Here is a 220,698-nt window from a genome sequence, read left to right on the forward strand (position 1 = left end):
TCAGCACCTCGACCTCGCCGCCGAACAGCTCCTTGACCAGGTTGGCGGTGTCTCGCGGCGGCAGGCCGGCGAACTCGATCTCGACTCCGACCCGGCGGGGCCTTCCCTCGGCATTGTCGGGTACGGGTGGCGGTTGCGGCGTCATGACGGCATCCTGTGTGACGGTATCGGCAGCCTAACATTGCTGCCAGGGATTCTGATATTGCGGTCACCCAACGTACGGAGACTCACGTTGCCACGCGCGCCTCGCCACTTTTCGTTCGCCCTGCGGGGCCTGCTGCTGCTCTCGCTGCTTCTTCTGCCGCTGATGGCGGCCGCCCAGTCGCTGCCGATCTCCGCCCTGGGCGGGGGGCAGGAGCAGGGCAGCGAACAGGAGCCCGATCCCGAGGCCCTGCAGCAGGCGCTCGACCGCATCATCACCACGCTGGAAGACGAGAACCGGCGCGACCAGCTGCTGCAGAGCCTGGAGTCGCTGCGCACCGCCAACAGCGAGGTGGCCGAGGAGGAGGGCATCGCCGGGCAGCAGGGGCTGCTGGGGGCGCTGGCCGACACCTTCAACGAGCTGGGCGAGCAGGCCGAGTCCGGCCGCTCGCCGTTCAACGACTGGCAGCGCCAGTTCCGCGAGGGCTGGACGGACTTCACCGAGCTGGTGGTGCGCACCGGCGACGGCGCGCTGCTCAACTTCGTGGTCGAGATGGCGGTGTTGGTCGGCATCTGGACCGGCCTGCTGGTGATCCTGATCGCGCTGGGGCGGCGGCTGGCGCAGCGGCGCGGCTGGCCGCTGGACCTGCCCCGCGAGCCCAAGGGGGCGCTGCTGGCGATCCACTTCCTGCGCCGCCTGCTGCCCTGGGGGCTGGCCTTCGTGCTGGCGCTGGGCGTGGCCCAGCTGGTGCCGGAGAGCGCCGGGCGCACCGGGGCGCTGGTGATCGCCTACATCTCGCTGTGCGGACGCACCCTGTCGGTGGTGGTGGAGACGGTGATCTCGGTGTTCACCCGCGGCCATCGCTTCGTGGCCGTGCAGATCCTCCAGCATCAGGCGCTGCGCCCGCTGTTCGTGATCGGCGCGCTGATCGCCCTGGGCGATGCGCTGAACTCCACGCGCATCACCGTGTCGCTCGGCCTCGACCTGGCCAACCTGCTGTCGGTGATCGCCAACGTGCTGGCGGCCTTGCTCAGCGGGCGCTTCGTGATCCGCTTCAAGCGCCCGATCACGCATCTGATCCGCAACCGCTCCTACAAGCACCGCCGCGACAGCAGCAGCGCCGCCGACATGGCCCGCACCGTGGGCGGGCTGTGGCACATTCCCGCCCTGTTGCTGGTGGGCGGCTCGCTGGTGGCGATCTTCGTCACCGGCGGCGACGTGGCCACGGCGCTGGCGCGCTCCATCGTCTCGGCGTCGCTGCTGGTGCTGACCCTGGTGGTGGCCGGGCTGATCCGCCGCCACTCCGAGCGCCGCACCAAGCGCCGCTTCCGTCGCGAGTATCGCCGCCGCCTGGAGCGCTTCGGCTACACCCTGGCCCACGTCGTCGCCTGGATCACCTTCGCCGAGCTGTTCCTGCAGGTGTGGGGCGGCTCGCTGATCGGCATCGGCCAGCAGGGCGTGGCCAGCGTGCGCATCGGCCAGGCGCTGCTAGGCATCGGCTTCACCGTGCTGCTGGCCTGGCTGGCCTGGATCTTCGCCGACACCGCCATCCAGCGGGCGCTGGCCTCCTCGGCGCGGGCCCGCGGGCGGCGGGTCAATCAGGCCCGCGCCCAGACCATCACGCCGATGATCCGCAACATCATCTTCGCCACCATCGTGATCATCGCCTCCATCGTCGGACTGGCCAACCTGGGCGTGAACGTCACGCCGCTGCTGGCCGGTGCCGGTGTGATCGGCCTGGCGATCGGCTTCGGCGCCCAGACCCTGGTGCAGGACCTGATCACCGGCATCTTCATCCTCATCGAGGACTCGCTGGCGGTGGAGGACTTCGTGCAGATCAACGGCCACATGGGCACCGTCGAGGGGCTGACGCTGCGCACCGTGAAGCTGCGCGACCTGGACGGCATCGTGCACATCATCACCTTCAGCCGCATCGACTCGATCCACAACATGTCGCGCCAGTTCGGCATCGCGCTGATGAAGATCCGCATTCCCTACAACATGAAGATCGACGACGCCATCTCGCTGATGCAGGAGACCGCCCAGGCGCTGCGCCAGGACCCGATGATGCGCCACTACATCTGGTCGCCGCTGGAGATGCAGGGCATCCACGCCTTCGAGGACGGCTGCCCGCTGCTGCGCATGCGTTTCCGCACCGCGCCGGAGATGCAGTGGGACGTGGCGCGCGCCTTCAACCTGCTGCTCAAGCGGCGCATGGAAGAGCAGGGCGTGGACCTGGGCGTGCCGCGCCTGAGCGTCAGCATGGAAGGGCATGGCGGCGGCCGGCTGGACGGCAGCGCCGACTGGGGCGAGCAGCACGATGCCGCCGGGCGCGAGCCCGGCGAGGCCGGCGTCGCCGATCCCCATCGCCAGACCAGCGCCAGCGGCGGCTCGCCCGATCCGGGCTAGGGCCCTCGTTGCCTCCTATGCTCGAAGCGGGAGCCCGGCAAGGCCGGCGGTGTGCTAGCGTAAAGCCGGACGCCTCGGCCACGGCAGGCGCGCCGACGCGTGAGGCAACCATGGGGCATCGGCGGCTGGCGCCCGATCCTGATGCCAGGAGGAGAACATCATGCGAACGCTGATCCAGACATTGCTGGCGCCGGTGGTGTGGGTGGCCGACAAGCTCGGCACCAGCCGCGAGGTCGCCCGGGACGAGGCGCAGCAGGCCGAGGTGGACGAGGCCTGCGAGGCGCTGGCGCTCTACCAGTTCTGGAGCGAGCCCGAGTGCATCCGCGTGCGCCGCGAGATCACCCGCCTGGGGCTCTCGATCGAGACCCGCGACGCCCGCCTCGACCCCGAGCACGGCCAGACGCTGAAGGAGCAGGGCGGCAAGCTCCAGGTGCCGTGCCTCTATATCCGCGAGGCCTCCGGCGAGGAGCGCTGGCTCTACAACGCCCAGCGCATCATCGATTATCTGAGGCGCCACTTCGGGGAGTAGGGCGGTGTTTTGTCTCGATACGCCCAGCGGTCCTCCCCACCGCGCCTGTTCCCCGCTCAATGGCGCTCATACCACGCTAGATCCTCAGCTAATTTAGTGGCAGGCTGAAGGAAAGGACGTGAAAGGTGGACGGCACGATGATCGGTGTTATGACGCCTAATTGTCATTCATATGCATGAAAATCAGTGGGTTGGGCGCATCAGACGGGCTGGATAACACGGATGAACGTGCCGGCGCGTTCAAGTCGATAAATAAGTCGGCTATCTAATACCTGTTAACACTGGAGAGTTGAGTTTGAGCAATAAAAACAAGCATGGACTCTCCCGCTATATCCCCGCCGATGTCGAAAGGGATATCCGAGTGCGCTCAAAGTTCGGTTGTGTTTTTTGCCGATCTGCGATCTACCAATATGAACACATTATTCCCGAGTTTAACGATGCTATAGAGCACAGCAGTGACCACATGTGCCTTTTATGTGGACGTTGCCACGATAAGGTGACGAAAGGCCAAATATCCAAAGCTAGCGTCCGTCGTCAGTACGAGAAAGTTCAGGCCGATGCGAATATCAAACGACCTTTTGATGATCTTATTCTGGACAGCCAACGCCTGACCGTGGTTCTTGGTTCTAGCATTTTTAACGGTGCGAGAACTTTGATCGAAATAGATGGTGATGCGGTTCTCGCCATTGAGCCGCCAGAAGATGGAATGTCGTTTCCAACGATTTCGGGCGAATTCTCAGACGAAAATGGAGAAGAGCTTTTCCGTATCGATCGGAACGTCTGGTCGGGGCGACCGGACGTTTGGGATATGAAAGTTGAAGGAAAGGAAATAATTATCCGGTCCGCACCAGGAAAAATTGCTCTTAAATTGATTGTTGAACCACCAAATAAAATAGTGGTTGAGCGCCTCGATATGAGAACGAGGAGCGCATTTTTAAGGCTAAGAAAAGGGTCGCTCGAAGTTGGAAGGGTTGAAGCTGACGCTGAATATTCAATCGGGCTGGAACGATTTGAATGTGACGCTGCGGATGTTGGCGTCAAGGTGGACTCCATTGGGGTACAGGAGCCAGTCTTGAAAGCTGTCCGCATGGTTGGTGGTAAAGGTTTGGCTCTTGAAGGGACGGGAATATCTCTTGGAACAGGTGCATCGAGAATGACTATTCTTGGGCTATCAATTGAGCATGCAACTAGGCGGTATACCAAGAGAATGGTCTTTCCTCTCCAAGAGGATCTACAGGGCTATAGCGAAATTTTACCACCACGCATCTGATCGGATTGGTGTTAACAATCGGCTGCACAGCGACCGATTTTCCGCCGCTTCGCGGCTCCAAACCGGCGCGTGAGCCGGGCGATCAGCCCCAATTCCTCGAGGCTGATAACGGTCAGCGTGGAATGCCGCCTTACAGCGTTTCCTCCAGCAGCGTCAGCAGCCGCTTGTAGTGCAGCTCGTCGGCCTCTGCGTTGTACGAGGGTGCGTCCTTGGCGGTGAAGCCGTGCGCGGCGCTTCGGTAGAGCTCGGTGGTGAAGTGCACGCCGGCGCTGGCCAGGGCCTCGTCCATGCGGGCGATCTGGTCGGCGGGCAGCAGCTCGTCCTTGTCGGCGTGGCCGAAGTAGACGCGGCCTGCGATGTTCCCTACCACGTTTATCGGCGCGTGCTCGTCGTCGGCCTTCGCCAGGTTGGCGGAGTGGAAGCCGGCCGCGGCGGCGATGCGCTCGGGGTGTTCCGCCGCCATGCGCAGCGCGAAGGCGCCGGTGAGGCAGTAGCCCACCACGGCGACCCTGCCCCCGGCGAATTCCGGCGCGGCGTCGATGCCTGCGAGCCAGGCGGTAAAGTCGCGGGACTGCGCCTCGGGCGTCAGCTGGCCGGCGTAGTCGACCAGCGTCGGGCGCACGTCCGGGTCGCGGAACGACTGGCCCGCCGGCACGATCTCGCCGGCCGCGTCACGGTAGTAGATGTTGGGCATCAGCACGGCGTAGCCGGCGTCGGCGATGCGCTGGGCCTTCTCGTGATAGCAGGGGCGCAGGCCGCCGATATCGGTGAGCAGCACCACGGCCGGCAGCGGGCCCGTGGCGTTCTCGGGCGTGAAGACATGGGCGTCGATGGTGCCGTCGGCGGCGGGAAGGTCGAGGGCGCGGGACATGAGGGCTCCCTGGATCGATTGAGGATGTCACAGCGTCGGAAAGGCGTGCCTGTCGAGACGCGATACGGATACGAAAGTTCCTTTGAATCAGCCGGTTACTGCCCGCCGCCGATGGTCAGCCGCAGCGCCTGCAGGCCGCCGAGCTCGAGGCGGGTTTCCTCGGAGAACAGCGGGTGGCCGTGCACGGTCAGGTCGATGCCGGCGGCCGCGCCGCGGTAGTGCACGTCGGCGGTGACCTCGGCCTCGGTGCCGAGCGGTGCCAGCACATCGTAGCTGACGCCGTCCACTTCCACGGCGGTGAGGCCCATGTCGGTCAGCGCCTGGGTCACGTGTTTCTTCACGGCCATGCCGTAGGTGACGTAGAGCCCGCCGTAGGCCAGCGCGGCGATCACGATCAGGGAGAGAAGTCGGCCCATCGCGGGTTCCTCGTGTGGCGTGGGGTCAGATATGGGACCGGCGGGGCTGCCAGCCGCCCTCGCGAATCGCGGGGCAGCCGGCGACGTCGCGATTGTAGAGATACAGCCAGGCCGGGCCGAAGGCGGTCGCGTGCACGACCCGGTCGTAGGTGCCGCTCGCCGGCTGGCGCACGCGGTAGTCCTCGAGCACGTCGAGCTCCTTGAGCCCCGCGGCATCGACGCGGAACACCTCGATCTCGATGCCCCGGGAGGGTTCGAGCCGGGCGCCGGGGTAGGGGCCGAGGTCGAACAGGGTGACGTCGGTGAGCAGGTCCGTGCCCACGAACTCGGCGCCGTTCAGCCAGTGGTGATTGCGCAGGCCGCGTTTCAGGGTGCCGTAGACGGCGACCAGGGGCGTGCGCTCGATGGCGATGGCGGGGCTTTTCATATGGGCTGTCCTCTCCGCATTTGGCGGTCGGACAGTTTACCAAAGGTCGTCGCTCGGGGCTGATCCGGCGACAGCCCTACGCGGGGCGCTGTGAACCCATCCCTGGGCGCTACTTTTGCCATCCCTGGCAAAAACCCCCGCTACGAGCTGTCTCCGGCGCCCCTTACTGCTGGCAATGGGAGATCGAAAAACGCCCCGCACGATGGCGGGGCGTTGGGGCGAGCGGTCATGGGAGGCCGTGCCTCAATCCATCGCCGAGTCGCGGCCCAGGTTCTCGGGGCCGAAGGAGTCGGGCAGCAGCTGGTCCATGGTGTAGCGGCGCAGCAGCGTGCCCTGGGCGTCGACCACGCGGATCAGGGTCTCGGGGGTGGCAAACTCGCGGATGCGTTGGCGGCAGTCGCCGCAGGGCGTGCACAGGTGCTCGCCCGGGCCGATCACGTAGACCTCGCGCAGCTCGCGCTCGCCGGCGCTGGCCATGGTGGCGATGGCCGAGGCCTCGGCGCAGATGCCCTTGTAGTGGGCGACCTCGACGTTGGCGCCGACGTAGCGGGTGCCGCTCTCGCTGACGATCAGCGCGCCCACCGGATGGTTCGAGTAGGGCGCGTAGGCGCGGTCGCGCACGTCGATCAGCGCCTCGACGATATCGGGCTGGACCTCGCTCATGCCTGGGCCTCCCGGGCGGCGTCGTCGCGCAGCACGCTGTCCAGGGCGACGGTCATCATCTCGTCGAAGGTGGTGGCGCGCTCGTCGCTGGAGAGCGAGTCGCCGCGCACGATGTGGTCGGAGACCGTGCAGATGGTGGCGGCCCGGGCGCCGAACTCGGCGGCCACGCCATAGAGGCCGGCGGCCTCCATCTCCACGCCGACGATGCCGTAGCGGCGCATCAGGTCGATCATCTCGGGGCGCGGGTCGTAGAACAGGTCCGCGGAGAAGATGTTGCCGACCTTGACCGGCACGCCCTGGGCCGCGGCGGCGTCCACCGCGTGGCGGGTCAGCTCGAAGTCGGCGATGGCGGCGAAGTCGTTGCCGAGGAAGCGGGTGCGGTTGACGCCGGAGTCGGTGCAGGCGCCCTGGCCGATGACCACGTCGCGCACCTTCACGTCGTCGCGCACCGCGCCGCAGGAGCCGACGCGGATCAGGCTCTTCACGCCGAACTCGGTGATCAGCTCCTTGGCGTAGATCGACACCGAGGGGATGCCCATGCCATGGCCCATCACCGAGATCTCGCGGCCCTTGTAGGTGCCGGTGTAGCCATACATGTTGCGCACGTCGTTCACCTGACGGGCGTTGTCGAGGAAGGTCTCGGCGATGTACCTGGCGCGCAGCGGGTCGCCGGGCATCAGCACGGTGTCGGCGAAGTCGCCGCGTTCGGCCTTGATATGCGGGGTGGCCATGTTCGGTCTCCTTGGTCTTTGATCCGAGTGTCGTCGGCCCGGGGCCTGGTCGGACGTCGATTAACTTGCCGGCAGGAAGCTCGTGCCGTCGTCCATGGGCGCCAGGCCGAGGTGCGCGGCCAGGCTCTGGCCGATGTCGGCGAAGCTCTCGCGCACGCCCAGCGAGCCGGGCGCGAGGCCGGCGCCGCTGGCCAGCACCGGGATGTGCTCGCGGGTGTGATCGCTGCCGGGCCAGGTCGGATCGCAGCCGTGGTCGGCGGTGAGGATCAGCAGGTCGTCGTCCTCGAGGCGCGCCAGCAGCTCGGGCAGGCGGGCGTCGAAGGCCTCCAGGGCGGCGGCGTAGCCGGCCACGTCGCGGCGGTGGCCGTAGACCATGTCGAAGTCGACGAAGTTGGTCATGATCAGCGAGCGGTCGCCGGCCTCGGCCATCGCGTCGAGGGTGGCGTCGAACAGGGCGTCGTGGCCGCTGGCCTTGAGGGTGCGCGAGATGCCGCAGTGGGCGTAGATGTCGGCGATCTTGCCGATCGCCACCACCTCGCCGCCGTCGTCGTGCAGCTTCTGCAGCACCGTGGGCGCGGGCGGCTCGACGCTGTAGTCGCGGCGGTTGGCGGTGCGGGCGAAGTCGTCGGCACTCTCGCCCGTGAAGGGCCGCGCGATCACTCGGCCGATGTTGTAGGGCTCGAGCAGCCGGCGGGCGGTCTCGCACAGCGCATAGAGGCGCTCGAGGCCGAAGGCGTCCTCGTGGGCGGCGATCTGGAACACCGAGTCCGCCGAGGTGTAGACGATCGGCTTGCCGCTGGCGACGTGCTCCTCGCCGAGCCGGGCGATGATCTCGGTGCCGGAGGCGTGGCAGTCGCCGATCACGCCGGGCAGGTCGGCCTCGCGCACCAGCGCCTCGAGCAGCTCGGGCGGGAAGCTGTGCTCGCGGTCGCTGAAGTAGCCCCACTCGAAGCGCACCGGCACGCCGGCGATCTCCCAGTGGCCGGAGGGCGTGTCCTTGCCGGAGGAGATTTCCCTGGCCACGCCGTAGGCGCCGTCGACGCCCTGCGGCGGAGTGACGCCGTCGGCCCAGGCGCCGGTGCTCTCGTGGTGGGCGTGGAACAGCCCCAGCCGGCCGAGGTTCGGCAGCGCGAGCGGGCCGCGCGTGGTGGAATCGGCGCACTCCCGGGCGATATGGCCCAGGGTGTCGGCGCCGGCGTCGCCGAAGGCCTCGGCGTCCGGAGTGGCGCCGAGGCCGAAGGAATCGAGAACGAGCACGATGGCGCGGGTCATGGGACCTCCCGACGGATGGTGTCCTGAATCAGTGGTGGCGCGGGGCAGGGCGCGTCACTCAGCGTGAGGGCGTCGCGCAGCCGGGCCTCGGCGCGCTCGGCGTCGGCCTCGCTGCGAGCGTGGATGCGCGCCAGCGGCTGGCCGGCGGCGACGGCCGCGCCCAGCTCGGCGATGTCGCTCAGGCCGACGGCCGGGTCGATGGCGTCCGCCGGATGACGACGCCCGCCGCCGAGCTCGACCACCGCCATGCCCACGGCACGGGTGTCGATGGCGCCGAGATGGCCCGCGCGCGCGGCGCGGACCTCGCGCACCACCGGCGCGGCGGGCAGGTGGGCGTCGGCGCGCTCGAGCAGGTCGCTCGGGCCGCCGAGGCCGGCCACCATGCGCGCGAAGCGCTCGGCGGCGGCGCCGGAGGCCAGCCGCTCGTCGAGCCGGGTGAGCGCCGCGTCGCGGTCGGCGGCCAGGCCGCCGGCCAGCAGCATCTCCGCGGCCAGGGTGCGGGTGACCTCGAGCAGGCGGCCGCCGCGGCGCTCCCCGGTCAGCACCGCCAGTGCCTCGCGCACCTCCACGGCGCTGCCGGCACAGGGCGCCAGCGGCTGGCTCATGTCGGTCAGCAGCGCGGTGGTCGGCGTGCCGGCGCGGCTCGCCACCGTGGCGATGGCCTCGGCCAGCTCGCGGGAGGCCTCCGGCGTGGGCATGAAGGCACCGCTGCCGACCTTGACGTCCATCACCAGGGCGTCGAGGCCGCAGGCGAGCTTCTTGCCCAGGATCGAGGCCACGATCAGCGGCAGCGACTCCACGGTGGCGGTGACGTCGCGCACCGCGTAGAGGCGCTTGTCGGCCGGGGCCAGGCTGCCGGTCTGGCCGATGATCGCCACGCCCGCGTCCTTCACCAGGCGGCGGAAGGTGGCGGTGTCCGGGGTGACCGAATAGCCGGGGATGGCCTCGAGCTTGTCGAGGGTGCCGCCGGTGTGGCCGAGGCCGCGCCCGGAGATCATCGGCACGTGGCCGCCGCAGGCGGCGACCCATGGGCCGAGCACCAGCGAGACCAGGTCGCCGACGCCGCCGGTGGAGTGCTTGTCGAGCACCGGGCCGGGCAGGTCGAGCCCGGACCAGTCGAGCACCTCGCCGGAGTCGCGGGTGGCCTCGGTGAGGGCCACCGTCTCGGCGTCGTCCATGCCCTGCAGATAGATGGCCATGGCCAGGGCGCCGACCTGGGCGTCCGACAGGCCGCCGTCGGCGATGCCGGAAACCAGCTCGCGGATGGCGTCGGGCGGCAGCGGCCGCCCGTCGCGCTTGGTGCGAATGGCTTCCTGGGGAAGCATCAGTAGTCGTCCTCGTCGCCGTCGGCGGCCGGGGCGTCGAAGGCGCCGAGGTTCATCAGCAGGTCGTCGAGCAGGCCGGAGGCGCCGAAGCGGAAGTGGGCCGGGGAGATCCAGCCGGCGCCCATGATGCGCTCGGCGAGCTGCAGGTAGGCCGCGGCATCCTCGGTGGTGCGCACGCCGCCGGCGGCCTTGAAGCCGATGTCGCGGCCGCTGTCGCGGATCACCTCGAGCAGGATCTCGGCGGCTTCCAGGGTGGCGTTGACCTCGACCTTGCCGGTGGAGGTCTTGAGGAAGTCGGCGCCGCCTTCCACGGCCAGCTCGGCGGCGCGGCGGATCAGCGCCGGATCCTTCAGCTCGCCGGTCTCGAGGATGACCTTGAGGGTGGCGTCGCCGCAGGCGGCCTTGCTCATCTCGACCAGGTCCTGGCAGACGCCTTCGTCGCCGGCCATCAGCGCGCGGTAGGGGAAGACCACATCGACCTCGTCGGCGCCGGAGGCCACGGCCTCGCGGGTGGCGCGGGCGGCGCGCATGACGTCGTCGCCGCCGTCGGGGAAGTTGGTGACGGTGGCGATCTTGACGCTGTCGTTCAGGCGGTGGGCGGTCAGCGCACGGCGGGCCGGGACGATGAACTGCGGGTAGATGCAGATCGCCGCCGGGTTGCCCATCGGCGTCTTGGCGCGCTGACACAGGCCTTCGACGGTGGCATCGGTGTCGTCGTCGTTGAGGCTGGTGAGGTCCAGCAGCGGCAGGGCCTGGCGGGCAACGCGTTGCAGATCGGTCATGTCGTGGTCCTGTAGGAAAGGGGCCTGGAGTAAGAATGACACCGCGGCCGAGCGGGCCGCGGTGTCGCCGGTTCATGCCCCGAGGGCGATGAAGAAGCCGGCAAGGGTAGCGGACATCAGGTTGGAAAGGGTACCCGCGAGCACGGCCTTGAGGCCCAGGCGGGCGATATCGTGGCGCCGGCTGGGGGCGATGGTGCCGAGGCCGCCGAGCAGGATGGCGATCGACGACAGGTTGGCGAAGCCGCACAGGGCGAAGGACAGGATGGCCGCGGAGTGGTCGGACAGCGCCTCGCCGGTGGCCGCGACCATCTGGTCGCCGCTCAGGTAGGGGGCGAGGTTGATATAGGCGACGAACTCGTTGACCACCAGCTTCTGGCCGATGAAGGAGCCGGCCAGGGTGGCCTCGCTCCAGGGCACGCCGAGCAGGAAGGCCAGCGGCGAGAACAGCCAGCCGAGCAGCAGCTCGAGGCTCAGCGAGTCGAAGCCGAACCAGCCGCCGATGCCCCCCAGGATGCCGTTGAGCAGCGCGATCAGGCCGATGAAGGCCAGCAGCATGGCGCCGACGTTGGCCGCCAGCATCAGGCCGGAGCTGGCGCCGGAGGCGGCGGCATCGAGCACGTTGCTGGGATGGTTCTCTTCCTCGTCGAGGCGCTCCTCGGCGGCGGAGACGCTGTCCTCGGGCTCCTCGGTCTCGGGCAGCAGCAGCTTGGCGAACAGCAGCCCGCCCGGGGCGGACATGAAGGAGGCGGCCACCAGGTATTCCATGGGAATGCCCAGCGCGGCATAGCCGGCCATGACCGAGCCGGCCACCGAGGCCAGGCCGCCGCACATCACCGCGAACAGCTGCGACTGGGTCATCTTGGCGATGAAGGGCCGCACCACCAGCGGGGCTTCGGTCTGGCCGACGAAGATGTTGGCGGTGGCCGAGAGCGACTCGGTGCGCGAGGTGCCGAGCGCCTTCTGCAGCGCGCCGCCGAGCAGGCGGATCACCCACTGCATGATGCCCAGGTAGTAGAGCACCGCGGTCAGCGAGGAGAAGAAGATGATGACCGGCAGCACCTTGATGGCGAAGATGAAGCCGGAGGACTCGGCGTTGGCCAGGCCGCCGAACACGAAGTCGATGCCGTCGTTGGCGTAGAGCACCACCTGACTGACGGCCTCGGAGACGGTGGCGAGCACTTCCTGCCCGGCCGGCACGTAGAGCACGAAGGCGCCGATGCCGGCCTGGATGGCGAAGGCGCCGCCCACGGTGCGCAGGCGGATCGCGCGGCGATTGCTGGAGAAGAGCACGGCGATGGCGATCAGCGTCGCGATACCGATCAGGCTCATGAGCAAGGTCATGGGGATGTCCTTGTGGTTGATGGCAGAGGCGCGCGCGTCGCGCCTCGAGGCCGGCGATGGGTCAAGAGGCGCGGCAGGTTACAGGAAGTTGACCTTGAGGGTATAGATCATCGCATTCTGGTAGTCATCGGCGGTGCCCAGCTTGTTGTTCGAGTAGCGATACTGCACGCCGGTGGTGATCTCCTCGATCGGGTGCCACCACAGCGCCACGGCGCCGTTGGTGCCCAGCTCGCCGGCCGGGCCGTTGACGTAGTTCTCGCGCAGGTACTCGTCGTCGCGCTCGAAGGTCTGCTCGTGCCAGTTGGTCAGGCTGAAGGCCTCGCCGAAGGCCTGGAAGTCGTAGCCCAGCACCCAACCGGCCATGTAGCCGTTCTCGCCGCTGTAGGCGCCGCTCCCGCTCTCGACCCAGGCCTTGCCGATGAACGGCTTGAACCACAGGCCGCCCGCGAAGGTGTGGCGATAGCCGAGGCCGGCCACGCGATCCTGCTCCTCGCTATCGTAACCGTAGTCGCGGAAATCGTAGACGTGGAAGTACAGCGAGAAGGGCGTGTCGCCGAGATAGAGGTGCGAGGTGACCTTGGCGGCGCTGCGGCGGTTGTCGCGGCCGTCTTCCTCGCTGGTCTCGTTCTGCGGGTTCTCGAAGTCGTAGAAGCCGTAGAATTCGCCCCAGTCGAAGCCGACGCCGCCTTCGAGCTCGAGGTAGAAGAAGTCGCCCTTGGCGGCGTTGGTGGCGGTGCGCTCTTCGGTGCCGTCGGACCAGTCGAGGTAGTTGACCGAGGCGTTGGCGAACGACCACTGCGGGCTGAGGGCCGAGGCGGCGTCGTCGGATGCGACGGCGGGCAGGGCGGTGGCGCCCAGCAGCAGGCCGGCCAGGGAGACGCTGTGACGGGGAGCGAGGGAAATCGGCATGGGGAGTCGGCTCTCTGAATGTTGTTGGTCGCGGTTGTTGTCGGGTGAGGCGCCGGGGGCGCGCCAGGCTGTCGCTCACGTCGACTGGGGGCATGGGCCCGGTCATGACGGGCGAACGGGATGGCGAGCGGCGTGTTTGTTATTTGGGTAACATGGCTATGTTATTTTAATCACATTTGGCGTCGCAACCCCCGGCATGCGGGAGCGACGCGGATTCAGGGAGCCGATACGGCGAACGCCGCTTCGGGGTGTGAAACAGGGCGAAGAGGGAGAGGCGTTGAACGAACGAAGTGAAGGGCGGCTGCTGCGCCTGCAGCGGGCGCTGGGGCAGGGCGGCAGCCTGCGCCTGGCCGAGGCGGCGGCGCTGTGCGAGGTGTCGGAGATGACCATTCGCCGGGACCTGGCGGGCTCGGACGGCAGCCTGGTGCTGATCGGCGGCCATCTGATGCTGGCCAGCGATCCGCGCCACGCGCCGGTCTATGACCTGGCCGTGCAGCGCGACCGCAACGCCGAGGCCAAGCGGCGGCTGTGCCAGCGGGCACTGGCGACCCTGGAGGAGGGCGACACCCTGTTCATCGACTGCGGCACGACCCTGACGCCGCTGGCGGCCGGCCTGCCCGACGACATGTCGCTGACGGTGGTGACCTATGCGCTCAACATCGCCGAGGCGGTCAGCAAGCGCCCGGGGGTGCGGCTGTGGCTGCTGGGCGGGGTCTACCACGCCTCGTCGTGCTCGTTCTCCAGCGACGACATCGGTGAGTCTATCCGCGGCTTCGGCCTCAACAAGGCGTTTCTGACCGCGGCCGGCGTGGACGAGCGCCAGGGACTGAGCTGCTTCCACTTCCACGAGGTGGCGCCCAAGCAGGCCGCCATCGCCACCGCCCAGCGGCGGTTCCTGGTGGTGGACGACAGCAAGCGGGGGCTGGTGCGCCCGGCGCGCTTCGCCGGCCTCGATGAGGTCGACGAGGTGATCGCCGAGCAGTGGCTCGACGACTGACGGCGCGGGCGACACCGAGACTTGTCCGCGGTCAAGGTCGGGCGGCGGGGAGTTGCTATGTTGAGAGGGCGAGGGCTGGCCTCGCGTCGATCTTCACCGCCTTGGAGGTATTGCCATGCGCGCCGCAGATGTCATGACGCCCCATGTGATCACCGTGTCGCCGAACAGCGAGGTGCGCGAGATCGCCAGCCTGCTGCTGGAGCACGGCATCAGCGCCGTGCCGGTCGTCGACGAGGACGAACGGGTGCTGGGCATCGTCAGCGAGGGCGACCTGATTCGCCGCGCCGAGGACGATCGGCGCGACAAGGCCTGGTGGCTGCGCATGTTCGAGGTCGGCGATCCCGGCGAATACGTCAAGACCCATGGCCGGCTGGCGCATGAGATCATGACCCGCGAGCCGGTCACCATCGACGAGGGCACGCCGGTGCAGGAGATCGCGCGGCTGCTCGAGAAACGACGCATCAAGCGGGTGCCGGTGGTGCGCGACGGCCGGCTGGTGGGTATCGTCAGCCGGGCCAATCTGCTGCGCGGCTTCTCGGTGGCGGACCCCGGCGTCGCGGCCAGCGTCGAGGATCGCGAGATTCGCGATGCGATTCTCAAGGAAGTGGAACAACACACCGGGGTGATGGTCGAACGGCTCAACGTCATCGTCAGCGAGGGGCGGGTTCAGCTGTGGGGGCTGGTCGACAGCGAGGATCAGCGCCTCGCCGTGCAGGTCGCGGCGGAAAACGCCCCGGGCGCCCGCTCGGTGGAGAACCACATCGGCTTCATGCCGCGCGGCATGGGCGGCTACTGAGGCCATTGATCACGCCCGGGTTGCTCTGACGGCGACCCGGACTTTCCTTCCCGCGCCGGCGCCATCGCCGGTGCGACACGCTGCGGCAAATCGTCCCTTTCCTCCTTTCCTCGTTTACTACACAATACGTTCCCCGCGGCCGGACCCTTTCTCGCGCGCCTCACAATGGCGTTCGCGGGGGTGTGGCCATGAGTGAGCCGAGCCCTTTCCACGATGGTTAGCCTTTGCTGCGGTCATGGGTCAACCGGCGCAGGACAGGTCTCGGTTTCTGTGTAGCTTGCTACTAGTCAGCAGGATTTATCCTGTCGCCAAGCCTGACGAGGTCGAAACATGAATCGAACTCCCCCCCTGCGCAAGCTCGGAGTCTTGCTGCTGGCGGTGTTGCCCCTGTTGCTGGCGGGGTGCAGCTCGGCACTGCTGGACCCGAAGGGCCAGATCGGGGAAGAACAGCGTACCCTGATCCTCACGTCCTTCGGTCTGATGCAGATCGTGGTCATTCCCGTGATCGTGATGACGCTGCTCTTCGCCTGGCGCTATCGCCGCAGCAACCGCGAAGCCTCCTACCGCCCGGATTGGCACCATTCCAATCTGATCGAGGCGGTCGTGTGGTTCATCCCCTGTGTGATCATCGTGTTCCTGGCCGTTCTGACCTGGTACACCTCGCACAGCCTTGACCCGCACAAGCCCATCGAGCCGACCGCAGAACAGCAGGACCCCATCGAGATCCAGGCCGTATCGCTGGATTGGAAGTGGCTGTTCATCTATCCCGAGCAGGGCGTCGCCACCGTCAACGAGCTGGCCTTCCCCGCGGATACCCCGGTTCACTTCCGGGTCACCTCCGGCTCCGTGATGAACTCCTTCTTCATTCCGCGTCTGGGTAGCCAGATCTATGCCATGGCCGGCATGGACAACGACGTTCACCTGGTCGCCGACGAAGAGGGTATCTATCCCGGTCGTTCCACCAACTACAGTGGTGCGGGCTTCTCGGGCATGACCTTCGACGCCCATGTGGGTTCCCAGGAGGAGTTCGAGGCCTGGGTCGAGAAGGTGCGTGAATCTTCCGAGTCACTGACCTATCCCGCGGAATACAACGAGCTCGCTGCGCCGTCCGAGGACAACGAGATCGAGTATTTCTCCGAGGTATCCCCCTCTCTCTACGAGAGCATCATCAAGAGCTTCCTTGCCGGCGGCGACCACGAAGAACGTATGGCCGAGTATGCCGACAGCTACGCCGAAGGCTTCGGTCACGCTGCTGGTCATGACGACGAAGGCCACGGCGAATCAGCCGAGTCTCACGGCACGCCCATGAGCGCGGAGGCAGCGGAGTAAACCATGTTCGGAAAACTGACACTGGACTCGATTCCCTACGACGAGCCGATCATCATGGTGGTCGCGATTGCGATCGCCATCGGTGGTGCCGTCGTGGTGGGTGGTCTGACCTACTTCAAGAAGTGGGGCTATCTGTGGCGCGAGTGGTTGACCTCCATCGACCACAAGAAACTCGGCATCATGTACTTCGTGGTGGCGCTGGTGATGCTGCTGCGCGGCTTCGCCGATGCGATCATGATGCGTACCCAGCTGGCGATGGCGTCAGGTGGGGCCGAGGGCTATCTGCCGCCTTCGCACTATGACCAGATCTTCACCGCCCACGGCGTGATCATGATCTTCTTCGTCGCCATGCCCATGGTCATCGGTCTGATGAACCTGGTGGTGCCGCTGCAGATCGGCGCGCGCGACGTGGCCTTCCCGTTCCTGAACAACCTGAGCTTCTGGCTGTTCGCGGCGGGCGTGATCCTGGTCAACGTTTCCCTGCTGGTCGGCGAGTTCGCCAAGACCGGCTGGCTGGCCTACGCGCCACTATCGGGATCGGATTACAGTCCCGGGGTCGGCGTGGATTACTGGATCTGGGCGCTGCAGATATCGGGTATCGGCACGACCCTGACCGGTATCAACTTCTTCGTCACCATCATCAAGATGCGCACCAAGGGCATGACCCTGTTCCGGATGCCCATCTTCACCTGGACCTCGCTGTGCGCGAACGTCCTGATCATCGCCTCTTTCCCGATCCTGACCGCCACCATCGCGCTGCTGACCCTGGATCGTTACCTGGGCATGAACTTCTTCACCACCGATCTCGGTGGCAACATGATGATGTACGTCAACCTCATCTGGGCCTGGGGCCATCCTGAGGTGTACATCCTGATCCTGCCGGCCTTCGGCGTGTTCTCCGAGGTCATCGCGACCTTCGCACGCAAGCGTCTGTTCGGCTACGGCACCATGGTGTGGGCGACCGTCGCCATCACCGTGCTGTCGTTCATCGTCTGGCTGCACCACTTCTTCACCATGGGCGCGGGCGCCAACGTCAATGCCTTCTTCGGCATCATGACGATGATCATCGCCATCCCGACCGGCGTGAAGATCTTCAACTGGCTGTTCACCATGTACCGCGGCCGGATCGAGTTCACCTCGCCGGTACTGTGGACCCTGGGCTTCATCATCACCTTCTCCCTCGGTGGCATGACCGGTGTGATGCTGTCCATCCCGGCGGCCAACTTCGTGCTGCACAACAGCCTGTTCGTCATCGCCCACTTCCACAACGTCATCATCGGCGGCGTGGTGTTCGGCATGCTGGCGGGTCTGACCTACTGGTTCCCGAAGGCCTTCGGCTTCACCCTCAACGAGAAGTGGGGCAAGCGTTCCTTCTGGTGCTGGCTGGTCGGTTTCTACGTGGCCTTCGTGCCGCTGTACGTGCTGAGCTTCTTCGGTGCCGTGCGTCGCATGCAGTCCTACGAGAACGGTGACTGGCAGCCGCTGATGATCGTCGCCTGGGTGGGTGCCGTCATCATCCTGTGCGGTATCGCCTGCACCCTGATCCAGTTCTACGTCAGCATCCGCGACCGCAAGCAGAACCAGGACGTCACCGGCGATCCGTGGGACGGCCGCACCCTGGAGTGGGCGACGTCCTCTCCGGCGCAGTTCTACAACTTCGCGCATCTGCCCGAGATCAAGGGTGTCGATGACTTCTGGCGCATGAAGGAAGAGAACGGTGGCAAGCCGCCGCTGTCCGAAGGTCCGTACCAGGACATCCACATGCCCAAGAACACCTGGGAAGGTCCGGTGCTGGGCGCGATCTCGACCGTGTTCGGCTTCGCCCTGGTGTGGCACATCTGGTGGCTGGCCATCGTCAGCGGCATCGGCCTGTTCGTGGTCTTCATGGCGCGCATCTTCCGCGAGGACGTCGACTACTACGTGCCCGCCGCGGAAGTCGAGCGCATCGAGCGCGAGCATCGTCAGCGCGTCGAGCGTGGCGTTCAGCCGTCTTCATCCTATGCATCCCAGGTAGGGGGGCAGGCCTAAATGTCTACTGATACCCTGAGCAACCACGGGGATCATGCTCACGAGCACGATCACCACGATACCGCGGGCACCAAGATCTTCGGTTTCTGGATCTACCTGATGAGCGACCTGATCATCTTCGGGTCGCTGTTCGCCACCTACGCCGTGCTCCTCAGGGGCACGGCCGGTGGGCCGACGCCCGCCGAGATCGTCGATCTGCCGCTGATCCTGATCAGCACCTTCCTGCTGCTGGTGAGTAGTTTCACCTACGGCATGGCCGTGCTGGCGATGAACGCCGACCAGGTGAACAAGGTGAAGGCATGGCTCGCCGTGACCTTCCTGCTGGGTGCAGGCTTCATCGGCCTGGAGATCTATGAGTTCCAGCACCTGATCCACGAGGGCTTCGGTCCGGATCGCAGCGGCTTCCTGTCGGCCTTCTTCACGCTGGTCGGTACCCACGGCCTGCACGTGACCTTCGGCCTGATCTGGATCCTGGTGATGCTGGTCCAGGTGCAGCAGAAGGGCCTGACCGACATGACGCGCCCGCGGATCATGTGCCTGAGCCTGTTCTGGCACTTCCTGGACATCGTCTGGATCTGCGTCTTCTCCTTCGTCTACCTGATGGGAGTCCTGTGATATGAGCGGTCAAGCTTCCCATGCCGAGCATAGCCACGGCAGCGTCAAGTCCTATGTGATCGGGCTGATCCTGTCCATCGTGCTGACCATCATCCCGTTCGGGGTGGTGATGACCGGCTCGCTCTCGACCTCGGCTACACTGCTGATCATCGTGGCCACCGCCGTGGCTCAGGTGCTCGTGCAGCTGATCCTGTTCATGCACATGAGCACGAAGACCGATGAGGGGTGGAACTTCACCTCCTTCGTCTTCACCGTGGCGATCCTGGTCCTGGTCATTGGAGGTTCCCTGTGGATCATGTACAACCTTCACCTGAACATGATGATCGGGTAATGGCGACCTCCTCGCGGCGTAGGGACTATCTGGCGCTGACCAAGCCAGGGATCATCGGCGGCAACGCCATCTCGGTACTGGGCGGCTTCTTCCTGGCCGCCCAGGGCCAGATCGATCCCTGGCTGCTGCTGGCCACGCTGGCAGGATTGTCCCTGGTGATCGCATCCGGGTGCGCCTACAACAACGTCATCGATCGCGATATCGATGCGGTGATGGAGCGTACCCGCAGCCGGCCCCTGGTGCAGGGGCGGCTGTCGGTGGCAGAGACGCTGCGCTTCGCGACCCTGCTCGGGGTCGCGGGCTTCGCCCTGCTGGCGGTGTTCACCAACGCCGTGACCGTGGGCCTGGCGGCCTTCGGCTTCGCCATCTATGTCGGCGCCTACAGCCTGTGGCTGAAGCGCCGTTCCGAGTACGGGACCCTCGTGGGCAGCTTCTCCGGCGCCATGCCGCCGGTGGTGGGCTACTGCGCGGTGTCCGGCGAGTTCGACATGGGCGCGCTGACGCTGCTGGTGATCTTCTGCATCTGGCAGATGCCGCACTCCTACGCCATCGCCATCTTCCGCTTCAAGGACTACGAGGCCGCGAAGATTCCCGTGCTGCCCGTGGTGCGCGGCATCAGCACCGCCAAGCACTACATCCTGGGCTACGTGGTGGCCTTCCTGTTCGCCTCGCTGGCGCTGAGCGTGGCCGGCTATGCCGGTCCGGGCTACTTCGCCGTGGCACTGGTGATGGGCGTCTACTGGCTGTACCTGGCCATGCAGGGCTACTGGACCACCAACGCCGAGCGTTGGGCGAAGCGCGTGTTCGGCTTCTCCATCCTCACCATCACCGCGCTGAGCGTGATGATGTCGGTGGAATCCAGCCTGCTGCCGACCACACCGTTGATGGCCGCCCTGGGCTGAGCCGCTTCCGTTGGCGGAACCTCCCCGGTCTCTGCCTATACTTGCCGGTGAAGACACATCGTGTGGCGGGCCACCCCGGCCCGTCCCCGGCAGGAGGGAGTGCCATGTTGACACATGCCTGGGGCATCCTCGCCCACCCGAAGCGCGAGTGGCAGCAGATCAAGGAAGAGCGCGAGACACTCACCCACCTCTACGAACACCACGTGCTGCTGATGGCAGCCATCCCCGTCGTCTGTTCCTACATCGGCACCACCCAGGTGGGGTGGAGTCTCGGTGGGGGCACGACCATTCAGCTCGGCTACCTGGACGCCCTGGGGGCCGGCATCGTCTTCTATCTGGTGATCCTGGCGGCCGTCTATGCGGTCGGCAAGGTGATCCGCTACATGGCCAAGCGCTTCACCAAGCCGCCGAGCCAGAGCCAGTGCATCGTGTTCGCCGGCTACGTGGCGACGCCGATGTTCGTCAGTGGCATCGTGGCGGTCTATCCGCTGATCTGGCTGTGCATGCTCGCCGGCGTGATCGGGCTCTGCTACACGGCCTATCTGCTCTATCTCGGCATCCCGCCCTTCCTCGGCATCGATACCGAGGAGGGCTTCATCGTCTCCAGCGTGACGCTGGCCATCGGGGTGCTGGTGCTGGAGGCGCTGCTCGGCATCACCGTGCTGCTGTGGGGCTACGGCGAGCGCATCATCCTCTCGCTGATCGGCTGATCCCGCCGCGGCATCCACCTTACCGGATCGGGAACGTCAGCCATCTCAGGACTGAAAAGGGCGGCCCTCGGGCCGCCCTTTTCGTGCAGTCTTTCTCGAGTCGAATCCGCCGTGCTCGTCGCCCGACGAGGCGGCCCGAGCCGGACTACTCGTCGGTGGTCTCGATGCGGGTCATCGCCTGCTCGAGGGCCGAGAGGGTGCGCTCGAGCGAGTGCAGCTTGTCGAAGCCGAACAGGCCGATGCGGAAGGTGCGGAAGTCGTCACCCTCGTTGCACATCAGCGGCACGCCGGTGGCGACCTGCAGGCCGCCGGCGGCGAACTTGACCGCCAGATCCGGGTCGCTGGTGTAGCTCACGACTACGCCGGCGGCCTCGAAGCCGGGGGCGGCGACGCTGCGGTAGCCGTGTTCGGCCAGCAGCTCGCGGGCCCGGCGGCCGAGCTCGAGCTGTTCGTCCTGGAGCCGTTGCAGGCCGTAGCCCTCGGCCTCGGCCACGGCGTCGCGCAGGGTGCGCAGGGCGTCGGTGGGCAGGGTGGCGTGGTAGGCGTGGCCGCCGGCCTCGTAGGTCTCCATGATCGACAGCCACTTCTTGAGATCACAGGCGAAGCTCGAGCTCTCGGTCTCCTCGATGATGTCGCGGGCCAGGCGCGACATCATCACCATGGCGCAGCAGGGCGAGCCGCTCCAGCCCTTCTGCGGCGCGCTGATCAGGATGTCGACGCCGGTGTCCTGCATGTCGACCCAGTCGGTGCCGGAGGCGATGCAGTCGAGCACCAGCAGGCCGTTCTGATCGTGGATGGCCTCGGCGAGCCGGCGGATGTAGTCGTCGGGCAGTTTCACGCCGGACGAGGTCTCCACGTGGGGCGCGAACACCAGATCGGGCTGCTGGTCCTGGATCGCCTCGAGCACCTCCTCGATGGGGGGCGGCGTGAACGGCGAGGTCGGGTCGTCGTCATCCAGGCGCACGGCCTTGCGCACATAGAGGTCCGAAGGGATGTGTCCGCGCTCCAGGATCTGGTGCCAGCGATAGCTGAACCAGCCGTTGCGGATCACCAGGCAGCGTCGGTCGGTGGCGAACTGACGCGCCACCGCTTCCATGCCGAAGGTGCCGCTGCCGGGAACGATGACCGTCGAATGCGCGCGATAGACCCGCTTCAGCGACGCGGAAATGTCGCGCATCACCTGCTGGAAGCACTGCGACATGTGGTTGAGGGAACGATCCGTGTAGACCACCGAGTACTCGAGCAGTCCATCGGGGTCGACATCGGGCAGTAAACCGGCCATTGCTGTCTCCATGTTATCGGACGCTGCCTCCTGGCGGCGGAGGGCGCCTTGCACGTTAGAAGAGGATATTCCCTATCCCGGCTTCAGGCCAGGGTGCGAGCGGCGGGCCGCGACGCTGACGTGGATCATTCCCCGCCGTGGCGAAAGGGGCCGCGTTGTACCAGACTGACGTCTACGCAGGGAAACATCGTTTCCTAACTGGAGAAGCCTCATGAAGACCTTGCTGATTTCCGCCGCCGCGGCCTGTCTGGTGGCCGCCGCCACCGCCCACGCCCAGGGCGGCCCCATGACCTATCAGCCGAGCCCCTACGTCGGCGCCGATGCGCTGTTCTGGGAGCTCGACCCGGATGGCCGCGCCGATGATCGCGACAGCACCGGCCTGCGTCTGCGCGCCGGCGTCGCCTTCAATGACTACTTCGCCCTGGAGGGGCATCTCGGCACCGGCGGCTCCGATGGTGGCCTGGACCTGGACTACCTGGCCGGCGGCTACGCCAAGGGCATGCTGCCGATCACCTCGAGCTTCACGCTCTACGGGCTGCTGGGCGCCACCGAGGTCGAGTTCGATGGCGCGGACTCCGAGACCGACGTCTCCTACGGTGGGGGCGCCAGTTACGCGCTGATGCCGAACCTGTCGCTGGACGCCGATTACATGCGCTATCTCGACGAATCGAACTACGACTTCGATGCCGTGAGCCTCGGGGCCAGCTATCACTTCTGATGCCGCTGGATAGCGAGCGGCGATAGATCGCGATCCGGGGATGATGCCCCGTTACTGCGCCCCCGCTTGCCAGCGGGGGCGCTGCTCGTTTCGGCCACCGCGGCCGGGGCGTCTCCCGGGGATGTCCCTTGATGGCGCAGACATGTCGCACTCTCGTGAGGCGCCCGCCTTTTCATGGTGCACGCGGCCCGGGCGAGGGGGCGGTAGCGAGGGCGCCCGGCCCCGTCATCGCGCCGTCTGCGGTCGATCTGGCACGTTACGTGCAGAGCCGTATCGAACAAGGTCACGAAAGGTGCTGCCATGTCCTCTCCCTCCTCCCGCCCCGACGTTCCCGGCCCGAGGCTGCTCTTCACCGATCTGGATGGCTCGTTGCTCGATCACCAGACCTATGACTGGTCGCCGGCGGCGGAGTGGCTGACGCGGCTGCGCGAGGAAGGCGTGCCGGTGATCCCGGTGACCAGCAAGACCCGCAGCGAGCTGCTGGCCCTGCGTCAGGCCCTGAATCTCGTCGACAGTCCCTTCGTGGCCGAGAACGGTGCGGTGGTGGGGCTGCCAGCCGCCTGGTGCCACGCCCGCCTGGAGCGCACGCCCGGCCCCGACGGACTGGTGATCAAGACGCTCGGCGTGGACATCGGCTTCATCCGCCAGCGCCTCGCGGTGTGGCGCGAGCGCCTGGGCGTGCGCTTCACGCCGATGAGCGAGATGCAGCTCGACGACCTGGTCGCCTTCACCGGACTCAGCGAGGAGGAGGCGCGCCTGGCGCGGATGCGCGAGGGCAGCGAGCCGCTGATCTGGGCCGACAGCGAGGCGCGGCTGGAGGACTTTCGCCAGGGGCTCGCCGGCGACGGCCTGCACCTGGTGCGCGGCGGGCGCTTCTGGCACGCCACCGGCGAGTCCGACAAGGGCCAGGCGGTGAGCTGGCTGAGCGAGCGCTTCACGGCCCTGCGCGGCGTGCGCCCGCAGACCCTGGCGCTGGGCGACGGCCCCAACGACATCGCCATGCTCGAGGCGGTGGATCAGGCGGTGGTGATCCGTGGCTGCCACGGCCTGGAGGTGTCGCCGCGACAGCCCGAGCTCTACCGCAGCCGGGAAAGCGGCCCGAGCGGCTGGGCCGAGGGCGTGGACTACTGGTGGGGGCGAGGCGGGCGCCGGCAAGCGCCGGCGCTGACGGCATCCGGCAGCCGCGACAACAACGACGTGGGGAGTGTCAGCGCATGAGTGATTTCCATCAGAACGGCATCATCACCGATTTTCACAATCTCACTCGCCGGCCGGTCGAGGACCTCGAGGCCGACCTGGTGCGCTTCTCGGCGCAGCGGCCGATGAGCCTGATCCTGCCGTCGCTGTACTCCGAGCTGGAGGGGCCGGCGCTCTCGCACATCGTCGACGAGCTGGCCCAGGTGCCCTATCTCTCGGAGATCGTGATCGGCCTCGACCGGGCCGACCACGCCCAGTTCGGCAGGGCCCGCGAGTTCTTCGCGCGGCTGCCCCAGCGTCATCGCATCCTGTGGAACGACGGCCCGGGCCTGCGCGCGCTGGACGCCGAGCTGGAAGCGCAGGGCCTCGCGCCCCAGCAGCCGGGCAAGGGGCGCAACGTCTGGTACTGCGCCGGCTACGTGCAGGCCTCCGGGCGCAGCGAGGCGGTGGCGCTGCACGACTGCGACATCCTCACCTACGATCGCGGCATGCTGGCGCGGCTGTTCTACCCGGTCGCGCATCCCTACTTCAACTACGAGTTCTGCAAGGGCTACTACCCGCGCATCGCCGACGGCCGCCTCAACGGCCGGGTCTCGCGGCTGATGGTCACGCCGCTGCTGCGCGCGCTCAAGCAGATGTTCGGGCCGCTGCCGTACCTCGAGTACCTCGACTGCTATCGCTATGCGCTTTCCGGCGAGTTCGCCATGCGCACCGAGGTGCTCGACGGCATCCGCATCCCCGCCGACTGGGGGCTCGAGATCGGTGTGCTCTCCGAGGTGCATCGCAACTACTCCACCCGCCGGCTGTGCCAGGTGGATCTGGCCGACAGCTACGACCACAAGCACCAGCCGGTCTCCGAGGAGGACGCCTCCGGCGGACTCAACCGCATGAGCCTGGACATCGCCAAGGCGCTCTACCGCAAGCTGGCGACCCAGGGCGTGACCTTCAGCGCCGAGGGCTTCCGCACCCTCAAGGCCACCTACTACCGCATGGCGCTGGACCTGATCGAGGCCTACGACCACGACGCGCGGATGAACGGCCTGAGCCTCGACCGACACAGCGAGGAGCGGGCGGTGGAGCTGTTCGCCACCAACCTGCTCGAGGCCGGCGGCGTGTTCCTCGACAATCCCGGCGAGCGGCCCTTCATCCCCAGCTGGAACCGGGTGCGGGCGGCCATTCCCGACCTGCTGCCGCGCATGGCCGAGGTGGTGGAGGCCGACAACGCCGTCTGACCCCGCCGCCTGCCGCCACCAGCACCGCCCCCAGGCATTGGCCATGGGGGCGGTGTTCGTTACGCCGTTTTCCCGCTGACGGCAGATTTACCCGCCAATGTTGACCAGCCACAGGGCGCCGTAGGGCGGCAGGGCATCGTCGGCCTGCCACGCCTCGCCGCCGATCCGGTCGCGCCACTCGCCTTCGCCGAGCGGCTCGAGCGCCAGCGGCTGGGGGCGGTCGGTGACGTTGTGGATCGCCAGCAGGCGGCGCCCGTCGGGCAGCGGGCCGCGCTCGACCACCAGCAGCGTGGCCGGCGTCTCGATCACCCGCTGGGCCACGTCCGGGTGGAAGCAGGGCTCGTCGCGGCGCACCTCGAGCAGCCGCGTCAGGGCCGTGAAGGCCTGGTGGGTCGAGGTGTGCGGGCTGTCGAGCAGTCGCTCCAGGGCGCCGCGATCCCAGCGATGACGGTTGATCGAGCGCAGCCGGCCGCTGCGCTCCATGCCCTCGATGTCGTTGAGGGTGCCGGTCAGGGCGTGCAGATAGAGCGCGGGGATGCCGCGCAGGCCGAGCATCAGCTGCTGGCTGCACAGGAAACGCGGCATCTGCCAGGGGTCGGCGCCGCGGCGCGTGCCCTTCATGGCGTCGAACCAGGTGATGTTGATCTCGTAGGGCGAGTCCTCGCCGTCGTCCTTGGTGCGCATGCTGACGAAGCCGCCGAAGCGGTGCATCAGCTCGAGCAGCGCCTCGACCTCGTGGTGGGGCAGCCAGCCCTCCAGCGGGCGCACGCCGATGCCGTCGTGGCTGGCGGTGAAGTTGAGGAAGCTGCAGCCCGGTGGCAGCTCGGGCAGGCTGCGCAGCCAGGCCGCCAGGGTGCCGGCCTCGCCGCTGGTGAAGGTGTGCAGCAGCAGCGGCGGCAGCGGGAACTGATAGACCAGGTGGGCCTCGTCCGGCGGCGTGCCGTCTTTTTCGAGGCGTTCAAGACCCTGACGTTCAAGACCAAAGTAGCTGATGTTCTCGCGGTGGGGCACGTTGGTCTCGGTGAGGATCAGCGTGCCCGGTGCCACGTGATCGACGATGGCGCGCAAGAGCCGCACCACTTCGTGAGTCTCCGGCAGGTGGATGCAGGAGGTGCCGACCTGCTTCCACAGGTAGGCGATGGCGTCCAGGCGGATCACCCGCGCGCCCTGGCAGAGGTAGAACAGCAGGATGCCGACGAACTCCAGCAGCACATCGGGATTGGCGAAGTTCAGGTCGATCTGATCCTCGGAGAAGGTCGCCCACAGGTGGCGGGGGCCGCGGCGCGTGGGCACCTTGACCAGCAGCGGCGAGCTGCGCGGCCGCACCACCGCCGAGAGATCGGTGTCGGGGTCCATCTCGATGAAGTAGTCACGCCCGGGCAGGTTGCCGCCGAGGTAGTCGGCGAACCACAGCGACTCGCGGGACACGTGGTTGAGCACCAGGTCGACCCCGAGATCGAGGCGGCTGGACAGGCGCCTCACCTGGGGCCAGTCGCCCAGCTGCGGGTCGACCTCGCGGTAGTGGATGACCGAGAAGCCGTCGTCGCTGCTCCAGGGAAAGAAGGGCAGCAGGTGCACGCCGCTGAAGGTCTCCCCGAGGCGCCCGATGACGAAGTCGTCGAGCACGTCGAGGGGGGCCTGCTCGCCGTCGATCAGGCTGTCGCCGTAGGCGATCAGCCACTGGTCGCGTTCGCTCCATAGCGGCCGGGCGGGCGGCGCCTCCCCATCCGGGGGCGTCATGGGGGCCTGATGCGCCAGGAGGGTGAGCAGCCGGCGCAGCACCTCGTCGGCGCGAGGGCCATAGAGCATCGTCAGATGGCGGTGGGCCCGTTCGCGGAAGGCGCCGGCGGCCAGCGGCGTCGAGAGGGAAGGTTCCGGCATGGGCGATCGCCTCTTGTGGGGGTTTTCCTGAACATGCAGATGCCGTGCCACCTGTGAACATAGCGGACCAGGTGCGCCTCGGCGACAAGCCGTCGAGCGGGGCCGGCCCACCGGAGACACATGAATACCTCCTCGTGGCGCCCGACGCCTTGCCTGGCGCAGGAGCTTCTCTCCGGCGTGTCGCGGGCACCCTCCGTGAAGGCCCATGTACCGCTTGAGTCTATAGCGGCTACAGGCTCTAGGCTGATGCCCTGTTTCGATGACGGGCCCCAGGAGGTCAGGATGGCGCAAGACGCCGTGCAGGAAGCCGAGAAGGAGGCGTCCCGGCAACATCGGTGGCGCGTGGAGGGCATGGACTGTCCGAGCTGCGCCGGCAAGATCCGCGGCGCCCTGGAGCGTCTGGAGGGCGTGGAAGACGTGCGGGTCTCGGTCATGCAGGGCTCGCTGGCCCTCGATCTGGATGTCGGCCGTACGTCGCCCGAGGCCGTGGAATCGCTGGTCGAACGGCTGGGCTATGGCGTGCGTCGTCAGACCCCAGCGGCGGGGGGCGTTGCCGAGGCTCCGGCGGAGGCGGGCTGCTGTGCCGGGAACGACCCCGATCAGCACCAGGCGCGCGATCATGGTGATGCGTCCTCGCCGGCGGCCGGCGCTCCGGCGGCCGGCGCCCCGGCGGCCGGCGCCCCGGCTCCCCGGCGCTGGTATGCCACCGGCAAGGGGCGCCAGGTGCTGGCCACCGGGGCGGCGCTGGGCGTGGCCACGCTGCTGCGCTTCAGCGTCGGCGCGGAGCTTGCCCACTGGGCCTTCCTCGCGGCCTGCCTGATCGGGCTGGCGCCGGTCGCCCGCCGTGCGGTGACGGCGGCGCGGCTCGGCATGCCGTTCACCATCGAGATGCTGATGACCCTGGCCGCCGTCGGTGCGCTGTTCATCGGCGCCGCCGAGGAGGCGGCCATGGTGGTGCTGTTGTTCGCGGTCGGCGAGATCCTCGAGGGCGTGGCGGCCGACCGGGCCCGCTCGGGCATCCGCGCGCTGGCCGACCTGGTGCCCGGGGAGGCGCGGCTCGAGACCGCCGACGGCGAGACCCGCACGGTGGACGCGTCCCGGCTGTCGGTCGGCCAGGTGGTGGTGGTGCGCCCCGGGGACCGGATTCCCGCCGACGGCACCATCCTCGCGGGCCGCTCGTCGATCGACGAGTCGCCGGTGACCGGCGAGTCGGTGCCGCGGGCCAGGGGCGAGGGCGACGAGGTGTTCGCCGGCTCGATCAATCACGATGCCGTGCTGCGGCTGCGCGTGTCCCGGCCGCAGCAGGACAACACCATCGCGCGCATCATCCGGCTGGTGGAGGAGGCCCAGGAGGCGCGGGCACCCACCGAGCGCTTCATCGACCGCTTCAGCCGCGTCTACATGCCGGCGGTGGTCGGCCTGGCCGTGCTGGTGGCCGTGGTGCCGCCGCTGGCGCTGGGCGGCGCCTGGGGCGAGTGGACCTATCGCGCCCTGGCGCTGCTGCTGATCGGCTGCCCCTGCGCGCTGGTGATCTCGGTGCCGGCCTCGATCGCCTCGTCGCTTTCCTGCGGCGCGCGTCACGGGCTGCTGCTCAAGGGCGGGGCGGTGATGGAAGCCGCGGCCCGCACCGAGGCGGTGGCCTTCGACAAGACCGGGACCCTGACCGAGGGCCGGCCGCGGGTGACCGACGTGGTCCCGGCGGGCGATGAAGTGACGGCGCAAGGCGTGATCGCCCTGGCGGCTAGCCTCGAGCGCGACGCCAGCCATCCGCTGGCGCTGGCGGTGCTCGAGCACGCGGAGTCACTCGGCGTCGCGCCCGGGATCGCCACCGAGGCGCGGGCGGTGCCCGGGCAGGGCGTCGAGGCACGGATCGAGGGCCGCCGGGCCTTCGTCGGGGCGCCGCGCCACGCGGCCGAACGCGGCACGCTGGCCGAGGGGCTGGCAGAGCGACTCGAGGCCCTCGAGGCCGAGGGCAAGACGGTGATCGTGGCGATCGAAGACGGCGTGGCGGTGGGGGCGATCGCCCTGCGCGACGAGCCTCGGCGTGATGCCATGGCCGGCGTGGAGGCGCTGTCGGCGCTGGGCGTGCGCTCGGTGATGCTGACCGGCGACAACGATCGCACCGCCGCGGCCATTGCCGGGCGCCTCGGCATCGAGCGTCGCGCCGAGCTGCTGCCGGAGGGCAAGGTGGAGGCGATCCGCGAGCTGGCCCGCCGTGAGCGGGTGATGATGATCGGCGACGGCATCAACGACGCCCCGGCGCTGGCCAGCGCCCAGGTGGGCGTGGCCATGGGCTCGGGGACGGACGTGGCGCTGGAGACCGCCGACGGGGCCCTGCTGCGCAACCGGGTGGGCGACGCGGCGGCGCTGATCCGGCTGGCGCGGGCGACCATGGCCAACATCCGCCAGAACATCGCCATCGCCCTGGGGCTGAAGGGGCTGTTCTTGGTCACCACCCTGCTCGGCATCACCGGGCTGTGGCTGGCGATCCTGGCCGATACCGGCGCCACCGTGCTGGTCACGCTCAATGCCCTGCGGCTGCTGCGCTTCGCGCCCGGCGGTCGCGATTCGACGCAAGACGACGTGGCGGTTGCCGCCTCGCCCGCGGCAAGCTGAACCAGACTGGCGGCCTACAAGAACGCCGCGCCGGCTGATTGCCGGCGCGGCGTTCTGCATCAAGGCGCGAGGTCAGACCTCACTGTTCATTATGTATGTACAGCTCGGCGCCCTGGTCGCGGAACCTCTCGGCCTGTTCGGCCATGCCGCGCTCGATCGTCTCTCGTTCTGCCGACTCACGATCGCCGTCGAGGCCGTTATCCGCGGCCCCGTCCTTGAAGACCGAATCGCGGACCTCCTGGCTGATCTTCATCGAGCAGAACTTGGGCCCGCACATGGAGCAGAAGTGGGCCACCTTGGCCGAGTCCTTGGGCAGGGTCTCGTCGTGGTACTCGCGGGCGGTGTCCGGGTCGAGGCCGAGGTTGAACTGGTCCTCCCAGCGGAACTCGAAGCGCGCCTTCGACAGGGCATTGTCGCGGCGCTGGGCGGCCGGGTGCCCCTTCGCGAGATCGGCGGCATGCGCGGCGATCTTGTAGGTGATGATGCCGGTCTTGACGTCGTCCTTGTTGGGCAGCCCCAGGTGCTCCTTGGGCGTCACGTAGCAGAGCATGGCGCAGCCGTACCAGCCGATCATCGCCGCGCCGATGCCGGAGGTGATGTGATCGTAGCCGGGGGCGATGTCGGTGGTCAGCGGCCCGAGGGTGTAGAAGGGCGCCTCGTCGCACTCGGCAAGCTGCTTGTCCATGTTCTCCTTGATCAGGTGCATGGGCACGTGGCCGGGGCCCTCGATCATCACCTGGACGTCGTGCCGCCAGGCGATGCGGGTCAGCTCGCCCAGGGTCTCGAGCTCGGCGAACTGGGCCTCGTCGTTGGCGTCGGCCACCGAGCCCGGGCGCAGGCCGTCGCCCAGCGAGAAGGCGACGTCATACTGCTTGCAGATCTCGCAGATCTCCTCGAAGTGCTCGTAGAGGAAGCTTTCGCGGTGGTGGAAGAGGCACCACTTGGCCATGATCGAGCCGCCGCGGGAGACGATGCCGGTGGTGCGTTTGGCCGTGAGCGGCACGTAGCGCAGCAGCACGCCGGCGTGGATGGTGAAGTAGTCGACGCCCTGTTCGGCCTGCTCGATCAGGGTGTCGCGGAACACCTCCCAGGTCAGGTCCTCGGCCACGCCGCCCACCTTCTCCAGCGCCTGGTAGATCGGCACGGTGCCGATCGGCACCGGGGCGTTGCGGATGATCCACTCGCGGGTCTCGTGGATGTTCTGCCCGGTGGAGAGGTCCATGATGGTGTCGGCGCCCCAGCGGATGCCCCAGGTCATCTTGTCGACCTCGTCCTCGATGGAGGAGGTGACCGCCGAGTTGCCGAGGTTGCCGTTGATCTTCACCAGGAAGTTCCGGCCGATGATCATCGGCTCGGATTCCGGGTGGTTGATGTTGTTGGGGATGATGGCGCGGCCGGCGGCCACCTCGTCGCGCACGAACTCGGGCGTGATCTCCTCGGGCAGGCGGGCGCCGAAGGCCACGCCCGGATGCTGGTGGCCGAGGATGCGCTCGACCTCTTCCGACCCCAACGCCTGGCGCTTCTGGTTTTCCCGAATGGCGATGAATTCCATCTCCGGGGTGACGATGCCCCGGCGCGCGTAGTGCAGCTGGGTGACGTTCTTCCCTGCCTTGGCCCGGCGAGGCGTGCGGGTCAGCTCGAAGCGCAGCGGGGCGAGCATCGGGTCGTTGGCGCGGCGGCGGCCGTACTCGGAGGTCGGGCCGTCGAGGAACTCGGTATCGCCGCGCTCCTCGATCCAGCCGCGGCGCAGCTCGGGCAGGCCGCGGCGCAGGTCGATGGCGGCCTCGGGGTCGGTGTAGGGGCCGGAGGTGTCGTAGACCAGCAGCGGCGGGTTCTGCTCATCCGGGCCGTCGCCGGAGGTGCGGGTCGGCGACAGGCCGATCTCGCGGAAGGGCACGCGGATATCGGGCCGCGAGCCCTCGACGAAGACCTTGCGCGAGCCCGGCAGCGGGGCCACGGCGGCTTCGTCGACGCGGGCGCTCTCGTTGAGGAAATGGGGGGTCTTGCTCATGGTCGTGCTCCCTTGGCTTGAGTGGTTCGTCAGGGAGGACCGTCGGGGAGGACAGGGGCGGCCGGCGCCGAGGCGCCGCCGCCTGTCGCTTGATCCCTACGCTGGTCCTAGCCAGTTCAGGTTCAACGGGACCCATGCTCGGGCGCCTCGCGCCGCATGATCTCAGCCGTCTTCAACGGCACCCCGTCAAGCGTGGTGGTGCCCGCCGCTGGGCGGGCCGTGTCATCATCGTTATCTCGTGCATGTGGCTCGGGGCTGATCCGGGGGCAGCTCTCCGAGGAGGCGCTGTGAATACCTCCCTGTACGCTACCGACGCCATCCATGGCGTAGGACCTCCTCTTCGAGCTGCCCCCGGCGCCCCTCATTCACTCGGCAGATATCTCTCAGTCCGCGCGATCCAGCCCCATCTGCCAGAAGTCGATCTCCAGCCGGGTGGCGTCGCGGAACAGCCGCGCCAGCTGGTCGAAGCGCGCCGGCGTCACTTCGGCCAGGCGCGCGTCCAGCCAGGCGATCTCGGCCTGCATGGCGCTCTGGAACTCGTCGCCCTGGTACATGGCGATCCAGGCGTCATAGGGGTTGGCGTCGCCGCGCACGGTGAACGGCTGGGCCTGAAGCCAGTTGGCGATCTCGCCGTAGCCCACCAGGCAGGGGGCCAGCGCCACGCGCAGGTCGAGCAGGTCGCCGCGGCTGCCGGCGTCGAGCACGAAGCGGGTGTAGGCCAGGGTGGCGCGGGCCTCGGGCAGCGCCGCCAGGTCGTCCTCGGTGATGCCCCAGTCGCGGCAGAAGCCGCGGTGCAGGTCCAGCTCGACGTCGAGGATGGTCTTCAGGCCGTCGAAGGCCTGGCGCAGCTCGTCCAGGTCGCGGCTCTTGTAGGCGGCCAGGGCGTAGGCGCGGGCGAAGTGGATCAGGAACAGGTAGTCCTGCTGCAGGTAGTGGCGGAAGGCGTCCGCCTCCAGCGTGCCGGCGCCCAGGCCGCGGACGAAGTCGTGTTCGGTGTAGGCGCGCCAGTCGGCCTGGCAGGCGGCGGTGAGATCACTGAAGCGACGGTCCATCTTGCCTCCGATTCCGATGAGAGCGGATGCCGGAGGGCGTGCATGACGCACGGGCGTAGCGGAAGCGGGGAGGGAGCGCCGGGCGCAAGGAGGGCGCGCCGGCCCGCCGCCTGATTCCCTACGCCGGTTCACGTGCGGCGTCTGCCACACCCACCCGGATCAGGTTCCACGGGACCAGCGCTGGGGGCTGTCTCGAGCGTTGTCGAGCGCGAGCCTGCGCCATCTCAGCCGGTTCCACCGGCACCCCGTCAAGCGAATGGGCCGAGTCTAGCAGCTTGACGGGCGACGAACATCCCTGTCGTCGCCCCGGCCACCGCGCGACGGCAGCGTGACGGTCATTCGCCCTGGACGGCGCGGGCCTCGGCACTCGCCGACCGCGCCCAGTCGCTGCCGAAGGACTGGATCGGCATCTCGCAGGGTCGCTCGGCCGGGGGGACGGCGGGCTCGTCGGCGGGCTCGAGATCCAGCGGCGCCGGCTCGGCCTCGAGCACCGCCGGCGGGGCGGTCTCGCCGGGCACCAGCAGCAGGCCGCGCCGGCGCAGGCCACGCCCGATCGTCAGGCTGCTGCTCCAGCGCACCAGCGGCGCGGCCAGCAGCAGCCCTAACCACACCGGCGTCAGCCACCAGAAGAAGGTCGGCGTGGCCCACCAGGTCACGCCCGCCCAGCAGAGGCCGATCAGGCTGCCCGGCCAGGTGTGGCGCAGCGCCTCGCGCCAGGGCAGGGCGCGTCCCTCGCGTGACTGGGGGTTCCAGGCCACGGTGCGGCCGCTGAAGACCTCGATCACGAAGCGGCTGTGGAAGACCATCATCAGCGGCGCGATCAGCATCGCGAACAGCGCCTCCAGCAGGGCGCTGGCGACCAGCCTGCCGCGTCCGCCGTAGCGGGACGGCGCCCGGCACAGGGCCAGCACGACGCCCAGCAGCTTGGGCATCAGCAGCATCGCCAGGGTGCCGCCGAGCAGCGGCATGATCAGGTTGGGCGGGGCGATCGGCCAGTCCGGGAACAGCTGGGCGTCGGAGGTGAAGAAGTTGGGCGCGATCAGGGCACGCAGCAGGGCATCGGCGGTGCTGACCACGAGGATCGCCAGCCAGATCAGCGACGACAGGTAGGCCAGGGCGCCGCACAGGAAGTGCACCCGGCTGACCAGGTGCAGGCCGCCGGCGCCGAGCAGGCGCAGGTGCTGCAGGTTGCCCTGGACCCAGCGGCGGTCGCGCTTGGCGTAGTCGAGGATATGGCTCGGCATCTCCTCGAAGCTGCCGCCGAGGTCGGTGCGCATGCGCACCTCCCAGCCGGCGCGCCGCAGCAGCGCGGCCTCGACGAAGTCGTGGCTGAGGATGTCGCCACCCAGCGGCGGGCGTCCGGGCAGCTCGGGCAGGCCGGCATGCCGAATGAAGGGCGCCACGCGCAGGATGGCGTTGTGGCCGAAGTAGTTGGCGGCGTCGGACTGCCAGAAGCTCAGGCCGGCGGCCAGCATCGGCGAGTAGACGGCCGCCGCGAACTGGTTGGCACGGCCGAACAGGCTGTCCTGGCGCACGGGGATCGGCACCGTCTGCAGCAGCCCGAGGCGCGGATTGGCCTCCATCTGGGCGATCAGCTCATGCACGGTATCGCCGCTCATCACGCTGTCGGCGTCGAGCACCAGCATGAAGTCGTAGCGCTGCCCCCAGCGCTGGCAGAAGTCGCCGAGGTTGCCGGCCTTGCGGCCGGCGTTGCTGTCGCGATGGCGGTAGTGCAGCCGGCAGTGGCCGGCCAGCCGCCGCTGCAGCGCGGCCATGACGGCCTTCTCCTCGGCCACCACGGACTCGTCGGTGCTGTCGCTGAGCACGAAGGCCTCGATGTGCCGGCGCTCGGAGATCGGCGGCAGGTCCCGGCAGGTCGCCTCCAGACCCGCGGCGACCCGCTCGACGTCCTCGTTGTGGATCGGCATCACCAGGGCGGTGCGCGAGCGGGCGTCGTCGGGCGGCCGGGGCGAGCCGGCCCTGGCCAGGCTCAGCGGGTCGCGGCCGGCGAGGCTCAGGGTGAAGCCGATCAGCCCGCTCCAGAAGGCCACGGCGATCCAGCCGAAGGTCACCGCGAACAGCGCCATGACCGCCAGCTCCAGCGGGGTCAGGCCGCCGACGTGGAGGATGCGGAACATGGTCCACACGCCGAGGGCGGTGGTGGCGGCGATCAGCAGGGCGACGGCCCAGCGGCGGGTGCGGCGCCAGGGAATGGGCGCCGCGGCGTTGCGGCAATCAGCGGCGCTCATCGGGATACCAGACATAGTTCCAGGTTTCGGTCAGCGGCTCGCCGTGCAGGGTCAGGGCCAGGCGCATGTCGGCCGGGGTGCCGTCCTCCGGCGCGAGGCGGAAGCTGGCGCGCCAGGTGCCGTCGGGCAGGCGCTGGACGCGGGGCTCGATCAGCTCGCCGCTGGAGGTGGTCAGGTGCGGCTCCACCGCCTGGTCGGCCTCGAGGCCGTCGAGCGTGGGCCCCTGGAAGTCGACGATGAAGACGCGCTGGCTCTCGGGCGGCGGATCGTCCTGCCCCGGCGTGGCGCCCCAGCCCTGACGCGAGCGCAGCACATGGGCGAGCCGCTGTTCGGGCGGGGTGGCGCCGAGGGTGCTCAGCCGGTAGCGGAAGGTCCGCGACTGGCCGGCCTCGAGCGGCTGTTCGGGGATCCAGTAGGCGGTGATGTTGTCGTTGGCCTCGCTGTCGGAAGGGATCTCGACCAGCTCGACGCGGCCCTGACCCCAGTCGCCCAGCGGCGTGACCCATTCGCTGGGGCGCGTCTCGTAGCGGGCCTCGGCATCGAGGTAGGCCTCGAATTGGCGCGGCCGCTGGATCAGCCCGAAGCCCCGGGGCGAGGCGTCCTGCAGGCTCGACAGGTGCAGCGTCGCGGGATTGCTCAGCGGGCGCCAGATGCGTTCGCCGTCGCCGGTCTGCATGGCCAGGCCGCTGGAGTCGTGGACCCGCGGGCGATAGTCGTCCGCCGGGTACTCGCCGAGCCCGCCGTGCATGTACATGCTGGTCAGCGGCGCGATGCCGAGCTTGGCCACGTCCTCGCGGGCGAACAGCCGCGCCTCGGTCTCGACCGTGGTCGGCTCGCCGGGGGCGATCTCGAAGCGATAGGCGCCGGAGAGGGAGGGGCTGTCGAGCAGGGCGTAGACCGTCAGGTGCGTGTCATCGGGACCGGGCTCGACCAGCCAGAACTCGCGAAAGGCCGGGAACTCCTCGCCGCGGGGCGCGCCGGTGTCGATGGCCAGCCCGCGGCTCGAGAGGCCGTAGCCCTGATCGCGGCCGACCATGCGGAAATAGGAGGCGCCGAGAAACACCATGAACTCGTCGCGGTAGTCGCCGCTGTTCAGCGGGTAGTGCAGGCGGAAGCCGGCGTAGCCGAGATCGCCGAGGGCCTCGGGGTCGAGATCGGCCAGCCCGGCGGCCTCGTCGTCGTAGCGGAAGCGCGACGGGTCGAAGGTCAGCGCACTGACCTCGCCGTCCCCGTCGACCAGGTTGAGCGCGACCGGCTGGTCGTAGAGGAAGCCGGGATGGAACAGCTGGACCTCGAACAGCCCGTCGTCGTGCCAGACGGCCCGGTCGGGGCGGAAGCGGATCTGGCGATAGGCGTCGTAGTCGAGCTCGGTCAGCGCCGGTGGCAGGTCGGCGTCCGGCGCCTCATAGGGCGCGTCGGCCAGGCGCTCGGCGCGGTCGGTGACGCGCTCGAACAGGCCCTGCTCGGCGGCGGGCTCGGCGCTGGCCTCCATGGCCAGCGTCGCCCCCAGCGAGAGGGCCAGCAAATGGAACAGCGATGTCATGGGGTGACTCTCCTTGGAATCCCGCCGGCATTCCCTGCGCGAGCCGGTCCAGGGGGCTTGTCGTGTTATGGGTATCGTTGTCGTCAAGGCGTACCGGAGTTGGTCAGCACGCCGCCGGGATGGTTCCGCCCCGCGGCGCCGACGGGGTTACTTGTAGACGCGGAAGCGCTTCCAGTCGGCGCGGCCCTCGAGCTGCTCGGGGGTCTTGCGATAGCGCTTGTACTCCCACTGGTACTGGACCGGGTCCAGGGCGATGGCGGCCTCCACGCAGGCGTTCACCCCGGCCGCCGAGGTGGTCTCGTCGCTCGAGTAGACGCGCTCGTCGGCGGCCAGGAAGTGCAGCGCGAAGCCGCGGCCGCGCACGCGCCTGGCCACGCCGGTGACCACCCGCGCCTCGGTGCGGGCCACCAGCTTGGGCAGCAGGGTGGCGGTGTAGGCCTGGCGGCCGAAGAAGGGCGCGAACACGCCGCTGCCCCAGCTCGGCGTCTGGTCCGGCAGGATGCCTACCGTCTCGCCGCGCTTGAGCGCCTTGAGCAGCGCCGCCACGCCGCGCGGGTTGGTCGGCACCAGTTCGGCGCCGCGCCGCTCGCGGCCGCCGCGGATGATCGGGTCCAGTGGGGCGAGCTTGGGCGGCTCGTACATGGCGGTGAAGGGGAAGTGCCCGGACAGCCAGAAGTTGAGCACCTCCCAGTTGCCGAAGTGGGGCGCCAGCACGATGACGCCGCGCCCCTCGGCGCGGGCCTCGTCGAGCAGCTCGCGGCCATGGACCTCGAGAATGCTGGCCTCGACCCGGTCCGGCTCGCCCATCCAGGCCAGGCCCAGCTCGAGCATGGTGGCGCTGGAGTGCACCAGGCTGCGCCGCGCCAGGCGGCGGCGTTCGCCTTCGGGGCAGTCGGGATAGGCCTGGGCCAGGTTGATGCGGGTCACCCGGCGCTCGCGCCGGCTGCCGAGCTGCACCAGCGGGCCGGTCATGCGCGCGAGGCGCCACAGCGAGGCCGGTCGCCAGTCGGCGAGGGCGCGCCACAGGCCGGCGATCAGCCGCGCCTGAAGGCGCCCCGGGGTGTGTTGCGTGTCGGCCATGGATCAGATCAGCCAGGTGTCGACGTTGTCGGGGGCGCGCTTCTCCTGCAGGCCCTTGAAGCCCTTGACGCAGCGGATGATCATCCACACCGCCAGCGCGATCAGCAGCGGGAAGCCGATCACGACCAGGGTCAGCAGCGAGGCGACGAGGGCGTAGACCAGGCCGATCCAGAAGGTGCGGATCTGGTAGCGGTAGTGTTCGTCGAGCCAGGACGGGCCCTTGCCGCGATAGATGTAGGCGATCACCACGCCGATGATGCCGGTGAAGCCGACCACGAAGCTGGCCAGGTAGAGGGCATAGACGACCATGGCCATGGTGGTGTCGGGGGCCGGGGCGTCGTCGGCGACGACGGCGTCGTGGCGCGCGGGGTCATGCTCGTTCATCGGTCGTCCTTGAAAGGGTGAATAGCGTGTTGCTCATGATACTGGCCTGCGTTGGCGATGCCACCGTATGCCATCGGCGACGCCGGCAAGAGCCTTCGGCCAGGTGGGTAAAAGCCCTCGGCCAGGTGGGTAAAAGCCTACGCCCGGCATCGGCACCCGCCGGGTCGGAGCGCCTTCGGCGATGTGGCCCGATCCCTCAGCGCCTGGGGCGGCTGATCTCGAGCAGGTTGCCGTCCGGGTCGCGCAGGTAGAGCGACTCGATCTCGCCGATGGCGCCCTGGCGACTGACCGGCCCCAGCTCGACCTCGATGGAGAGCGCCTCGAGGTGGCGCTGGACCTCGTCGAGGGGCAGCTGGCTGCGCAGGCACAGATCGAGGCTGCCCGGGGTGGGCGTGGCGGCCCGGGGCTGGATATCGGTGGCGGTCCAGTGCAGGCGCAGGGCCATGTCGCCGAGCATCAGGTCCACGCGCTCCTGATCGCGATAGCGGACGTCCAGCCCCAGTACCCGGGTATAGAAGTCCACGGCGCGGGGAATATCGGTCACGGTGATGACCAGGTGGTCCAGACCTGACAGCATGCATGCCTCCTGAAAGTGAGTCCTGCCACAGAGAATACGATGATGCCGACCTGTCCGCTATGCGCATCCACCGACCACGCGCCCTACCATCGCGATGCGCGGCGCGACTATCGCCGCTGCCGACGTTGCGCCCTGGTGTTCGTGCCGGCCCATCAGCGCCTCGGGCCGGCGGAGGAGAAGGCGGTCTACGACCAGCACCAGAACTCCCCCGACGACCCCGGCTATCGTCGCTTCCTGTCGCGGCTGTTCGAGCCGCTGGCGGCGAAGCTCTCGCCCGGCGCCCGTGGGCTCGACTTCGGCGCCGGCCCGGGGCCGACGCTGTCGGTGATGTTCGAGGAGGCCGGCCACCCGATGGCGATCTATGACGCCTTCTACGCGCCGGACGCGGCGGCGCTCGAGCGCAGCTACGATTTCATCACCTCCACCGAGGTGGTCGAGCACCTGTTCGCGCCCGGCGACGAGCTCGAGCGCCTGCTCGGTCTGCTGGCGCCCGGCGGCTGGCTGGGGCTGATGACCAAGCGGGTGCCGCCAGGCGTGGAGGCCTTCGCCGGCTGGCACTACATCCTCGATCCGACCCACGTCTGCTTCTTCGACGAGGCGAGCTTTCGCTGGCTCGCCGAGCGCTGGCAGCTGACGGTGAGCTTCCCGGCCGGCGACGTCGTATTGCTGCAGAAGGCATGAGGACGCTTCGTTCGATAACACGCCGTTATCGTCATCGAAGTGTCGCGAAAAAGCCTTCCCGGGAGGATTGGCGGCGCCCGTGACCGGGCGTATATTCGTGCGCGAATTCCCGTCACCGCCATCCCCGGCGGCGGCGTTGTCTCACGGCTCGTCGGAGGCCTTCGCGCATGTCACGCCAGCTGTTGCTCATGGCCCTGGGGCCGCTGCTCGGACTCTTCATCCTGGGCATCGGCAACGGTTTCCTGACCACGCTCACCACCCTTAGGCTGGACGCCGCCGGGGCCTCGTCGCAGGTGATCGGCTGGGTCTCCTCGGCCTACTTCATCGGCCTGGGCGTGGGGGCGATGGTCAACGACCGCCTGCTGCTGGCGATCGGCCATATCCGCGCCTACGGCAGCTTCGCCTCGCTGCTGGCGGTGTCGGTGCTGCTGCAGGGCATGTTCGCCGATCCCCTGGCCTGGTTCGCCCTGCGCCTGATCGCCGGCTGGGCCACGGTGGGCGTGTTCCTGGTGATCGAGAGCTGGCTCTTGACCGCCGGGGACGACCGGGTGCGCGGGCGCCTGCTGGCGATGTACATGATCGTGGTGTTCGCCGCCGGGGCGATCGGCCAGCTGCTGTTCGGCCTGACCCGCGGCATGGCGCCCACCGAGCCCTTCATGCTGGTCGGCCTGCTGGCCTCGCTGTCGGTGCTGCCCATGGCGATCATCCCGCGGGTCACGCCGCTGCTGGAGAAGGCCGAGCCGCTGTCGCCGCTGCGCCTGATCACCCTGACGCCCACCGGCGTGATGGGCAGCTTCGGCTCCGGCATCGCGGTGGCGGCGGTCTATACGCTGCTGCCGCTCTACCTGCAGCGCAGCGGCATCGGCGGCGACCGCGTCGGCCAGCTGATGGCGCTGGTGGTGCTCGGCGCCATGTGCCTGCAGTACCCGGTGGGCCGCTGGTCGGACCGCCACGACCGCCAGCTGGTGCTGATCGGGCTCGGCGGTTTCTGCGCGCTGATCTGCGCCGGCATCCTGCTGTTGCCGCTGCCGCCCTGGGGGCTCGCCGCGCTGCTGTTCCTGCTCGGCGGCGGGGTCTTCTCGCTGTATCCGGTGGCGGTGGGGCACGCCGCCGACCGCGCCCCGGCGGGCGCGCTGGTGCGCATGAGCCAGGGCCTGCTGCTGATCAACGCCATCGGCGCGACCCTGAGCCCCTCGGCGATCGGCCCGGTGATGACGCTGGTGGGCGACGGCGGGCTGTTCTGGTCGCTGGGCGCGCTGGGCGTCGGGCTGGTGGCCTTCTTCGCCTGGCGGCGCAGCGTGCGCCCGGCGCCGGTGCCGGTGGCGCCGTTCTCGCCGGCCACGCCGCTCAGCGCCGCCGAGCTGGCGGTCACCGAGGAGTGGGTGCAGGGCGCGCTGGAGCACGAGCACGTCGAGGATCTGTCCGAGGCGGTGCCGGACGTCGAGGTGGCCGAGCCGCTGGTCGGCCCGCCGCCGCCCGACGAGCCGCATATCGTCTACTACGATGACGCGGCGCCGGCGGGGGCTGCGTCCGACGCCGACGCCGATGAGAGGGCCGCCGAGGACGCCGGCCAGGATCGAAGGGCGACCTACGGCTAATGGTTCATCGGCCTTCGTGAATCTAGGCTCGCCGGAACGTCCTGTTTTCGAGGTGCCCCGATGACGCCCTATTCGCCGCCGCTTCGCGATGTCCGCTTCGTGCTCGAGGAACTGCTCGAGCACGGCTCACTCTCCCTGCCCGGCTTCGAGGAGATCGGCCCCGAGCTGGCCGACGCCGTGCTGGAGGAGGCCGGCCGGCTGGCCGGCGAGGTGTGGGCGCCGCTCAACGCCGTCGGCGACCGCCAGGGCTGCCGGCGCCGGGAGGACGGCGCCGTCACGCTGCCCGAGGGCTTCGCCGAGGCCTACCGGGCCTACGCCGAGGGCGGCTGGAACGGCATCGGCGTCTCCGCCGCCCACGGCGGCCAGGGCCTGCCGGAGACCGTGGCCAGCGCCGTGCAGGAAATGCTGCACGGTGCCAACATGGCGCTGGGGCTGTGCCCCATGCTCACCGCCGGCGCCATCGAGGCGCTGGCCCGCCATGGCAGCGAGACGCTGCAGGCGCGCTACCTGCCGCCGCTGGTGGAAGGCCGCTGGACCGGCACCATGAACCTCACCGAGCCCCAGGCCGGCTCCGATCTCTCCCAGGTGAGGACCCTGGCCGAGCCCGCGGACGACGCGTCCGGTCGTTATCGCCTCAGGGGCCAGAAGATCTACATCACCTGGGGCGAGCACGAGGCCGCCGAGAACATCCTGCACCTGGTGCTGGCGCGCACCCCGAACGCCCCCGAGGGCAACCGGGGCATCTCGCTGTTCCTGGTGCCCAAGTATCTGGTGGAGGAGGACGGCTCGCTCGGCGCGCGCAACGACGTGACCTGCACCGGGCTCGAGCACAAGCTCGGCATTCACGGCTCGCCGACCTGCTCGCTGAGTTTCGGCGAGCAGGAGGGGGCCATCGGCTATCGGGTCGGCGAGCTCGGCCGCGGGCTCAATCACATGTTCACCATGATGAACGAGGCCCGCCACAAGGTCGGCATCCAGGGCATCGGCGTCGCCGAACGCGCCTGCCAGCAGGCGCGCGGCTACGCCCTGGAGCGGGTGCAGGGCCGCCGCGACGGCGCGCCCTGCGCCATCGCCGAGCATCTCGACGTCAGGCGCATGCTGCTCTCGATGCGCGCCCGCACCGATGCGCTGCGCGCCCTGGCGCTGACCTGTGCGGCGCAGATGGACCGGGCCCGCCACGCCCGGGATGAGGCCGAGCGCCAGGCCGCCCAGGCGCGGGTCGAGGTGCTGATCCCGGTGGTCAAGGCGTTCTCCACCGATCAGGCGGTGGAGATCGCCTCGCTGGGCCTGCAGGTCCATGGCGGCATGGGCTACATCGAGGAGACCGGCGCCGCCCAGCTGTTGCGCGACGCGCGCATCGCGCCCATCTACGAGGGCACCAACGGCATCCAGGCGCTGGACCTGGCCGGCCGCAAGCTGGCCCGCGACGGCGGCGCGGCGCTGAGCCGGCTGGCCGACGAGGTCGAGGCCACCGCCGAGGCGCTCGCCGCCAGCCCCGAGCTGCGCCCGCTGGGCGAGAGCCTGGCCGGCGGCGTGGCCGACCTGCGCACCGCCATGGGCCTGGTGCTGGCCCAGGGCGCCGATCCCGAGCGCGGCGCTGACGCCGTTCAGGCCTGTGCCACGCCCTTCCTCGGCCTGGCCGGCCACGTGCTGTGCGCCTGGCAGCTGGGCCGCTCGGCCCTGCGCGCCGAGGCGGCGCTGGCCGACGGCACGCATGACGCCGACTTCTATCGCACCAAGCTCGCCGCGGCGGAGTTCGGCCTGCGCCAGTGGCTGCCGGAGGGCCGCGCCCGGCTGGCGGCGATCGAGGCCGGCCTGGGCGGCCTGGCGGCGCTGAAGCCCGAGCATCTCTGAGCCCGGCAAGGGGGCGAGCCGGCCAGCGTGATGTCAGCGCAGGCGGGCGTGACTCGACCGCGACACACCAGCGGTGCATGCTGATCCGAGTGCCCGCCGGGCGTGATCGGCGGGCGAGTCTACCCAAGCGAAGGAGAGGCAGCGATGAGTCAATCACCGATCGGCGTCGTGGGCGCCGGCACCATGGGCCAGGGCATCGCCCAGGTGCTGGCGACCGGCGGTTTCACGGTCCGCCTGTTCGACGTGGCCGGGGAGGCGCTCGAGCGCGCCCGGGCCGGCATCGACAAGGGGCTCGGCAAGCTGGTGGCCAAGGAGCGGCTGAGCGAGGACGCGCGCGCCGACGCCCTGGCGCGGCTCCACGGCACTACCGAGCTTGCGACCCTGGCCGACTGCGAGGTGATCATCGAGGCCGCGCCCGAGAACCCCGAGCTCAAGGAGCGGCTGTTCCGCGACCTCGGCGCGCTCGGCGACGACATCATCCTCGCCTCCAACACCTCCTCGCTGTCGCTGACCCGGCTGGCCGGGGTCTGCGAGCGCCCCGAGCGGGTGGTGGGCATGCACTTCTTCAACCCGGTGCCGGTGCTGGCGCTGGTCGAGGTGATCCGCGCCGAGCAGACCGCTGACGCCACCGTGGCCCGCGTCGAGGCGCTGGCCGAGGCGCTGGGCAAGACCGCGGTGCGGGTGGGGGATTCGCCGGGCTTCGCCGTCAATCGCCTGCTGGTGCCGATGATCAACGAGGCGGCCTTCCTGGTGCAGGAGGGCGCGGCAACGCCGGAGGCGGTGGACCAGGCCATGCGGCTCGGCGCCGCCCATCCCATGGGGCCGCTGGCGCTGGCCGACCTGATCGGCCTGGACGTGTGCCTGGCGATCATGGAGGTGCTGCAGGAGGGCTTCGGCGATCCCAAGTACCGGCCCTGTCCGCTGCTCAAGCGCATGGTCGATGCCGGCTATCTGGGCCGCAAGAGCGGGCGCGGCTTCCACGTCTACGACGCAGCCTGACCCCGACCAAAGCCGCGATTGTCGCTCACCCTAGCGTTCGCTAGGGTGAGGTCGTTGCGTCTTTCCCGATATCACGAGACGAGGAGCCATCATGAGCGAGCAGGCGATCGAGGTGCAGGACGATGGCGGCGTGGTCCGTCTGACCGTCAGCCGTCCCAAGGCGCTCAACGCGCTGAACAGCGAGGTGCTCGCCGCCCTGGCGGCGGTGCTCGACGATCTCGAGGCCCGCGGCGACCTGCGCGCGGTGCTGATCACCGGCGCCGGCGAGAAGGCCTTCGTGGCCGGCGCCGACATCACCGAGATGCGCGACATGAGCGCCGTCGAGGCCCGCGACTTCGCCGGCCAGGCCCAGGCCACCCTCAAGCGGCTCGAGGCGCTGCCGGTGCCGGTGGTGGCGCTGGTCAACGGCTTCTGCCTGGGCGGCGGCTGTGAGCTGGCGCTGGCCTGTGACTGGGCGGTGGCCAGCGACAACGCCGTGTTCGGACAGCCGGAGGTGCTGCTCGGGGTGATTCCGGGCTTCGGCGGCACCCAGCGCCTGCCGCGCCGCGTCGGCCCGGCCATGGCCCTGGACCTGGTCACCACCGGGCGCAAGATCGACGCCGGCGAGGCCCTGCGCATCGGCCTGGTCAACCGGGTGATGCCCCAGGCCGAGCTCGAGGACTACGCCGCCGAGCTGACCCAGCAGCTCGGCGGCAACGGCCCCCAGGCGGTGCGCGGCGCCAAGCAGGCGGTCCACGACGGGCTGGACCAGGACCTGGACAGCGCCCTGGCGCTGGAGACCAGCCTGTTCGCGCTGTGCTTCGCCGGCGACGAGCAGCGCGAGGGCATGAGCGCCTTCGTCGAGAAGCGCAAGCCGAACTTCTGAGCGCCGCTCGCACCCTCCCGGCATCGACGGCCGTGGCGGTGACGCCACGGCCGTCCTGTGTCTGTGGCGTCAGTCCAGGCCCCGGTCGCCTCGCCCGGCCAGTCGCGCCGGCCGGCCGAGGCGCAGCACGCCGGTGGCAATGGCGGTGCCCGCGAGGGTGATGGCCATGCCGGCCAGGATCTGCAGGCTCAGCGTCTCGTCGAGCAGCACGTAGCCCCACAGCAGGGCGCTGACCGGTACCAGGAAGGTCACGGTGGAGGTGGCGGTGGCCCCGGCGCTGGCGATCAGTCCGAAGTAGAGCAGGAAGGCCAGGGTGGTGCTGAAGGCCGCCAGCGCCAGGCCGTTGGCCCAGCCCAGGCCGCTGATCGGGGCCTGGGGCCACAGCCACAGGCCCGGCAGCAGCAGGATCAGCCCGGACATGGCGCAGCTGCCGGCGGCGAGCACGCGCACCGGCAGGTGAGACAGGTAGGTCTTGGAGTAGTTGGTGGCGATGCCGTAGCAGAAGGTGGCGCCGAGCACCGCGAGGATGAACCAGCCGTCGCCGCCCAGGGCGAAGTCCAGCCGGTCCGCGGACAGCACATAGACGCCGAGGAAGGCCAGCGCCAGGCCCAGGTACTGGCGCCTCGACACCGGCGTGGCGAAGAACAGCGCGCCGAGCAGGGCGGTGAACAGCGGCGTGGTGGCGTTGATCAGCGAGGTGAAGCCGGCCTCCAGCCGGGTGGTGGCCAGCGCCAGCAGCGAGAACGGCAGCACGTGGTTGACCAGCCCCAGCAGCATCAGCCGGCCGGCGTTGTCCCGCACCAGGCGCAGGTAGCGCACGCCGAGCAGCAGCGGCAGCATCAGCAGCGCGCCCACGCCCATGCGCACCAGGATCAGCGGCACCGGGCCGAACTCGGGCACCGCCACCCGCATGAAGATGAACGACATCCCCCACAGCGAGGAAAGCAGGATCAGGCGGAGGGTATCGGTCGGGCTCATGGCGGTGTCCAGGTGGCGAGCGGGAGGGAAGGTGCCATGGCAGGGTAATCGCCCGTCGGCCGGCGGGGAAGGGCGTGGAGGTTCGCATCGTACCCTCGGTCATGAAGGGGGCGCGGCTGCCGGCGGCGTGATCCAGCGCAGTCCCGGTTGTGCGAGGCCGTGCCGCGATGGCAGGGGGGCTTGGCTCTGGGGAACGGCCATGCGGAAAGCCGCCATCCTCGTCGCCCCCCGGCCGCCCCGAGTGCGGGCCGGGGTCGGCGCTGGCGCGCAGGCGGTGGCCGTGATATCGCTGTGGGGGCGATGATTCCACACGGAGGCGACCATGAAGACCATCGGCGTACTCGGCGGCATGAGCTGGGAGTCCACCCAGAGCTATTACCGGGCCCTCAACGAGGGCGTGAAGCGCGAGCTGGGCGGCTTCCACTCGGCGAAGGTGGCGCTCTACAGCGTCGACTTCGCCGAGATCGAGACGCTGCAGCAGGCGGATCGCTGGGACGAGGCGGGCGAGCGGCTCGCCGAGGCGGCACGACGGGTGCAGGCGGCGGGAGCCGACTTCCTGCTGCTGGCCACCAACACCATGCACAAGGTGGCGCCGGCGATCGAGGCCGCCATCGAGATACCGCTTCTGCATATCGCCGATGCCACCGCCGAGCGGCTGCGCGACGACGGGGTGCGTCGCGTGGGGCTGCTCGGCACGCGCTTCACCATGGAGCAGGCCTTCTACAGGGACCGGCTCGGCGAGCGCTTCGGCATCGAGGTGCTGGTGCCGCAGGCCGAGCAGCGCGAGCGGGTGCATCGGGTGATCTTCGAGGAGCTGTGCCAGGGCCGCATCGAGCCGGCCTCCAAGGGGGCGTATCTCGAGGTCATCGCGGACCTGCACGCCCGCGGCGCCGAGGCGGTGATCCTCGGCTGCACCGAGATCGCGCTGCTGGTCGGCCAGGGCGACACGCCGGTGCCGCTCTACGACACCACGGCGCTGCACGCCGAGGCCGCGGTGACGGCCGCCCTGGCCGAGGAAAAGGGCGAGCGGGCTTGGTAGAGTGACGGCTTCCATCAACGCCAGGGAGGCAGGGATGCGCATCACCCAGCTCAACATCTATCCGGTCAAGTCGCTGCGCGGCATCGCCCTCGACGAGGCCACGCTCACCGAGCGTGGCCTGGCCTTCGACCGCCACTGGATGGTCGTGGACGCCCGCGGCCGTTTCGTCACCCAGCGCGAATGCCCGGCCATGGCCATGGTGACGGTGCGCCTCGAGCCGAACCGCCTGGTGCTGGAGCACCCCGAGGCCGCGCCCCTGGCGGTGCCGCTGGCGCGTCACGGGCTCGAGCGCCTCGAGGTCAGCCTCTGGAAGGACAGCGGCGAGGCGCTGGACGAGGGCGCCGAGGCGGCCGAGTGGCTGACCGCCGTGCTGGGCGATGGCCGACACAGCGACGGTCGGCAGGGGGATGAAGAGGGCGGACTGCGCCTGGTGCGCTTCCCCGAGGAGCGCCGTCGCGAGGTCGAGGCCGACTATCTGCGCGGCGAATCGGCCCACACCGCCTTTGCCGATGGCTATCCGCTGCTGGTGGCCCATCGGGCCTCCCTCGAGCGGTTGAACGAGCGCCTCGCCGAGAAGGGCCTGGACGCCGTGCCGATGAGCCGCTTCCGGCCCAACGTCGTGGTCGAGGGGGAAGGGCCCTTCGCCGAGGTCGACTGGGACGAGCTGGCGCTCGGCTCGGGCATCCGGCTGGGGCTGCGCAAGCCGTGCAAGCGCTGCAAGATCATCACCCAGGATCAGCGCACCGGAGAGGCGCCGGAGCCCAGGGAGCCGCTGAAGACGCTGGTGGAGATGGATGCCCAGCCGGGCTGGAAGGGCGCCTACTTCGGTCAGAACGCCGTTCCCCTCGACGGCATCGGCCGGACGCTGCGCGTCGGCGATGACGCGGCGGCGACGGTCCGGGGCTGAGGCGCGCCGCCTCTGATCGGCATGGAAGGCCGCCTGGCCGAGGCCGGCTGAGCTCGCCTCGAGCATGGGGTCAGCCGTCAGTGCGACGGGTCGACCAGGCCGCCCAGCGAGGCGTTGCGACGGAACCAGCCGGCGATGCTGGCGCGGGGATAGCGGGTCGGCAGCACCTCGTGGGGCACGCGGTCGGAGAGGAAGCAGACGAAGGTGCCGGCCTCGGGCCGGACCCGGGTCAACTCGCGGTCGGGGTCGTGCTCGTCGAAGATGACCATCTCGCCGTCGCCGTCGGCGGGCCAGTCGGGGTTGAGGTAACCCACGGTGGAGATCACCCGGTTGGCGCGGCCGCGGAAGCTGTCGAGATGGCGGCGGTAGAAGGCGCCGGGCGGGTACTGGGCGAAGTGCGCCTCGTACTCGAACAGGCCCAGAAACAGCGCCTGGTTGAGCGCCTTTTGCAGTTCGCCCATGGCCTCGAGGTAGCGGCGCTGGGCCAGGCTCTCGCGGTCCAGCCAGCGGATGGCGTCGCCGCGGATGTCGCGGCGCAGGTGATGCTCGCGCCCGCGGCCGACGCCGGCGGCGTCCAGCGCCTCGCGCGAGGCCATCGTCTCGAGCTCGGCGAGCAGCGGGGCGTGCAGGGCCTCGGGCAGGAAGTGCTCGCCCAGGTACCAGCCCTGTTCGACCAGGGCGTCGACCAGCTCGGTCAGGCGGGCGGGGGGCAGATGCGGTCGGGTCATGATGGCGTCAGTCGGCGTTCGGGGTGAAAGTGCAGCTCGCCCTCGGGGCGCTGGAAGAGATCGATCGGCATGGCGAACCCCTCGGCCAGCAGCTCCACCAGCATCATCGAGGACAGTCCCCAGATCACGTGGTCGTCGTGGCGATAGCTCGGCACGTAGTAGTCGCGGCCGTCGACGCGGATCACGTCGGTGTGGGTGCGCCGGTCGGCGAGGAACGCCGCCAGCGGCACCTCGAAGATGGCATCGAGCTCGCCGGGGTCGGGCACGAGCGGCAGGTCTGCGGGAATCACGCCGACGTACGGCGTGACGCGGAGGCCGTGCAGCGAGATGACGTCCGACAGCCGGCCGAGCACCTCGACCCGCCCGGGCGGCAGGGCGATCTCCTCCTCGGCCTCGCGCAGGGCGGTGGTCAGCAGGTCGGCATCGGCTTGCTCGCGCTTGCCGCCGGGAAAGGCGACCTGGCCGCTGTGGGTGGAGAGATGGGCGGCGCGGCGGGTGAACAGCAGCGTCGGCTCGGGGCGTGCCACCAGGGGGAGGAGCACCGCCGCCTGGGGCAGGTCGAGCGTCACGCGGCGCGGCGCATGCGCTTGCAGGCGCTCGCGAAGTTTCTCTAACATGATGATTCCATCGAGTTTCACCTCTTTTACCCAGTCGCCGCACGCGGCGTCAAGCCCGGGGCACTCCCGGTGCCAGCCAGTCAGGGAGCGCCATGAATTTTTGCAGTCACTGTGGGCAGCCGGTCCGTTTCGCGATTCCCGAGGGCGACGATCGTCCGCGCTTCCTGTGCGACGCCTGCGGCACCATCCACTACCAGAATCCGCGCATCGTGGCCGGGACCCTGCCGGTGTCGGGCTCGCGGGTGCTGCTGTGCCGCCGCGCCATCGCCCCGCGCAAGGGCTACTGGACGCTGCCGGCCGGCTTCATGGAGAACGGCGAGACCACGCCCGAGGCGGCCGCCCGCGAGACCCGCGAGGAGGCCATGGCCGAGGTCGCGCTTCACGGCCTCTACACGCTGATCAACCTGCCGCATATCGACCAGGTGTTCATGATCTTCCGCGCCGAGCTGGACGGCGACTTCGGCGCGGGGCCGGAGAGCCTCGAGGTGGCGCTGTTCGAGGAGCACGAGATTCCCTGGGGCGAGCTGGCCTTCCCCACCATCGAGCGCACCCTGCATCACTTCTTCGCCGACCGCCGCGGCGGCGACTTCGCGCTGCACGTCAGCGACATCACGCCCGAGGATCGCGAGCGCTACTTCGGCTCCGCCTGACACCGAGGCCGACCCGGCCGCCGCGGTTCTCCGACCAGACGACGCCACGGGCCATGCCCGTGGCGTTTTCGTTGCGGACCGCTAGAGATCGGCCAGCTTCCAGGCGTCGTAGGCCGGCTCCTCGTAGGGGTGGGCACGCCGGAGCGCGGCCAGGGCCTCGCGGATCAGCGCATCCTCGCACACCAGCTCCACCTTGAGCTCCTCCACGTGTTCCAGGTCGCCGACGCGGCCGATATGCGGGTCGGCACCGGCCAGCGGGCGGAACTGGCCGGTGCCCGGCGTCTGGAAACAGCAGGCCTCGTAGTCGCCGATGCGCCCGGCGCCGGTGGCGAACACGGCTTCCTTGACGGCCTCGGCGTCTTCCACGGGAACGAAGAAGGCGAGCTTGTACATGATGGTCTCCGATGTCGAGGATGCTTCCTCGTTGTGCCACAGCGGCGTGCGGCCGTCAGCAGGCGCGAGAAAAAACTTGTCACTTTCCTGTACGTGAATTACGTTTTGTATAGGTAGAGTAAAGGAATCTCTTCCAGACATCCCTCGCATCGAGTGCCAACCGGTATCCCCGGAGGAGCCATCTCATGAAGGTCATGACATCACGCATTCCCCAGTTCATCGGCGCCGGCCTGGTCGGCTTCGGCCTGAGCGGCGCCGTCCAGGCCGATCATCACGGCATGAAGGCGGACATCGTCGACACCGCCGTCGAGGCCGGCCAGTTCGAGACCCTGGTGGCCGCGGTCAAGGCCGCCAATCTGGTCGAGACCCTCAAGGGCGAGGGACCGTTCACGGTCTTCGCGCCCACCGACGAGGCCTTCGCGGCGCTGCCGGTGGGCACGGTCGACGACCTGCTCAAGCCGGAGAATCGCGACACCCTGACCGCCGTGCTGACCTACCACGTGGTGCCGGGCAAGGTCATGGCCGAAGACGCCATGGCCGCCGATAGCGCCACCACCGTCCAGGGGCAGGACATCAGCATCACCACCATGGACGGCCAAGTGATGGTGAACGACGCCACCGTGATTCAGCCCGACATCGAGGCCAGCAACGGCGTGATCCACGTCATCGACGGCGTGCTCATGCCCGAATGACGCCGATAGTCCTCCCGCGATTGCCTCATGCAATCTCCTGTTTGCCGCCCCTCCCCCGGGCGGCTTTTTTTGCTGCCCGCGCCGTGCCGTGATCGGCAGGGCAGGGCGCTTTGACAGCGAGCGCGTGCGGGGCGAGCCTCGTCGGAACCACGATGCACGGAGGGAAACGGATGTTCGATGATGCCCTGATGGCGCTGCTGGATCGCCTCGACCTGGGGCCCCGCGGCTCGCTCGAGCCGCTCTCCGGCGGTGACATCGCCGCCGTCTACCGGCTGGCGACCGACCGCGGCGAGGTGGTGCTCAAGCGCGACGACCCCGAGCGGCTGGCCGGCGAGGCCGAGGGGCTGCGTGCCCTGAAGGCGGCCACGACACGACTCGCGGTGCCCGAGGTCTGGGGCGAGGGCGATGGCTGGCTGGTGATGGAGGCGCTGACGCCGGCCCGGCGCACGGCCGCCGGCGAGCGCGCCCTGGGCGAGGGGCTTCGCGAGCTGCATGGAGCGCCGGCGTCGGGCGAGGCCTCCCACGGCTGGGCGCGGGACAACGCCTGCGGCGCCACGCCCCAGCCCAATGCCCCGCTCGACGACGGCCGCGCCTTCCAGCGCGAGCGCCGGCTGCTGCCGCTGGCACGGGCCTGCCATGACCGGGGGCTCCTGGACGCGCGTCTTCGAGAGCGGCTTGAGGCGGTGGCCCAGGGGCTCGAGGGCTGGCTGCCGGACGCCCCGGGGCGGCGGGTGCACGGCGACCTGTGGTCGGGCAACGTGCTGTACACCACCCGCGGGCCGGCGCTGATCGATCCGGCGGTCTATCGTCACTACCCGGAGGTCGACCTGGCCATGCTGACGCTGTTCGGCGCCCCGTCGGAGGCCTTCTTCGAGGCCTACTGGAACGGCGCGGCGCCGGCGGACTGGCCGCGTCGCGAGGCGCTGTTCCAGCTCTATCCGCTACTCAATCACCTGCTGCTGTTCGGCGGCGCCTATCGCGACGCCGTGGCGCGGGCGCTGACGCGGGTCGAGCGGGGCGGATGAGGCGTTTCCACGCCGCGTCTGGTTGCTCTCAGCCCGGTCGCTCTCAGCACTGTCGCAGCCGGGCCAGGGCGCGTCGCCACCAGGGCGAGCGCTGCCCGACGGCGGGGAAGTCCCGGGTCAGGAAGTCGGCGACCGGCCCCGCCTGCTCGGGGCGGTCGAGCATCGGCGCATGGCCGCAGTCGGCCGCCTCGAGGGCGATCAGCCCGGGCTGGGCCTCGCGCATGCGCTCGACGCTCTCGGCTTTGAGCAGCGGCGAGGCGGCGCCGCGCACCACCATCAGCGGGCAGCGGATCGCGCGCCAGTCGGCCCAGGTGTCGCGCGGCGTGTCGTGGATGAATTGCTCGCCGATGCGTGGATCGTAGTGGTAGGTCCAGCCGCCGTCCGGCAATCGGCGGGCGCTGTCCAGGGCCAGGCGACGCCAGGCGTCGTCGCTGCGCGGGCCGAAACCTTCATAGTGCCGGCGCAGCTCCGCGGCCAGGTCGCGGAACCGGCTGAAGCGGTGGGGCACGCCGAAGTAGGTGCCCAGCGCGGCCAGGCCGTCGGGGTCCAGCTCCGGCCCCACGTCGTTGAGCACCAGGCGCTCGATGCGCGCGGCGGTGTCGGTCTCGGCCGCCAGCAGCATCCCCAGCAGGCCGCCCATGGACGTGCCGACCCAGGGCACGCGCTCGAGGCGGAAGTGATCGAGCAGCGCGACTGCTATGGTCATATAGTGCGAATACAAATAGTCGTGGGCGGGATAGAGCGACCAGCTCGACAGGCCGCGCCCCGGGGTGTCCGGGGCCAGGACCCGCCAGCCCGGCCCCAGGCGCCGGGCGAAGTCGGCGAAGTCGCCGCCGTGGCGGGCCAGGCCATGCCAGGCGACCAGGGTGCGGGGCGCATCGGGATGCCAGATGCGGACGGCCACGTCCAGCTCCCTGACGCGCACGAAGGTCAGATCGTCCATGATGAGGGCTCGGTCGGCGTATGTGGCTTTGCAGCATAGACGATTCCGGGAGGGCAGCTGGCAGGAAGATAATTTCCTTGCTAATTACACGAACGTTGATGGATTGACGTGGTAAACATGCGACAATGAATGTATATCCCCTAGCCACTCTATGTAGAAGGAACCTGCCGATGAAGCCGTATCGTCCGGTGTTGTCGGGACGGCGTGTGCTGTTGCCCTGCCTGCTGGCCGCTTCCCTGGCCGGTCAGGCCCAGGCCGCCGACCTGCTGACCATCACCCGGGATGCCATCGACAACAACGCCAGCCTGGCCTCGGCGCGCGCCCAGCGCAGCAGCGTCGAGGAGGGGCGCAACGTCGAGCGCGGTGACCTGCTGCCCCAGGTCTCGGCCACGGGCGATGTCGCCCACAACCGCCTGTACGACAGCATTGCCTCGACCCAGTCGGTCAGCACCGGCAACGTGGATGACAGCTACAACAGCGCCAGCCTGACCCTGGAGGCGACCCAGGCGCTGTTCGATGCCGCCAACAGCGCCGAGGTCAATCAGGCCGAGAGCCTGATCGACCAGCAGACCTACCAGCTGGCCGCCACCGAGCAGCAGGTGCTGATCGACGTCTCCTCGGCCTATTTCGACATCCTGCGCGCCCACGCCATCCTCGAGGCGCGCCGCGCCCAGGAGCGGGCCATCGGTCGCCAGCTCGAGCAGGCCCAGGAGCAGTTCGACGTCGGCCTGATCGCCATCACCGAGGTGGAAGAGGCCCGGGCAAGCTTCGACCAGTCCCGCGCCGACCGCATCGCCGCCGAGAACGACCTGCAGGTCAGCTTCGAGACCCTGGAGCGGCTCACCGGCCAGCGCTACGACAGCATCGACGCCTTGCAGGACGCGATGCCGGTGAACCCGCCTGAGCCCACCGGCCGCGACGCCTGGGTCGACCTGGCGATGGACAACAGCCCGCTGGTGCTGGCCAGCCAGGCCGGCGTCGAGGTTTCCGAGGACGCCGTGGACATCGCCCGGGCCCAGCGTCTGCCGGTGGTCGAGGCCTTCGCCAGCTACGACTACTCCGACACCGACCAGGACTACATGGAAGGGCATAGCTCCCAGAGCCAGGTCGGTGCCCGGGTCAGCCTGCCGATCTACACCGGCGGCCGGACCAGCGCCAGCATCCGCCAGTCCACCTACGACCTGGAGTCCAGCCAGTACGACTTCGAGGACCAGCGTCGCGACACCATCCAGCAGGTACGCTCGCTGTACACCCAGGTCACCAACGACGTGGCCACCGTCGAGGCGCGGGCCCAGGCCATCGTCTCCAATCAGAGCGCGCTGGATGCCACGCGTGCCGGTTACGAGGTCGGCACCCGCAACATCGTCGACGTGCTCGACGCCGAGCAGAGCCTCTACGACGCCATCGCCGACCACGCCGATGCGCGCTTCAGCTACGTGATCGACCTGCTCAGCCTGCGTCAGCAGTCGGGCACCCTGAACGTCGAGGCCATCGAGGCGCTCAACGACTGGCTGTCCACGGAGCAGAGCGTGTCGCTGGCGCTGCCGGAGGCCGGCGAGGCCAGTCGCTACGACGAGGCGATGGATATCGGCGCGCCGCCCCGTCCCGAATCGTGAGATTCACTTACGTACAGGCGTGAATGTATGTTTATATTCACGCCTGTCGTGCGAACCCCCTTCGACGTTCGATCCCTTAACGAGAATCAGGCATGAATACAACACTTCGACGCAGTCGTGCAGGGCTGTTGGCACTGGCGGCTGGGCTGTTGCTGTCCGCCTGCGGTCAGGACGAGGCGGCCCAGCAGCAGGCCGGTGGCGGCGAGACCCCGCCGCAGCCGAAGCCGGTGACGACGCTGGCGCCCCAGGACATTCCGCTGGACAAGTCCTATCCGGCCCAGCTGCGCAGCGATACCGAGGTGACGCTGGTGGCCCGTGTCACCGGCGTGCTCGAGGAGCGTCTCTTCGAGCCCGGCGACATCGTGGAGAAGGGCGACAGCCTCTTCGCCATCGAACCGGACGTCTATCAGGCCACGGTGTCCCAGCGCGAGGCCGACCTGGCCAGCGCCCAGGCGGAAGAGGCCCGCGCGCAGCGCGATGCCAGCCGCTATCAGCGGCTGCTCAACCAGAACTCCGTGAGCCGCCAGCAGGCCGACCAGGCCCAGGCCGACCTCAACGTCGCGCGTGCCAGCGTGGCCCAGGCCGAGGCCGCGCTGGCCAGCGCGCGCATCGATCTGGACTACGCCGACGTCACGGCCCCGGTCGGCGGCGCGATCAGCCTCAGCGAGGTCAACGTGGGCAACCTGGTCAGCTCCGGTACCGAGCTTGCCACCATCACGCCGGTGGACCCGCTCGAGGTGCGCTTCCAGCTGCCCCAGCAGGACGCCTTCACGCTGCGTCGCCAGCTCGGCGACCAAGCGCCCGGCCAGATCGCGGCCCGCCTGACGCTGCCGGGCGCCAACGACACCCTCGAAGGGCACCTGGAATTCCTCGGCTCGCGGGTCGACGAGCAGACCAGCACCGTGCAGGCCAAGGCCTCCTTCGACAATCCCGAAGGCAAGGTGCTGCCGGGGCAGTTCGTGCGCGTTCGCCTGGCGGGCCTGAAGCGCTTCGAGGTGCTGGCGGTGCCGGAAATCGCGGTGGGCCAGGGCCTGATGGGGCCCCAGGTGTTCGTGCTCGACGAGGACGACGTGGCGCGTGCCCGCACCGTGGAGCTCGGCGAGCTGGCCGGCCCCTGGCAGATCCTGAAAGGCGGCGTGGAGCCGGGCGATCGGGTGATGGTCGGCGATCCGGCCGGCGTCGAGCCCGGCACGCCGATCGCACCGCAGCCGTTCGACGGCGATGCCCAAGCGCTGATCGCAAAGGCCACCGGGCAGACCCAGGGCCAGCCATCCGGCCAGGGGCAGGGCTCGGCACAGGGCAGCGATAGCGCGCCCGCCGCCGAACGCGCCTCGCCGGCCGAAGAGGACGCGGCGGAATGAATTTCTCCAACTTCTTCATCAAGCGACCGATCTTCGCGTCGGTGTTGGCGATCATCCTCACGGTGGTCGGCCTGATGAGCATGCGGGTGCTGCCGATCGAGCAGTACCCCAGCGTGGTGCCGCCCACGGTCTCGGTCAACGCCACCTTCCCGGGCGCCGACGCCGAGACCGTGGCCCAGACCGTGGCCGCGCCCCTGGCGGAGGCCATCAATGGCGTCGAGGACATGCTGTACATGACCTCGACCAGTGCCGACAACGGCACGATGAGCCTGAGCGTGTCGTTCGACATCGGCTCCGATGGCGACATCAACACCATCAACGTCAACAACCGGGTGCAGGGCGCGCTCTCGCAGCTGCCCGAGGCGGTGCAGGAACAGGGCGTGACGGTGGAGCTGGAGTCCAGCTCGATCCTGATGGTGGTGTCGTTGCTCTCCCCGGAGGACGACTACGGCAAGATCTACATGCAGAACTACGCCTCCCTCAACATCCTCGACGAGCTGCGCCAGGTGCCCGGCGTCGGCGGTGCCGAGGTGCTGGGGGGCGGCGACTTTGCCATGCGGGTCTGGATGAATCCCGACAAGCTGGCGCAGTACGACCTGACCCCGTCCGAGGTGGCCAGCGCGATCCGCGCCCAGAACACCGAGGTGTCGGCCGGTAGCCTGGCGTCGACCCCCCAGGACGAGGCGCGGGCCTTCACCTACACCATCACCGCCGGCGGCCGCCTGAGCAGCGTCGACGACTTCCGCGACATCTTCCTGCGCACCAATCCCGACGGTTCGGCCCTGCGGCTGGACGACGTGGCCCGCATCGAGCTGGGGGCCTCGTCCTACGGCGTCGATGCGCAGCTCAACGGCGGCACCATGGCGCCGATCATGATCACCCAGCAGCCCGGGGCCAATGCCCTGGAGACGGCCAATGCGGTCAAGGCGAAGATGGAAGAGCTGTCCGGCCGCTTCCCGCCGGGGCTCGAGTACGCCACGCCCTACGACACGACGCTGTTCATCGACGCCTCGGTGGAGACCGTGTTTCACACCTTCATCGAGGCGTTCCTGATCGTCGGCGTGATCCTGTTCATCTTCCTGCAGAACTGGCGCTTCACGGTGATCGCCATGTCGGTGGTGCCGGTCTCGGTGCTGGCGACCTTCGCCGGCTTCTACGTCTTCGGCTTCTCCATCAACCTGCTGACGCTGTTCGCCCTGGTGCTCTCCATCGGCATCGTGGTCGACGACGCCATCCTGGTGGTGGAGAACGTCGAGCGGGTGCTCGGCGAGGACGAGGACACCACCGTCCTGCAGGCCACCGTCCAGGCCATGCGTGAGGTCGGTGGCCCGGTCATCGCCACCTCGCTGATCATGGCGGCGGTGTTCGTGCCGGTGGCCTTCCTGGGCGGCTTCAGCGGCCAGATCTACCAGCAGTTCGCGCTGACCGTGGCCGTCTCGGTCGCCTTCTCGGCGCTGATGGCGCTGACCTTCACCCCGGCGCTGTCGGCGATCTTCATCAAGCACGACCTGCACACCAGGGAAACGGCCTTCCGCCGCGCGGTGCGCACGCCGCTGCGCCTGTTCGACCGCTTCTTCGCCGGCACCACCGCCGTCTACATGTGGGTGGTGAAGAAGCTGGTGCGGTTCTGGGGACTGGCGCTGCTGCTGACCGCCCTGGTGGGTGCCGGTTCCTGGTGGCTCTATCAGAGCACGCCATCGACGCTGGTCCCCGAGACCGATCAGGGCATCGTGATCACCTCCGTGCAGCTGCCGGACTCGGCCTCGCTGGAGCGGACCCGGACCTACATGAGCGAGCTCAGCGCGTCCATCCAGGAGATTCCGGGCGTGAAGTACGCCACCTCGGTGGCGGGCTACGACATGCTGACCAGCTCGGTGAACACCGCCCGCGGGGTGATCTTCGTCACCATGGAGCCCTGGGAAGAGCGTGACATCACGGCCACCGACCTGATCGGCCAGATCATGGGGCTCGGTGCGAAGACGCCGGGCGGCTCGGCGATGGCCTTCAACATGCCGCCGATCATCGGCCTGTCGACCACCGGCGGCTTCACCGGCTACCTGCAGTCCTATGACGGCGCGACGCCCGAGGAGCTCTACCAGGCCTCGCTCAAGGTCATGCAGGCGGCCGGCCAGAACCCCGTGCTGAACCGGGTGTTCACCACCTTCAACGTCAATGTGCCGTCCTTCAGCGCCGAGATCGATCAGCAGAAGGCGCTGAGCTACGGCGTGTCGCTGGAGGCGCTGAACTCGACCCTGGGCAATACCTTCGGCAACGGTTTCGTCAACTACTTCAGCTACAAGGGCCGCAACTTCCAGGTCTACCTGCAGAACGAGGACGAGTATCGCGACACGCCGGACGACATCAACAACATCTTCGTGCGCGGCGGCGACGGCGAGCGGATCCCGCTGTCCGAGTTCGTGACCCTGGAGCGCCAGGTGGCGCCGGCGGTGGTGACACGCTTCGGCGTCTATCCCGGGGCCCAGTTCCAGGGCGGTCCCGCGCCGGGCTACAGCTCCGGCCAGGCGATCGATGCCATGGAGCAGATCGTCGACGAGGAGCTCGGCGACGGCTGGGGCATGGGCTGGACCGGCACCGCCTATCAGGAGAGCGAGGCGGGCAGCGCGGCGACCCTGGCCATCGTCTTCGGCCTGCTGATGGTGTTCTTGATCCTCGCCGCCCAGTACGAGAGCTGGTCGCTGCCGCTGGCGGTACTCACGGCCACGCCCTTCGCCTTCCTGGGGGGCATCGGCGGCATCGCGCTGCGCTCGCTGGATACCAGCGTCTACGTGCAGATCGGCATGCTGGTGGTGGTCGGCCTGGCGGCCAAGAACGCCATCCTGATCGTCGAGTTCGCCGAGCTGCAGCGCCGCGAGATGGGCAAGACCCTTCGCGAGGCGGCCATCACCGCCGCGGAGCTGCGTTTCCGGCCGATCGTGATGACCTCGCTGGCGTTCATCTTCGGCACCCTGCCGCTGGCCATGGCGACCGGGGCGAGTGACACCAGCAGCCAGCACATCGGTACCACGGTGGCGATGGGCATGGCCTCGGTGGCGATCCTCGGCAGCCTGTTCGTGCCGACCTTCTACGCCATGATCGCCGGCGTCACCGACTGGCTGAGGCGCAAGACGGGCGGCGAGCGCGCCGAGCATTCGGCGCAGGAGCAGGGCGCGACCCGCTAACGGTTGCGTCTCGCCCCGACACGGGCACCGTCTCCTTCGGGAGGCGGTGCCCGTTTGCGTTGGGTCAGGGAAACGTCGATCTGCGACCAAAGTGGTGCACTGTGCCCCACGAGGGGGCGCTACGCTGAAGGCATCAGATCGCTTTGCCGGCTAATCGGCCGGATGGAGGAGCCGCCATGGATGCCATCGTCTCGCTTGCCTTGAGCTTTCCGCTCATCTTCTTCACGGCGCTGCTGGCGCTGACGGTCGTCTACTGGCTGCTGGTGCTGATCCGCCTGGCGCCGGTGGAGCTGTTCGAGCACGACAGCCTGCGCAACGACACCCTGGCCAGCGCCCTGGTGTCGCTGGGCTTCGCCGGCGTGCCGGCCTCGATGGCGCTCAGCGCGCTGATCGTGCTGGCCGCGGCGCTGGCGCTGGCCGCCGAACTGGCGCTACTGGGGCCGCTGCCGCTGGGCTTCTTCCGCGTGCCGCTCGGCCTGGCGGTGATCTGGGCGGCGTTCGCGCTGGCCTCGCCGTTGGCCGCGGCGCTGTGTCGTCGGCTGCATCGCCGCCTGCATCGTCATCCGGCGCTGTCGAAGCGCTGCCTGCTGGGCGAGCGGGTCCGCGTCACCTCGGTCGACGGCGAGGGGGGCACCGCGGTGATGGACGACGATCCCGCCCGTGAGGTGCGTCTGCGGGGCAAGGCCGACAACCGGCCGCGGGTCGGCGAGGTGCGCGTGCTGGTCAAGTACCTGGCGGGGCAGGAGGCCTATCGTTCAGTGCGGGAGGAGCACTACCTGGATGCGCGGACGCGGCTGGTGCGGCTGCATCTGCTGGAGCGTCACGAGGGGCCGATGCACGGCGGGAGCGGCCACAACGGCTCGCATCCTTCAGCGTGAGGCGTCGGCCGGCTGGCTGATCAGGGCCAGCTGGGTGTCGACCAGCTCGGTGCTGCGCTCGAACAGCGAGAAGGCTTCGGTGTCGCGCAGCCAGTCGTGGTAGAGCCCGCTCAGGGTGGCCTGCAGCAGGCGGGTGGCGAGTTCGGGGCTGATGTCGTCACGCAGCTGGCCGAGCTCCCGGGCGGAGCGGAAATAGCCGAGCAGGGCGCCCAGGCATTCGCTGGCCATCTCGGCCTGCATGGCCTGGGGGTCGATATCGCTGAAGAACTCGCAGCGGTGCAGCAGGATGGCGTGAACCCGGCGGTGCCGCGGTTGTTCCAGTCGCCGAACGCCCTGCTGATAGCCCAGGCGAATGGCTTCCAGCGGCTGGGCGACATCGGCCTCGCTCTCCGCCACCAGCTCCTCGAACGGCATGCGCACCCGGTCGAGCATGGCATGGAACAGGTCGGCCTTGTTGCGGAAGTGCCAGTAGACGGCGCCGCGGGTCATGCCGGCGTGGCGGGCGATCTGCTCCAGCGAGGTGCGCGCCACCCCTTTCTCGAAGAACACTTCCTCGGCGGCATCGAGCAGGGCCACGCGGGTGGCTTCGGCTTCGGCCTTGGTGCGTCTGGCCATGGTGTTGATCGACTCCGAGTGGGTAGGCCGCCATTCTACCCAATGAGGGAGTCGGTTTACATTCATCGGTGAATGCTACGTTGGTCCGGGATCGCTTGAGGCGCCCGCCGGGATGCGTGAATATGAGACGGCGCTTATTTCAGGAGATCGCCTCATGGCTCGCGCTCCCTTCGAGCTCGCCGACGTCCGGGTGGCGCCGGGCACGCGCCAGCAGATCGACGTGCCGGCGGCCCGGCTCTATACCCATGCGCCCTTGTACATTCCGGTGGAGGTGGTCCACGGCCGCCAGCCGGGGCCGGTGATGCTGGTCTGCGGCGGCATTCACGGCGACGAGATCAACGGCGTGGAGATCGTGCGCCGGCTGCTGCGCTCGCGGCAGCTGAAGGGGCTGCGCGGGACCCTGATCGGCGTGCCGATCGTCAACGTCTTCGGCTTCGTCCAGCACAGCCGCTACCTGCCCGACCGTCGCGACCTCAACCGCTGCTTCCCGGGCAGCGAGTCGGGGTCGCTGGGCAGCCGGATCGCGGCGCTGTTCCGCGAGCAGATCGTCGACCAGGCCACCCATATCATCGATCTGCATACCGGTGCCCTGCATCGCACCAACCTGCCGCAGATTCGCGCCCGGCTGACGCCCGGCAGCGAGACCGAACGCATGGCCGACGCCTTCGGTGCGCCGGTGATCCTCAACGCCGAGCTGCGCGACGGCAGCCTGCGCCACTACGCCGAGAGCCGCGACATTCCGGTGCTGACCTACGAGGCCGGCGAGGCGCTGCGCTTCGACGAGTGGGCGATCACGCCGGGCGTGCGCGGCGTGCTGCGGGTGATGCGCCGGCTCGGCATGCTCGGGGGAGAGAAGCGCCGCCGTCCGCCGCCCGCCGCCGAGGTGGCGGGTGGCTCGAGCTGGGCGCGGGCGCCGATCGACGGCATCCTGCGACCGCAGGTGCGCCTCGGTGCCCGGGTGGCGGCGGGGGAGCTGCTGGGGCGGGTGGCCGATCCCTTCGGCAACGCCGAGGGCGAGGTGCGGGCCGTGGCCGACGGCATCGTGATCGGCATGAGCCGCCTGCCGTTGGCCAACGAGGGCGAGGCGCTGTTCCATATCGCCCGCTTCGATGCGATCGAGGAGGCCGAGAGCGCCGTCGAGAGCTTCCAGTCGAGCCTCGAGCCGCCCCCCGACGCCCTGTACTGACCGTTACCGCCGACGGACGGCTCAGCCGGCCAGGCTGGTCTCCTGCGGCCGGGGCACCAGGCCCAGGGCGTCGTCGAACACCGCGAGGCCGGCGCCCTCGCGGTGGGCATGCTCCGAGAGATGGCGGCGGAACTTGCGCCCGCCCGGGCAGCCCTGGAACAGGCCGAGCAGGTGGCGGGTCATGTGGTTGAGCCTCGCGCCTTCCTCGAGCCGGCGGGCGATGTAGGGGCGCAAGGCCTCGGCGGCGGCATGGCGATCCGCCGCGGGGCCGTCCTCGCCGTAGAGGCGACGGTCGACGTCGGCCAGCAGCCAGGGGTTCTGGTAGGCCTCGCGGCCGACCATCACGCTGTCCACGTGCTCGAGCTGGGCCTGGCACTCGTCGAGCGTCTTGATGCCGCCGTTGATGCCGATGTGCAGGTCGGGGCGCTGCTGCTTGAGGCGATGCACGCGGCCGTAGTTGAGCGGCGGCACGTCGCGGTTCTCCTTCGGCGACAGCCCCTCCAGCCAGGCCTTGCGGGCATGCACGGTGAACACCTCGCAGCCGGCGTCGGCGACCTGCTCGATGAAGTGCGCCAGGTCGGCGTCCTCGTCCTGGTCGTCGATGCCGATGCGACACTTCACGGTGACCGGGATCGACACCGCCTCGCGCATCGCCGCCACCGCCGCCGCCACCTTCTCGGGATGGGCCATCAGGCAGGCGCCGATCAGGTTGTTCTGTACCCGGTCGCTGGGGCAGCCGACGTTGAGATTGACCTCGTCATAGCCCCAGGCCTCGGCGATCGCCGCGCACTCGGCCAGTGCGCCGGCGTCGCTTCCGCCGAGCTGAAGGGCCAGCGGATGCTCCACGTCGTCGTAGCCCAGGAAGCGCTCGCGGGGGCTGCCGTGCAGGATGGCGCCGGTGGTCACCATCTCGGTGTAGAGCAGGGTGCGGCGCGTCAGGGTCCGGGCGAATGCGCGGTAGTCGCGGGTCGTCCAGTCCATCATGGGGGCAACACTGAACCGGCGAGCCTCTGAAAGCGGGTCTTTTTGAGTCATATCAATCGCTTGGCGTGTTCGCCATACTGTATAAATATACTGTTTAGTCCCGACTGATACCGCTTATAACCGGCCTTGCTGTACCATCTCTGCACCACTTTTCGGGTTGTGGACGATTTACGCAGGAGGCTGGTACACCATGGCGACTTTTCAGAAGCGCGGGACTCGGTGGCGCGCCATTGTACGCAAGAAAGGGCACCCGGCACAGAGTAGGACATTCAGCACGAAGGCGCGTGCGCAGGCCTGGGCGCGGCAGGTCGAGGACGCGCTGGAAGCGGGCGATCTGGGCCTGGGGCCGGTGCCGACGTTGGGCGATGTGGTCGACGCTCACCTGGTACACCTGAAGCAGACTTCCGACCGCGGGCGGAAGAACGAGACCTCCGGGCGCAGCGTTAAGGCTGGGCTCGGTGAGGAGACCCTGGTCAGCGAGCTGGACTACAAGCGCCTGGCCGACTTCTGCCAGTCGCGGCTGACCGTCGACGGCGTGAAGCCATCCACCACCCAGCACGACATCATGTTCCTCTCGGGCGCGATCACCACGGCCATCGTCGAGGGGCGCCTGCCTGCCGAGTATCGGGATCGCGTGTCATCGTGGCGTCAGGGATTGAAGCGGGGCGGCCTGATCGGCTCGCCGCAGAGCCGCGACCGGCGGCCGGCCGACGACGAGCTCGAGGCGCTCCTGGTGCACACCAAGCACAATCGCGCCCTTCGGCGGATTCGCTATCACGACCTGATCCGCTTCGCGGTGGAGTCCTGCATGCGGCTGGACGAGATCTGCAGCCTGCGCTGGGCAGACGTCGACTTCGAGGCGGGTACGGTGATCATCCGGCTGCGCAAGCACCCCACGCAGAAGACCGACCAGGAAGTGCCGCTGATGGGCGAGAGCCAGGCGATCATCGAAGCCCAGTCGAGGGACGACGAGCGCGTGTTTCCCTACGGGGCCGAGTCAGTCTCGAATGGGTTTCGGCGGATCTGCCGGCACCTGAAGATCGAGGACCTGCACTTCCATGACCTGCGCCATGAGGGCATCAGCCGGCTGTTCGAGCGGGGGTATCAGATCCAGGAGGTGGCCCTGGTGTCGGGCCACCGAGACTGGGGGAGCTTGCGGCGGTATGTGAATCTGAGGGCGGGAGATCTGGCGAAGCGGGACCGGGATCGCGGCCGTTAGGCCGCGGTCTCGCGCTGTTCGTCGATGTACTTGGCGGCGTCGTTGATGTGCACCATCGGCTGCCGGGCGGTGCGGGTCAGCGGCACCGGGAAGGTGCCGGCGGCGATGCGGTTGCGGGCGGTCTGCAGCTCGACTCCCATGATGTCCCTGGCGAAGGTCTCGAGCGGAATCAGCGGCTTCTCGTACACGGCCAGCAGCATGAACTCGGTTTTCATGATGTCTCCCTGTTCCTGGCACGCCAGGCGTTGAAGCGGTTGCGGATCTGGCGGAAGATGCGCTCCGCCTCGGGGCGATGGTCCAGCTCGGCGCGGCTTTCGATGCCGCAGGCGGCGCACAGCCAGTCGCGGGCGTCCTGCTCGTCGTGGGTGCCATCCGGCAGCTGGCTATCGGTGAGGCCGAACTTGTGCCGGCGGCGGCGATCCAGGTAGAGCCGGAAGGCGGCGGACCGGCAGAGCATCGCCGCCTGGCGGGCCCTGGGCCCGCCCTTGGTGGCGGTCTGGCTCATGACGCCGCTCCCGTCGAATGAGCGGCATGTTGCTCAGAATGGTGGGGGTGCTTGCAGTCCTGAGTGATATGTTGCTCAGAATGACAGGGGTGGTCGCAGTCCTGAGCAGTATGTTGCCCATCTTCTGCCCGCTGCGCTCTCAGGATGGCGGCATCGCGCTGGCCCTGGACGTGCTGCAGTTCCTCCTCGACCTCCCGCGCCCGCACCGCCAGCTTGTCGCGCTCGACGTCGCCCTCGACCACCCGGGCACTCATCTGGCTGACCTGATCCTCCATCTCGTCCATCTGCTCGGCCTGGGCGCTGTTCTGCCGGTTGAGGAAGTCCACGCGGTTGGCCAGCGCGTCGCGCTCGGATTCCAACTGGTGGGCCTTGTGGAGTGACATCCGCGCGGTCATCCGGGCAAGGGCGTACTTCTCCTCGAGCATCTTGCGGCCCATCTGCCGGGCGTGAAGGACGTCGCCCATCTCCTTGAGCAGCGGCGGCTCGAGCTCTTCGGGCAGGATGCCCATCATCCAGATCAGCAGGGCGTGGGCCTCGTCCAGCTTGCGCTGGAGGGAGGGCGGCTGCTCGCCTTCACCGCGGACCCAATCGCGCATCGCTTCCTGGTTGGCGCTCCAGGCATCCGGGAATACGGCATAGCGGCCATTCGGCGCCTGGGTCCTGTCCATGCTCCCGATCTGCTGCTGCTCTACGGTGCTTACCTGAATGGCGACGGGCTCCTCGTCGCTGTCGTGCCACTGGTTGGCGACCTTGACCCTCATGATGCTTCCCCCTTGTTCAGCTCCTTGGCGTTCTGCTCGATGCGATCGGCCTCGACCAGGAGGTGATCGCGCCAGTCGTGCTGTTCGTGAAGCCGCATGGCGTAGCGACGCAGCGCCGAGGCCTCGGCGCGTGCCCGGGCGCCGGACGGCACCTTCTGAATGATGCGCAGCAGGGCGCCGAACAGCTCGCTGCGATCCTGGTAGTCGGTGGGCACCAGGCGACCGATCTCGCCGAACTGGGCGGCTACGCCGTCGAGGTCGGCGCGGGCCTCTTCCAGGGCGGTTCGCAGTCCCAGGACTTCCCGAGCCAGGCTGTAGGCGGTCCGGTTGGCCAGGATGTCTGCGGCGATGGGATCGGTGATGACCTGCGACTTATCTGACATGGCGGCGCTTCCTCTCGCGGATGGACTGGCATTCGATGCAGGTGGCCGCCCAGGGCGCGGCCTGGCGGCGGGCGGCCGGGATCTCTTCGCCGCAGTCTTCGCACGCGATGGCGAGGACGCCCTGGATCTCGACCCGGCGTGGCCAGCTTTGCATGACGTGCTCCATGCGCTGCTCGATCAGCTCGCCGGCGATGTCTGCCTTGTCAGCCATTGGCGATGCGCTCCTGGATGGCCTGCCCGTCGCGGTAGGCGCAGTGGTGGTCGGCGAGGGCCTGGCGCAGCTCCTCCTCGCTGTTGAAGGCCACCACCATGGCGAAGCGGTGGTGGACCTGCCCGCTGTCCTCGCTGAGCACGGCAAGCTCGCCGGCGTCCTGCAGGATGCCGCGCGGCTCCGGGTGGTGTGGTTGGGCGTTAGGCATGACGTTCTCCTTGTTGATCAAATCGGCACATTTTGGTCAGAAAGCATCCTTTCTGACTCAGGTGGTGCGGGTGGTTGGAACAGCCGCTGGGCCGCGGCGCGGACCATGCGGGCCTCGAGGTCGGCGTCTTCCTGGGCGGCGCGAACGTCGTCGCTTTGCCGCCACTCTTCGAAGCGCGCCACCTGCTCGGCGAGGACCTCCGGTGGGGGAGTGCGGGGGGCGATATCCACCCCCGTACAGTTAGTGACACGAGTCCAAGCGTCGCCGGCTTCGCCGGCTCCGGAACGGCCCGCCGCCCGCTGGCGGGAGCGAATCTCCCACCGGTACAGGCGCGTGAGGTATTCGGCCTGGCGGCCGCGGCCGTCGCGGACTACCAGCCCCCAGGTGGCCTTCACCGGCTCGCCGTAGCGGCCGCGGGCTTCCACGCCCTGGTGCGCCTCACCGGTGGCGTGGCTGAACTCGGCCTGCTCGGTGTCGGGGCGGTTGAGGCGCCACGGCTTGATCGGCTGCTCGGCGCGGGGCGTGTTGGGGCCGCCCATCAGGCGCATGAACAGATCCCACTGGCCGGCGTTGGCCGCCTCGCGGATCAGCCCCATGCGCTCGGAGACGGTCGGCGCCGGGCGGGTGGCTTCCTCCCACTGGCGCAGCGTCTCTTCCTGCTTCTCGGTCAGGCGGCGCACCTCGCGCCACACGGTGACGCTGGGCAGGCCCAGGAACTGGAACTGGCGGATGCCCCAGGTGGCGGCCCAGGCCTCGATGCGCGGCGCGGCGTCGGAAAGCTCGTGGCCGTAGCGGTCCTGGTGGTCGTTCTCGACGCCGTCGCGGGCGAACTGCTCACCGTTGATGTTCTTGCTGACGTACTTGGCCACGTAGCCGGCGGCCGTGCCGCGGGAGTAGTCGATGCGCACCGGCTTGAAGCGGGCGGTGGTCTTGTGGCCGCGGCGGTCGTAGAGCTCGTCCGGCGACTCGGCCTCGGCGTACTCGCGCAGGATCTCGGTCACGCGCGGCTCGGCCTCCGGCTCCATCCACAGCAGCAGGTGCCAGTGGGGCGTGCCGTCGTGGTTGGGCTCGACCACGCGGATGCCGTACACGCCCAGGCCCTCGCGGGCCAGCTTGGCGCGGGCCTGGGACCACAGCTTCTGGATGTGCTGCTGAGCCTCGCGCGGGGTGCTGCCGTCGTACTTGCGGTTGCGGCGCGAATTCTTGTGCAGCACCGGGTGGAAGCGCGACGGCGCGGTGATGGTGTAGAACATGCCGGCGTGCCCGAGGCGGCGGGCCTCGTTCTCGGTGTCGCGGATGCGCAGCATCAGCTCGGCGCGGCGGTGGTCGGCGTTGGCCAGTCCCAGCTCGGCCAGCTCGGCGAGGCTGTAGACCTGGCCGTCCTGGTTGATCGCTTCAAGCGTCTCCAGCAGGGCGCGGTTGCGCACCTTCTGGCTGCGCCGGCGTTCGACGGTCATGTCGCTGCAGTAGATGCCGGCGCGGGCATGCACTCGGTGGGCCTCGCGCTGGACCTGCTCGAGGCGGCGGCCGGCGGTGCGGCGCAGCTTGCGGCGCCACCACAGCGAGCAGCTCAGCCGGGCCAGCTGCACGGCGGTGCGCGAGCGGCGGGCCGGCGGCTCGATGTCATGCAGGGCGGCGCGCTGGCGAGCCTTCTTGAGGGCGATCTCGTCGACCACGGCCAGGCTCATCGGCGGGTGGTAGGCGAAGCGCATCACCTTCATCAGCGGCACGGCCGCCGGCGGCGGGGTCAGGGCGTTGCGGCTGTCGGCGAGCTGGTCGCGGTAGTCGGTCAGCTTGGCCGAGAGCGTCTCGCCCTGGGGCGAAACGGCTCGGGCCGGCGGGGGCAGCAGGCCGTGCTGGCGGCGGCGGTTGTAGTCGGCAATGCCGCCGATCAGCTTCTGGCGCTCATCGTCCACGGCGCGGGCCTGGGCCTCGGCGTAGCGCACCAGGGCCTCGTCGTCGTGGGTGGCGTTCAGGGCGCCCACGGTCAGGCGCTTCTCGACGCCGGCCAGCCAGGCGTTCTCGGCCTGGATGCCCTCGATAGTGGTTCGCTCGAGGCGGCGCAGCGAGGCCGCGCCGCGTTCCAGGTCGTCGGCGATCGGGGCGAAGCGGCGATAGACGCGACCCGGGTCGATGAGGCCCTGGGTGTTGCGGCGCAGCCAGGTATTGCCGGCGGCGTTGCCGTAGCGCTTGGCGACGTGCACGAAGCCGGCGGCCAGATCCTCGGCCAGAGAGGGCAGGGCATCGAAGAAGCCCTGACGCCACTGGTGGCACTCCGGGGTGCCGTAGTCGCGGGATTGCTCGAGCGCGACGGACATCAATGCGCCTCCTGTTGGGCCGGGAGGGCCTCGGCGATGGGTGCTGTCGGCTGGTCGGTGGCGGCCAGCTCGGCGGCGAACTCCTGCACCACGGCCTCGACTTCGATCAGCTGGTTGCCCAGCCGGTACGCGGCCTGGCCGAGTTCGCGGGATGCCGTGGTATGGCCGGCCTGGCGCAGCTGGTGGGCGCGCTGCTCGAGGTCGCTCTTGTCGAGCCACAGGCGGCTGAGGGTGTCGTTGAGCATCACGCCACCCCCCGCTCGATGATGGCCAGCCAGTGCAGCGCGGCCTCGGTGTTGCCGTCGGCCAATGCCTGACGGGCGTGGGCCGCCAGCTCGCGGCTCTTGTGCGGGCGGTGCCCGTTCATGCTGTCGCGCAGCTGGGCGGCGTACTGGCTCATGCGGTGGATGGCGGCGCGCAGGGCGTCGCGGCTGGGCTTGGGCAGATCGTGGATGGCGAGGCGCGGATCGCGTTCCACCAGCCGGGCGCTGGCCATCAGCGCGCGGCGCTCACCGGCGGCCAGCTCGGCCCACAGCGTGGCCAGGTCCTGGTCGTTGCAGCGGTCGTGCAGTTCGGCGCGCAGGGCGCCCCATTCGCCGCGGTCGGGCTCCACGGCGGGCGTCTGGCGATGCGTGACAGGCAGGTGGCTGACGTTGCTAGGCATGAGGTTCCCTCCCACGGGCGTGGCGACGTTGGCGAACGGGGGACGAAAGGGGGTTAGTGCGTGGGGCGTTCCAGCATCAGCAGGGTGCCGCCGACGGTGTTGCCGACCTGGAGGTCGTGGCCCTTGAGCAGCTCGCGCAGGTCGCTGACGGTGAGGGCGATGCGCTGTCCGGCGGCGTTGGTGATCACCACCGCGTGGCTGGTGGTGGCGGCGAGGTCGATGGTCTCGCGCCGGTTGATCGTCTCCAGCTCGGCGAGCGCCTGCAGGGCGGCGTTCTCGGCGGTGCGTTCGGTCATCTCGTGGGCCTCGCAGAGGTAGTCGATGCAGTCATCGAGGGCCTCGGCGCGGTGCCAGTCGCGGTGGCGCCACAGGCGGCCGATGGCGACGTTGTGCGGGTCGAGCTGAGGGGCGGCGCCGGGGCGGATCGGGGCAACGTTGGACATGGTGATCTCCTTATCGGGTTAATCGCTGCCGGTCAGCAGCTGGTCGCGCAGCAGGCGGCGCAGCTCCGGGTCGGCCGGAATCTGCACGCCCGGGCGAGGGGTCTGGCTCGGGGCTCGGGTGGTGGCGAACTCGATCAGGATCTTGCCGCCCCACCCGCACTCGGGATTGATGCACTGGGCATAGGCCCAGTAGAGGGCGTCGTGCGGCCTGACGCTCGATCGGGTGACGACGCTGTCACGGCAATGGGGGCAGGTGATCCTCACCGATGGCCTCCTTGGGGTTTGACGGGGTAGAGGGCGCGGCCGCGGCCGGTGAGTCGCCGGTTGCCTTCGCGGATGCTCTTGCGCACCAGAAACTCAAGGGCCTGATCGCATGTCTCCAGCCCTTCGCGCTGGCGGACAGCCTCCAGGTACTCCATCTCGTAGTCGTCGGTGTCGACGGTGATTTCCGGCATGCGAGCCTCGTTTTTGCACGGTGTATGTACGCCTTCTTTCAGGTGCTCCGCTCCGCCACCATGGGCTGAGTCGGCTGCTGGGGCGTCGGTGCGGTTCCGGGCACTTCCTTGGCACTCTCGAAGGCCATCTGGCGCATCAACGTCGCCTTGGGCAGGCCTGAGTAGTTGGCGTGCGCCTCGACGATCGCGAGCTCGTAGTCGTCGAGATAAATGGTTTGCTTGTGGCGACGAACACGTTTGGGGTCCTGGTACATGGCAGATTTCCTTATGCAGCAGGTCAGGATGGGAACGGGCAGGTCACTGCTCGGGCTTGGGCGGAAAGTCCTCGACGTCGTCGATGACGCCGTCCTTGATGCCGAGCAACACGGCGGCCCGGTGGGCCTCGCCCCGCTTGCCCTTCTTGCGACCGGCGAGCAGGTCGTAGACCAGGTTCGGAGTGAGGTCGTGAGCGCGGCAGAAGTCGGCGACGGTGATACCGCGCCGGTCCAGCTCCTGCCTCGCTTGCTCGCGGGTCATGGGGCGGGGCATAGTGTGGTCCTGTGTGTATGCGTGTGAACCGAATAATGGAACCGAACGGTATCCATGTCAAGGGAAGTAAATACCGAATGGTGTCTTTAGGGGAAAGGTTGCGCGAGGAAAGGGAACGTCTGGGGATGAATCAGACCCAGTTTGGTGACCTTGCTGGCGTCACAAAAAAGACTCAGATGCTCTATGAAGGCGAGCAGCGTAGCCCGAAGGCCGACTATCTGACGTCGATCGCCAATGCCGGCGTCGATGTGCAGTACCTGCTGACGGGTAACCGTTCGGTGGCAGGATCAAACGGTTCCCAGGCCGCCTACCGCGTCGAGGACGGCACGCCGATCGGGCTGGGCAGCCCGACGCCGAGCGCCGACGCGGTGCCGGTGGCGATGTACGACATCGAGGCCGCTGCCGGTGCCGGCCGCAGCCTCGAGGCCGAGCCGATCAAGACCACACTGTATTTCCCGCCGGAGCAGCTCTCGGCCCTGGGGCTTTCGCCCGGGCGAGTGGCCGGCGTGCAGGTCCGCGGCGATTCGATGGAAGGCACCCTGGAGGATGGCGACTGGACGCTGGTCGATCTGAGCAACACCGACCCGCGCCAGGAAGGGGTGTTTCTGCTGCTGGTCAGCGGCGAGCGTCGCATCAAGCGCGTGCAGCGCCTGGCCGGCGGCGCGCTCTACCTGATCAGCGACAACGATCACTACCAGCCCGAGATGATCCCGCCCGAGCAGATGCGGGAAGTGGAGATCCTGGGGCGCTGCGAGGTCCGCATCGGCAGGATCTCGTAACCGTAAAACTGCATTCCTGCAAAGACGGGAAGCTGTAAATGCGGTGGGAGGCCGCCGCGCTCGATAAGAAACCGCCCGGCAAGGGCGGCACAACGCAGACGCAAGGAGGCGTAGGGATGAAGCGCGCACTTTCCATTCTCACTCTGGCCGCTCTGGCCGGGTGCTCTAGCTCCGATGAGCCGGTCACTCAGGCAGGCCTAGTTGAGGCCCTGCAAGACGCGGATCTCGGCATCACCGAAGTGATCGAGGAAGACCCCAACGACAGCAGCATGGTGCCGGGCGAGTACCAGCATCACGTCACCATCGTGCTCGAGGAGGTGGCCCCGAAGGGTGGCCAGTTCTTCATCTGCAACGATCCCGCCGAGTGCAGCGAGGTGAAGGGCTACTTTGATGGTCTGGCGAGCCTCGCGGGCCCCCATCGTTACGCATCCGAGAGCGGGCATGTCGTCGCGCAGCTCAACCGCGACGTTTCCCAAGATACCGCCGACCAGGTGGTGGCCGTACTGGAGGAGATGTGACATGCGCTTGCTGATGACGGCTCTCGTGGCCTTCTTTCCCCTGGCGTCGAGTGCCGCCGACATGCCGCGCTTCGATGTCGAGGCTCACTGCGAGCAGGTGGCGGCGGTTGGCGGCAGCCCCAGTAACTCGCTCTACAACAGCTGCATCGACATGGAGCAGTCCGCCTACAACGGGCTCAAGGACCAGTGGTCGGGCCTGCCGGCGAATATCCAGAATCACTGCCGCAACGTGGCCAGTGTGACCGGGCCAGGCAGCTACTCCTTGCTGGAGAGCTGTGTGGATATGGAAGTGTCCGCTGGCAATAACCGCAGCGAGTTCAGCTTCGACTGATCCTGGCCTATGCGACTTCACTACCTCGGCCCGGCACTGCCGGGCCATGACCATCCCGCCCTCGAGACGCTGGACGTTCGGCGCCTGCCGCCGAGCTGCTACCTCGTGGAAGTGGGGGAGGATGCCGGCGTCGACGGCGAGATCATCGAGGGCGACGTGCTGGTGATCGACGAAGCGCGCCCGGTCCAACACGGCGACCTGGTGGCGGTGCAGGGCGAGGACAGCCTGCAGCTCTGCCGCAGCCACCGGATCGGCGGGCGCTTTCGGCTGATGCAGACCGCCGGGCCGCAGGAATCTACCTGGGCCCGACAGTCGGCTTGTCGGGGCGTGGTGGTGAAGCACCTGCAATATGAAGTGCAGGCCTCGTAACCTTAGTCATGCAAAAGGAGTGGAAAGATGGCAGATCAGTTCGTAGTTGGTGACATCGTTAAGCTTAGGTCTGGTGGTCCAGAAATGACCGTCCGGAGTGTTTCTGGTGACGAACCTGTTGGATATACATGTCAATGGTTCGCAGGTAAAAAGTTAGAGAATGGATACTTTCCTCATGACTCTTTAGAGAAAGTGGATAAAGAGCAATGAATGATCCTGCCGGCGTAGCATCGTGGATGCTTGCTGAGATAGAGCGGGAAGGATGCCTATACCAGGACGATGTGGTGGATTATCTGGTCAAGCAGAAGGCGGACGACCTGCTTTGGGAAAATGCGGACGGCAATCTGGCTATCAAAAGGAACGTTCTCACTGCCTTTCGACGCCTGACCGAAGAGAATGTGGTCTGGGTCAGGCCCGACCGGTACTGGCGGTTTCGCGTTGCAGAAGATGAGCCAGGCCGAGAGGCTAGGGGATAGCGAGTCCGTAATACCCCGCCTACCTCGTGCATGTTTGCGCACTTTGGATACTGCCGGGCCTTGGCGATCGACTAAGGTTCGGCAGCCTGCTGTGCAGTAGGACATCAGTTCATCGGAAGATATATCAAAGGAATGATGGATGGTTGGAGAGATTCAGAAACGGATATGGATCAAGCGCTTGGTGGGTTGGAGTGTTGCGCTTGTTGCCTTTTACCTGCTGGTGAATTCGTTCTTGTGGGGCGTATGGCAAGCCTTGGATCAGGGCAGTGCTAATATCCACCTAGACGCCATGTCCCGTGGCGCTGCTCAGACCGTTGCCAGGCTTTATCACGCGATCCATATTGCTCCCTTCCTCGATGTTCTTGTTTATCCAGTTAATCCAAAGGCCTGGATATCGCTTCAGAACGTAGGAGCGCTGGTGATGTATCTCGTAATGCTGGGCAGCGCGATGCTGATTGGTTCAGCGAATCGAGACGCCAGAGCCCTCCGAAAAGCCAAGGCAAGAGACAGGCAGCGACAGTACGACATTGCGGTGAGCGGGGAAGCGCCGCGAAACGTCCAGCGTCGAAGTTCTCCGGTATTGGAGGAGGATGATCGAGGGTCGATATTTTCGATTCCAGTGGTGGCGACGGTGCTTGCGCCGCTATTCGTGGCTGTTGCTGGAACAGTGGTTACTCATTTTATGGGGATTGGTTAAGAGGTCGTGAGTTTGTGATCTCTTTTTACTTACAGGGAGGGTGAAGGCATGAGTGAAGATGTTTTCTTGGAGGGGGTGGTTTTTTCTAACTATAAGGGAGTCGGGGATGAGTGTCAGTATCTTGATGGCTTTGGGAAGGTGAACTTTGTAATAGGTGAGAATAATTCCGGGAAGTCTTCTTTTCTTCATTTTGTTAGTCATCAAGCAGCTGGTTTGATAGAGCAGTATTGTGGTTTGGTTAGAGAACGTCAATTACCTCCAGTAGAATCTTTGGATGTGCACCTTGGAGCAACCAAGTTTCAAGTGGTAAGAGGGGTTGGGTTTTCGTCTCTTCCGGTTGCTGAGGTCGCTAAGGAAAGTCTTCTGGATAAGACAGGATTGTATAAAGGAGCTTACAATGGCTATTGCCAGATTATTGATTCTGTAATTAATTCTATTTCATATAAAGGCATGATCTGGCTTGTGTACGATCAACAGGCTAATGGTTTGGGGGAGGATAAGTTAAAGTTTCTCCATGAGCCAGACATAGATGATTTGGCTGAAGTGTCCCTGCCTCAGGTTTGGCAAGGTCTTTGGGGTGTTGTGACCAAGCGTGGGGGGGGCGGATTCAAGCAGCACCACATACCCGGGGTTATCGCATGGATAAAAGGCTGTATTGACGCTAGGAGTGTAAGAGTTCATTTTGTTCCCGCTATAAGAGAAATAACTTCTGAAGGGTACGAAGAATCATTGTGGAGCGGAAAGGGGCTTATTGAGAAGCTTGCCAAGCTACAGAACCCTAGTGTTGCAGAGCGTGAGGAAAAAAAGAAGTTTGATAATATAAATAAATTTCTTTCGTCCGTGACTAACTGTGAAGATGCAGAAATAGAGGTCCCGCACGAAAGAGATTGCGTTCTTGTTCACATGAATGGGCGAGTTTTGCCACTTAGCTCTTTGGGTACGGGGATTCATGAAGTTGTTATGATCGCGTCATTTTGCACTCTGGTTGAAGATTCTATAGTTTGCATTGAAGAGCCTGAGATTCATCTCCATCCAATTCTTCAGAAGCGATTGATTAATTTTATAAAGGAAGAGACATCAAATCAATATTTCATTGCCACCCATTCCCCAAGTTTGATTGATGATGAGGAGTCTACTGTTTTTAGGGCTTATCTCGATAACATGAACTCTACGAAATTTTTGAAAATATTCTCAGAGGGTGATAAGGCAAAAGCTGTTTTTGATCTCGGGTATCGTCCTTCCGATTTGATACAGTCAAATTTTATAGTTTGGGTGGAAGGGCCTTCTGATCGTGTTTATCTGAAAGAATGGATTCGTCTGGTCGATGAAAGCCTTGTTGAAGGTGTTCACTACTCGGTGATGTTCTATGGTGGCAGGCTGCTGAGCCATCTGACAGCCAGTGGTGAGCTGGAAGATGGAGACGATGGTGAAGGCTTGATAAGGCTTCTGAAGATCAACCGAAGAGTCTGTGTTTTGATCGATAGCGATAAGAAAAAATCTGGTGATTCACTGAATCCTACCAAGCTAAGGGTGATAGGTGAGCTAAAAGAGAGTGGTGGTCTGTCATGGGTGACAGGCGGGAAGGAAATTGAGAATTATGTTCCAAGGGAAGTGATGGGCTGGGCTCTTGAAAAGGTTTATAAAAAATTTAGTGTCCGGCATAGGGTTGGTCAGTATCAAAATGTTCTCCATTTTAGGGGTAAGGATGGAGAAGTTTACAAGAATGTAGACAAAGTGAAGGTGGCAAAAGCTGCTGTCGATATAGGATTAGACTTGGATGTTCTTGACCTGAGGTGCAGAGCTCAAGAGCTAGTATCAGCCATTCGTCAGGCTAATTAAGCTTGTTCCAGGTTCCCAGTGTCATTTCACCGAAGCGGACGCGAGCGAAAATAGTGGCTATTCGCCACTACCGCCACCCTTGACGGCCTTGATCGCGCCGGCGATTTCACGCACCAACCGCTCGAGTAATGCCCCATCTTGGTCATCGTCTTGAGGATTGACGTAGGTGGAGATGAAGCGCATGCAGGTGATCATCGTGATCAGCCCGAGGGCTGAGAAGAACAAGGCCGGCACCATGGGGACCATGAAAGGAATGACCGACGATAAGTCCGGTGTATTGCCGTTCTCCACCCAGGTCGCAACATGCTTCTTGTATGCGGTGATGAAGCCGTGGGCAAACCGGATGGCATAGGTGAAAAAGGCGGTGGCAAAGGCACCCATGAGCAGCACGGCGAGGATACTCATCCTTCTGCCGATGATATGACGACTCAGGATTTCGCCATCGAGCTTATCTTTGTCGCTCTGCTGGCCGCCGGATCCCCGGCGGCCATTCTTCTTGAAGTCATTTGGAGTGCTAGCGGGATCGCTCTTGTTGCTGCCGCTGCGCTCAAGGCGGAAAGAGCTATTTTCGTCGTCACTCACCCTACAGCAGCCCCAGGTTACTCAGGCGATATCGGATGGCGGTAGCAGAAACGCCGAAGTACCTGGCCAGCTTGCCGATATCGGCAATCTTGCTGGCTTGGTGGCGCACATACTCCGCAGGCATGATCAGCTCGGCGGCAAAGGCGTTGGCGTCGATTTCGCGCCAGTCGCCTCGATCGTTGAAGGTGGTATCGCGCAGGCGAGTGTGTTCCTTGCTGACGTGGTTCAGCAGCACGTGGCCCAGCTCGTGTGCCTGGGTGAAGCGCTGACGGACGGAGGCCTCGTCATGGTTATAGGCACAGCGGAAGCTCGGCTCGGGTTCTTCGATGAACTCGGCGTATCCGCTGAGGTCGCCCAGCGACTCGCCCACCATGCTGATGGACAGGCGCTGCTCTTCCTCGCCTTTACCTTTGACGATGTTGATGCCCTTGGCGACTGCGATCGGGTTGACGGGGAAATTGCCGTCCCAAGCCAGTTCGCGTGCCTTTTGGGCCATTTCGATCACGTTGTACGTTGCCATAGCCCCCTCCTTGATGACTGTTGAGCGCAAAGCCGCCGGGGGGTTACCCCGGCGGCTATGCGTATCCCGGTATAGCGCCGGGCTTTTCAACAATCTGTTGACTGCATATTTACAGGCGGCGTTATAAATTTCAAGCCTGCCTAAATCAAGAGGCAGCATGTGTCAACCTTTGTTATCCACAGCTTTTTGGCACCTGTGGTGGTTTTCCTGTGGGTGGTCACTATATGTGGTAGCAGAGCGTTCTCCCCCTATGTGCCGCCCCTTACCTCCATCTCCACCGAACTCGTCAGCGCGCGGTCGCTGAGGTCGTGGCTGATCTCGGTGATCAGCCAGGCGATGGCGTCGATCTCGCGCTTCCATCCGCTGAGCGTGACCGGGGTCTCGGGGTAGAGCTCGGGGCGGCCTTCGGCGAGGTCGAGCGTGAACGAGGCGCCGCCGCGTTGGAGGCGCTGCCATTCGCTCTGGGCGGCGGCCAGGGCGTCGTCCTGGGTGGCGTAGGTGGGGCGCAGGCGCTTGGGCTCGTCGTCGCTGCCGGCGACCACTTCGCGGGGCTCGGCGGCGCCTTCGTCGTGCCATTGGGCGATGACGCCGGTGTAGGCGTCGCGGTCGGTGACGCTGTAGCGGTGGCGGTCGCCGACCTGGCGGGTCAGGCGGATGGCGGGAATCTCGGTGCCGCCGGCGGTGAGGCCGGCGCCCTCTGGGATGAACAGCAGCCGGCCGGCCTTCACGGTGGCGATGGCGTCGAAACGCTCGGCCAGGCGGGTGAGGAAGTGCAGGTCCGATTCCTCGGTCTGGTCGATGTGCTCGAGGTAGATGCCCTGGAGGTGCTGGCCGGTCCTGGGCTCCAGGTCGTGGCGGCCGGCGATGGTGCTGATGATCTCGCCGACGGTGATGGCGTCCCAGCTCTGGGTGCGCTTGCCGGGCAGGCCCTGGCGCATGTCCGCCGACCTCGCCCGAATCGTCAGCACGTCCGGTGCGCCCGAGTGCTCGACCTCGTCGACGATGTAGGTGCCGCGGTCCAACAGCGGCTGGCCCCGCCAGCCCAGGGCGAGTTGCAGCTCGGCGCCGCGGGGCGGCAGGGCCAGGCGGCCGTCGTGGTCCTCCAGGGTGAGGTCGAGCTGGTCGGCCTCGAGGCCGCGTCGATCGGTGAGGCGCAGGCGCTGCAGCCGGGCGCCAACCTGGGGGCTGATGCGCTGGCCCATGAGGGTGAGGCGGTAGTCCGGCGTGCGGGCGGCGCGGCCCGGTTCGCTGAACAGGCTCATGCCAGGGCCCCGGCGAGCCCGGTGGCCAGGGCGCGCATGGCGGCGGTGCTGGCGAGCTGGGCGCTGTCGTCCTCGTCGATGCGCTTGAGGCGCAGGTCGAATTCGATCTGCTGGGCGGCGCCGTCACGAAAAAACTCGCTCTTGCGCTCATTGAGCGAGCCGATGACGTAGAGGCCGTAGTAGGTGCCGGCGCCCTCGATCAGCGGCCAGGCGGCGCCCTGGTCGGCCATCTGGCGCAGCTGGTCGAGGCTCTGCTGGCCGCCGGTGAACTGGGGCAGCAGGGTGCCGGTGAGGGTGATGGTTTCCTCGCCGGGGCCGAGGAACTGGCGCGCCGGGCGGCGGCCGATGCGGCCCTGGCTCTGGTGCCGCCAGTCGGTTTGGCGTTGCAGCTCCTGATAGGCGGCGGTGGAGAGGCTGAACACGAACATGCCGAGCGTCATCATCATGGGCGGGGCTCCTGTCAGTCGATGTCGTAGAAGGATGAGCGCCGGCGGGCGGCGGCCTCGCGGCTGGCGTCGGCCAGAGCCTGGCGGACCTGAGCCTCTACTAGCCGGGCGAGGGCCTGTTCGTCCATGCCCGGGGCGGCGTGCACGTGGATGTCGCCGGTGGTGATGTGGACGTCACCCCCGCCGCCGGCGGCTTGGAGCGGCGGGCGGTGGTCGATGGGAACGTCGGCCACGGCGGGCAGGCTGGCGGCGCCGATGGCCAGGCCGGCACCGGCCTGGCGCACGCGCCGGGCGATCTCGCCCACGCGGCGGGCGGGCTCGTCGCGCTGGGCGTCCAGCCCTTGATTCAGGCCGTCGACGGTATGGCCGCCGAGCTGAGCAAACACGCGGGAAGGCGAGTTGATGTCGAGCTTGTCGGCGAACCAGTCGCGCACGTTGCCGGCGATACCGGTGATCCGGTCGCGCAGCTCGCCGAGCTTGCCGGTGAGGCCGTCGATCATGCCGTCGATCATCGCCGTGCCCAGGGAGCCGAACTTCTCGGGGATCTCCACGCCCAGGGCGTCGAGCCCGGTAGTGACGCTACTCCAGATCAGCCCCAGCGGTGACCAGTCCAGCAGCAGGCGGGCGACCTCGCCGATGCCACCGGCGAAGGCGTCCTTGATAGTTTGCCAGAGTGTGCCGAGCTTACCGATGAGGCCGCCGATCATGCGGGTGATGCCGCCGATCAGGCCGTCGATCATCGCCGAGCCGAGGGAGCCGAATGTCTCGGGGATCTCGACGCCCAGGGCGTCGAGGCCGGCGGTGACGCCACGCCAGATCAGGCCGATGGGCGACCAGTCCAGCAGCAGCCGGGCGACCTCGCCGATGCCGCCGCTGAACGCATCCTTGATGTCCTGCCATCGCTCCCTGAACCACGCGCTGATGCCGTCCCAGTTGCGGTAGATGAGCGTGGCCCCGGCGGCCAGCGCGGCCACCGCGGCGACGATGCCCATGATGGTGAGGCTCACCGGGTTGAGCGACAGCAGGGTGAGCGCGTAGCGCACCAGGGCGATGGGGCCGAGCACCGATCCGAGCACGGCGATGAAGCTGCCGCCCACGGCGACCAGCGTGGCCAGCCCGGCGGCGGCGGTGGCCAGGGTGCCGGTGAGGCGCGGGTTCTCCTTCATCCAGTTGCCGACGCCGCGGGTGATGGTGGTGATGTTCTGGATCAGCTCGCGCAGCGGCCCCTCGTTGGTGTCGGTGATGGTGATACCGACCTCTTCCCAGGCGCTGTTCAGGCCCTGGAGGTCGCCCTTGATGTTGTCGGCCATCACCGATGCCACCCGGGCGTTCTCGCCGGCGGCGTTCTCCAGGATGCTGGTGAACGCCTCGACGCCGGCCGAGCCCTGCTGGTTGATCATCTCGGCCATGCCGGCGGCGGGCTCCTCGCCGAAGATCGCCTTCAAGTACTCCATGCGTTCGGCGTTGCCCAGGTCCTCGGTGGCCTGGGCCACGTCGGCGAGGATCTGCGGCACGTTGCGCATGTTGCCCTCGGCATCCTTGATGTTGAGGCCGAGCTCCTCGATGGCCCCGGCGGCGGCGCCGGTGGGGGCGGAGAGTCGCAGCATCATGGCGCGCAGGGTGGTGCCGGCCTGGCTGCCCTGGATGCCGACGTTGCCCAGCAGGCCGGCCATGGCGGCGGACTCTTCCAGCGATAGCCCCATCTCGCGGGCCACGGGGGCGACGTACTTCATCGACTCGCCGAGCATCTCCAGGTTGACGTTGGCCCGGGTGGTGGTGGCGGTGATGACGTCGCCGAGGCGCTCCATCTCGCTGGGATCGAGCCCGAACCCGGAGAGCAGGTTCGAGGCGATGTCCGACGTGCGGCCGAGGCCGGTGTCGTTGGCCTTGGCCAGGTCGAGCATCGAGGGCATGGCCGCGCGGATGGCGTCGGGGTCGAAGCCGGCCATGGCGAGGAAGCCCTGGGCGTCGGCGGCCTGGGTGGCGCTGAACGAGGTGCTCGAGCCCAGCTCTCGGGCCTGATCGCGCAGCGCCTGCAGGCGCGGGTCGTCTTCCTGCAGGCGGGTGAGGGCCTGCACGCGGGACATGGCGGCGCCGTAGTCGACGCCCGGGGCGAGCATGCGCGCGCCGCCGTAGAGCGCGGCGCCGCCGGTGGCCATGCCGGCGGCACCTGCGCCGGCCATGCGCCCGGCGCGGCCGATGTCGCGCTGGTAGCGCCTGGCGGCGTCGGCGGCCTGGCGCTGCCGCTGGGCGGTCTGGCGTAGCTGCCGCTGCTGGGCCTCGAGCTGACCGTTGGCCTCGCGGATGCGCCGGGTCAGCTCGCGCTGCTGGTCGGCGTGGCTGCCGGTGACGCCCTCGACGCGGGTCATGTTGCGGCGCAGGTACTGGAGCTGCCGCTGCTCCTGTTCGTACTGCTCCTTGAGGCGCTGGGCCTGGCGCACGGCCTTGGCGCGCTGGCGGCCGAGGGCTTTGGTGTCGCCCTCGGCGTTCTGCATCTGGCGGGAGAGCTCGCGGATCTCCTGCTGCTGCTCCTCGAGGGCGCGGCTGCTGCTTTCGCTCTGGCGCTTGAGGTCGCGGAAGCCGCGGAGGTCGCGCTGGGCGCGCTCCAGGGTCTTGAGCTGGTCGCGGCTGGCCTTGAGGGCCTCGGCGGTGCGGCCGCTGCCCTGGGTGATCTGCTTGAGGGGCCGAGTGACCCGGTCCACGGCGTCGAGGACGACTTGCAGCTTGAGGTCGCGGGCCATCGGCGTTCCTTCACTTTCTGGGTTTCGGGGGCTCGGCGCGGCGGCGGGCTCGCTCGCGCCAGTCCATCAGCTCGTCGAGTTCCATCGGGTCCATCTCGGTCGGGCCCCAGTGGAACACCATGGCGAGATCCGCCATGGCGTCGTCGACGTGCTCGGGCAGGGTTACTCGTTGGCTGCCTTCGCCGCCTTGGGCAGCAAAAAACCGCTCACCACGCCGCCGCACTGGACCAGGTCGGCCGGGTCCATGTCGCGCACCTCGGCCTCGGTGAGGGCGGGCTCGGTGATGCGCGGTAGCACCTTGGTCAGGGCGGTGACGTCCATCTGCAGCACGTCGGTGAGCGCCACGCCGCGCAGGGCGCCGGACTTGGGCTTGCGGATCTGCAGCTCGGTGACGGTCTGGCTGCCGCGCTTGAAGGGCGAGTCCAGCTCGACGGTCTCGGTGACGACCTGCGGCAGCTCGGCGGGGGCAGTGGTCTTGTCGGTCATGGGGTGTGGCTCCGATGGGGATCATGGGCCGCCCCGCTGGGGCGGCGATGCTGTGGGTGGTGAGGGCCTGGGATCAGAGGCCCAGGGCGGCGCGGCGGTCGGCGAGGCGGTCTTCGCCGCGGACCATGAAGACGTTGCCGGGGATGTCGCGCTCGATGACGACTTCGCCGTCGATGGTCAGCTTGTAGTAGCTGATGGTGGTGGTGATCTCGCCGGGGGAGTTGTCGCCCTTCTGGGCCTCGCCGCCGCCGATGGTCTTGTGGCGGCCGCGCACGACGATCTCGACGGGCACGACGGTGCCGTCCTCGTCGCTCTCGTAGCTGCCGGTAAAACGCAGCTGGGCGGCGTCGTGGATCGGCGAGCCGTAGGTGTCGTAGACGCCGTCGACCAGCAGGCCGCCGGGCGTCCAGGTCATTTCCATGAGCTGGTTGCCCATGTCGACCTCGATGGGGCCGTCCATGCCGCCGCCTTCGTACTCGACCATGCGGCGGGCGAGCTCGGGCAGGGTGATGGTCTGGATCATGCCCTGCCAGCTGTTGCCGTCGCCGAACAGGTTGAAGTCCTTGAGGATCTTGGGGAGTGCCATCGTTCAGATCTCCTTATGCGGCGGCGACGCGGTCGGCGAAGTCGACCAGGTAGCGGTCGGTGATGCGCTGCTGGAGCATCAGGTTCTCCAGCGGCGGCACCGGCGTGTAGTCGTAGTCGATGTAGAGCTTGCCGGCCTTGAGCACCTCGGGGGTGTTGATCTCGGCGTCGAACCAGGCCCCGCCGTCGATCAGGTAGCCCAGGCGCTTCCACTCGCGGAACTTGGCGTTGATGCCCTCGACGATGTCCTTCACCAGGCTCGGGTGCATCGGCTTGTCGACGGCCCACAGGTGGGCCTCGGCGATGGTGTCGGCGATGACCTGGGCGGTGCGGGTGTAGTTCTCGAACGCGAACAGCGGGTCCGCGCTGCAGGTGCGCGAGCCCCAGAAGCGGAAGCCGCTGCGCTGGATCAGCGTGGTGACCTCGTGGCTGTTGAGGTAGCCGGCGTCGGTGTTGGGGTCCTGGAGGTCCCAGAACACGTCCTGCGAGATGCCCGTCACGCCGTTAACCGGCACGTTGGAGAGCGTCTTGTGCCAGCCGACGTCGTTGTCGATCTTGGCGCGCAGGCCCATGGCCCGGGCCACGGCCGAGTGCGTGCGGGTGCTGGAGGTGGCGGTGTCCCAGCCGGTCCAGTCGGGCCAGACCACCATGACCTCGCGGGCGCCGAAGTTCTCGCGGTACATGGCCGCTTCTTCCATGGTGGTGCTGTCGCCGGCGGAGGCGTAGACGAACGCCCGCAGCTTCTGGCCCACGCCGATCAGCTCGCTGGTGACGTCGGCGTCGTCGAGCTCCGGCACGCCGAGAATGCGCGGTTTCACGCCCAGGCGGCCCTCGGCTGCGAGCAGAGACTGCACGCCGGTACGCTTGCCGCTGGCATTCACGCCACCGATGACGTTGGTCTTGGTCGCTTCGGCGTCGCTGCCTTCGGCCACGCGCACCACCACGATCATGGTCTTGGCCTGGTCGGCGATGGCGTCCAGCGAGCGGGCGAGGGTGCCGGTGTCGCCGGCGTCGCCCTGGGCGCCGAGCGGATCGGTGACCAGCACCGGGGTATTCAGCGGGAAGGGCTCGTCCTCGCCGCCGGTGAGGTTGGCGAAGCCGGAGGCCGCGACCACGCCGGCCCCGGCGCCTTCCTCGGCGGCGGTGACCAGGGCGGAGGCGTCGGCCTCGCCGTTGATGGCCGTGGCTACCTCGGCGGCGGTGCTGATGATCGCGCCCTCGGTATCGGTGGCCAGGCTGACGGTGATGTCTTTGCCGCTGACGGTGACAGCCAAGGCGGCGGAGGCGGCGCCCGGGTCGACGTAGCGCACGCGGATGGCGTTGCCGGTGGTGCCGGCGGTGGCCGCGGTGTAGGTGACGCCGCTCTCGGCGGCGGCGGAATCGACGAGCAGCGAGGCGGCGACGGCCGCGGCGGCGTCGGGGGCGGTGGCCACCAGGCCGATCACCGCCGTGGCGACGGTGCGGATCGGCCGGGTGCCTTCGTTGATCTCCACGACGCGCACGCCGTGGTGGTAGTCCTGGGCCATGTGGGGCTCCTGCGCAGGTGAGCATGACGGTCGGGGTCATGCTTGCGCGGGAGCGGGAGAGGGGCGAGCGGTGGGGATTGTGGGGTGGTGATGGCACAAAAACGCCCGCCATTCGGCGGGCGTTGTGCTTCTGGGCTGGGCGCAACTACCCGCCCCTGAGCTGCCGCCAGTTGTTTAGCGGCGGTATGACGCTGACCAGGGCGGCGGGGGCGAGGACGATCAGCCGCTCGAGGCCGTCGAAGGCGGTGGCGGCGCCGATGGCCGCGGCGGCGAGCAGCAGCTTGAGGATCACCCAGCCCCATTCGCCGAGGTGGGCCATGGCCCAGCGGATGACGGGGTTCAGCTCCCGGCCGCCGGCGGCGAGGACGCGGCGGGTGGTGATGACGTCGGCGAGCTGGGCGAGCAGCAGCACGGCGATGAGCAGGATGGCGAGGGCGTGCATGGCGTCTCCTGGGCCGGCGTCAGAGGGCGAAAGCGGGGCGGAAGCCGAGGTTGCCGTACGCGTCCGACCGGGCGTTGTAGAGGTTCAGGGCGCCCAGGCCGGCACTGGAGCCGTCGTTCCAGCGGCCACCGCGAAGCGGGATGCGCTCGCCCTCGGTGTTCACGTAGAAGCGGCCCTGCATCGACACATCAGCCGGGCTGACCAGAAGGCGCTGCAGCAGCTGCGATTCGGTATAGCCGGCCTCCTTGGTCAGGTTGTCCCACTGCGACTCATAGATGCTCGCGTCTTCGACGGTGCCGGCGCTGTTCTTCAGCGTAGGCGTGCCGCTCTCGTTGCTGAAATGGTGGCCCAGTGCCGTCCAGCTGCCCTCGTCGAGGTCCCAGCTGTTGTCCTCGATCAGGTGGATCTGGCCGTCGATGATCTTGAGGCCGTGCTGCCACTCCCAGACGTTACCCACTAGGTCGGCGATGCCGCCCATGGAATTGTCGTGCCTCCAGCTGGCCGGGCCGGACCCGGTGAGGATGCGCGCCGAGCCGCTGTTGTCGCCGGCGGTGCCGCCGTCCTGGCGACGCCCCATCTCATGGTTGGCGTCGTGGGCGCGGCCGCAGTCGGTGTTGCCGCGGGGAGTGAAGCCGTTGGCCTCGCACCACAGCGCCACCGCGGCCCACTCGTGCATGGTCATCATGTGCCAGCCGGCGCCCTTGGCGGTGCAGGCGCCCTTGGCGGCGTCGTAGTCGACGTAGGTCTTGGCGTCACGGCCGGGCAGGCTGACGGCGCGGCCGTCGTGGACCTGGGCCTGGTACTGGCCGATGAAGATCTCGGGCAGCTCGGTGTTGCCCTTGAGGAAGGCGGTGGCCACGCCGGTACCGAAGGTGGCGTCGAGCCCCAGGTCCTCATAGCGGAACTTGGGGATGACGTGCATCAGCGAGGGGAAGCCCTTGTCGTCATAGAGCACGGTGGTGGCGCCGCCGGTGGCGGCTTCGACCTGGGCGCGCATGCTGTCGGGCGAGGCGATGATGATGGACATGGAGGCGGCTCCTTAAACGGTGGGCCAGATGGTGACGGCGACGTGGTGCGGGTCGAGGGCGGCCGGCTCGCGGCTGCCGGTGGCCTCCTCGCCCTCGGCGGGGTCGGGCTCGGTTTCGACGTAGCGGCGCGGCGGAATGCGCACGCTGGCCAACTGGTAGCCGCTGCCGCCCTCCTGGGCGACGCCGTCGACCAGGCGGATGTCGATGATCTCCTGCTGGTCGGTCTGGCGGGCGGCGGCGTCGATGGCCACGCCGGCGACGGTGACCAGCGCGGCGCTGACGCTGAAGTCGGGATGCGGGCCGGCGCCCAGGGTGATCACTTGCATGGCGATGCTCTCCTTACTGATCCATGAGGTGCGCCACGTAGCGCACTCGCACGTTGTCGGCGGTGCCCGTCAGATAGGCGCGGAAGGTATTGCTGGCCCGGTCGGCGGCGTCGGCGGTCAGGCGCGGCGGCTGGCCGCCGGCCCAGCTGATGGGGTCCAGGCTCAGGTGGTAATCGGCACCGCCCATGACGTTGGCGAAGTCCTGCTGCTGGTAGACCGGGCTCGACTGCACCCAGGGCCAGTCCGGCTCGTTGCGGGCGGTGGCGGTCACGGTGACGTTGTCGAGATAGGGGTCGTTGGTGCCGTTATTGCCGGCAGGAATCGACAGGCTGGCGAGCACCAGGCCGTCGGTCGGTGCCGCCTCGTCCAGGCCGGTGACGGCGAGCGTCAGCGCCCCGGCGGCCTCGACCAGGTAGGCGTAGGCGGTGCCGGTCTCGCTGCCGGAGTTGCTGGGCACGGCGGCGGCGTTGTCCTCGCTGGCCACGCCCCATTCGCGGCCGCCCATGAAGATGGCGCCGGCGCTGATGCCCAGGTTGCGGTTGGCGGTCTGCGACTTGCTGAGGTCGCAGCCGCGGATCACCCCGCGGTTGTAGAGCACGAACTCGCCCTCCTGGTGGCGCACGCTCTTCTGGCGCTCGAGCTCCTGCTCGAGCAGGCCGGCGAAGGACAGCGCCTGCTCGACGGCAATCCACAGCGCGTTCTGGCCCTCGACGCCGACGGCATCCACCGAGGTCTGGAGCTCGGCGAGCCGCGCCTTGAGGTAGGCGGTGCGGTTGGCCAGCTGCTTGTTGGGCAGGTTGTCGATGCCGTCGGGGCCGCCCTGGACGGGGTCGGTGGTCTCGAACTGGTAGACCCCGGCTTCCCAGGTGTCCGATTCGGGGAGAGTCGCCATGTGGCCTCCTTAGAAGATGATGGTCCAGGTGCCCTGGAAGCTGATGTCGTCGTTCTTCTCGATGGCCCCGCGTACCTTGCGGCTGAACAGCGAGCCATCGGCGGCGATCAGGCCGAACTCACGGATGGTCAGGCCGTTGGCCTCGGTGGTGGCCAGGGCGAAGTCGAAGCGCACCTGGCCGGCGGCGGGGTAGCTGTGCCCGGTGAGGTCGCGCACGTAAGCGCCGGTCAGCGCAGTGTCGTCGGGGCTGGCCGGACTGGCGTTGCCGCCGAAGCCGATCCGAGTCACGGCTTCGCCGCTGCCGTCGCCGGCGATCAGCCGGGCGAGCATGTCGCGGGCGCCGTCGACGATCAGGTTCTCGTCGCGCCAGTCGTCGATCAGCTCGCCACCGCGGTAGACGCGCAGCTCGAGGATGCCGGTCATGTCGTGGGGGGAATCGTGTAGCTGCATGGGCTCCTCACAGAGTGGTGTGCACGGGGGCGCTGCCGAGCCGCTGGGCGCTGGCGTTGCGGTGAATGCGGCCGTTGCGCCGGCGGCGCACGACGATGGTCAGGTCGGCGCCGTCGAGCATCGCCGGGGGCGCGGCGCCGTAGCGCAGGGCGCCGTCTCGCCGGGCCAGGCCGGCGCGGCCGGGATCGCTGGCGGCGTGGGCCTCGCTGAGCGCGGTGGTGACGTTGAGGGTCTCGACGTCCCAGACGTTGTCGCGGGTCTCGCCGGTGATCTGCCACTCGGCATAGGGCGAGACGCCGGTGCGCTGGATCTCGCCGCCCCGGAACCAGCGCGCATCGCGGCGCAGCGGCTCGGGATCGAGGCGGATGGCGTTGTTGCGCAGCAGGCTGCCATCGCGCCGGCGGCCGGCCGGGCGCACCTCGGACACCGTGGGCTTCACGGTGGTGTGCTGGGCCTCGGCGAGATCGAAGTCGTCGGCGACGGTGGTGCGATAGGCGACCTCGCGCAGCTCGGAACGCACCGGCTTGGCGGCGTCGACCAGGCGCAGCAGGCGACCCAGCTCGGCGCCGCCGACGCCCTTGTCCTCGCCGATGTCGGCGATCAGCCGGAACATCGCCCAGCGGTTGCCGCCGCCATAGGTCTCGGTGCCGTCGCGCAGCTGGGCGCCGTCGTGACGCAGCACCGGCAGCCCCTCCTCGACGGTGGCGTCGGCATATCCGGCGGCGCGCAGGGCCTCGCGCACCGCCCAGACACTGCCCCGCCGGCGCGCGATGGCCATGGCGCTGGCGATGGACTGGCGTCGCACGTCCTCGGGCCAGTCGTCGGCCCACTCGCCGACCCCCACCGCCCAGGCCAGCCAGGGCAGCAGGTGGGCCGGGCAATCCCACGGATCCCAGAGGGTGTGCACGGCCGGCGCGCTGAGGCGGTCGGTGGCGCTCTCGACGGCGCGCTCCAGCGGCGAGCTGTTGGGCGGCAGCAGCGAGCGGCTATTCGACATGGTCCACCTCGATCAGCGTGCAGTAGCCGGCCTGGTGCTGGCCGCGCTCGATGTCGGCGGTGGGGGACTGCAGTGCGACGTGCTCGACGCTCTCGACCCACAGCGCGGCGAGCACCGCATCGCGGACGATGGGCAGGCCCAGGCGATGGCGATCGGCGGCATAGGCCTCGGCGGCGTCGCGGGCGGCCTGGGCGACCACGCTCTTGGCAGGCCCCTCGCGGATGGTCAGGGTGGCGCGGATCTCGTATTCGGCGACGTCGGCGGACTGCACCTCGACCTGGTCGTTGAGCGGGCGCACGGTCTCGTCGGAGAGGGCGGCATCCACGGTATCCAGCAGGTCGCCGGCGGCGGTGCCGTTGCCCTCGCGGGACAGCACTGTGACGGTGACCACGCCGGCCTTGGCGCTGGTCACGGCGGCGTCAAGGACGTCACCGGAGGCCGAGAGGGCGTGATAGATGTAGGCGTCCCGGGCGCCGGCGGTGCTGTAGCCGTCGAAGGCGAGCAGCAGGCGGCGACGGTAGGCGGCGTCGCTCTCGCGCTCGCCGCCGGACAGCGTGAGGCGCTCGGTCTGGTAGTAGGTGACGCCGATGTGATCGAGCTCGGCACCCTCGGCGTAGGCCAGCATCAGCCGCGCGGCGCGGTCGTTGAAGGCCTGGCGCTCGATCATGATGCGGTACGCCGACTGCTCGAGCAGCTTGGTCAGCGGCTCGCTCTCCAGCTGAAGTGTGGCCTCGACGTCGTCGCGCTGGGCCTCGGGCATGGCAGCGACCAGGGCGGCGCGCATCTCCTCGAGCAGCGACTCGAAGGACTGCGATTCGGTGAAGGTGGGCTGAGGCAGCCGCGACAGGTCGATCAGGGTGGTGCGGGTCATGTGATCGGCGCCTCCACGCGGATGGCCTGGCCGTCAGTGGTCTGGCCCTGGATCTCGATCGTGGCGCGGCCGGGCTGGGCGGTGCTGACGCTGCGGTGCACGGCGGTGACGCGCAGGCGCGGCTCCCAGCGCAGCAGCGCCATCACGGTGGCGGCGTAGACCTGGAGCATCAGGGCGTCGGACAGCGGCCGGTCGATCAGCTCGGGCAGCAGGCTGCCGTAATCGCGGCGCATGACGCGGGTGCCGATCGGGGTGGTGAGGATGTCGCGCACGCTCTGCTGGATATGTTCGAGGCGCTCCAGGGCGCGGCCGCTGGTGGCATTCATGCCGGTCATCGCGGCACCTCCGTATCCTGCTGGCCGTTGCCGTCGCTGTCCTTGCCCTGCGGGTGCCGGTGGGTGTCGCCCACGTCGGTGTCGTTGTGGGTCAGCGAGCCACCGTCCTGTGCGTAGCTACCGGCGCGAGCCATGTCGCCCTGGTGGTCGATGTCTCCCTTCCAGGACGTGCCACCCGGTGCTTCGACCTCGATGCGGCCGGGCAGCTTGATGCGCAGCACGCTGGCCTCGTGGTCGTACTCGAACAGGCCGCCGTCCGGGAACAGGCGGCGGCAGAGTTCGGGCAGATCCGCCGGGGCGGGATGGGCGTCGGAGAACAGCCCGACCAGCACCACGGCGCCGGCGGGATCGCCGCCGGGAGAGAACAGCACCGCCTGCTCGCCGACGGTGGGCGGATTCCAGTCGCGGGTGGTGCCGGCGCGGCACTCGATCCACGGCCGCCAGGCGGTCAGCAGCTCGCCGGATTTCACCCGAACGCGCGCGGCGTCGTGGTCCACCGCGGCGATGGTGCCGAGGCGGATCAGGTTATGGATCAGGCGCAGCAGCTCGGCGGCGCTTTGCAGGGGATGCTGTTTCATGCCGCGATGGTTGCGCGGCGAGGGCCGGGGCTCTAGCGGTGGGGATTGTGAGAGGGCGGGGGCACAAAAACGGCGTCAGTCGGGGGTGAGGTGGTGAAGCACCGAGTCCTGGATCAGCTGGCGATCGGCGTCGCTGAGGCCGAGCAGGCGGCGCTCGGCGTAGCTGACCCGCGGGCCGTCGCGATCGACCTTGGCGCGCAGGCCCTTCTGGTGCACTCGGGCGATGTGGGCGACGCGGCCGACGAAGCCGACCTCGGCGCCGTCGCTGGTGCTGCGGGCCTTGAGGTACTTGGCGGTGCGGATCTTGGTGAACATGGCGCGCCGGCGGATGGCGCCCTGCTGGGCGCGGTGCTGCGGCTTGCGCGGCGTGTAGGGCGTGCCGTCGGGGTTCTGCTGGGCCTTGATGCGTTCGCGCTGGGAACGGCGCAGGTCCTGGGCGACCTTGCGGGTGAGGGTGCGGCGGGCCTTGCGGTCGAGCTGGGCCAGCATGGGCGTGACCCAGTCCTCGAGGGCCTGGAGGTCGTCGTCCATCAGGGAGCGTCCCACTCGCTTTCGAGTTCGTGCTCGTTCTCGCCGGGGCCCTTGGCGTAGAGCTGCCAGCGCGTGGCCGGGCAGGTCTCGATGGGGTAGGCGGGCTGGCGATGCTCGCTGGTGATGGTGCCGGCGTCGCAGTCGACCAGGGCGACCACGCGCTCGCTGAGCCGCACGGTGATGGCCAGGTCATACGCCTGGTTGCTGAGCAGCTCGGCCTCGAAGCGCACGCCGTCGTCGGGATCGAGGTCCGGCTCGTAGCGCGACAGCCACTGCAGCAGCGGGATCATCAGGGTGTCGACGTCGCCGGCATAGTCGGTGACCACCAGCTGGGCCTCGAAACGATACTCGTGGCTGAGGTGCTGGCCGCGCTGAAAGCGAATGCTGCCGTCCTGGACGAAGGTCAGCAGCCGCTCGGGGCCGCGCTTCAGTTCCGGCACCGCGTCGAGCAGGTGGGCGCGGAGGCTGGCGAGCTTGTTCATGGGCGTTCTTCCAGGGCCTGGATCAGGCCGTTGTGCCGCGTTGCGCAGCGGTGATACTGGCCGGCCCAGTCGTCCATGGTCAGCACGACGTCCTTGCCGGTGCCGTCAGTCAGCCGGGACAGTGCTGCCGGGCAGGGCGTCATCAGGCTCTGCTGGATCGGGGGCGGTGCCGGCGGCGGCGTGGTTGAGCAGGCGGATAGCGTCAGACTCAAGGCACACGCGGCGATAGATGGGCTTCTCGATTTCACGGATCACTCCTCGGTCGATGATGCGCTCGCCGGCCTCGAGCTCGGCCAGGCGGTCCTCGACGGCGCGGGCGATCGTCGACTCGCGCGCCATGGCGGCGTCGATGGCGGCCTCGGCGGCCTGCATGGCGCTGAGGCGCTGGCTGTCCTCCAGCCAGCCCCGGGCGAACCAGCCGCCGGCGGCGGTGCCGGCAAGCAGCAGGGCCAGGGCGAGCAGGCGGGCGCGGCTCATGCCGGGCGCTCCAGGGCCGCGGCGCAGATCTCATTGACCAGGACGTCACCCACGGCCTCGACGCAGCGGCGCCGATTGGCGATGTACGCCGTCAGGTCGCGCTTGTTGGTCAGGAAGAACAGCTCGACGATCAGGCCGCCGCCCTGGCTGATGTAGGCCAGCCGGCTGTGCTGCCCGCTGGCCTCGCCTTTGGCACCGCGGTTGGCGATGCCCAGGGCGTCGGCGATGGCCTGGCAGAGGGCATTGCCCAGCGGGTGGTGATGGCCGGCGCTGAGGGTCTCGACGCCGGTGGCGGCCGGGCTGCCCGCGGCGTTGCAGTGAAACTCGACGGCCAGGTCGTGGCCCTTGGCGGCGCCCACGGCGTCGCGCAGCGGGAGGTTCTCGCCGGGCGCGCCGTCGCGATCGACGATGACGCGCTCGGCCAGGTAGTCGGCCAGCAGGTCGCGAAACTCGAGGACGATGGCGGCCTCGGTGTGGCCGTGGGCCACGGCGCCGGGATCGCGCTCGCTGTGGCCGGCGGAGATGAACAGGGTCTTTTCCTGCAGGGCGACGTACTGGCGCATCAGAACCTCCAGGGCGGGCGCAGCAGGTGGGCAAGGTTGCCGCCGGCGAGCAGCAGCATCACGGCGAACGCCGGCAGCAGGATCGCCAGCCAGGCATCCCGCGGCGCGCCGGTGGCCAGCACCTCGGCGATCGCCACGGCGCAGGCGGCGATGCTGGCCCAGGCGGCGACGCCGATCCCGGGGCGGTAGCGGCTGCCGCGGCGGCGATAGGTGATCAGGCGCAGGATGATCACCAAGGCGGCGATCAGGGTGACGATTCCGGAGACGGTCATTTCCTCCCTCCCAGCCAGGCCTTGAGATCGAGGGTCTTCACGCCGTCGATGGCCCGCAGCCCGGCGGTGACGGTGACGGCGGCGGCGATGAAGGCGGACACGGCGCTCTGCTCGAGCATGTCGCCGAGCAGGGCCGGCCCGCCCAGGTAGCCGATGGCGAACGAGATCAGCAGGTAGGCGAAGCGCTCGAAGATCCCGAGATCCTTGGCGCTGATCACGAACAGGGTGGCGCCGCAGAACGCGCCCACCACGGCGTTGGCATCGATGCCGGGCAGCATGCCGATGACGGCGGCGGTGAGGGTAGCGGTGCCTGCGGCGGCGGCGGTGCTGGGTTCGGCCATGGTGTCCTCTAGGTCCAGAGCTGGATGGTGTCGGCGATGGTCGGCTCGGCGGCCTGTTCGTCGGGCAGGGTGACGAGGGTGCCGTGGGGCAGCACCGGGCCGAGGTCGGCCAGGCCCGGGTTGAGCGCGAGGGCCTGCTCGGTGACGCCGGCGGTGCGGCCGAGCACGCGCTGGCATAGCGCGTCGAGGGTCTCGCCCTGGTGGGCGCGCACGTCGGGCATCAGACCAATCCTCCGGGAGAGGATTGGAACAGCGCGCAGCGCTGGCCCGCAGGGTGAACGCCAGGGATGGTGTTCATATCAGCTCCACGGTGGAGTGCGCCCGGCCTTCGATCTCGGCCACGGCCCAGCGGGCATCGCGGCGGAGGTCGTCGGCGGCCTCGTCCTTGGCCTCGCCGCGCTCGTCGCCGTCCTGGGTAGCGGAGACGTCGCGATAGCGCTCGAGCAGGCTGGCGTGGGCGGTGGCGTAGACGGCGCGGCGGTAGAGCAGGGCGTAGTTGTCGGGCAGGGCCCAGACCGGCGGCGCCACGGCCTCCAGGGTGGCGGCGCCGTCGTCCTGGCGGGCGAGCTGCCAGTCGGCGAGCTGGCGATTGACGTCGGCCATGGCCACCTGCAGCGCCTGCACCAGGCGCGGCACGGTGACGGTGCCGTCCAGCCGGGTGGCCTCGCGGAAGTCCGCCGGCTCGATGGCCGGCCAGAAACCGTTGTTCTCCAGCGTCTCGGGGTCGGCAGGGGCGGTGCCGGTACCGGCGGCGATCATGGACATGGCGGCGACTCTCGCTCAGGTCGGAATAGGAAGGGGGTGGACCGGGATCGACGAGATGGGACCGCAGTCCGCTCTCCCCCGGTGCCCCCTTGGCGTCGGCGTGCGACTCGGTGGCGGCGTCAGGTGCTGGCCTGATCGCCTGCGTTCAGTTTCTCGCGGAGGAGGTAGCCCTCCAGGGTCCAGATCTTCTCGCGGGCGTTCTGCCGGGCGATTCGACGTCCGATCTCGGGGTCGAAGTTCTCAGGCGACGCGCACGCACTTTCGCCGGTCACGGTGAAGCCGTTGCGCAGCACCAGGACGCAGAAGGTCAGCAGCGGCAGTGCTGTGGCGTTCAGGTCGTTCGGCATTGACCCGACGTGAACATCACCATTGGCCTTGTAGGCCCCCAGCGCGCCCTCGGCGGCCGTGAAGTAGTGCTCGCTTTCGATCACGCTCTCGATGTGCTCCGGCGTGACGCGCGGAGCCGTCAGGACCTTGGTCTGGATCTCGGTTTCAAGCTGCTGTTCCTGGTTCATGCTTCGCCTTCCTTGCCGGTCGCGGCGTTCTTGAGCTCGCGCTCGAGCTTCTCGATGTCCTTCTTCACCCCGACGCGGTCGTTCAGCTCCAGGGCGCGGCGCAGGTGCTCGAGCGCCTCGGCGGCGTGGCCACCTCGGGCGCGCTGGGCGTAGCCCAGGGCCTTGTGCAGCTTGGCGCGCACCGGGTCGTGCATGTCGGCGTCGCGGGTCAGCGCCTCGGCGCGGCTGAGGTGCATGGACAGCTCGGCGGCCGCGTTGGCGGCGGTGGTGCGGGCCTCCTCGCTGTCCTGAACCGGGGCCTCGAGCTGCTTGATGGCCTCCTCGGCGAGCTGCTCGGCGAGGATCGAGGCGGTGTCACGCTCGAAGCGGTCGGGGGCGTCGAGGCCGTGGCGCAGGGCGTACTCGGCGATGGCCAGGGCGCCGGCCAGGTCGCCGACGTCGAGCCGCCAGATCATGACGGTCATCACGACGTCGTCCTGGGCGCCGGACCCGGCCTCGAGCACGCCGGCGACGTAGCTCTCGAACTCGGGCAGGATCTCGCGCTTCTTGGCGATCTTCTGCTCGGTGCTCTTGATGCCCTTGAGGGTGCGCCGGGCCTCCCACAGCGCGGCGGCGTGCAGCTCGTACTGCTCGCCGGTCTGGGGGCGGCCGGGATCGGCGGCCCCCGCCGCTTTCGCGGCGGTGACGCGCTGATAGTGCTTGCGGGCGGGGCTATGCATTCAGGCCTCCTTAGGCGCCGGTCCAGTCGCCGAAGACGATGTTTTCCACCAGGCAGCCGGCACCGAAGTCCTCGACCACGTAGGCGTCGTTGGAAGACTCGTAGTTCTCGACGCGCTTGCGCTTGGGCTCGTCCTTGAGGTACCGGCGGCGGCTGCCGCGCTGCCAGTAGATGGAGAGGTTCTCCGGCGGGGTGATCAGCAGGCTGCCGCCGGGCATGTAGGGAACCCGGGCCGCCTGCTGGCCGCCCATGCGCTTCTGGCTGATCATCATGTCCAGCACCTGGGCCTCGGTGGGCGTGCCGGCGTGCTCCTGCAGCAGTGGGAAGTACTTGTCGGCGAGCAGCTCGCGGCCGGTGATCGCGCGCAGGGCGGTGGACTCGCGATGCCAGGGGTCGATCATCTCGTTGACGACGTCGTACACCAGGGCGTCGAGGTTGGCGTAGTCGCCGCCGGGGCCGACGCGTACCTCGCCGGAGGAGGCCACCACCTCGCTGAGCACGCGGGACGGGGCGTTGTCGCGGTACTGCTGCAGCCAACCGATGTTGACGTCCTCGAGCAGCGGGTTGGCGACGCGGTCGGTTTCGACGGCGGCACTGGTGCCGTTGAAGCCGATCATGATCCGGTCCAGCGCCTGCTGGCGGATGATCATGTTGCGCACGCGGGCCTGGAAGTCGCGGAACTTGGCCCAGGCGTCCAACTTGCTCCACGGCAGGTAGGTGTCGAACTCGGTGGAGCGGCACTCGTAGCCGTTGGCGTCCAGGGTGCTCAGGTCGCGCGGGGTGCGGTCGTTGGCGGTGGTGTCGGTGCGGCCGGCGATCGGGCCGGACAGGCCGAGGCCGAGCTTTTCGCCCTTGAGTTCGTCGACGCCGATGATGTTGATGCTGGCCAGGAAGTCGCTGGTCTCCTGCATCTTGGTCTCCAGCGTCTGCTGGACGCTGGGATCGACGGCGAAGGACTCGCCGGCGCTGGGCACGCCCGACAGCTGGGCGACGCGCTCGGCGAAGTTGTTGAAGGCTTGGCGGGTATCGTTGCGCATGGGGTCGGGTGTCCTCAGCAGTCGGTCAGTTCGGCGCCGCCGTTACCACCCAGGGCGGGCGTGCGGTCAGGGGTGTCGGGGGTGCGGTCGAGCTTGGTGTAGAGCTCGTCGAGCTTGGTCTTGGTCGCCTCGTGGGCGGACTTCAGCTCGTTGAAGGCCTCGGCGGTGGGGCGGGCTTCGAGGTCATCGGCCAGCGCCTTGTGCTTCTCGACGAACAGCTCGAGGGTCTGCTCGAGGTCCTTGCTGAAGGCGGCGAAGCCCTTGGCGGTCTTGGCGTCGTGCTTCTTGAACAGCGCCGTGACGCGCTCCATCAGGCTCGGGCCGTTGTCGGCCGAAGGCGTCTCGGTGAAGTCGAGCGCGATCTCGACGGCCTCGGAAAATACGTTCTCCGGGTGTTGCTTGCGGGCGGCGAGCGGGGAGGACTGCCCGGCCTGGCGAGAGAACTTGAGCATCTCGGTGCCGAGGCTGGCCGGGGAATCGGTGACCGCCAGGCCCTCGAGGTAGGCCTCGCCGGTGTCCGCGAACTTGGGGTTCACCTCGATCGAGGTGTACACCTTCTGGCGCTGCTCATTGATCTGCTTGAGCTGGTCGGTCGGATCGATGTCCGCGAACAGGCCGAGCTTGCCGTCCTCAACTTCCCGCGCCTCCACGGCGGTGACGTCGCCCAGCGCCGGGAAGGGGCCGTCGGCGAACAGGCCCCGGTTGTGCTCCAGCCAGACACGGGCACCGTATTTGGCGGGGTCGTAGTTGGCGGCCATCTGCGTGATCCAGTCACGCGAGATCTCCCGGCCGTCGGTGGTGGCGCCTTCGGTGGCGACGCGGAAAAAGGGCATAGCGTGTCCTCGGATTGGCTGTCTGACGATGGCGTCAGGTTCCGCGCCCCGCGTGATTGCCTCAATCACCGGCGGTTGTGCCGTGCCGCTCCCACAAATGGCCGCGCCATCGCGCTCCAGGACGCGCGGGTAGGCTGGCCGCATGACGACATCAGCCCCCGACACCCTCGAATCCCCGCGCCTGACGGCCCGCCATCTCTACTGGCAGGGCTGGCGGGTGGCGCGCATCGCCGAGTTTCTCGACCTCAAGGCGCCGACCGTTCACAGCTGGAAGGAGCGCGACGGCTGGGAGGAGGCCACGCCCACCCAGCGCGTGGAGGGCGCGCTCGAGGCGCGGCTGGTGCAGCTGATCGGCAAGGAGGCCAAGGAGGGCAAGGACTTCAAGGAGATCGACCTGCTCGGCCGGCAGATCGAGCGGCTGGCCCGGGTGCATCGGTACCAGGAGACGGGCAAGGAAGGCGACCTCAACCCGAACATCGAGCGGCGTAACGCCGGCGAGAAGAAGAAGCCCCGGCGCAACGCCCTGGACGAGGAACAGGTCGAGCAGCTGAAGGCGGCGTTCCTGGAGACCTGCTTCCAGTACCAGATCGACTGGTACGAGGCCGGCCAGAAGCACCGCATCCGCAACATCCTCAAGTCGCGCCAGATCGGCGCCACCTTCTTCTTCGCCCGCGAGGCGATCGTCGACGCCTTCGAGACCGGGCGTAACAAGATCTTTCTCTCGGCCTCGAAGGCGCAGGCCCACATTTTCCGCAACTACATCGTTCAGTTCGTCAAAGAGACCTGCGACGTCGACCTCAAGGGCGATCCGATCGTGCTCGATAACGGCGCCGAGCTGCACTTCCTGGGCACCAACGCCAAGACGGCCCAGGGCTATCACGGCGACGTCTACCTCGATGAATATTTCTGGATTCACCGCTTCCAGGAGTTCCGCAAGGTCACGTCGGGCATGGCGATGCACAAGAAGTGGCGCCAGACGTATTTCTCGACGCCCTCGAGCCTGGGCCACGAGGCCTATCCGTTCTGGTCCGGCGAGCTGTTCAACAAGCGGCGCAAGAAGAGCGAGCGCCAGGAGTTCGACGTCAGCCACGCCGCGCTGGCCGGCGGAGCGCTGTGCCCAGATGGACACTGGCGGCAGATCGTCACCGTTGAGGATGCCATCGCCGGTGGGTGCGACCTGTTCGACCTGGACCAGCTGCGCCTCGAGTACAGCCCCGACGAGTACGCGAACCTGCTGATGTGCCAGTTCGTCGACGACAGCCAGTCGGCGTTTCCGCTCAGTCTGGTGCACCCCTGCATGGTCGACGCCTGGGAGGTCTGGGACGACTACCGGCCCTACGCGCCGCGCCCGGTGGGCGACCGCGGGGTGTGGATCGGCTACGACCCGACCGGCACCGGCGAGGACGGCGACGGCGCGGGCCTGGTGGTGGTGCTGCCGGCGCGCACCGCGGACGAGAAGCACCGCATCCTGGAGCGCCACCGCCTCAAGGGCGAGGACTACGCGGCCCAGGCGGCGTTCATCCGCTCGTTCCAGGACAAGTACCGCATCGAGCACATCGGCATCGATGTCAGCGGCCTGGGCGAGGCGGTGGCCGAGCACGTCGAGAAGTGGTTCCCGACGCTCACCCGCTTCCGCTATGACCCGGCGGTGAAAGGCCGGCTGGTCATGCAGGCCCAGCAGATCATGCGCAAGAGCCGGCTCGAGTTCGATGCCGGCTGGAGCGACATGGCGCAGTCGTTCATGGCCATCAAGCGGGAGCTCACCGCCTCCGGCCGCCAGTACACCTACACCAGCGGGCGCAGCCAGGCGACCGGTCACGCCGACCTGGCCTGGGCCGCCATGCACGCCCTCAGCAATGAACCGATCGACGGCCCCGCCGAGGGGGCCGGCCAGTCCCTCATGGAGATGTACGAATGACCGCCACCGAGAAACCCCGCGTCCGCGTTCCGGCCTACTCGACAAGCGATGGCGGCAGTCCGTCAACCGAATCGCCCGCTGCGTCAACGCCGCCACAGGCCCAGGCGTTCAGCTTCGGCGACCCGGAGCCGGTCACCAGCATGCGCGACGTCTGGTACGAGGGGATTCACATCACCGCGGAGGAGTGGTTCGAGCCGCCGGTGCCGCTGGAGATTCTCGCCAAGAGCTACCGGGCCACCGCGCACCACGGCAGCGCGCTCCAGGTGAAGCGCAACATCCTGCTCAGGACGTTCAAGCCGCACCCGCTGCTGGGCCGCCGGGCGTTCTCGGCACTGGCCCTGGACTACCTGGTGTTCGGCAACGGCTACCTCGAGGAGGTGCGCGGGCGGCTGGGCAAGCGGCTGCCGTTCCGCCACCTGGCCGCCAAGTACATGCGCCGCGGGCTGGGGGATCGCTACTGGTGGGCGCCCAACTACCTGGAGCGCACCGAGCTGCCGCGGGGTAGGGTAGTGCACCTGCTCGAGCCGGACATCGACCAGGGCATCTACGGCGTGCCGGACTACATCGGCAGCCTGCAGTCGGCATGGCTGAACGAGAACGCCACGCTGTTCCGCCGGCGCTACTACCTCAATGGCAGCCATGCCGGGTTCATCATGTACGTCAGCGATCCGGCCCAGGACCAGAAGGACATCGACGCCATGCGCCAGGCGCTCCGGGAGTCGAAGGGCGTGGGCAACTTCAAGAACCTGTTCATGTACTCGCCCAACGGCAAGAAGGACGGGGTGCAGATCATCCCCGTGTCGGAGGTCGCGGCGAAGGACGACTTCTGGAACATCAAGAACATCACCCGGGATGACCAGCTCGCCGGCCACCGCATCCCGCCCCAGATGATGGGCATCATCCCACAGAACACCGGCGGCTTCGGCGACGTCGAGAAGGCGGCCCGGGTGTTCGTGGCGAACGAACTCGAGCCCCTCCAGGCCACCATGCGGGAGATCAACGAGTGGGCCGGCGAGGAGATCGTGCAGTTCGATCCCTACTCGCTGAGCGGCGACGAAGGCACCGGTCTCGACCCGACCCGGCGATAGCTCGCCGCTTCGCCAGCTACCACCAAGCATCATCATCAGGCCGCCCAATCGGGCGGCCTTTTCGTGCGCCCTCGCGAGCAATCCCGGTTGAGACGCATTTGTGCCTCTTAGTGCGTCTATCGCGCTGTGCGCCTGTCTGCCGGCCGCTGGCTCTCAGCCGATGCGCGACTCGGCTCGATCGTCGATCGCGCCGCAGGTGGCCAGCCAGCCACCCCTCCACCCCAGCGGCGCACCGCCGCGCGCCGTCGACACCCCGCCCCGCCTGCGCGCTAAACGTGCCGGTTTTTATGCACTCATGCACTAAGGCGCCAGGCCGCGCCGTTGAGCGGGTTCCGAGGGGTATGAGAGGGGCTTCGGCTTATGCGGATCTACGCGGTTTTGGGCGTTGGTTATGCACAGCAGTTCCCTTGTCGACGGGCCACGAAAAAGCCGGCGCCCGTGAGGGTCGCCGGCTTCCGTGGAATCTTGATGGTGTACCGATAGTGTACCAGCCGCCCTGCAAAGCCCGTGGTTGTGGGCTATATCGTCCCATCCATCATCGGGGCCACGGAGAAGGTGCGGTCAAGATCGGTCATCGGCGTCACGGGGTCGGTCGAGAAGCGCGTATTCTACCAGTCATGACGCGGGGTGCGAGTGCTGCAGGCGAGCGTGAAAGGCCTCGGCGACGATATCGTCCATACTCGCCAGGACGGAGGTGTGAAACGGCTGCTGAAGGAAGGGTGAATGGGGCGTCATGATCTCGGCGAATCCCGAGGCGAGCGGCCATCGCGTCTGGGATCGGCTGGCCGGGGGCGGAGGAAGGAGGGGAGACGATGAACGATCGCAGGGTCGCGCTGGAGCGGCTGAAAGAAGAGCTCGAGGCGCGTCTGGCTCGATACCGTCAGCACCGGGAGCGTCGCGCCGGTCCGCTGGACAAGGACATGGAGGATCAGCCGCTGGAGACGCGGGACGACGAGGTGGTGGCGTCGCTGGAGGCGGAAGCCGAGGACGAGCTGTCCCAGGTCCGCCATGCCCTGGCCCGGATCCGCGAGGGTCGGGGCGAGGCGTGCGAGTGCTGTGGCGAGCCGATCGAGGCGGGTCGCCTGGCGGCGGTGCCGCATGCGACCCTGTGTCGAGCGTGTCAGGGGGCGTGAGGCGCGAGTCGGACATTTCCGCACAGGGAGGACGGGCATGACAGCATGGCAGCGAAGCGTCCGGGTGACGGGCCTGGTGCTGGGGTTGGCCCTGGCCGGCTGCGGCGGCAGCGAGGACGGCGAATCGCCGGCCGATGAGCGGCTGGGCGGCGTGGCGCAGCCCGACACCGAGATCGAGGCGGCGTCCTCCGAACCGGCACCCGAGGTCGCGCCGTTCGACGAGGCGGTGAGCGTCGGCATCGATGCGCGGCTGCGCAGCGATCGCCGCCTGATGGTCGAGGGCACCACCAATCTGCCCGAGGCGACGCGCCTGCAGGTGCTGGTGGAGCGCGAGCTCAGCGGTGTGCGCTGGCAGGAGCGCACCGTGGTCGAGGCGGGAGGCGGCTTTGCGGCCGGTCCCTTCGGTCCGGGCAGCGGGTTGCCGGACGGCGGGTATCGCATCACCGTCAACATGCCGCCCGCCTCGGTGCAGCCGTCCGAGGTGCGGGCACGGCTGGGCGAGGAGGGGCAGCATCTGCGCGGTCCGCTGGTGCAGCCCTCGCGTCACGGACTGGGGCAGGTGATCAGCGCCAGTCAGCGCTTCCTGGTCGGCAGCGAGCCGCGGCATACCACCGACCAGGTGGAGGTCATGGAAGTGGAGTGAGCGTGCCGGCTCAGAGCGCCTCGAAGCGCCACAGGGCGACGACCTTGCCCAGCAGTCGGCAGTCGGGGGTGTAGGGCGTCGGCTCGGCGTCGTCCCGGCGCTGGAAGGTGAGCTCGCCCCTGGCGTCCTGCTGGACACGGCGCAGCGCCAGCCTGCCGGCTTCCTCGATCAGGTAGAGGCCCGGCTGACGAAAGATGTCGGTGGGGGCGATGGCGGCCAGGTCGTTCGGGTTCAGGTAGTCGAGCGCCTCGTCGGGGGCCGGTGTCACCAGGTGGCAGTCGCCGTCCCAGCGCTGTCCGGGGGTGAGCTCGATGGGCAGCTCGATGCCCTTGGCCTCGGTGCCTTCCCGGGCCCAGGGCGGCGGGCCGTCGGCCCGCAGGAACAGCGGGGCAGGCCGGCTGGCGTCGTTGTCGAGCAGCGCGGACAGCGGACAGCCGAGGGCGCCGGCCAGTGCCACCAGGCGCTCGTGGCCGATCTGCTTGATGGCCCCGGATTCCCAATAGGAGATGGTGACGTCCGAGACGCCGACTCGGCGGGCCAGGGCCGCCTTGTTGAGATTGGCCTCCAGGCGAAGTTGTTTGATCCGTGGGCCGAGTGTTTCCATGAACGTCGTCCTGTCTGAGGTCATCTACGAAGGGGGGGGCATGGCATGGTCTGCGATTGCCTGTAACTGTGCAATAGCGAGCATCAACGTTATGACCACCGACGCGTCCGAATGTCACCATGCGATGGGCTGGTCGTCCCAGTCCCTGAAGCCGCCGGTGTCCGACGGTGAGCGTCTGCTCAGCACCGTGAGCAGGCGTTCGGCCACGAAGTTCGGGGTGAACAGCTTGCCTTCGGGCACGCGTGCCTGGAAGGGCGCCGACAGCTCGGTGTCGGTGGTGCCGGGGTGCAGGCAGGTGACGCAGGCGTGGGGATTGAGGCGACGCAGCTCCACCGAGGCGGTCTTCATCAGCATGTTGTGAGCCGCCTTGCTGGCGCGATAGGCGTACCAGCCGCCCATCCGGTTGTCGTCGATGGAGCCGACCCGGGCCGAGAGGCTGCCGATCAGCACGGGGTGGCGCCCCTTGAGCGAGGGCGCGAGTGTCTTGAGCAGCAGCGCCGGGGTGGCGGCATTGACGTGGAACAGCCGGCCCAGGGCGTCGGCGTCGAGGTCCTCGAGCTTCTTCTCCGGCGTGATGCCGTCCGCCTCGTCGTGCAGCATGCCCATGGCATTGATCACCAGGTGCAGCCGTTGGCCGTCGAGGGCCTCGCCCAGTGCCGTCAGTCCCGGTTCGGTGCCGAGGTCCAGGGTGTGGCCGATCAGTCGCGGGTCGTCGCGGGTCACCGGCTGGCGGCTGACGGCGTGCAGGCGGGCCAGGCGCGGCTCGGCCAGCAGGGCGTCGATCAGGGCCGAGCCGATGCCGCCGGAGGCGCCGGTGACCAGGGCGGTGAAGCCGTCGGGCAGTTGGGGAAACATGGCGCTCCTTGCTGGCGGTGGCGTTGTGGATGGACCCTCTTGCCCGCCAATGATTCCACGGCGCGGCTGCCGGCGTCACGCGAGGCGCGTATAATGCGCGCATTCCTGGCCGCCCGCCGGCATGCCATCGGCTCAGTGGGGTGCCAGGGCTCCATTCCCCCGACCGGACCAAGGACGACATGACCGTACGTACCCGTATCGCGCCGTCTCCCACCGGCGATCCCCACGTGGGAACCGCCTACATCGCCCTGTTCAACCTGTGCTTCGCCCGTCAGCACGGCGGCGAGTTCATCCTGCGCATCGAGGATACCGACCGGGTGCGCTCGACCGCCGAGTCGGAGCAGATGATCCTCGATTCCCTGCGCTGGCTGGGGCTGGAGTGGGACGAGGGGCCCGACGTGGGCGGACCGCATGGCCCCTATCGGCAGAGCGAGCGCGGCGACATCTACGCCGAGCATGCGCGCAAGCTTATCGAGTCCGGTCATGCCTTCAAGTGCTACCGCACCAGCGAGGAGCTCGACGAGCTGCGCGAGACGCGCAAGGCCGCCGGCCTGCACCTGGCGCTGAAGCCGGCCGATCTGGCGCTGCCCGAGGAAGAGGTCGCCCGCCGCGAGCGCGAGGGCTGGCCCCATGTGGTGCGCATGCACGTGCCGGCCAGCGGCACCTGCGTGGTCGACGACATGCTGCGCGGTACCATCGAGGTCGACTGGGCCCAGGTGGACGCTCAGATCCTGCTCAAGTCCGACGGCATGCCGACCTACCACCTGGCCAACGTGGTCGACGACCACCTGATGGGCATCACCCACGTGCTGCGCGGCGAGGAGTGGATCAACTCCGCGCCCAAGCACCAGCTGCTGTACGAGTACTTCGGCTGGCCGATGCCGACACTCTGCCACATGCCGCTGCTGCGCAACCCGGACAAGTCGAAGCTCTCCAAGCGCAAGAACCCGACCTCGATCAACTACTACCGGCGCATGGGGTTCCTGCCACAGGCGGTGACCAACTATCTCGGTCGCATGGGTTGGTCAATGCCGGACGAGCGTGAGAAGTTCACCCTCGACGAGATGATGAGCCACTTCGACGTGCAGCGGGTCTCGCTGGGCGGGCCGGTGTTCGACCTGCAGAAGCTGAGCTGGCTCAACGGCCTCTACATCCGCGAGGACCTGGACGACGACGCCTTCCTCAAGGCGTTGCGTGACTGGGCCTTCAACGAGGCGTACGTGCGCCAGATCCTGCCGCAGGTGCGCCCGCGGGTGGAGACGCTGTCCGACGTGATGCCGCTGGCCGGCCACTTCTTCTCCGGCGTGCCGGCGATCGAAGAGGGCGACTTCGACGGCGTCAAGCTCGGCCGCGAGGACCTGGTGAAGCTGCTGCAGTTCCTGACCTGGCGCCTCGAGACCGTGCCGGCCTGGCAAAAGGTCGCCCTGCTGGCCGAGGTCAAGGCGCTGGCCGCGCACTTCGAGCTCAAGATGAAGGACTTCCTGGCGCCGGTCTTCATCGCCATCACCGGCTCCGCCGCCAGCACCTCGGTGATGGATGCCATGGCGATCCTCGGCTCGGACATGACCCGGGCGCGCCTGCGCCACGCCATCGCGGTGCTGGGCGGCGTGTCCAAGAAGCAGGCCAAGCGCTTCGAGAAGGAATACCGCGAACTCTGACGCGGCGTTCACAGTGCCAGGCGGTGCCGTCGGCGCGCCTGGCACTTCGCGCGCCAAGGGGCAGGGGGAGAGCGGAGCAGAAAATTCGCACTTCCCCGTTGACGAAGGCGAAGCGAATCAGTACTATACGCCTCGTCTTCACGACATGTGGGGCCTTAGCTCAGCTGGGAGAGCGCAACACTGGCAGTGTTGAGGTCAGCGGTTCGATCCCGCTAGGCTCCACCATCAACGTCATCGAAGATGATGCGTCCCATTCGTCTAGTGGTCCAGGACACCGCCCTTTCACGGCGGTAACAGGGGTTCGAACCCCCTATGGGACGCCACTACATTCTGCTTATACCTTCCCGGACGCTTCAGGCGTCTTTTTTTGTCTCCGCCGTTGGCGCCCTGGGGTGCCATGCCGTGCGGGACTCATGCTTTTCCCCTAGAAAAGGCCGTTCCTGGCCTTGACTTGTCCACTTGAGCGGTTCCTGACGCAATGCTTGTTCACAGCATCGCGGCAAAAGCCCGTGGTTATGGGGTTTTTAAATTAGTGCTTTAAAATCAAAGGCTTGAGTGCGATCAAATTTTGATCAATCTGAGCGCGACCCGCTGCCCATGGCGATTCTGAGCGATTCCCCAACGGTTTTGAACAGGTTTATCCACAGATTGTGTGGAAAACGCTGCGAAACGGCGTCAGTACGATGACAGCGGTGGAAGAGCCGGGCTGGCACCCTGCGCGGTTGCGCTCGGCGCGGAAGTGAGGGGGGGTGGAAGTGAGAGGGGTGGGGTGGTGCTCGCGGCATCGCCACCCGACGATGCCGTCAGGGCGTCGGAAGGGCCCGCAGAGGGCGTCGGTGTGAGGCGTCGGTATCTGGGTGGGGCAGGGCGGCGTCACCCTCTGCGACGCTCCTGCGGCAGCTGGGCGAGGGGCGGGCCAGGGGGGGGGGCGTCGATGCGGTATCGAGGGGCGCCGAGCGGGGAGGTGGCGGTTCGTCGCCGAGGATCGTCACACACCGGAAGTGCACCGCGGGCCACAAACGCAAGAAGGCCGCCCCGAGGGGCGGCCTTCTTCGTCCGGGCGAGTCGTTCGCCGATTACTTGGCGGGGTAGTCGCGCTGGGTGTGGCCGGTGTAGAGCTGGCGCGGACGGCTGATCTTGTAGCTGTCGCTGAGCATCTCGTGCCAGTGGGAGATCCAGCCGATGGTGCGGGACACCGCGAAGATCACGGTGAACATGTTGGTCGGGATGCCCATGGCCTTGAGGATGATTCCGGAGTAGAAGTCGACGTTCGGGTAGAGCTTGCGCTCGACGAAGTACTCGTCTTCCAGGGCGATCTGCTCGAGGCGCTTGGCGATCTTGAGCTGCGGGTCGTCGGCCTTGCCCAGCTGCTCCAGGACCTCGTCGCAGGTCTCCTTCATGACCTTGGCGCGCGGGTCGAAGTTGCGATAGACGCGGTGACCGAAGCCCATGAGCTTGAACGGGTCGTTCTTGTCCTTGGCCTTGTCGATGAAGCGCTGGATGTTCTCTTCGGAATCGTCGCCGATCTCGTCGAGCATGTTCAGCACCGCCTCGTTGGCGCCGCCGTGGGCCGGGCCCCACAGGGCCGCGATGCCGGCGCTGATGCAGGCAAACGGATTGGCGCCGGTGGAGCCGGCCAGGCGCACCGTGGAGGTGGAGGCGTTCTGCTCGTGGTCGGCGTGGAGCATGAAGATGCGATCCATCGCCTTGGCGAACACCGGGTTGATCTCGTAGTCCTCGCACGGGTTGCTGAACATCATGTAGAGGAAGTTCTCTGCATAGTTCAGGTCGTTGCGCGGATAGACGAACGGCTGGCCCACGTTGTACTTGTGGGACATGGCCGCGATGGTCGGCATCTTGGCGATCAGGCGGATGGCGCTGATCTCGCGGTCTTCCTGCTTGGTGATGTCGAGATGGTCGTGATAGAAGGCCGCCAGGCCGCCGACCACGCCGCACAGGATCGACATCGGGTGGGCGTCGCGACGGAAGCCCTTGAAGAAGTTGGCCAGCTGCTCGTGCACCATGGTGTGGTGGGTCACGCGCTCCGCGAACTCGGCGTACTGCGCGTCGTTGGGCAGCTCGCCGAACAGCAGCAGATAGCACAGTTCGACGAAGTCGGACTGCTTGGCCAGCTGGTCGATCGGGTAGCCGCGGTGAAGCAGCACGCCCTTGCCGCCATCGATGTAGGTGATGGCGGACTGGCAGGAGGAGGTCGCCATGAAGCCGGGGTCATAGGTGAACAGGCCCTCGGCGCCCAGGCCGCGAACGTCGATGACATCCGGCCCCGCGGCGCCCGAGTAGACCGGCAGCTCGATCGTTTTCTCCAGGCCTTCTACCGTCAACGTTGCTTTCCTGTCAGCCATAACTGGCCTCCTCTCGAGTTCTTGGTGGCGCGATAAGTCGTGATTTCGCGGAACTTGCCGGCGAAAAGGTTCGCCCACTATAGAAGCGTCTTTTCGATTGTCAATTCATCCATCGATGCTGGTCTGTTGTTCGGGAGGTGTTTTTTGTATAGCTTTTGTATCGGGTATGGTGCCTTGCACCATGCTGGGGCGATCGGTCGCATGGCAGGCTCATGACACTGCCAAGCGGCCGAGAGGCGGAGTTTTTTTCGCCATCATGCGCCTCCCGCCATGGTCTGGTTGGCAAGCTAGTGATTTGTCATCGATGTGGGCATGGCCCTATAATCCAGTCCCGCGACTGGCAGGAAAAGGGAGATCGTGACCCGCAAGGCATGATCGTTCTCCTTCCCGAAACCACCGCCCGTGTCGGGCTCTCCACGAGTGCCCAGGAACGGGCCAAGAGAGTGTGTAGAGAGCCGTGAATAGCAAACGACCCGTAAATCTGGATCTGTCCACGATACAGTTCCCCCTCCCCGCCTTGACGTCGATCGCCCACCGCATCACCGGCGTCATCCTCTTCATCGGCCTGATCTTCGGCTTCTGGGCGCTGGATGCCTCGCTGTCTTCTCCGGAAGGCTTCGCCGCGGTCAGCGATGCCCTGGCTCACAATGTGCTGGCCAAGCTGATTGCCTGGGGGCTGCTGTCCGCCCTGGCGTTTCACTTCGTGGCCGGCGTCAAGCACCTGCTGATGGACGCCGACATCGGCGTGACCCTCGAAGGTGGCGTCAAGAAGGCGCAGATCACCGTCGTGGCAAGCGCGGTCCTGATCATTCTGGCTGGAGTCTGGGTATGGTAACCAACATCACGAACTTCGGGCGCAGCGGGCTGTCCGACTGGCTCGTTCAGCGCGTCTCGGCCGTTATTCTGGCCCTCTACACACTCTTCATCGTCGGCTACCTGCTGCTCCACCCCGGTCTCGACTACGCGACCTGGAGCGGGCTCTTCGACCAGACCTGGATGCGCATCTTCTCGCTGCTGGCCTTCGTGTCCCTGTCCGCCCACGCCTGGGTGGGGCTGTGGACCGTGACCACCGACTATCTCAAGCCGACCGGCATTCGTCTTGCCGTCCAGACCGTCATCATCCTGGCCATCTTCGTGTTCCTGGTCTGGGGTATTCAAGTCCTGTGGGGAGCCTGATCCATGTCCAACATGCGTAGCCTGACCTTCGACGCCATCATCATCGGCGGTGGCGGTTCCGGCCTGCGGGCCGCCCTCGAGCTGGCCAAGTCCGGCAAGAAGACCGCCGTGCTGTCCAAGGTCTTCCCGACCCGCTCGCACACCGTGTCCGCCCAGGGCGGCATCACCTGTGCCATCGCCTCCGCCGACCCCAACGACGACTGGCGCTGGCACATGTACGACACCGTCAAGGGCGGCGACTACATCGCCGACCAGGACGCGGCCGAGTACATGTGCTCCGAGGGTCCCAAGGCGGTCTTCGAGCTCGAGCACATGGGCCTGCCGTTCTCCCGCTTCGACAACGGCCGCATCTATCAGCGCCCGTTCGGCGGCCAGTCCAAGAACTTCGGTCAAGGCGGCCAGGCGGCCCGTACCTGTGCCGCGGCGGACCGTACCGGTCATGCCCTGCTGCATACCCTTTACCAGAACAACCTGAAGAACAATACCACCTTCCTCAACGAGTGGTACGCCGTCGACCTGGTCAAGAACGCCAACGGCGACGTCGTCGGCTGCATCGCCATGGACATCGAGTCCGGCGAAGTGGTGCACATCAAGTCCAAGGCCACCGTGCTGGCCACCGGCGGTTCCGGCCGCATCTATGCCTCCACCACCAATGCCCTGATCAACACCGGTGACGGCATCGGCATGGCGCTGCGCGCCGGCTTCCCGATGCAGGACATGGAGATGTGGCAGTTCCACCCGACCGGCATCTACGGCGCCGGCACCCTGGTCACCGAGGGGTGCCGCGGCGAGGGCGGCTACCTGGTCAACAAGGACGGCGAGCGCTTCATGGAGCGTTATGCCCCCAACGCCAAGGACCTGGCCGGCCGCGACGTGGTCGCGCGCTCCATGGTCATGGAGATCCTCGAGGGTCGTGGCTGCGGCGAGAACGGCGACCACGTCTACCTCAAGCTCGACCACCTCGGCGAGGAAGTCCTCGGTAAGCGTCTGCCGGGCATCGTCGAGCTGTCCAAGACCTTCGCCCACGTGGATCCGGCCAAGGAGCCGATCCCGGTCGTGCCGACCTGTCACTACATGATGGGCGGCGTGCCGACCAACGTGCACGGCCAGGCCATCATGCAGGACGGCGACGGCAACGATCAGATCGTCAACGGCCTCTACGCCGTCGGCGAGGCGGCCTGCGTGTCGGTCCACGGCGCCAACCGCCTGGGCGGCAACTCGCTGCTCGACCTGGTGGTGTTCGGTCGCGCGGCCGGCATGTTCATCGAGAGCGCGCTCAACGAGGGCGTCGAGTACCTGGCGGCCAGCGATTCCGACGTCGAGTCGGCCATGAAGCGCATCAACCGCTGGAACGAGTCCGAGGACGGCGAGACCGTGCCCGAGCTCAAGCGTGCGCTGCAGGACATCATGCAGAACGCCTTCGGCGTCTTCCGTCAGGAAGAGAACATGCAGAAGGGCGTCCAGCAGCTGGCCGAGCTGCGTGAGCGCATCAACAACGCTTACCTGCCGGACAAGTCCAACACCTTCAACACCGCCCGGGTCGAGGCCCTCGAGCTCGACAACCTGATGGAAGTCGCCGAGGCCACCGCCATCGCGGCCCTCGAGCGCAAGGAGAGCCGTGGTGCCCACTCACGCTACGACTACCCGGATCGCGACGACGTCAACTGGCTGAAGCACTCCATGTATTTCCCGGCCGAGAAGCGCCTGGGGCAGCGTGATGTGAACTTCGCGCCCAAGACCGTCGATATGTTCGAACCGAAAGTCCGTACCTACTGAGGGGAGTCACGATGTCCACGCTTCAGGTATCCCTGTACCGCTACAATCCCGAGACGGACTCCGCCCCCTACATGGAGGAGTTCCAGGTCGACACCCAGGGCCGCGACCTGATGGTGCTCGACGTCCTGCACCTGGTGAAGGAACAGGACAACGGCTTGGCCTATCGTCGCAGCTGCCGCGAGGGCGTGTGCGGCTCCGACGGCATGAACATGAACGGCAAGAACGGCCTGGCCTGCATCACGCCGCTGTCCGACGTGGTCAAGAAGGGCAAGCTGACCCTGCGTCCGCTGCCCGGCCTGCCGGTCATCCGTGACCTGGTGGTCGACATGAGCCTGTTCTATCAGCAGTACGAGCGCATCCAGCCGTACCTGCAGAACGACACGCCGGCGCCGGCCATCGAGCGTCTGCAGTCGCCGGAGGACCGCGACAAGCTCGACGGCCTCTACGAGTGCATCCTGTGCGCCTGCTGCTCGACCTCCTGCCCGTCGTTCTGGTGGAACCCGGACAAGTTCGTCGGCCCGGCCGGCCTGCTGCAGGCCTACCGCTTCCTGGCCGATTCCCGCGACGAGGCCACCCGCGAGCGTCTGGAAGAGCTCCAGGATCCGTTCAGCGTGTTCCGCTGCCGCGGCATCATGAACTGTGTGGCGGTGTGCCCGAAGGGGCTCAACCCCACTCGCGCGATCGGCAAGATTCGCGAGATGCTGCTGGCGGATGCCACTTAAATCGTGGGCCGGGGCTTGTTATCATACGCCCCAGGCTGCGACGTGCTGTCGCAGCCTGGCCCCCGGTGAGACGTCCGAAGCCGGTGCCTCGTGCACCGGCTTTTGACCATAGAAACAAGGTGTCTGCCCCGCCGGCTGGCTACCTAACTGATGTCGCCACGGGTGAGCCGTGACGGCCGACACCACCCCATCAGTGCAGGGTGACCGAGAGATGCAACAAGGCATAATGGAGTTGATGTGGCGCTCCTCCCATGTCAGTGGCAGCAATGTCCACTACGTGGAAGCGCTCTACGAGCAGTACCTCGATGACCCCTCTGCCGTTCCCGATGAATGGCGTCAGTACTTCGATCAACTGCCGAGACCCGATGGCAGCGCCACTCAAGACGTTCCGCTTGCCCCTACCCGTGAACAGTTCTATCAGCTAGGCCGTCAGCGCCGCACCGCCCAGACCGCTGCCGCCGCTCCCGAGAGCGACGCGAACCGCAAGCAGGTCAAGGTGCTGCAGCTGATCAACGCCTACCGCTTCCGCGGGCACCAGAAGGCCGATATCGATCCCCTCGATCTGCGCAGCCCGACCCCGGTGCCCGATCTGGATCTGTCCTTCCACCAGCTCTCCAAGGCCGACCTGGATACCGAATTCCAGACCGGCTCCTTCTTCATGGGGCTGGACAAGGCGCCGCTGAAGCAGATCGTCGAGGCGCTGGAGCAGACCTACTGTCGCAGCATCGGCTGCGAGTTCATGCACATCGTCGATACCGAAGAGAAGCGCTGGCTGCAGCAGCGTTTCGAGTCGGTGCGCTCGGCGCCCAAGTTCAGCGAGGACGTCCGCAAGCACGTCTTCGAGCGGCTCAGTGCCGCCGAGGGCCTGGAGAGCTATCTGGCCTCCAAGTACCCGGGCACCAAGCGCTTCGGCCTGGAAGGCGGCGAGTCCTTCATCCCGATGATGGACGAGCTGATCCAGCGCGCCGGTGGCTACGGCACCAAGGAAGTGGTCATCGGCATGGCCCACCGCGGGCGCCTCAACGTGCTGGTCAACATCCTGGGCAAGAACCCCTCCGAGCTGATCGACGAGTTCGACGGCAAGAAGCTGGTCGAGCGCGGCTCCGGCGACGTCAAGTATCACCAGGGCTTCAGTTCCAACGTCATGACCCCGGGTGGCGAAGTCCACCTGGCCATGTCGTTCAACCCCTCCCACCTGGAGATCGTCGCGCCGGTGGTCGAGGGGTCGGTGCGGGCCCGTCAGGATCGCCGCAACGACAGCGACGGCGGCAAGGTGCTGCCGATCAACGTGCACGGCGACGCGGCCTTCGCCGGCCAGGGCGTGGTCATGGAGACGTTCCAGATGTCCCAGACCCGTGCCTACCGGACCGGCGGCACGGTGCACATCGTGATCAACAACCAGGTGGGCTTCACCACGTCCCACCCGGAAGACTCGCGCTCCACCGAGTACTGCACCGACATCGCCAAGATGGTTCAGGCGCCGATCTTCCACGTCAACGGCGACGATCCCGACGCCGTGCTGCATGCCACCCAGGTGGCGCTGGACTACCGCCAGCAGTTCAAGAAGGACGTGGTCATCGACCTGGTGTGCTACCGCCGCCGCGGCCACAACGAGGCCGACGAGCCGTCCGGCACCCAGCCGATGATGTACAGCAAGATCAAGAACCATCCGTCCTCGCGCGCGCTGTTCGCCGAGCGCCTGGTCAAGGAAGGGCTGATCAGCGAAGACGAGGCCAAGGCCACCATGGAAGGCTACCGCGACGACCTGGTCGCCGGTAACCACGTGGCCAACGCCCTGGTGCAGAAGCCGAACACCGCGCTGTTCGTCGACTGGAAGCCCTATCTCGGCCACGAGTGGAGCGGCCACACCGACACCAGCTTCGACATGAAGCGCCTGCAGCATCTGGCGGCGCGCATGTGCGAGGTGCCGGATGGCGTCAGCGTGCAGCGTCAGGTCGCCAAGATCTATGACGACCGGCGCAAGATGCAGGCCGGCGGCATGGCTTGTAACTGGGGCTTCGCCGAGACCCTGGCCTACGCCACGCTGCTCGACCAGGGCCACCCGATTCGCCTGACCGGCCAGGACGTGGGTCGCGGTACCTTCTCCCACCGCCATGCGGTGGTGCACAACCAGAAGGACGGCAGCACCTTTGTGCCGCTCCAGCACCTGAGCGACGGCCAGCCGCGCTTCACCATCCACGACTCCTTCCTGTCGGAAGAAGCCGTGCTGGCGTTCGAGTACGGCTACTCCACCACGGCGCCCAACGACCTGGTGATCTGGGAAGCGCAGTTCGGCGACTTCTTCAACGGCGCCCAGGTGGTGGTCGACCAGTTCATCTCCTCCGGCGAGACCAAGTGGGAGCGCCTGTGCGGCCTGACCATGCTGCTGCCGCATGGCTACGAGGGCCAGGGCCCCGAGCACTCCTCCGCGCGTCTGGAGCGCTTCCTGCAGCTGTGTGCCGAGCACAACATGCAGGTCTGCGTGCCGACCACCCCGGCGCAGATCTTCCATCTGCTGCGCCGCCAGGTGATCCGCAAGCTGCGCAAGCCGCTGGTGGTGATGTCGCCGAAGAGCCTGCTGCGCCACAAGGATGCCACCTCCAGCCTCGACGAGCTGGCCGGCGGCAGCTTCCAGATGGTGATCCCCGACCAGGGCAAGCGCGACGCCGAGAAGGTCGAGCGCATCATCCTGTGTGCCGGCAAGGTCTACTACGACCTGGCCAACTGGCGCGAGGAGAACGCCCGCGACGACGTGGCCATCCTGCGTCTCGAACAGCTCTACCCGTTCCCCGAAGCCGAGCTCTTCGAGGCGATCAAGGCCTACACCAACGCCAGCGAAATGGTGTGGTGCCAGGAAGAGCCGCTCAACCAGGGCGCCTGGTACCCCAGTCAGCACCACATGCGCAGCGTGGCGGAGCAGCTCAAGACGGGCCTGGGCGGCAAGCTCAAGTTCGCCGGCCGTCCGGCATCGGCCGCCCCCGCGGCGGGCTACATGTCCGTGCACACCGAACAGCAGCGCAAGCTGGTGGAAGACGCCTTCAACCTCTAAGGCAGCCCACCGGGACGAGAGAGAACACACAAGGGAAACGACATGGCTACCGAGATCAAGGCACCCACCTTTCCGGAATCCGTTGCCGAGGGCAGCGTGGCCGCCTGGCACAAGAAGCCGGGTGACAGCGTCGAGCGTGACGAGCTGATCGTCGAGATCGAGACCGACAAGGTGGTGCTCGAGGTCGTGGCACCCGAGGCCGGTACCCTGGCCGAGGTGCTGGCGGAAGAGGGCGACACCGTGCAGTCCGAGCAGGTGCTCGGCCGCATCGGCGAAGGCGCGGCCAGCGGCGGCGGCGACAAGGCCGAGGCCGCCAGCGAAGAGAAGAGCGATGCCGAGCCGGAGGCCGCTCCGGCCGCCGGCGGCGAGGCGCACGAGGTGAAGGCCCCGACCTTCCCCGAGTCCGTCCAGGAAGGCACCGTGGCCAGCTGGAACAAGCAGGTCGGCGAAGCCGTCAAGCGCGACGAGGTGCTGGCCGAGATCGAGACCGATAAGGTCGTGCTCGAGGTGGTCGCGCCGGCCGACGGCGCGCTGTCCGAGATCAAGGCCGAGGAAGGCAGCCAGGTGGCCTCCGAAGAGGTGCTGGCGATCTTCACCGCCGGCGCCGGCGGCGATGCCACGCCGGCTTCCAGCGAGGGCAAGGCCGCCGCGTCCGCCGATGACGGCGCCAGCGACGAGAAGGTCGGCGACAAGATTCTCGCCCCGGCCGCACGCAAGCTGGTCGCCGAGCACGACCTCGACGTCGGCAAGCTCGAAGGCACCGGCAAGGGCGGTCGCGTGCTCAAGGAAGACGTGCAGAAGGCGATCAAGGACGGCAGCGCCAAGAAGGCCGCCAAGTCCGCCCAGCCGTCAGGCGCCAAGGCCGCCGCGGCGCCGGCCCCGGCCGTCGAGGGCGAGCGTCCCGAGAAGCGCGTGCCGATGACCCGCCTGCGCAAGACCATCGCCAAGCGTCTGGTCGAGGCCCAGCAGACCGCCGCCATGCTGACCACCTACAACGAGGTGGACATGGGCGCGGTCATGGACCTGCGCGCGCAGTACAAGGACACCTTCCTCAAGGCCCACGACACCAAGCTCGGCTTCATGGGCTTCTTCGTCAAGGCGGCCTCCGAGGCGCTCAAGCGCTTCCCGGACGTCAACGCCTCCATCGACGGCGACGACATCGTCTACCACGGCTATCAGGACATCGGCGTGGCCGTGTCCACCGACCGTGGCCTGGTGGTGCCGGTGCTGCGCGATACCGACAGCATGAAGATCGCCGACGTCGAGAAGGGTATCGTCGACTTCGGCAAGCGTGCCCGTGATGGCAAGCTCGGCATCGACGAGATGCAGGGCGGCACCTTCACCATCACCAACGGCGGCATCTTCGGCTCGCTGATGTCCACGCCGATCCTCAACCCGCCGCAGACCGCGATCCTGGGCATGCACAAGATCCAGGAACGTCCGATGGCGGTGAACGGCAAGGTCGAGATCCGTCCGATGATGTACCTGGCGCTGTCATACGATCACCGCATGATCGATGGCAAGGACGCGGTGCAGTTCCTGGTGACCATCAAGGCACTGCTCGAGGATCCGGCCCGTCTGCTGCTGGATATCTGATCCGCGCGGGTTAACGAGCACAGCGAAACACTTTTCAAGGAGCCAACATGGCCGACAAGTTTGATGTCATCGTCATCGGCGCGGGCCCCGGCGGCTACGTGGCCGCCATCCGTGCCGCCCAGATGGGCCTGAAGACCGCCTGTGTCGAGAAGTGGATCGGCAAGGAAGGCAACGTCGTTCACGGCGGGACCTGCCTGAACGTGGGCTGCATCCCGTCCAAGGCGCTGCTGGAGGCCTCCCACAAGTTCGTCGAGGCGCAGCACGACTTCGACGACATGGGCATCGAGGCCGGTGACGTCACCATGGACGTCAAGAAGATGATGGCCCGCAAGGACAAGATCGTTAAGAACCTGACCGGCGGCATCGCCGGCCTGTTCAAGGCCAACGGCGTGACCGCGCTGGAGGGCACCGGCAAGGTGACCGGCAGCCAGCAGGTCGAGGTCACCGACAAGGACGGCAACGCCGCCACCTACGAGGCCGACAACATCGTGGTCGCCGCCGGTTCCGTGCCGGTCGAGATCCCGCCGACCCCGCTGACCGACGACCTGATCGTCGACTCCACCGGCGCCCTGGAATTTCAGGAAACGCCGAAGCGCCTGGGCGTCATCGGCGCCGGCGTCATCGGTCTCGAGCTCGGCAGCGTGTGGAACCGTCTGGGCTCCGAGGTCACCGTCCTCGAGGCCATGGACGACTTCCTGCCGATGGTCGACGGCGCGATCGCCAAGGAGACCCAGAAGCTGCTCAAGAAGCAGGGCCTGGACATCAAGCTGGGCGCCCGCGTCACCGGCTCCGAGGTCAAGGACGGCGAGGTCGTGGTCAAGTACTCCGACGCCAAGGGCGAGCAGGAGATCACCTTCGACAAGCTGATCGTCTGCGTCGGCCGCAAGCCGTACACCAAGGGCGTGATCGGTGAAGGGGTGAGCGTCGAGCTCGACGAGCGCGGCTTCATCCACGTCGACGACCAGTGCCGCACCAGCGTGCCCGGCGTCTACGCCATCGGCGACTGCGTGCGCGGCCCGATGCTGGCCCACAAGGCGTCCGAGGAAGGCATCATGGTCGCCGACATCATCGCCGGCCATAAGGCCGAGATGAACTACGACGCCATCCCGAGCGTGATCTACACCTTCCCCGAGGTGGCCTGGGTCGGCATGACCGAGCAGGACGCCAAGGCGGCCGGCATCGAGGTCAAGACCGGCGCCTTCCCGTTCGCCGCCAGCGGTCGCGCCATGGCCAACAACGCCACCGAGGGTCAGGCCAAGGTGATCGCCGACGCCGAGACCGATCGTATCCTGGGCCTGCACATCGTCGGCCAGCACGCCGGCGAGATGATTGCCCAGGGCGTCATCGCCATGGAATTCGGCTCCAGCGCCGAGGATCTGGCGCTGTCCTGCTATGCGCATCCGACCATGTCCGAGGCCGTCCACGAGGCAGCCCTGGCCGTGGAAGGTCACGCCATCCACATGGCGAACCGCAAGAAGCGCAAGTAAGACAACAAGAGCGCCGCCTTCGGGCGGCGCGTCCCTTCCGGCGTCGTACCGGAGGGGAGCGGTGGTAGCCGCCGCGCTGCGCCGAGTCGGCGCCCGGGCGACTACCGTTCGAGTCACATGCAACCAATGGCATGAATCGATGAACCTTCACGAGTATCAGAGCAAACAGCTGTTTGCCGACTATGGTCTGCCCGTTTCCAAGGGCTTCGCCGTCGACACCCCCGAGGAAGCGGCGGAAGCCTGCAAGAAGATCGGCGGCGAGATGTGGGTCGTCAAGGCCCAGGTCCACGCCGGTGGCCGCGGCAAGGCCGGCGGCGTCAAGCTGGTCAAGAGCGCCGACGAGGCCAAGGCCTTCGCCGAGCAGTGGCTGGGCAAGAACCTGGTGACCTTCCAGACCGACGAGCACGGTCAGCCGGTCGCCAAGATCCTGGTCGAGAACTGCACCGACATCGCCAGCGAGCTCTATCTCGGCGCCGTGGTCGATCGCGCCACTCGCCGCGTGGTCTTCATGGCCTCCACCGAGGGCGGCGTCGAGATCGAGAAGGTCGCCGAGGAAACTCCCGAGAAGATCCTCAAGGCCGAGATCGATCCGCTGGTCGGCGCCCAGCCGTACCAGGCCCGTGAGCTGGCCTTCCAGCTGGGCCTCGAGGGTGCGCAGGTCAAGCAGTTCACCAAGATCTTCCTGGGCCTGTCCAAGCTGTTCCACGACAAGGACCTGGCGCTGCTCGAGATCAACCCGCTGGTGATCACCGAGGAAGGCAACCTGCACTGCCTCGACGCCAAGATCAACCTGGACGGCAACGCCCTGTACCGTCACCCGGACCTGCAGGCCATGCGCGATCCCTCCCAGGAGGATTCCCGCGAGGCCGAGGCCGCGGCATGGGACCTGAACTACGTGGCCCTGGACGGCAACATCGGCTGCATGGTCAACGGCGCCGGCCTGGCCATGGGCACCATGGACATCGTCAACCTGAACGGCGGCAGCCCGGCCAACTTCCTCGATGTCGGCGGCGGTGCCACCAAGGAACGCGTCGCGGAAGCGTTCAAGATCATCCTGTCCGACGACAACGTCAAGGCCGTGCTGGTCAACATCTTCGGCGGTATCGTGCGCTGCGACATGATCGCCGAGGGCATCATCGGTGCCGTCGAGCAGGTGGGCGTCAACGTGCCGGTCGTGGTGCGTCTGGAAGGTAACAACGCCGAGCTGGGTGCCGAGAAACTGGCCTCCAGCGGTCTGAACATCATCGCTGCCAAGAGCCTCACCGACGCGGCTCAGCAGGTCGTCAAGGCAGCGGAGGGCAAGTAATGAGCATCCTGATCGACAAGAACACTAAGGTCATCTGCCAGGGCTTCACCGGCGGCCAGGGGACCTTCCACTCCGAGCAGGCGATCGCCTACGGCACCCAGATGGTCGGCGGCGTGACCCCGGGCAAGGGCGGCCAGGAGCACCTGGGCCTGCCGGTGTTCAACACCGTCAAGGAAGCGGTCGAGCAGACCGGCGCCGAGGCCAGCGTGATCTACGTGCCGGCCGCCTTCTGCAAGGACTCCATCCTCGAGGCCGCCAACGCCGGCATCAAGCTGATCGTGTGCATCACCGAGGGCATCCCGACCCTCGACATGCTCGACGTCAAGGTCAAGTGTGACGAGCTGGGCGTGCGCCTGATCGGCCCGAACTGCCCCGGCGTGATCACCCCGGGCGAGTCCAAGATCGGCATCATGCCGGGCCACATCCACCAGCCGGGCAAGGTCGGTATCGTGTCGCGCTCCGGCACCCTGACCTACGAGGCGGTCAAGCAGACCACCGACCACGGCTTCGGCCAGTCCACCTGCGTGGGCATCGGCGGCGACCCGATCCCGGGCTCCACCTTCATCGACATCCTCGAGAAGTTCGAGAAGGATCCGGCCACCGAAGCCATCGTGATGATCGGCGAGATCGGCGGCACCGCCGAGGAAGAGGCGGCTGCCTACATCAAGGAGAACGTCTCCAAGCCGGTCGTCTCCTACATCGCCGGCGTCACCGCCCCTCCGGGCAAGCGCATGGGCCATGCCGGTGCGATCATCGCCGGCGGCAAGGGCACCGCGGACGAGAAGTTCGGCGCCCTCGAGGCGGCGGGCGTCAAGACCGTTCGCTCCCTGGCCGAGATCGGCGACGCCCTGAAGGAAGCCACCGGCTGGTAAGCCGCTGCCTTCGGGACGCGATGCGCAAAGGGCACCCCTCGGGGTGCCCTTTTTCGTGTCCGCCTGCCGGGGGCGTCAGCGAGTGTCGTCACTGGGCCGGGGCGGCGAGGGCGGCGCCTAGCCGGCCAGCTCCTCCACGCTGGTGTTGCCCAGGCCGAGCACCTGAACCTCGAGGGCCTGGCCCGAGCCGGTCTCGGCGCTCATCTCGGCCGGCAGCTCGTCGTCGCCGTAGGCCTTGAAGCTGAAGCGCCAGCTCTCGCCCGGGGCCAGGGTGTTGGCGTTGTTGTCCTGCGCCCGCGTGGTGCCGTCGCCTTCGCTGACGTTGCCGTTCCACAGGGTGTCGAGATCGGCGGGCAGATCGAAGCCGAGCTCGGGATCGACGATGTCGTCATCGGAGACGTTCTCGACGAAGACCTCCGCCACGTAGCCCGAGGACCACTGGCTGGTGACGTTGCCGGTCACCAGCAGCTCCGCGTCGTCCTCCAGGATGGCGGGCTTGACGCCGTCGCCGTCGAGGATCTGGTCGGGCTCGGGCGCGTCGATGGACTCGCCGCGGAACAGGTTGCCCGACGCCGTGTGCAGGGTGGTGCCATCGCCGAAGACCGCGAATTCCACGTCGGTGAGGGTATCCTCGCTGCCCTTGCCGGTGATGATCACGCCGTCATCGGAAATCGTGAGCTCGTGCTCGTCGATGCTGCCGGTGTAGCGCGCGGTGTCGACGCCCTCGCCGCCGTCCAGCCGATCGTCGCCGTCGTACCAGTCGTCGCCCGGTCCGCCCTGGAGCAGGTCGTTGCCGCTGCCGCCCTGAAGGTGGTCATGGCCCAGGCCGCCGTTCAGGTAGACGCCGTCGTCCGAGCCCTGCACCTCGTCCGCGCGCCGGGTACCGATCAGGTAGTCGAAGACGACCTCGTTGGCGTCGGGGTCGGTGGGGGCGCCGAAGCTCTCGCCGTCTTCGTTGACGTACAGCGCCGGCGACAGATCGTCCGCCTCCGGATCGCGGATCGACTGCAGCACGTGCACGCTGTTGTCGTGATCCCGGCCGCCGTGGAAGTTGACGTCGCGGTCGGTGGAGGCGATCTCGACCTCGTTGCCGGCCGAAGAGCGCCAGGAGGCGAACACCAGGCCGTGGCGCATGCCGCTGTCCTCGAGCCCGGAGAAGGTGCCGTCGTAGCTCTCGTGAAGCTCGAAGGCGTAACCGTTGCCGTTGCCGCCCTTGTTGAGGGCGCCATGAGCCTCCAGCTCCTCGCCGCGGGTGTCCAGGGCGCGGGAGAGACGAAAGGCGGTGGAGGGGCCCTCGATGACCTGAAGGTCGTCGAGCCGGGCGTTCACCGTGCCCTCGAGATGCACGGCGTGATAGTCGCTCAGGTCATCGCGGACGTTCTCGAAGCGCGACGGGTCGGCCTCGCCCAGTTCGAAGTTCAGGCTGAAGCCTTCCAGGGTGACGTCATCGACGCTCTCCAGGCGCTCGACCTGCGTCTCTTCGGCCGCGAAATCGAAGCGTACGCCGCGATCAAGCGTGATCTGGTCGCCATCGATATCGGTGACCTTGGCCATGCTGGTGCGCAGTTCGGCGTACTCGACCTTGCGCCAGGAACTGTCGCCGATGTCCTCGAAGAATTCGTCATCGTTGTCCTGCCAAAGGCGGAGCGTATCGCCGACGGAAAGGTCGGAATGATCTTCCACCGTCAGTCGTCTATCACCGCTGTCGGCATCCGCCGACAGGGTGCCGATATCGGTGTTTTCGCTGCCGTCCAGGTGAATCGCCTGGTCGTTGTCCCGCGACAGTGCCTCATCGGTGAAGGTCAGGCGCGTCTCGTCGGAGCCCGCGCCAACCAGGGAGATGTCGGAGCGTTCGATGGTGATCGAATCGTCGAAGCGAAAATCGCCGGCGGCAAGCCGAAGGGTCGTGCCCGAGTCGGCCTCCCGTATCAGGCTCTCCAGTTCCTCTGCGGAGGTTGATGTGTCCACCTCGATGGTCGAACTCATTTATTGACTCCTGTTGTCATAAGGTGGCGACGATTGAGGATGTTGATAGGTTGGTTTGTCGATAGGTTTATATCGCAATTTTTGAATCTTTCTGTCGTCATTTTGAGACATTTCCCGGGGGTTGAAGAGAGGGTTTTAAGACGGGTATTTTCCCATCCATTGGCGCCATGGGTGCGCCATTTTTAGTGTTGTATAAGCCAAAAATAGCGTCAATATTTCGACCGTAAGGCGAGGGCGGAGCATGGTATGGGAGAGCCACTGAGGTGTTGATCGGGCGAGGGAAAGGCCGCGGGCGAGCGGCCGTCGGCGACCGGGTCCGGCGGGATGGCGAGGCGCCGCTGGACAGCGCGCGCGAGGCGTGCCGCGGCTCGTTGCTGTGGGTGGCGGGTTTCAGCCTGTGTCTCAACCTGCTGTTGTTGACGCCCGCGCTGTACATGCTGCAGGTGTACGACCGGGTGATCACCTCGGGCAGCGAGGCGACCCTGCTGATGCTGACGCTGCTGGCGGTGTTCCTGTTCGTGGTGATCGGCGGGCTGGAGTGGGTGCGAGCGGGCGTGCTGGTGCGCCTCGCCAACCGCCTCGACGAGTGCCTCGTCGGCCCCCTGCACGCGGCGATGTTTCGCCGCGGACTGCGCCAGGCGGGCGGGCAGGGGGCCGGGCCGCTGGACGATCTCGAAAGCCTGCGCCAGGGGCTGGCGGGAGGCGCGCTGCTGGCCTTCTTCGATGTGCTCTGGGTGCCGGTCTATCTGGCCCTGTTGTTCCTGTTCGATCCCTGGTTCGGCGTCTTCGCCGCCGTGGCCGGCCTGCTGCTGCTGGCGCTGGTGGTCATCAGCGAAAAGGCCACCCGCGGCTGGCTGGAGGGCGCCGGGCAGGAGATGGCGGCCTCCCGTCAGCGGGCGGCGGAAAACCTGCGCAACGCCGAGGCCCTCGAGGCGATGGGCATGCTGTCGAGCATCGCCGGGCGCTGGCTGTCGCACCATCGCCGCGGGCTGTGGCAGCAGTCGAAGGCGAGCGACCGGGCGGCCATGCTGTCGAGCCTCACCCGGGCGCTGCGGCTGCTGCTGCAGTCGATGATTCTGGGGCTCGGCGCCTGGCTGGTGCTCGAGGAGCGCATCACCGCCGGCATGATGATCGCCGGCTCCATCCTGCTGGGCCGCGTGCTGTCGCCGGTCGATCAGCTGGTCGGCGGCTGGCGCAGCATCGTGACGGCCCGGGCCGCCTACCGTCGGCTCCGGGCGATCTTCCGCGAGGCGCCGCCGCCCGCGCCTCCCATGTCGCTGCCGGCTCCCCGCGGGCGGCTGACGCTGGAGGGCGTGACCGCCGGGCCGCCAGGCGGACGACGGCCCATCCTGTCCGGCATCGATCTCGATATCGCCCCGGGGCAGCAGGTCGGCATCATCGGCCCCAGCGCCGCCGGCAAGTCGACCCTGGCGCGCCTGGCGCTCGGCGTATGGCCGGCCCAGGAAGGCTGCGTGCGGCTGGATGGCGCCGATATCGCGCGCTGGGACCGCGGCGTCCTGGGCCCCCACCTCGGCTACCTGCCCCAGGACGTCGAGCTGTTTGCCGGCACCATCGCGGAGAACATCGCCCGCTTCGCCGAGGTCGATGGCGAGCGGGTGATCGCGGCTGCGCGCCGCGCCGGGGTCCACGACATGATCCTGCGGCTGCAAGACGGCTACGACACCTGGCTGGCACCGGGCGGCGGCCTGCTCTCGGCCGGCCAGCGTCAGCGCATCGGCCTGGCGCGGGCGCTGCATGGCGATCCGGTGCTGGTGGTGCTCGACGAGCCGAATGCCAACCTGGACCACCGCGGCGAACAGGCCCTGGCCGAGGCCATGGAGGCCCTGCGGCAGGATGGCGTGACCCTGCTGGTGATCAGTCATCGCAGCGGCGTGCTTAAGCGGGTCGACCGCTTGCTGGTGCTGGACGACGGGCGGGTGTCGCTGTTCGGCCCCCGGGACCGGGTGCTGGAGCGGATGGCGGCCCGGCGACAGGAACGACGCGAAGCCACCACCCAGGGAGGCGCCCATGCAGCCGACACATGATGATCCCCGGCCACCGGTCGACGACCGGCGGCATCGACTCGCGGGGCTGGCGCTGGTGCTGGTCTGCGTGCTCGGCTTCGGCGGCTGGGCGGTCTCGGCCGAGCTGGCCGTGTCGGTCATCGCCTCCGGCCGGGTCGAGGTGGCCTCGTTGAAGAAGACGGTGCAGCACCTGGAAGGCGGCATCGTGCGACGCATCGCGGTCGAGGAGGGCGATCGCGTCGAGGAAGGACAGACGCTGCTGGTGCTCGACCCGACCCAGGTCGAGTCGAGGCTGCAGATCGCACGCTCGCAGTTCCTGATCAATCGCGCCGCCGAGACCCGGCTGATGGCCGAGCAGGCCGGCGACGAGCGCCTGACGTTCCCCGATGAGCTCGACGACGCCGAGTCGCCGCGCATCGCACAGCTCAAGGCGGTCCAGCGCGGGCTCTTCCTGTCGCGGCGCGAGGCCCTCGAGGGGGCGCTGGCGTCGCTGGAGGAGCAGAGCGAGCAGCTGCGCCAGCGCATCGAGGGGCGCGAGGCGATGATCCGGGTCAGCCGCGACCAGCTCGCCTCGCTGCGCGAGGATGCCGAGGCCTATCGTTCGCTGTTCAAGGACGGGCTGGGCGACAACCGACGGCTGAGGGAGCTGGAGCGCGAGGTGCTGCAGTATCAGGGCGAGATCGAGCAGCATCGCACCGAGATCGCGCGGCTGAGATCGCAGATCAGCGAGAACGACCTGAAGAAGCGGGTGCGCGTCGAGGAATTCCGCCAGGAGGTGGGCGAGCGCCTGCGCGAGACCCGGCGCCAGATCGCCGATGCCGAGGAGCGCATGACCGCGCTGCGCGACCAGCGGCGCCGCACCACGGTCGAGGCGCCGGCCGCGGGCACGGTGGTCGGCCTGGCCGTGCATACCCGCGGCGCGGTGATCGAGCCCGGCACCACGCTGCTGGAGATCGTCCCGGGCGGCGGAGACTTCGTGGTCGAGGCCCGGGTCGACGACCGCGACATCGACAGCGTCTATCCCGGCCAGTCGGCGGAGATCCGCTTCAGCGCCTTCAACCGTCGCCGCTCGAGGCTCCTCGACGGCACCGTCCAGCGGGTGTCCGCCGACAGCTTCACCGACGAGCGCAGTGGTCAGCGCTACTACGAGGTGCGGATCCGGGTCAGCGAGGCGGAGCGTCAGTCGATGCCGGAATCGATGCGACTGCAGGCGGGCATGCCCGCCGAGGTGCGGCTGCAGACCGCCAGTCGCACCTTCGCCAGCTACCTGGCCAAGCCGGTGAGCGACATGCTGGCGCGGGCCATGCGGGCCGACTGAGTCGAGCCGGTTCCGTATGACTCGCTCCGCTCGCTCGGCTCAGCCCGCCCGCTCGCCATCGGTCGTGCCGCGGCGTCGAGGCAGGCCGATCATGGCCAGGAACACCGGGGCGCCGGCCAGCAGGTAGCAGTGGAAGGTGACGAAGCGCCAGATCACGATGGCGGCGCCGGCGGTGGCCTGGCCGACCAGCGGGATCAGCAGCATGCCGGTGCCGAGCTCGGCGGCGCCGGTGCCGCCGGGCAGCAGGCTCAGCTGGCCGGCCGCCATCGACAGCATCTGCACCAGGAAGGCCCAGCTCCAGGCCACGTCGGCGCCCAGGCCGGCCAGCGCCAGGTAGAGCAGGCTGTAGCGCGTCAGCCAGTGGGCGGCGCAGCTGGCCATGGCCAGCATCAGCACTGGGCGGGGCAGGGTCAGGGTGGCGACCAGCGCCTGGCGAAAGCCCAGCAGTCGCCGGGCCAGTCGAGGGCGCCGCTTGCGCGATGCGCCTCGACGGCGCAGCAGCGCCGGCAGGTGCCGGATCAGCATCGTCCCCGTCGCCAGCACCAGCAGCAGGGCGACGATGGCGACGACCAGCAGCCACTGATGGGGCCAGGACACCGCCGTGGCCAGCGACACCAGCACCAGGGCGGTCAGCGCGGCCAGGAAGAACAGCAGGTCGCAGCACTGGTCGACCATGAACACCGCCGAGGCCCGGGCGGGGCGCAGCCCGCGTCGGGCCAGCAGCGCGAGCAGGGTGGGCAGCCCGCCGCTGCCGCCCGGGGTGGCGCAGATGGCGAACTCGGTGGCCATCACCATCCCCAGGGCGCCGCGCTGGCCGAGCGGGCCGGCGCGTCCCGCCAGCAGCAGCCTCAGGCGCAGGGCGTTGAGGTTCCAGCACAGCACCACCAGCGCCAGCATCCCCGACAGCCTGCCCGGCGGGAAGTCGCCCAGCGCCGTCAGCGCGTCGCGGCCGCCGATCATCAGCGGTACCGCCAGGGCCAGCACCAGCGCCGCGGCCAGCCACCAGCCGTAATGCCGACGACGCTCAGCCATGTCGCCGCGCCGCGGGCTTGCCGGGTATGAGGGTGGCGTAGTAGCCGAGCAGGTCGTCGATCACCCGGTTCCAGTGGAAGCGACGCTCCACCTGGCGGCGGGCGTGCCGGCCGCCGGCGGCGACGTCGTGGTCGAACAGGGCCTCCACCGCCTCGGCCATGGCCCCGGCGTCGTGGGGCCTGCACAGGAGCCCGCCGCCCAGGGGCACGTTCTCGATCAGCGCCCCGGCCCGGGCGGCCACCACCGGCAGGCCGCAGGCCATGGCCTCCAGCGCCACCAGGCCGAAGGTCTCTCGGGTGCCGGCGTGCAGCATGGCGTCGGCGCTGGCCAGCGCCCGGGCCACCTCGCGGCGATCGCAGTAGCGCGAGATGACGGTCACGTTGTCGGGCACCCGGGTCGGCATCCCCGGGCCCATCAGCAGCAGGTGGTAGGGCCGCCCGAGGCGCCGGAGGGTGCGCAGCAGCACGTCGACGTTCTTCTCGCGAGAGTGGCGCCCGGCGAAGACCAGCAGCCGGGTATCGGCGGGCAGCCCCAGCGAGGCCCGCCAGGCGGGATCGGCGCGCTCGGGGTGGAAGGTGGTGAGGTCGACGCCCAGCGGCTGCACGCGCACGTCCTCCACGCCCCAGTCCGCCAGCCGCTCGGCCATGGCCCGGCAGGGCGCCATCACGCCGTCGAAGCGGCCGTAGAGGTCGCGCACGTAGCGCTCCAGGCGCCGGCGCACCGCGCCGCCGAAGCGATCTCCCATCAGCCGTGGCAGGTCGGAGTGGTAGAAGCCGACCACCGGCACGCCGAGCCGCTGGCCGGCCTCCAGCGCGGCCCAGGGCGTGACGTAGGGGTCGCCGGCCTCGATCAGGTCGGGGGCGAGCTCCCGCAGCCGCTCGCGCCAGGGTGCGCGACGCAGCGGGAAGCGATAGCCCTGGCCCAGCGGCAGGCGCAGCGCCGGCAGCGTATGGCAGTCGTCGAGGGCGTCGCGTTCGGCGCCGGGCACGAGCAGGCTCGAGCGCAGGCCGGGCGTCTCGGCGATCCGGCGGTGCTTGGCCTGGAGATAGGTGCGCACGCCGCCGCTCGAGGGGGCGTGGAACATGGTGACGTCGGCGATATGCAAAGGGTCCCTCCCGCGCGGGCCGATGGTTCCCCCCTTACGCTACGCGGGCTTTGCGACAGTTCGACGACATGGGTCGGGAACGCGAGCTGAAACGCAAAACGGCGGCCCGAGGGCCGCCGTTTCACGTGCGAGGGAGCGCGCTGGGAGGGCGCCTACTCGGCCGGGCGGCCGACCAGCGAGCGGGTCTCCTCGCGGGCCTCGGTCAGGGCCACGCGGATCACGTCGCCGAGCTTGTAGCGCTCGACGCCCTCGATCTGGATGCGGCCGTCCTTGTCGTCGATGGCCACCTTGTCGCGGTCGCTGTGCATCAGCGGGGCCGGGATGAAGGCGGTGGCGCCGTTGGCGGTCAGGCGCACGCGCATGCCGCCGCGGTTGATGGCGATGATCTCGGCCTCGAAGCTCTCGCCCGCCTCGGCGGACGGCGTCAGGTAGCGCACGTAGAGCCAGTCCTTGACGTCGCGCTCGGCCAGGCGGTTGAGGCGGCGACGCTCGGTGAGCTGCTCGGTGAGCTCCTGGCTGGCCTCGGCCGGGGCCTGCTCGCCCTTGAGCACGCGCTTGATCAGGCGGTGGTTGACCATGTCGCCGTACTTGCGGATCGGCGAGGTCCAGGTGGCGTAGGCGTCGAGGCCCAGGCCGAAGTGCGGGCCGGGCTGGGCGGACATGCTGGTGAAGCCCTGGAAGCGGCGCAGGCGCGCGTCCAGCCAGGCGTCCTCGCGACCCTCGAGCTCGCGCTTGAGCTCCCTGTAGCGGGGCAGCTCGGTGAGTGCCTCGAGTTCGACCTGGATCTCCTGGCCGGCCAGGAATTCCTGGGCCGCCTCGGCCTTGTCGGCCTCGAAGGCGCGGTGGACGTTGAAGATGCCGTGGCCCACGTGCTGGCTGAGCAGGTCGGCGCAGCAGGCGTTGGCCGCGATCATCGATTCCTCGATCATGCGGTTGGCGATGCGGCGCTCCTCGGTGCGGATGCCCAGCACGTTGCCGGCCTCGTCGAGGTCGAACACGTAGTCCGGACGGTCCTTGAACACCAGGGCATGCCTGGCGCGCCAGCCGGCGCGGGCCTCGGTCAGCTCGCGCAGCGCCTCGAGCTGCTCGCCGATGGCCTCGGACGGCGCCCAGTCGCCCTGGCCCTCGAGCCAGTCGGAGACGTTGTCGTAGACCAGCTTGGCGTGGGAGCGCGCGGTGGCGGCGAAGAAGCGGTACTCGCCCAGGCTGCCGTCGGCCTCGATGTTCAACGCGCAGGCCAGCACCGGGCGGTCGCGATCTTCCCACAGCGAGCACAGGTCGTCGGCCAGTGCCTCGGGCAGCATGGTGACGTTCTGGCCCGGCAGGTAGACGGTGAAGGCGCGGGTGCGGGCCTCCAGGTCGGCGGCGTGGCCTTCCTCGACGTAGGCGGTCGGGTCGGCGATGGCCACGTTCAGGGTCCAGCCACCGCCCTCGCGCCGCTCGACGCGCAGGGCGTCGTCCATGTCGCGGGTCTTCTCGCCGTCGATGGTGAAGAACGGCTCGGCGGTCAGGTCCTCGCGCTCGAGGCCCTCGTCGCGCAGCGGCCAGTCGTCGCCGGCGTCCGGGCATTCCTGCTCGAGGGCGTGGCGCGCCAGGGTCACCCGCCAGGGCACCGCCGGGTTGTCGGTCTTGGCCACCAGCTCATCGATCTGGGTGAAGAAGCCGCGGTCCTCGGGCTTGAGCGGGTGACGCACCAGGCGCACCACGACCCAGTCGCCTTCGCCCAGGCTCGCCTCGTCGAGGCTGCGCTTGACGCGGGCCTTCAGCGGGGCATTCATCGACGGATGATCGGGGATCACCGACAGGCGCCCGTCGCGCTTCTTCACGCGGGCGATGAAGCGTTCCATGCCGCTCTCGATCAGGGTGTCCGGCTCCACGGACTTCTTCTCGCCTTCCTCGTGGAGGATGGCCTCGACACGGTCGCCGTGGAGCACCTGCTTCATGGCGGGGGGCGGCACGAAGTAGGAGTCGCCGTCGTCGGTCTCGAGGAAACCGAAACCGCGGTCGGTGGCCTTGATGACCCCTTCGACGCGGGGCGTGTTGTCGCGGATCTGTTGCTTGAGCTGAGCAAGCGCCGAGTTGTTCTGCAGCATGGTCACGATCGATTGGCGGGATAGGGGGGTCACTATACGGATTCCGCCAGCCGGCGCCAATCGGGCGGCGGGCAATCGTCGGGGCCGCGGCGAGTCCGGATGAGCCCGCGGCGCGGAGCCGATAGAATGGGCGCACACTCTTTGCAGCGGAGGGCGCCGCCCATGTCGGCCCATCTCATCGTCAGCGATCTCGACGGCACCCTGCTCGGCGCGGACCACGCCCTGGCGGACGATACCGTGGCCATCCTGCGCGCCCTGGCGGCGCGCGGCCACCACCTCGCCCTGGCCTCGGGGCGCCACTATCGCGACATCCTGGCGTTTCGCGACCGCCTGGGCGTGGACGCCCATATCATCAGCACCAACGGCGCCTACACCCACGCGCCCGACGACACCCTGCTCGAGGCACGCCACGTGCCGGCCGAGCTGGCCCGCGAGCTGATCGACCTGCCGCGTCCCGACGCCGTGCGTCTGAATCTCTATCACGACGACGAGTGGGTGATCGACGCCGAGGCGCCGACGCTGCTGGCGCTGCATGCCCACACCGGCTTCGGCTACCGGGTGGTGGCGCCGGAGCGGCTGGCCGCCGAGGGCGTCGGCAAGGTGCTCTACATCGGCGAGCCCGGCCACCTGGCCGAGCTCGAGGGCGAGGTGCGTCGCCGCATCGGCGAGCGGCTGCACGTGACCTATTCCATGGGCAACTCGCTGGAGATCATGGCCGGGGGCGTCAACAAGGGCACCGCGCTGTCGGCGCTGCTCGGCCGGCTCGATCTCCCCGCCGAGCGCTGCCTGGCGTTCGGCGACAACCTCAACGACACCGAGATGCTGGCGCTGGCCGGCGAGGCCCAGATCATGGCCAACGGTCACCCCGAGCTGGATGCGCGACTGCCCGAGGCGCGGCGCATCGGCCATCACGACGAGGCGGCCGTGGCGCGTCATCTGGCCGAGCGTTTCGCCCTCTAGTTCGGCCTCAGGGGGCTGGCGTTGCCACCATGGTGGTATCGCCCGCCTCGCGCCGGGCGGCCATCCTCGAGGGACACGTCATCGGGAGGCGCCATGAACGTCCACGATCCGGCCTTCCTCCAGGCCCAGGTCCGCCGCACCATGGCCTTCTACCATCCCCGCGCCATCGATCCCCACGGCGGCTTCTACCACTACCTGCTCGATGACGGCGCCATCCTCGATCACGACCATCGCCACCTGGTCTCCAGCGCCCGCTATGTGGTGACCTATGCCCGCCACGCCCGTCACGGCGGTGGCGACGAATACCGCCACTGGGCGCGCCACGGGCTCGCCTACCTGGAGAAGGCGCACTTCCAGACGGCGACCCAGGGCTATGCCTGGACGCTGGACAGCGGGATCGTGGAGGACGACACCCAGCACTGCTACGGGCTGGTCTGCGTGCTGCTGGCCTATGCCGAGGCGCTCAAGGCCGGCATCGACGAGGCCCGGCACGGGCTCGAGGCCACCCATCGGCTGCTGCAGCGGCGCTTCTGGGAGCCGCGCTGGCGGCGCTTCGCCGACGCGGCCGACCGTCACTGGCGGCTGTCGCCCTATCGCGGCCAGAGCGCCAACCTGCACGGCTGCGAGGCGCTGATCGCCGCCTTCGAGGCGACCGCCGAGGCGGCCTTTCTCGACCAGGCGCTGGCCATCGCCCGGGCCGTCACGCTGGCCGGCCGCGACCACCGCGACGGCTGGATCTGGGAGCATTACGACGCCCGCTGGCGGCCCGACTGGGACTATCACCGCGACGATCCCGCCCACCTGTTCCGCCCCTGGGGCTATCAGGTCGGCCACCAGGCCGAGTGGGCCAAGCTGCTGGTGATGCTGGAGCGCCATCGCCCCGAGCCCTGGCTGCTGCCCACCGCCGAGCGGCTGTTCCTGTCCGGCGTGGCGGCGGGCTGGGATCGCACCCACGGCGGTCTGGTCGCCGGCCTCGATCCGGCGGGGCGGCTCAGCGACGGCGACAAGTATGACTGGGTGCAGGCCGAGGGCCTGGCGGCCGCGGCGCTGCTGGGCGTGCGTACCGGCGGGGCGGTCTACTGGCGCTGGTACGAGCGGCTGTGGGACTACGGCTGGCGCCACCTGATCGACCATCGCCACGGCGGCTGGTATCGCGTGCTGACGCCGGACAATCGGCGCTACTCGGACCTCAAGAGCCCGCCGGGCAAGGTCGATTATCACACCATGGGGGCCTGTCACGCCGTGATCGAAGCCCTGGCACGGCGAGCGGGGTCGCGTTGAGCGCCCCGGCCGGCTTGCCGGAGCGCCCGACGGGCCTGCCTCTATCTAGTGCACGGTGATCACGCTGCACTCGGCGGCATGGCTGACCTTGTGCGACACGCTGCCGGTGAACAGGCCGCGCAGGTCGCTGAGGCCGCGGCTGCCCATCAGGATGGCATCCACGTCGCGGGCGTCGGCCAGCTCGAGAATGGTGCGGGTGGGGTCGCCGAAGCGCAGCTCGGGCTCGACGTGGCGCACGCCGCGGTCGCGGGCCTGCTCGGCGGCCGTGTCGAGCAGCTGCCGGGCGCGTCGTTCGCGCTCGCCGCGGGAGTCGGCCGCGGCCTCGCTGCCCACGCCCCACATCATCGGCGGGTCGTGGGGCGCGGCTTCGGGCACGTGGAGCAGCAGCAGACAGGCGTCCTGGCGGTCTGCCAGCAGCTGGCAGGCCAGGGAGAGCGCCTTGCGGGCGTGGGACGAGCCGTCGACGGGCACCAGGATGGTTCGAAACATGGCCAGCACCTCTGGAACTGAGAATACCGCCCCTTCAGCCTAGCCGTCCGACCGCCGGATGGCCCGTCGCCGGCGCGGGTCAATGGACGGTGATCACCCGGCACTCGGCGCCGTGGCTGACCTTGTGCGACACGCTGCCCACCACCAGGCCCTTGAGGTCGCCGAGCCCGCGGCTGCCCATGACGATGGTGTCGACGCCGTGCTCCTCGGCCGCGGCCAGGATGGTCTGGCTGGGATCGCCGCGGGCGAGCACCGGCTTGGCCTGCTCGATGCCCAGCGCCCTGGCCTCCTCGATGGCGTGGTCGAGCAGGGTCTGTCCGACCTCGTCGCGCTTCTCCATGGTCGACTCCAGCGGCACCGCGCCGATGCCCCAGACCAGCAGCGGCTCGTGGGGCAGGGCCTCGGGAATGTGCAGCAGGATCAGCCGGCCGTCCTCCTGGCGGGCCAGCTTGCAGGCGACGCACAGCGCCACCCGCGAGTGCTCGGAGCCGTCGATGGGCACGAGGATGGTGTGGAACATGGGATCTCTCCTTGGCGTGGCCGGGGGGCATACCCTACAGCCTAGACCCCATCGGGCCGCCTGGGATGATCCGCATCAACCCTTGTCGTCTTCCTCGCGGCGCTCCAGGCGCTTAAGCCGGCCCCACAGCTCGCGGCGCAGGTCGGCGACGCGGGGCCGTTCGGCCTCGTCGAAGGCCAGCGGGCGGGTCAGCCGCTGGGCGCGCAGCCCCAGCCGTGCCCCGAGCAGGCCCACCGCCATGCCCTGGCCGGCCCGCGCCGAGAGGCGTCCGGCCAGGTTCAGCGACAGCCATTCCATGCCGGCCTCGCTGGCCAGCTCGCTGGCGCCGGCGAAGGCCATGTCGCGCAGCACCTGGCGAAACAGCCGCAGCCGCGCGGCATAGCCGAGCTCCAGGCCGTAGAGCCGGCACAGCCGGTCGATCAGCGACAGGTGCCGCCAGGCGACCAGCGCCATGTCGACCAGCGTCAGCGGGCTCAGCGCCACCATCACCGCGGTCTCGCCGCTCATCCGCGAGATCAGCCGCCGCGCCTCGCGGTCGCGCGGGGCCAGCAGGTGGTGGGCCAGCAGGGCCTGGGTCTCGCGGCCGTCGTGGTGGGGCTCATGGGCGGCGAGAAAGGCCTGCCAGTGGGGATGGTCCTCGTCCAGGCCCAGCTGGCGGCGCAGCTGGTCGGCGGTGGCGCGCGCCTGGCGGCCGGAGGCCTCCGGCAGCGCGCCCAGCGTCTCGCGCAGCCGCTCGTGGCGGCGCAGGCGGCGCAGCCGCCACAGCTCCCGGGCCAGGGCGCCGCCGCCGAGGCCGATGGCGCCGAGGCCCAGCAGCCCCCAGCCGAGGCCCAGCCAGTCGCCCTCGGCCAGCGCCGCGGGCATCGACAGCGCGAGCTCGCCGGCGCCCAGGCCGAGCCCCGCGACCAGCAGCCCGAGCAGGCCCCAGCGGCGGCGCTTCGGCGGCGCCAGGCCGGCGGTGACGGCGGCCTCGCTCTCGCCCGGGGCGGCGTCCGGCGCCGGCGGCGTCGGTGGATGATGGGCCTGGGTCGGATCGAACAGATGCTCCGGGGCCGGCGTCCGGGGCGCTTCCGGGGCGGGTTCGGTCTCCAGCGTGAAGCGCCGGCCGGGGCGCGGGTCGGATTCGCGGGGCGCGGTCATGTCAGCTTGTCTCCGATCAGCCACTCGAGGGCGGCGTCGAGGCGAATGTGCGGCAGGGCGCCGCCGTCGCGGGGCCGGGGGCGAAAGGCGGTGAAGGTGAAGCCCTGGCGGCGCCAGAAGCCGGCGTCGGGCAGGGTGGCCGGCACCTCGCCGGGGAACAGCAGCGTGTCCTCGCCCTCGAGGGTGGTGCCGCGCAGCACCGGCTGGCGCTGGCCGCGGTGGTCGACCTCGCGGGCCTCGGTGGCGCGGATCGCGGCCAGGCTCAGGGCGCGCACCGGCACGTCGGCGAAGCGCAGGTCCTTGAGCGGTTCGGCCAGCAGCGACTGGAGCAGCCCGGTGAGGCGCGGATGCTGCTCGGGCGTGACGTGGTCGGCCTTGGTGGCGGCGATGGCCAGGCGATCGATGCGCGGGGCGAACAGCCGCGAGAGCAGGCTGCGCCGGCCGTAGTCGAAGCTCTGCATCAGCCGCGTCAGCGCCCGGGACAGGTCCTCGAAGCGCTCGGGCCCGGCGTTCAGCGCGCCGAGCACGTCGACCAGCACGATCTGGCGGTCGAAGCGCCGGAAGTGATCGCGGTAGAACGGCTTGACGATGTGCTGCTGGTAGTGGCGAAAGCGCCGCGCCAGGGTGGCGTAGAGGCTCTCCGGCGGCAGCTGTGCCAGCACGGCCGGGTCGGCCTCGTCGAGCCCCGGCAGGGGAAAGAACTGCAGCACCGGGGCGCCCTCGAGCTCGCCGGGCAGCAGGAAGCGGCCCGGCTGCAGGTCCGAGAAGCCGGCCTCGCGGGCGGCGCGCAGGCCCTCGGCGTAGCGTTCGGCGATCTCGGCCAGGCGCGCCTCGTCGATCTCCTGGGCCGGGTCCAGGTCCGCCACCTCGCGCTGCCAGTCGGCGAACAGCGCGGCGCGCTCGCCGTCGAAGCGCTGGGCCCGGCACCAGCTGGCGAAGTCGTGCTCCAGCAGCGGCAGGTCGAGCAGCCATTCCCCGGGATAGTCGAACAGGTCCAGCGTCAGCCGGCGGGTGTCGCCGCCGATCCAGCCGGGGCGGCTCGGGCGGTAGCGGATCGACAGGCGCAGCTCGCTGATGCCGCGGGTCGGCGCCGGCCACTGCGGCGGGTCGGCGTCGAGGGCGGCGAGGGCGCGGTCGAAGGGGAAACGCGGCACGCCGAGATCCTGCTGCTCGACCCGGCGGGCGCCCAGCAGGCGGCCTTCCCGGGCCGCGGGCAGCAGGTCCAGGCGGGCCTCGAGCCCGGCGTGGCGAAGCTGGTCGATCAGCGAGGTCAGGAAGGCGGTCTTGCCCGCCCGCGACAGGCCGGTGACCGCCAGGCGCAGCTGGCGGTCGCGGCCGCGTTCGAGCAGGTCGCGTGTCAGGTTTCGGGGCATGGGGCGTCGCTCGGCATCCGTGTCAGCCCCTAATCTGCGGGCGGCGACGCCGGAAGGCAAGGTGGCGGGCGCCGAGCAGCGCCAGCGGCAGCAGGCACAGCGGGATCAGCAGCAGGTTGAGGCTCGCCCAGCCCAGCAGCGACACCATGGGGCCGGCCAGCAGCGCGGTGATCGCCACGGTGGAGAACACCAGGAACTCGTTGGCGGCCTGGGTGCGGGCCTTCTCGGCCGGGGAGTGGGCCTCGGTGAGCAGCCCGGTGGCGGGCAGGAAGGCGAAGTTCCAGCCCAGGCCGAGCAGCACCAGGCCGGCATGGAAGCCGGCGAGCCCCGCGTCGAGCTGGGCGGTCAGGGCGCTGGCCGTGAGCAGCAGGCAGCCGACGCCGATCATCCGCGGGGCGCCGAAGCGGGCGGTCAGCCGCCCGGTGACGAAGGAGGGCAGGAACATCGCCACCACGTGCCATTGAATGGTGGTGGCCACGTGATCGAAGCCGTGGCCGACCTCGGCCATGGCCAGCGGCGTGGCGGTCATGGCCAGGTTCATCACCCCGTAGCCGACCATGGCGCTGACCACCGCCAGCAGGAACACCGGCTGGCGGACGATCTCGCCCAGCCGGCGCGGTTCGCCCTCGGCGGCATCCCGGCCGGGCTCGGGCAGGCGCACGCCTGCCAGCAGCGCCAGCGCCAGCAGGTAGAGGGCACCGAGGCCGAGGAAGCTGCCCAGGTAGGGCACCTCGGCTAGGGCGTGGCTGTGGCGGGCCAGCCAGGGGCCGAAGAAGGCCGCCAGCACGCCGCCGCCCATCACCAGGCCGATGGCCCGGTCGCGGCCGCCCTCGGGGGCCGCCTCCACCGCGGCGAAGCGATACAGCTGGCCGAAGCCGATGCCGATCCCGATCAGCCAGGTGGCGAGCAGGAACAGGCCGAACGCCTGGGCCCTGAGGGCGACCACGGCCAGCCCGGTGCCGGCGAGCCCCAGCAGGTGGCCGAGCACGAAGCCGCGGCGACGCCCCAGCCGCGCCATGATCAGCGAGGCGGGAATGGTGGCGCACATCAGCCCCAGCCACTGGGTCGCCACCGGGGCGGTGGACCAGGCCGGCGCGGGCGCCAGCTGGGCGCCGATCAGCGGCGACACGGCGATCAGCAGGATGTTGCCGCTGACCAGCAGGGCCTGGCACAGCGAGAGCAGCGTGACGGTCAGGGGCATGGGGCAGGTTCCTCGAGGGGGACGGGGCGAGCGCCGCAGCGCTCATGATAGACCGACGGCGGGACGCCGTGGCGGCGATGAAAGCGGCGGCGGTGTCCACAATGACCGGCTTCCCACCGATCGGGACATGGCGTGGCCCGAAACGACGACGCCCCGCACGGGGCGGGGCATCATCATGGGGCGGATAAGCCGGCGTGGCGTCAGGCGAAGGCCGCGTAGATGGCGATCACCAGCACCACCAGCGCGATGCCGGCGGGCACGGCGCCCTTCCACGGGGTCAGGTCGACGGCGCCGCTGTCCTCGTGGACCCAGGCCTCGGCGCGCGGACACAGCTTGCCGATCACCAGCATCGCCACCACCAGCAGCACGAACACCGAGGCGACGAAGTGGAACTCGTGCATCACCTGCGGCAGCCGGTCGAAGGGCGGGATGAAGTAGCCGGCGAAGATCAGCAGGCAGCCGCCCACCAGGGCGATCTTGGCCGCCATGGCCGGCACGCGCTTGGTCAGCAGGCCGACCAGCACCACCGCCAGCAGCGGGATGAAGTAGATGGCGTTCATCTTCTGCAGGTAGCCGAACAGGCTCTCCTGGCCGGCCAGCAGCGGGGCGATGGTCATGGCGATCAGCGCCATGATCCACCCGAAGGTCTTGCTGGCGCGCACCACCTGCGCCTCGCTGGCGTCCTTGTTGAGCACGCCCTTGTAGACGCCGAGGCTGAACAGGGTGGTGGTGGAGTTCAGCGCCGAGTTGAACGACGACAGGATGGCGCCGACCATCACCGCGGCGAAGAAGCCGGTGAGGTAGGGCGGCAGCACGTTGAACACCAGGTGGCCGTAGGCCTCGTCGGCCTGGACGCCCTGATCGGCATACAGCTGGTAGGCGATGATGCCGGGCAGAACCAGGTACAGCGGGCCGAGCAGCTTGAACAGGCCGGTCAGCAGCACGCCCTTCTGACCCTCGGCCAGATTCTTGGCGGCGAAGGTGCGCTGGATGATCTGCTGGTTGGTGGTCCAGTAGAAGACGTTGATCAGGAACACGCCGGTGAACAGGGTGGCGAAGGGCACCTGCTGGTCCTCGCGGCCCATGGAGTTCAGGCGCTCGGGCTGGGATTCCTTGAGGATGTCCCAGCCGGCCAGCACGCCGTTGCCGTCGCTGACGGCCTGCAGGCCGAAGTAGACGATCACGAAGCCGCCGACCAGCAGGCCGATGCCGTTCAGGGTGTCGGACACGGCGACGGTGCGCAGGCCGCCGAACAGGGCATAGACCGCGCCGATCAGGCCCACCAGCCATACGGTCAGCCACAGCAGGGTGGTGTCGGACTCGATGCCGGTCAGGCCGTGCAGGTCGAGCATGCCCTGCAGGCCCATGGCGCCGGAGTAGAGGATGATCGGCAGCAGGATCACCGCATAGGCGAGCAGGAAGATCACATTGGCGATGCGCTGGGTGCCCTTGTCGAAGCGGATCTCCAGCAGCTGGGGCACGGTGGCGATGCCGCTGCGCAGGAAGCGCGGCAGGAAGAACAGCGCCAGCATCACCAGGGCGATGACCGCCACCACTTCCCAGGCCATCACGCTCAGGCCATCGGCGAAGGCGGCGCCATTGAGGCCGACCATCTGCTCAGTGGAGAGGTTGGTCATCAGCAGCGAGCCGGCGATCAGCGGGAAGGTCAGGCTGCGCCCGGCCAGGAACAGGCCGTTGGTGCTGGAATGGTCGTCGCGGCGGGTGATCCGCCAGGTGAGGAAGGCCACCAGTCCCGTGAAGAACAGGAAGGAGCCGAGGGTGAGGGCGTGCATATCGGAAAGATCCTTAATGTCTGGCGCACATTGGCGTTTTCGCCGCGTAGGGACCGCGTTTTTCTTGCTAACCTTACGACAGTGACGGGGGAGTCTAGGGGACTGCCTTACCCATGCCATACGCCTTTCGTCTAAGGGTTGGTAGTCCTTTTTCAGGAAGGGGGCACCACGCCCGCCGGCGTCGGTTCCACCCAGCCGAACAGCTGCGCCAGCAGTGGGGTCGCGGCGATCCCGAATCCCGCGACGGCCAGCAACCGGCCCAGCCAGCGATGCCGTGGCCGGCGGGCCAGGCTCAGCCCGCCGAGGCAGACGAGCAGGCCGACGAGATGGAAGGCATAGCCGAGCATCGAGATCAGCTGATAGGCGGTCATGGTGGCTCCGGGCGTTATCGGGCGTCGTTCGGGTATCGAGAGCGGGCTGCTATGCTGGGAGCATATCCACCCCGCCGCCACAGGGAGGCAGCGACGCCATGGTAGGCCAGACAGCAGGCGAGGTGCTCGCCTTCTGGTTCGAGGAGCTGACGCCGGCGCAGTGGTTCCGCAAGGACAGCGCCCTCGATGACGAGGTGCGCCGCCGCTTCGCCACGACCCTGGAGGCCGCCCGCCGCGGCGAGCTCGGCGACTGGCGGCAGACGGCACGCGGGCGGCTGGCCGAGATCATCGTGCTGGATCAGTTCTCGCGCCATCTTCATCGCGACGGCGCCGAGGCCTATGCCGCCGACGCCCGGGCACTGGCACTCGCCCGGGAGGCGGTCGCCGTCAGGGACGACGCAGCGCTTGCGGCGCGCGAGCGAGCCTTCCTCTATATGCCCTACATGCACAGCGAGTCGCTGGCCGTTCACGACGAGGCGCAGCGGCTGTTCGAGCAGCCCGGCCTGGAGGGCAGCCTGCGCGCCGAGCGCCGGCACCGCGACATCCTCGAGCGCTTCGGCCGCTATCCGCATCGCAATGCCGCCCTCGGGCGAGCCTCGACCGAGGAAGAGCGGGCCTTCCTGGCCCGGCCCGGATCATCGTTCTGAGCTTGCGTTATGACGCCGCCTGCCGGCAGTCTGGCAGGCACATCCCTAGGAAGTGGAAAAGGAGATATCCATGAGCATCATCGCCTGGTTGATCATCGGCGGACTGGCGGGCTGGATCGCCGGCAACATCATGCGCGGCGGCGGCTTCGGCCTGCTGGGCAATATCGGGGTGGGGGTCGTCGGCGCAGTGGTCGGCGGTGGCCTCTTCAGTCTCTTGGGCCTGCAAGCGGGGGGCTTTATCGGCTCGCTGGTCACCGCCATCGTCGGCGCGGTGGTATTGCTGTGGGTGATCGCGAAAGTGAAGAAGGCCTGACCCGAGGCGCTCAGCGCGCCGACAGGCCCGCTCAGAAACACGCCGCCCGGCCAGCTGGCCGGGCGGCGTGCGTTCGGGGCTGGCGCAGGATCAGGCGGTGGCGGTGGCCTGGCTGCCGACCAGCTCCTTCAGGCACGCCTCGATGATCGAGAAGCCTTCCTCCAGCACCTCGTCCTCGATGGTCACCGGCATCAGGAAGCGGATGGTGTTGCCCCACAGGCCGCAGGACAGCAGGATCAGCCCCTTCTCGCGGGCCTTCTTGCACAGCGCGCCGGCGAGGTCGGCGTCCGGGCTGCCGTCGGCCGCGACCAGGTCGAAGGCGGCCATGGCGCCCAGGTGGCGGCCGTTCACCACGCAGTCGAAGGCCTGCTCCCACTGGTCGAAGCGCGCGCCGAGCCTGTCGCCCAGGGCCAGGCTCCTGTCGAGGATATTCTCTTCCTCGAACACCTCCAGCACCGCCAGCACCGCGGCGCAGGACACCGGGCTGCCGGTGTAGGTGCCGCCCAGGGAGTTGCCGCCGGAGGCGTCCATCACCTTGTCGGTGCCGACCAGGGCGGAGATCGGCATGCCGTCCGCCATGCTCTTGGCCATGGTGATGATGTCCGGCTCGACGCCGCTGTGCTCGATGGCGAACAGCTTGCCGGTGCGGCCGAAGCCCGACTGCACCTCGTCGACGATCATCAGCATGCCGTGTTCGTCGCACAGCTCACGCACGGCCTTCAGGAAGCCCGGCGACGCCGCATGGAAGCCGCCTTCGCCGAGCACCGGCTCGAGCACGATGGCCGCGGTGTCCTTCGGATTGGCGTCGGTCTTCAGCGCCATCTTCAGCCCGCGCAGCGCGTCTTCGTCGCTGACGCCCTCGCTCGGCACCGGGTAGGGCGCGCGGAAGACGTTGCCCGGCATGCTGCCGAAGTCGGTGGCGTAAGGCGCGACCTTGCCGTTCATGGCCATGGTCATGAAGGTGCGGCCGTGATAGCCGCCGGTGAAGCAGATCACGTTGTCGCGGCCGGTGGCGGCGCGTGCCACCTTGACGGCGTTCTCCAGCGCCTCGGCCCCGGAGTTGGCGAGCATCACCTTGCCGTGGCCGCGCACCGGGGTCACCTGGCTGAGCTTCTCGGCCACCTTCACGTAGCCCTCGTAGGGCATCACGGTCTGGCAGGTGTGCATCACCTTGTCCAGCTGGTCCTTGACCGCCTGCACCACCTTGGGATGGCGATGGCCGATGTTGAGCACGCCGATGCCGCCGGCGAAGTCGATGATGCGGTTGCCGTCGGCGTCCCAGATCAGGGCATTCTCGGCCCGGTCGGCAAACTGGGTGGCCGGGCTGGCGGCGCCGCTGGCGACGTAGCGCTGCTTGAGCTCGTTGAGTTGTGCGTTGTTCATGGAGACGACTCCTGTTGAGAGAGCGATTGGGCCTCAGAGCCCGCCGACACAGACGTATTTTAGTTCAGTGTACTCATCCAGGCCGTGGCGCGAGCCCTCGCGTCCGAGGCCGGATTCCTTGACGCCGCCGAACGGCGCCAGCTCGGTGGAGAGCAGGCCCTCGTTGACGGCGACCATGCCGTATTCCAGCCCTTCCATGGTGCGCCAGATGCGCTGGTAGTCGCGAGCATAGAAGTAGGCGGCCAGGCCGAACTCGGTGGCGTTGGCCATGGCGATCGCTTCCTCGTCGTCGTGGAAGCGGAACACCGGCGCCAGCGGACCGAAGGTCTCCTCGGTGGCCACCTTCATGGCGGCGGTGACGTCGGCGATCAGGGTCGGCTGGAAGAAGGTGCCGCCCAGGGCGTGGGGCTCGCCGCCGCACACCAGGCGCCCGCCGTGCTCGAGGGCATCGCTGATGTGCGACTGGACCTTGTCCACCGCCGCCGCGTTGATCAGCGGACCCTGGAGGACGCCTTCCTCGAGGCCGTTGCCGACCTTGAGCTCGGCCATGCGCGCGGCCAGCTTCTCGATGAAGGCGTCGTAGACGCCGTCCTGCACCAGGAAGCGGTTGGTGCACACGCAGGTCTGGCCGGCGTTGCGGAACTTGGAGGCGATGGCGCCGTCCACGGCGGCGTCCAGGTCGGCGTCGTCGAAGACGATGAAGGGCGCGTTGCCGCCGAGCTCCATGGAGGCCTTCTTGACGGTGCCGGCGCACTGGGCCAGCAGCGTCTTGCCGACCGGCGTGGAGCCGGTGAAGGACACCTTGCGCACGCGGGGATCGGTGGTCAGCACCTCGCCGATCTCGGCCGGGCGGGCCGCGGTCACCACGTTGATCACGCCCGCCGGGAAGCCGGCGTCCTCGGCCAGCCTGGCCAGCGCCAGGGCGGTCAGCGGCGTGGCCTCGGCGGGCTTGATCACCACCGGGCAGCCGGCGGCCAGGGCCGGGGCGCACTTGCGGGTGATCATCGCCAGCGGGAAGTTCCACGGCGTGATCGCGGCCATCACGCCGATCGGCTCGCGCATCACCAGGATGCGCTTGTCGGCGCCGTGGCCCGGCAGCGTCTCGCCGGCCACGCGCTTGGCCTCCTCGGCGTAGTACTCCACGAAGCTGGCGCCGTAGGCCACCTCGCCGCGGGACTCGCCGATCGGCTTGCCCTGTTCGCGGGTCATCAGCCGTGCCAGGGTCTCCTGGTGGGCCATGATGCGCTCGTACCAGCCGCGCAGCAGGGCGGCGCGCTGCTTGGCGGTCTGGCGGCGCCAGGCCGGCCAGGCGGCGTCGGCGGCGGCCACGGCGTCGCGGGCGTCATCGGCGGTCAGGTCCGCCACCTCGGCCAGCACCTCGCCGGTGGCGGGGTCGGTCACGGGGAAGCGGCGTTCGGTCTCGCGCCACTGGCCGGCCACGTAGGCCGTGTCGATCAGCAGGTCGCCTTCGGAAAACATCGGTAATCCCTCGGGGAGTGTTATGATTGACGAGTGTGCATTATTTAAAACACCGCGCCAAGCCCCGATTCGACTTCCCCCGCGAACGCTTTCGAGCATCGGCGTTGGCGGCGCTTTCCGTTACACTATGTCGCCAAATTTCCCGCGGCGCCTAGGTGCCGATTCGAACGTTTGCTTGTGTGGCGAGGTGAGCCTTGGTCGATCCCCTGAATGCCTGGTGGGCCCAGCAGCTGGTGCTGTGTGATTGGGCCTTCGCTCCCGATCCCCTGACGCTGGAGGCCGAGGTGGCCGAGGCGCGTCTGGAGGGGCTGGGGGTCGTCGACCGCAGCGAGCTGGGCTGGCGCCTGCTGGAGGCGTTCGGCGCCGGCGGCGAGGCCGATCCGACGCGCCTGCTCGCGGCGCTGGAGCTCGCGGCCCTGGCCGGCGCCGCCGGCTGGCTCGGCGAGGATCGTGCCCGGGCCTGGGCGCGGCGTCTCGCCGAGGAGATCGGCAGCCGCTACCACGGCCTGGATGCCTGGCTGGACGCGCTGTGCCGCGCGCGCAGCGCCGTGGGCTGGGTACAGGGCGACGACGGCTTCAGCGAGGCCTGCGACGCCCTGGCCGCCCTCGAGCGTCAGGGCGAGGGCGTCACCTGGGAGATGATGCACGAGTGGCTGGCCGATTCGCGCCGCGAGCAGCCGCTGTGGCCGGACGACGAGGCCGACCGGGTATGGCGGCTGCGCGCGGCCTTCAGCCCCGTGCTCGAGGCGCGGGCCGCGCCCCTCGACTGGCAGGGCGTCGAGGCTTGGCTGACCGAGGCCTGGCAGATCCAGGGCCGCGACGAGCTGATCCGGGTGCTGCTGTGGCTGGCCTCCCAGGGCGATCGTCAGGCCTGGGACCTGGACGCCACCCGCCTGCTGTCGGCGGCCGCCGAGGAGCGCCGGGCCTGGTGGGAGGGGCTGGCGCCCCGCGACCAGTCGGCCGGTCGCGTGCTGCTGACCCTGGTCGAGAGCGGCGAGCCGCTGGAGTGGGCGGCCTGGGACTGGTTGCGCCTGGTCGATCTGGCCTGGGCCGGCCTGTGCCTCGGCTGGCTGAGCGACGAGGAGGCGCGCCACTTCGCGCTTCACGGCGCCGATCTGGCGATGCATCGCTACAGCGACTGGGTGGCGCTGGCCCGCGCCTATCAGCGCGGCCGCAGCCTGTTCGAGGCCCGCGATCTGCGCGGCGCCTTCGACGCCGACTGGGCGCTGCTGCTGCAGTCGCCGGTCAGCCCCTGGCGCACGCCGCTGGGGGAGGTCGTCGACGAGGCGCAGCTCGAGGCCTCGCGTCGGGCGATGCGCGACTGGCGACGCGATCCCGGGCACTGGGTGTTGGCGCTGGCCGCGGTGCGCGAGCCGGAGCTGGCGCTGCGCCAGGGCGTGGCGCCGACGCTGCCGGAGGCGCGCCGGCAGGACGCCCGCCGCTATCTCGCCGAGACCCTCGACCTGCACGCCGACGAGGGCCCGGAGGCGCTCTCGCGCTACTGGCTGCCGGCCCAGGCGCATCATCTCAACCAGCTGGCGGCGGACGGCGCCCACGGCGCCCTGTCGACGGCCGCCACGCCGTTCGGCCGGCCCGGCAAGCAGGACCTGGCCGACCGCGATGCCCTGGGCCAGGCCAGCCGCCACGCGGCGACCATTCACATGGCCGAGAAGTATGCGTTTCACCTGCAGATGGCCATGGACAGCGGGTTGTTCGATAGCGCTCGGCTGGCCGAGCTGACCCGGGCCCTGCACGGGTCGCTGAGCCGTTTCTACACTAGCCCGCGGCGCCTGCTGGCGGCCTGGGCGCAGTGGGAGGCGCTGCTGCCCGAGCCCGAGCAGCCGTCGCTGGTGGCCGAGATCCGCTGGCACCAGGACGATCCCGGCAGCCTGTTCCACTGGCTGGACTGGACCGGCGGCGAGTGGCAGGAGCCCGGTCCACGGCCGAGCCTGTCGCACTTCACCGCCATGGCGCTGGTGGGGCCGCTGAACAGCCCGGCCTGGAGCCTGCCTCAGCCGGAGAGCGAGCGCGAGTGCGCCTCGATCCGCGAGTGGGTCGACGGCCACTACGCCCTGCATACGGCCGGCGAGCTCACCGACTTCGTGGACTACCTGCTGGAGGCGGGCGACCGCCAGGAATACCAGATCAACTATGCGCCCTACACGCTCAACCGCAGCCGTCTGCTGTCGGAGATCGCCACCCTGGAGTCCGGCGAGTGCAGCGAGGAGGAGCGCAACCATCTGCTGCGCCTGATCCGCGTGCGGGAGGGCGAGGACGGCTGCAACGAGCTCGACATGACCGCCTGGGATCTGGCCCAGGCGGTGGATCTGGCGATCGCCGGACGCCAGCTCGGCTGGCTCACGGAGAGCGACTTCCTGGCCTTCCTGGGCCGGGCCCACGCCCTGGCCGCTCGCCACTACGGCGGCTGGGAAGAGTACGCCCGCGGCCTGCTCGCCGGCTTCTCCTTCTTCATGGGCGAGACGCCGGAGCGCGAGGCCTTCCTCGGCGGCTTCCGACAGGCGCTGGTGAGCTGGCTGTCCGCCGCGCCCCCCATGGCCGGTGCCTGGGCGAGCCTGGATTTCCCCGGCGCGCGCCCGCGTCACTGGGCGCCGATGCACGTGGACACGCTGCCCGGTGACGGCCGACAGCTGCATTAAACCCTCGCGCTGGGTATGATGCGTGACTGCCGGCGCTGGTCGGCTCGATGATCACTGGGGTTCAAGGACGGAAAGGGGGACAGGGATGCCGACCTGGAGTCGCGCTTCACTCGCAGGCATGACGCTGCTGCTGCTGACCGGCTGTGCCGGCAGCGGCGGCACGAAGGCGCCGGTGGACGACTATTTCGCCCGTGACATGCCGGGGCTGCCCGGTCAGATGTCGCCGGTCGACAATCCTGTCCTCGAGCTGCGTGGGCTGCGTCATCCGCCGCCGGCCCAGGTGCGCCAGGCGCTGCTCGACGAGCACGAACGCTGGCTCGGCACCCCCTACCGGCTCGGCGGCACCACCCGCCGCGGCATCGACTGCTCCGCCCTGGTGCAGCGCGTGTTCGCCGAGGCCTTCGGCCTGGAGCTGCCGCGCACCACCACCCAGCAGGTGCGCGAGGGCGAGTCGGTGTCGCGCGACGCCCTGCGGCCCGGCGACCTGGTGTTCTTCCAGCCGCCCGGCTACTACCACCACGTCGGCATCTACGTGGGACAGGGGCGCTTCCTCCACGCCTCGACGTCCCGCGGCGTCAAGATCTCCTCTCTCGACAACCGCTACTGGCGCCACTACTACTGGCAGGCGCGCCGCCCGCTGGACGACGTGCATCTGGCCCAGCGCCTCGACGATATCCAGTACGATCGCGGCGAGGGCTGAGTCTGTCTTCCTGGCCGCTTGGAAGTGATGGGCGCCGAGGACAAGGTGTAGCGAGGATTTTTTGCCATGGGTGAGGCGTCTTCGCCGAACGGGCTGGCCATGGATGGCCAGCACCGGCTCTGCAAGCGGAGCAGGATGCGATAGCGAAGCAGAGCAAAAGTAGCTCCCAGGGATGGGTTCACAGCGCCCTCGCGAAGGCTTGTCGTCGGTAAAGCCCATCGGCTGGGGCATGTTGGCGAGCCTCGTCCCGTGGTCTTGATTCAGCGGTTCTCCAGCGCGAATTCCACGAATGCCTGTTCCGCCCGGGACAGGTAGGCGCCTTCCTTCCAGGCCAGCGACAGCGCCAGCCAGGCCGGCGGGTCGAAGGGCACCGCCGCCAGCTCCGCTTCCTCGACCACGCGCCTGAGAAAGGTGGTGATGCCGTAGCCCTGGCGCACGATGGCCTTGGTCAGCGGAATCAGGTTCGACTCGAAGGCCACATTGGCGCTGGCGCCGGTGTCCCGCGCCAGGGCGTCGATGAACTCGCGATGGAAGTAGCCGTCCTGGAACAGCACCAGCGGTTCGGCGAAGAAGGCCTCGGGCGTGACGTGATCCCGTCCGGCGAAGGGATGCTCCCGGGGCACGCACACCACCATCTCCTCCCGCGCCAGCGGTCGTCGCGTCAGATGGCGGCTCTCGCCGTCGTCGATCACCACGCCCAGGTCCAGCTCGCCCGCGGCGATCATGCGCTGCAGGCGGCGCGCGCCGGCCTCCACCACCGTCAGCCGGATGCCCGGATGGCGTTCCTTGAAGCCCATCAGCAGCGGCGGGAAATAGTAGGAGCCCAGCATCGAGGGAATGCCGATGCGTAGTTCGCCCTTCACCAGCCCGTGCAGCTCGCGCATGGCCAGTTCGGCCGCCTCGGCCCGGGCCAGCAGGTCGCGGGCGTGCTCGACCAGCGCCTCGCCCTCGGCGGTCAGGCCGATACGCCGCTCGTGACGGTGGAAGAGGGTGAGCTCGAGGCGATGCTCCAGGTTGGCGACGGTCTGGCTGACCGCGGACTGGGCCAGGTGCAGCGAACGGGCGGCGGCGCTGAAGCCGCCCTGGTCCACCACCGCCAGGAAGACACCGAGGCTGCGCAGGTCGAAGGGCAAGGCCATAAGACAATCCGATGAGTTCGATCATTAACTTCTGCTTGGCTTATCATTGTGCGCCTTCGATCATGGTCGGCCAACCCGGAGGCCCTCATGATCGACGCTCACAGTCGCGCCTGGTGGCGCGCGACCCTGGCCCTGAGCCTGGGATCCTTCCTCGTGTTCCTGAATCTCTACGCGGTGCAGCCGTTGCTGCCCGAGCTTCATCGGGTGCACGGCGTCTCGACCCTGGTCGCCAACCTGGCCATGTCGTTGGCGACGCTGTCGCTGGCCGCGGCCTTGCTGGTCTTCGGCCCGTTGTCCGATGCCATCGGCCGCGGCGGCATCATGCGCCTGACCCTGCTCGCGGCCGGTGGGCTGTCGCTGGTCCAGGGGCTGGCGCCGAACTTCGAGGTGCTGTTGAGCCTGCGTGTGCTGCAGGGTTTCGTGCTGGGGGGATTGCCGGCGGTGGCCATCGCCTGGATGGGCGATGAGTTCGAGCGCTCGGCCATGCTGCCGGCGGTGGGGCTCTACATCGCCGCCAACTCGCTGGGCGGCATCGCCGGTCGCGTGATCGGCGGCTGGGTCGCGGAAGTGGCCGGGATCCCGGCAAGCTTTCTCACGGTCGGCAGCCTGACGCTGGTCGGGGTGGCGCTGTTCTGGCGGTTGCTGCCCGCGGCCCGTGGCTTCGCGCCGCGACGCTTCCGGTTGAGCGAGGCGCTCGGCGATCTGGCCGGCCATCTGCGCCAGCCCGACCTGCGCGGGGCCTATCTGCTGGGCGGGCTCAATTTCCTGGTGTTCATCAACCTCTACAGCTACCTGACCTTTCGGTTGTCGGCCGCGCCCTTCTCGCTGGATGCGCGCTGGCTGGGGCTCTTGTTCCTGACCTATCTGGGCGGAACCCTGGGGTCCTCGCTGTCCGGGCGTCTGGCAAGGCGGGCCGCGCCGCCGACCTGCATGGCACTGGGAACGCTGCTGCTGGCGGCGGGCATGGCGATGACGCTGGCCCCCTCCCTGGCGGTCATTCTGGTGGGGCTTACCCTCGCGGCCTTCGGTTTCTTCCTGGCTCACTCCATGGCCTCGGGCTGGGTGGGTCGACGGGCCCGAGGCGCGCGCGGCAGCGCCTCGGCCCTCTACCTGGTCTTCTACTACCTGGGGGCGAGCCTCGGTGGCCTGTGGCTCGAGCCGTTCTGGCGCGCGGGGGCATGGCCGGGCGTCCTGGTGGGCGGCGGCCTGGTGCTGGTGGTGACCCTGACGCTGGCCTGGCGGCTGCGACGCTGGGCAGCCGCCGAGCCGTCGACTCAGGGCATGGCGGAGGCTTCGGCCTCGTCGCCCCAGACCTCCGCGAGGCGGTCGGAACGTCCGCAGGCCGACTTGTAGAAGTTGTAGCGCACCGGGTTCTTCTCGTAGTAGTCCTGATGGTAGTCCTCGGCCGGGTAGAAGGCCTCGAAGTCGAGAATCTCGGCGCCGATCTCGCGATCGAAGCGCTCGGCCACGGCGTCGCGGCTGGCCTCGGCCATGGCGCGCTGCTCGGCGTCCATCGGGAAGAGGGCGCTCTGATAGGGGCGGCCCTGGTCGCAGAACTGGCGGTCCACGGCGAAGGGGTCGATATTGCGCCAGAACACGTGCAACAGGGCGCGATAGTCGACCACATCGGGATCGTATTCGACCTTCACCACCTCGATATGGCCGGTGTCGCCGGCGGAGACCTGCTCGTAGCTGGGGGATTCGATCTCCCCGCCGGAATAGCCCGATATCGTCGCCACCACCCCGTCGACCTTGTCGTAGGCCTGCTCCACGCACCAGAAGCAACCGCCGCCGAATATCGCGCTTTGCGTGTCGGCGGCGTCGCCGTCGGCACTCCAGGCGGGGGCCGAAAGGCCGGAGGCGAGGAGCAGCAAGGGCAGGGCGGCAGGGCGAAGGAGCGTGTTGACTGTCATCATGAAAGACCTCGTTAAGGGCAGCGTGTAGGGTAGTCGGCCTTGGCCGTCCGTCCTTACACGATGTTGTGGAACCGGATGTAAGGAGAGCGGGGTGGCGTCGACTCAAGACGCGATACCCCACCATGGAACAGGGAGACCCACTTGACCAAGCGACGCCTGATACTTCTGTGCCTCATTGCCCTCGTCTTCGCCGGCTTCTTTCTTTCTGGTGCCGATCAGGCACTGACACTCGACAACCTCAAGGCCGAGCAGGTTCGCTTCCAGGCCTGGCTGGCCGAGGACCCGTTGACGGTGGCCGGTGGCTTCTTCCTGATCTACGTGGCCATGGCGGCGCTGTCGTTGCCCGGCGCCGTGCTGTTGACGCTGCTCGGCGGCGCGCTGTTCGGTTTCGGCTGGGGGCTGGTGCTGATCTCGTTCGCCAGCAGCCTGGGCGCGACCCTGGCCGCCTTGATCGCCCGCACCCTGGCCCGCGAGCCGCTTGAGCGGCGGTTCGCTGCCCAGCTTTCGCGCATCAACGCGGGGATCGAGCGCGAGGGGGCCTTCTATCTCTTCACCCTGCGGCTGATCCCGCTCTTTCCCTTCTTCGTGATCAACCTGGTGTTGGGCCTGAGCCGCATGCGGCTCACCACCTTCTACTGGGTCAGCCAGCTGGGCATGCTGCCCGGCACCGCGGTCTACGTGAATGCGGGCCGGGAGCTCGGCCAGCTGGAGTCGCTGGGTGGCATCCTCTCGCCGGGCCTGATCGGCTCCTTCGTGCTGATCGGCCTCTTCCCCTGGCTGGCCCGGGGCCTGGTGGCCATCGGCAAGCGGCGCCAGCTGACGCGTCGCTTCGCGCGTCCGGCCCGCTTCGATCAGGACATCGTGGTGATCGGGGGCGGCTCGGCGGGGCTGGTCGCGAGCTACATCGCCTCGGCGGTGAAGGCGAAGGTGGCGCTGGTCGAGCGTCACCGGCTGGGCGGCGACTGCCTCAACACCGGCTGTGTCCCCTCCAAGGCGCTGATTCGCGCCGCCCGTCTCGCCCGCGAGATCCGCGAGGCGCCGGGCTACGGCGTCACCGCCGGCGAGCCCGAGGTGGACTTCCGCGCGGTGATGGATCATGTCCACCGGGCCATCCGCGAGGTGGAGCCCCACGACAGTCGCGAGCGCTACGAGGGGCTCGGGGTGGAGGTGATCGCCGGCGACGCCGTCCTCGACGACCCCTGGCGGGTGCGGATCCGCGAGGGCGAGACGGAGCGGGTCATCACCACGCGCCATGTGATCATCGCCAGCGGGGCTCGTCCCCGGGTGCCGCCGCTGCCGGGGCTCGAGGCCATCGAGGTGCTGACCTCGGACAACCTCTGGCGGCTCGAGGCGCTCCCCGAGCGGCTGGTGGTGCTGGGCGGCGGACCGATCGGCTGCGAACTGGGCCAGAGCTTCGCCCGGCTGGGCAGTCGAGTGTCGCTCGTCGAGATGGGCGAGCAGCTATTGCCTCGGGAGGATCGCGACGTGGCCGATGAGGTCGAGGCGCGCCTCGCCGAGGAGGGCGTCGCGGTGCGCCTCGCCACCCGGGCGCGGCGGGTGTTGCCCGACGATCACGGCGGGCACCTGCTGGAGGTCGAGTACCAGGACGACCACGGCGAGGCGCGCCTCGAGCGGCTGCCCTTCAGCCACCTGCTGGTGGCGGTGGGACGCCAGGCCAACGTCGAGGGGCTGGGCCTCGAGGCGCTGGGGGTCGAGACGCGTGCCAACGGCACCCTGGCCGTGGATGAGGCACTGCAGAGCGTGCTGCCCAATGTCTGGGCCTGTGGCGACGTCGCCGGTCCCTATCAGCTGACCCACGCCAGCGCCCACCAGGCCTGGCACGCCACGGTCAATGCGCTGTTCGGCGAGTTCAAGCGCTTCCGCGTGAGCTACCGGGCCCTGCCGGCGGTGACCTTCACCGACCCGGAAGTGGCGAGGGTCGGCCTCAACGAGCGCGAGGCCGAGCAGCAGGGCGTGGCGGTCGAGGTGACCCACTACCCGCTGAGCGAGCTGGACCGGGCCATCGCCGAGGGCCAGACCCGCGGCTTCGTCAAGGTGCTGACCGTCCCCGGTCGCGACCGCCTGCTGGGCGCGACCATCGTCGGTCCGGGGGCGGGGGAGATGCTGGCCGAGTTCACCCTGGCCATGACCCATGGCATCGGCCTCAACAAGCTGCTGGGCACCATCCATCCCTACCCGACCCACAGCGAGGCGGTGAAGGCCACGGCGGGCGTATGGAAGAACGCCCACAAGCCGGAGCGCGTGCTGGGCTGGCTTCAGCGCTACTTCGCCTGGCGACGCGGCAAGGGGCAGGCGTCGAACGCCCCGGGCAGGGCGGGTCGCGATGCGACGGGAAGCGAGCCGTCGGGCAAGCACGGTGCGAATGAGAAAAGGGAGGCCTGATGCTCGATCGCTGGACCATGCCGCTGACCCAGCGGCCGCTGAGATGGCTGGCCCGGGGGCTGGCGACGGCCGGCGTGCGGCCGGACCAGGTGACCGTCGCGGCCTTCGCGGTCGGGATGCTGGCGCTACCGCTGCTGGCCATGGAGGCCTACGGCGCGGCGCTCGTGGCGATTCTGCTCAACCGGCTGGGCGACGGCCTGGACGGTACCCTGGCGCGACTGACCGATCATGACAGCGATGCCGGGGGCTTTCTCGACATCGGCCTGGACTTCGTCTTCTATGCGGCGGTGGTGCTGGGCTTCGCCCTGGCCGATCCGGGGGCCAACGCCCTGGCCGCGAGCCTGTTGCTGTTCGCCTTCATCGGCACCGGCACCTCCTTCCTGGCCTTCGCCATCATGGCCGCCCGCCACGCGCTGGACCGGCCGCGCTTTCCGCGCAAGGCCTTCTACTATCTGAACGGCCTCACCGAGGGCACCGAGACGGTGCTGGCGCTGGTGAGCTTCTGCCTGTGGCCGGCGCACTTTCCGCTGCTGGCCGGTCTCTTCGCGGTGGCTTGCCTGATCACCACCGCGACCCGGCTGGCAGGCGGCTACCTGACCCTCAAGGCGATGCCGGCCTCGGAGTGAGACGGGGCGGCTGACCGCCCGACAGGTATCGGGCGGGCATGAAAAAGGGGCAGCCCATGGGCTGCCCCTCTTTCGTTCCGGCTGGCGGCGAGCTTAGTGCTCGTGGCCACCTTCGCCGTGGACGTGGCCGTGCTCGACCTCTTCCTGGCTGGCCTCGCGGACTTCGGCGATCTCGACGTCGAAGTTCAGGGTCTGGCCGGCCAGCGGGTGGTTGCCGTCGACGGTGACGGTGTCGCCTTCGACCTGGGTCACGGTGACCATCAGCGGGCCGCCCTGGGTCTGCGCCTGGAACTGCATGCCCGGCTCGATGCTCTCGACGCCCTGGAAGGCGTCGCGCGGGACTTCTTGCACCAGCTGCGGCTGGACTTCGCCGTAGCCTTCTTCAGGCGCGACCTTGGCCTGGAGCTTGTCGCCAGCCGCACGGCCTTCCATTTCCTTCTCGAGGCCCGGGATGATGTTGCCGGCGCCGTGGAGGTAGGTCAGCGGCTCACGGCCTTCCGAGCTGTCCAGCACTTCCCCTGCGTCATTGGTCAGGGTGTAGTGGAAGGCCACAACGGCGTTCTGTGCGATTTGCATGATGAACCTATCGATGAGTGCGTGTGCGCGCATGGTAACGTGGCTTCCCGGGGACTGTCAGTGGCGCAAGGAGATTTTTCAGCTTGCCCGGGACGATCCTGAGCGCGATTCACGCCATGTCCCGTGGTTGCGTGCTTCCGAAGGCAGGGATACCCTTTGCTGCGACATCTTTTCCCCTTGTCCTTCGTTCCCTGTTGGAGACCCTCCATGACCGTGACCGTCATCTGGCTGATCGCCTTTGCCGTGATCCTCTTCCTGTGCCTGAGCCGCTGGGAGGCCTCTGTCAGCGCGGGGCTCGACAAGCTGATTCCCGCCGTGCTGCGCAGCGACGACGACCGCTGGGTCTGGAGCCCGGCCATCGCCGTGCTGGGCGCCACCGCCATCGTGCGGCCGGTGGACCTGCTGCTGACGCTGATCATCATCGCGGTGATCGCGCTGGTGGGCGGCAAGCTGGCGTGCTGGGCGATGCGCAAGGCCAACTTCCACTGAGGAAGGCATCGCCTGCGATCGACAAGGCCCGCGGCGTCTGCCGCGGGCCTTTTGCGTCGGGCGTGGTGGAACCGCAGCGGCTCAGTAGGGCGCCACGCTGACGCGGCTGCCGGTGCCGATCAGGCGCACCTGCTGACCGACCTGGAACGGCTGGTCGGCCTTCTGCACCACCACCACGGTCTGGCCGGTCTGCTTGCGGATCTCGAGCTCCCAGGCATCCGTGCGGTTGGCGCTGTCCTCGATCTTCTTGCCGGCCACGCTGCCGCCGATGGCACCGGCCGCGGTGGCCAGGGTCCGGCCCGAGCCGCCGCCGATCTGATTGCCCAGCAGGCCGCCGATGACGGCGCCGCCGATGCCGCCGAGGGCGCCGCTGTTCTGATCGTCGGCCTGGATCTGCACCCGCCGCATGGCGGTGATGGTGCCCACGCTCACGTTCTGCGCGACCTGAGCCTGATTGCCGGTGTAGACGTTGCCCGAGTAGGGCGAGGTGTTGGCGCAGCCCGCCAGGGTCAGGGCGCCGAGGGCGACGAGGGGAAGAAAACGCTTCATGGGTGACCTCCTTGCGAGTCGGTGAGCGACGCCGGGGGCGTCTCGCCGTATGGCTTCCGTGGGCATGGCGCGGCGGGCGCGCTCGCCTTTGCCCGATAGCCTGCCTGTGGATGGAAGCTTTGACCAGTGAAAGGCGAAGAGGTGCAGCGGCGAAGGGCATCGCGTCATGCGACGCCGTCGGGCATGAAAAAGCCCACCCCGCCGGGCGGGATGGGCAATGGCTAGTCAAGCCGGGTATCGGTGAGGCGAGTCATTTCGCTCCAGGCGGCTTCCTTTCCGCCTCACTCCTCCTCGAGCCGTGTCGCGTCGCCGGTCAGTACCTCGTCCCAGGCATCGTCGAGGGAGTAGCCCGCGCGGCTGTCGACGGTGTCGATCACCTCGACGGCGTGCTGCAGGGATTCCCGGTTGCCTTTCAGGGCCAGCACCAGCTTGGCGAGTTCCTGCTTGCTGAACGTGCTGGCAATGAGGTCGGCTTGGTGGCTCAGTTCGATGCAGTTCATGTGTAACACCTCGTGCGGTGGCCATCGTCGATGGCGTGATGGGCGTTTGCTACTCATGCCGGGCCGGGTAAGCGCCCGGTGCTGCAGTCGCGAAGTGGTCACAAGCTTGGAAAGACCATCGCCTACGGCGCCTGGATCATCGTGAAAGCGCCTTTATTGTAGCTTTCAGAGCAGGTCGCCGGTCGGGGTAGCGACGCGTTGTCCTGCGCTGTGAGTTGACTATGGTGCAGCACGGCAGAATCGACCATGCCTCCTTGGCCGCAGCCGGCGTTGTAACCCGACTACATCGTGTAAGGATCGTCGCGGTTGTTGTCGGCATCCTTCAGAAGCGCGATTCGCGGGTCGCGGAACGAGAGCCAGGCGGCGAGGGACGCAGGGCAGAAGACGGCGCCAGAGGCGCGTGCGTCGGGCGGGCCGGCAGCAAAAAGGGGAGGCCGAAGCCTCCCCGAGGGTCCTGTCGCCGTGTCGTCGCGGCGCTCGATCAGCCGAACTGGTTCATGGTGTTGTCCTTGCCGCCGGCCTTGAGCGCCGCCTCGCCGTGGAAGAACTCCTTGTGGTCGTCGCCGATGTTGGAGCCGGCCATGTCCTGGTGCTTGACGGTGGCGATGCCCTCGCGGATCTCGCGGCGCTGTACGCCCGCCACGTAGGCCAGCATGCCTTCGTCGCCGAAGTAGCCCTTGGCCAGGTTGTCGGTGGACAGGGCCGCGGTGTGGTAGGTCGGCAGGGTGATCAGGTGATGGAAGATGCCGGCCTCGCGGGCGGCGTCGCGCTGGAAGTTCTGCGTCCACTCGTCGGCCTGGCGGCCCAGCTCGGTGGCGTCGTACTCGGCGTTCATCAGATCGGCGCGGTCGTAGGCGCTGACGTCGCGGCCCTCGGCCTCCCAGGCGTCGAACACCTGCTGGCGGAAGTTCAGCGTCCAGTTGAAGGACGGCGAGTTGTTGTAGACCAGCTTGGCGTCCGGGCAGACCTCGCGCACGCGGTCCACCATGCCCTTAATCTGGCCGACGTGGGGCTTCTCGGTCTCGATCCACAAGAGGTCGGCGCCGTTCTGCAGGCTGGTGATGCAGTCCAGCACCACCCGGTCCTCGCCGGTGTTAGGCTTGAACTGGTAGAGGCCCGAGGCCAGGCGCTTGACCTTGACCAGCTTGCCGTCCTGCTTGATCACCACGTCGCCGTTGGCGATGTCGTCCGCGGAGGCGATCTCGTCGCCGTCGAGGAAGGCGTTGTACTGGTCGCCCAGATCGCCCGGCGCGTGGCTGACGGCGATCTTCTGGGTCAGGCCGGCGCCCAGGGAGTCGGTGCGGGCGACGATCACGCCGTCTTCCACGCCGAGCTCCAGGAAGGCGTAGCGCACGGCGTTGAGCTTGGCGATGAAGTCCTCGTGCGGGACGGTGACCTTGCCGGCCTGGTGGCCGCACTGCTTCTCGTCGGAGACCTGGTTCTCGATCTGCAGGCAGCAGGCCCCGGCCTCGATCATCTTCTTGGCCAGCAGGTAGGTGGCCTCGGCGTTGCCGAAGCCGGCGTCGATGTCGGCGATGATCGGCACCACGTGGGTCTCGAAGTTGTCGATCTTGCCCTCGAGCTCGGCGGCCCGGGCGCTGTCGCCGGCCTCGCGGGCCGCTTCCAGGTCGCGGAACAGGTGGTTGAGCTCCCAGCTGTCGGCCTGGCGCAGGAAGGTGTAGAGCTCCTCGATCAGCGCCGGCACGCTGGTCTTCTCGTGCATCGACTGGTCGGGCAGCGGGCCGAACTCGGAGCGCAGGGCGGCGATCATCCAGCCCGACAGGTACAGGTAGCGGCCCTTGGTGTGGCCGAAGTGCTTCTTGATGGAGATCATCTTCTGCTGGCCGATGAAGCCGTGCCAGCAGCCCAGCGACTGGGTGTACTTCGCGGTGTCGCCGTCGTAGGCCGCCATGTCCTCGCGCATGATCCGGGCGTTGTAGCGGGCGATGTCCAGGCCGGTCTGGAAGCGGTTCTGGACGCGCAGCCGGGCGGCATGCTCGGGGGTGATGTTGTCCCACTTGCCACGCTGGCCTTCGCGCAGCTGGGTCAGGGTCTTGAGTTGATCTTGAAACGTTGCCATGGAGCCATCCTCTCTGCCTTCAGGGGGAAGGTCGCCCGGTCTCGTCTCGGCGTCACCGCCGTTTCTTCTCGACGAAGCCTCATGCTGCGACCGCGAAGCGCTTTCAGGTTCGTCCGCTTTCCCGAGTCTGTCTCTAGGGTGTTGGTCGAACCTCGTCGAGAGAGGAAGGTGCCCGGCGACGACATGGCACAGGGGTCGATGCCGGGCGTCCCTCGCTCGCCTTGGATATCACTATGGGCCGGCATGACGCGGCTCAACAATTGATCCTTGGGGGCAGCGAGGGTTGTAGTCCGACTACAGGACGGGGGCGGGAATCGCCATTCCTGTAGTCGGGTTTCCCGATGGGATCGGAAAACGGCAGGGAGAAAACGCTCAGGCGTCGAGGCGAAGCGCCATGTTGCGGTGCGGAATACCGGCCTCCATGAAGGTCTCGCCGAAGGCCTCGAAGCCGAGTCGCTCGTAGAACGCCAGGGCATGGGTCTGGGCGGCGAGCTCGGCGGCGGGCAGGCCGCGCTGGCGGGCGGCGGCGATCGCCGCTTCCATCAGCGCCTGCCCGATGCCGAGGCCGCGCGCCTCGGCGAGCACGGCGACGCGGCCGATATGGCCGTCGGGCAGCAGCCGGGCGGTGCCCAGGGCGCGGCCGTCGGCCAGGGCCAGGAAGTGCAGGCACTCGGGATCGCGGCCGTCCCATTCCTCGTCCCTGGGCACGTCCTGCTCCTCGATGAAGACGACGCGGCGGATCTCGCCGGCCGCCTCGCCGAGGGTCTGCCAGTCGCCCTCGCGGATCTCGACGCTGGTGCTCATGCGCTCACTCCTCCGTGTTCATTCTTGTTCGTCGCTCCACCAGGCCAGGCTGCCGGCGTCGAGCAGGTGGGTCAGCACGTGCGGGGCGTCGTCGAAGGCCAGCAGCTCGGCGTCGACCGGCTCGCCGCCCGCCAGGGCGCGGGCCAGGGCGATCGAGCACTCGACGCCGTCGCCGTCGGCGAACAGGGTAGCGCGTGCGTCGTCCAGCGCGCGCCAGGCGAAGCGCGAGCCGGGCGGGCGTTCCAGCGTCTCGCCTTCCTGTAGTGCGGCGACAAGGTCGTCCGGGTCGGTGGGCGTCTCGCTGGCCACCAGCTGGTCGACGTACTTGGGCTGGGTCATCACGCGGCCGAACCACTGGGCCAGCTGGGCCGGGTCGTCCAGGGTCTCGAGGATCAGCGCGCGCATGCGCTCGAGGGCGGCATCGTCGAGCTCGGCCGGGTCGGCGGGCGGCGTCATGCCGGCGTCGGCGTAGCGCAGCGAGGGCGGCAGCTGCTCGCCGATGTAGTCGGCGTAGGAGGTCACGGCCTCGTCGGCGGAGGGGGCGCGGAAGCCCACCGAGAAGGTCATGCAGTCGCTGGACTGGCTGACGCCGTGATGGGCCCAGCCCGGCGGCAGGTAGAGCATGTCGCCCGGTTCCAGCACCCAGTCGGCGTCGGGCTCGACCTCGAAGGTCTCGAGGATGCGCAGGTCGATGCCCTTGAGGATCGGGGCGTCGTCGTCGACCCTGCCGCCGAGCTGCCAGCGGCGCTGGCCGCTGCCCTGGAGCAGGAAGACGTCGTACTGGTCGACGTGGGGGCCGACGCTGCCGCCCGGCGGGGCGTAGCTGACCATGATGTCGTCGAGGCGCCAGCCGGGCAGGAAGTCGAAGGTCTCGAGCAGCTCGGCGACCTCGGGCACGTAGTGGTCCACGGCCTGGACCAGCAGGGTCCAGTCCCGCTCCGGCAGGCGGGCGAAGGTGGCATCACTGAAGGGGCCGTGGCTGACCTGCCAGGGGCCGTCGGGGCCTTGCTCCTCGACCAGGCGCGCCTCGATGTTGTCCTCGCAGGCCAGGCCGGCGAGCTCGTCGGGCTCGAGCGGGCTCTGGAAGTCGGGGATGGCGCCGCGGATCAGCAGCGGCCGGCGCTGCCAGTGGTCGCGCAGGAAGTCGGCGGCGGTGCGGCCGCCGAGCAGGGTGAGGGGTTCGTCTCGGGACTGTCGTGACATTGGCTCGCGCTCGCGAAGGGGTGAAACGGCGACAGGCGCCGAGTGGCGCCTGTCGGGATACTAGCATGTGGTGGCCGGCTGACGAGGGGCGCCGGGGGCAAGCCGTAGAGAAGCTCCTACGCCATGGATGGCGTCGGGAGCCTACAAGGACGTATTCACGGCGTCTTCTCGCAGACTTGTCCCCGGGGTAGCCCCGGGCCCGCCTCCATCATGGCCGGCCCAATGCATGGCCTGGCTTACAGATTGCGCGCCTGGGCCTCGGCGTTGCCGATGTAGTTGGCCGGGGTCAGCTGCTTGAGCTCGCCCTTCACCTCGGCCGGCAGCTCCAGGGTGTCGATGAAGGCGGCGAAGCCGGCCTGGTCGATGCGCTTGCCGCGGGTCAGCTCCTTGAGCTTCTCGTAGGGCTTCTCGATGCCGTAGCGACGCATCACGGTCTGGATCGGCTCGGCCAGCACTTCCCAGCTGTTGTCGAGGTCCTCGGCCAGGCGGGCCGGGTTGGCCTCGAGCTTGCCGATGCCCTTCAGCGAGGCCTGGTAGGCCACCAGCGCGTAGGCCATGCCGACGCCCAGGTTGCGCAGCACGGTGGAGTCGGTCAGGTCGCGCTGCCAGCGGGAGATCGGCAGCTTCTCGGCCAGGTGACCCAGCACGGCGTTGGAGAGCCCCAGGTTGCCCTCGGAGTTCTCGAAGTCGATCGGGTTGACCTTGTGCGGCATGGTCGAGGAGCCGATCTCGCCGGCCACGGTCTTCTGCTTGAAGTAGCCCAGCGAGATGTAGCCCCAGACGTCGCGGTCGAAGTCGATCAGCACGGTGTTGAAGCGGCACACGGCGTCGAACAGCTCGGCGATGTAGTCGTGCGGCTCGATCTGGGTGGTGTAGGGGTTGAAGGTCAGGCCCAGGCCCTCGACGAAGGTGCGGGCGTTGGCTTCCCAGTCGACCTCCGGGTAGGTCGCCAGGTGGGCGTTGTAGTTGCCCACGGCGCCGTTGATCTTGCCGAACAGCTCCACGCTCTCGATCTGCTTGAGCTGGCGACGCAGCCGGTAGGCGACGTTGGCCATCTCCTTGCCGAGGGTGGTGGGGCTGGCGGTTTGGCCGTGGGTGCGCGACAGCATCGGCTGGGCGGCGTGTTCCTCGGCCAGGCGGGCCACCTCGTCGGCCACCTGGTGCATCACCGGCAGCAGCGCATCCAGGCCGCCGCGCAGCATCAGCGCGTGGGACAGGTTGTTGATGTCCTCGCTGGTGCAGGCGAAGTGCACGAACTCGGTGATGGCGTGCAGCTCGGGCTGGTCGGCGATGCGCTCCTTGATGAAGTACTCGACCGCCTTGACGTCATGGTTGGTGGTGCGCTCGATGTCCTTGATGCGCTCGGCGTCTTCCACGGAGAAGTCGCGGACCATGGCGTCCAGCGCCGCGGTGGCCCCGGCGGAGAGCGGCGGCACCTCGGTGATCTGCGGCTGCTCGGCCAGGCGCTGCAGCCAGCGGGCCTCGACGATGACGCGGGCACGGATCAGGCCGAACTCGCTGAAGTGCTCGCGCAGGGCCTCGGCCTTGCTGCCGTAGCGGCCGTCGACGGGAGAGAGGGCGGTGAGGGCGGTCAGGGGGAGTGACTTGGGCTGCATGGTCGCATTCCGGGTGGCGTGGTGGAGAAATCAGTGAGGGAAATCAGTTCAGCTCGTCCAGGGCCTTCTTGAGGGCGCCGCGCTGGAACATCAGCTTCCAGCGGCGGCCGCCCTGCTGGTGCCACAGCAGCGCGAAGCGGATGCCGGTCAGCAGGCAGGCGCGCACGCGCTCGGGCATCATGCGGCTCTGCAGCAGCGAGGGATCGCCCTGGACGACGATCCGGCTCTTGAAGGTGGAGATGGTGTCCTGGTAGGCCTCGCCGAGGCTGGCGACCACGTTCTCGTGGGTCTCGCCGAAGTGCTCGGCCTGGCCCTGGATGCGGGTCAGCCGGGTGCCCAGGTTGTCCATCATGTCGGCGTCGTTTCTCAGCTTGCTCATCAGCATCAGCAGCGAGAAACCATAGCGCATCACCACCGGGTTGGCCTGGCGGCGGCCCAGCATGCCCTCCAGGGTCTCGATGCCCTGGCGCAGGTTGTTGGGATGGCCGCCGTAGATGGCCTCGAAGCTGGCCGGGTCGGTGTCCAGGGTGGCGTGGATCAGGGTCTCCCAGGCGCGCTGGTCGACCTGGCCGGTGCGGGCCAGCTGGTCGACCTGGCTGGCGGCCTGGAAGACCCCGGCCAGTGCCAGGGCCTGGCGGGCGACGGGCGAGTCGGGGGCGCGGTGAATGGGCGTGGTGCCGTTCATCGCGCGCGCTCCTCGGCGTTCCAGATGGCCTTGATCACGCCGCCGCCCAGGCAGATCTCGCCGTCGTAGAGCACCAGCGACTGGCCGGGGGTCACGGCGCGTTGGGGCTCGTCGAAGCGCACCCGCACGCCGCCGTCCTCGGTGGTCTCGAAGCGGCAGGCCACGTCTTCCTGGCGGTAGCGGGTCTTGGCGGTGAGGCGGCCCTCGGCGGCCGGCGGCTCGCCGGCGACCCAGTCCATCGGCTCGGTGGCCAGGCTGTCGGTGTAGAGCAGCGGGTGATGCTTGCCCTGCACGGCCACCAGCACGTTGCGCTCGAGGTCCTTGTCGGCCACGAACCAGGGCGCGTCGGAGTAGTTGGCGAGCCCGCCGATGCCGAGCCCCTGGCGCTGGCCGAGGGTGTAGTACATCAGGCCCATGTGCTCGCCGATGACGTCGCCGTCCGGGGTCTCGATGGTGCCGGGCTGGGCGGGCAGGTACTGCTGCAGGAAGTCGCGGAAGCGGCGCTCGCCGATGAAGCAGATGCCGGTGGAGTCCTTCTTGCGCGCGGTCACCAGGTCATGGCGCTCGGCCAGGGCGCGGACCTCGGGCTTCTCCAGCTCGCCGACCGGGAACAGGGTGCGGGCGATGGCCGCCTCGGGCACGGCGTGCAGGAAGTAGCTCTGGTCCTTGTTGGCGTCGAGCCCCTTGAGCAGCCGCGGGCGCTCGACCCCGTCGAGCTCGCCGCGGGCGTGGCCGCCACGCACGTAGTGGCCGGTGGCGATGCGCTCGGCGCCGAGCATCTCGGCGTACTCGAGGAACACCTTGAACTTGATCTCGCGGTTGCAGAGGATGTCCGGATTCGGCGTGCGCCCGGCCTGGTATTCGGCCAGGAAGTGCTCGAAGACGTTGTCCCAGTACTCGGCGGCGAAGTTGGCGGTGTGCAGCGTGATGCCGAGCTTGGCGCATACGGCCTCGGCGTCCGCCAGGTCTTCCTTGGCGGTGCAGTATTCGGTGCCGTCGTCCTCGTCCCAGTTCTTCATGAACAGGCCCTCGACCTCATAGCCCTGCTCGAGCAGGAGCAGGGCGGAGACGGAGGAATCGACGCCGCCGGACATGCCGACGATCACCTTGCCTTGGGTGGCTGTCATGACGCTCTCGGATTGGGGTGGTCGCAAATGGGCGGGATTATACACGACACCGATGGCGCGCTTCGAGCGCCATCGGTGTCGTCTCGGGGCGGCTTGCGCGGCTATCGTTCGTGGATCACGTCCATGGGATAGAAGCGCCCGGCCAGGGCGTCGCGCACGCGGCGCAGCACCAGCGGGCTGCGCAGCCGGCCCAGGCGCTCCAGCGCCTCCAGCTCCTCCAGCGTCACCCAGTGGGTGGCGAGTATCGCCGGGTCCAGCTCGTTGCCCAGCCGGGCCAGCGCCATGCCGTAGAAGCCGTGGCTGTGGAAGGTGGTGCCGTCCGGCGCCCGGTAGACGTAGATGCCCAGATAGTCGCTGAGACCGACCTGCCAGGCGGTTTCCTCGCGCAGCTCGCGCAGGGCGGCGTCCTGGATGCGCTCGTCCGGTTCCAGGTGCCCGGCGGGCTGGTTGAAGACGGTGTGCGGCCCGCCCCGGTCCTCCTCGACGATCAGGAAGCGTCCGGCGCGTTCGACCACGGTGGCCACGGTGACGAGGGGGTGCCAGCGACTCATCGGCGCGTCCTCCCGCCGGGGCGTGGCTTGCCGTCCCGGCGGCCGGCGTCCCGGCGGCCGCTGTCGCGACGGTTCGAGGGCGGCGCGGGCGCGTGCAGGGTCTCGCGGCGCCATTCGCCGGGGGCCAGGCCGTCGAGCGACCAGGGGCCGATCGCCACCCGCACCAGGCGCAGGGTGGGGTGCCCGACATGGGCGGTCATGCGCCTCACCTGGCGATTGCGGCCCTCGGAGATGACCAGCTCCAGCCAGGAGGTGTCGGGGTGGCGCTTCGGGTCCAGCGGCGGCTCGCGCTCGGGCAGCTCGCTGGCCTCGAGGCGGCGGACCCGGGCCGGCCGGGTCGGGCCGTCCTTGAGCTCGACCCCACGGCGCAGGGCGTCCAGAGCGGCATCGTCGGGCCGGCCCTCGACCTGCACGCGATAGGTCTTGGGCTGCTTGTGGCGCGGGTGGCTGATGCGGTGGATCAGCTCGCCGTCGTCGGAGAGCAGCAGCAGGCCCTCGGAGTCGTGGTCGAGTCGGCCCGCCGGATAGATGCCGGGCACGTCGAGATAGTCGGCCAGGGTGGCGCGGGGCGTGCCCTCGGCGTCGCCCTTGTCGGTGAACTGGCACAGCACCCGATAGGGCTTGTGAAAGAGATATAAGCGGCTCATGGGCCTATCTTACCGCCCGGCGCGGCGGGATGGCAGGGATCGGCGACGATCGCTGCCATGCGTCGTGGGCGGCGGGCTGGTATACTGCGCGACGCTCGCCGGAGCGCCCTCGTCATTTTCCGGGCCTGGCGTGACCCGCTCAGAGGGATGGCCGATGCCGCAGTGTCGGCGATCGTGCCGAGCGGCGGTCGCCCTGGTTGCCCGTGTTGCCGACATCGAGAGTGTGCGCTTCGATCCGTTTCATGTACCGCAGTGACCAGAGAGATCTACGCCACATGTCCAAAACGCCGAAGATTATCTATACGCTGACCGACGAAGCGCCGGCTCTGGCGACCCATTCCCTGTTGCCGATCATCGACGCCTACACCGATTCCGCCGGCATCACCGTCGAGACCCGTGATATCTCCCTGGCCGGGCGTATCATCTCGCAGTTCCCCGATGTCCTGACCGACGAGCAGCAGCTGGGCGATCACCTGGCCGAGCTGGGCGATCTGGCCAAGACGCCGGAAGCCAACATCATCAAGCTGCCCAACATCAGCGCCTCCCTGCCGCAGCTCAAGGCCGCCATCAAGGAACTCCAGGGCCAGGGCTATGCGCTGCCCGACTACCCGGACGAGCCGAGCAGCGATGCCGAGCGCGAGGCCAAGGCCCGCTACGACCGCGTCAAGGGCAGTGCCGTGAACCCGGTGCTGCGCGAGGGCAACAGCGACCGTCGCGCGCCGCGCTCGGTCAAGAACTACGCCAGCAAGTACCCGCACCGCATGGGCGAGTGGCAGGCCGATTCGCGCTCCCACGTCGCCCACATGAGCGAGGGTGACTTCTACGGCAGCGAGAAGTCCGCCGTGATCGGCGCCGACGGCGCGCTCAAGATCGAGCTGGTCGGCCAGGACGGCAGCGTCAGCGTGCTCAAGGAGCGCACCCCGGTGCTGGCCGGCGAGGTGATCGACGGCGCCATGATGAGCCGCAAGGCGCTGTCCGCCTTCGTCGCCGAGCAGATCGCCGACGCCAAGGCCCAGGGCGTGCTGTTCTCCCTGCACCTCAAGGCGACCATGATGAAGGTCTCCGACCCGATCATGTTCGGCATGGTGGTCGACGAGTTCTACCGCGACGTGCTCGAGAAGCACGCCGAGGCGCTGGAAGAGGTCGGTTTCGACGCCACCAACGGCATCGGCGACCTGTACGCCACCATGGCCAAGCTGCCGGCCGACAAGCAGGCCGAGATCGAGGCCGACGTCGAGGCGCTGTACGCCGAGCGCCCGAGCCTGGCCATGGTCGATTCCTACAAGGGCATCACCAACCTGCACGTGCCGAGCGACGTGATCATCGACGCCTCCATGCCGGCGATGATCCGCGATTCCGGCAAGATGTGGGGCGCCGATGACGCCCTGCACGACACCAAGGCGGTGATCCCGGATCGCTGCTATGCCGGCATCTACCAGGCCACCATCGAGGACTGCAAGAAGAACGGCGCCTTCGATCCGACCACCATGGGCAGCGTGCCCAACGTCGGCCTGATGGCGCAGAAGGCCGAAGAGTACGGCTCCCACGACAAGACCTTCCAGATTCCCGCCGATGGCACCGTGCGCGTGACCGACGAGGCCGGCGAGGTGCTGTTCGAGCACGCGGTGGAAGAGGGCGACATCTGGCGCATGTGCCAGACCAAGGACGCGCCGATCCGTGACTGGGTCAAGCTGGCCGTGTCCCGCGCCCGCGAGAGCGGCGCCCCGGCGGTATTCTGGCTCGACGCCGAGCGCGCCCACGACGCCCAGCTGATCAACAAGGTCGAGGCCTACCTCAAGGATCACGACACCGACGGCCTGGACATCCGCATCATGGCGCCGGTCGAGGCGATGGAGCTCTCCCTCGAGCGCATCCGTCGCGGCGAGGACACCATCTCGGTGACCGGCAACGTGCTGCGCGACTACCTGACCGACCTGTTCCCGATCATGGAGCTCGGCACCAGCGCCAAGATGCTGTCCATCGTGCCGCTGATGAACGGCGGCGGCCTGTTCGAGACCGGCGCCGGCGGCTCCGCGCCGAAGCACGTCCAGCAGCTGCTCGAGGAGAACCACCTGCGCTGGGATTCGCTGGGCGAGTTCCTGGCCCTGGCCGCGTCCCTCGAGCATCTGGGCAAGACCTTCGACAACGCCCGTGCCCGCGTGCTGGCCAAGGCGCTGGACGAGGCCAACGGCAAGTTCCTCGACAGCAACAAGTCGCCGTCGCGCAAGGTCGGTGAGCTCGACAACCGCGGCAGCCACTTCTACCTGGCCATGTACTGGGCCGAGGCGCTGGCCGCCCAGGACGAGGACGCCGAGCTGAAGGCGCTGTTCGGCAAGCTCGCCGCCGAGCTGACCGCCAAGGAAGCGGTCATCGTCGAGGAGCTCAACGCCGTGCAGGGTCAGGCGGTCGACATCGGTGGCTACTATCACGCCAACGGCGAGCTGGCCGACGCCGTGATGCGCCCCAGCCGCACCCTCAACGCGGCCCTGGAGCTGGTGGCCGAGCGCTAAGCGCGACCGCCCCGCGACAGGCACGTTGACGACGTGTTCCGGCCCCCGCCCGTTCCCGGGCGGGGGCCGTTGCATTGCTGGCGGCGGACAAAGACGGCACAGTGAACGAACCCCGATGAACCCGGTCGTCACGCCGGCGTCCAAACACGGTTGGAATGCCCGGCAACGGCCGGCTTGTCGATAGCGACAGTGAAGATTATGTTCAAGACACAGGAAGAGGGCATGACGGCGCCGCGCGCGTCGGTTCATGCTGGCATGACGCGCCCCCCGGGGCCGGACGAGGAGGGCGATGACGACCTGGCGGTACAGGCGTCGGAGCCGGCGCTGGCGCAGCCGCCGATGTACAAGGTGGTCTTGCACAACGACGACTTCACCCCCATGGAGTTCGTTGTGGAAGTGTTGCAGACGTTCTTCAACATGGACAATGAGAAAGCGGTGCAGATCATGCTGGCCGTGCATACCCAGGGCAAGGCGACCTGCGGGGTCTTTACTCGCGACATCGCCGAGACCAAGAGCCATCAGGTCAACGAATACGCCCGGGAGTGCCAGCATCCACTGCTGTGCGACATCGAGGCAACGGATTGAGCGTCGGCGTGTCGAAGTAAGGAAATCGCCAGCGTTGGCGGGGCGACTTGCAACGCCGATGTTTGTGCTCGATGTTGATGATGCCGGACCCAGAAGGATCCGACGCAAGCCCTAAGCGGCGAGAAGGGGACTGCCATGCTGAGCAAAGAACTTGAACTGACCCTGAACACGGCCTTCACCGTGGCGCGCTCCAAGCGTCACGAGTTCATGACCGTGGAGCACCTGCTGCTGGCGCTGCTCGACAACGCCTCGGCGGCGGACGTGCTGCGAGCCTGCGGGGCCAACCTCGATAAGCTGCGGTCCGACCTGCAGGATTTCATCAATTCCACCACGCCGCTGATTCCCGAGGATCAGGCCGACCGCGAGACCCAGCCGACGCTGGGCTTCCAGCGCGTCCTGCAGCGCGCGGTGTTCCACGTGCAGTCCTCCGGCAAGAGCGAGGTGACCGGCGCCAACGTGCTGGTGGCGATCTTCTCCGAGCAGGAGAGTCAGGCCGTCTACTTCCTCAAGCAGCAGAACGTGGCCCGGGTGGACGCCGTCAACTACATCGCCCACGGCATCTCCAAGGTCGCCGGTCACGGCCAGAGCCAGAGCTCGCCGTCACCCGAGGCCGAGGACGCCGAGGAGGCCGGCAGCGAGCAGGGCGGCAATCCGCTGACGGGCTACGCCACCAACCTCAACGAGCAGGCCCGCATGGGCAAGATCGACCCGCTGATCGGGCGCGATCACGAGCTCGAGCGGGTGGTGCAGATCCTCGCCCGGCGGCGCAAGAACAACCCGCTGCTGGTCGGCGAGGCCGGCGTGGGCAAGACCGCCATCGCCGAGGGGCTGGCCAAGCGCATCGTCGAGGAGGACGTGCCCGAGGTGATCGGTGACGCCGTCGTCTACTCCCTCGACATGGGCGCGCTGCTGGCCGGCACCAAGTACCGCGGTGACTTCGAGAAGCGTCTCAAGGCGCTGCTGGCGGAGCTGCGCAAGCAGCCCAACGCCATCCTGTTCATCGACGAGATCCACACCGTGATCGGCGCCGGGGCGGCCTCGGGCGGCGTGATGGATGCCTCCAACCTGCTCAAGCCGCTGCTGTCCTCCGGTGAGCTGCGCTGCATCGGCTCCACCACCTTCCAGGAGTTCCGCGGCATCTTCGAGAAGGACCGTGCGCTGGCCCGTCGCTTCCAGAAGGTCGACGTCATGGCGCCCTCGGTGGAGGACACCATCCGCATTCTCAAGGGGCTGCGTTCGCGCTTCGAGGAGCACCACCGCCTCAAGTACACCGACGCCGCGCTGGAAAGCGCCTCGCGGCTGGCGGATCGCTACATCAACGACCGCCACCTGCCCGACAAGGCGATCGACGTGATCGACGAGGCCGGCGCCCACCAGCGGCTGCTGCCGCCCGAGGTGCGCGTCGACACCATCGACACCGACCAGGTCGAGGCCGTGGTGGCGTCCATCGCGCGGATTCCGCCGAAGAGCGTCTCCAGCTCCGATCGCAAGCTGCTGGCCAACATCGACCGCGACCTCAAGATGCTGGTGTTCGGCCAGGACGAGGCGATCGATGGCCTGTCGGCGGCCATCAAGCTGTCGCGGGCCGGCCTCAAGGCGCCGGACAAGCCGGTGGGCAGCTTCCTGTTCGCCGGCCCCACCGGGGTCGGCAAGACCGAGGTGGCTCGCCAGCTGGCCCATATCATGGGGATCGACCTGGTGCGTTTCGACATGTCCGAGTACATGGAGCGCCACACCGTGTCGCGGCTGATCGGCGCGCCTCCGGGCTATGTCGGCTATGACCAGGGCGGCCTGCTGACCGAGGCGATCACCAAGCAGCCGCACTGCGTGCTGCTGCTCGACGAGATCGAGAAGGCGCACCCGGAAGTCTTCAACCTGCTGCTGCAGGTGATGGACCACGGCCGCCTGACCGACAACAACGGCCGCGAGGCGGACTTCCGCCATGTGATCCTGATCATGACCTCGAACGCCGGGGTCGAGCAGGCCACGCGGCGCTCGATCGGCTTCCAGACCCAGGACCACTCCACCGATGCGATGGAGGTCATCCGCAAGACCTTCTCGCCGGAGTTCCGCAACCGTCTGGACGGCATCATCCAGTTCCACGCCCTGCCCACCGAGGTGGTGCGCAACGTGGTCGACAAGTTCCTGATCGAACTCCAGGCGCAGCTCGACGAGAAGCGCGTGCAGCTCGACGTGGACGACGAGGCCCGGGACTGGCTGGCCGAGAAGGGGTACGACCCCGACATGGGGGCGAGGCCGATGGCGCGCCTGATCCAGGACAGGCTCAAGAAGCCGCTGGCCGAGCTGATCCTGTTCGGCGAGCTGGCCGAGCACGGTGGCGTGGTGCACGTCAGCGTGGAGGACGGCGAGCTGCACCTGGCATCGGAGTCGGAACTGGCCGACGCGCCCTGAGGCGGCGCGTCGATCGCTCCCGCCAACCATCAGCGCCCTGTCTTCGGACGGGGCGTTGTGCGTCTGGGAGCCGTGCTGGCGGGGGAGGCGCCGGCGCCCAGGAGGTGGGCGCTGCGCAGCCGCTCTTAACGAGAGCGGTAGACGATGCGGCCCTTGGACAGGTCGTACGGGGTCAGCTCGACCTTGACCTTGTCGCCGGTGAGGATGCGGATGTAGTTCTTGCGCATCTTGCCCGAGATGTGGGCGGTCACCACGTGGCCGTTCTCGAGTTCGACCCGGAACATGGTGTTGGGCAGCGTGTCGACGACGACGCCTTCCATTTCGATATGGTCTTCGCGTGCCATATAGGCAATTCCTCGCTGGTGATAACAAACGGCGGCACGAATGGCGGTGTGTCCGCTCGTGCCGATCAGGATAGCGCGATATTGTGCCGCATGCCGGGCGTCAAGGCAAAAAGCGCCGCCACGTCAGGTCGGGATCAGGCGCCGCCAGTGGCGTCCCTCGAGCCGTTCCAGGGGAGCGAAGGCCTGCTTGTAGGCCATCTTGCGGCACTCCTCGATCCAGTAGCCCAGATAGACGTGGGGCAGCCCCAGCGCGCGGGCGTGCTCCACCAGTGCCAGGACCGCGTAGGTGCCCAGTGAGCGGCGGTCGAACTCCTCGGCCGGGTCGAAGAAGGTGTAGATGGCCGACAGGCCGTGGGAGAGCTGATCGAAGGCCGACACGGCCAGCAGTCGGCCGTCGAGGCGCAGTTCCAGCATCCGCGCGTAGTCCTGGTTCAGGGTCAGGAAGGTGCGGTACTGCTCGTGGCTGGGCGGGTACATGTCGCCGTCGGCGTGCCGGGTGCGGATGTAATGGGCGTAGAGCCCGTAGTGTTCGGCATCGAACAGCGCCGGGCGGATGCGGATCTCGAGGTCGGCGTTGCGGCGGTAGAGCTTGCGCTGGGTGCGGTTGGGGGCGAAGCCCCTGACCGGGATGCGCACCGAGACGCAGGCGTTGCAGCCCTCGCAGTGGGGGCGGTACAGGTGGCGCCCGCTGCGCCGGAAGCCGAGCGGCGCCAGGGAGTCGTAGACGCCGCTGCCCGGCGATTCCTGGGGGTCCAGGAACAGGGTGGTGGCCTCGCGTCCCTCCAGATAGCTGCAGGCGTGCGGCACGGTCAGGAAGAACCGCAGGTCGCGAATCGGCTGTTGGGGCGTGTTACTGCTCAAGGCGGCCGCCTCCTGTGGCTCCCGGGGGCATCTGTCTCGCGGCGTCGAGGCGTTCGAACGACCATGCCGGCGGCGGAAAGGCGAGCTCGGCGTCGCTGCGTGGCGCCGGCATCGCATCGTCCAGCCACTCATCAAGATAGCCGATGAACGCCGCCCGGGCGATGTCCCGGGCGCCCAGGCTCGCCAGATGCGCGGTGTGCATCTGGCAGTCGATCAGCCGGCCGCCCTCGGCCGCCATGGTGCGGGCCAGGCACGCCAGTGCCACCTTGGAGGCGTCGGGCACTCGCGAGAACATCGATTCGCCGAAGAACACCGGCCCCAGGGCGATGCCGTAGAGGCCGCCGACCAGCGTCTCGCCCTGCCACACCTCCACCGAGTGCGCCGCGCCCAGCGCATGCAGCCGGCCGTAGGCCCGGGCCATCTCGGGCGTGATCCAGGTGCCGGGTTCGTCGTCACGCGGCGCCGCGCAGGCGGCGATCACGGCCTCGAAGGCGCGGTCGCCGGTGACTGTGAAACCGCCGTTGCGCAGCCGCTTGGCCAGGCTGCGCCGCACCCGGACCTCCTCGGGAAACAGCACCATGCGCGGGTCCGGGCTCCACCACAGCAGCGGCTGGCCCTCGCTGTACCAGGGGAAGATGCCGTGACGATAGGCGCTGAGCAGCCAGGCCGGGCTCAGATCGCCGCCGGCGGCCAGCAGGCCGCCGGGGTCGTCGAGGGCGGACTCGACCGGCGGAAAGCGAACGGGAAGCTCGGGGAGCCAGGGCAGCATGGGGCGGACATCCTCGGGGCGTGGAAGCCCAAGTGTGACCGGCGCGGTGGCGGGGCTCAAGTCGTCGTCTGCCCCCTGTGACGGGCGCGGCTGGCTCGGTATGATTGATGGCCTTGGATTTGGAAGACGCCATCTCGGCGCAAGGGGGTTGGCAGCTTGAGTGCCAAGAAGACAACCACGTCGCCGCGCGAACGCGCGGCGACTGCCAGGGAAACGGCCAGACGCTTCGGACTGCGATTGCAGGGATCGGTGCGCGAGGGCGTGGTGATCCTGCTGCTGGCGAGCTGCGTGTTCCTGCTGCTGGCGCTGTACAGCTTTCGTCCCGACGACCCCGGCTGGTCGCGCAGCGGCCCCGAGACCGACGTGGCCAACTGGATGGGCCAGATCGGCGCCTGGCTGGCCGACGTGCTCTATTCGCTGTTCGGCGGGAGTGCCTTGTGGTGGCCGGCGATGCTCGGCTTCGCCGCCTGGTGGCTGATCCGCGCCGGGCAGGTGCGCCTGGAGTGGGACGCCACGGCGCTCGCCGTGCGCTGCGGCGGCCTGATGCTGCTGCTGCTCGGCTCGACCACGCTGGGTGCGCTGCACTTCTACGATCCCGAGAGCCTGCTGCCTTACGGGGCCGGCGGCATCCTCGGCGAGGGGCTGGTCGGTGCGCTGCTGCCGCTGGTCGGTGCCGGCGGCACCGCGCTGCTGTCGCTGGTGGCGATCCTGTGCGGCGTGCCGCTGTTCAGCGGCTGGTCCTGGCTGACCATCATGGACGAGCTGGGCCGGCGTGCCACTTCGCTGTGGGCCGGTATCAGCGAGCGTTTCGCCTTCAACCGGGACGACGCGGACGACGCCGAACCCGCGCCGGCGAAGGACGCCTCGCCGGACGGCAAGAGCGCCGACGACTCGGCCCGGCCCGGGCACGACGACGAGGCAATCCCCGAACGCGCGCCCTGGTGGCGCCGCTGGCTGCCGGCGCGTCGCGAGCCGGCCCCGGCGCTGGCCGCCGAGAGCGGACGCCGCGAGCCCGGCTTCGGCGACGACGGCAATACCGAGATTCCCTGGGAGGTGCCCGAGCGCACGCCCTCGGCGAAGCGCCCGGAGGCGGCCTATACCGCCCAGGAGCCGAGCCTCTCGCTGTCCGCCGAACGCCGCGAGCCGCGCCAGGCCAGCGAGCCCGTCGCCGCCATGCCGCTGCGGGCCACTGAGCCTGCGGAGCCGGAGGCGCCGGCCGCACCGGCGGAGAACGCTCGGCCGGCAGCGCCGACGCCGTCTCGTGCGGTCGAGCCCGACCCCAAGGCCGGGGAACCGGCGCCGCGTCGCGAGTCGCCCGAAGCGGCGCGTTCGCCCGCCGAGCCCGCCCGGGAGACCGTCGCGCCGTCGCCCCAGGCCTTCGCGCCGCGGGAGAGCGCTCCGGTCGAGCCTCGGGAGTCGCGGCACGAGTCGTTCGTGTCGCGCGAGAACGAGGAGAAGAACGAGGAGCCGGCACCGGAGTCTCGGGAGCCCGCGTTGCCCCCGTCCCACGCGCCAGCGCCGGAGGCCGAGCCGCCGCGCGAGCCCGCACCGTCTACGGCCGAGCGTCCGTCATCCGGGATACCGTTCGAGGACGCCCCGTCCGAGGCCGCCCCGTCCGAGGCCGCCGCGCCGCCCTGGTCGCGTGACGAGATCGACCACTCGGCCCAGGCCGAGCGCGATCCCGCCCCGAATCAGCCGGCCGAGCCCCAGGCGCCCGAGGCCTCTTACGAGCCTGCGGCACCCCGCGAGCCCTCGGCCGAACCGGCCGCGCCGGCGGAGCGCGAGCGCAGCGAGCCGGTATCGACGCCGTCGCCCGAGCGGTCCGAGCCGCGCCGGGTGCCGGAGGTGATCCCCGATCCGGTGCTGCCGGACGACGATGACGAGGCGCCGCTGACGTCGTCTTCCATGCCGGCCGCGCCCGCCTCGCGGTCGACCGAGACGCCGCACCCGCAGGAGACGCCCGCCGCGCAGGTGGCGACCGCCGAGCAGGCGCGTCAGGCCGCCGACGAGCCCGACGGCCCGACGCTGTGGACCGTGGAGCACCTGCAGAACCAGGGCGCCGAGGTGGAGGCGTTCGCCGAGCCCGAGGGCGAGCTGCCGAGCCTGCGCCTGCTGACGCCGCCCCAGGACCATCAGCCCAACTACACCGACGAGCAGCTGGCCGAGATGGCCGAACTGCTGGAGGTGCGGCTGCGCGAGTACGGGGTCAAGGCCGAGGTGGTCGACACCTGGCCGGGGCCGGTGATCACGCGCTTCGAGATCAAGCCGGCGGCCGGGGTGAAGGTCTCCAAGATCAGCAACCTGGCCAAGGACCTGGCGCGCTCGCTGATGGTCAAGAGCGTGCGCGTGGTGGAGGTGATCCCGGGCCGGCCCACGGTGGGCATCGAGATCCCCAACCCCAACCGCGCCATGATCCGCCTGCGCGAGGTGATCGACTCCGACCGCTACCAGCACGAGGCCTCGGCGCTGACCATGGCGCTCGGCCAGGATATCGGCGGCGGCGCCGTGGTCGCCAACCTCGGCAAGATGCCGCACCTCTTGGTGGCCGGCACCACCGGCTCGGGCAAGTCGGTGGGGGTCAACGCGATGCTGATCTCCATGCTGCTCAAGGCCAAGCCGGAAGAGGTCCGCATGATCATGGTGGACCCGAAGATGCTGGAGCTGTCGGTCTACGACGGCATTCCGCACCTGCTGGCCCCGGTGGTCACCGACATGAAGGAGGCCGCCAACGCCCTGCGCTGGTGCGTGGCCGAGATGGAGCGGCGCTACAAGCTGATGGCCGCCATGGGGGTGCGCAACATCGCCGGCTTCAACGCCAAGCTCGACGAGGCCGAGCGCGCCGGGGCCCAGGTCGCCGATCCGCTGTGGGAACCGCAGCCCTGGGAGATGCACCAGGCGCCGCCGGTGCTCGAGAAGCTGCCCTACATCGTGGTGGTGATCGACGAGTTCGCCGACATGTTCATGATCGTCGGCAAGAAGGTCGAGGAGCTGATCGCGCGCCTGGCCCAGAAGGCCCGTGCCGCCGGCATCCACCTGATCCTCGCCACCCAGCGGCCCTCGGTGGACGTGGTGACCGGCCTGATCAAGGCCAACATCCCCACCCGCATGGCGTTCCAGGTCTCCTCCCGGGTCGACTCGCGCACCATCCTCGACCAGGGCGGCGCCGAGAACCTGCTGGGCCACGGCGACATGCTCTACCTGCCCGCCGGGTCCGGCATGCCGACCCGCGTGCACGGTGCCTTCGTCGACGACGACGAGGTGCATCGGGTGGTCGAGGACTGGAAGCGTCGCGGCGAGCCGGAGTACATCGACGAGATCCTCTCCGGCGGCGTGTCCGCCGACGCCCTGGCCGGCCTCGAAGCCGAGGGCGGCGGTGGCGGCGACGACGACGCCGAGCAGGACGCCCTCTACGACGAGGCGGTGGCCTTCGTCACCGAGAGCCGTCGGGCCTCCATCTCGGCGGTCCAGCGGCGCTTCAAGATCGGCTACAACCGGGCGGCGCGCCTGGTCGAGGCGATGGAGACGGCCGGCGTGGTCTCGACCATGGGTACCAACGGCGCCCGCGAGGTGCTGGCGCCGCCCCCGGCGGGCGACTGAGCCCGCCGATCGTGCAACCACCATGCAAGCCGCGGCGGGGAGGCAACCCGCTGCGGCTTGTGCAGTCTTACCGGGCAGGATGCCCTAGACCCTCAGGGAAACAGGAGATGACCATGAAACGATCCTTCGCCGCGCTGGCCCTGGTGGCCCTGACCCCGCTGACCGCCATGGCCGACGAAGGCGCCGAGCGGCTGGCGCGTATGCTCGAGCCGCTGGATACCTACGTCGCCGACTTCGACCAGCAGATCCTCGACGGCTCCGGCCAGCGCCTGCAGGAGGCCAGCGGCCGCATGTGGCTGTCGCGCCCGGGCCGCTTCCGCTGGGAGGTGAACGCGCCCTATGAGCAGGTCGTGGTCTCCGACGGCGACGAGGTCACGCTCTACGACCCCGACCTCCAGCAGGCCACCGTCCAGCCGCTGGACGATCGCGTGACCCACACCCCGGCGCTGCTGCTGTCCGGCAGCGCCGACCAGCTGACCGACAGCTACGAGGTCTCCAGCAGCCAGCAGGGCACCGCCGAGACCTTCGAACTGGTGCCGAAGAGCCCCGACACCCTGTTCGAGGAGCTCAAGCTGACCTTCTACGGCGAACGGCTCGGCTTCCTGCAGATGACCGACAGCACCGGCCAGCGCACCGCCATCGAATTCGACGACGTCGAGCAGAACGTGTCGGTCGAGGACTCGCGCTTCGACATGGCGCTGCCGGAAGGCACCGACGTGATTCGCGAATCGCGGTAAGCGCCGAGCTACAAGCGCCGAGCTACAAGCGCCGAGCTACAAGCGCCGAGCTACAAGAAAACCCGAAGGCCTTGGCCTTCGGGTTTTCTTTTGCTTCGGGGGGGCACGCCGTGGATGTGCCGCTTGCCGCTATTCCCCGCGATCGGCCTGGGCGTCGAGCTCGGCGCGCCACTCCAGCATCTGGGCGTAGCGCTTCTCCTGGCCGTTGGCGGTCGGCTCGTAGAAGCGCTCGAGGGGCACGTCGTCCGGCCAGCAATTATGGGCACTGCCGGCGGGGTAGCTGTTGGGTTCGGCATGGGCCCAGCGGTAGCCGTCGCCGTGGCCCAGCGACTCCATCAGCTTGGTGGGGGCGTTGCGCAGGTAGGTGGGCACCTCGAGGCGCGGCTGGGCGGCGGCGAACGCCTTGGCGCGATGCCAGGCCTGGTCGACGGCGTTGCTCTTGGGCGCCACCGCCAGGTGGACGGCGGCGTGGGCGATGGCGCGCTGGCCCTCGTGGTCGCCGAGACGCAGGTAGGCGTCCCAGGCCGCCATGGTCAGCGGCAGCGCCTTGGGGTCGGCGTTGCCGACGTCCTCGGAGGCGATGGCGGTCAGCCGGCGGATCACGTCCAGCGGGTCGCCGCCGCCCTGCATGAAGCGGGCGATGTAGAGCAGGGCGGCGTCCGGCCGCGAGGAGCGGACCGACTTGTGGATCGCCGAGAGCAGGTCGTAGAAATGGTCGCCCTGCTTGTCGAAGGCGCTGGCCTGGTGGCCGATCACGTCCTCCAGCGCCTCGCGGGGCAGGCGCTCGCCGCTTCCCTCCGTCGTGGTGAAGTCGCAGGCGGTCTCCAGCAGGCCCAGGGCGCGGCGGGCGTCGCCGGCGGCGGCCCGGGCCAGCAGCGCGAGCACCTCGTCGTCCACGGCGATGTGGCGGGCGCCCAGTCCGCGGTCGGCGTCGGCGAGCGCGCGCCTGAGCACCTCGGTCACATCGTCGTCGGTGAGCGACTTGAGCACGTGCACCCGGGCCCGGGACAGCAGCGCCGAGTTGACCTCGAACGAGGGGTTCTCGGTGGTGGCGCCGATCAGCGTCAGCAGGCCGGACTCGACATGGGGCAGCAGGGCGTCCTGCTGGCTCTTGTTGAGCCGGTGGATCTCGTCGAGGAACAGCAGGGTGGGGCGGTCCTGGCCCTGGGCGGTGCGGGCGCGGTCCACCGCCGCGCGGATGTCCTTGACCCCGGCCATCACCGCCGAGAGGCGCTCGAGGTGGGCCCCGGACTCCTCGGCGAGGATCTCGGCCAGGGTGGTCTTGCCGGTGCCCGGCGGGCCCCACAGGATCATCGAGCGCACCGGGCCGCCCTCGGCCATGCGGCGCAGCGGCTTGCCGGGGCCGACCAGCGCCGGCTGACCCACGTAATCGGCCAGCCGGCGGGGGCGCATGCGCCAAGCCAGGGGGGCGCTCTCCTCGCTGCTGGCCTGCTGGAACAGGTCCATTTCTGACTCCTTCGCTGACGGCTGCTATGTTGGATACGCGATGTCGGGCATTCGCTCCCGGCATCGCCAGATCCCGAACGAGGTGGGCGAACCCTGACGGCCGGTGCCATTGGCCAGGAACCCGGAGGGCGAAGGCGCGTCTAACACCCGTGCCTTCCGTCCATGACCGATATTGAGGAGGCTGCCGCAATGCCCATGCTGAACCAACTGCGCCAGGATCATGCCAACATGGCCCGCATGTTGCACGTTCTACAGCTCAAGCAGAAGACCCTGGCCGAGGGCGAACGCCCCAATTTCCAGCTGGTGCGGGAAGTCGTGGATTATATTCTCGATTATCAGGACGGCTTCAGTCAGCCGCTGGAGAGCGTCTGCTCCGAGCGCCTGAAGGAGCTGGCCCCGCAGACCGAGGAGGTGACCGAGCGGCTGGCCCAGGACTATCGCGCCCTCAAGGCCCAGCTAAAGCGGCTCTCCGGCGACCTCGACATGATCCTCATGGATGCCGTCATGCCCATGGATCGCTTCGCCGACGACCTCAAGGCCTATCTCGACGCGCACCGGGCCTATCTGCGCGACGAGCGCGAGCTGCTCTTCCCGCTGATCCGCGAGCACTTCGCCGAGGGCGACCTCGAACGGCTGGCCGAGGCGCTGCCCGATGGCGCCACGGCACAGCTCGAGCGCCTGCAGGAAGCCTATCCCGAGCTCTACGCCGAGCTGCGCGATGCGCCGGAGCCCGTGACCTGATCCACGTCGCCGCCGCCGGGCGATGGCTTCGAGTCCCGGCGCCACTGAGGTAGAATGCGCCGCATCGTCTGACGGAAGGCCTGCGATGCCAATGTTCGCCTCGATCCTCCACAGTGTCACTTCGCCCCCCGTGCCGACCCGCCCGGGGGGCGAACGCGTGGTGGCGTGCCGATGACGGGGCCGGTGCTGGTGTTCGATTCCGGCGTCGGCGGGCTCTCGGTGGTCGAGGCGCTGCGCCGCCGCCTGCCGGAGGTCGCCCTGGCCTACGCCTGCGACAACGCCATGCTGCCCTACGGCGTGCGCGAGGACGACTGGCTGGTGGCGCGCATCCTCGCCGTGTGCGAGGCGGCGGTGGCCGCCAGCGGCGCCTGCGGGCTGGTGGTGGCCTGCAACACCGCCAGCACCCTGGCCCTCGACGCCCTGCGCGAGCGGCTGACGGTGCCGGTGGTGGGCACCGTGCCGGCGATCAAGCCCGCCGCCGGGGCCAGCGACAGCCGCCATATCGGCCTGCTCGCCACCAGCGCCACCGTGGCGCGGCCCTACACCGCGCGGCTGATCGAGGCCTTCGCCGGCGATTGCCGGGTGACGCGCCTGGCCGCCGATCCGCTGGTGGGCCAGGCCGAGCGTCTGGTGGCCGGCGAGTCGCCGGACCCCGAGGTGCTGCGCCGGGTGCTGGCGCCGCTTTCCGAGCTGCCGGATCTCGATACCCTGGTGCTCGGCTGCACCCACTTCCCGCTGCTGCGCGAGAGCCTCGAGGCCGCGGTGCCGCATCCGGTGCGCTGGGTCGACTCCGGCGATGCCATCGCCCGGCGCACCGGCCAGGTGATCGCCGCGCCGCAGCGCCGCCCGGCCGTCGAGCGGGGCTGGGTCACCGGCCCCGATCCGGCGCTGGCCCGCGGGCTCGCCGGCTTCGGCTTCGTCGAGACGCACCCGCTCGTGCTGCCCTGAGGCCGAGGCGAATCCCCCTCGGGGCGCCGCGCCTTCCGTCTTTTCTGCCCGTATTCGACCATTTCCTTCGACCGACCATCTTCCAGGAGCCGCCGTGGCCATTCCCGTTGTCGACCCCGACCGCTATGACGAGCAGCTCGCGGCCAAGCGCGACCGCCTGACCGCCCAGTTCGCCCGCTTCAACCCGCCGTCGCTGGAGGTGTATCCGTCGCCTTCGAGCCACTACCGCCAGCGCTGCGAGTTCCGGGTCTGGCACGAGGGCGACGATCTCTACTACGCCATGTTCGAGGTCGATCCCGACGACCCCAAGCACAAGACCGTGGTGCGCCTGGACGACTACCCGGTGGCCGGCCGGCGCATCAACGAGCTGATGCCGGCGCTGCGCGAGCGGCTGCTCGACAACCCGACCCTGCGCCATCGGCTGTTCCAGGTGGAATTTCTCACCACCCTGACCGGCGAGGCGCTGGTGACGCTGATCTATCACCGCCAGCTCGACGAGGCGTGGGAGGCCGAGGCCCGCGCGCTGGAGCAGGCGCTGGGCATCATGATCATCGGCCGGGCCCGCAAGCAGCGCCTGGTGCTGACCCGCGACCACGTCTGGGAGCGGCTCGGCGTCGACGGCCGCGAGCTCGTCTACCAGCAGGTCGAGAACAGCTTCACCCAGCCCAACGCCGAGATCTGCCGCTCGATGCTGTCCTGGGCCCGGGACGTCACCGCCGGCAGCGCCGAGCGCGACCTGGTGGAGCTGTACTGCGGCAACGGCAACTTCACCATCGCCCTGGCCGAGAACTTCCGCCGCGTGCTGGCCACCGAGATCTCGCGCACCTCGGTCGCTAGCGCCCGCGAGAACCTGGCCGCCAACGGCGTCGACAACGCCGTCGTGGGTCGCATGTCCGCCGAGGAATTCTCCCAGGCGCTGCGCGGCGAGAAGGGCGGCCGCCGGGTCGCCGAGTTCGGCCTCGACGACTACGACTTCTCCACCGTGCTGGTCGACCCGCCGCGGGCCGGGCTCGACGAGGACAGCTGTCGCCAACTCAGTGACTACGAGCGTATCGTCTATATTTCTTGCAACCCGGATACGCTCGCCGACAACCTGGAGACCCTGACCCGCACCCATGAGGTGGTGCGCTTCGCGCTCTTCGACCAGTTCCCCTGGACGCACCACTGCGAATGCGGCGTCCTGCTGGAGCGGCGCCGCTAGCCCGGCCCGCCTGAAAGGGACGCCTCGCTGCCAGAAGGATTGTCAAGGGCGATGCGCAACCGACATGGACATGAGGGAACCGGCATGTGGCTGGGGTGTTTCGTGTCAGAGGCGTAAGCTGTTGGCAATGCAGGTCTTTGGCCAGGACCGTGGCGCCTCGCGAGTCGAGGCGCGTCACGGCGTGCCGGGACCCGTCGATCCGGTCCAATGATCCGGCCGCATGAGGCGGCCGCTGGCAGTCGAGGTGATGGATGCTACAAGTCGCACACGAGGAGAGCCGTCAGGATCTCCTCAAGCAGCTCGAGGAACGGCTGCAGAGCCGTCTGGAACAGGGCAAGGCCGAGGCGGTCGAGGCCTTTTCGCGGTACTTCTACGCCGCGGTGCCCCTGGAGGACCTCGCGGACCGTCGCCTCGACGATCTCTACGGCGCGACCCTCTCGGTGTGGCACTTCATCCAGCAGTTCGATCCCGGCGCGCCCAAGGTGCGGGTCTTCAACCCGGACTTCGAGGAGCATGGCTGGCAGTCCACCCACACCTTCATCGCCGTGCTGCACGAGGACATGCCGTTTCTCGTCGACTCGGTGCGCGTGGAGCTCAACCGCCGCGGCATGACCGTGCACGCCATCCACAACGCCGTGCTGGCGGTGGAGCGCGACGCCGAGCATCGCCTGGCCCGGGTGAGCGATCCCGGCACGCCCGGCGCTCCCGCCACCCGAGAATCGCTGATCGCCATCGAGGTGGATCGCCACTCCGACCTGGCCGAGCTCGAGGAGATCGAGGCCAGCCTGCAGGAGGTGCTGGGCGACGTGCGCACCGCGGTGGCCGACTTCGACCCCATGCGCGACAAGGTGCGCGAGGCCATCACCGAGCTCGAGTCCGGCTGTCCCGAGCAGGTCGAGGTCGAGGATCACCAGGAGGCGATCGCCTTCCTCGAGTGGCTGCTGGCGGACAACTTCACCTTCTTCGGCTACGACGAGTACGAGGTCCACGAGGACGGCAGCCGGCAGCGCCTGGACAAGGTCGAGGACAGCGAGCTCGGCGTGTTCCGCCTCGATCAGCCGCGCTATCGCGAACGCATCCGCACCGACCTGGGCGTCGAGGGCGACCGCTTCGTGCTGGTGCCCCAGCTGCTGTCGTTCGCCAAGAGCGCCCATCACGCGCGCATCCACCGTCCGACCTACCCGGACTACATCTCCATCGATCGCTACGACGCCGAGGGCAACATCGTCGGCGAGCGGCGCTTTCTGGGGCTGTTCACCGCCACCGTCTACAACGACTCGCCGCGCCACGTGCCGATCCTGCGCCGCAAGCTGCGCTCGGTGATGCAGATCTCCGGCTTCAATCCCAAGGCCCACAACGGCAAGCAGCTGCTGCAGATCCTCGAGGTCTACCCCCGCGACGACCTGTTCCAGATCGACGTCGACGAGCTGGCGCAGACGGCGCTGGGCATCCTCGACATCCGCGAGCGCCGCCGGGTGCGGCTGTTCATCCGCGAGGACCGCTTCGGCAAGTTCTTCTCCTGCCTGGTGTTCGTGCCGCGCGACGTGTTCTCCACCGAGCTGCGCCTGCGCCTGCAGGAGCTGCTGTGCGAGGAGCTCGACGCCACCTTCGGCGACTTCAACACCTATCTCTCCGAATCGGTGCTGGCGCGCATCCAGTTCATCCTGCGCTTCAACGGCGACGGCCCGGCGGACTACGACATCAAGCGCCTCGAGGACAAGCTGGTCAAGCTGGCCCGCAACTGGCGTGACGACCTGCTCAACGCCGCCATCGAGGGCTTCGGCGAGGAGCAGGCCAACCTGATGCTGGGACGCTTCCGCGATGCCTTCCCGGCCAGCTATCGCGACGACTTCAGCGCCCGCACCGCGGTCTACGACCTGCAGCACCTCGGCGAGCTCGACGACGGCGCGCCGCTGGCGCTGTCGCTGTACCGGCTGATCGAGGAGGAGGGCAGCGGCGTCAACCTCAAGCTGTTCCATCCCGACGCCTCGATCCCGCTGTCCGACGTGCTGCCGATGATGGAGAACCTGGGCCTGCGGGTGCTCGGCGAGCGTCCCTACGAGGTCAGTGCCACGGACCGCGACTACTGGATCCACGACTTCACCCTGGAGCACCACACCAGCGTGGAGGTGAACCTCCAGGAGATGCGCGAGCCCTTCATCGAGGCCTTCCAGCGCATCTGGACCGGCCAGGCCGACAACGATCCCTTCAACCGGCTGATCATCGGCGCCAACCTCGACTGGCGGGAAGTGGCGATGCTGCGCGCCTACGCGCGCTACCTGAAGCAGATCCGCTTCGGCATGTCGCAGAACTACATCGCCACCACCCTGGTGAATCATCCCGAGATCACCCGCGAGCTGGTGACCCTGTTCGAGCTGCGCTTCGACCCCGCCGATCGCCCCGAGGGCGACGACATCGCCGAGTGCGAGGCGCGCATCCGCGCCATGCTCGACGAGGTGCCGAGCCTCAACGACGACCGCATGCTGCGTCGCTACATGGAGCTGATCCAGGCGACCCTGCGCACCAACTACTACCAGCGCACCGAGGATGGCGGCGTCAAGGACTACATCGCCCTGAAGCTCGAGCCGTCGAAGGTCACCGGCATGCCCAAGCCGCGTCCGGCCTTCGAGATCTTCGTCTGCTCGCCCCGGGTCGAGGGCGTGCACCTGCGCGGCGGCAAGGTGGCCCGCGGCGGGCTGCGCTGGTCCGATCGTCGCGAGGACTTCCGCACCGAGGTGCTGGGGCTGGTCAAGGCGCAGCAGGTCAAGAACGCGGTGATCGTGCCGGTCGGCGCCAAGGGCGGCTTCGTCTGCAAGCGCATGCCGGAAGGCGCGGACCGCGAGACCGTGCAGAAGGAAGGCATCGCCTGCTACCAGACCTTCATCCGGGCACTGCTCGACGTCACCGACAACCTGGTGGGCGGCGAGGTGGTGCCGCCCGAGCGCGTGGTGCGCCACGATGACGACGACGCCTATCTGGTGGTGGCCGCCGACAAGGGCACGGCGACCTTCTCCGACATCGCCAACGAGATCTCCGTCGAGTACGGCCACTGGCTGGGCGATGCCTTCGCCTCCGGCGGCGCCCACGGCTACGACCACAAGAAGATGGGCATCACCGCCAAGGGCGCCTGGGAGTCGGTCAAGCGCCACTTCCGTGGGCTGGGCATCAACACCCAGGAGGACGAGTTCAGCGTGGTCGGCGTCGGCGACATGGCCGGCGACGTGTTCGGCAACGGCATGCTGCTGTCCGACAGGATCCAGCTCAAGGGCGCCTTCAACCACCTGCACATCTTCGTCGACCCGACCCCGGATGCGGCGGCCAGTTTCGCCGAGCGCCAGCGCCTGTTCGAGCAGCCGCGCTCGAGCTGGGAGGACTACGACGCGTCGCTGATCTCCGAGGGTGGCGGCGTGTTCAAGCGAAGTGCCAAGTCGATCGCCATCACGCCGCAGATGAAGCAGGCCTTCGGCATCCGCGAGGACAAGCTGTCGCCCAACGAGCTGATCCGCGCCATGCTGGTCTCCCGGGTCGACCTGATCTGGAACGGTGGCATTGGCACCTACGTCAAGGGCAGCGCCGAGACCCATGCCCAGGTCGGCGACAAGGCCAACGACGCCCTGCGCGTCGACGGCTGCGAGCTCAACTGCCGGGTGGTCGGCGAGGGCGGCAACCTCGGTCTCACCCAGCGTGGGCGCATGGAGGCCGCGGCCCGGGGCGTGCGGGTCTACACCGACTTCATCGACAACGCCGGCGGCGTCAACTGCTCCGACCATGAGGTCAACATCAAGATCCTCATCGACGAGGTGGTGTCCCGCGGCGACATGACCGAGAAGCAGCGCAACCAGCTGCTCGCCGACATGACCGACCAGGTCAGCGAACTGGTGCTGCTCGACAACTATCGCCAGACCCAGGCCCTCGACCTGGCCGAGCGACTGACCCGCGAGGGCATCGGCCCCTTCCGCCGCTTCATCAGCGAGCTGGAGGCCGCCGGCCAGATCGATCGCGAGCTGGAGTTCCTGCCCAGCGACGAGGAGCTCCAGGAGCGTGCCCAGCAGGAGCAGGGCATGACGCCGCCCGAGCTGTCGGTGCTGATCTCCTACGCCAAGAGCGTGCTCAAGGGCGACCTGATCGCCTCCGACGTGCCGGATGACCCGACCATCATCCGCTTCGTCGAACGCGCCTTCCCGACCATGCTGGCCGAGCGCTATCGCGACGAGATGTACGATCACCGCCTGAAGCGCGAGATCGTCGCCACCCAGCTGGCCAACGACATCATCGACCACATGGGCATCGTCTTCATGCGTCGGCTGATGGACTCCACCGGTGCCGGTCGCGCCGATATCGCCCGGGCCTACGTGATCGCCCGCGACAGCTTCCAGCTGCCCAAGCTGTGGGAGCAGGTCGAGGCGCTGGACAACAAGGTGGCCAGCGACGTCCAGTACGCGATGATGCTCGACCTGATGCGCATGCTGCGCCGTTCCACCCGCTGGTTCCTGCGCCATCGCACCAGCATGAGCACCCGCGACGCCATCGAGTACTTCGGCCCGCGCCTGGCCCAGCTGCAGGAGGGCATCGGCAAGCGCCTGCGCGGCGAGGAGAAGGCCCAGTGGGACGCGCGTCGCCAGGAGCTGGTCGAGGCCGGCGTGCCCGAGGCCCTGGCCGCCACGATGGCCGCGGCCAACAGCCTCTATGCGGCGCTGGGCATCATCCATGCCGCGCGCCAGAACGACGACAAGCCGCAGCGCGTCGCCGAGGTGTTCTACGAGGTGGGCGCCCGCCTCGAGCTGCCCTGGCTGCTGCAGCAGGTCACGCGGCTCGAGGTGCGCGACGGCTGGCAGGTGAAGGCCCGCGAGACCTTCCGCGACGACATCGAGCGTCAGCAGCTGGCGCTGACCTCGAGCGTGCTGAGCATGGAAGGGGGGCCGCGCGACAGCGCCGAGCGCGTCGAGCGCTGGCTGTCGCTCCACGAGAGCATGCACCAGCGCTGGGGACGCCTGCTCGAGGAGGTCGGCGGCGGCAGCCAGGGTGGCTTCCCGCTGTTCGCCGTGGCCGTGCGCGAGCTGGTGGACCTGGCCGAGAGCAACAGCGAGGCCTAGCCGGGCAGCGTGCCGGCCCGATGACGGGTCGGCACGCACGCCGCTGACCCCTGCCGACATGAGAAAGGGCGCCCCGCGGGGCGCCCTTTCTCATGCCTGACTTTTCCGGCTTGCCAGCGATCAGCGGCAGCTGATGCTCCAGATGGCCTTATAGTCCTCGCCGTCATCGTTCAGGGCCGCCAGGTTGGTGTCCTCGTTGACGGTGCCGCCTTCCACCATGGCCTCGGCCTTGTCGCGCTTCTCGTCGCTGGCGTCGGGCCCCAGCACCTGCTGGTCCTGGATGATGAACTCGTCCCGGTCGCGAGCCTCGCAGACCTCCAGGGCGCGCTCCTTGGCCTCTTCCAGGGCTTCCTGGCGATCGTCGCCGAGGCCGGTCACCACGTAGTCGGTGCTCTTCATCTCCATGGAGGCGCTGTCGCTGGCGCAGCCGGCGATGCCCATCATGGCGATGGCGCCGGCCGCGATCATCAGGGGGCGTGTCTTGGTGAGCGCTGTCTTGGTCAACTGTGTCTTGGTCAACATGGGTCTCTCCTTATCTCCGTCGCACCTGGGGGGGAAGCCTTTCCCCGCATCGACGATGGCCGCCTGCGGCGACCCGACCACTTTCATGCTAACGAGCTGAAGGCAGGGTGCAAGAGTGTCGTGGCGGCGACGCCAGGCGTCGCACATCGGCGACGGTCTGAACGGGCGCGCCGCGGGCGAAACGCGACGCGCCTTCTCGACCAGCGGCTAGAGCAGGAACAGGGTGGCCAGGCCCAGGAAGGACATGAAGCCGACCACGTCGGTGACCGTGGTCAGCACCACCGACCCGGACAGCGCCGGGTCGATGCCGAGGCGCTTGAGCAGCAGCGGGATGACGATGCCGGCGACGCCGGCGACGAGCATGTTGATCACCAGGGCGGCGGCGATGATGGCGCCGATGCCGATGCTGCCGAACCAGATGACCGCCAGCACCGCCACCACCAGCGCCCACAGCAGGCCATTGAGCACCGCGATGCCGACTTCCTTGCGCAGCAGCCAGTTGCTGTTGGTGCGACTGATCTGGCCCAGGGCCAGGCCGCGGATCGCCAGGGTCAGGGTCTGACTGCCGGCGATGCCGCCCATGCTGGCGACGATCGGCATCAGCACGGCCAGCGCCACCAGCTGATCCAGGGCCGCCTCGAAGCGGCCGATCACCCAGGCGGCCAGGAAGGCGGTCAGCAGGTTGATGCCGAGCCATACGGCGCGGCGCTTGGCGCTGGGCAGCACCGGGGCGAACAGGTCTTCCTCCTCGTCGAGGCCGGCCATGTTCATCAGCGCCTGCTCGGACTGCTCGCGGATCACGTCGACGATGTCATCGATCACGATGCGGCCGAGCAGCAGGCCGCGGCTATCCACCACCGGCGCCGAGACCAGGTCGTGGGTCTGGAACAGGGTGGCCACGTCGAGGGACTTCATGGTCACCTGGATGCTGTCCACGTCGCTGTCCATCAGGTCGGCCACGGCCTGTTCCTGATCGCTGGCCACCAGCCGGGCCAGCGGCAGCACGCCCATGAACAGGCCGTTGCGGTCCACCACCATCAGGCTGTCGGTGTTGTCGGGCACCTCCTGCTTCCAGCGCAGGAAGCGCTGCACGGTCTCCAGGCTGACGTCGGCGCGCACGGCGATGGTGTCGGTGCGCATCAGGCGGCCGGCGGAGTCCTCCTCGAAGGCCAGGGTCTCCTGCAGGCGGGCGCGCTGCAGCTCGTCCATGGAGCGCAGCATGTCCTCGGCGACCTGCTGCGGCAGGTCCTCGAACAGCTCGGCCAGGTCGGCGGTGTCGAGCCCGGCGGTGGCGGCCACGATCTCGGCGTGGTCCATGTCGTCGATCAGGGTGCTGCGCGCCTCGTCGTGGACGTGCAGCAGCACCTCGCCGTCGACCTCCTGAGGCACGCGCTCCCACAGCCGGATGCGCGCGTCGAGCGGCAGCGACTCCAGCAGCAGCGCGACCTCGGCGGGTTCCAAGTCGGCGATCACGTCGTCGACCCACTCCAGGTGTTCCTTCTCCAGCGCCAGGTGAATGCGCGACAGGCGGTGTTCCAGCGTCTCGGTCGTTTCGGTCATGGCGTCTCCCTGGCGGGGCGGCGTCGCCCGCGGTCTGTTCCGTGTCGGACATTCCGATGTCCGGTCAGTCCATCATACAAGAAGTGCCGGCCGGTCGTTGGCATTGGCGTTCGTCGTGGCGGGTCGGCTGCGCTATACTCGCGCCCGATTTTCCGCCGCCGTCTCAGGAGCCGCCATGTATTCCCTCGCCCGTTCGCTGCTGTTCCGTCTCGATGCCGAGAAGGCCCATGGCCTGGCGCTGTCGGGGCTGGATCTGGCGGACCGCCTCGGCCTGGCGAAGGCCATGGGCGAGCGCGTCGACGATCCGGTGGAGCTGATGGGGCTGCGTTTCCCCAACCGGGTGGGACTGGCCGCCGGGCTCGACAAGAACGCCGACCATCTGGACGCCCTGGGCGCGCTCGGCTTCGGCTTCGTCGAGGTCGGCACCGTGACGCCCAAGCCCCAGGACGGCAACCCGAAGCCGCGGCTGTTCCGCCTGCCCGGGGCCGGCGCCATCATCAACCGCATGGGCTTCAACAACGCCGGCGTCGACCACCTGATCGCCAGGGTGAAGGCCAGCCGTTACCGGGGCGTGATCGGCATCAACATCGGCAAGAACCTGACCACGCCGGTGGAGCAGGCGGTAGACGACTATCTCCACTGCCTGGAGAAGGTGCATGCCCACGCCCACTACATCACCGTGAACATCTCCTCGCCCAACACCCCCGGGCTTCGCAACCTCCAGTTCGGCGAGCATCTGGACGAGCTGCTGGGCACGCTGCGCGAGGCGGGGGACCGGCTCGATCGCGACGGCGGGCGTCGCGTGCCGCTGGCGGTCAAGATCGCGCCGGACATGGACGCCAAGGAGGTCGCCCTGGTGGCGCGCAGCCTCGAGGCCAATCGCATCGACGCGGTGATCGCCACCAATACCACCATCGCGCGAGAGGCGGTGGCCGGGCTGACCCACGGCGACGAGCAGGGCGGGCTGTCGGGCCGGCCGGTGTTCGAGGCCTCCAACACCGTGATTCGCGAGCTGCGCCGTCATCTGCCGACCCTGCCGATCATCGGCGTGGGTGGCATCGACAGCGGCGAGGCGGCGGCGGCCAAGAGCGAGGCCGGGGCGGACTTGGTCCAGCTCTATTCCGGCTTCATCTACCGCGGGCCGGCGCTGGTCGGGGAGTGCGCCCGGGCGCTGCGCGACCGTCGTCGCTGAGGCGGGCGACGCATTAAAAAGCCCGCGCTGGGCGCGGGCTTGGGAGGTTGGGTTCGTCTGGGGAACGAAGGGACGATCTGCCTGATCGGGGTCAGATCACCATGGGGTTCTTGTGAATACCGGAGACCCCTGTCATTCCGGACCATTGGTCTCCACGACCTTCACGCCAACCGCTCATCCAGTATTCTCTTAGGTTGATGTCCTGGTTCGGACAATCATCGCGGGAACGACCTGAGACACCCGCCTTGTACCCGTGAACATAGGCACGCTGGAAGCGATCACGTTTCTGTCGTTTCATTGGTCTACCTCTTGCTAAAGGCACCGATGGCAGCGACGCTCTGGGCGTCACGACCGTGACTTGAGGGTGTCGATACGGCACAGCGCGTACTGTGTCGACAGGTCCTTGCCCTCATGACAGGAACGCATGCGTTGTCTGGTAGCTACCACTTTATTCATAGCGCAACCTGGTCGATGCCGTCGACAGGTGATTTGTAACAAAGCGTACATTCAGGCGTCACGCGGACGTGGCGGGCCTGAAGCCACCCGATGGATTTCTCATGACCGAACGACGAGCTACCGACTCTCTGGCCTTCCTCGCCACCTGTCCCAAGGGGCTGGAACTGCTGGTGTCCGACGAGCTGGCCGCGCTGGGCGCCACGCCCGGCAAGACGACCCTGGCCGGGGCGCACTTCCAGGCCGATCTCGAGACGGCCTATCGGGCCTGCCTGTGGTCGCGGCTGGCCAACCGGGTGGTGCTGTGCCTGGTGCGCGAGGAGGGCATCGAGACCCCCGAGCAGCTGCGCGCGGCCACGGCCGCCGTGGCCTGGGGCGAGCACCTGCCGCGGGGCGCGACCCTGGCGGTGGACTTCCACGGCCGCTCCACCGAGATTCGCCACACCCGCTTCGGCGCCCAGACCGTCAAGGACGGCGTGGTCGATCGCCTGCAGGCCGACGGCCAGCCGCGGCCGAACGTCGATACCCGCCAGCCGGACCTGCGCCTCTACGCCCACCTGCATCGCGGCCGGCTGACCCTGGGCATCGACTTCGCCGGCGACAGCCTGCATCGCCGCGGCTATCGCCGCGACGTGGGCCACGCGCCGCTCAAGGAGAACCTGGCCGCCGCGCTGCTGATCCGCGCCGGCTGGCCCGAGCGGGCCCGCGAGGGCCAGCCGCTGGTCGACCCGCTGTGCGGCGCCGGCACCCTGCTGATCGAGGCGGCGATGATGGCCGCCGACATGGCGCCCAATCTCAACCGCGAGCGCTTCGGCTTCCAGGGCTGGGCCGGCCACGACAAGGCCCGCTGGCAGGAGATCAAGCGCGAGGCCGAGGCCCGGGCCAGCATCGGCCGCAAGCGCTGCCGCTGCCGGATCCACGGCTTCGACCAGAGCCCGCCGGCGCTGTCGTCGGCCAAGGCCAACGCCATGCGCGCCGGCATTCCGGCGCTGATCACCCTGAAGGGCGCGAGCCTCACCGAGCTCAAGCGCCCCGAGGATCTCGACCCGGAGGCGAAGGGCCTCGTGATCACCAACCCGCCCTACGGCGAGCGTCTCGGCGAGCTGCCCGAGTTGGTCGGCCTCTACGCCGATCTCGGCGAGCGGGCGCGGCAGGCCTTTCCGGGCTGGCGCCTGGCGCTGTTCACCGGCAATCCGGACCTCGGCCATCGCACCGGGCTGCGCGCCCACAAGCAGTATTCGCTGAAGAACGGCCCGCTGGACGCCAAGCTGCTGCTGATGGACGTGCCGGAGGGCACTCAGGGGGGAGGCGAGGGCAGGGCCGCGTCGCCGACGCCGCCGCCGCGCTCCGAGGGCGCGCAGATGTTCGCCAATCGCCTGACCAAGAACCGCAAGCGGCTGAAGAAGTGGCTCAAGCGCTCCGGCGAGACCTGCTACCGGCTGTATGACGCCGACATGCCGGAATACGCCCTGGCCATCGACGTCTATGGCGACCACGTGCACGTGCAGGAGTACGCGCCGCCGAAGTCGATCGATGCCGGCCAGGCCCAGAAGCGGCTGTTCGAGGCGCTGGCGGTGATTCCGGAAGAGCTGGAGGTCGATGCCAGCCGGGTGGTGGTCAAGCGCCGCGAGCGCCAGAGCGGCCGCGCCCAGTACCAGAAGCAGGCCGCCAGCGGCGAGCGCTTCGAGGTCCGGGAAGGGCCGGCCCGGGTGTGGGTGAACCTGCGCGACTACCTCGACACCGGGCTGTTCCTCGATCACCGTCCGGTGCGGCGCATGCTCGGCGAGATGGCCCAGGGCAAGCGCTTCCTGAACCTGTTCTGCTATACCGCCACGGCCACCGTGCAGGCCGCCCTCGGCGGCGCCTCGGACAGCGTCAGCGTGGACCTGTCGAACACCTACCTCGACTGGGCCCGGGACAACTTCGCCCTGAACCGGCTCGATCCCTCGCGTCACCGCGTGGTGCGCGACGACTGCTTCCAGTGGCTCGAGACCGCCGGCGTCCACTTCGACCTGATCTTCATGGACCCGCCGACCTTCTCGAACTCGAAGAAGATGGCCGACACCCTGGACGTGCAGCGCGACCACGGCCGGCTGGTGCGCCTGGCCATGGCGCGGCTGGCGCCCGGTGGCACCCTGGTGTTCTCCAACAACCAGCGCCGCTTCAAGCTCGACGCCGAGCTGGCCGAGGCCTACGCGGTGGAGGACATTTCGGCGAAGACGTTCGACCCGGACTTCCATCGTCGCCCGGACCTGCATCACGTCTTCCTGATTCGCCACAAGGAGGGTGCCGCCGAGGCATGATCCAGCTGACGCTCTACACCACGCTCGGCTGCCACCTTTGCGAGACGCTGGAGGCCGGGCTTTCGCGCCTGGCCGGCGTCGAGTATCGCCTGACGCGGATCGAGATCGGCGACGACGAGGCGCTGCTGGCGCGCTTCGGCGAGCGCATTCCGGTGCTGGTGGACGAGACGGGGGCGGCGCTGGAGGGCGCCGTCTCCCCGGCGGGGCTGGCCGAGTGGCTGGCCGCACGGGGCTGGCTGGACGAAAACGCCTGGCAGGCGATGCCGGGTGGTGAGAGCGAGGCGCCGTCGGAGCCGGGCGGCGCGGTGGTGCGCCGGGGGCGGCGCTTTCTGAGCTGACGAGCCTAGAGCGGGTCGAGCAGCGACAGCTGGTTGACCGCATCGCGCCCTTCCGGGCTGTGGTCGTCGGCTTCCAGTACCTTGTGGAAGCCGCGCGAGGCCTGGATGGTGGCCTCGTCCTCGAGCCACATCATGGCCTGGCCGTGGTCGTCGGCGAGCCGATGCTTGAGCCCGCCGAACTGGGTGCCGATCTGGCCCCAGGCACGGCTGAAGATCCAGTCGCCGAACATGTCCTGATGGACATGTACCAGCACATAGTCATGGTCGGTTTCCCAGCGGACGATCACGGCGACTCCCGAGGTCGGCGGCGGCGCGACGCGCACCGCTCGTGTAACATGCCCCGTATTGTAAGGCCTTGTGTTTCATGGACAAGTTTCCATGGGCAAGTTTCCATGGACAAGTCAATCGAGAGGAAGGACCCATGAGAATCGTCGTCGACGCCAACGTGCCGGCCGCCGAGGCCTGTTTCGGGCCGCTGGGCGAGGTGATCCGGGTGCCCGGCCGCGAGATCGATGCCGACACGGTGCGCGACGCCGATGCGCTGGTGGTGCGCTCCATCACCCGCGTCGACGAGGCCCTGGTGGCCGGTTCCCGGCTGCGCTTCGTCGGCACCTGTACCATCGGCACCGACCACGTCGATCAGGCGGCGCTGGCCGCGCGCGACATCGGTTTCTCCAGCGCCCCGGGCTGCAACGCCGAGGCGGTGGTCGACTACGTGCTGACGAGCCTCGCGACCCTGGCCGAGCGCCAGGGTTTCTCGCTGCTGGAGCGCACGGTCGGCATCGTCGGGGTGGGCAACGTCGGCGGCCGGCTGCGCGGGCGCCTGGAGGCCATGGGCATCGCCTGCCTGGCCTGCGACCCGCCCAGGGTGGAAGCAGAGAGCATCGAGGCAGAAGGCGGCGACGGCTTCCATGAGCTGGACGCGCTGATCGACGCCTGCGACGTGCTGTGCCTGCACACGCCGCTGGTGCGCGACGGCCGCCACGCCACTCGCCACCTGCTCGACGCCCGGCGCATCGCCGAGCTGGCGCCGGGCACCGTGGTGCTCAACGCCGGGCGGGGCGATTGCCTGGACGGCCAGGCGCTGCGCTCGCGGCTCTCCGGGCGGGGCGACATCACGGCGGTGCTCGATGTCTGGGAGGACGAGCCCGGCATCGACGCCGCGCTGTGCGACCTGGCGGCGATCGCCACGCCGCACATCGCCGGCCACAGCCGCGACGGCAAGCTGCGCGGCACCCACGCCATCTATCAGGCGCTGACCCAGCGCTTCGGCCTGCCGGCGCGGCTGACCCTGGCGGATCTGTCGCCGGCGCCGCCGCTGGCCTCGCTGACCCTCGACGGCGGCCTGACGGTAGAGGAGGCGCTGCGGCTGTGCATGCGCGCGGTCTACGACGTGCGCCGCGACCATGATGCCCTGCACCGGGAGAGCCGCCGCCAGGGCATGGCGGCCGGCTTCGACGACTGCCGCGCGAATTACCCGCTGCGCCGGGAGTTCTCGACCCTGGCCGTCGAGCTGCGCCCGGCGGCCGAGTCCCTGGCCGCGCCGCTTGCGGCCGCCGGCTTCCGGGTGGCCACGAGCGCCTAGCACCGGGCCACAAGCGCCGAGCCACAAGAAAACCCGAAGGCCAAGGCCCTCGGGTTTTCGTTTGCTTCGGTCGGTTCACGCTGTCGCGTTGCCGCTTACTGCCGGTAGGCCGCTTCCTTGAGCGCGCGGATGCGGTCGTCCAGGGGCGGGTGGCTGGCGAACAGCCGCTCCATCAGCTTGCGGGTCTGGCCGGTGGTGATGGCGAACGCGGTCAGGGTGTCCGGCATCTGGTCGGCCATCTGGGTCTCGGCCTTGAGCCGGCCGAGGGCGTTGATCATGGCGCCGCTGCCGGCCAGCCTGGCGCCCGCGGCATCGGCGCGGTACTCGCGGAAGCGCGAGAACCAGGCGACGATGGCCGAGGCGATCAGGCCGAACACGATCTCGGCGACGATCACCACCGCGAAGTAGCCGAAGAAGCCCAGGCCTTCGTTGTCATCCTTGCGCAGGAAGCTGTCGACCAGCTGGGCCACCACGCGGGCGAAGAACATCACGAAGGTGTTCAGCACGCCCTGAACCAGCGCCAGGGTCACCATGTCGCCGTTGGCCACGTGGCCGATCTCGTGGGCCAGCACCGCGCGCACCTCTTCCGGGCGCATGCGGTTGAGCAGGCCGGCGGAGACCGCCACCAGGGCGTCGTCCTTGTTCCAGCCGGTGGCGAAGGCGTTGGACTGCTCGGCGGGGAAGATGCCCACTTCCGGCATCTTGATGCCGGCCTCGCGGGCCAGCTCGCCCACGGTGTCCAGCAGCCACTGCTCGGTGCTGTTGGAGGGCTGCTCGATGATCACCGTGCCGGTGCTGCGCTTGGCCATCCATTTGGAGATGAACAGCGACACCATGGAGCCGGCCATGCCGAAGATGAAGCAGAAGATCAGCAGGCTGTTGAAGTTGATGCCCTGGGCGCTGAGGTAGGGCTCCACGCCGAGCAGTCGCAGGGTGATGCTGGCCACCAGGATCACCGCCAGGTTGGTGCCCAGGAACAGCAGGATTCTCATCATTGCCGGAACTCTCCCATGAGGGTTGTCGTGCAGGCGCCGCGCCCGGATGGGCGCGGCGAGTAGAAGCAACTGCTTAGATACGGACTTTCGTCGAGGGTTTCAAGCACGACGTCGCCGTGGGCTCATCGACGATGGCCATGCGGCTCACTGGCGGTAGCGCGACAGGAATCGCGCGAAGCGATCCAGGGCGTCGTCGAGCTGCTCGGCCCAGGGCAGGGTGACGATGCGCACGTGGTCCGGCTCGGGCCAGTTGAAGGCCGTGCCCTGCACCAGCAGGATCTTCTCCTGCAGCAGCAGGTCGAGCACCAGCTGCTGATCGTCCTGGATGTTGAACACCTTGGGGTCGAGGCGCGGGAAGGCGTAGAGCGCGCCCTTGGCCTTGGTGCAGGACACGCCGGGAATGGCGTTCAGCTTCTCGTGCGTGATGTCGCGCTGGGCCAGCAGCCGGCCGCCGGGCAGCACCAGGTCGTTGATCGACTGGTAGCCGCCCAGCGCGGTCTGGATGGCGTGCTGGGCCGGCACGTTGGCGCACAGGCGCATCGAGGCCAGCATGTTGAGGCCCTGGATGTAGTCCTGGGCGCGCTGCTTGGCGATGCTGCCCGACAGCGTCATCCAGCCGCTGCGGAAACCGGCGCAGCGATAGCTCTTGGACAGCCCGTTCATGGTCACCACCAGCTGGTCGTCGCCGGCCAGGGAGCCGGTGGAGACGTGCTCGGTGCCGTCGTAGAGGATCTTGTCGTAGATCTCGTCGGAGAACACCACCAGGTTGTGCTCATGGGCAATCGCCAGCAGTTCGCGCACCACCTCCGGCGGATAGACGGCGCCGGTGGGGTTGTTGGGATTGATGATGACGATGGCCCGGGTGTGCTCGGTGACCTTCTTGCGGATGTCGTCGAGATCGGGCGCCCAGTCGGCCTGCTCGTCGCACAGGTAGTGCACGGCGCGGCCGCCGGAGAGGTTGGTGGCGGCGGTCCACAGCGGATAGTCCGGCGCCGGGATCAGCACCTCGTCGCCGTCGTTGAGCAGCGCCTGGAGCGAGATGGTGATCAGCTCGGAGACCCCGTTGCCGACGAACACGTCCTCGACGCCGACGCCGGGAATGCCCTTGCGCTGGCACTCCTGCATGATCGCCTTGCGCGCCGAGTAGAGCCCCTTGGAATCGCAGTAGCCCTGAGCGGTGGCCAGGTTGCGCATCACGTCCTGGAGGATCTCCTCCGGGGCCTCGAAGCCGAACGGCGCGGGATTGCCGATGTTCAGCTTGAGGATGCGCTGACCCTCCTCTTCCAGGCGCTTGGCGTGGTCGAGCACCGGGCCGCGGATGTCATAGCAGACGTTGTCGAGCTTGTGCGATTTCCTGAGCGAGGCAGTGTCCATGGGGTCGAGTCCAGTGGTGTCCAGGGCCGCCGGTCGGCGGGGTGATCGTCTTGGTGAGAGAAAGGTGTGTGAGAAGGGCGCGTGACACCGGTCACGCGAGCCGTCTCAGCCGGCCGCTTCGTCGTCGGCGCTGGCCGAGGCGTCGGCGTCCTCTTCCGGCGCCTGCGCCGGAATGTCGGCGGGGGTCTCGAGGGTCACGCGGCCGAGCTTGCCGTCGCGCAGCTCGTGCAGCAGCACCTCGGCGCCGCGGTGCAGGTCGACCTCGCCGCCGGCGCGCAGGCCACCGCGCTTGCTGGCGATGGTGGAGAGCAGGGCGTGGCCGTCGAAGCCGGCCTCGGCCAGCAGATCGAGCTGGGCGTCGCCGTCGGCCTCGACCCGGTCGGCGTCAGGATGCCCCTCGTAGGGCGGCAGCGCCTTCAGCTTGTAGCGCGCGGAAAACGCCTCGGGATAGCGCTTGGCCAGCTCGGCGGCGGCCACCACGGCCACGTCGACGTAGTCGATGGCGGTGTCGCGGATCGCGCCGCTGGCGGCCAGGCGATAGGCGCTGGCCTGATCCTCGATCTTCGGCCACAGCACCCCGGGGGTGTCGATCAGCGCCACCTGGCCGTTGATGCGCACCTTCTGCTGGCGCTTGGTGACCGCCGGTTCGTTGCCGGTCTTGGCGATGGTGCGTCCGGCCAGGCCGTTGATCAGTGTCGACTTGCCGACGTTGGGAATGCCCATGACCATCACCCGCACGTCGCGGTCGGCGCGCACCTGGCCGGCCAGCTCGTGGCACAGCTTGGGAATGCGCTTGAGCTCGCGCGACTGGGTGGTGGTCACCGCCAGCGCGCGGGTATCGGGCTGGGCGTCGAAATGGGCGGTCCACTCCTTGGTGCGGACCGGATCGGCCAGGTCGGCGCGCGAGAGGATCTTGAGCACCGGCTTGTGGCGGGTGAGTTCCGCCAGCATGGGGTTGGCGCTGGAGTAGGGCAGACGGGCGTCGAGCACCTCGATCACCACGTCGATCTCCGGCAGCGCCTCGAGGATCTGCCGGCGCGCCTTGTTCATGTGTCCCGGGAACCAGCCGAGCATCATCCCTCTCCTGCTACTCAATGAAACGGCCGACCATCATAGCAGATGGCCGGCCGCTGCAGGGCGGGGCAGGGCGCTATTCGCCGGGGTGGAAGTCGATGGCCACCGAGTTGATGCAGAAGCGCTGGCCGGTGGTCTCCTGCGGACCGTCGGGGAAGACGTGGCCGAGGTGAGCGTCGCAGCGGGCGCAGAGCACCTCGACGCGCTGCATGCCATGGCTGGAATCCGCCTGGTGTTCCACGCAGCCGGTGCCCAGGGGGCGGTCGAAGCTCGGCCAGCCGCAGCCGGCGTCGAACTTGTGCTCGTTCTCGAACAGCGGCGCGTGACAGCACACGCAGTGATAGATGCCCTGTTCGTCGTTGACTCGGTAGTCGCCGGAGAAGGGGCGCTCGGTGCCTTTCTCTCGGGTCACGTGGTACTGCTCGGGGGTGAGCTGTTCACGCCATTCGGCCTCGCTCTTCTCTAGCTTCTTGCGCATGGCCTCTACTCCTCGGTTGCGTCGCCAGGTGCGTGCACCTCATTGTGACATCAAGACACGGCGTTTTTTCCAGCCCGATCGTTAACGCTAGATCGTCGTGCCACTCCCGTGCTTGACACTTTCCCGCCGTGTCAGTACTATACGCGCCATCTCGACGAGACGAGACACAGCGTCCCATTCGTCTAGTGGTCTAGGACACCGCCCTTTCACGGCGGTAACAGGGGTTCGAACCCCCTATGGGACGCCACTCTTCTCGATGAGATACCGGAGTGCGGGAATAGCTCAGTGGTAGAGCATCGCCTTGCCAAGGCGAGGGTCGCGAGTTCGAATCTCGTTTCCCGCTCCAATGCGTCCCATTCGTCTAGTGGTCCAGGACACCGCCCTTTCACGGCGGTAACAGGGGTTCGAACCCCCTATGGGACGCCACTTCCGGTGTTTGACAATGCGAAAGCTGCGGGAATAGCTCAGTGGTAGAGCATCGCCTTGCCAAGGCGAGGGTCGCGAGTTCGAATCTCGTTTCCCGCTCCATTTGCCTTCGGGGTGATGGATTAGAGTAGGGCCTGAGAGGGTCGCGAGCTGGTACGCCAGCCCGGTCGAATCTCGTTTCCCGCTCCATGCGTCCCATTCGTCTAGTGGTCCAGGACACCGCCCTTTCACGGCGGTAACAGGGGTTCGAACCCCCTATGGGACGCCACTTCGCAGTGTCACCAGTGTTAAGCGGGAATAGCTCAGTGGTAGAGCATCGCCTTGCCAAGGCGAGGGTCGCGAGTTCGAATCTCGTTTCCCGCTCCATCTTCTTTCGGGATGATGGGTTTTAGAGTAGGGCCTGCGAGGGTCGCGAGCTGGTGCGCCAGCCCGGTCGAATCTCGTTTCCCGCTCCATTTGCTCATAGAGCAATGATTGCGTCCCATTCGTCTAGTGGCCTAGGACACCGCCCTTTCACGGCGGTAACAGGGGTTCGAACCCCCTATGGGACGCCACTACGCAGTACCCCCTTCCAAGCGGGAATAGCTCAGTGGTAGAGCATCGCCTTGCCAAGGCGAGGGTCGCGAGTTCGAATCTCGTTTCCCGCTCCAGATTGTCTTAAGCACTTCTCCGATCACCGGTCCGGCCCAATGCGCCTGCCCGGGATGTCGTGTTTCTGCCCCTGGCGTCTGTCGATGGGCGTCTTTCCTCGCCGTGCCGCAAGCGCCTGCCTCCCGGCAAACGGCCCAACTCGTTCGCCAGCGATTGAACCTGGCGGAATCGCCCCCATAGTAGTGGGCCTTCGACGACATTCATCCAAGTACACAGGACTGCTCATGGCCGAACCGGCGCTGTCCATTCGTGGCCTGACCAAGGTCTACGGCAATGGCTTCCAAGCCCTCAAGGGCATCGACCTCGATGTCGAGCAGGGCGACTTCTACGCCCTGCTGGGCCCCAACGGTGCGGGCAAGTCCACCACCCTCGGGGTGGTCTGTTCGCTGGTGCAGAAGACCGCCGGCAAGGTCTCGATCTTCGGCATCGACATCGACAAGGACTTCGCCAAGGCGAAGTACCATCTGGGCGTGGTGCCCCAGGAATTCAACTTCAACCAGTTCGAGAAGGTCATCGACATCGTGCTGGCCCAGGCCGGCTACTACGGCATGTCGCGCCGCGAGGCCCTGCCGCGCGCCGAGGAACTGCTGCGCGACCTGGGGCTGTGGGACAAGCGCAACGGCAGCGCCCGCATGCTCTCCGGCGGCATGAAGCGCCGGCTGATGATCGCCCGCGCCCTGATGCATCGCCCCAAGCTGCTGATCCTCGACGAGCCGACCGCCGGGGTCGACATCGAGCTGCGCCGCAGCATGTGGGAGTACATGCGCCGCATCAACGAGAAGGAAGGCACCACCATCATTCTCACCACCCACTACCTGGAAGAGGCCGAGAGCCTGTGCCGGCGGGTGGGCATCATCAACCACGGCGAGATCATCCGTGACACCAGCGTGCGCGACCTGCTCGCCGAGCTGGACACCGAGACCTTCCTGCTCGACCTGGCGCATCCGCTCGAGGACGCACCCGCCATCGACGGCTTCGACGTGCGCCAGTCCGACGACGCCCAGCTGGCGGTGATGGTCCATCGCGGCCAGCGCCTGAACGACGTCTTCGACGCCCTGGGCCGGCAGGGCATCGAGGTGGTCTCGATGCGCAACCGCGCCAACCGACTCGAGGAAATGTTCGTCTCCATGGTGGAAGAGGGGCAGAAAACCGCGACATCCGACCAGGAGGCCCGTTCATGAACGCCACCCAGATCGCCATCGCCCTCTGGACGCTGGTGTCCAAGGAGATCCGCCGCTTCACCCGGATCTGGCCGCAGACGCTGCTGCCGCCGTCGATCACCATGACCATGTACTTCATCATCTTCGGCAACCTGATCGGATCGCGCATCGGGGCCATGGATGGCTACAGCTACATGGACTTCATCGTGCCCGGCCTGATCATGATGGCGGTGATCACCAACAGCTACTCCAACGTCGCCTCGAGCTTCTTCTCCAACAAGTTCCAGCGCAGCGTCGAGGAGATGATGGTCTCGCCGATGCCCAACTGGGTCATCCTCGCCGGCTTCGTGCTGGGCGGCATGGCGCGCGGCCTGGGCGTGGGCGTGATCGTCACCTGCGTGTCGCTGTTCTTCACCCGCATCGACATGGCCCACCCGCTGCTGACCATCGGGGTGGTGGTGCTGACCGCGGCGCTGTTCGCCATCGGCGGCTTCATCAACGCGCTGCTGGGCAAGAAGTTCGACGACATCTCCATCGTGCCGACCTTCGTGCTGACGCCGCTGACCTACCTGGGCGGGGTGTTCTACTCGATCTCGCTGCTGCCGGCCTTCTGGCAGGGCGCCTCGATGCTCAACCCGATCCTCTACATGGTCAACGTCTTCCGCTACGGCTTCCTGGGCGTCTCCGACATCCCCGTGGGCTGGGCCCTGACCGCCATCCTCGGCTTCATCGTGGTACTGTTCGGCATCGCCCTGTGGATGCTCAACAACGGCAAGGGCATCAGGAGTTGACCATGGCACACGAACGACCCGAGACGCTCGCAGAGGCCCCGCTGGGCCGCGAGTCCGCCTACCCGGAGCACTACGACGCCGGGCTCTTGTACCCGATTGCCCGCGCCGCCAACCGCGCGCCGCTGGGCATCGAGGAGGGCGCGCTGCCGTTCGTCGGCGAGGACGAATGGCACGCCTTCGAGGTCTCCTGGCTCAACGCCCGCGGCAAGCCGATCGTCGCCGTGGCGCGCTTCCGGCTGCCGGCCGAGTCGCCGCGGCTGATCGAATCCAAGTCCTGGAAGCTCTACCTCAATAGCTTCAACCAGACCCGCCTGGCCTCGCAGGACGAGGCCCGGGCGATCATGGCGCGCGACCTCTCCGCCGCGGCCGGCGCGCCGGTGGCCGTGGAGCTGTTCGGCGTCGACGACGAGGCGCTCGCCCCGCGCCGCCTGCCGGGGGAGTGCATCGACGATCGTGACATCGAGGTCGAGGACTACACGCCCAGCGCCGAGCATCTGATCACGGATGACGAGATCGTCGAGGAGACGCTGCACTCGCACCTGCTCAAGTCCAACTGCCCGGTCACCGGCCAGCCCGACTGGGGCAGCGTGATGATCCGCTACCGCGGGCCGCGCCTCGACCGCGACGGCCTGCTGCGCTACCTGATCGGCTATCGCCAGCATCAGGACTTCCATGAGCACTGCGTCGAGCACATCTTCATGGACCTGATGGAACGGGCGAACCCCGAGCGGCTGCTGGTGCTGGCGCGCTATGTGCGCCGCGGCGGCCTCGACATCAGCCCCTGGCGCGGCACCCCCGGCGAGCAGCCGCCGACGCCGCTGCGTCTGGCGAGACAGTAGGCCTGGCGCGGCAGTAAGCGTGTCGCGCCGCCCGGCCCGGCGCGACAGCCATCGAGCGGCTTGATAGAGTATCGAGAACCTTTCTCGTCTGACCTCGGCAAGGAGACACCGATGGATGCGATGACGCTGCTGCAACAACGCAGCTCCATGGGCAAGCTGATGGCCCCGGCCCCCGACGCGGAACAGCTCGAGGCGATGTACCGGGCCGCGCTGCGCGCCCCGGACCACAAGGAGCTCCGCCCCTGGCGCTTCATCGAGTTCTCGGGCGACGGGCTCGACCGCCTCGGCGAGCTGTTCGCCGAGGCCGAGCGGGTCGAGAACCCCGATGCCCCGGAGGCCGTGCTCGAGGGCGCGCGCAAGAAGCCCAAGCGCGCGCCGATGATCATCGCCGTGGTCGCCAGGGTCACGCCGGACGAGCCCAAGGTGCCGCGGGTCGAGCAGGTGATCTCCGCCGGCTGTGCCGCCCATGGCCTGCTGCTGGCCGCGCACGCCCAGGGCCTGGGCGCCATGTGGCGCACCGGCAAGTACGCCTTCGACGCCACCGTGCGCGAGGGCCTCGGCCTGGCCGAGCAGGACGAGCTGGTCGGCTTCCTCTACCTGGGGCAGGTCGGCGGCCGCCACCGCCCGGTGCCGGAGCACGACCTCGACGCCTTCGTCGAACGCTGGAGCTGAGCATGCGCGAGCTCGGCGTTCCTCATCCCCGCCTGCCGCTGCCGTCGGCCGGCGGGGAAGACGATCCGGCGGCCTTCCTGGCCTGGCTGCGCGAGGCCATCCCGATGGCCGCGCATCTCGGCGTCGAGGCCATGCGGCGCGACGGCGAGGCGCTGGAATGGCGGCTCGCCATCGCCCCGAGCCTCAACGACAAGGGCACCGGCTTCGGCGGCGCCCTGACCGCCCAGGCCACGCTGCTCGGCTGGTGCTGGGCCACGCTCTGGCTGCGGCGACACGGCGTTGAGCGCGACGTGGTGGTGGCCGAGGCCAGCCAGCGCTTCCTGGCGCCGGTAACCGGCGACTATCGGCTGGTCTGCACGCCGGAGAGCGAGGACGGCCCGGGGCGCCTCGAGGAGCGGCTGGCGGAGCGGGGCAGGGGGCGCATCGCCCTGGTGCAGCGCCTGTACTGCGGCGAGACCCTGTGCCTCGAGGCCCGCGGCGACTACGCCGTGCGCCCGGCAGGCTGAGCCGTCGGCCCCGATCCGCAAGAAATCGAAAAAACCACTTGCGTACACGGACTTAAGTGGATAATATACGCCCCGTTCTCGAGGCAAAGGCAGCAAGCCAAACGGTTCGAGAGCCAAAATGCGGAGGGGTGTCCGAGTGGTCGAAGGAGCACGCCTGGAAAGTGTGTAAGTCGAAAGGCTTCGAGGGTTCGAATCCCTCCCCCTCCGCCACGAATTCTGAGAAAAGCCGCTGAGCCATCAGCGGCTTTTTCTTTGTCTGTATTTTTTCCCGCGCTGTGCCCCATGCCTGGCACCTGGTTTCCCCCTGGGCCCTCCACGACGCCTTTGGCCCGCCTTCGTCCTGGTGCTGTCGCTCTTCCTGCCGCCATGCCACATCCGGGCCGTTATTTTCTGGCCGTCGCTCCGGTTCTCCGTACCGTCGTCCTACGTATTGTGAGCAGCCATGAGCGTGACATGGCCGTCGGGTCCCCTGTGATCGCCCCTCGATTGGTAAATACCGGCATGCTTCGCTGCGTGATGGCTTTGAACGGCGTCGATAATCGAAAGAGTCGGTTGGGACGTTGGTGACGGCTAACCGCTTGAGTATGCGAGAATCAGAATCCGCCCAGGCAGCCAGCGTTCCTTTGGCCGCCGCCCTGAATCTCGGCTGGAAACCCTGACATGAGCGATGCCTACTACCTTCATCTCACCGATCGGCTGCGAGATCTCATACAAGACCCCGAGGCCTTCGAGGATGACCGGTTGCCATCGGAGCGGGTCCTGGCGGAGCGTTTCCATACCACTCGTGTCACCCTGCGCCAGGCATTGGCCCAGTTGGAAGGGGAAGGGCGCATCCACCGCAGCAACCGCCGTGGCTGGTTCGTATCGCCACCGCGTCTCGACTATGACCCGACGCGTGACGCTGGCTTCAATGATTACGTGAAGGCTCAGGGGCGTCGGCCACGCACCGAGGTGTTGCTCACCGATACCCGTCCCCACCCTCCGGCAGCAGAGGCCCTGGGCTTGCCCTTAGATCGGTCGTTTCACCATATCCGTCGTCGGCGCTTCGTGGACGACAGGGCCGTGCTTTGCGAGTCGCTCTGGGTCGTGCCTGAGCGCGCCCCGCAGCTGCTGGAAGGCGATTTCACCGGCTCCTTGTGGGGCCAGCTACGAGAACGCTGGGGGCTGACCCTGGCTCACCGTTCGCTGCGGCTATACTCCGAGGCGATCCACGCCCGGGAGGCAGAGGCGTTGGGTGTGGCCGCCGGGACGGCAGGGCTGAGCGTACGCCGCACCATCTTCGACGAACAGCGTCGCCCGGTGGAATACGATGAAGAGCACTGGCTGCACAACGCCCTGTGCATCGCGGTGGAATTGGAAAACTCCGTTTAATTAAGCGAAAGACGCTTCACTCAGCCTTCAAGATTCTGTCACGGGGCTGTCATGGAGGCTCGCCAGACTCTTGGTATATACCAGATGGGCAGTCACCTGTCTGACCTTCACCAAGAGCCGGAGAGTCCCATGTCCTTCTTCACTCGCACCCTGCTGGCCAGCGCCATCGGCCTGACATTGTCCACTGCTGCCCAGGCCGCGACCGAGCTGACCGTCTACACCGCCGTCGAGGCCGACGATCTGCAGAAATATGCCGAGCGCTTCCAGCAGGCGCACCGGGATATCGAGATCAACTGGGTGCGGGACTCCACCGGTGTGATCACCGCTCGCCTGTTGGCCGAGAAGGATAACCCCCAGGCCGATGTGGTCTGGGGGCTGGCGGCCACCAGCCTGCTGGTGCTGGAGGACGAGGGCATGCTGGCCCGCTATGCCCCCGAGGGCGTTGAGGCCCTGGATCCCAAGTTCGTCGATCCGGCGATCCGCGAAGGCAAGGAGCCGGCCTGGGTCGGCATGGACGCCTGGGTCGCATCGCTCTGCTACAACACCATCGAAGGCGAACGCCTCGGCGTCCCCAAGCCCAGCTCCTGGGAAGACCTCACCCGTCCTGAGTATGAAGGGCATGTGATCATGCCGAACCCGAGCTCCTCGGGCACCGGCTATCTGGATGTCGCCAGCTGGATGCAGTTGTGGAACGAGGAGGGCGCCTGGGACTACATGGATCGTCTCCACCAGAACATCTCGCGCTATACCCACTCCGGTTCGGCTCCCTGCAACCTGGCCGCCTCCGGCGAGGCGGTGGTGGGGGTCTCCTTCGCCTTCCGGGGCGCACGCCTGATGTCTCAGGGGGCGCCCGTCGAGCTGGTCTTCCCCACGGAAGGCGTCGGCTGGGACATGGAGGCCGCGGCCATCATCGAGGGCAGCGACAAGCGTGATGCCGCCGAGACGCTGCTCGACTGGGCGGTGACCGAGGAAGCCAATGCGCTCTACAACGAAGGATATGCGGTCGTCGCCTATCCGGGGGTGGCCCAGCCCATCGATCACTATCCCGCCAACATCTCCGACCTGATGATCGATGCCGATTTCAACTGGGCGGCCAACAACCGCGAACGCCTGCTCCAGGAATGGCAGGGCCGTTATGACGGCAAGTCCGATAGCCAGTAAGCCACCTCGCTATTCTTGTGATCGCCCCGGCGTGTTGCGCCGGGGTCGGGAGTATTTCGTCATGACCACCCTGACCGCCCCCGTATCCTCTGCGGCTCATGCCACCGTCGCCGATGCGGGGATTCATCTCGAGATTGCCGGGCTCAGCAAACGCTTCGGCCATTTCACGGCCCTGCAAGATATCGATCTGACCATTCGTGAAGGCGAGTTCGTCTGCTTTCTGGGACCCTCCGGCTGCGGCAAGACGACCCTGCTGCGCGCCATCGCGGGGCTGGCGCCGCAGAGCGCGGGGCGCATCGTCCAGTGCGGGCGCGACATCTCGCGCCTGCCGCCCCAGGCACGAGACTTCGGCATCGTCTTCCAGTCGTATGCGCTCTTCCCCAACCTGACGGTCTTCGACAACGTGGCCTATGGGCTGCGTAACCGGCGCGACGATCGTCACCGGATGCGCGAACGGGTGGCCGAGCTGCTGGCCCTGGTCGATCTGGTCGGCAGCGAGGGCAAGTATCCGGCGGCCCTCTCCGGGGGGCAGCAGCAGCGTGTCGCGCTGGCGCGTGCGTTGGCCACCGAGCCGGGGCTGCTGCTGCTCGATGAGCCGCTGTCGGCGCTGGATGCGCGGGTGCGTGTGCATCTGCGCAGCCAGATCAAGGCCCTGCAGGCGCGCCTGGGCGTGACCACCATCATGGTGACCCACGACCAGGAAGAGGCCCTGGCCATGGCCGATCGTATCGTGGTGATGAATCACGGCGTGATCGAGCAGGTGGGCACGCCGGCCGAGATCTATCGACACCCCGCCAGCGCCTTCGTGGCCGAGTTCATCGGCAGCATGAACTTTCTCGAGTGCTGCCCGGAAGGCACGCAACGCCTGCGGCTCGGTGAGCGTCGTCTGGATTGCACGACCCATGAGTGCGCCGGCCTGGAGCACGCCCGGTTGGCCATTCGTCCCGAGGCCGTGGAACTGTGTCGCAGTGACGAGGGCCTGTCGGCGCAGGTGGAACACATCGAATTCCTGGGCGCCTTCCTGCGTGTCAGCCTGACGCTCGAGGAGTGTCATCAGGCATTGACGGCAGACATCGCCGTGCGAGACGGCGAGGCGCTGCGCCTGACCCCGGGCATGACCCTCGGGGTGCGACTGCCGGCCGAGGCGATGCGACTCTTCCCCAGCCAGGAGGCGCGGCCATGATGGTGGTGATGCCCGCCTGGTCCCGGCGCTGGTCCGGCGAGTCCCTGGTGCGTTTGTTGGCGCTGCTGCTGGCCCTCGGCCTGCTGGTGGTGGGCCTGCTGTTCCCGCTGGCGGCCATGCTGGTCAAGAGTGTTCAGGACCGTGCCGGCGACTTCGTGGGGCTGGCCAACTTCGCGCGCTACCTCCAGACGCCGGCCCTGGCCGGCTCCATCGTCAACTCCCTGACCATCGCCCTGACCAGCACCGCGGTCGTGGTCGGCCTGGCCTTCCTCTGCGCCTATGGCCTGACGCGGACCTGCATGCCCGGCAAGCGGCTGTTTCGCATGCTGGCCATCCTGCCGATCCTGGCGCCCTCGCTATTGCCGGCCATCAGTCTCGTCTATCTGTTCGGCAACCAGGGCTGGTTTCGCGAGGTGCTGATGGGGGAAAGCATCTACGGCCCCATCGGCATCGTCATGGGCCTGAGCTTCTGGATCTTCCCTCATGCCCTGATGATCCTGGTCACGGCCCTGTCCAACAGCGATGCACGACTCTATGAGGCGGCCGAGGCCCTGGGGACCCCGAAGTGGCGCAGCTTTCTGACCATCACCTTGCCGGGTGCACGCTATGGTCTGATCTCCTGTGGCTTCGTGGCCTTCACGCTGGCCATCACCGACTTCGGCGTGCCCAAGATCATCGGCGGGCAGTTCAGCGTGCTGGCGACCGACGTCTACCGTCAGGTGGTGGGGCAACAGAACTTCCAGATGGGCGCGGTGGTCAGCGTGATTCTGCTGTTGCCGGCCCTGCTGTCCTTCGTCGTGGACCGCTGGATCCAGCGGCGCCAGGTCGCCCAGCTTTCGGCGCGGGCGGTGCCCTGGCAACCCAGCCCCAGCCCGTTGCGTGACGGGACCTTTGCCGCGATCTGCTACGGCGTGGGGGCGGTCATCCTGCTGGTGATCGGCACCGCCATCTATGCCTCTCTGGTGCAGTTCTGGCCCTACAACCTGTCCCTGACATTCAAGCATTACGCCTTCGAGGCGCTGGCCGGGGACGGCTGGACCTCCTGGGGCAATTCCCTGAAGCTCGCCTTTCTGGTGGCGACGATCGGCACTCTGGCGATCTTCTTCAATGCCTGGTTGATCGAGAAGAGCCAGGGCTATCGCCCGCTGCGGCAGGGGCTGCACTTCCTGGCCATGTTGCCGATGGCGGTGCCGGGCATGGTGCTGGGCCTGGCCTATATCTTCTTCTTCAACCAGGCCGGTAATCCGCTGAACTGGATCTATGGCACCTTGATCATCCTGGTGCTCAACACCCTGGTGCACTTCTACACCGTCTGCCATCTCACCTCGGTGACCGCGCTCAAGCAGCTCGATCCGGAGTTCGAGGCGGTAGGGGCGTCGCTGAAGGTGCCGTTCTGGACCACCTTCCGTCGCGTGACCCTGCCGGTCTCCTTGCCTGCGGTGCTGGATATCTCGGTGTATCTGTTCGTCAATGCCATGACCACGGTCTCGGCGGTGGTCTTCCTCTACACCAGCGACACGCGCCTGGCCTCCGTGGCGGTGATGCATCTGGACGAGGCCGGCTACTTCGCCAGTGCGGCGGCCATGGCGGTGCTCATTTTCTTCACGTCTCTGGGCGTCAAGCTGGCGCATGCGGCGATCAGCCATCTGCTGTTGACCCGGGCCCAGCGTTGGCGTCAGGCGGGCTAGGTCCGCCGTCCCTTTTTTTGTTCACTGCTACTGGTATATACCAATGACCATGACCACCTCCGATGCCTATCTGCTCACGCCGGGGCCGCTGACCACCAGCGCGACCGTCAAGGCGGCCATGCAGCGCGACTGGGGCTCCTGGGACGACGACTTCAACGCCATGACCGCGGAGATCTGCCGTCGCCTGCTGGCGTGTGCCAACGCCAGCGAGCGCCATGCCTGCATCCCCGTCCAGGGCAGTGGCACCTTCGCCGTGGAGGCCGCGCTCGGCACCCTGATCGATGCCACCCGAACGACGCTGGTGCTGGTCAATGGCGCCTACGGCAAGCGCCTGGTGAGCCTGCTCGAGCGCCTGGGACGCCCCGTCGAGGCGATGGCGCTCGGCGATGCCACCCCGCCTGATCCGGCGATGGTCGAGGCGTACTTGGCGGCCAACCCGAACATTGGCTATGTCGCCGTGATCCACTGCGAGACCAGCTCCGGCATGCTCAATCCCCTGGCGGCCATCGCCGAGGTGGTGGCCGCCCAGGGCCGCGAGCTGATCATCGATTCCATGAGCGCCTTCGGTGCGCTGCCGGTGGATGCCGAGCGTCTTCCCTTCCTGGCGTTGATCTCATCGGCCAACAAATGCTTCGAAGGCGTGCCCGGCTTCGGCTTCGTGATCGCGCGCCGCGACGCCTTGGAGGCCGCCGAGGGGCGCTGCCACTCCCTGTCGCTGGACCTGCATGATCAGTGGCGGTACATGACCCGCACCGGCCAGTGGCGCTATACGCCGCCGACCCACGTCGTGGCCGCTTTCCTGCAGGCCATGAAGGAGCACGCCGAAGAGGGCGGGGTGCCGGCACGCCATGCGCGCTACGCCGCCAACCGGGAGCGTCTGGTCGCCGGCATGCGTGAGCGAGGCTTCGAGACCCTGCTGGAAGATCGCTGGCTCTCGCCGATCATCACCACCTTCCTGAGCCCGGCGCACCCGAACTTCGACTTTTCGCGCTTCTACGCCGAACTCAAGGCGCATGGCTTCATCATCTATCCCGGCAAGCTCACCGAGGTCGAGAGCTTTCGCATCGGCAGTATCGGTCGCCTCGACATCAAGGTGATGGACCGACTGTTGAGTGCCATCGACACGGCCCTGGCCACCATGGGCGTGGATGACGCCCGTCCCGCTCACTGACCACGACCCACTGGAGATTGACCGATGCAATACCGCACTCCCGAACGCCTGCAGGGCGTCATCCTCGATTGGGCCGGCACCGTGGTGGATTTCGGCTCCTTCGCGCCCACCCAGATATTCGTCGAGGCCTTCGCTGAACTGGGCATCGCGATCGGCCTGGAGGAAGCTCGCGGCCCCATGGGGATGGGCAAATGGGACCATATCCGCACCCTGTGTGATGCGCCGGCGATCGCCGCGCGTTTCGAGCAGGCCGTGGGCCATGCGCCCACCGATGATGACGTCACGGCGCTCTATGAGCGTTTCATGCCGCTGCAGATTGCCAAGATCGGCGAGCATTCGGCCCTGATTCCCGGCGCGCTTGAGGCCATCGCCGAACTGCGTGAGCGCGGCCTGAAGGTCGGCTCCTGCTCGGGCTATCCCGCGGTGGTCATGGAGCAAGTGGTGGCGCAGGCGCGAGAGCAGGGGTTCGAGGCCGACCATGTGGTAGCCACCGACGAGGTGCCGAACGGACGCCCGCACCCGGCTCAGGCCCTGGCCAACGTGATTGCACTGGGGCTCGAGGACGTGGCGGCCTGCGTCAAGGTCGACGACACCGTGCCCGGCATCCTGGAGGGGCGCCGGGCCGGCATGTGGACCGTGGCGTTGACCTGCTCCGGCAATGCGCTGGGGCTCGATCATGGCGCCTATTGCGCCCTGCCGGAAGCCGAGCTGGCCGAGAGGCGCCAGCGCATCGAGGCGCAGTTCGCCCCGTCGCAGCCGCACTTCATGATCGACACCATCGCCGATCTGCCAGGGGTGGTCGCCGAGATCGATGCCCGCCTGGCGCGTGGCGAGCGGCCCTGATTCCTGCGGTCCCGGCCGCGGTCGGGACCATCATGCTGCAAGGAGAGTGTCATGCGACCCTTCTGGTTAGATCAGGCCCTGGCGGTGGAGACGGAAGCGCCGGCGCCACCGCTGGCGCGTGACCGGCGTGTCGACGTCTGCATCGTTGGAGGGGGTTACACCGGCCTGTGGACCGCCATCATGCTGCGCGAGCAGGCGCCAGGCCTGCAGGTGGCACTGGTCGAGGCCGATATTTGCGGTGCTGGCGCCAGCGGCCGCAACGGAGGCTGCGTGCTGGGCTGGGCCAGCAAGTACCCGACCCTGCGTCGGCTGTTCGGCGAAGAGGAAGCCCGTCGGCTGGTTGTCGAGTCCGAGCGCTGCGTGGGGGAGATCGGCGACTTCTGTCGCCATCACGGCATCGATGCCGAGTTCCGCCAGGATGGCACCCTGTTCACCGCGACCAATCAGGCTCAGCAGGCAGCGGTGTCGCCCTTGATGGCTGACTTGGTCGAGCAGGGCATCGGCAGTTTCACGCCGATGGAGACCGCAGAGGTACAGCGACGCAGTGGCTCGCGGCGCCATCGCCAGGGATGGTTCTCGCCCCGGGCGGCCACGGTCCAGCCGGCCAAGCTGGTACGAGGCCTGCGACGAGTGGCGCGGGCGCTGGGCGTCGAGCTGTTCGAACAGACCCCCATGAAGGCCCTCGATAACGGGTGTCCGGCTCGAGTACACACGCCGGGCGGGACGATCATCGCCGACAAGGTGGTGCTGGCGACCAATGCCTGGACGGCGAGGCTGTGGCCGGCTTTCCGGCGTACCATCGCCATCGTCTCGAGCGACATGGTGATCACCGAACCGATGCCCGAGGCGCTGGCCGCCACGGGTCTGTCCGATGGTGTCTCGGTGCTCGATTCACGCACCTTCGTGCATTACTACCGCACCACGCCCGAGGGTCGCCTGATGCTGGGCAAGGGCGGCAATACCTTCGCCTTCGCTGGGCATGTGCATGGGGTCTTCGATCGGCCGTCGCGATATCGCGATGCGCTGCACCAGAGCCTGACCGACTTCTTTCCGAGCCTTGGCGAGGCCCCGCTGGCGGCCAGCTGGACCGGCCCCTCGGATCGCTCGGTGACGGGACTGCCATTCTTCGGTTCGTTGCCGGGAGCGGCCAATGTCGTCTATGGCTTCGGCTATTCCGGCAACGGCGTCGGGCCCTCGCGGATGGGCGCCAAGCTGCTCAGCGCCCTGGTGCTGGAGCAGGACGGCGCCTGGCGTCGCTCGCCGCTGGCTCAAGGGCCGCTGGGCCGTTTCCCACCCGAGCCGGTGCGCTATCTCGGATCCCTGGCGGTGCGTCATGCCATTCGCCGCCAGGAGCGGGCCGAGGACCTGGGCCGGGCCTCCCGTCCCTGGGATCGCTGGTTGGCCGGCTTCGCGGCGGCGGCGGGCAAGTCCGACAAGCTCGCCTCATGAGTGCGCCGGCACTGGGCCTCGTGCTGCTGTCGGTCTGTCTGCACGCCGGCTGGAACCTGCTGGGCAAGGGGCGCGCGCCGTCCCTGGCCTTCTTCGTGCTGGCGATGGGCTGCGGTGCCCTGGTGCTGTCCCCGATCCTGTGGCTGGGGCCGTCGCCGGCGACACTGCCTCCCGCCTTCTGGGGTTGGCTGGTCGCCTCGGGCCTGTGTCAGATGCTCTACATGGGTGGCCTGGCCTGGGCCTACGCCCGGGGCGACATCAGCGTGCTCTATCCCGTCGCCCGCGCCTTGCCGGTGGTGCTGGTGCCGCTGGTCTCGGTGGGCGCGCTGGGCAGCCGGGCCCTGACGTCGCTGGATATGCTCGGCATGGGCCTGATCCTGATCGGTGCCCTGTGCCTGCCTCTGACCGACCGGCAGGCGCTGAGCCCCTCGACCTACCTGACCCCGGCCTTCGGCTTCGCCCTGCTGGCGGCGCTGGCCACCGCCGGCTACTCCCTGATCGACAATCAGGCCCTCTTGCTGATGGTGCAGCACGGCCATTCCGGCCTCTTGGCCGGTGGGCACTTCATGGTGCTCCAGGCGCTTGCGAGCTGTGCCTGGGGCGTGCCGACGGTCCTGCTACTTCGTGTCGAACGACGACGGCTGTCGTCGCTGTGGCGACGGGAGCGCATCGCGATACCGCTGACCGGCATCATGGTGCTGTCGACCTATGGCCTGGTGCTGGTGGCCATGGCGCTCACCGAGGAGGTGAGCCTGGTGGTCGCCATGCGTCAGCTGTCGATTCCGCTGGGCGTCCTGCTGGGCGTCTGGTGGCTGCGCGAGCGTGCGGCACCGGCCAAGTGGCTCGGCACCGCCGTGATGCTCGCCGGCCTGTGGGTGGTGGCGCTGCCCTGAGCCGACGCATGTCAATCCTCGTTCCCCGCCCGCACGGGCGGGGAACGGTCAGCGGTCAGACCGATCCACGGGCGTGGGCCTCGGCCAGTCGCCGTACCCTCGGGGCGAAGTGCTCGAAGCCGGGCGTCGGTTGTCCGGGCGCCTTGCCGGCATCGTCCAGCCGACGCACCTTGAGGATGGCCTCCAGGTGGGGGTGCTGGGCGAAGCGCGCCATCTCATCGCCCTGCATGGGCCCCCCCTGCAAGCGCAGGGAATGCTGCGACGCGCGGGACAGCCCCTCGGCGTAGCTCGGCTCCACCGCACAGAGATAGCGCTTGGCCGCCACGTGTTCGCGGATGCAGGCCACCACGGCCGGTGGCAGGTGATCTTCCACCAGGGCCGCGCCACTGCGCTCGTGGCAGCGATCCTCGGTGTCGGTGAGGGCAAAGGTGCCGAGGTGGCCGGCGAAATGGCCGATGTCGTGGAGCAGGGCGCCGACGATGATCTCGTCGCTCTCGCCCTGCTGTTCGGCCAGCCAGGCGCCCTGCAGCATGTGCTCGGCCATGGTCACCGCCTCGCCCAGGTAGCTCTTGGCGCCCTGATCGGCGAAGAGGGCGGCGAGTCGATCGACGACCGTATCCGCTGTGTCGGTCATGCGTTATCTCCTCGGGCATCGGCCTCCAGGCAGGCCAGGGTAGACAGCAGGCTGTCGCGGTCGGCGTAGCAGCCCTGCAGCCAGCGAGAGCCCTCTCCCGAGTAGCCGGTGCGCGCATGCAGCACCCGGGTGTTGTCGACCAGGAAGGCCTCGCCGGGGGCCAGCTTGAAGGTCACGCCCATCTCGGGCGACTCCAGGAGTTCGCCGAGGCGGCGGTAGGCGGCGTAGTAGGCGGCCATGTCGGCGTAGGGAATGTCGGTGAAGGGGGCGGCGGAGCGGTTGTTGAAGCGGATGCCGATCAGCTCACCGTCCGGTGCCAGCTCGATCATCGGGCGCCGGGCCTGGAGACAGACATCCCCCAGGCCGCGGTACTCGAAGCGCGCGCAATAGCCCGCCAGCAGCTCGAAGCCATGGGGATTCTCCTCCCGCAGCCGCTGCGCCGCACGAAAGCCGTCCACCACCCGATTGTCGCCGCCGGCCGCGGAGTTCTCCAGGCAGTAGAGCAGCTGCAGGGTCGGTACCGGATCCCGGTAGGGGTTGTCGGTGTGGGCGGGCAGGCCAAGGCCCGTGAAGGCCAGATTGGTCGGGGCGATCTCGCTGCGGACCTCGAAATAGCGACCGTAGTTGGTCTCCCGGGGGAAGCCGAACTGGGCCACCACCTCGAGCAGGGCACCGTCCTCGACCTGCCCCCCCGTGAGCTTGCCGATGCCGTAGCGGCGAATGTCGGCCAGCCAGCGACGCTTAGTCGTGGTGTCGTTGCCGAGGGCCGTGATATCGGCGGTGGGCAGGCGCTCGGCCAGCGAGGCGTCCCAGGTCTCGCGGTGCGCGTCGAGCCAGCCGCGGCGGGTGGGCGGTTCACGATCATAGGCATGCTGCCAGAGCCAGGCGCCGTCATAGGCGAAATCGCGCCCTTCCGGCGCCATGGCCACGATCAGGCGTCCCGCCTCCACCCGCGCCTCGGTCAGCCGGAGGGCAGCAGGAATATCCGCGAGGCTGATCAGCCGCTGGCCGTTGTCGGGGGATCGGGTGGCGGCGTCCTGGGCGTTGTCGCGTAACCAGATGGCATGGAAGCGGCGCCGCTCGCCCTGTTGGAAGGTGAGGAGGACGGCCTGGCCGTCGTCGATGACTTCGGCGGTCTCGAGCATGGGGATCTCCACGGCACGTTGAGAGGAATGAAGGCCTGGTCATTGGACGATGCCGATGGCATAACGACAATCAACTGTTTTGGAGAAGAGAGGGCGATAATATTTATGGCTGAATCGACGGCGCTGTTGCCCTCGCTGGAATGGGTGCGGGTCTTTGAGGCGGCCGCGCGGCTGGGCAGCTTTACCGCCGCGGCTCGGGAATTGGGGCTGACCCAGGCCGCGGTCAGCCAGCGCATCCGTCACCTGGAGGAGCGGCTGGGGGTGTCCCTGTTCGAGCGCCAGTCGCGGGGGGTGACGCTGTCGCTGCAGGGCGAGGCCTGGTTGCCCCACGTGCAACAGGCGCTCGAGCGGCTGACCCACAGCGCCGACAGCCTCTTCGCGGCGCCACGCACTCGGCTCAGCCTGATGGCCTCGGTATCGATGATCGAGCTCTGGGTCGTGCCGCGGCTGGCCGAGCTGCAGGCCGTGTTGCCCAGGCGACAGCTGATCCTCTCCACCATGCATCGCTGGCCGGACTACGCCCAGGCGGAGGCCGACCTGGACATTCGCTTCGGCGAGGGCGACTGGCCGGAGCGGGTCAGCCATCGGCTATTCGGAGAGGCGCTCACGCCCATGGCGACGCCGGCGCTTCTGGCGCGCGTCGATGACTGGCGTCGGCTGCCCAGAATCGCCGTGGCCGGACCACGGCTCGGCTGGCGGGAGTGGGACCAGCAGCGGGAGGAGAGGCCTGGTCCCATGCCGGTGGTGCGCCTGGATAGTATGGTGCAGGCGCTGCGCGCCGCCGAGGCCGGGGCGGGCGTGCTGCTGGGCTCGTTGCCCCTCTGTCAGGCGGCCCTCGAGGCCGGGCGACTGCGGCGTGCTAGCCCGGAGACGTTGCCCATGGTCGAGGGCTACTGGCTGACGCGGCGCAGCGCCCCTCCCATTGGGCATGAGGTCGAGCATGTGCTGTCGGCCTTGCGTCCTGCGAAGGCTGTCACCGACCGAGGGCGGTGAGCAGGCGGGCGCCACCTCTCCCCTCGGTGGTCGGTGCCCGCATAAGCGACGACCTCGTCTCTCATGGTGTTCGGGCGATATGTAGCAGGATTCACCGGGACCGCACGCCGTCATGGCACGAGCGGTGGACGATCACGCGTTGAGCACGAACGGCGTTTTACCCAGAGCCCGACGGCCCCTGGAAGCCTCGGGGTGATGCCCAGATTCAGTGACGACAGCATGGCGAGTGTCTTGCCGGCCGATGTGTTCCGGGGGGTAACGTCGTGAGGGATTCCTCCCATGCGGAAAGGAGGTGTCATGGAAGGGCAGGGCGTGACGTCATGTCCCGGAAAAACCCTGAGTCGCCTGAAGGCCCCTATAGCGCTCGTGGACATGGAAGTATCTCGTCGACCCGTGGCAAGATGACTCGTCTACGGAGGGGGAGGGCAAGGGCATCATGCACTTCAGGAAAGATGGCAGCCGAGCCGATGAGATGCTGTGCCGAATGACACATCAGGCGCTGCTGCTGCTGGATGAGGCGGGATGCATCCTGCAGGGCAGCCAGGCGGCCTGGACGCTGATCGGTGTGCTCGAGGCGAGTGCCGTGGGCCAGCCTTTCGGTGAGTGCCTCCCGCCCGGCGACGGCCCGCCCGAGCACGACGCCGATGCCCTGCTCGACCAGGCCCGGCACAGCCTTCGGGTGGTGCGCGACTATCGTCCGCGTCGCCGCCGCGACGGTCGGCTTTTGTGGTTGGATGCATGCATCGAGTTCCTGCCCCCCCACGGCGATATCCCCGCGGGTTTCGCGATCACCCTGGCGGATGTGACCGAGCGTCACGTGGCCGAGGAGCAGCTGCAGGACAGCCTGCGCATGCTGCACCATGCCGAGCAGACCGCGGGGCTGGGCCACTGGCGTCTGGACCTGGCGACCGAAACGGTCGCGTGGTCCCCGGGGGTCTACCATATCCACGGCTTCGATCCGCAGCAGGCGGTGGATCTCCAGGACGCCATCGGTTCCTACATTGCCGAGGACAGGCCCCATATCGAGCAGCTGATAGCGGACGCCATCGCGAGACAGCAGGGCTTCGCCTTTCGCGCCTCGCTGCGTCGTCCCGACGGCACGCTGCGCATGGTGGACGTCAAGGGCAGTGTCGAGACCGATGATCAGGGGCATGCCGTGGCGCTGTTCGGGGTCATCCATGATCGTACCGCCGAGAATCTGGCCACCCGCCAGCTGATCGCCGCGCGTGATGAGGCGGTCAGGGCCGCGGAGGCCAACATGATGCTGTTGGCCACCATGAGTCACGAGATCCGCACCCCGCTCAGCGGGATCATCGGCATGATCGACGCCCAGCTGGCGGGCGATCGTGACGAGGACCGGGAGCCGTCGCTGCGGGCCATGCAGGCGGCCTCGCGCACCCTGATGGTCTCCCTGAACGACGTGCTGGACCACGCCAAGATGGAGAGTGGTCATTTCGAGCTCGACAACACGGCCTTCGACATGGCCGAGGTGCTTCACGCCACGGCCGACCTGTTCCAGGCCAGTGCCCAGGACAAGCGGCTGGTGCTGGAGCGCGAGGTCCACGGCCCCATCGGCGTCATCGGCGACCCCGCCAGGCTGCAGCAGATCGTGTCGAACTACCTGAGCAATGCCATCAAGTTCACGTCGCGCGGTTCGGTGCGACTGTCGGTCAGGGAGGAGGGCGATGAGCGGCTGCTGATCGAGGTCATCGACACGGGGATCGGCATCGCCCCCTCGGTGCAGGAGGCGCTGTTCACCCCCTTTCATCAGGCCGACCGCTCCATCGCCGGGCGTTTCGGTGGCACGGGGCTGGGGCTCTCCATCTGCCGCCTGCTGGCGGAAGCCATGGGCGGCACCGTGGGCGTCGAGAGTCGGGTCGGGGTCGGCAGCCGCTTCTGGCTGCGCGTCACCCTGCCCCGGGCCCGGATCTCCCAGCAGGCGCAATCGGACCTCTCGCGTGCCGAGGTGCTGCCGCGGGTGGCGGGGCGGGCCCCTCATGTGCTGGTGGTGGACGATACCGAGACCAACCTCTTGATCGCCGAGGGCTGCCTGAGGGCCATCGGCGCGACCTGCGAGGAGGCCGGCAGCGGCCTCGAGGCGCTCGAGAAGCTGTGTGCCTCTTCGTTCGATGCGGTGCTGCTGGATAACGCCATGCCGCTCGTCGACGGTGCGACCTGCCTCCGCCTGATACGCCAGCTGCCGACGCCCCTCGCGCATCTTCCGGTGCTCGGGTATACCGCGGACCGGGAAGCGGACAACGCCACGGGGCTCGAGGCGTCGATCCTCGACGGGATCCTGGGCAAGCCGCTCGACCGCGACCGCCTGCTGGATCTGCTGGCCCCGCTGCTGGAGCGCTGGGCCCGGGATCGCCGTTCGGCCGATGCGCCGCTCTCCCCCGAGGCGGCCGCCGCCGCCGAGCGCTGCCTGGATGCGCTGATCCCCGCGCTGGAGGCGGAGGAGACGGCACCGGCGCATCGGGCCCTGGCGGCACTCCGGGAACTGGGGCAGTCGTCGCACGATGGTGAGCTGCAACGGCTGGCCGCCTTCTTCGAGGGGTGCCTCGCGGAGCTGGACGCCGCCCTGGCCCAGGCGCTGCTGACGGCCGTCAGGCAGCTGCTGGTCCGCCTTCAGGGGCAGGAGGGCGGGGCCCGCGGAGGGGACGTCGCATGAGCGATTCGCCGTCCGATGCCGAGACGATTCGGCGCCTCGAGCGCCGCCTGCGCCGTTCCGAGGCCGCGCGGGAAGAGGCCGAGGAGATCCTCGAGCGTCGCAGCCGCGAACTGCTCCAGGTCAATGACCAGCTCATGGCCCGGGAGAGCGAGCTGCGGCAACGCCTCGACAGGGAGACCCAGTATCTGCTGCGCGCCCAGCGCACGGCACGCATCGCCAGCTTCCATCGCGATCGCGGCCGGCGATTCTCGACCTCGCCGGAATTTCACCGCCTGCTGGGGCTGGACCCCGGGACCCGGCCCGACGAGCAGGCGCTGCTCCGCCAGATTCATCCCCTGGATCGTGAGCGCGTGCGGCGCCAGGAGGCCGAGTTCTATGCCTCCGCCGCGCCCGGGGTCGATCACGGCTATGAATTTCGCATCCTGCGTCACGGCGAGACCCGCTGGATGCGCTGGAACATCTGTCGAGAGGATGACGCCGACGGGCGCTTCAAGTCGCTCTTCGGCACCGTGCAGGACATCACCGAGCAGCGGGCGTCGGATCGACGGGCCCGGGCGCTGGCGCTGATCGCCGATCGCCGGGTCCGCCAGCTGGTGCGCCTCAGCAGGGAGCTGCAGGCGAGTCGCCAGGCGGTGGAGGAGGCGTTCTACGCCAAGGCCGATTTCCTGGCCGCCATGAGCCACGACATCCGCACGCCGCTCAACGGGCTGCTGGGCATGATCGACCTGCTGTCGCTGGGCGAGCTGAACCCGGCCCAGGCCGAGCGACTCGGCGTGGCCCGTGAGGCGGCCCACCAGCTGCAGCGCCATATCGAAGAGATCGTCGACATGGCCCACGCCGATGACGGGGCGCCGGGGATCTCGCTGCAGGAGGTCGAACTGCGGCGCTACTTCGATGGCCTCCTGCAGTTCTGGCGCTACGGGCACGAGCGCATCGGCCGGCGCCTGTCGCTGGAGCTGGCGGCCTCGGCGCCGGAGCGCCTGGTCACCGACCCCACCCGCCTGCGTCAGCTGATGGATGCCTTCATCGAGCGGCTCGGGGAGGGGAGCGCGCCGATTCGCCTGATCGTCGCGACGGAGGATGCGTCCCTGCGCATCGACATCGTCAGCGCCATGGACGGGCGCGTGCTTAAGGAGCGCCGGGATCGCCGCCGCGCGCTGCTAGAGCGCTGGGCGGCGTCGATCGAGGCCATCGTCGCGCCCTGCATGGTGGCGGGCGTGACCGGATTCACGCTGCGTCTCCCGCTGCGCCACGAGGTGCCGGACGCCCCCCGCGAGGCGGTGCCGGGCGGTGCGCCCGTGCCGGCCACGCCGCTGCCGGACCGGCTGTTCGGCGAGCAGGCGCGCCCGCGGCTGCTGGTGGTCGACGACATCGAGACGAACCGCGTCGTGCTGTGCCAGATGCTCGAGGTGATGGGGTGCGACAGCGACATCGCCTGCGATGGGCGAGAGGCGGTCGACAAGGCGCTGAGCGAGCACTTCGATGGCGTGCTGATGGATATCCTGATGCCGCGGATGTCGGGGCTCGAGGCGGTCGCGGAGCTGCGCCGCCATCCGTCGCTGGCCGCCTTGCCCATCGTCGCGATCACCGCGCACACCAACCGGGAGGAGCTCGGCGAGCTGACCCGCCAGGGCTTCTCGGCCGCGATGGCCAAGCCGGTGGATCGTCAGCGCCTGGCGGCTATTCTGCTGGAGCAGCTGAGCGGCGAGCCCGGCCCCGACGCGGATCGCCCCCCGGCCCCCTCCGACGCCCTCGAGGCGGCTTCATCGCCCCCTGCCGTGACGGAGACGCCGGCCTCGGCCCCTGCCGTGGACGAGGCGCACTTCCAGGCGATCTTCACCTCGCTTCCCCCGGCACGCCGCAAGATGCTGCTCCAGGCGGCCGTCGACGATATCGAACGCCTGGTGGCGGAGGTGGTCGCCGCCCATCGGCTCGGCGAGCGCGAGCCGCTGCAGCGGGCGGCTCATAGCCTCAAGGGCGTCGCCGGGAATGTCGGCGCCTTCCCGCTGATGGCCACGGTCAATGCCCTTCGCCATGCCGAGCCCGAGCGGGCAGGGGGCCTGCTGGCGGTGCTGGAACAACAGAGCGCGGACGCGATCGTGCGCGCCCGCGAGCTGTTCGAGTCCCTGCCGACCTGAGGCTCAGTAGGCCCCGCGGCTGGTCAGCACCGCCGGTACCGTGCGCAGCATCAGCGCCAGGTCGTGGAAGACGGATTTCCGACCCAGGTACTCGATGTCCATGGTCACCTGGCGCTCGAAGGGGATGTCGGCGCGCCCCGAGACCTGCCAGGTGCAGGTGATGCCGGGCTTGCCCGCCAGGCGCTGCCAGCTGCTGCCGGCGTAGGTCACCACCTCGTCGGGCAGGGCCGGGCGGGGGCCGACGATCGACATGTCGCCGCGCAGCACGTTGATCAGCTGCGGCAGTTCGTCCAGCGAGGTCTTGCGCAGCCAGGCCCCGATGCGCGTGATGCGCGGGTCCCGCTTCATCTTGAAGCACACGCCGTCGCGCTCGCTCTTGGCCAGCAGCTCGGCGCGGCGCGCCTCGGCGTCCTGCACCATGGAGCGGAACTTGAGCATCGTGAACGGCTTGCCCTGGGCGCCGATGCGCCGCTGGGCGAACAGCGCCGGGCCCCCGTCCTCGCCGCGAATGGCCAGCACGATCAGCGCCAGCAGGGGCGAGAGCAGCAGCAGGGCGGTGCCGGAGATGGCGATGTCCAGCGCTCGCTTGGCGGCGGCATGGGCGACGTGGGTGGGCCGGCGCGCGGCGAGGCCCTGGCCGATGGCGTGGGTCATGAAGGTGACATTGCCCAGCAGGTAGCGCCTGGCGAGGCGACGCGGCTCCTGGGCCAGCCGCCAGAGCCACTCGCCGCCCAGGCGGCGCAGCAGGGCGGGGGCGCGCGTCACGTTGCCCGCGTAGTAGTCGAACAGGCCGCCGACCCCCAGGGCCACGGGGGCATTGAGGACCGCGCGATGCTCGGCGATCCACGCTTCCTGGAGCGGCACGCCGAAGCCGACGAACAGCAGCGCCGGCCGGGCCGCGTTGACCCGCTCGATGATGCGCGGGGTATCGGCGGCCGCGAAGTAGCCGTGCTGGGTACCGGCCACGATCAGCCCGGGGAAGCGCCGCTGCATCTCCTCGGCGGCGCGCCGGGCGGTGCCGGGGCGGCCGCCCAGCAGGTAGATGGAGAGCCCCTGCCTGGCGGCCCGCTCGCAGAGCATCGGGAAGAGGTCGGTGCCGTTGAGGTTGTCGCCGAGGGAGACGCCCGCCAGGCGAGAGGCCAGGCGCATGCCGGACCCGTCGGGCAGCAGCAGATCCGACTGGCGCAGGTGACCGCGATAGCGGGCATCGGTGCGGGCCACGTTGACGCAGTGGGCATTGACGAAGTTGACGACGGCGCGTGCCGGCTGCGTGGCCAGCGCCATGATGCGCGACACAGCCTGGGCCCGGGAGGCGTTCACCAGCGGCAGCCCGAAGAGGCGAGTGGTGGGGAGCGCCTCCCGCCCGGGAGCGACGAAGTCATGGAGCCCGCGGCGAGAGGAAGTGGCGTCGAGGTGGCGAAGGGTATCGGTGAAGACGGTCATGGCAGGCTCCAGCGCGTCGTAGGGTGGACTGCCTCTCCCGTATCAAGAACCGTGCCAGTTTTTTTATTACTTTAATAACAGTGCTTTGCGTCTTTGCCCCCGCGGCGTGTCGCGGAAGATTTGCAATCTGCAATGAGGAATGCGACGTCGCGTTGCGTTACGCGATGCACCCGGGACCGCCATGATGCAGATCGCTCAGGGGGAGTGTTCAAGCTATTGATAACATTAGAAATGGTGAGGTTGGCCCGGAAATTGAATAACTGTTTCGGTCCCTGATCCCCCGGAGAGCACCATGAACCCTGCCCACCTGATCGCCCGCTGCCGTACCGCCGATATCGGCCAGCTGCTGAGTGGACTCGCCGCCTTCGGCGGGGCCGAGGTGGCGACGCGGCTCATCCGGATCGCCAGCGTGGTCGTCATCGCCCGACAGGTCTCGCCGACCATCATGGGCGTTGCCGCCCTGGCGCTGAGCCTGTTCGAGGTGGTGCGGGTGCTGGCCAACGCCGGCATCGGCCAGCGCATCATCGCCGAGTCTCCAGAGCAGCTGGCGGCCACCTGCAACACCGCCCATCGCCTCTTCTGGGTCTGGTGCCTGGGCGTAAGCCTGATCCAGCTCACGCTGGCGGCCGTGCTTCACGCCTTCGGCATGGGGGAGATCGCGGCGATGCTGGCTGTGCTCTCCGGGGTCTACCTGTTCATGCCCGCGGGACTGGTCCAGGTCTTTCTGCTGATGCGTGACGGCCGCTTCGGCATCATCGCGCGGATCACTGCCGCTCAGGCCATCGCCGATCAGCTGCTGACGCTCGCCTTCGTGCTGCTGTGGCCCAGCGCCTGGGCCATCGTCCTGCCCAAGCTCGTCACCGCCCCGCTGTGGCTGCTGCTGGTGCGCCGGGCCAAGGCCTGGCGGCCGCAGGCGGCGGCCGGGCTGACGCCCTGGCGGTCGTTTCTCGGCTTCGCCGCCGGCGTGCTGGTCTCCGAGCTGGTCAACGTCGGGCGCACCCAGCTCGACAAGCTGCTGGTCGGGGCGCTGTTCGGCGTGCAGGCGCTGGGCATCTACTACTTCGCCTTCAACGCCGGCCTCGGCATCACCACGTCCTTCATCACGGCCCTGGGGCAGGTGCTGTTCCCCTACATCAGCGCGGCCCAGGCCGCCTCGAGCCGCGCCCGTCGCTGCCGCCAGGGGCTGTGGCTGGGGCTGGCGCTCTTCCTTCCCGTGCTGGCGCTCCAGGTCGGCCTGGCCCCCTGGTACGTGCCTCTGGTGTTCGGCGAGCAGTGGCGGGAAGCCGCGCCCCTGGTCTCGGTCCTGGCGCTGGGCGCGGTGCCGATGATCTTCGCCGCCGTGGCCAGCGCCTGGCTGCGTGCCCAGTGCCGCCCCGGCGTCGAGGCGCTGCTCAACAGCGTCGCCGCGGCCGCGGCGCTGGGCGGGTTGACCCTGTTCGCGGGATTCGGCCTCATGGCATCGGCATGGGCCTACGTGATCGGCCTGGCCCTGGCGCTGATTCCCGCGTCGATCCATCTGCTGTCGGGGCGTGAAGGCATCGCGACCCTGGCCGGTTTCCAGAGGGCCTCCGCATGACGTCGCCAAGATTCTCCGTGGTCATCCCCGTCTACAACGGGGGCGAGGCGATCGATGCGACCCTGGGCAGCGTGCTCGACCAGCGCGAGACGGACTTCGAGGTCTGGCTGGTCAACGACGGCTCGACGGACGACACCCTCCAACGGCTCACCCGCTGGCAGCGGCGCGACGCGCGCATCCATGTCATCGATCAGGCCAACGGCGGCGTGGCCCGCGCCCGCAATGCCGGTGCCGCGCATGCCCGCGGCGAGCTGATCGCCTTTCTCGATGCCGATGACCTGTGGGCGCCCGACAAGCTCGAGGCACACGCGGCCTTCCACGAGCGGCACCGAGGCGTCGAGATCAGCTATGCCCGGATCGCCTTCCTGCATCCGGACGACTCCGGGCTGGAGGCCGCCCGGACTCACTCGACGGTGCCGACGGGGGCGCTCGCCCTCGAGCAGGCGCTGGGGGAGAACCCGGTCTGCACCACCTCCAACCTGGTGGTCACCCGCGCGTGCTGGCAGGCCAGTGGCGGCTTTCGCGAGGGCATGCAGCACGCCGAGGATCAGGAGTGGCTCGCGCGGGCGATCGCCGGCGGGGCAAGGGCTGTCGGGCTGCAACGCGTGCTGGTGGGGTACCGGCTCTCCACGGGAGGACTGTCGGCCGATCTGCCCGCCATGTACGCCGGCTGGCGGCGGCTGAGCGAGGCGTATGCCGAGGGCTTCGACGTGGCGGCGGCGCGGGCGCTCTACTGTCGCTACCTGGCGCGCCGTGCGCTGCGCGCCGGCGGCTCCTCCACCCAGGCCTGGGGCTTCGCGCTCGAGGGCCTCAAGAGCTCACCCGGCGCCTTCCTGAAGGACAGGCGCCGGGGAGCGCTGACCGTGATCGGCGCGCTGGTCAGCCCGCTGCTGCCCAGGGCGGCGCGCATGCGCCTGTTCGCCTAGGGCGCCACCCCGGGGGCCGGGAAGGCGGGCGATCGTTGCACTTTGCAAAGACGCCCGTCGCCGAATTGCAGCCTGCATCGCATTGTGGTGACAGATCGCACGTCGGCGGACGCGGCTATTCGTTATCCTGCTGTTTCTGAAAGAAAAAATAAGTTGGCACGGTTCTTGGAGTGTAGATAGCGAACCGCAGCGCTTTCCCCTCTCCAGGAGCCTTCCCATGAGCCACCCCATCTTCTCCGTCGTGATGCCGGTCTACCAGGTCGAAGCCTTCGTCGGCGAGGCGATCGCCTCCGTGCTGGAACAGACCTTTCGTGATTTCGAGCTCATCATCGTCGACGACGGTGGGAGCGATCACAGCATGGAGATCTGCCGCGGCTACAGCGATGAGCGGATCCGTATCGTCACCCAGCACAACCGTGGCCTGGCCGGCGCGCGCAACACCGGCATCGCCGCCGCCCGCGGCGACTACATCGCGCTGCTGGACTCCGACGATCGCTG

Annotated in this window: 212 protein-coding genes, 11 tRNA genes and 2 riboswitches (2 of these 225 cut by a window edge); of the genes, 108 read left to right on the forward strand and 115 right to left on the reverse strand. The window is 68.4% G+C overall.

Annotated features, from left to right (window positions below; translation table 11 throughout):
• Positions 1 to 145, reverse strand: partial view of an amidoligase family protein gene (locus FIU88_RS05315; protein WP_152478444.1) — the beginning only. It extends 851 nt beyond the left edge of the window; 145 of the gene's 996 nt are visible here — the first part of the coding sequence; the start codon lies at positions 143 to 145; the stop codon falls past the left edge of the window.
• Positions 146 to 307: 162 nt separating this feature from the next.
• Here FIU88_RS05315 and FIU88_RS05320 point away from each other — a divergent pair, with 162 nt between their 5' ends.
• The 3 genes from FIU88_RS05320 to FIU88_RS05330 all read left to right on the forward strand — a co-directional run bounded on the left by FIU88_RS05320 (position 308) and on the right by FIU88_RS05330 (position 4,349).
• Positions 308 to 2,551 (forward strand): mechanosensitive ion channel family protein, encoded by a 2,244-nt coding sequence (locus FIU88_RS05320; RefSeq protein ID WP_083868179.1) that lies wholly within the window; start codon positions 308 to 310, stop codon positions 2,549 to 2,551.
• Positions 2,552 to 2,711: 160 nt separating this feature from the next.
• Positions 2,712 to 3,080 carry a glutaredoxin domain-containing protein gene (locus FIU88_RS05325; protein ID WP_026068636.1) on the forward strand — a complete coding sequence of 123 codons (369 nt, stop codon included), beginning with the start codon at positions 2,712 to 2,714 and terminating at the stop codon, positions 3,078 to 3,080.
• Positions 3,081 to 3,374: 294 nt separating this feature from the next.
• Positions 3,375 to 4,349, forward strand: a complete 975-nt coding sequence (locus FIU88_RS05330) for an HNH endonuclease (protein ID WP_152478445.1) — start codon at positions 3,375 to 3,377, stop codon at positions 4,347 to 4,349.
• A 130-nt stretch (positions 4,350 to 4,479) separates the two neighbouring features.
• Here FIU88_RS05330 and FIU88_RS05335 read toward each other — a convergent pair whose 3' ends face one another.
• From FIU88_RS05335 to FIU88_RS05380, 10 genes are all read right to left on the reverse strand, one after another.
• The gene (locus FIU88_RS05335; RefSeq protein WP_152478446.1) at positions 4,480 to 5,220 is read right to left on the reverse strand and encodes a dienelactone hydrolase family protein; all 741 of its coding nucleotides are present in this window, start codon (positions 5,218 to 5,220) and stop codon (positions 4,480 to 4,482) included.
• Positions 5,221 to 5,315: 95 nt separating this feature from the next.
• Complete coding sequence (locus FIU88_RS05340) at positions 5,316 to 5,636, reverse strand: hypothetical protein (protein WP_016856629.1); 321 nt, start codon at positions 5,634 to 5,636, stop codon at positions 5,316 to 5,318.
• A gap of 25 nt (positions 5,637 to 5,661) precedes the next feature.
• Entirely contained in the window at positions 5,662 to 6,063 is a 402-nt protein-coding gene (locus FIU88_RS05345; RefSeq protein WP_152478447.1) for a gamma-glutamylcyclotransferase, read from the reverse strand.
• A gap of 243 nt (positions 6,064 to 6,306) precedes the next feature.
• Positions 6,307 to 6,726, reverse strand: coding sequence for a cytidine deaminase (cdd, locus tag FIU88_RS05350; protein WP_016856627.1), 420 nt, complete (start codon positions 6,724 to 6,726; stop codon positions 6,307 to 6,309).
• Positions 6,723 to 7,457: a purine-nucleoside phosphorylase gene (gene deoD, locus FIU88_RS05355; protein WP_016856626.1), complete on the reverse strand. Its 735-nt coding sequence runs from the start codon at positions 7,455 to 7,457 to the stop codon at positions 6,723 to 6,725. The genes cdd and deoD overlap by 4 nt, the downstream gene beginning before the upstream one ends.
• Positions 7,458 to 7,517: 60 nt before the next feature.
• Positions 7,518 to 8,729 carry a phosphopentomutase gene (locus tag FIU88_RS05360; protein WP_152478448.1) on the reverse strand — a complete coding sequence of 404 codons (1,212 nt, stop codon included), beginning with the start codon at positions 8,727 to 8,729 and terminating at the stop codon, positions 7,518 to 7,520.
• Positions 8,726 to 10,054, reverse strand: coding sequence for a thymidine phosphorylase (deoA, locus tag FIU88_RS05365; RefSeq protein WP_152478449.1), 1,329 nt, complete (start codon positions 10,052 to 10,054; stop codon positions 8,726 to 8,728). The genes FIU88_RS05360 and deoA overlap by 4 nt, the downstream gene beginning before the upstream one ends.
• Entirely contained in the window at positions 10,054 to 10,836 is a 783-nt protein-coding gene (gene deoC / locus FIU88_RS05370; protein ID WP_152478450.1) for a deoxyribose-phosphate aldolase, read from the reverse strand. The genes deoA and deoC overlap by 1 nt, the downstream gene beginning before the upstream one ends.
• A 72-nt stretch (positions 10,837 to 10,908) precedes the next feature.
• Positions 10,909 to 12,177, reverse strand: coding sequence for a NupC/NupG family nucleoside CNT transporter (locus FIU88_RS05375; protein WP_016856094.1), 1,269 nt, complete (start codon positions 12,175 to 12,177; stop codon positions 10,909 to 10,911).
• Between the two features lie 78 nt (positions 12,178 to 12,255).
• Positions 12,256 to 13,086 (reverse strand): outer membrane protein OmpK, encoded by an 831-nt coding sequence (locus tag FIU88_RS05380; protein WP_152478451.1) that lies wholly within the window; start codon positions 13,084 to 13,086, stop codon positions 12,256 to 12,258.
• Between the two features lie 277 nt (positions 13,087 to 13,363).
• On the opposite strand from FIU88_RS05380, the gene FIU88_RS05385 reads away from it, so the two are divergent.
• The 8 genes from FIU88_RS05385 to FIU88_RS05420 all read left to right on the forward strand — a co-directional run bounded on the left by FIU88_RS05385 (position 13,364) and on the right by FIU88_RS05420 (position 20,794).
• Positions 13,364 to 14,083, forward strand: coding sequence for a DeoR family transcriptional regulator (locus FIU88_RS05385; protein WP_152478452.1), 720 nt, complete (start codon positions 13,364 to 13,366; stop codon positions 14,081 to 14,083).
• Positions 14,084 to 14,198: 115 nt separating this feature from the next.
• Positions 14,199 to 14,879 carry a CBS domain-containing protein gene (locus FIU88_RS05390; RefSeq protein WP_152478453.1) on the forward strand — a complete coding sequence of 227 codons (681 nt, stop codon included), beginning with the start codon at positions 14,199 to 14,201 and terminating at the stop codon, positions 14,877 to 14,879.
• Between the two features lie 330 nt (positions 14,880 to 15,209).
• Positions 15,210 to 16,208, forward strand: coding sequence for a ubiquinol oxidase subunit II (gene cyoA / locus FIU88_RS05395; RefSeq protein WP_152478454.1), 999 nt, complete (start codon positions 15,210 to 15,212; stop codon positions 16,206 to 16,208).
• A gap of 3 nt (positions 16,209 to 16,211) precedes the next feature.
• On the forward strand, positions 16,212 to 18,236 hold the full coding sequence (gene cyoB / locus FIU88_RS05400; protein ID WP_152478455.1) for a cytochrome o ubiquinol oxidase subunit I: 2,025 nt from the start codon (positions 16,212 to 16,214) through the stop codon (positions 18,234 to 18,236).
• Positions 18,237 to 18,851 (forward strand): cytochrome o ubiquinol oxidase subunit III, encoded by a 615-nt coding sequence (locus FIU88_RS05405; RefSeq protein ID WP_152478456.1) that lies wholly within the window; start codon positions 18,237 to 18,239, stop codon positions 18,849 to 18,851. It abuts the gene before it with no gap.
• Position 18,852: 1 nt separating this feature from the next.
• The gene (gene cyoD / locus FIU88_RS05410; protein WP_035599463.1) at positions 18,853 to 19,182 is read left to right on the forward strand and encodes a cytochrome o ubiquinol oxidase subunit IV; all 330 of its coding nucleotides are present in this window, start codon (positions 18,853 to 18,855) and stop codon (positions 19,180 to 19,182) included.
• Entirely contained in the window at positions 19,182 to 20,084 is a 903-nt protein-coding gene (gene cyoE / locus FIU88_RS05415) for a heme o synthase (RefSeq protein ID WP_016856086.1), read from the forward strand. Before cyoD ends, cyoE begins: the two co-directional genes overlap by 1 nt.
• A 104-nt stretch (positions 20,085 to 20,188) precedes the next feature.
• A complete protein-coding gene (locus tag FIU88_RS05420; protein ID WP_152478457.1) occupies positions 20,189 to 20,794 on the forward strand; it encodes a Yip1 family protein in 606 nt (201 codons plus the stop codon).
• A 145-nt stretch (positions 20,795 to 20,939) separates the two neighbouring features.
• Here the strand turns inward: FIU88_RS05420 and FIU88_RS05425 are convergent, their stop codons facing one another.
• Positions 20,940 to 22,076 (reverse strand): aminotransferase class V-fold PLP-dependent enzyme, encoded by a 1,137-nt coding sequence (locus tag FIU88_RS05425; protein WP_152478458.1) that lies wholly within the window; start codon positions 22,074 to 22,076, stop codon positions 20,940 to 20,942.
• A 211-nt stretch (positions 22,077 to 22,287) separates the two neighbouring features.
• Between FIU88_RS05425 and FIU88_RS05430 the strand changes: the two genes are divergently transcribed.
• From FIU88_RS05430 to FIU88_RS05440, 3 genes are all read left to right on the forward strand, one after another.
• Positions 22,288 to 22,794, forward strand: coding sequence for a porin family protein (locus tag FIU88_RS05430; RefSeq protein ID WP_152478459.1), 507 nt, complete (start codon positions 22,288 to 22,290; stop codon positions 22,792 to 22,794).
• A gap of 300 nt (positions 22,795 to 23,094) precedes the next feature.
• Complete coding sequence (locus FIU88_RS05435; RefSeq protein WP_152478460.1) at positions 23,095 to 24,012, forward strand: mannosyl-3-phosphoglycerate phosphatase; 918 nt, start codon at positions 23,095 to 23,097, stop codon at positions 24,010 to 24,012.
• On the forward strand, positions 24,009 to 25,223 hold the full coding sequence (locus tag FIU88_RS05440; RefSeq protein WP_016856081.1) for a glycosyl transferase: 1,215 nt from the start codon (positions 24,009 to 24,011) through the stop codon (positions 25,221 to 25,223). Before FIU88_RS05435 ends, FIU88_RS05440 begins: the two co-directional genes overlap by 4 nt.
• An 87-nt stretch (positions 25,224 to 25,310) precedes the next feature.
• Here the strand turns inward: FIU88_RS05440 and FIU88_RS05445 are convergent, their stop codons facing one another.
• A complete protein-coding gene (locus FIU88_RS05445; RefSeq protein WP_152478461.1) occupies positions 25,311 to 27,104 on the reverse strand; it encodes a sugar phosphorylase in 1,794 nt (597 codons plus the stop codon).
• A 282-nt stretch (positions 27,105 to 27,386) separates the two neighbouring features.
• Between FIU88_RS05445 and FIU88_RS05450 the strand changes: the two genes are divergently transcribed.
• Positions 27,387 to 29,720: a heavy metal translocating P-type ATPase gene (locus FIU88_RS05450; RefSeq protein ID WP_152478462.1), complete on the forward strand. Its 2,334-nt coding sequence runs from the start codon at positions 27,387 to 27,389 to the stop codon at positions 29,718 to 29,720.
• A gap of 79 nt (positions 29,721 to 29,799) precedes the next feature.
• Here the strand turns inward: FIU88_RS05450 and thiC are convergent, their stop codons facing one another.
• The 7 genes from thiC to FIU88_RS05485 form a co-directional block, all read right to left on the reverse strand.
• A complete protein-coding gene (gene thiC, locus FIU88_RS05455; protein WP_152478463.1) occupies positions 29,800 to 31,731 on the reverse strand; it encodes a phosphomethylpyrimidine synthase ThiC in 1,932 nt (643 codons plus the stop codon).
• 76 nt (positions 31,732 to 31,807) lie between these two features.
• Positions 31,808 to 31,927: riboswitch (TPP riboswitch) on the reverse strand.
• A gap of 187 nt (positions 31,928 to 32,114) precedes the next feature.
• A complete protein-coding gene (gene tenA, locus FIU88_RS05460) occupies positions 32,115 to 32,783 on the reverse strand; it encodes a thiaminase II (protein ID WP_152478464.1) in 669 nt (222 codons plus the stop codon).
• A gap of 97 nt (positions 32,784 to 32,880) precedes the next feature.
• Positions 32,881 to 33,041: riboswitch (TPP riboswitch) on the reverse strand.
• Between the two features lie 77 nt (positions 33,042 to 33,118).
• Positions 33,119 to 35,032 (reverse strand): glucans biosynthesis glucosyltransferase MdoH, encoded by a 1,914-nt coding sequence (gene mdoH / locus FIU88_RS05465; protein ID WP_152478465.1) that lies wholly within the window; start codon positions 35,030 to 35,032, stop codon positions 33,119 to 33,121.
• Positions 35,019 to 36,575 (reverse strand): glucan biosynthesis protein, encoded by a 1,557-nt coding sequence (locus FIU88_RS05470; protein WP_152478466.1) that lies wholly within the window; start codon positions 36,573 to 36,575, stop codon positions 35,019 to 35,021. The genes mdoH and FIU88_RS05470 overlap by 14 nt, the downstream gene beginning before the upstream one ends.
• Positions 36,576 to 36,722: 147 nt before the next feature.
• Positions 36,723 to 37,655, reverse strand: coding sequence for a lysophospholipid acyltransferase family protein (locus tag FIU88_RS05475; protein ID WP_152478467.1), 933 nt, complete (start codon positions 37,653 to 37,655; stop codon positions 36,723 to 36,725).
• 3 nt (positions 37,656 to 37,658) lie between these two features.
• A complete protein-coding gene (locus tag FIU88_RS05480) occupies positions 37,659 to 38,039 on the reverse strand; it encodes a DUF4870 domain-containing protein (RefSeq protein ID WP_152478468.1) in 381 nt (126 codons plus the stop codon).
• Between the two features lie 196 nt (positions 38,040 to 38,235).
• A complete protein-coding gene (locus FIU88_RS05485) occupies positions 38,236 to 38,616 on the reverse strand; it encodes a VOC family protein (protein WP_016856072.1) in 381 nt (126 codons plus the stop codon).
• A 39-nt stretch (positions 38,617 to 38,655) separates the two neighbouring features.
• Between FIU88_RS05485 and FIU88_RS05490 the strand changes: the two genes are divergently transcribed.
• The 5 genes from FIU88_RS05490 to FIU88_RS05510 all read left to right on the forward strand — a co-directional run bounded on the left by FIU88_RS05490 (position 38,656) and on the right by FIU88_RS05510 (position 44,613).
• A complete protein-coding gene (locus FIU88_RS05490; protein WP_152478469.1) occupies positions 38,656 to 39,297 on the forward strand; it encodes a class I SAM-dependent methyltransferase in 642 nt (213 codons plus the stop codon).
• 167 nt (positions 39,298 to 39,464) lie between these two features.
• Positions 39,465 to 40,895, forward strand: a complete 1,431-nt coding sequence (locus tag FIU88_RS05495) for an MFS transporter (RefSeq protein WP_016856070.1) — start codon at positions 39,465 to 39,467, stop codon at positions 40,893 to 40,895.
• Between the two features lie 60 nt (positions 40,896 to 40,955).
• The gene (locus FIU88_RS05500) at positions 40,956 to 42,749 is read left to right on the forward strand and encodes an acyl-CoA dehydrogenase (RefSeq protein ID WP_152478470.1); all 1,794 of its coding nucleotides are present in this window, start codon (positions 40,956 to 40,958) and stop codon (positions 42,747 to 42,749) included.
• Positions 42,750 to 42,893: 144 nt separating this feature from the next.
• Positions 42,894 to 43,748: a 3-hydroxyacyl-CoA dehydrogenase NAD-binding domain-containing protein gene (locus FIU88_RS05505; protein ID WP_152478471.1), complete on the forward strand. Its 855-nt coding sequence runs from the start codon at positions 42,894 to 42,896 to the stop codon at positions 43,746 to 43,748.
• A gap of 91 nt (positions 43,749 to 43,839) precedes the next feature.
• Complete coding sequence (locus FIU88_RS05510) at positions 43,840 to 44,613, forward strand: enoyl-CoA hydratase-related protein (RefSeq protein WP_152478472.1); 774 nt, start codon at positions 43,840 to 43,842, stop codon at positions 44,611 to 44,613.
• A gap of 69 nt (positions 44,614 to 44,682) precedes the next feature.
• On the opposite strand, the gene FIU88_RS05515 is transcribed toward FIU88_RS05510, so the two are convergent.
• Positions 44,683 to 45,591: a DMT family transporter gene (locus tag FIU88_RS05515; RefSeq protein ID WP_152478473.1), complete on the reverse strand. Its 909-nt coding sequence runs from the start codon at positions 45,589 to 45,591 to the stop codon at positions 44,683 to 44,685.
• Between the two features lie 322 nt (positions 45,592 to 45,913).
• Here FIU88_RS05515 and FIU88_RS05520 point away from each other — a divergent pair, with 322 nt between their 5' ends.
• A complete protein-coding gene (locus tag FIU88_RS05520; RefSeq protein WP_152478474.1) occupies positions 45,914 to 46,630 on the forward strand; it encodes an aspartate/glutamate racemase family protein in 717 nt (238 codons plus the stop codon).
• Between the two features lie 34 nt (positions 46,631 to 46,664).
• Positions 46,665 to 47,537, forward strand: coding sequence for an MOSC domain-containing protein (locus FIU88_RS05525; protein ID WP_152478475.1), 873 nt, complete (start codon positions 46,665 to 46,667; stop codon positions 47,535 to 47,537).
• Positions 47,538 to 47,614: 77 nt separating this feature from the next.
• Here FIU88_RS05525 and FIU88_RS05530 read toward each other — a convergent pair whose 3' ends face one another.
• Both FIU88_RS05530 and FIU88_RS05535 read right to left on the reverse strand, forming a co-directional pair.
• Entirely contained in the window at positions 47,615 to 48,265 is a 651-nt protein-coding gene (locus tag FIU88_RS05530; RefSeq protein ID WP_152478476.1) for a 2OG-Fe(II) oxygenase, read from the reverse strand.
• Positions 48,262 to 48,882, reverse strand: a complete 621-nt coding sequence (locus tag FIU88_RS05535; RefSeq protein WP_172977662.1) for a CoA pyrophosphatase — start codon at positions 48,880 to 48,882, stop codon at positions 48,262 to 48,264. The genes FIU88_RS05530 and FIU88_RS05535 overlap by 4 nt, the downstream gene beginning before the upstream one ends.
• A gap of 92 nt (positions 48,883 to 48,974) precedes the next feature.
• On the opposite strand from FIU88_RS05535, the gene FIU88_RS05540 reads away from it, so the two are divergent.
• Positions 48,975 to 49,532, forward strand: a complete 558-nt coding sequence (locus tag FIU88_RS05540) for an NUDIX hydrolase (RefSeq protein ID WP_016856061.1) — start codon at positions 48,975 to 48,977, stop codon at positions 49,530 to 49,532.
• A gap of 81 nt (positions 49,533 to 49,613) precedes the next feature.
• Here the strand turns inward: FIU88_RS05540 and FIU88_RS05545 are convergent, their stop codons facing one another.
• Positions 49,614 to 49,925 (reverse strand): NIF3 1, encoded by a 312-nt coding sequence (locus FIU88_RS05545; protein ID WP_016856060.1) that lies wholly within the window; start codon positions 49,923 to 49,925, stop codon positions 49,614 to 49,616.
• Positions 49,926 to 50,110: 185 nt separating this feature from the next.
• On the opposite strand from FIU88_RS05545, the gene FIU88_RS05550 reads away from it, so the two are divergent.
• A complete protein-coding gene (locus FIU88_RS05550) occupies positions 50,111 to 50,617 on the forward strand; it encodes a fasciclin domain-containing protein (RefSeq protein ID WP_152478478.1) in 507 nt (168 codons plus the stop codon).
• Positions 50,618 to 50,787: 170 nt separating this feature from the next.
• Positions 50,788 to 51,642 carry a fructosamine kinase family protein gene (locus FIU88_RS05555; protein WP_152478479.1) on the forward strand — a complete coding sequence of 285 codons (855 nt, stop codon included), beginning with the start codon at positions 50,788 to 50,790 and terminating at the stop codon, positions 51,640 to 51,642.
• A gap of 43 nt (positions 51,643 to 51,685) precedes the next feature.
• Here FIU88_RS05555 and FIU88_RS05560 read toward each other — a convergent pair whose 3' ends face one another.
• Positions 51,686 to 52,585, reverse strand: a complete 900-nt coding sequence (locus tag FIU88_RS05560; RefSeq protein WP_152478480.1) for an alpha/beta fold hydrolase — start codon at positions 52,583 to 52,585, stop codon at positions 51,686 to 51,688.
• Between the two features lie 170 nt (positions 52,586 to 52,755).
• Between FIU88_RS05560 and FIU88_RS05565 the strand changes: the two genes are divergently transcribed.
• The 4 genes from FIU88_RS05565 to FIU88_RS05580 all read left to right on the forward strand — a co-directional run bounded on the left by FIU88_RS05565 (position 52,756) and on the right by FIU88_RS05580 (position 59,619).
• Entirely contained in the window at positions 52,756 to 54,201 is a 1,446-nt protein-coding gene (locus FIU88_RS05565) for a TolC family outer membrane protein (protein WP_016856056.1), read from the forward strand.
• A 92-nt stretch (positions 54,202 to 54,293) separates the two neighbouring features.
• Positions 54,294 to 55,562, forward strand: a complete 1,269-nt coding sequence (locus tag FIU88_RS05570; protein ID WP_172977663.1) for an efflux RND transporter periplasmic adaptor subunit — start codon at positions 54,294 to 54,296, stop codon at positions 55,560 to 55,562.
• Positions 55,559 to 58,741: an efflux RND transporter permease subunit gene (locus FIU88_RS05575; RefSeq protein ID WP_152478481.1), complete on the forward strand. Its 3,183-nt coding sequence runs from the start codon at positions 55,559 to 55,561 to the stop codon at positions 58,739 to 58,741. The genes FIU88_RS05570 and FIU88_RS05575 overlap by 4 nt, the downstream gene beginning before the upstream one ends.
• Before the next feature lie 176 nt (positions 58,742 to 58,917).
• The gene (locus FIU88_RS05580; RefSeq protein ID WP_152478482.1) at positions 58,918 to 59,619 is read left to right on the forward strand and encodes a hypothetical protein; all 702 of its coding nucleotides are present in this window, start codon (positions 58,918 to 58,920) and stop codon (positions 59,617 to 59,619) included.
• Here the strand turns inward: FIU88_RS05580 and FIU88_RS05585 are convergent.
• The gene (locus FIU88_RS05585; protein ID WP_152478483.1) at positions 59,611 to 60,234 is read right to left on the reverse strand and encodes a TetR family transcriptional regulator; all 624 of its coding nucleotides are present in this window, start codon (positions 60,232 to 60,234) and stop codon (positions 59,611 to 59,613) included. The genes FIU88_RS05580 and FIU88_RS05585 overlap by 9 nt on opposite strands.
• 154 nt (positions 60,235 to 60,388) lie before the next feature.
• On the opposite strand from FIU88_RS05585, the gene FIU88_RS05590 reads away from it, so the two are divergent.
• Entirely contained in the window at positions 60,389 to 61,420 is a 1,032-nt protein-coding gene (locus FIU88_RS05590) for a succinylglutamate desuccinylase/aspartoacylase family protein (protein ID WP_016856051.1), read from the forward strand.
• 21 nt (positions 61,421 to 61,441) lie between these two features.
• On the opposite strand, the gene dusA is transcribed toward FIU88_RS05590, so the two are convergent.
• Positions 61,442 to 62,455, reverse strand: coding sequence for a tRNA dihydrouridine(20/20a) synthase DusA (gene dusA, locus FIU88_RS05595; protein WP_152478484.1), 1,014 nt, complete (start codon positions 62,453 to 62,455; stop codon positions 61,442 to 61,444).
• Between the two features lie 139 nt (positions 62,456 to 62,594).
• Here dusA and FIU88_RS05600 point away from each other — a divergent pair, with 139 nt between their 5' ends.
• Positions 62,595 to 63,623, forward strand: coding sequence for a site-specific integrase (locus FIU88_RS05600; protein ID WP_152478485.1), 1,029 nt, complete (start codon positions 62,595 to 62,597; stop codon positions 63,621 to 63,623).
• Here the strand turns inward: FIU88_RS05600 and FIU88_RS05605 are convergent.
• The 14 genes from FIU88_RS05605 to FIU88_RS05665 are packed head-to-tail and all read right to left on the reverse strand — an operon-like array spanning position 63,620 to position 70,099.
• Positions 63,620 to 63,838, reverse strand: a complete 219-nt coding sequence (locus FIU88_RS05605) for a pyocin activator PrtN family protein (RefSeq protein WP_046079964.1) — start codon at positions 63,836 to 63,838, stop codon at positions 63,620 to 63,622. The two genes, FIU88_RS05600 and FIU88_RS05605, sit on opposite strands and share 4 nt — an antisense overlap.
• Positions 63,835 to 64,128 (reverse strand): hypothetical protein, encoded by a 294-nt coding sequence (locus FIU88_RS19115; RefSeq protein WP_172977664.1) that lies wholly within the window; start codon positions 64,126 to 64,128, stop codon positions 63,835 to 63,837. Before FIU88_RS19115 ends, FIU88_RS05605 begins: the two co-directional genes overlap by 4 nt.
• On the reverse strand, positions 64,125 to 64,889 hold the full coding sequence (locus tag FIU88_RS05610) for a hypothetical protein (RefSeq protein ID WP_152478486.1): 765 nt from the start codon (positions 64,887 to 64,889) through the stop codon (positions 64,125 to 64,127). The genes FIU88_RS19115 and FIU88_RS05610 overlap by 4 nt, the downstream gene beginning before the upstream one ends.
• Positions 64,886 to 65,272 carry a hypothetical protein gene (locus tag FIU88_RS05615; protein ID WP_152478487.1) on the reverse strand — a complete coding sequence of 129 codons (387 nt, stop codon included), beginning with the start codon at positions 65,270 to 65,272 and terminating at the stop codon, positions 64,886 to 64,888. Before FIU88_RS05615 ends, FIU88_RS05610 begins: the two co-directional genes overlap by 4 nt.
• On the reverse strand, positions 65,262 to 65,483 hold the full coding sequence (locus FIU88_RS05620; RefSeq protein WP_152478488.1) for a TraR/DksA C4-type zinc finger protein: 222 nt from the start codon (positions 65,481 to 65,483) through the stop codon (positions 65,262 to 65,264). The genes FIU88_RS05615 and FIU88_RS05620 overlap by 11 nt, the downstream gene beginning before the upstream one ends.
• Complete coding sequence (locus tag FIU88_RS05625) at positions 65,476 to 65,691, reverse strand: hypothetical protein (RefSeq protein ID WP_152478489.1); 216 nt, start codon at positions 65,689 to 65,691, stop codon at positions 65,476 to 65,478. The genes FIU88_RS05620 and FIU88_RS05625 overlap by 8 nt, the downstream gene beginning before the upstream one ends.
• Positions 65,692 to 65,708: 17 nt before the next feature.
• Positions 65,709 to 68,009 carry a replication endonuclease gene (locus tag FIU88_RS05630; protein WP_152478490.1) on the reverse strand — a complete coding sequence of 767 codons (2,301 nt, stop codon included), beginning with the start codon at positions 68,007 to 68,009 and terminating at the stop codon, positions 65,709 to 65,711.
• Positions 68,009 to 68,254 carry a hypothetical protein gene (locus FIU88_RS05635; protein ID WP_152478491.1) on the reverse strand — a complete coding sequence of 82 codons (246 nt, stop codon included), beginning with the start codon at positions 68,252 to 68,254 and terminating at the stop codon, positions 68,009 to 68,011. Before FIU88_RS05635 ends, FIU88_RS05630 begins: the two co-directional genes overlap by 1 nt.
• Complete coding sequence (locus FIU88_RS05640; protein WP_152478492.1) at positions 68,254 to 68,673, reverse strand: hypothetical protein; 420 nt, start codon at positions 68,671 to 68,673, stop codon at positions 68,254 to 68,256. Before FIU88_RS05640 ends, FIU88_RS05635 begins: the two co-directional genes overlap by 1 nt.
• A gap of 53 nt (positions 68,674 to 68,726) precedes the next feature.
• Positions 68,727 to 69,116: a hypothetical protein gene (locus tag FIU88_RS05645; RefSeq protein ID WP_152478493.1), complete on the reverse strand. Its 390-nt coding sequence runs from the start codon at positions 69,114 to 69,116 to the stop codon at positions 68,727 to 68,729.
• A gap of 18 nt (positions 69,117 to 69,134) precedes the next feature.
• Complete coding sequence (locus FIU88_RS05650; RefSeq protein WP_152478494.1) at positions 69,135 to 69,380, reverse strand: ogr/Delta-like zinc finger family protein; 246 nt, start codon at positions 69,378 to 69,380, stop codon at positions 69,135 to 69,137.
• Complete coding sequence (locus tag FIU88_RS05655) at positions 69,377 to 69,571, reverse strand: hypothetical protein (RefSeq protein WP_152478495.1); 195 nt, start codon at positions 69,569 to 69,571, stop codon at positions 69,377 to 69,379. Before FIU88_RS05655 ends, FIU88_RS05650 begins: the two co-directional genes overlap by 4 nt.
• A 38-nt stretch (positions 69,572 to 69,609) precedes the next feature.
• Positions 69,610 to 69,825 (reverse strand): hypothetical protein, encoded by a 216-nt coding sequence (locus FIU88_RS05660; RefSeq protein ID WP_152478496.1) that lies wholly within the window; start codon positions 69,823 to 69,825, stop codon positions 69,610 to 69,612.
• A gap of 43 nt (positions 69,826 to 69,868) precedes the next feature.
• The gene (locus tag FIU88_RS05665) at positions 69,869 to 70,099 is read right to left on the reverse strand and encodes a DNA-binding protein (RefSeq protein WP_152478497.1); all 231 of its coding nucleotides are present in this window, start codon (positions 70,097 to 70,099) and stop codon (positions 69,869 to 69,871) included.
• Between the two features lie 125 nt (positions 70,100 to 70,224).
• Between FIU88_RS05665 and FIU88_RS05670 the strand changes: the two genes are divergently transcribed.
• The 8 genes from FIU88_RS05670 to FIU88_RS05705 all read left to right on the forward strand — a co-directional run bounded on the left by FIU88_RS05670 (position 70,225) and on the right by FIU88_RS05705 (position 75,108).
• Complete coding sequence (locus tag FIU88_RS05670; protein WP_172977665.1) at positions 70,225 to 70,878, forward strand: helix-turn-helix transcriptional regulator; 654 nt, start codon at positions 70,225 to 70,227, stop codon at positions 70,876 to 70,878.
• A gap of 116 nt (positions 70,879 to 70,994) precedes the next feature.
• Positions 70,995 to 71,396 (forward strand): hypothetical protein, encoded by a 402-nt coding sequence (locus FIU88_RS05675; RefSeq protein ID WP_152478499.1) that lies wholly within the window; start codon positions 70,995 to 70,997, stop codon positions 71,394 to 71,396.
• A 1-nt stretch (position 71,397) separates the two neighbouring features.
• Complete coding sequence (locus FIU88_RS05680) at positions 71,398 to 71,727, forward strand: hypothetical protein (RefSeq protein ID WP_152478500.1); 330 nt, start codon at positions 71,398 to 71,400, stop codon at positions 71,725 to 71,727.
• A gap of 9 nt (positions 71,728 to 71,736) precedes the next feature.
• Complete coding sequence (locus FIU88_RS05685) at positions 71,737 to 72,096, forward strand: hypothetical protein (RefSeq protein WP_152478501.1); 360 nt, start codon at positions 71,737 to 71,739, stop codon at positions 72,094 to 72,096.
• A gap of 27 nt (positions 72,097 to 72,123) precedes the next feature.
• Complete coding sequence (locus tag FIU88_RS05690) at positions 72,124 to 72,306, forward strand: YodC family protein (RefSeq protein ID WP_152478502.1); 183 nt, start codon at positions 72,124 to 72,126, stop codon at positions 72,304 to 72,306.
• Positions 72,303 to 72,572 (forward strand): hypothetical protein, encoded by a 270-nt coding sequence (locus FIU88_RS05695; protein WP_152478503.1) that lies wholly within the window; start codon positions 72,303 to 72,305, stop codon positions 72,570 to 72,572. Before FIU88_RS05690 ends, FIU88_RS05695 begins: the two co-directional genes overlap by 4 nt.
• A 139-nt stretch (positions 72,573 to 72,711) precedes the next feature.
• Positions 72,712 to 73,269: a hypothetical protein gene (locus FIU88_RS05700; RefSeq protein ID WP_152478504.1), complete on the forward strand. Its 558-nt coding sequence runs from the start codon at positions 72,712 to 72,714 to the stop codon at positions 73,267 to 73,269.
• A gap of 48 nt (positions 73,270 to 73,317) precedes the next feature.
• The gene (locus FIU88_RS05705) at positions 73,318 to 75,108 is read left to right on the forward strand and encodes an AAA family ATPase (protein WP_152478505.1); all 1,791 of its coding nucleotides are present in this window, start codon (positions 73,318 to 73,320) and stop codon (positions 75,106 to 75,108) included.
• A gap of 57 nt (positions 75,109 to 75,165) precedes the next feature.
• On the opposite strand, the gene FIU88_RS05710 is transcribed toward FIU88_RS05705, so the two are convergent.
• The 30 genes from FIU88_RS05710 to FIU88_RS05860 form a co-directional block, all read right to left on the reverse strand.
• Positions 75,166 to 75,690 carry a hypothetical protein gene (locus FIU88_RS05710; protein WP_152478506.1) on the reverse strand — a complete coding sequence of 175 codons (525 nt, stop codon included), beginning with the start codon at positions 75,688 to 75,690 and terminating at the stop codon, positions 75,166 to 75,168.
• Position 75,691: 1 nt separating this feature from the next.
• Entirely contained in the window at positions 75,692 to 76,210 is a 519-nt protein-coding gene (locus FIU88_RS05715) for an ImmA/IrrE family metallo-endopeptidase (RefSeq protein WP_172977666.1), read from the reverse strand.
• A gap of 248 nt (positions 76,211 to 76,458) precedes the next feature.
• Positions 76,459 to 77,472 (reverse strand): phage late control D family protein, encoded by a 1,014-nt coding sequence (locus FIU88_RS05720; RefSeq protein ID WP_152478508.1) that lies wholly within the window; start codon positions 77,470 to 77,472, stop codon positions 76,459 to 76,461.
• On the reverse strand, positions 77,469 to 77,918 hold the full coding sequence (locus tag FIU88_RS05725) for a phage tail protein (RefSeq protein WP_152478509.1): 450 nt from the start codon (positions 77,916 to 77,918) through the stop codon (positions 77,469 to 77,471). Before FIU88_RS05725 ends, FIU88_RS05720 begins: the two co-directional genes overlap by 4 nt.
• Positions 77,919 to 77,932: 14 nt before the next feature.
• Complete coding sequence (locus FIU88_RS05730; protein ID WP_152478510.1) at positions 77,933 to 80,659, reverse strand: phage tail tape measure protein; 2,727 nt, start codon at positions 80,657 to 80,659, stop codon at positions 77,933 to 77,935.
• 10 nt (positions 80,660 to 80,669) lie between these two features.
• Positions 80,670 to 80,795, reverse strand: a complete 126-nt coding sequence (locus FIU88_RS05735) for a GpE family phage tail protein (protein ID WP_152478511.1) — start codon at positions 80,793 to 80,795, stop codon at positions 80,670 to 80,672.
• Positions 80,796 to 80,821: 26 nt separating this feature from the next.
• Entirely contained in the window at positions 80,822 to 81,145 is a 324-nt protein-coding gene (locus FIU88_RS05740) for a phage tail assembly protein (RefSeq protein ID WP_152478512.1), read from the reverse strand.
• A gap of 73 nt (positions 81,146 to 81,218) precedes the next feature.
• A complete protein-coding gene (locus FIU88_RS05745) occupies positions 81,219 to 81,731 on the reverse strand; it encodes a phage major tail tube protein (RefSeq protein WP_152478513.1) in 513 nt (170 codons plus the stop codon).
• A 13-nt stretch (positions 81,732 to 81,744) separates the two neighbouring features.
• On the reverse strand, positions 81,745 to 83,256 hold the full coding sequence (locus tag FIU88_RS05750; protein ID WP_172977667.1) for a phage tail sheath protein: 1,512 nt from the start codon (positions 83,254 to 83,256) through the stop codon (positions 81,745 to 81,747).
• Positions 83,257 to 83,401: 145 nt separating this feature from the next.
• Positions 83,402 to 83,698 carry a DUF5658 family protein gene (locus FIU88_RS05760; RefSeq protein WP_152478514.1) on the reverse strand — a complete coding sequence of 99 codons (297 nt, stop codon included), beginning with the start codon at positions 83,696 to 83,698 and terminating at the stop codon, positions 83,402 to 83,404.
• A gap of 19 nt (positions 83,699 to 83,717) precedes the next feature.
• Complete coding sequence (locus FIU88_RS05765; protein ID WP_152478515.1) at positions 83,718 to 84,725, reverse strand: hypothetical protein; 1,008 nt, start codon at positions 84,723 to 84,725, stop codon at positions 83,718 to 83,720.
• A gap of 12 nt (positions 84,726 to 84,737) precedes the next feature.
• Positions 84,738 to 85,052: a hypothetical protein gene (locus tag FIU88_RS05770; protein ID WP_152478516.1), complete on the reverse strand. Its 315-nt coding sequence runs from the start codon at positions 85,050 to 85,052 to the stop codon at positions 84,738 to 84,740.
• A gap of 13 nt (positions 85,053 to 85,065) precedes the next feature.
• Complete coding sequence (locus tag FIU88_RS05775) at positions 85,066 to 85,944, reverse strand: hypothetical protein (RefSeq protein ID WP_152478517.1); 879 nt, start codon at positions 85,942 to 85,944, stop codon at positions 85,066 to 85,068.
• A 9-nt stretch (positions 85,945 to 85,953) separates the two neighbouring features.
• The gene (locus tag FIU88_RS05780; RefSeq protein WP_152478518.1) at positions 85,954 to 86,394 is read right to left on the reverse strand and encodes a hypothetical protein; all 441 of its coding nucleotides are present in this window, start codon (positions 86,392 to 86,394) and stop codon (positions 85,954 to 85,956) included.
• A 7-nt stretch (positions 86,395 to 86,401) separates the two neighbouring features.
• A complete protein-coding gene (locus tag FIU88_RS05785; RefSeq protein WP_152478519.1) occupies positions 86,402 to 87,391 on the reverse strand; it encodes a phage tail protein I in 990 nt (329 codons plus the stop codon).
• Positions 87,381 to 88,262, reverse strand: a complete 882-nt coding sequence (locus FIU88_RS05790; RefSeq protein WP_152478520.1) for a baseplate J/gp47 family protein — start codon at positions 88,260 to 88,262, stop codon at positions 87,381 to 87,383. Before FIU88_RS05790 ends, FIU88_RS05785 begins: the two co-directional genes overlap by 11 nt.
• Positions 88,259 to 88,597, reverse strand: a complete 339-nt coding sequence (locus tag FIU88_RS05795; RefSeq protein WP_152478521.1) for a GPW/gp25 family protein — start codon at positions 88,595 to 88,597, stop codon at positions 88,259 to 88,261. The genes FIU88_RS05790 and FIU88_RS05795 overlap by 4 nt, the downstream gene beginning before the upstream one ends.
• Positions 88,594 to 89,175, reverse strand: coding sequence for a phage baseplate assembly protein V (locus FIU88_RS05800; RefSeq protein ID WP_216647301.1), 582 nt, complete (start codon positions 89,173 to 89,175; stop codon positions 88,594 to 88,596). The genes FIU88_RS05795 and FIU88_RS05800 overlap by 4 nt, the downstream gene beginning before the upstream one ends.
• 75 nt (positions 89,176 to 89,250) lie before the next feature.
• On the reverse strand, positions 89,251 to 89,706 hold the full coding sequence (locus tag FIU88_RS05805) for a phage virion morphogenesis protein (protein ID WP_152478522.1): 456 nt from the start codon (positions 89,704 to 89,706) through the stop codon (positions 89,251 to 89,253).
• Positions 89,706 to 90,188, reverse strand: a complete 483-nt coding sequence (locus FIU88_RS05810) for a phage tail protein (RefSeq protein ID WP_152478523.1) — start codon at positions 90,186 to 90,188, stop codon at positions 89,706 to 89,708. Before FIU88_RS05810 ends, FIU88_RS05805 begins: the two co-directional genes overlap by 1 nt.
• 105 nt (positions 90,189 to 90,293) lie before the next feature.
• Complete coding sequence (locus FIU88_RS05815; protein ID WP_152478524.1) at positions 90,294 to 90,665, reverse strand: hypothetical protein; 372 nt, start codon at positions 90,663 to 90,665, stop codon at positions 90,294 to 90,296.
• The gene (locus tag FIU88_RS05820) at positions 90,662 to 91,228 is read right to left on the reverse strand and encodes an N-acetylmuramoyl-L-alanine amidase (protein WP_152478525.1); all 567 of its coding nucleotides are present in this window, start codon (positions 91,226 to 91,228) and stop codon (positions 90,662 to 90,664) included. The genes FIU88_RS05815 and FIU88_RS05820 overlap by 4 nt, the downstream gene beginning before the upstream one ends.
• Complete coding sequence (locus FIU88_RS05825; protein WP_152478526.1) at positions 91,228 to 91,500, reverse strand: phage holin family protein; 273 nt, start codon at positions 91,498 to 91,500, stop codon at positions 91,228 to 91,230. The genes FIU88_RS05820 and FIU88_RS05825 overlap by 1 nt, the downstream gene beginning before the upstream one ends.
• Positions 91,497 to 91,841: a putative holin gene (locus tag FIU88_RS05830; RefSeq protein WP_152478527.1), complete on the reverse strand. Its 345-nt coding sequence runs from the start codon at positions 91,839 to 91,841 to the stop codon at positions 91,497 to 91,499. Before FIU88_RS05830 ends, FIU88_RS05825 begins: the two co-directional genes overlap by 4 nt.
• A gap of 8 nt (positions 91,842 to 91,849) precedes the next feature.
• Positions 91,850 to 92,062: a tail protein X gene (locus FIU88_RS05835; RefSeq protein WP_152478528.1), complete on the reverse strand. Its 213-nt coding sequence runs from the start codon at positions 92,060 to 92,062 to the stop codon at positions 91,850 to 91,852.
• Positions 92,063 to 92,135: 73 nt separating this feature from the next.
• The gene (locus tag FIU88_RS05840; RefSeq protein WP_152478529.1) at positions 92,136 to 92,606 is read right to left on the reverse strand and encodes a head completion/stabilization protein; all 471 of its coding nucleotides are present in this window, start codon (positions 92,604 to 92,606) and stop codon (positions 92,136 to 92,138) included.
• A gap of 119 nt (positions 92,607 to 92,725) precedes the next feature.
• Positions 92,726 to 93,121, reverse strand: coding sequence for a Gp49 family protein (locus FIU88_RS05845; protein ID WP_152478530.1), 396 nt, complete (start codon positions 93,119 to 93,121; stop codon positions 92,726 to 92,728).
• A complete protein-coding gene (gene gpM, locus FIU88_RS05850) occupies positions 93,118 to 93,840 on the reverse strand; it encodes a phage terminase small subunit (RefSeq protein WP_152478531.1) in 723 nt (240 codons plus the stop codon). The genes FIU88_RS05845 and gpM overlap by 4 nt, the downstream gene beginning before the upstream one ends.
• A 10-nt stretch (positions 93,841 to 93,850) precedes the next feature.
• On the reverse strand, positions 93,851 to 94,876 hold the full coding sequence (locus tag FIU88_RS05855; RefSeq protein WP_152478532.1) for a phage major capsid protein, P2 family: 1,026 nt from the start codon (positions 94,874 to 94,876) through the stop codon (positions 93,851 to 93,853).
• 14 nt (positions 94,877 to 94,890) lie between these two features.
• Positions 94,891 to 95,709, reverse strand: a complete 819-nt coding sequence (locus tag FIU88_RS05860; RefSeq protein ID WP_152478533.1) for a GPO family capsid scaffolding protein — start codon at positions 95,707 to 95,709, stop codon at positions 94,891 to 94,893.
• Between the two features lie 142 nt (positions 95,710 to 95,851).
• Here FIU88_RS05860 and FIU88_RS05865 point away from each other — a divergent pair, with 142 nt between their 5' ends.
• The 4 genes from FIU88_RS05865 (at position 95,852) to FIU88_RS05880 (ending at position 100,491) form a co-directional block, all read left to right on the forward strand.
• Entirely contained in the window at positions 95,852 to 97,627 is a 1,776-nt protein-coding gene (locus FIU88_RS05865; RefSeq protein WP_152478534.1) for a terminase family protein, read from the forward strand.
• Entirely contained in the window at positions 97,624 to 98,715 is a 1,092-nt protein-coding gene (locus FIU88_RS05870) for a phage portal protein (RefSeq protein WP_152478535.1), read from the forward strand. The genes FIU88_RS05865 and FIU88_RS05870 overlap by 4 nt, the downstream gene beginning before the upstream one ends.
• Before the next feature lie 812 nt (positions 98,716 to 99,527).
• On the forward strand, positions 99,528 to 99,848 hold the full coding sequence (locus FIU88_RS05875) for a TraR/DksA C4-type zinc finger protein (protein WP_016856049.1): 321 nt from the start codon (positions 99,528 to 99,530) through the stop codon (positions 99,846 to 99,848).
• Positions 99,849 to 99,885: 37 nt separating this feature from the next.
• A complete protein-coding gene (locus FIU88_RS05880) occupies positions 99,886 to 100,491 on the forward strand; it encodes a hypothetical protein (protein WP_172977668.1) in 606 nt (201 codons plus the stop codon).
• A 10-nt stretch (positions 100,492 to 100,501) separates the two neighbouring features.
• Here the strand turns inward: FIU88_RS05880 and FIU88_RS05885 are convergent, their stop codons facing one another.
• Both FIU88_RS05885 and FIU88_RS05890 read right to left on the reverse strand, forming a co-directional pair.
• Complete coding sequence (locus FIU88_RS05885) at positions 100,502 to 101,095, reverse strand: helix-turn-helix domain-containing protein (RefSeq protein WP_016856047.1); 594 nt, start codon at positions 101,093 to 101,095, stop codon at positions 100,502 to 100,504.
• Positions 101,096 to 101,209: 114 nt separating this feature from the next.
• Positions 101,210 to 101,950: an SDR family NAD(P)-dependent oxidoreductase gene (locus FIU88_RS05890; RefSeq protein ID WP_152478536.1), complete on the reverse strand. Its 741-nt coding sequence runs from the start codon at positions 101,948 to 101,950 to the stop codon at positions 101,210 to 101,212.
• A gap of 179 nt (positions 101,951 to 102,129) precedes the next feature.
• Between FIU88_RS05890 and gltX the strand changes: the two genes are divergently transcribed.
• The 3 genes from gltX (at position 102,130) to FIU88_RS05905 (ending at position 103,931) form a co-directional block, all read left to right on the forward strand.
• Positions 102,130 to 103,608 carry a glutamate--tRNA ligase gene (gene gltX, locus FIU88_RS05895; RefSeq protein ID WP_152478537.1) on the forward strand — a complete coding sequence of 493 codons (1,479 nt, stop codon included), beginning with the start codon at positions 102,130 to 102,132 and terminating at the stop codon, positions 103,606 to 103,608.
• A 149-nt stretch (positions 103,609 to 103,757) separates the two neighbouring features.
• Positions 103,758 to 103,833 (forward strand) — tRNA-Ala (locus tag FIU88_RS05900).
• Between the two features lie 22 nt (positions 103,834 to 103,855).
• Positions 103,856 to 103,931 (forward strand) — tRNA-Glu (locus tag FIU88_RS05905).
• Positions 103,932 to 104,684: 753 nt separating this feature from the next.
• On the opposite strand, the gene gltA is transcribed toward FIU88_RS05905, so the two are convergent.
• Positions 104,685 to 105,971: a citrate synthase gene (gene gltA, locus FIU88_RS05910; RefSeq protein ID WP_152478538.1), complete on the reverse strand. Its 1,287-nt coding sequence runs from the start codon at positions 105,969 to 105,971 to the stop codon at positions 104,685 to 104,687.
• A 457-nt stretch (positions 105,972 to 106,428) separates the two neighbouring features.
• On the opposite strand from gltA, the gene sdhC reads away from it, so the two are divergent.
• The 9 genes from sdhC (at position 106,429) to sucD (ending at position 117,955) form a co-directional block, all read left to right on the forward strand.
• A complete protein-coding gene (sdhC, locus tag FIU88_RS05915; protein ID WP_026068553.1) occupies positions 106,429 to 106,806 on the forward strand; it encodes a succinate dehydrogenase, cytochrome b556 subunit in 378 nt (125 codons plus the stop codon).
• Positions 106,800 to 107,147, forward strand: coding sequence for a succinate dehydrogenase, hydrophobic membrane anchor protein (sdhD, locus tag FIU88_RS05920; RefSeq protein ID WP_016856042.1), 348 nt, complete (start codon positions 106,800 to 106,802; stop codon positions 107,145 to 107,147). Before sdhC ends, sdhD begins: the two co-directional genes overlap by 7 nt.
• Before the next feature lie 3 nt (positions 107,148 to 107,150).
• The gene (sdhA, locus tag FIU88_RS05925) at positions 107,151 to 108,923 is read left to right on the forward strand and encodes a succinate dehydrogenase flavoprotein subunit (protein ID WP_152478539.1); all 1,773 of its coding nucleotides are present in this window, start codon (positions 107,151 to 107,153) and stop codon (positions 108,921 to 108,923) included.
• A gap of 11 nt (positions 108,924 to 108,934) precedes the next feature.
• Positions 108,935 to 109,645 (forward strand): succinate dehydrogenase iron-sulfur subunit, encoded by a 711-nt coding sequence (locus FIU88_RS05930; protein ID WP_016856040.1) that lies wholly within the window; start codon positions 108,935 to 108,937, stop codon positions 109,643 to 109,645.
• A 211-nt stretch (positions 109,646 to 109,856) separates the two neighbouring features.
• Positions 109,857 to 112,694, forward strand: coding sequence for a 2-oxoglutarate dehydrogenase E1 component (locus FIU88_RS05935; RefSeq protein ID WP_026068552.1), 2,838 nt, complete (start codon positions 109,857 to 109,859; stop codon positions 112,692 to 112,694).
• Positions 112,695 to 112,736: 42 nt separating this feature from the next.
• Positions 112,737 to 114,290: a 2-oxoglutarate dehydrogenase complex dihydrolipoyllysine-residue succinyltransferase gene (odhB, locus tag FIU88_RS05940; protein WP_016856038.1), complete on the forward strand. Its 1,554-nt coding sequence runs from the start codon at positions 112,737 to 112,739 to the stop codon at positions 114,288 to 114,290.
• A gap of 47 nt (positions 114,291 to 114,337) precedes the next feature.
• Positions 114,338 to 115,777, forward strand: coding sequence for a dihydrolipoyl dehydrogenase (gene lpdA / locus FIU88_RS05945; protein WP_016856037.1), 1,440 nt, complete (start codon positions 114,338 to 114,340; stop codon positions 115,775 to 115,777).
• A gap of 139 nt (positions 115,778 to 115,916) precedes the next feature.
• Positions 115,917 to 117,083, forward strand: a complete 1,167-nt coding sequence (sucC, locus tag FIU88_RS05950; RefSeq protein ID WP_016856036.1) for an ADP-forming succinate--CoA ligase subunit beta — start codon at positions 115,917 to 115,919, stop codon at positions 117,081 to 117,083.
• Entirely contained in the window at positions 117,083 to 117,955 is an 873-nt protein-coding gene (gene sucD / locus FIU88_RS05955) for a succinate--CoA ligase subunit alpha (protein ID WP_152478540.1), read from the forward strand. The genes sucC and sucD overlap by 1 nt, the downstream gene beginning before the upstream one ends.
• 117 nt (positions 117,956 to 118,072) lie before the next feature.
• Here sucD and FIU88_RS05960 read toward each other — a convergent pair whose 3' ends face one another.
• Positions 118,073 to 119,941 carry a cellulose binding domain-containing protein gene (locus tag FIU88_RS05960; RefSeq protein ID WP_152478541.1) on the reverse strand — a complete coding sequence of 623 codons (1,869 nt, stop codon included), beginning with the start codon at positions 119,939 to 119,941 and terminating at the stop codon, positions 118,073 to 118,075.
• A gap of 263 nt (positions 119,942 to 120,204) precedes the next feature.
• Here FIU88_RS05960 and FIU88_RS05965 point away from each other — a divergent pair, with 263 nt between their 5' ends.
• Positions 120,205 to 121,986 (forward strand): type I secretion system permease/ATPase, encoded by a 1,782-nt coding sequence (locus FIU88_RS05965; protein ID WP_253742759.1) that lies wholly within the window; start codon positions 120,205 to 120,207, stop codon positions 121,984 to 121,986.
• Entirely contained in the window at positions 121,970 to 123,283 is a 1,314-nt protein-coding gene (locus tag FIU88_RS05970; RefSeq protein WP_016856032.1) for an HlyD family type I secretion periplasmic adaptor subunit, read from the forward strand. The genes FIU88_RS05965 and FIU88_RS05970 overlap by 17 nt, the downstream gene beginning before the upstream one ends.
• Positions 123,284 to 123,322: 39 nt before the next feature.
• On the opposite strand, the gene FIU88_RS05975 is transcribed toward FIU88_RS05970, so the two are convergent.
• From FIU88_RS05975 to FIU88_RS05985, 3 genes are all read right to left on the reverse strand, one after another.
• The gene (locus FIU88_RS05975) at positions 123,323 to 124,315 is read right to left on the reverse strand and encodes a lysylphosphatidylglycerol synthase transmembrane domain-containing protein (protein WP_152478542.1); all 993 of its coding nucleotides are present in this window, start codon (positions 124,313 to 124,315) and stop codon (positions 123,323 to 123,325) included.
• Positions 124,308 to 125,420 (reverse strand): glycosyltransferase family 1 protein, encoded by a 1,113-nt coding sequence (locus FIU88_RS05980; RefSeq protein ID WP_152478543.1) that lies wholly within the window; start codon positions 125,418 to 125,420, stop codon positions 124,308 to 124,310. Before FIU88_RS05980 ends, FIU88_RS05975 begins: the two co-directional genes overlap by 8 nt.
• A gap of 152 nt (positions 125,421 to 125,572) precedes the next feature.
• Positions 125,573 to 127,513: an exoribonuclease II gene (locus FIU88_RS05985; RefSeq protein WP_016856029.1), complete on the reverse strand. Its 1,941-nt coding sequence runs from the start codon at positions 127,511 to 127,513 to the stop codon at positions 125,573 to 125,575.
• Between the two features lie 162 nt (positions 127,514 to 127,675).
• On the opposite strand from FIU88_RS05985, the gene FIU88_RS05990 reads away from it, so the two are divergent.
• Together FIU88_RS05990 and FIU88_RS05995 are read left to right on the forward strand one after the other, a co-directional pair.
• On the forward strand, positions 127,676 to 128,473 hold the full coding sequence (locus tag FIU88_RS05990; protein WP_152478544.1) for an HAD family hydrolase: 798 nt from the start codon (positions 127,676 to 127,678) through the stop codon (positions 128,471 to 128,473).
• Between the two features lie 93 nt (positions 128,474 to 128,566).
• Entirely contained in the window at positions 128,567 to 129,754 is a 1,188-nt protein-coding gene (locus tag FIU88_RS05995; protein ID WP_152478545.1) for an AGE family epimerase/isomerase, read from the forward strand.
• Between the two features lie 45 nt (positions 129,755 to 129,799).
• Here the strand turns inward: FIU88_RS05995 and FIU88_RS06000 are convergent, their stop codons facing one another.
• The 7 genes from FIU88_RS06000 to FIU88_RS06030 all read right to left on the reverse strand — a co-directional run bounded on the left by FIU88_RS06000 (position 129,800) and on the right by FIU88_RS06030 (position 136,641).
• Positions 129,800 to 130,243 (reverse strand): universal stress protein, encoded by a 444-nt coding sequence (locus tag FIU88_RS06000; protein WP_152478546.1) that lies wholly within the window; start codon positions 130,241 to 130,243, stop codon positions 129,800 to 129,802.
• 79 nt (positions 130,244 to 130,322) lie between these two features.
• Positions 130,323 to 130,763 (reverse strand): universal stress protein, encoded by a 441-nt coding sequence (locus FIU88_RS06005; protein WP_016856025.1) that lies wholly within the window; start codon positions 130,761 to 130,763, stop codon positions 130,323 to 130,325.
• A gap of 75 nt (positions 130,764 to 130,838) precedes the next feature.
• Positions 130,839 to 131,903 (reverse strand): TIGR01620 family protein, encoded by a 1,065-nt coding sequence (locus FIU88_RS06010; protein ID WP_152478547.1) that lies wholly within the window; start codon positions 131,901 to 131,903, stop codon positions 130,839 to 130,841.
• Positions 131,900 to 133,276 (reverse strand): YcjX family protein, encoded by a 1,377-nt coding sequence (locus FIU88_RS06015; protein ID WP_152478548.1) that lies wholly within the window; start codon positions 133,274 to 133,276, stop codon positions 131,900 to 131,902. Before FIU88_RS06015 ends, FIU88_RS06010 begins: the two co-directional genes overlap by 4 nt.
• Before the next feature lie 22 nt (positions 133,277 to 133,298).
• The gene (locus FIU88_RS06020; protein ID WP_152478549.1) at positions 133,299 to 134,477 is read right to left on the reverse strand and encodes an MFS transporter; all 1,179 of its coding nucleotides are present in this window, start codon (positions 134,475 to 134,477) and stop codon (positions 133,299 to 133,301) included.
• 200 nt (positions 134,478 to 134,677) lie between these two features.
• Positions 134,678 to 136,270, reverse strand: a complete 1,593-nt coding sequence (locus tag FIU88_RS06025; protein WP_152478550.1) for a solute:sodium symporter family transporter — start codon at positions 136,268 to 136,270, stop codon at positions 134,678 to 134,680.
• A 152-nt stretch (positions 136,271 to 136,422) separates the two neighbouring features.
• Positions 136,423 to 136,641: a hypothetical protein gene (locus FIU88_RS06030; RefSeq protein WP_016855944.1), complete on the reverse strand. Its 219-nt coding sequence runs from the start codon at positions 136,639 to 136,641 to the stop codon at positions 136,423 to 136,425.
• A 98-nt stretch (positions 136,642 to 136,739) separates the two neighbouring features.
• Between FIU88_RS06030 and FIU88_RS06035 the strand changes: the two genes are divergently transcribed.
• Both FIU88_RS06035 and FIU88_RS06040 read left to right on the forward strand, forming a co-directional pair.
• Entirely contained in the window at positions 136,740 to 137,288 is a 549-nt protein-coding gene (locus FIU88_RS06035; RefSeq protein ID WP_152478551.1) for a DUF924 family protein, read from the forward strand.
• Positions 137,289 to 137,358: 70 nt separating this feature from the next.
• A complete protein-coding gene (locus FIU88_RS06040) occupies positions 137,359 to 137,601 on the forward strand; it encodes a GlsB/YeaQ/YmgE family stress response membrane protein (protein WP_016855946.1) in 243 nt (80 codons plus the stop codon).
• Between the two features lie 90 nt (positions 137,602 to 137,691).
• On the opposite strand, the gene FIU88_RS06045 is transcribed toward FIU88_RS06040, so the two are convergent.
• The gene (locus FIU88_RS06045; protein WP_152478552.1) at positions 137,692 to 138,984 is read right to left on the reverse strand and encodes an aspartate aminotransferase family protein; all 1,293 of its coding nucleotides are present in this window, start codon (positions 138,982 to 138,984) and stop codon (positions 137,692 to 137,694) included.
• A 33-nt stretch (positions 138,985 to 139,017) separates the two neighbouring features.
• Positions 139,018 to 140,463, reverse strand: a complete 1,446-nt coding sequence (locus FIU88_RS06050) for an NAD-dependent succinate-semialdehyde dehydrogenase (protein WP_152478553.1) — start codon at positions 140,461 to 140,463, stop codon at positions 139,018 to 139,020.
• A 194-nt stretch (positions 140,464 to 140,657) separates the two neighbouring features.
• On the opposite strand from FIU88_RS06050, the gene FIU88_RS06055 reads away from it, so the two are divergent.
• Together FIU88_RS06055 and FIU88_RS06060 are read left to right on the forward strand one after the other, a co-directional pair.
• Positions 140,658 to 143,120, forward strand: a complete 2,463-nt coding sequence (locus FIU88_RS06055) for a DUF1266 domain-containing protein (protein ID WP_016855949.1) — start codon at positions 140,658 to 140,660, stop codon at positions 143,118 to 143,120.
• A gap of 118 nt (positions 143,121 to 143,238) precedes the next feature.
• On the forward strand, positions 143,239 to 143,820 hold the full coding sequence (locus FIU88_RS06060) for a C40 family peptidase (protein WP_152480147.1): 582 nt from the start codon (positions 143,239 to 143,241) through the stop codon (positions 143,818 to 143,820).
• A 260-nt stretch (positions 143,821 to 144,080) separates the two neighbouring features.
• On the opposite strand, the gene FIU88_RS06065 is transcribed toward FIU88_RS06060, so the two are convergent.
• Positions 144,081 to 144,959 carry a LysR family transcriptional regulator gene (locus tag FIU88_RS06065; protein WP_152478554.1) on the reverse strand — a complete coding sequence of 293 codons (879 nt, stop codon included), beginning with the start codon at positions 144,957 to 144,959 and terminating at the stop codon, positions 144,081 to 144,083.
• An 87-nt stretch (positions 144,960 to 145,046) separates the two neighbouring features.
• On the opposite strand from FIU88_RS06065, the gene FIU88_RS06070 reads away from it, so the two are divergent.
• Positions 145,047 to 146,312 carry an MFS transporter gene (locus FIU88_RS06070; protein WP_152478555.1) on the forward strand — a complete coding sequence of 422 codons (1,266 nt, stop codon included), beginning with the start codon at positions 145,047 to 145,049 and terminating at the stop codon, positions 146,310 to 146,312.
• Here the strand turns inward: FIU88_RS06070 and msrA are convergent.
• On the reverse strand, positions 146,234 to 146,875 hold the full coding sequence (gene msrA / locus FIU88_RS06075; RefSeq protein ID WP_152478556.1) for a peptide-methionine (S)-S-oxide reductase MsrA: 642 nt from the start codon (positions 146,873 to 146,875) through the stop codon (positions 146,234 to 146,236). The two genes, FIU88_RS06070 and msrA, sit on opposite strands and share 79 nt — an antisense overlap.
• Before the next feature lie 141 nt (positions 146,876 to 147,016).
• Here msrA and FIU88_RS06080 point away from each other — a divergent pair, with 141 nt between their 5' ends.
• Both FIU88_RS06080 and FIU88_RS06085 read left to right on the forward strand, forming a co-directional pair.
• Positions 147,017 to 149,278 carry an FAD-dependent oxidoreductase gene (locus FIU88_RS06080; protein WP_152478557.1) on the forward strand — a complete coding sequence of 754 codons (2,262 nt, stop codon included), beginning with the start codon at positions 147,017 to 147,019 and terminating at the stop codon, positions 149,276 to 149,278.
• Positions 149,278 to 149,904, forward strand: coding sequence for a CDP-alcohol phosphatidyltransferase family protein (locus FIU88_RS06085; RefSeq protein WP_152478558.1), 627 nt, complete (start codon positions 149,278 to 149,280; stop codon positions 149,902 to 149,904). Before FIU88_RS06080 ends, FIU88_RS06085 begins: the two co-directional genes overlap by 1 nt.
• 93 nt (positions 149,905 to 149,997) lie before the next feature.
• Here the strand turns inward: FIU88_RS06085 and FIU88_RS06090 are convergent, their stop codons facing one another.
• On the reverse strand, positions 149,998 to 150,480 hold the full coding sequence (locus FIU88_RS06090; protein WP_016855956.1) for a peptidylprolyl isomerase: 483 nt from the start codon (positions 150,478 to 150,480) through the stop codon (positions 149,998 to 150,000).
• Positions 150,481 to 150,687: 207 nt separating this feature from the next.
• On the opposite strand from FIU88_RS06090, the gene FIU88_RS06095 reads away from it, so the two are divergent.
• On the forward strand, positions 150,688 to 150,969 hold the full coding sequence (locus FIU88_RS06095; RefSeq protein ID WP_152478559.1) for a hypothetical protein: 282 nt from the start codon (positions 150,688 to 150,690) through the stop codon (positions 150,967 to 150,969).
• 81 nt (positions 150,970 to 151,050) lie between these two features.
• On the opposite strand, the gene FIU88_RS06100 is transcribed toward FIU88_RS06095, so the two are convergent.
• From FIU88_RS06100 to FIU88_RS06145, 10 genes are all read right to left on the reverse strand, one after another.
• On the reverse strand, positions 151,051 to 151,518 hold the full coding sequence (locus FIU88_RS06100) for a glycine zipper 2TM domain-containing protein (RefSeq protein WP_152478560.1): 468 nt from the start codon (positions 151,516 to 151,518) through the stop codon (positions 151,051 to 151,053).
• Between the two features lie 281 nt (positions 151,519 to 151,799).
• A complete protein-coding gene (locus FIU88_RS06105; protein WP_152478561.1) occupies positions 151,800 to 152,018 on the reverse strand; it encodes a hypothetical protein in 219 nt (72 codons plus the stop codon).
• Between the two features lie 481 nt (positions 152,019 to 152,499).
• Positions 152,500 to 154,098, reverse strand: a complete 1,599-nt coding sequence (locus FIU88_RS06110) for an isocitrate lyase (RefSeq protein WP_152478562.1) — start codon at positions 154,096 to 154,098, stop codon at positions 152,500 to 152,502.
• Between the two features lie 372 nt (positions 154,099 to 154,470).
• Entirely contained in the window at positions 154,471 to 154,902 is a 432-nt protein-coding gene (locus FIU88_RS06115; protein ID WP_152478563.1) for a GNAT family N-acetyltransferase, read from the reverse strand.
• A gap of 18 nt (positions 154,903 to 154,920) precedes the next feature.
• Complete coding sequence (locus FIU88_RS06120; RefSeq protein WP_152478564.1) at positions 154,921 to 156,105, reverse strand: cupin domain-containing protein; 1,185 nt, start codon at positions 156,103 to 156,105, stop codon at positions 154,921 to 154,923.
• A 236-nt stretch (positions 156,106 to 156,341) separates the two neighbouring features.
• Positions 156,342 to 157,721 carry an adenylosuccinate lyase gene (purB, locus tag FIU88_RS06125; protein ID WP_152478565.1) on the reverse strand — a complete coding sequence of 460 codons (1,380 nt, stop codon included), beginning with the start codon at positions 157,719 to 157,721 and terminating at the stop codon, positions 156,342 to 156,344.
• A 43-nt stretch (positions 157,722 to 157,764) separates the two neighbouring features.
• On the reverse strand, positions 157,765 to 158,406 hold the full coding sequence (gene hflD, locus FIU88_RS06130; RefSeq protein WP_152478566.1) for a high frequency lysogenization protein HflD: 642 nt from the start codon (positions 158,404 to 158,406) through the stop codon (positions 157,765 to 157,767).
• A complete protein-coding gene (gene mnmA, locus FIU88_RS06135) occupies positions 158,403 to 159,533 on the reverse strand; it encodes a tRNA 2-thiouridine(34) synthase MnmA (protein WP_016855965.1) in 1,131 nt (376 codons plus the stop codon). The genes hflD and mnmA overlap by 4 nt, the downstream gene beginning before the upstream one ends.
• Before the next feature lie 101 nt (positions 159,534 to 159,634).
• Positions 159,635 to 160,084, reverse strand: coding sequence for an NUDIX domain-containing protein (locus tag FIU88_RS06140; RefSeq protein WP_016855966.1), 450 nt, complete (start codon positions 160,082 to 160,084; stop codon positions 159,635 to 159,637).
• Positions 160,081 to 160,731, reverse strand: a complete 651-nt coding sequence (locus tag FIU88_RS06145) for a pseudouridine synthase (protein ID WP_152478567.1) — start codon at positions 160,729 to 160,731, stop codon at positions 160,081 to 160,083. The genes FIU88_RS06140 and FIU88_RS06145 overlap by 4 nt, the downstream gene beginning before the upstream one ends.
• A 275-nt stretch (positions 160,732 to 161,006) precedes the next feature.
• Here FIU88_RS06145 and FIU88_RS06150 point away from each other — a divergent pair, with 275 nt between their 5' ends.
• From FIU88_RS06150 to clpA, 3 genes are all read left to right on the forward strand, one after another.
• Positions 161,007 to 163,241 carry an NADP-dependent isocitrate dehydrogenase gene (locus tag FIU88_RS06150; protein ID WP_152478568.1) on the forward strand — a complete coding sequence of 745 codons (2,235 nt, stop codon included), beginning with the start codon at positions 161,007 to 161,009 and terminating at the stop codon, positions 163,239 to 163,241.
• 222 nt (positions 163,242 to 163,463) lie between these two features.
• The gene (clpS, locus tag FIU88_RS06155) at positions 163,464 to 163,826 is read left to right on the forward strand and encodes an ATP-dependent Clp protease adapter ClpS (RefSeq protein ID WP_172977750.1); all 363 of its coding nucleotides are present in this window, start codon (positions 163,464 to 163,466) and stop codon (positions 163,824 to 163,826) included.
• 135 nt (positions 163,827 to 163,961) lie between these two features.
• Positions 163,962 to 166,238 carry an ATP-dependent Clp protease ATP-binding subunit ClpA gene (gene clpA, locus FIU88_RS06160; RefSeq protein WP_016855970.1) on the forward strand — a complete coding sequence of 759 codons (2,277 nt, stop codon included), beginning with the start codon at positions 163,962 to 163,964 and terminating at the stop codon, positions 166,236 to 166,238.
• A gap of 125 nt (positions 166,239 to 166,363) precedes the next feature.
• Here the strand turns inward: clpA and infA are convergent, their stop codons facing one another.
• From infA to aat, 3 genes are all read right to left on the reverse strand, one after another.
• Positions 166,364 to 166,582, reverse strand: coding sequence for a translation initiation factor IF-1 (infA, locus tag FIU88_RS06165; protein WP_013332816.1), 219 nt, complete (start codon positions 166,580 to 166,582; stop codon positions 166,364 to 166,366).
• 123 nt (positions 166,583 to 166,705) lie between these two features.
• Entirely contained in the window at positions 166,706 to 167,443 is a 738-nt protein-coding gene (locus tag FIU88_RS06170) for an arginyltransferase (RefSeq protein WP_016855971.1), read from the reverse strand.
• Complete coding sequence (gene aat / locus FIU88_RS06175; RefSeq protein ID WP_152478569.1) at positions 167,433 to 168,212, reverse strand: leucyl/phenylalanyl-tRNA--protein transferase; 780 nt, start codon at positions 168,210 to 168,212, stop codon at positions 167,433 to 167,435. Before aat ends, FIU88_RS06170 begins: the two co-directional genes overlap by 11 nt.
• Before the next feature lie 237 nt (positions 168,213 to 168,449).
• On the opposite strand from aat, the gene FIU88_RS06180 reads away from it, so the two are divergent.
• Together FIU88_RS06180 and lolA are read left to right on the forward strand one after the other, a co-directional pair.
• Positions 168,450 to 171,809 (forward strand): DNA translocase FtsK, encoded by a 3,360-nt coding sequence (locus tag FIU88_RS06180; protein WP_152478570.1) that lies wholly within the window; start codon positions 168,450 to 168,452, stop codon positions 171,807 to 171,809.
• A gap of 107 nt (positions 171,810 to 171,916) precedes the next feature.
• Positions 171,917 to 172,546, forward strand: coding sequence for an outer membrane lipoprotein chaperone LolA (gene lolA / locus FIU88_RS06185; protein WP_152478571.1), 630 nt, complete (start codon positions 171,917 to 171,919; stop codon positions 172,544 to 172,546).
• Between the two features lie 129 nt (positions 172,547 to 172,675).
• On the opposite strand, the gene FIU88_RS06190 is transcribed toward lolA, so the two are convergent.
• Positions 172,676 to 174,013, reverse strand: a complete 1,338-nt coding sequence (locus tag FIU88_RS06190; RefSeq protein WP_152478572.1) for a replication-associated recombination protein A — start codon at positions 174,011 to 174,013, stop codon at positions 172,676 to 172,678.
• A gap of 195 nt (positions 174,014 to 174,208) precedes the next feature.
• Here FIU88_RS06190 and FIU88_RS06195 point away from each other — a divergent pair, with 195 nt between their 5' ends.
• The 4 genes from FIU88_RS06195 to FIU88_RS06210 all read left to right on the forward strand — a co-directional run bounded on the left by FIU88_RS06195 (position 174,209) and on the right by FIU88_RS06210 (position 181,996).
• Positions 174,209 to 174,754 carry a hemerythrin domain-containing protein gene (locus FIU88_RS06195; RefSeq protein WP_026068546.1) on the forward strand — a complete coding sequence of 182 codons (546 nt, stop codon included), beginning with the start codon at positions 174,209 to 174,211 and terminating at the stop codon, positions 174,752 to 174,754.
• A gap of 171 nt (positions 174,755 to 174,925) precedes the next feature.
• Positions 174,926 to 175,702 carry a glutamate racemase gene (murI, locus tag FIU88_RS06200; protein ID WP_152480148.1) on the forward strand — a complete coding sequence of 259 codons (777 nt, stop codon included), beginning with the start codon at positions 174,926 to 174,928 and terminating at the stop codon, positions 175,700 to 175,702.
• A 94-nt stretch (positions 175,703 to 175,796) separates the two neighbouring features.
• Positions 175,797 to 176,903 (forward strand): tRNA (uridine(54)-C5)-methyltransferase TrmA, encoded by a 1,107-nt coding sequence (gene trmA, locus FIU88_RS06205; protein ID WP_152478573.1) that lies wholly within the window; start codon positions 175,797 to 175,799, stop codon positions 176,901 to 176,903.
• A gap of 251 nt (positions 176,904 to 177,154) precedes the next feature.
• Positions 177,155 to 181,996 (forward strand): NAD-glutamate dehydrogenase, encoded by a 4,842-nt coding sequence (locus FIU88_RS06210; RefSeq protein WP_152478574.1) that lies wholly within the window; start codon positions 177,155 to 177,157, stop codon positions 181,994 to 181,996.
• A gap of 120 nt (positions 181,997 to 182,116) precedes the next feature.
• Here the strand turns inward: FIU88_RS06210 and FIU88_RS06215 are convergent, their stop codons facing one another.
• Together FIU88_RS06215 and mgtE are read right to left on the reverse strand one after the other, a co-directional pair.
• A complete protein-coding gene (locus FIU88_RS06215; RefSeq protein ID WP_152478575.1) occupies positions 182,117 to 182,518 on the reverse strand; it encodes a hypothetical protein in 402 nt (133 codons plus the stop codon).
• A gap of 207 nt (positions 182,519 to 182,725) precedes the next feature.
• A complete protein-coding gene (gene mgtE, locus FIU88_RS06220) occupies positions 182,726 to 184,078 on the reverse strand; it encodes a magnesium transporter (RefSeq protein ID WP_016855981.1) in 1,353 nt (450 codons plus the stop codon).
• 175 nt (positions 184,079 to 184,253) lie between these two features.
• Between mgtE and FIU88_RS06225 the strand changes: the two genes are divergently transcribed.
• Positions 184,254 to 185,270, forward strand: a complete 1,017-nt coding sequence (locus FIU88_RS06225; protein WP_152478576.1) for a quinone-dependent dihydroorotate dehydrogenase — start codon at positions 184,254 to 184,256, stop codon at positions 185,268 to 185,270.
• A gap of 91 nt (positions 185,271 to 185,361) precedes the next feature.
• Here FIU88_RS06225 and rmf read toward each other — a convergent pair whose 3' ends face one another.
• Positions 185,362 to 185,568, reverse strand: a complete 207-nt coding sequence (rmf, locus tag FIU88_RS06230) for a ribosome modulation factor (RefSeq protein ID WP_152478577.1) — start codon at positions 185,566 to 185,568, stop codon at positions 185,362 to 185,364.
• A gap of 259 nt (positions 185,569 to 185,827) precedes the next feature.
• Here rmf and rlmKL point away from each other — a divergent pair, with 259 nt between their 5' ends.
• Together rlmKL and FIU88_RS06240 are read left to right on the forward strand one after the other, a co-directional pair.
• The gene (gene rlmKL / locus FIU88_RS06235; RefSeq protein WP_152478578.1) at positions 185,828 to 188,026 is read left to right on the forward strand and encodes a bifunctional 23S rRNA (guanine(2069)-N(7))-methyltransferase RlmK/23S rRNA (guanine(2445)-N(2))-methyltransferase RlmL; all 2,199 of its coding nucleotides are present in this window, start codon (positions 185,828 to 185,830) and stop codon (positions 188,024 to 188,026) included.
• Complete coding sequence (locus tag FIU88_RS06240; RefSeq protein ID WP_152478579.1) at positions 188,023 to 188,364, forward strand: glutaredoxin family protein; 342 nt, start codon at positions 188,023 to 188,025, stop codon at positions 188,362 to 188,364. Before rlmKL ends, FIU88_RS06240 begins: the two co-directional genes overlap by 4 nt.
• Before the next feature lie 5 nt (positions 188,365 to 188,369).
• Here the strand turns inward: FIU88_RS06240 and FIU88_RS06245 are convergent, their stop codons facing one another.
• Positions 188,370 to 188,651: a hypothetical protein gene (locus tag FIU88_RS06245; RefSeq protein ID WP_016855985.1), complete on the reverse strand. Its 282-nt coding sequence runs from the start codon at positions 188,649 to 188,651 to the stop codon at positions 188,370 to 188,372.
• Positions 188,652 to 188,785: 134 nt separating this feature from the next.
• On the opposite strand from FIU88_RS06245, the gene pdxB reads away from it, so the two are divergent.
• Positions 188,786 to 189,949 (forward strand): 4-phosphoerythronate dehydrogenase PdxB, encoded by a 1,164-nt coding sequence (pdxB, locus tag FIU88_RS06250; RefSeq protein ID WP_152478580.1) that lies wholly within the window; start codon positions 188,786 to 188,788, stop codon positions 189,947 to 189,949.
• 95 nt (positions 189,950 to 190,044) lie between these two features.
• Here the strand turns inward: pdxB and htpX are convergent, their stop codons facing one another.
• The 4 genes from htpX to msrB form a co-directional block, all read right to left on the reverse strand.
• Complete coding sequence (htpX, locus tag FIU88_RS06255) at positions 190,045 to 190,944, reverse strand: protease HtpX (RefSeq protein ID WP_016855987.1); 900 nt, start codon at positions 190,942 to 190,944, stop codon at positions 190,045 to 190,047.
• Between the two features lie 144 nt (positions 190,945 to 191,088).
• Positions 191,089 to 192,318, reverse strand: a complete 1,230-nt coding sequence (locus FIU88_RS06260; protein ID WP_016855988.1) for a pyridoxal phosphate-dependent aminotransferase — start codon at positions 192,316 to 192,318, stop codon at positions 191,089 to 191,091.
• Between the two features lie 105 nt (positions 192,319 to 192,423).
• Entirely contained in the window at positions 192,424 to 193,392 is a 969-nt protein-coding gene (ylqF, locus tag FIU88_RS06265; protein ID WP_152480149.1) for a ribosome biogenesis GTPase YlqF, read from the reverse strand.
• A 76-nt stretch (positions 193,393 to 193,468) separates the two neighbouring features.
• Positions 193,469 to 193,870, reverse strand: a complete 402-nt coding sequence (msrB, locus tag FIU88_RS06270) for a peptide-methionine (R)-S-oxide reductase MsrB (RefSeq protein ID WP_016855990.1) — start codon at positions 193,868 to 193,870, stop codon at positions 193,469 to 193,471.
• Between the two features lie 171 nt (positions 193,871 to 194,041).
• Between msrB and FIU88_RS06275 the strand changes: the two genes are divergently transcribed.
• The 22 genes from FIU88_RS06275 (at position 194,042) to FIU88_RS06380 (ending at position 208,674) form a co-directional block, all read left to right on the forward strand.
• Positions 194,042 to 194,117: transfer RNA gene (locus tag FIU88_RS06275), tRNA-Glu, on the forward strand.
• A gap of 24 nt (positions 194,118 to 194,141) precedes the next feature.
• Positions 194,142 to 194,216: transfer RNA gene (locus FIU88_RS06280), tRNA-Gly, on the forward strand.
• 4 nt (positions 194,217 to 194,220) lie between these two features.
• A tRNA-Glu gene (locus FIU88_RS06285) sits at positions 194,221 to 194,296 on the forward strand.
• A gap of 27 nt (positions 194,297 to 194,323) precedes the next feature.
• Positions 194,324 to 194,398 (forward strand) — tRNA-Gly (locus tag FIU88_RS06290).
• 90 nt (positions 194,399 to 194,488) lie between these two features.
• Positions 194,489 to 194,564 (forward strand) — tRNA-Glu (locus FIU88_RS06295).
• 23 nt (positions 194,565 to 194,587) lie between these two features.
• Positions 194,588 to 194,662 (forward strand) — tRNA-Gly (locus tag FIU88_RS06300).
• A 112-nt stretch (positions 194,663 to 194,774) separates the two neighbouring features.
• Positions 194,775 to 194,850: transfer RNA gene (locus FIU88_RS06305), tRNA-Glu, on the forward strand.
• A 21-nt stretch (positions 194,851 to 194,871) separates the two neighbouring features.
• Positions 194,872 to 194,946 (forward strand) — tRNA-Gly (locus FIU88_RS06310).
• A 225-nt stretch (positions 194,947 to 195,171) separates the two neighbouring features.
• Positions 195,172 to 196,128, forward strand: a complete 957-nt coding sequence (locus tag FIU88_RS06315) for an ABC transporter ATP-binding protein (RefSeq protein ID WP_152478581.1) — start codon at positions 195,172 to 195,174, stop codon at positions 196,126 to 196,128.
• Complete coding sequence (locus FIU88_RS06320; RefSeq protein WP_152478582.1) at positions 196,125 to 196,898, forward strand: ABC transporter permease; 774 nt, start codon at positions 196,125 to 196,127, stop codon at positions 196,896 to 196,898. Before FIU88_RS06315 ends, FIU88_RS06320 begins: the two co-directional genes overlap by 4 nt.
• Before the next feature lie 2 nt (positions 196,899 to 196,900).
• Positions 196,901 to 197,737 (forward strand): NADPH-dependent 7-cyano-7-deazaguanine reductase QueF, encoded by an 837-nt coding sequence (gene queF, locus FIU88_RS06325; RefSeq protein WP_152478583.1) that lies wholly within the window; start codon positions 196,901 to 196,903, stop codon positions 197,735 to 197,737.
• 111 nt (positions 197,738 to 197,848) lie between these two features.
• Positions 197,849 to 198,409 (forward strand): nitroreductase family protein, encoded by a 561-nt coding sequence (locus FIU88_RS06330; protein WP_152478584.1) that lies wholly within the window; start codon positions 197,849 to 197,851, stop codon positions 198,407 to 198,409.
• Between the two features lie 2 nt (positions 198,410 to 198,411).
• Positions 198,412 to 198,915 (forward strand): YiiD C-terminal domain-containing protein, encoded by a 504-nt coding sequence (locus FIU88_RS06335; protein WP_152478585.1) that lies wholly within the window; start codon positions 198,412 to 198,414, stop codon positions 198,913 to 198,915.
• Positions 198,916 to 199,037: 122 nt separating this feature from the next.
• Positions 199,038 to 199,125: transfer RNA gene (locus FIU88_RS06340), tRNA-Ser, on the forward strand.
• Between the two features lie 450 nt (positions 199,126 to 199,575).
• Complete coding sequence (locus FIU88_RS06345; RefSeq protein ID WP_152478586.1) at positions 199,576 to 200,286, forward strand: UTRA domain-containing protein; 711 nt, start codon at positions 199,576 to 199,578, stop codon at positions 200,284 to 200,286.
• Between the two features lie 129 nt (positions 200,287 to 200,415).
• Positions 200,416 to 201,447, forward strand: a complete 1,032-nt coding sequence (locus FIU88_RS06350) for a putative 2-aminoethylphosphonate ABC transporter substrate-binding protein (RefSeq protein WP_152478587.1) — start codon at positions 200,416 to 200,418, stop codon at positions 201,445 to 201,447.
• A gap of 61 nt (positions 201,448 to 201,508) precedes the next feature.
• The gene (locus tag FIU88_RS06355; protein ID WP_152478588.1) at positions 201,509 to 202,630 is read left to right on the forward strand and encodes a putative 2-aminoethylphosphonate ABC transporter ATP-binding protein; all 1,122 of its coding nucleotides are present in this window, start codon (positions 201,509 to 201,511) and stop codon (positions 202,628 to 202,630) included.
• Positions 202,627 to 204,318 carry a putative 2-aminoethylphosphonate ABC transporter permease subunit gene (locus tag FIU88_RS06360; RefSeq protein ID WP_152478589.1) on the forward strand — a complete coding sequence of 564 codons (1,692 nt, stop codon included), beginning with the start codon at positions 202,627 to 202,629 and terminating at the stop codon, positions 204,316 to 204,318. Before FIU88_RS06355 ends, FIU88_RS06360 begins: the two co-directional genes overlap by 4 nt.
• Before the next feature lie 43 nt (positions 204,319 to 204,361).
• Positions 204,362 to 205,489, forward strand: coding sequence for a 2-aminoethylphosphonate--pyruvate transaminase (locus FIU88_RS06365; protein WP_152478590.1), 1,128 nt, complete (start codon positions 204,362 to 204,364; stop codon positions 205,487 to 205,489).
• A gap of 24 nt (positions 205,490 to 205,513) precedes the next feature.
• Entirely contained in the window at positions 205,514 to 206,332 is an 819-nt protein-coding gene (phnX, locus tag FIU88_RS06370) for a phosphonoacetaldehyde hydrolase (protein WP_152478591.1), read from the forward strand.
• Positions 206,333 to 206,383: 51 nt separating this feature from the next.
• Positions 206,384 to 207,781, forward strand: a complete 1,398-nt coding sequence (locus tag FIU88_RS06375; protein WP_152478592.1) for an FAD-dependent oxidoreductase — start codon at positions 206,384 to 206,386, stop codon at positions 207,779 to 207,781.
• The gene (locus tag FIU88_RS06380; protein WP_152478593.1) at positions 207,778 to 208,674 is read left to right on the forward strand and encodes an EamA family transporter; all 897 of its coding nucleotides are present in this window, start codon (positions 207,778 to 207,780) and stop codon (positions 208,672 to 208,674) included. Before FIU88_RS06375 ends, FIU88_RS06380 begins: the two co-directional genes overlap by 4 nt.
• Before the next feature lie 55 nt (positions 208,675 to 208,729).
• Here FIU88_RS06380 and FIU88_RS06385 read toward each other — a convergent pair whose 3' ends face one another.
• Together FIU88_RS06385 and FIU88_RS06390 are read right to left on the reverse strand one after the other, a co-directional pair.
• Positions 208,730 to 209,308 carry an HD domain-containing protein gene (locus FIU88_RS06385; protein ID WP_152478594.1) on the reverse strand — a complete coding sequence of 193 codons (579 nt, stop codon included), beginning with the start codon at positions 209,306 to 209,308 and terminating at the stop codon, positions 208,730 to 208,732.
• A complete protein-coding gene (locus FIU88_RS06390) occupies positions 209,305 to 210,453 on the reverse strand; it encodes a TauD/TfdA family dioxygenase (RefSeq protein ID WP_152478595.1) in 1,149 nt (382 codons plus the stop codon). Before FIU88_RS06390 ends, FIU88_RS06385 begins: the two co-directional genes overlap by 4 nt.
• 105 nt (positions 210,454 to 210,558) lie before the next feature.
• Here FIU88_RS06390 and FIU88_RS06395 point away from each other — a divergent pair, with 105 nt between their 5' ends.
• The 3 genes from FIU88_RS06395 (at position 210,559) to FIU88_RS06405 (ending at position 216,255) form a co-directional block, all read left to right on the forward strand.
• Entirely contained in the window at positions 210,559 to 211,446 is an 888-nt protein-coding gene (locus FIU88_RS06395; RefSeq protein ID WP_253742762.1) for a LysR family transcriptional regulator, read from the forward strand.
• Positions 211,447 to 211,930: 484 nt separating this feature from the next.
• Complete coding sequence (locus FIU88_RS06400) at positions 211,931 to 214,117, forward strand: hybrid sensor histidine kinase/response regulator (RefSeq protein WP_172977669.1); 2,187 nt, start codon at positions 211,931 to 211,933, stop codon at positions 214,115 to 214,117.
• Entirely contained in the window at positions 214,114 to 216,255 is a 2,142-nt protein-coding gene (locus tag FIU88_RS06405; protein WP_152478597.1) for a response regulator, read from the forward strand. The genes FIU88_RS06400 and FIU88_RS06405 overlap by 4 nt, the downstream gene beginning before the upstream one ends.
• Positions 216,256 to 216,258: 3 nt before the next feature.
• Here the strand turns inward: FIU88_RS06405 and FIU88_RS06410 are convergent, their stop codons facing one another.
• On the reverse strand, positions 216,259 to 217,698 hold the full coding sequence (locus FIU88_RS06410) for a WecB/TagA/CpsF family glycosyltransferase (protein ID WP_152478598.1): 1,440 nt from the start codon (positions 217,696 to 217,698) through the stop codon (positions 216,259 to 216,261).
• Between the two features lie 292 nt (positions 217,699 to 217,990).
• Here FIU88_RS06410 and FIU88_RS06415 point away from each other — a divergent pair, with 292 nt between their 5' ends.
• The 3 genes from FIU88_RS06415 to FIU88_RS06425 form a co-directional block, all read left to right on the forward strand.
• Positions 217,991 to 219,274, forward strand: a complete 1,284-nt coding sequence (locus FIU88_RS06415; protein ID WP_016856198.1) for an oligosaccharide flippase family protein — start codon at positions 217,991 to 217,993, stop codon at positions 219,272 to 219,274.
• Positions 219,271 to 220,200 carry a glycosyltransferase family A protein gene (locus FIU88_RS06420; protein WP_152478599.1) on the forward strand — a complete coding sequence of 310 codons (930 nt, stop codon included), beginning with the start codon at positions 219,271 to 219,273 and terminating at the stop codon, positions 220,198 to 220,200. Before FIU88_RS06415 ends, FIU88_RS06420 begins: the two co-directional genes overlap by 4 nt.
• Before the next feature lie 217 nt (positions 220,201 to 220,417).
• Positions 220,418 to 220,698 carry the 5' end (the start) of a glycosyltransferase gene (locus tag FIU88_RS06425; RefSeq protein WP_152478600.1) on the forward strand. Its footprint extends 712 nt past the window's final position, so only the first 281 of its 993 coding nucleotides appear in the window; the start codon lies at positions 220,418 to 220,420; its stop codon lies beyond the right edge, outside the window.

The sequence above is a fragment of the Halomonas sp. THAF12 genome (genome assembly GCF_009363675.1).
Classification (GTDB): domain Bacteria; phylum Pseudomonadota; class Gammaproteobacteria; order Pseudomonadales; family Halomonadaceae; genus Halomonas; species Halomonas smyrnensis.

Bases quoted from the DNA above. Each gene is read 5' to 3' on its own strand.
- FIU88_RS05320 (WP_083868179.1), top strand. From the start codon at position 308: ATGGCGGCCGCCCAGTCGCTGCCGATCTCCGCCCTGGGCGGGGGGCAG.
- FIU88_RS05325 (WP_026068636.1), top strand. From the start codon at position 2,712: ATGCGAACGCTGATCCAGACATTGCTGGCGCCGGTGGTGTGGGTGGCC.
- FIU88_RS05335 (WP_152478446.1), bottom strand. From the start codon at position 5,220: ATGTCCCGCGCCCTCGACCTTCCCGCCGCCGACGGCACCATCGACGCC.
- FIU88_RS05340 (WP_016856629.1), bottom strand. From the start codon at position 5,636: ATGGGCCGACTTCTCTCCCTGATCGTGATCGCCGCGCTGGCCTACGGC.
- FIU88_RS05345 (WP_152478447.1), bottom strand. From the start codon at position 6,063: ATGAAAAGCCCCGCCATCGCCATCGAGCGCACGCCCCTGGTCGCCGTC.
- cdd (WP_016856627.1), bottom strand. From the start codon at position 6,726: ATGAGCGAGGTCCAGCCCGATATCGTCGAGGCGCTGATCGACGTGCGC.
- deoD (WP_016856626.1), bottom strand. From the start codon at position 7,457: ATGGCCACCCCGCATATCAAGGCCGAACGCGGCGACTTCGCCGACACC.
- FIU88_RS05360 (WP_152478448.1), bottom strand. From the start codon at position 8,729: ATGACCCGCGCCATCGTGCTCGTTCTCGATTCCTTCGGCCTCGGCGCC.
- deoA (WP_152478449.1), bottom strand. From the start codon at position 10,054: ATGCTTCCCCAGGAAGCCATTCGCACCAAGCGCGACGGGCGGCCGCTG.
- deoC (WP_152478450.1), bottom strand. From the start codon at position 10,836: ATGACCGATCTGCAACGCGTTGCCCGCCAGGCCCTGCCGCTGCTGGAC.
- FIU88_RS05375 (WP_016856094.1), bottom strand. From the start codon at position 12,177: ATGACCTTGCTCATGAGCCTGATCGGTATCGCGACGCTGATCGCCATC.
- FIU88_RS05380 (WP_152478451.1), bottom strand. From the start codon at position 13,086: ATGCCGATTTCCCTCGCTCCCCGTCACAGCGTCTCCCTGGCCGGCCTG.
- FIU88_RS05390 (WP_152478453.1), top strand. From the start codon at position 14,199: ATGCGCGCCGCAGATGTCATGACGCCCCATGTGATCACCGTGTCGCCG.
- cyoA (WP_152478454.1), top strand. From the start codon at position 15,210: ATGAATCGAACTCCCCCCCTGCGCAAGCTCGGAGTCTTGCTGCTGGCG.
- cyoB (WP_152478455.1), top strand. From the start codon at position 16,212: ATGTTCGGAAAACTGACACTGGACTCGATTCCCTACGACGAGCCGATC.
- FIU88_RS05405 (WP_152478456.1), top strand. From the start codon at position 18,237: ATGTCTACTGATACCCTGAGCAACCACGGGGATCATGCTCACGAGCAC.
- cyoD (WP_035599463.1), top strand. From the start codon at position 18,853: ATGAGCGGTCAAGCTTCCCATGCCGAGCATAGCCACGGCAGCGTCAAG.
- cyoE (WP_016856086.1), top strand. From the start codon at position 19,182: ATGGCGACCTCCTCGCGGCGTAGGGACTATCTGGCGCTGACCAAGCCA.
- FIU88_RS05420 (WP_152478457.1), top strand. From the start codon at position 20,189: ATGTTGACACATGCCTGGGGCATCCTCGCCCACCCGAAGCGCGAGTGG.
- FIU88_RS05425 (WP_152478458.1), bottom strand. From the start codon at position 22,076: ATGGCCGGTTTACTGCCCGATGTCGACCCCGATGGACTGCTCGAGTAC.
- FIU88_RS05430 (WP_152478459.1), top strand. From the start codon at position 22,288: ATGAAGACCTTGCTGATTTCCGCCGCCGCGGCCTGTCTGGTGGCCGCC.
- FIU88_RS05435 (WP_152478460.1), top strand. From the start codon at position 23,095: ATGTCCTCTCCCTCCTCCCGCCCCGACGTTCCCGGCCCGAGGCTGCTC.
- FIU88_RS05440 (WP_016856081.1), top strand. From the start codon at position 24,009: ATGAGTGATTTCCATCAGAACGGCATCATCACCGATTTTCACAATCTC.
- FIU88_RS05445 (WP_152478461.1), bottom strand. From the start codon at position 27,104: ATGCCGGAACCTTCCCTCTCGACGCCGCTGGCCGCCGGCGCCTTCCGC.
- FIU88_RS05450 (WP_152478462.1), top strand. From the start codon at position 27,387: ATGGCGCAAGACGCCGTGCAGGAAGCCGAGAAGGAGGCGTCCCGGCAA.
- thiC (WP_152478463.1), bottom strand. From the start codon at position 31,731: ATGAGCAAGACCCCCCATTTCCTCAACGAGAGCGCCCGCGTCGACGAA.
- tenA (WP_152478464.1), bottom strand. From the start codon at position 32,783: ATGGACCGTCGCTTCAGTGATCTCACCGCCGCCTGCCAGGCCGACTGG.
- mdoH (WP_152478465.1), bottom strand. From the start codon at position 35,032: ATGAGCGCCGCTGATTGCCGCAACGCCGCGGCGCCCATTCCCTGGCGC.
- FIU88_RS05470 (WP_152478466.1), bottom strand. From the start codon at position 36,575: ATGACATCGCTGTTCCATTTGCTGGCCCTCTCGCTGGGGGCGACGCTG.
- FIU88_RS05475 (WP_152478467.1), bottom strand. From the start codon at position 37,655: ATGGCCGACACGCAACACACCCCGGGGCGCCTTCAGGCGCGGCTGATC.
- FIU88_RS05480 (WP_152478468.1), bottom strand. From the start codon at position 38,039: ATGAACGAGCATGACCCCGCGCGCCACGACGCCGTCGTCGCCGACGAC.
- FIU88_RS05485 (WP_016856072.1), bottom strand. From the start codon at position 38,616: ATGCTGTCAGGTCTGGACCACCTGGTCATCACCGTGACCGATATTCCC.
- FIU88_RS05490 (WP_152478469.1), top strand. From the start codon at position 38,656: ATGATGCCGACCTGTCCGCTATGCGCATCCACCGACCACGCGCCCTAC.
- FIU88_RS05495 (WP_016856070.1), top strand. From the start codon at position 39,465: ATGTCACGCCAGCTGTTGCTCATGGCCCTGGGGCCGCTGCTCGGACTC.
- FIU88_RS05500 (WP_152478470.1), top strand. From the start codon at position 40,956: ATGACGCCCTATTCGCCGCCGCTTCGCGATGTCCGCTTCGTGCTCGAG.
- FIU88_RS05505 (WP_152478471.1), top strand. From the start codon at position 42,894: ATGAGTCAATCACCGATCGGCGTCGTGGGCGCCGGCACCATGGGCCAG.
- FIU88_RS05510 (WP_152478472.1), top strand. From the start codon at position 43,840: ATGAGCGAGCAGGCGATCGAGGTGCAGGACGATGGCGGCGTGGTCCGT.
- FIU88_RS05515 (WP_152478473.1), bottom strand. From the start codon at position 45,591: ATGAGCCCGACCGATACCCTCCGCCTGATCCTGCTTTCCTCGCTGTGG.
- FIU88_RS05520 (WP_152478474.1), top strand. From the start codon at position 45,914: ATGAAGACCATCGGCGTACTCGGCGGCATGAGCTGGGAGTCCACCCAG.
- FIU88_RS05525 (WP_152478475.1), top strand. From the start codon at position 46,665: ATGCGCATCACCCAGCTCAACATCTATCCGGTCAAGTCGCTGCGCGGC.
- FIU88_RS05530 (WP_152478476.1), bottom strand. From the start codon at position 48,265: ATGACCCGACCGCATCTGCCCCCCGCCCGCCTGACCGAGCTGGTCGAC.
- FIU88_RS05535 (WP_172977662.1), bottom strand. From the start codon at position 48,882: ATGTTAGAGAAACTTCGCGAGCGCCTGCAAGCGCATGCGCCGCGCCGC.
- FIU88_RS05540 (WP_016856061.1), top strand. From the start codon at position 48,975: ATGAATTTTTGCAGTCACTGTGGGCAGCCGGTCCGTTTCGCGATTCCC.
- FIU88_RS05545 (WP_016856060.1), bottom strand. From the start codon at position 49,925: ATGTACAAGCTCGCCTTCTTCGTTCCCGTGGAAGACGCCGAGGCCGTC.
- FIU88_RS05550 (WP_152478478.1), top strand. From the start codon at position 50,111: ATGAAGGTCATGACATCACGCATTCCCCAGTTCATCGGCGCCGGCCTG.
- FIU88_RS05555 (WP_152478479.1), top strand. From the start codon at position 50,788: ATGTTCGATGATGCCCTGATGGCGCTGCTGGATCGCCTCGACCTGGGG.
- FIU88_RS05560 (WP_152478480.1), bottom strand. From the start codon at position 52,585: ATGGACGATCTGACCTTCGTGCGCGTCAGGGAGCTGGACGTGGCCGTC.
- FIU88_RS05565 (WP_016856056.1), top strand. From the start codon at position 52,756: ATGAAGCCGTATCGTCCGGTGTTGTCGGGACGGCGTGTGCTGTTGCCC.
- FIU88_RS05570 (WP_172977663.1), top strand. From the start codon at position 54,294: ATGAATACAACACTTCGACGCAGTCGTGCAGGGCTGTTGGCACTGGCG.
- FIU88_RS05575 (WP_152478481.1), top strand. From the start codon at position 55,559: ATGAATTTCTCCAACTTCTTCATCAAGCGACCGATCTTCGCGTCGGTG.
- FIU88_RS05580 (WP_152478482.1), top strand. From the start codon at position 58,918: ATGGATGCCATCGTCTCGCTTGCCTTGAGCTTTCCGCTCATCTTCTTC.
- FIU88_RS05585 (WP_152478483.1), bottom strand. From the start codon at position 60,234: ATGGCCAGACGCACCAAGGCCGAAGCCGAAGCCACCCGCGTGGCCCTG.
- FIU88_RS05590 (WP_016856051.1), top strand. From the start codon at position 60,389: ATGGCTCGCGCTCCCTTCGAGCTCGCCGACGTCCGGGTGGCGCCGGGC.
- dusA (WP_152478484.1), bottom strand. From the start codon at position 62,455: ATGACTCAAAAAGACCCGCTTTCAGAGGCTCGCCGGTTCAGTGTTGCC.
- FIU88_RS05600 (WP_152478485.1), top strand. From the start codon at position 62,595: ATGGCGACTTTTCAGAAGCGCGGGACTCGGTGGCGCGCCATTGTACGC.
- FIU88_RS05605 (WP_046079964.1), bottom strand. From the start codon at position 63,838: ATGAAAACCGAGTTCATGCTGCTGGCCGTGTACGAGAAGCCGCTGATT.
- FIU88_RS19115 (WP_172977664.1), bottom strand. From the start codon at position 64,128: ATGAGCCAGACCGCCACCAAGGGCGGGCCCAGGGCCCGCCAGGCGGCG.
- FIU88_RS05610 (WP_152478486.1), bottom strand. From the start codon at position 64,889: ATGAGGGTCAAGGTCGCCAACCAGTGGCACGACAGCGACGAGGAGCCC.
- FIU88_RS05615 (WP_152478487.1), bottom strand. From the start codon at position 65,272: ATGTCAGATAAGTCGCAGGTCATCACCGATCCCATCGCCGCAGACATC.
- FIU88_RS05620 (WP_152478488.1), bottom strand. From the start codon at position 65,483: ATGGCTGACAAGGCAGACATCGCCGGCGAGCTGATCGAGCAGCGCATG.
- FIU88_RS05625 (WP_152478489.1), bottom strand. From the start codon at position 65,691: ATGCCTAACGCCCAACCACACCACCCGGAGCCGCGCGGCATCCTGCAG.
- FIU88_RS05630 (WP_152478490.1), bottom strand. From the start codon at position 68,009: ATGTCCGTCGCGCTCGAGCAATCCCGCGACTACGGCACCCCGGAGTGC.
- FIU88_RS05635 (WP_152478491.1), bottom strand. From the start codon at position 68,254: ATGCTCAACGACACCCTCAGCCGCCTGTGGCTCGACAAGAGCGACCTC.
- FIU88_RS05640 (WP_152478492.1), bottom strand. From the start codon at position 68,673: ATGCCTAGCAACGTCAGCCACCTGCCTGTCACGCATCGCCAGACGCCC.
- FIU88_RS05645 (WP_152478493.1), bottom strand. From the start codon at position 69,116: ATGTCCAACGTTGCCCCGATCCGCCCCGGCGCCGCCCCTCAGCTCGAC.
- FIU88_RS05655 (WP_152478495.1), bottom strand. From the start codon at position 69,571: ATGCCGGAAATCACCGTCGACACCGACGACTACGAGATGGAGTACCTG.
- FIU88_RS05660 (WP_152478496.1), bottom strand. From the start codon at position 69,825: ATGTACCAGGACCCCAAACGTGTTCGTCGCCACAAGCAAACCATTTAT.
- FIU88_RS05665 (WP_152478497.1), bottom strand. From the start codon at position 70,099: ATGCCCCGCCCCATGACCCGCGAGCAAGCGAGGCAGGAGCTGGACCGG.
- FIU88_RS05670 (WP_172977665.1), top strand. From the start codon at position 70,225: ATGAATCAGACCCAGTTTGGTGACCTTGCTGGCGTCACAAAAAAGACT.
- FIU88_RS05675 (WP_152478499.1), top strand. From the start codon at position 70,995: ATGAAGCGCGCACTTTCCATTCTCACTCTGGCCGCTCTGGCCGGGTGC.
- FIU88_RS05680 (WP_152478500.1), top strand. From the start codon at position 71,398: ATGCGCTTGCTGATGACGGCTCTCGTGGCCTTCTTTCCCCTGGCGTCG.
- FIU88_RS05685 (WP_152478501.1), top strand. From the start codon at position 71,737: ATGCGACTTCACTACCTCGGCCCGGCACTGCCGGGCCATGACCATCCC.
- FIU88_RS05690 (WP_152478502.1), top strand. From the start codon at position 72,124: ATGGCAGATCAGTTCGTAGTTGGTGACATCGTTAAGCTTAGGTCTGGT.
- FIU88_RS05695 (WP_152478503.1), top strand. From the start codon at position 72,303: ATGAATGATCCTGCCGGCGTAGCATCGTGGATGCTTGCTGAGATAGAG.
- FIU88_RS05700 (WP_152478504.1), top strand. From the start codon at position 72,712: ATGGTTGGAGAGATTCAGAAACGGATATGGATCAAGCGCTTGGTGGGT.
- FIU88_RS05705 (WP_152478505.1), top strand. From the start codon at position 73,318: ATGAGTGAAGATGTTTTCTTGGAGGGGGTGGTTTTTTCTAACTATAAG.
- FIU88_RS05715 (WP_172977666.1), bottom strand. From the start codon at position 76,210: ATGGCAACGTACAACGTGATCGAAATGGCCCAAAAGGCACGCGAACTG.
- FIU88_RS05720 (WP_152478508.1), bottom strand. From the start codon at position 77,472: ATGAGCCTGTTCAGCGAACCGGGCCGCGCCGCCCGCACGCCGGACTAC.
- FIU88_RS05725 (WP_152478509.1), bottom strand. From the start codon at position 77,918: ATGATGATGACGCTCGGCATGTTCGTGTTCAGCCTCTCCACCGCCGCC.
- FIU88_RS05730 (WP_152478510.1), bottom strand. From the start codon at position 80,659: ATGGCCCGCGACCTCAAGCTGCAAGTCGTCCTCGACGCCGTGGACCGG.
- FIU88_RS05735 (WP_152478511.1), bottom strand. From the start codon at position 80,795: ATGGCGGATCTCGCCATGGTGTTCCACTGGGGCCCGACCGAGATGGAC.
- FIU88_RS05740 (WP_152478512.1), bottom strand. From the start codon at position 81,145: ATGACCGACAAGACCACTGCCCCCGCCGAGCTGCCGCAGGTCGTCACC.
- FIU88_RS05745 (WP_152478513.1), bottom strand. From the start codon at position 81,731: ATGGCACTCCCCAAGATCCTCAAGGACTTCAACCTGTTCGGCGACGGC.
- FIU88_RS05750 (WP_172977667.1), bottom strand. From the start codon at position 83,256: ATGGCCCAGGACTACCACCACGGCGTGCGCGTCGTGGAGATCAACGAA.
- FIU88_RS05760 (WP_152478514.1), bottom strand. From the start codon at position 83,698: ATGCACGCCCTCGCCATCCTGCTCATCGCCGTGCTGCTGCTCGCCCAG.
- FIU88_RS05765 (WP_152478515.1), bottom strand. From the start codon at position 84,725: ATGTCCATCATCATCGCCTCGCCCGACAGCATGCGCGCCCAGGTCGAA.
- FIU88_RS05770 (WP_152478516.1), bottom strand. From the start codon at position 85,052: ATGCAAGTGATCACCCTGGGCGCCGGCCCGCATCCCGACTTCAGCGTC.
- FIU88_RS05775 (WP_152478517.1), bottom strand. From the start codon at position 85,944: ATGGCGACTCTCCCCGAATCGGACACCTGGGAAGCCGGGGTCTACCAG.
- FIU88_RS05780 (WP_152478518.1), bottom strand. From the start codon at position 86,394: ATGCAGCTACACGATTCCCCCCACGACATGACCGGCATCCTCGAGCTG.
- FIU88_RS05785 (WP_152478519.1), bottom strand. From the start codon at position 87,391: ATGTCGAATAGCCGCTCGCTGCTGCCGCCCAACAGCTCGCCGCTGGAG.
- FIU88_RS05790 (WP_152478520.1), bottom strand. From the start codon at position 88,262: ATGACCCGCACCACCCTGATCGACCTGTCGCGGCTGCCTCAGCCCACC.
- FIU88_RS05795 (WP_152478521.1), bottom strand. From the start codon at position 88,597: ATGACCGGCATGAATGCCACCAGCGGCCGCGCCCTGGAGCGCCTCGAA.
- FIU88_RS05800 (WP_216647301.1), bottom strand. From the start codon at position 89,175: ATGAAACAGCATCCCCTGCAAAGCGCCGCCGAGCTGCTGCGCCTGATC.
- FIU88_RS05805 (WP_152478522.1), bottom strand. From the start codon at position 89,706: ATGGACGACGACCTCCAGGCCCTCGAGGACTGGGTCACGCCCATGCTG.
- FIU88_RS05810 (WP_152478523.1), bottom strand. From the start codon at position 90,188: ATGAACAAGCTCGCCAGCCTCCGCGCCCACCTGCTCGACGCGGTGCCG.
- FIU88_RS05815 (WP_152478524.1), bottom strand. From the start codon at position 90,665: ATGAGCCGCGCCCGCCTGCTCGCCCTGGCCCTGCTGCTTGCCGGCACC.
- FIU88_RS05820 (WP_152478525.1), bottom strand. From the start codon at position 91,228: ATGCGCCAGTACGTCGCCCTGCAGGAAAAGACCCTGTTCATCTCCGCC.
- FIU88_RS05825 (WP_152478526.1), bottom strand. From the start codon at position 91,500: ATGACCGTCTCCGGAATCGTCACCCTGATCGCCGCCTTGGTGATCATC.
- FIU88_RS05830 (WP_152478527.1), bottom strand. From the start codon at position 91,841: ATGGCCGAACCCAGCACCGCCGCCGCCGCAGGCACCGCTACCCTCACC.
- FIU88_RS05835 (WP_152478528.1), bottom strand. From the start codon at position 92,062: ATGCCCGACGTGCGCGCCCACCAGGGCGAGACCCTCGACGCGCTATGC.
- FIU88_RS05840 (WP_152478529.1), bottom strand. From the start codon at position 92,606: ATGTCCATGATCGCCGCCGGTACCGGCACCGCCCCTGCCGACCCCGAG.
- FIU88_RS05845 (WP_152478530.1), bottom strand. From the start codon at position 93,121: ATGAACCAGGAACAGCAGCTTGAAACCGAGATCCAGACCAAGGTCCTG.
- gpM (WP_152478531.1), bottom strand. From the start codon at position 93,840: ATGCATAGCCCCGCCCGCAAGCACTATCAGCGCGTCACCGCCGCGAAA.
- FIU88_RS05855 (WP_152478532.1), bottom strand. From the start codon at position 94,876: ATGCGCAACGATACCCGCCAAGCCTTCAACAACTTCGCCGAGCGCGTC.
- FIU88_RS05860 (WP_152478533.1), bottom strand. From the start codon at position 95,709: ATGCCCTTTTTCCGCGTCGCCACCGAAGGCGCCACCACCGACGGCCGG.
- FIU88_RS05865 (WP_152478534.1), top strand. From the start codon at position 95,852: ATGACGACATCAGCCCCCGACACCCTCGAATCCCCGCGCCTGACGGCC.
- FIU88_RS05870 (WP_152478535.1), top strand. From the start codon at position 97,624: ATGACCGCCACCGAGAAACCCCGCGTCCGCGTTCCGGCCTACTCGACA.
- FIU88_RS05875 (WP_016856049.1), top strand. From the start codon at position 99,528: ATGAACGATCGCAGGGTCGCGCTGGAGCGGCTGAAAGAAGAGCTCGAG.
- FIU88_RS05880 (WP_172977668.1), top strand. From the start codon at position 99,886: ATGACAGCATGGCAGCGAAGCGTCCGGGTGACGGGCCTGGTGCTGGGG.
- FIU88_RS05885 (WP_016856047.1), bottom strand. From the start codon at position 101,095: ATGGAAACACTCGGCCCACGGATCAAACAACTTCGCCTGGAGGCCAAT.
- FIU88_RS05890 (WP_152478536.1), bottom strand. From the start codon at position 101,950: ATGTTTCCCCAACTGCCCGACGGCTTCACCGCCCTGGTCACCGGCGCC.
- gltX (WP_152478537.1), top strand. From the start codon at position 102,130: ATGACCGTACGTACCCGTATCGCGCCGTCTCCCACCGGCGATCCCCAC.
- gltA (WP_152478538.1), bottom strand. From the start codon at position 105,971: ATGGCTGACAGGAAAGCAACGTTGACGGTAGAAGGCCTGGAGAAAACG.
- sdhD (WP_016856042.1), top strand. From the start codon at position 106,800: ATGGTAACCAACATCACGAACTTCGGGCGCAGCGGGCTGTCCGACTGG.
- sdhA (WP_152478539.1), top strand. From the start codon at position 107,151: ATGTCCAACATGCGTAGCCTGACCTTCGACGCCATCATCATCGGCGGT.
- FIU88_RS05930 (WP_016856040.1), top strand. From the start codon at position 108,935: ATGTCCACGCTTCAGGTATCCCTGTACCGCTACAATCCCGAGACGGAC.
- FIU88_RS05935 (WP_026068552.1), top strand. From the start codon at position 109,857: ATGCAACAAGGCATAATGGAGTTGATGTGGCGCTCCTCCCATGTCAGT.
- odhB (WP_016856038.1), top strand. From the start codon at position 112,737: ATGGCTACCGAGATCAAGGCACCCACCTTTCCGGAATCCGTTGCCGAG.
- lpdA (WP_016856037.1), top strand. From the start codon at position 114,338: ATGGCCGACAAGTTTGATGTCATCGTCATCGGCGCGGGCCCCGGCGGC.
- sucC (WP_016856036.1), top strand. From the start codon at position 115,917: ATGAACCTTCACGAGTATCAGAGCAAACAGCTGTTTGCCGACTATGGT.
- sucD (WP_152478540.1), top strand. From the start codon at position 117,083: ATGAGCATCCTGATCGACAAGAACACTAAGGTCATCTGCCAGGGCTTC.
- FIU88_RS05960 (WP_152478541.1), bottom strand. From the start codon at position 119,941: ATGAGTTCGACCATCGAGGTGGACACATCAACCTCCGCAGAGGAACTG.
- FIU88_RS05970 (WP_016856032.1), top strand. From the start codon at position 121,970: ATGCAGCCGACACATGATGATCCCCGGCCACCGGTCGACGACCGGCGG.
- FIU88_RS05975 (WP_152478542.1), bottom strand. From the start codon at position 124,315: ATGGCTGAGCGTCGTCGGCATTACGGCTGGTGGCTGGCCGCGGCGCTG.
- FIU88_RS05985 (WP_016856029.1), bottom strand. From the start codon at position 127,513: ATGCTGCAGAACAACTCGGCGCTTGCTCAGCTCAAGCAACAGATCCGC.
- FIU88_RS05990 (WP_152478544.1), top strand. From the start codon at position 127,676: ATGTCGGCCCATCTCATCGTCAGCGATCTCGACGGCACCCTGCTCGGC.
- FIU88_RS05995 (WP_152478545.1), top strand. From the start codon at position 128,567: ATGAACGTCCACGATCCGGCCTTCCTCCAGGCCCAGGTCCGCCGCACC.
- FIU88_RS06000 (WP_152478546.1), bottom strand. From the start codon at position 130,243: ATGTTTCGAACCATCCTGGTGCCCGTCGACGGCTCGTCCCACGCCCGC.
- FIU88_RS06005 (WP_016856025.1), bottom strand. From the start codon at position 130,763: ATGTTCCACACCATCCTCGTGCCCATCGACGGCTCCGAGCACTCGCGG.
- FIU88_RS06010 (WP_152478547.1), bottom strand. From the start codon at position 131,903: ATGACCGCGCCCCGCGAATCCGACCCGCGCCCCGGCCGGCGCTTCACG.
- FIU88_RS06015 (WP_152478548.1), bottom strand. From the start codon at position 133,276: ATGCCCCGAAACCTGACACGCGACCTGCTCGAACGCGGCCGCGACCGC.
- FIU88_RS06020 (WP_152478549.1), bottom strand. From the start codon at position 134,477: ATGCCCCTGACCGTCACGCTGCTCTCGCTGTGCCAGGCCCTGCTGGTC.
- FIU88_RS06025 (WP_152478550.1), bottom strand. From the start codon at position 136,270: ATGCACGCCCTCACCCTCGGCTCCTTCCTGTTCTTCACGGGACTGGTG.
- FIU88_RS06030 (WP_016855944.1), bottom strand. From the start codon at position 136,641: ATGACCGCCTATCAGCTGATCTCGATGCTCGGCTATGCCTTCCATCTC.
- FIU88_RS06035 (WP_152478551.1), top strand. From the start codon at position 136,740: ATGGTAGGCCAGACAGCAGGCGAGGTGCTCGCCTTCTGGTTCGAGGAG.
- FIU88_RS06040 (WP_016855946.1), top strand. From the start codon at position 137,359: ATGAGCATCATCGCCTGGTTGATCATCGGCGGACTGGCGGGCTGGATC.
- FIU88_RS06045 (WP_152478552.1), bottom strand. From the start codon at position 138,984: ATGAACAACGCACAACTCAACGAGCTCAAGCAGCGCTACGTCGCCAGC.
- FIU88_RS06050 (WP_152478553.1), bottom strand. From the start codon at position 140,463: ATGTTTTCCGAAGGCGACCTGCTGATCGACACGGCCTACGTGGCCGGC.
- FIU88_RS06060 (WP_152480147.1), top strand. From the start codon at position 143,239: ATGACGCTGCTGCTGCTGACCGGCTGTGCCGGCAGCGGCGGCACGAAG.
- FIU88_RS06065 (WP_152478554.1), bottom strand. From the start codon at position 144,959: ATGGCCTTGCCCTTCGACCTGCGCAGCCTCGGTGTCTTCCTGGCGGTG.
- FIU88_RS06070 (WP_152478555.1), top strand. From the start codon at position 145,047: ATGATCGACGCTCACAGTCGCGCCTGGTGGCGCGCGACCCTGGCCCTG.
- msrA (WP_152478556.1), bottom strand. From the start codon at position 146,875: ATGATGACAGTCAACACGCTCCTTCGCCCTGCCGCCCTGCCCTTGCTG.
- FIU88_RS06085 (WP_152478558.1), top strand. From the start codon at position 149,278: ATGCTCGATCGCTGGACCATGCCGCTGACCCAGCGGCCGCTGAGATGG.
- FIU88_RS06090 (WP_016855956.1), bottom strand. From the start codon at position 150,480: ATGCAAATCGCACAGAACGCCGTTGTGGCCTTCCACTACACCCTGACC.
- FIU88_RS06095 (WP_152478559.1), top strand. From the start codon at position 150,688: ATGACCGTGACCGTCATCTGGCTGATCGCCTTTGCCGTGATCCTCTTC.
- FIU88_RS06100 (WP_152478560.1), bottom strand. From the start codon at position 151,518: ATGAAGCGTTTTCTTCCCCTCGTCGCCCTCGGCGCCCTGACCCTGGCG.
- FIU88_RS06105 (WP_152478561.1), bottom strand. From the start codon at position 152,018: ATGAACTGCATCGAACTGAGCCACCAAGCCGACCTCATTGCCAGCACG.
- FIU88_RS06110 (WP_152478562.1), bottom strand. From the start codon at position 154,098: ATGGCAACGTTTCAAGATCAACTCAAGACCCTGACCCAGCTGCGCGAA.
- FIU88_RS06115 (WP_152478563.1), bottom strand. From the start codon at position 154,902: ATGAGCACCAGCGTCGAGATCCGCGAGGGCGACTGGCAGACCCTCGGC.
- FIU88_RS06120 (WP_152478564.1), bottom strand. From the start codon at position 156,105: ATGTCACGACAGTCCCGAGACGAACCCCTCACCCTGCTCGGCGGCCGC.
- purB (WP_152478565.1), bottom strand. From the start codon at position 157,721: ATGCAGCCCAAGTCACTCCCCCTGACCGCCCTCACCGCCCTCTCTCCC.
- hflD (WP_152478566.1), bottom strand. From the start codon at position 158,406: ATGAACGGCACCACGCCCATTCACCGCGCCCCCGACTCGCCCGTCGCC.
- mnmA (WP_016855965.1), bottom strand. From the start codon at position 159,533: ATGACAGCCACCCAAGGCAAGGTGATCGTCGGCATGTCCGGCGGCGTC.
- FIU88_RS06140 (WP_016855966.1), bottom strand. From the start codon at position 160,084: ATGAGTCGCTGGCACCCCCTCGTCACCGTGGCCACCGTGGTCGAACGC.
- FIU88_RS06145 (WP_152478567.1), bottom strand. From the start codon at position 160,731: ATGAGCCGCTTATATCTCTTTCACAAGCCCTATCGGGTGCTGTGCCAG.
- FIU88_RS06150 (WP_152478568.1), top strand. From the start codon at position 161,007: ATGTCCAAAACGCCGAAGATTATCTATACGCTGACCGACGAAGCGCCG.
- clpS (WP_172977750.1), top strand. From the start codon at position 163,464: ATGACGGCGCCGCGCGCGTCGGTTCATGCTGGCATGACGCGCCCCCCG.
- clpA (WP_016855970.1), top strand. From the start codon at position 163,962: ATGCTGAGCAAAGAACTTGAACTGACCCTGAACACGGCCTTCACCGTG.
- infA (WP_013332816.1), bottom strand. From the start codon at position 166,582: ATGGCACGCGAAGACCATATCGAAATGGAAGGCGTCGTCGTCGACACG.
- aat (WP_152478569.1), bottom strand. From the start codon at position 168,212: ATGCTGCCCTGGCTCCCCGAGCTTCCCGTTCGCTTTCCGCCGGTCGAG.
- lolA (WP_152478571.1), top strand. From the start codon at position 171,917: ATGACCATGAAACGATCCTTCGCCGCGCTGGCCCTGGTGGCCCTGACC.
- FIU88_RS06190 (WP_152478572.1), bottom strand. From the start codon at position 174,013: ATGGACCTGTTCCAGCAGGCCAGCAGCGAGGAGAGCGCCCCCCTGGCT.
- FIU88_RS06195 (WP_026068546.1), top strand. From the start codon at position 174,209: ATGCTGAACCAACTGCGCCAGGATCATGCCAACATGGCCCGCATGTTG.
- murI (WP_152480148.1), top strand. From the start codon at position 174,926: ATGACGGGGCCGGTGCTGGTGTTCGATTCCGGCGTCGGCGGGCTCTCG.
- FIU88_RS06210 (WP_152478574.1), top strand. From the start codon at position 177,155: ATGCTACAAGTCGCACACGAGGAGAGCCGTCAGGATCTCCTCAAGCAG.
- FIU88_RS06215 (WP_152478575.1), bottom strand. From the start codon at position 182,518: ATGTTGACCAAGACACAGTTGACCAAGACAGCGCTCACCAAGACACGC.
- mgtE (WP_016855981.1), bottom strand. From the start codon at position 184,078: ATGACCGAAACGACCGAGACGCTGGAACACCGCCTGTCGCGCATTCAC.
- FIU88_RS06225 (WP_152478576.1), top strand. From the start codon at position 184,254: ATGTATTCCCTCGCCCGTTCGCTGCTGTTCCGTCTCGATGCCGAGAAG.
- rmf (WP_152478577.1), bottom strand. From the start codon at position 185,568: ATGAAACGACAGAAACGTGATCGCTTCCAGCGTGCCTATGTTCACGGG.
- rlmKL (WP_152478578.1), top strand. From the start codon at position 185,828: ATGACCGAACGACGAGCTACCGACTCTCTGGCCTTCCTCGCCACCTGT.
- FIU88_RS06240 (WP_152478579.1), top strand. From the start codon at position 188,023: ATGATCCAGCTGACGCTCTACACCACGCTCGGCTGCCACCTTTGCGAG.
- pdxB (WP_152478580.1), top strand. From the start codon at position 188,786: ATGAGAATCGTCGTCGACGCCAACGTGCCGGCCGCCGAGGCCTGTTTC.
- htpX (WP_016855987.1), bottom strand. From the start codon at position 190,944: ATGATGAGAATCCTGCTGTTCCTGGGCACCAACCTGGCGGTGATCCTG.
- FIU88_RS06260 (WP_016855988.1), bottom strand. From the start codon at position 192,318: ATGGACACTGCCTCGCTCAGGAAATCGCACAAGCTCGACAACGTCTGC.
- ylqF (WP_152480149.1), bottom strand. From the start codon at position 193,392: ATGCTCGGCTGGTTCCCGGGACACATGAACAAGGCGCGCCGGCAGATC.
- msrB (WP_016855990.1), bottom strand. From the start codon at position 193,870: ATGCGCAAGAAGCTAGAGAAGAGCGAGGCCGAATGGCGTGAACAGCTC.
- FIU88_RS06315 (WP_152478581.1), top strand. From the start codon at position 195,172: ATGGCCGAACCGGCGCTGTCCATTCGTGGCCTGACCAAGGTCTACGGC.
- FIU88_RS06320 (WP_152478582.1), top strand. From the start codon at position 196,125: ATGAACGCCACCCAGATCGCCATCGCCCTCTGGACGCTGGTGTCCAAG.
- queF (WP_152478583.1), top strand. From the start codon at position 196,901: ATGGCACACGAACGACCCGAGACGCTCGCAGAGGCCCCGCTGGGCCGC.
- FIU88_RS06330 (WP_152478584.1), top strand. From the start codon at position 197,849: ATGGATGCGATGACGCTGCTGCAACAACGCAGCTCCATGGGCAAGCTG.
- FIU88_RS06335 (WP_152478585.1), top strand. From the start codon at position 198,412: ATGCGCGAGCTCGGCGTTCCTCATCCCCGCCTGCCGCTGCCGTCGGCC.
- FIU88_RS06345 (WP_152478586.1), top strand. From the start codon at position 199,576: ATGAGCGATGCCTACTACCTTCATCTCACCGATCGGCTGCGAGATCTC.
- FIU88_RS06350 (WP_152478587.1), top strand. From the start codon at position 200,416: ATGTCCTTCTTCACTCGCACCCTGCTGGCCAGCGCCATCGGCCTGACA.
- FIU88_RS06355 (WP_152478588.1), top strand. From the start codon at position 201,509: ATGACCACCCTGACCGCCCCCGTATCCTCTGCGGCTCATGCCACCGTC.
- FIU88_RS06360 (WP_152478589.1), top strand. From the start codon at position 202,627: ATGATGGTGGTGATGCCCGCCTGGTCCCGGCGCTGGTCCGGCGAGTCC.
- FIU88_RS06365 (WP_152478590.1), top strand. From the start codon at position 204,362: ATGACCATGACCACCTCCGATGCCTATCTGCTCACGCCGGGGCCGCTG.
- phnX (WP_152478591.1), top strand. From the start codon at position 205,514: ATGCAATACCGCACTCCCGAACGCCTGCAGGGCGTCATCCTCGATTGG.
- FIU88_RS06375 (WP_152478592.1), top strand. From the start codon at position 206,384: ATGCGACCCTTCTGGTTAGATCAGGCCCTGGCGGTGGAGACGGAAGCG.
- FIU88_RS06380 (WP_152478593.1), top strand. From the start codon at position 207,778: ATGAGTGCGCCGGCACTGGGCCTCGTGCTGCTGTCGGTCTGTCTGCAC.
- FIU88_RS06385 (WP_152478594.1), bottom strand. From the start codon at position 209,308: ATGACCGACACAGCGGATACGGTCGTCGATCGACTCGCCGCCCTCTTC.
- FIU88_RS06390 (WP_152478595.1), bottom strand. From the start codon at position 210,453: ATGCTCGAGACCGCCGAAGTCATCGACGACGGCCAGGCCGTCCTCCTC.
- FIU88_RS06395 (WP_253742762.1), top strand. From the start codon at position 210,559: ATGGCTGAATCGACGGCGCTGTTGCCCTCGCTGGAATGGGTGCGGGTC.
- FIU88_RS06400 (WP_172977669.1), top strand. From the start codon at position 211,931: ATGACACATCAGGCGCTGCTGCTGCTGGATGAGGCGGGATGCATCCTG.
- FIU88_RS06405 (WP_152478597.1), top strand. From the start codon at position 214,114: ATGAGCGATTCGCCGTCCGATGCCGAGACGATTCGGCGCCTCGAGCGC.
- FIU88_RS06410 (WP_152478598.1), bottom strand. From the start codon at position 217,698: ATGACCGTCTTCACCGATACCCTTCGCCACCTCGACGCCACTTCCTCT.
- FIU88_RS06415 (WP_016856198.1), top strand. From the start codon at position 217,991: ATGAACCCTGCCCACCTGATCGCCCGCTGCCGTACCGCCGATATCGGC.
- FIU88_RS06420 (WP_152478599.1), top strand. From the start codon at position 219,271: ATGACGTCGCCAAGATTCTCCGTGGTCATCCCCGTCTACAACGGGGGC.